This window comes from Roseateles paludis, assembly GCF_039872745.1.
Taxonomy (GTDB): domain Bacteria; phylum Pseudomonadota; class Gammaproteobacteria; order Burkholderiales; family Burkholderiaceae_C; genus Pelomonas; species Pelomonas paludis.
In genome coordinates this window covers 167,973-351,994 of the sequence record NZ_JBDPZD010000002.1, presented here as the reverse complement: position 1 = coordinate 351,994, position 184,022 = coordinate 167,973, and the positions used below count along the sequence as shown (strand labels likewise).

Annotated in this window: 174 protein-coding genes and 5 tRNA genes (1 of these 179 only partly in view); 84 read left to right on the top strand and 95 right to left on the bottom strand. The window is 68.4% G+C overall.

Annotation, left to right across the window (positions count from 1 at the left end; all coding sequences use genetic code 11):
• Positions 1–129: 129 nt before the first annotated feature.
• The 11 genes from fliP to fliF all read right to left on the bottom strand — a co-directional run bounded on the left by fliP (position 130) and on the right by fliF (position 10,675).
• Positions 130–879, bottom strand: coding sequence for a flagellar type III secretion system pore protein FliP (gene fliP, locus ABDJ85_RS07505; protein ID WP_347704150.1), 750 nt, complete (start codon positions 877–879; stop codon positions 130–132).
• A complete protein-coding gene (locus ABDJ85_RS07500; protein ID WP_347704149.1) occupies positions 869–1,225 on the bottom strand; it encodes a FliO/MopB family protein in 357 nt (118 codons plus the stop codon). The genes fliP and ABDJ85_RS07500 overlap by 11 nt, the downstream gene beginning before the upstream one ends.
• 192 nt (positions 1,226–1,417) lie before the next feature.
• Entirely contained in the window at positions 1,418–1,882 is a 465-nt protein-coding gene (fliN, locus tag ABDJ85_RS07495; RefSeq protein WP_347704148.1) for a flagellar motor switch protein FliN, read from the bottom strand.
• Positions 1,872–2,876, bottom strand: a complete 1,005-nt coding sequence (gene fliM, locus ABDJ85_RS07490; RefSeq protein ID WP_347704147.1) for a flagellar motor switch protein FliM — start codon at positions 2,874–2,876, stop codon at positions 1,872–1,874. The genes fliN and fliM overlap by 11 nt, the downstream gene beginning before the upstream one ends.
• 65 nt (positions 2,877–2,941) lie before the next feature.
• Positions 2,942–3,550 (bottom strand): flagellar basal body-associated FliL family protein, encoded by a 609-nt coding sequence (locus ABDJ85_RS07485; RefSeq protein ID WP_347704146.1) that lies wholly within the window; start codon positions 3,548–3,550, stop codon positions 2,942–2,944.
• A 136-nt stretch (positions 3,551–3,686) separates the two neighbouring features.
• Complete coding sequence (locus ABDJ85_RS07480) at positions 3,687–5,141, bottom strand: flagellar hook-length control protein FliK (protein ID WP_347704145.1); 1,455 nt, start codon at positions 5,139–5,141, stop codon at positions 3,687–3,689.
• 4 nt (positions 5,142–5,145) lie between these two features.
• Positions 5,146–5,613 (bottom strand): flagellar export protein FliJ, encoded by a 468-nt coding sequence (gene fliJ / locus ABDJ85_RS07475; RefSeq protein WP_347704144.1) that lies wholly within the window; start codon positions 5,611–5,613, stop codon positions 5,146–5,148.
• 56 nt (positions 5,614–5,669) lie between these two features.
• Positions 5,670–7,118, bottom strand: a complete 1,449-nt coding sequence (gene fliI, locus ABDJ85_RS07470) for a flagellar protein export ATPase FliI (protein WP_347704143.1) — start codon at positions 7,116–7,118, stop codon at positions 5,670–5,672.
• Positions 7,115–7,909, bottom strand: a complete 795-nt coding sequence (locus ABDJ85_RS07465) for a FliH/SctL family protein (RefSeq protein WP_347704142.1) — start codon at positions 7,907–7,909, stop codon at positions 7,115–7,117. The genes fliI and ABDJ85_RS07465 overlap by 4 nt, the downstream gene beginning before the upstream one ends.
• A gap of 12 nt (positions 7,910–7,921) precedes the next feature.
• A complete protein-coding gene (gene fliG / locus ABDJ85_RS07460; protein ID WP_347704141.1) occupies positions 7,922–8,917 on the bottom strand; it encodes a flagellar motor switch protein FliG in 996 nt (331 codons plus the stop codon).
• 12 nt (positions 8,918–8,929) lie between these two features.
• Positions 8,930–10,675: a flagellar basal-body MS-ring/collar protein FliF gene (gene fliF / locus ABDJ85_RS07455; RefSeq protein ID WP_347704140.1), complete on the bottom strand. Its 1,746-nt coding sequence runs from the start codon at positions 10,673–10,675 to the stop codon at positions 8,930–8,932.
• Between the two features lie 127 nt (positions 10,676–10,802).
• On the opposite strand from fliF, the gene fliE reads away from it, so the two are divergent.
• Positions 10,803–11,138, top strand: coding sequence for a flagellar hook-basal body complex protein FliE (gene fliE, locus ABDJ85_RS07450; protein ID WP_347704139.1), 336 nt, complete (start codon positions 10,803–10,805; stop codon positions 11,136–11,138).
• A gap of 80 nt (positions 11,139–11,218) precedes the next feature.
• Here the strand turns inward: fliE and ABDJ85_RS07445 are convergent, their stop codons facing one another.
• The 9 genes from ABDJ85_RS07445 to ABDJ85_RS07405 all read right to left on the bottom strand — a co-directional run bounded on the left by ABDJ85_RS07445 (position 11,219) and on the right by ABDJ85_RS07405 (position 18,468).
• Positions 11,219–11,425 (bottom strand): YgaP family membrane protein, encoded by a 207-nt coding sequence (locus ABDJ85_RS07445; RefSeq protein ID WP_347704138.1) that lies wholly within the window; start codon positions 11,423–11,425, stop codon positions 11,219–11,221.
• A 99-nt stretch (positions 11,426–11,524) separates the two neighbouring features.
• Complete coding sequence (locus tag ABDJ85_RS07440; RefSeq protein WP_347704137.1) at positions 11,525–12,019, bottom strand: pilus assembly FimT family protein; 495 nt, start codon at positions 12,017–12,019, stop codon at positions 11,525–11,527.
• Positions 12,016–12,759, bottom strand: coding sequence for a flagellar brake protein (locus tag ABDJ85_RS07435; RefSeq protein ID WP_347704136.1), 744 nt, complete (start codon positions 12,757–12,759; stop codon positions 12,016–12,018). The genes ABDJ85_RS07440 and ABDJ85_RS07435 overlap by 4 nt, the downstream gene beginning before the upstream one ends.
• 113 nt (positions 12,760–12,872) lie before the next feature.
• Complete coding sequence (locus ABDJ85_RS07430; RefSeq protein WP_347704135.1) at positions 12,873–13,172, bottom strand: flagellar protein FliT; 300 nt, start codon at positions 13,170–13,172, stop codon at positions 12,873–12,875.
• A gap of 59 nt (positions 13,173–13,231) precedes the next feature.
• On the bottom strand, positions 13,232–13,684 hold the full coding sequence (fliS, locus tag ABDJ85_RS07425) for a flagellar export chaperone FliS (RefSeq protein ID WP_347704134.1): 453 nt from the start codon (positions 13,682–13,684) through the stop codon (positions 13,232–13,234).
• A gap of 184 nt (positions 13,685–13,868) precedes the next feature.
• The gene (fliD, locus tag ABDJ85_RS07420; protein ID WP_347704133.1) at positions 13,869–15,290 is read right to left on the bottom strand and encodes a flagellar filament capping protein FliD; all 1,422 of its coding nucleotides are present in this window, start codon (positions 15,288–15,290) and stop codon (positions 13,869–13,871) included.
• Between the two features lie 91 nt (positions 15,291–15,381).
• Entirely contained in the window at positions 15,382–16,248 is an 867-nt protein-coding gene (locus ABDJ85_RS07415; protein WP_347704132.1) for a flagellin N-terminal helical domain-containing protein, read from the bottom strand.
• 176 nt (positions 16,249–16,424) lie between these two features.
• Complete coding sequence (locus tag ABDJ85_RS07410) at positions 16,425–17,294, bottom strand: flagellin N-terminal helical domain-containing protein (protein ID WP_347704131.1); 870 nt, start codon at positions 17,292–17,294, stop codon at positions 16,425–16,427.
• 307 nt (positions 17,295–17,601) lie between these two features.
• Positions 17,602–18,468: a flagellin N-terminal helical domain-containing protein gene (locus ABDJ85_RS07405; protein ID WP_347704130.1), complete on the bottom strand. Its 867-nt coding sequence runs from the start codon at positions 18,466–18,468 to the stop codon at positions 17,602–17,604.
• 657 nt (positions 18,469–19,125) lie between these two features.
• Here ABDJ85_RS07405 and ABDJ85_RS07400 point away from each other — a divergent pair.
• The 14 genes from ABDJ85_RS07400 (at position 19,126) to ABDJ85_RS07335 (ending at position 32,820) form a co-directional block, all read left to right on the top strand.
• A complete protein-coding gene (locus ABDJ85_RS07400) occupies positions 19,126–19,635 on the top strand; it encodes a hypothetical protein (protein WP_347704129.1) in 510 nt (169 codons plus the stop codon).
• 256 nt (positions 19,636–19,891) lie between these two features.
• Positions 19,892–20,212 carry a flagellar transcriptional regulator FlhD gene (flhD, locus tag ABDJ85_RS07395; RefSeq protein ID WP_347704128.1) on the top strand — a complete coding sequence of 107 codons (321 nt, stop codon included), beginning with the start codon at positions 19,892–19,894 and terminating at the stop codon, positions 20,210–20,212.
• A gap of 68 nt (positions 20,213–20,280) precedes the next feature.
• Positions 20,281–20,817 carry a flagellar transcriptional regulator FlhC gene (gene flhC / locus ABDJ85_RS07390; RefSeq protein ID WP_347704127.1) on the top strand — a complete coding sequence of 179 codons (537 nt, stop codon included), beginning with the start codon at positions 20,281–20,283 and terminating at the stop codon, positions 20,815–20,817.
• Positions 20,818–20,848: 31 nt separating this feature from the next.
• Positions 20,849–21,580: a class I SAM-dependent methyltransferase gene (locus tag ABDJ85_RS07385; protein WP_347704126.1), complete on the top strand. Its 732-nt coding sequence runs from the start codon at positions 20,849–20,851 to the stop codon at positions 21,578–21,580.
• A gap of 115 nt (positions 21,581–21,695) precedes the next feature.
• Positions 21,696–22,553, top strand: a complete 858-nt coding sequence (motA, locus tag ABDJ85_RS07380) for a flagellar motor stator protein MotA (RefSeq protein WP_347704125.1) — start codon at positions 21,696–21,698, stop codon at positions 22,551–22,553.
• 137 nt (positions 22,554–22,690) lie between these two features.
• Entirely contained in the window at positions 22,691–23,644 is a 954-nt protein-coding gene (motB, locus tag ABDJ85_RS07375; protein ID WP_347704124.1) for a flagellar motor protein MotB, read from the top strand.
• A 74-nt stretch (positions 23,645–23,718) separates the two neighbouring features.
• The gene (gene cheY / locus ABDJ85_RS07370; RefSeq protein WP_347704123.1) at positions 23,719–24,111 is read left to right on the top strand and encodes a chemotaxis response regulator CheY; all 393 of its coding nucleotides are present in this window, start codon (positions 23,719–23,721) and stop codon (positions 24,109–24,111) included.
• Positions 24,112–24,128: 17 nt separating this feature from the next.
• Complete coding sequence (locus tag ABDJ85_RS07365) at positions 24,129–24,764, top strand: protein phosphatase CheZ (RefSeq protein ID WP_347704122.1); 636 nt, start codon at positions 24,129–24,131, stop codon at positions 24,762–24,764.
• Between the two features lie 191 nt (positions 24,765–24,955).
• Complete coding sequence (locus ABDJ85_RS07360; RefSeq protein ID WP_347704121.1) at positions 24,956–26,140, top strand: EscU/YscU/HrcU family type III secretion system export apparatus switch protein; 1,185 nt, start codon at positions 24,956–24,958, stop codon at positions 26,138–26,140.
• Positions 26,137–28,227 (top strand): flagellar biosynthesis protein FlhA, encoded by a 2,091-nt coding sequence (flhA, locus tag ABDJ85_RS07355; protein ID WP_430765521.1) that lies wholly within the window; start codon positions 26,137–26,139, stop codon positions 28,225–28,227. The genes ABDJ85_RS07360 and flhA overlap by 4 nt, the downstream gene beginning before the upstream one ends.
• On the top strand, positions 28,224–29,864 hold the full coding sequence (flhF, locus tag ABDJ85_RS07350; protein ID WP_347704120.1) for a flagellar biosynthesis GTPase FlhF: 1,641 nt from the start codon (positions 28,224–28,226) through the stop codon (positions 29,862–29,864). Before flhA ends, flhF begins: the two co-directional genes overlap by 4 nt.
• 42 nt (positions 29,865–29,906) lie before the next feature.
• Complete coding sequence (locus tag ABDJ85_RS07345) at positions 29,907–30,692, top strand: MinD/ParA family ATP-binding protein (protein ID WP_347704119.1); 786 nt, start codon at positions 29,907–29,909, stop codon at positions 30,690–30,692.
• A gap of 9 nt (positions 30,693–30,701) precedes the next feature.
• Entirely contained in the window at positions 30,702–31,415 is a 714-nt protein-coding gene (locus ABDJ85_RS07340) for an RNA polymerase sigma factor FliA (RefSeq protein WP_347704118.1), read from the top strand.
• Positions 31,416–31,476: 61 nt separating this feature from the next.
• Entirely contained in the window at positions 31,477–32,820 is a 1,344-nt protein-coding gene (locus tag ABDJ85_RS07335; protein ID WP_347704117.1) for a methyl-accepting chemotaxis protein, read from the top strand.
• Here the strand turns inward: ABDJ85_RS07335 and ABDJ85_RS07330 are convergent.
• From ABDJ85_RS07330 to prfB, 12 genes are all read right to left on the bottom strand, one after another.
• A complete protein-coding gene (locus ABDJ85_RS07330) occupies positions 32,817–34,604 on the bottom strand; it encodes an ankyrin repeat domain-containing protein (protein ID WP_347704116.1) in 1,788 nt (595 codons plus the stop codon). The two genes, ABDJ85_RS07335 and ABDJ85_RS07330, sit on opposite strands and share 4 nt — an antisense overlap.
• Positions 34,605–34,643: 39 nt before the next feature.
• Positions 34,644–35,564, bottom strand: a complete 921-nt coding sequence (rocF, locus tag ABDJ85_RS07325; protein ID WP_347704115.1) for an arginase — start codon at positions 35,562–35,564, stop codon at positions 34,644–34,646.
• 2 nt (positions 35,565–35,566) lie between these two features.
• Positions 35,567–36,445, bottom strand: coding sequence for an LOG family protein (locus ABDJ85_RS07320; protein ID WP_347704114.1), 879 nt, complete (start codon positions 36,443–36,445; stop codon positions 35,567–35,569).
• The gene (locus tag ABDJ85_RS07315; protein ID WP_347704113.1) at positions 36,442–37,197 is read right to left on the bottom strand and encodes a HesA/MoeB/ThiF family protein; all 756 of its coding nucleotides are present in this window, start codon (positions 37,195–37,197) and stop codon (positions 36,442–36,444) included. Before ABDJ85_RS07315 ends, ABDJ85_RS07320 begins: the two co-directional genes overlap by 4 nt.
• Positions 37,198–37,272: 75 nt before the next feature.
• Complete coding sequence (locus ABDJ85_RS07310) at positions 37,273–38,739, bottom strand: S41 family peptidase (protein WP_347704112.1); 1,467 nt, start codon at positions 38,737–38,739, stop codon at positions 37,273–37,275.
• Positions 38,740–38,871: 132 nt separating this feature from the next.
• Positions 38,872–40,311, bottom strand: coding sequence for an aldehyde dehydrogenase family protein (locus tag ABDJ85_RS07305; protein WP_347704111.1), 1,440 nt, complete (start codon positions 40,309–40,311; stop codon positions 38,872–38,874).
• 16 nt (positions 40,312–40,327) lie between these two features.
• Positions 40,328–41,662, bottom strand: coding sequence for a glucarate dehydratase (gene gudD / locus ABDJ85_RS07300; RefSeq protein ID WP_347704110.1), 1,335 nt, complete (start codon positions 41,660–41,662; stop codon positions 40,328–40,330).
• A gap of 99 nt (positions 41,663–41,761) precedes the next feature.
• A complete protein-coding gene (gene kdgD, locus ABDJ85_RS07295) occupies positions 41,762–42,673 on the bottom strand; it encodes a 5-dehydro-4-deoxyglucarate dehydratase (protein WP_347704109.1) in 912 nt (303 codons plus the stop codon).
• Between the two features lie 213 nt (positions 42,674–42,886).
• Positions 42,887–43,603, bottom strand: a complete 717-nt coding sequence (locus tag ABDJ85_RS07290; RefSeq protein WP_347704108.1) for a FadR/GntR family transcriptional regulator — start codon at positions 43,601–43,603, stop codon at positions 42,887–42,889.
• Positions 43,604–43,762: 159 nt separating this feature from the next.
• Positions 43,763–43,838 (bottom strand) — tRNA-Thr (locus tag ABDJ85_RS07285).
• Between the two features lie 42 nt (positions 43,839–43,880).
• Positions 43,881–46,547: an aminopeptidase N gene (gene pepN, locus ABDJ85_RS07280; protein WP_347704107.1), complete on the bottom strand. Its 2,667-nt coding sequence runs from the start codon at positions 46,545–46,547 to the stop codon at positions 43,881–43,883.
• 16 nt (positions 46,548–46,563) lie between these two features.
• A protein-coding gene (gene prfB, locus ABDJ85_RS07275) for a peptide chain release factor 2 (protein WP_347704106.1) occupies positions 46,564–47,668 on the bottom strand; the annotation gives its coding sequence in 2 pieces (ribosomal slippage) (positions 46,564–47,586 and positions 47,588–47,668; 1,104 coding nt in all).
• Between the two features lie 108 nt (positions 47,669–47,776).
• On the opposite strand from prfB, the gene ABDJ85_RS07270 reads away from it, so the two are divergent.
• Complete coding sequence (locus ABDJ85_RS07270) at positions 47,777–49,951, top strand: S9 family peptidase (protein ID WP_347704105.1); 2,175 nt, start codon at positions 47,777–47,779, stop codon at positions 49,949–49,951.
• 7 nt (positions 49,952–49,958) lie between these two features.
• On the top strand, positions 49,959–50,231 hold the full coding sequence (locus ABDJ85_RS07265) for a DUF4212 domain-containing protein (RefSeq protein ID WP_347704104.1): 273 nt from the start codon (positions 49,959–49,961) through the stop codon (positions 50,229–50,231).
• On the opposite strand, the gene ABDJ85_RS07260 is transcribed toward ABDJ85_RS07265, so the two are convergent.
• Complete coding sequence (locus ABDJ85_RS07260; protein ID WP_347704103.1) at positions 50,212–51,024, bottom strand: alpha/beta fold hydrolase; 813 nt, start codon at positions 51,022–51,024, stop codon at positions 50,212–50,214. The genes ABDJ85_RS07265 and ABDJ85_RS07260 overlap by 20 nt on opposite strands.
• 179 nt (positions 51,025–51,203) lie before the next feature.
• Here ABDJ85_RS07260 and ABDJ85_RS07255 point away from each other — a divergent pair, with 179 nt between their 5' ends.
• A complete protein-coding gene (locus ABDJ85_RS07255) occupies positions 51,204–51,737 on the top strand; it encodes a GNAT family N-acetyltransferase (RefSeq protein WP_347704102.1) in 534 nt (177 codons plus the stop codon).
• Positions 51,738–51,849: 112 nt separating this feature from the next.
• Positions 51,850–53,571 (top strand): acetate--CoA ligase, encoded by a 1,722-nt coding sequence (locus ABDJ85_RS07250; protein WP_347704101.1) that lies wholly within the window; start codon positions 51,850–51,852, stop codon positions 53,569–53,571.
• A 19-nt stretch (positions 53,572–53,590) separates the two neighbouring features.
• Here ABDJ85_RS07250 and ABDJ85_RS07245 read toward each other — a convergent pair whose 3' ends face one another.
• The 7 genes from ABDJ85_RS07245 to ABDJ85_RS07215 all read right to left on the bottom strand — a co-directional run bounded on the left by ABDJ85_RS07245 (position 53,591) and on the right by ABDJ85_RS07215 (position 58,965).
• The gene (locus ABDJ85_RS07245) at positions 53,591–55,252 is read right to left on the bottom strand and encodes a methyl-accepting chemotaxis protein (protein WP_347704100.1); all 1,662 of its coding nucleotides are present in this window, start codon (positions 55,250–55,252) and stop codon (positions 53,591–53,593) included.
• 32 nt (positions 55,253–55,284) lie between these two features.
• Entirely contained in the window at positions 55,285–55,767 is a 483-nt protein-coding gene (locus tag ABDJ85_RS07240) for a chemotaxis protein CheW (RefSeq protein ID WP_347704099.1), read from the bottom strand.
• A gap of 186 nt (positions 55,768–55,953) precedes the next feature.
• Positions 55,954–56,739, bottom strand: a complete 786-nt coding sequence (locus ABDJ85_RS07235) for a hypothetical protein (RefSeq protein ID WP_347704098.1) — start codon at positions 56,737–56,739, stop codon at positions 55,954–55,956.
• 3 nt (positions 56,740–56,742) lie between these two features.
• A complete protein-coding gene (locus ABDJ85_RS07230; RefSeq protein ID WP_347704097.1) occupies positions 56,743–57,591 on the bottom strand; it encodes a hypothetical protein in 849 nt (282 codons plus the stop codon).
• The gene (locus ABDJ85_RS07225; RefSeq protein WP_347704096.1) at positions 57,588–58,178 is read right to left on the bottom strand and encodes a flagellar biosynthesis protein FlhF; all 591 of its coding nucleotides are present in this window, start codon (positions 58,176–58,178) and stop codon (positions 57,588–57,590) included. The genes ABDJ85_RS07230 and ABDJ85_RS07225 overlap by 4 nt, the downstream gene beginning before the upstream one ends.
• Positions 58,171–58,413, bottom strand: a complete 243-nt coding sequence (locus ABDJ85_RS07220) for a helix-turn-helix domain-containing protein (protein ID WP_347704095.1) — start codon at positions 58,411–58,413, stop codon at positions 58,171–58,173. Before ABDJ85_RS07220 ends, ABDJ85_RS07225 begins: the two co-directional genes overlap by 8 nt.
• 3 nt (positions 58,414–58,416) lie before the next feature.
• Positions 58,417–58,965: a hypothetical protein gene (locus ABDJ85_RS07215; RefSeq protein ID WP_347704094.1), complete on the bottom strand. Its 549-nt coding sequence runs from the start codon at positions 58,963–58,965 to the stop codon at positions 58,417–58,419.
• A 202-nt stretch (positions 58,966–59,167) separates the two neighbouring features.
• Here ABDJ85_RS07215 and ybaK point away from each other — a divergent pair, with 202 nt between their 5' ends.
• The 3 genes from ybaK to ABDJ85_RS07200 all read left to right on the top strand — a co-directional run bounded on the left by ybaK (position 59,168) and on the right by ABDJ85_RS07200 (position 62,902).
• Entirely contained in the window at positions 59,168–59,662 is a 495-nt protein-coding gene (gene ybaK, locus ABDJ85_RS07210) for a Cys-tRNA(Pro) deacylase (RefSeq protein WP_347704093.1), read from the top strand.
• 76 nt (positions 59,663–59,738) lie between these two features.
• Positions 59,739–61,484 (top strand): DUF1800 domain-containing protein, encoded by a 1,746-nt coding sequence (locus ABDJ85_RS07205; RefSeq protein WP_347704092.1) that lies wholly within the window; start codon positions 59,739–59,741, stop codon positions 61,482–61,484.
• Entirely contained in the window at positions 61,484–62,902 is a 1,419-nt protein-coding gene (locus ABDJ85_RS07200) for a DUF1501 domain-containing protein (protein WP_347704091.1), read from the top strand. Before ABDJ85_RS07205 ends, ABDJ85_RS07200 begins: the two co-directional genes overlap by 1 nt.
• A 33-nt stretch (positions 62,903–62,935) precedes the next feature.
• Here the strand turns inward: ABDJ85_RS07200 and ABDJ85_RS07195 are convergent, their stop codons facing one another.
• From ABDJ85_RS07195 to ABDJ85_RS07185, 3 genes are all read right to left on the bottom strand, one after another.
• Positions 62,936–64,435, bottom strand: a complete 1,500-nt coding sequence (locus tag ABDJ85_RS07195; protein ID WP_347704090.1) for a tetratricopeptide repeat protein — start codon at positions 64,433–64,435, stop codon at positions 62,936–62,938.
• Positions 64,436–64,553: 118 nt separating this feature from the next.
• Positions 64,554–65,738 carry a PQQ-dependent sugar dehydrogenase gene (locus ABDJ85_RS07190; RefSeq protein ID WP_347704089.1) on the bottom strand — a complete coding sequence of 395 codons (1,185 nt, stop codon included), beginning with the start codon at positions 65,736–65,738 and terminating at the stop codon, positions 64,554–64,556.
• 69 nt (positions 65,739–65,807) lie between these two features.
• Entirely contained in the window at positions 65,808–66,692 is an 885-nt protein-coding gene (locus ABDJ85_RS07185) for a LysR family transcriptional regulator (protein WP_347704088.1), read from the bottom strand.
• A gap of 70 nt (positions 66,693–66,762) precedes the next feature.
• Here ABDJ85_RS07185 and lysA point away from each other — a divergent pair, with 70 nt between their 5' ends.
• From lysA to ahpF, 5 genes are all read left to right on the top strand, one after another.
• A complete protein-coding gene (gene lysA, locus ABDJ85_RS07180) occupies positions 66,763–68,010 on the top strand; it encodes a diaminopimelate decarboxylase (RefSeq protein WP_430765520.1) in 1,248 nt (415 codons plus the stop codon).
• Between the two features lie 293 nt (positions 68,011–68,303).
• The gene (locus tag ABDJ85_RS07175) at positions 68,304–69,857 is read left to right on the top strand and encodes a methyl-accepting chemotaxis protein (protein WP_347704087.1); all 1,554 of its coding nucleotides are present in this window, start codon (positions 68,304–68,306) and stop codon (positions 69,855–69,857) included.
• Positions 69,858–70,049: 192 nt separating this feature from the next.
• Positions 70,050–71,174, top strand: coding sequence for an HD-GYP domain-containing protein (locus ABDJ85_RS07170; protein WP_347704086.1), 1,125 nt, complete (start codon positions 70,050–70,052; stop codon positions 71,172–71,174).
• Between the two features lie 226 nt (positions 71,175–71,400).
• Positions 71,401–71,976, top strand: coding sequence for an alkyl hydroperoxide reductase subunit C (gene ahpC / locus ABDJ85_RS07165; RefSeq protein ID WP_347704085.1), 576 nt, complete (start codon positions 71,401–71,403; stop codon positions 71,974–71,976).
• 223 nt (positions 71,977–72,199) lie between these two features.
• Positions 72,200–73,768, top strand: coding sequence for an alkyl hydroperoxide reductase subunit F (gene ahpF / locus ABDJ85_RS07160; RefSeq protein WP_347704084.1), 1,569 nt, complete (start codon positions 72,200–72,202; stop codon positions 73,766–73,768).
• Here the strand turns inward: ahpF and rarD are convergent.
• On the bottom strand, positions 73,743–74,606 hold the full coding sequence (rarD, locus tag ABDJ85_RS07155) for an EamA family transporter RarD (protein ID WP_347704083.1): 864 nt from the start codon (positions 74,604–74,606) through the stop codon (positions 73,743–73,745). The two genes, ahpF and rarD, sit on opposite strands and share 26 nt — an antisense overlap.
• A gap of 64 nt (positions 74,607–74,670) precedes the next feature.
• On the opposite strand from rarD, the gene ABDJ85_RS07150 reads away from it, so the two are divergent.
• From ABDJ85_RS07150 to ABDJ85_RS07135, 4 genes are all read left to right on the top strand, one after another.
• On the top strand, positions 74,671–76,587 hold the full coding sequence (locus ABDJ85_RS07150) for a CocE/NonD family hydrolase (RefSeq protein WP_347704082.1): 1,917 nt from the start codon (positions 74,671–74,673) through the stop codon (positions 76,585–76,587).
• Positions 76,588–76,592: 5 nt separating this feature from the next.
• Positions 76,593–76,862, top strand: coding sequence for a ubiquitin family protein (locus ABDJ85_RS07145; protein ID WP_347704081.1), 270 nt, complete (start codon positions 76,593–76,595; stop codon positions 76,860–76,862).
• Between the two features lie 137 nt (positions 76,863–76,999).
• The gene (locus tag ABDJ85_RS07140; protein WP_347704080.1) at positions 77,000–78,073 is read left to right on the top strand and encodes a WD40/YVTN/BNR-like repeat-containing protein; all 1,074 of its coding nucleotides are present in this window, start codon (positions 77,000–77,002) and stop codon (positions 78,071–78,073) included.
• Positions 78,074–78,225: 152 nt separating this feature from the next.
• A complete protein-coding gene (locus tag ABDJ85_RS07135) occupies positions 78,226–78,813 on the top strand; it encodes a lectin-like protein (RefSeq protein ID WP_347704079.1) in 588 nt (195 codons plus the stop codon).
• A gap of 65 nt (positions 78,814–78,878) precedes the next feature.
• On the opposite strand, the gene argH is transcribed toward ABDJ85_RS07135, so the two are convergent.
• The gene (gene argH, locus ABDJ85_RS07130) at positions 78,879–80,282 is read right to left on the bottom strand and encodes an argininosuccinate lyase (RefSeq protein WP_347704078.1); all 1,404 of its coding nucleotides are present in this window, start codon (positions 80,280–80,282) and stop codon (positions 78,879–78,881) included.
• A 121-nt stretch (positions 80,283–80,403) separates the two neighbouring features.
• Here argH and ABDJ85_RS07125 point away from each other — a divergent pair, with 121 nt between their 5' ends.
• The 3 genes from ABDJ85_RS07125 to ABDJ85_RS07115 are packed head-to-tail and all read left to right on the top strand — an operon-like array spanning position 80,404 to position 83,665.
• On the top strand, positions 80,404–81,516 hold the full coding sequence (locus tag ABDJ85_RS07125) for a sensor histidine kinase (RefSeq protein WP_347704077.1): 1,113 nt from the start codon (positions 80,404–80,406) through the stop codon (positions 81,514–81,516).
• Positions 81,513–82,322 (top strand): LytR/AlgR family response regulator transcription factor, encoded by an 810-nt coding sequence (locus ABDJ85_RS07120; RefSeq protein WP_347704076.1) that lies wholly within the window; start codon positions 81,513–81,515, stop codon positions 82,320–82,322. The genes ABDJ85_RS07125 and ABDJ85_RS07120 overlap by 4 nt, the downstream gene beginning before the upstream one ends.
• A gap of 53 nt (positions 82,323–82,375) precedes the next feature.
• A complete protein-coding gene (locus ABDJ85_RS07115; protein WP_347704075.1) occupies positions 82,376–83,665 on the top strand; it encodes a hypothetical protein in 1,290 nt (429 codons plus the stop codon).
• An 87-nt stretch (positions 83,666–83,752) separates the two neighbouring features.
• Here the strand turns inward: ABDJ85_RS07115 and ppc are convergent, their stop codons facing one another.
• Positions 83,753–86,542 carry a phosphoenolpyruvate carboxylase gene (ppc, locus tag ABDJ85_RS07110; protein ID WP_347704074.1) on the bottom strand — a complete coding sequence of 930 codons (2,790 nt, stop codon included), beginning with the start codon at positions 86,540–86,542 and terminating at the stop codon, positions 83,753–83,755.
• 182 nt (positions 86,543–86,724) lie between these two features.
• On the opposite strand from ppc, the gene hemC reads away from it, so the two are divergent.
• The 7 genes from hemC to ABDJ85_RS07075 all read left to right on the top strand — a co-directional run bounded on the left by hemC (position 86,725) and on the right by ABDJ85_RS07075 (position 94,876).
• A complete protein-coding gene (hemC, locus tag ABDJ85_RS07105) occupies positions 86,725–87,651 on the top strand; it encodes a hydroxymethylbilane synthase (RefSeq protein WP_347704073.1) in 927 nt (308 codons plus the stop codon).
• A 7-nt stretch (positions 87,652–87,658) separates the two neighbouring features.
• Positions 87,659–88,420 carry a uroporphyrinogen-III synthase gene (locus ABDJ85_RS07100; RefSeq protein ID WP_347704072.1) on the top strand — a complete coding sequence of 254 codons (762 nt, stop codon included), beginning with the start codon at positions 87,659–87,661 and terminating at the stop codon, positions 88,418–88,420.
• A complete protein-coding gene (locus ABDJ85_RS07095; RefSeq protein ID WP_347704071.1) occupies positions 88,417–89,577 on the top strand; it encodes a uroporphyrinogen-III C-methyltransferase in 1,161 nt (386 codons plus the stop codon). Before ABDJ85_RS07100 ends, ABDJ85_RS07095 begins: the two co-directional genes overlap by 4 nt.
• Positions 89,578–89,591: 14 nt before the next feature.
• A complete protein-coding gene (locus tag ABDJ85_RS07090; protein ID WP_347704070.1) occupies positions 89,592–90,827 on the top strand; it encodes a heme biosynthesis HemY N-terminal domain-containing protein in 1,236 nt (411 codons plus the stop codon).
• Positions 90,828–90,895: 68 nt separating this feature from the next.
• Positions 90,896–90,972: transfer RNA gene (locus ABDJ85_RS07085), tRNA-Arg, on the top strand.
• 116 nt (positions 90,973–91,088) lie between these two features.
• Complete coding sequence (polA, locus tag ABDJ85_RS07080) at positions 91,089–93,860, top strand: DNA polymerase I (RefSeq protein ID WP_347704069.1); 2,772 nt, start codon at positions 91,089–91,091, stop codon at positions 93,858–93,860.
• Between the two features lie 2 nt (positions 93,861–93,862).
• On the top strand, positions 93,863–94,876 hold the full coding sequence (locus ABDJ85_RS07075; RefSeq protein WP_347704068.1) for a Gfo/Idh/MocA family protein: 1,014 nt from the start codon (positions 93,863–93,865) through the stop codon (positions 94,874–94,876).
• On the opposite strand, the gene ABDJ85_RS07070 is transcribed toward ABDJ85_RS07075, so the two are convergent.
• The 10 genes from ABDJ85_RS07070 to ABDJ85_RS07025 all read right to left on the bottom strand — a co-directional run bounded on the left by ABDJ85_RS07070 (position 94,877) and on the right by ABDJ85_RS07025 (position 104,228).
• The gene (locus ABDJ85_RS07070) at positions 94,877–97,096 is read right to left on the bottom strand and encodes a xanthine dehydrogenase family protein molybdopterin-binding subunit (RefSeq protein WP_347704067.1); all 2,220 of its coding nucleotides are present in this window, start codon (positions 97,094–97,096) and stop codon (positions 94,877–94,879) included.
• Positions 97,093–97,578, bottom strand: a complete 486-nt coding sequence (locus ABDJ85_RS07065) for a (2Fe-2S)-binding protein (protein ID WP_347704066.1) — start codon at positions 97,576–97,578, stop codon at positions 97,093–97,095. The genes ABDJ85_RS07070 and ABDJ85_RS07065 overlap by 4 nt, the downstream gene beginning before the upstream one ends.
• Before the next feature lie 98 nt (positions 97,579–97,676).
• Positions 97,677–97,752, bottom strand: a tRNA-Lys gene (locus tag ABDJ85_RS07060).
• Positions 97,753–97,797: 45 nt separating this feature from the next.
• Positions 97,798–97,873 (bottom strand) — tRNA-Lys (locus ABDJ85_RS07055).
• 123 nt (positions 97,874–97,996) lie between these two features.
• Positions 97,997–98,800 carry a tRNA threonylcarbamoyladenosine dehydratase gene (locus ABDJ85_RS07050; protein ID WP_430765519.1) on the bottom strand — a complete coding sequence of 268 codons (804 nt, stop codon included), beginning with the start codon at positions 98,798–98,800 and terminating at the stop codon, positions 97,997–97,999.
• Complete coding sequence (gene ybgF, locus ABDJ85_RS07045) at positions 98,797–99,591, bottom strand: tol-pal system protein YbgF (RefSeq protein ID WP_347704065.1); 795 nt, start codon at positions 99,589–99,591, stop codon at positions 98,797–98,799. Before ybgF ends, ABDJ85_RS07050 begins: the two co-directional genes overlap by 4 nt.
• Positions 99,591–100,121, bottom strand: a complete 531-nt coding sequence (pal, locus tag ABDJ85_RS07040) for a peptidoglycan-associated lipoprotein Pal (protein ID WP_347704064.1) — start codon at positions 100,119–100,121, stop codon at positions 99,591–99,593. Before pal ends, ybgF begins: the two co-directional genes overlap by 1 nt.
• Before the next feature lie 161 nt (positions 100,122–100,282).
• Entirely contained in the window at positions 100,283–101,551 is a 1,269-nt protein-coding gene (gene tolB, locus ABDJ85_RS07035; protein ID WP_347704063.1) for a Tol-Pal system beta propeller repeat protein TolB, read from the bottom strand.
• 95 nt (positions 101,552–101,646) lie between these two features.
• Complete coding sequence (locus tag ABDJ85_RS07030) at positions 101,647–103,209, bottom strand: methyl-accepting chemotaxis protein (protein ID WP_347704062.1); 1,563 nt, start codon at positions 103,207–103,209, stop codon at positions 101,647–101,649.
• Positions 103,210–103,319: 110 nt separating this feature from the next.
• Positions 103,320–104,228 (bottom strand): LysR family transcriptional regulator, encoded by a 909-nt coding sequence (locus ABDJ85_RS07025; RefSeq protein WP_347704061.1) that lies wholly within the window; start codon positions 104,226–104,228, stop codon positions 103,320–103,322.
• Positions 104,229–104,344: 116 nt separating this feature from the next.
• Here ABDJ85_RS07025 and ABDJ85_RS07020 point away from each other — a divergent pair, with 116 nt between their 5' ends.
• The gene (locus ABDJ85_RS07020; RefSeq protein ID WP_347704060.1) at positions 104,345–105,013 is read left to right on the top strand and encodes an NADPH-dependent F420 reductase; all 669 of its coding nucleotides are present in this window, start codon (positions 104,345–104,347) and stop codon (positions 105,011–105,013) included.
• 39 nt (positions 105,014–105,052) lie between these two features.
• Here the strand turns inward: ABDJ85_RS07020 and rng are convergent, their stop codons facing one another.
• Genes rng through ABDJ85_RS07000 form a run of 4 tightly spaced genes read right to left on the bottom strand, consistent with a single transcriptional unit; the run spans position 105,053 to position 108,748 of the window.
• Complete coding sequence (rng, locus tag ABDJ85_RS07015) at positions 105,053–106,537, bottom strand: ribonuclease G (protein WP_347704059.1); 1,485 nt, start codon at positions 106,535–106,537, stop codon at positions 105,053–105,055.
• A 50-nt stretch (positions 106,538–106,587) separates the two neighbouring features.
• Positions 106,588–107,205, bottom strand: a complete 618-nt coding sequence (locus tag ABDJ85_RS07010; protein ID WP_347704058.1) for a Maf family protein — start codon at positions 107,203–107,205, stop codon at positions 106,588–106,590.
• Positions 107,206–107,257: 52 nt separating this feature from the next.
• Positions 107,258–108,160: a PEP-CTERM sorting domain-containing protein gene (locus ABDJ85_RS07005; protein WP_347704057.1), complete on the bottom strand. Its 903-nt coding sequence runs from the start codon at positions 108,158–108,160 to the stop codon at positions 107,258–107,260.
• A gap of 36 nt (positions 108,161–108,196) precedes the next feature.
• Positions 108,197–108,748 carry a hypothetical protein gene (locus ABDJ85_RS07000; RefSeq protein ID WP_347704056.1) on the bottom strand — a complete coding sequence of 184 codons (552 nt, stop codon included), beginning with the start codon at positions 108,746–108,748 and terminating at the stop codon, positions 108,197–108,199.
• Positions 108,749–108,902: 154 nt separating this feature from the next.
• Between ABDJ85_RS07000 and ABDJ85_RS06995 the strand changes: the two genes are divergently transcribed.
• Entirely contained in the window at positions 108,903–109,463 is a 561-nt protein-coding gene (locus tag ABDJ85_RS06995) for an ECF-type sigma factor (RefSeq protein WP_347704055.1), read from the top strand.
• A gap of 46 nt (positions 109,464–109,509) precedes the next feature.
• On the top strand, positions 109,510–112,233 hold the full coding sequence (locus tag ABDJ85_RS06990) for a serine/threonine-protein kinase (protein WP_347704054.1): 2,724 nt from the start codon (positions 109,510–109,512) through the stop codon (positions 112,231–112,233).
• Positions 112,234–112,246: 13 nt separating this feature from the next.
• Here ABDJ85_RS06990 and rlmH read toward each other — a convergent pair whose 3' ends face one another.
• From rlmH to ABDJ85_RS06950, 8 genes are all read right to left on the bottom strand, one after another.
• Positions 112,247–112,726 carry a 23S rRNA (pseudouridine(1915)-N(3))-methyltransferase RlmH gene (rlmH, locus tag ABDJ85_RS06985; RefSeq protein ID WP_347704053.1) on the bottom strand — a complete coding sequence of 160 codons (480 nt, stop codon included), beginning with the start codon at positions 112,724–112,726 and terminating at the stop codon, positions 112,247–112,249.
• Between the two features lie 7 nt (positions 112,727–112,733).
• Entirely contained in the window at positions 112,734–113,453 is a 720-nt protein-coding gene (rsfS, locus tag ABDJ85_RS06980) for a ribosome silencing factor (RefSeq protein WP_347704052.1), read from the bottom strand.
• On the bottom strand, positions 113,454–114,038 hold the full coding sequence (gene nadD / locus ABDJ85_RS06975) for a nicotinate-nucleotide adenylyltransferase (RefSeq protein WP_347704051.1): 585 nt from the start codon (positions 114,036–114,038) through the stop codon (positions 113,454–113,456).
• A gap of 7 nt (positions 114,039–114,045) precedes the next feature.
• Positions 114,046–114,972, bottom strand: a complete 927-nt coding sequence (gene hemF, locus ABDJ85_RS06970; RefSeq protein WP_347704050.1) for an oxygen-dependent coproporphyrinogen oxidase — start codon at positions 114,970–114,972, stop codon at positions 114,046–114,048.
• Entirely contained in the window at positions 114,969–115,595 is a 627-nt protein-coding gene (locus ABDJ85_RS06965) for a 1-acyl-sn-glycerol-3-phosphate acyltransferase (protein WP_347704049.1), read from the bottom strand. Before ABDJ85_RS06965 ends, hemF begins: the two co-directional genes overlap by 4 nt.
• Positions 115,592–116,872, bottom strand: coding sequence for a phosphoribosylamine--glycine ligase (purD, locus tag ABDJ85_RS06960; RefSeq protein WP_347704048.1), 1,281 nt, complete (start codon positions 116,870–116,872; stop codon positions 115,592–115,594). Before purD ends, ABDJ85_RS06965 begins: the two co-directional genes overlap by 4 nt.
• Before the next feature lie 8 nt (positions 116,873–116,880).
• On the bottom strand, positions 116,881–117,603 hold the full coding sequence (locus ABDJ85_RS06955; protein WP_347704047.1) for a YebC/PmpR family DNA-binding transcriptional regulator: 723 nt from the start codon (positions 117,601–117,603) through the stop codon (positions 116,881–116,883).
• A 69-nt stretch (positions 117,604–117,672) separates the two neighbouring features.
• Entirely contained in the window at positions 117,673–118,164 is a 492-nt protein-coding gene (locus ABDJ85_RS06950) for a GNAT family N-acetyltransferase (RefSeq protein ID WP_347704046.1), read from the bottom strand.
• 96 nt (positions 118,165–118,260) lie between these two features.
• On the opposite strand from ABDJ85_RS06950, the gene ABDJ85_RS06945 reads away from it, so the two are divergent.
• The 4 genes from ABDJ85_RS06945 (at position 118,261) to ABDJ85_RS06930 (ending at position 123,720) form a co-directional block, all read left to right on the top strand.
• A complete protein-coding gene (locus ABDJ85_RS06945; RefSeq protein ID WP_347704045.1) occupies positions 118,261–119,814 on the top strand; it encodes a helicase HerA-like domain-containing protein in 1,554 nt (517 codons plus the stop codon).
• 125 nt (positions 119,815–119,939) lie between these two features.
• Positions 119,940–121,121 carry a sensor histidine kinase gene (locus ABDJ85_RS06940; protein WP_347704044.1) on the top strand — a complete coding sequence of 394 codons (1,182 nt, stop codon included), beginning with the start codon at positions 119,940–119,942 and terminating at the stop codon, positions 121,119–121,121.
• Positions 121,118–121,915, top strand: coding sequence for a LytR/AlgR family response regulator transcription factor (locus ABDJ85_RS06935; RefSeq protein ID WP_347704043.1), 798 nt, complete (start codon positions 121,118–121,120; stop codon positions 121,913–121,915). The genes ABDJ85_RS06940 and ABDJ85_RS06935 overlap by 4 nt, the downstream gene beginning before the upstream one ends.
• A 47-nt stretch (positions 121,916–121,962) precedes the next feature.
• The gene (locus ABDJ85_RS06930; RefSeq protein WP_347704042.1) at positions 121,963–123,720 is read left to right on the top strand and encodes a glutamine--tRNA ligase/YqeY domain fusion protein; all 1,758 of its coding nucleotides are present in this window, start codon (positions 121,963–121,965) and stop codon (positions 123,718–123,720) included.
• Between the two features lie 13 nt (positions 123,721–123,733).
• Here ABDJ85_RS06930 and ABDJ85_RS06925 read toward each other — a convergent pair whose 3' ends face one another.
• The 9 genes from ABDJ85_RS06925 to minC all read right to left on the bottom strand — a co-directional run bounded on the left by ABDJ85_RS06925 (position 123,734) and on the right by minC (position 130,714).
• Positions 123,734–124,447: a substrate-binding periplasmic protein gene (locus ABDJ85_RS06925; protein WP_347704041.1), complete on the bottom strand. Its 714-nt coding sequence runs from the start codon at positions 124,445–124,447 to the stop codon at positions 123,734–123,736.
• Positions 124,448–124,635: 188 nt separating this feature from the next.
• The gene (locus ABDJ85_RS06920) at positions 124,636–125,547 is read right to left on the bottom strand and encodes a hypothetical protein (RefSeq protein ID WP_347704040.1); all 912 of its coding nucleotides are present in this window, start codon (positions 125,545–125,547) and stop codon (positions 124,636–124,638) included.
• A 36-nt stretch (positions 125,548–125,583) separates the two neighbouring features.
• A complete protein-coding gene (locus ABDJ85_RS06915; RefSeq protein ID WP_347704039.1) occupies positions 125,584–125,793 on the bottom strand; it encodes a hypothetical protein in 210 nt (69 codons plus the stop codon).
• A 101-nt stretch (positions 125,794–125,894) separates the two neighbouring features.
• The gene (dbpA, locus tag ABDJ85_RS06910) at positions 125,895–127,301 is read right to left on the bottom strand and encodes an ATP-dependent RNA helicase DbpA (protein ID WP_347704038.1); all 1,407 of its coding nucleotides are present in this window, start codon (positions 127,299–127,301) and stop codon (positions 125,895–125,897) included.
• A 24-nt stretch (positions 127,302–127,325) separates the two neighbouring features.
• Positions 127,326–128,249: a tRNA dihydrouridine synthase gene (locus tag ABDJ85_RS06905; protein ID WP_347704037.1), complete on the bottom strand. Its 924-nt coding sequence runs from the start codon at positions 128,247–128,249 to the stop codon at positions 127,326–127,328.
• Positions 128,246–128,758, bottom strand: coding sequence for a M48 metallopeptidase family protein (locus tag ABDJ85_RS06900; RefSeq protein WP_347704036.1), 513 nt, complete (start codon positions 128,756–128,758; stop codon positions 128,246–128,248). Before ABDJ85_RS06900 ends, ABDJ85_RS06905 begins: the two co-directional genes overlap by 4 nt.
• A gap of 39 nt (positions 128,759–128,797) precedes the next feature.
• Positions 128,798–129,055: a cell division topological specificity factor MinE gene (minE, locus tag ABDJ85_RS06895; protein ID WP_347704035.1), complete on the bottom strand. Its 258-nt coding sequence runs from the start codon at positions 129,053–129,055 to the stop codon at positions 128,798–128,800.
• Positions 129,056–129,068: 13 nt separating this feature from the next.
• Positions 129,069–129,887, bottom strand: a complete 819-nt coding sequence (gene minD / locus ABDJ85_RS06890) for a septum site-determining protein MinD (RefSeq protein WP_347704034.1) — start codon at positions 129,885–129,887, stop codon at positions 129,069–129,071.
• A gap of 11 nt (positions 129,888–129,898) precedes the next feature.
• Positions 129,899–130,714, bottom strand: coding sequence for a septum site-determining protein MinC (minC, locus tag ABDJ85_RS06885; RefSeq protein ID WP_347704033.1), 816 nt, complete (start codon positions 130,712–130,714; stop codon positions 129,899–129,901).
• A 532-nt stretch (positions 130,715–131,246) separates the two neighbouring features.
• On the opposite strand from minC, the gene metG reads away from it, so the two are divergent.
• The 3 genes from metG (at position 131,247) to ABDJ85_RS06870 (ending at position 136,127) form a co-directional block, all read left to right on the top strand.
• A complete protein-coding gene (metG, locus tag ABDJ85_RS06880) occupies positions 131,247–133,289 on the top strand; it encodes a methionine--tRNA ligase (RefSeq protein WP_347704032.1) in 2,043 nt (680 codons plus the stop codon).
• A 143-nt stretch (positions 133,290–133,432) separates the two neighbouring features.
• Positions 133,433–135,091, top strand: coding sequence for a SulP family inorganic anion transporter (locus ABDJ85_RS06875; protein ID WP_347704031.1), 1,659 nt, complete (start codon positions 133,433–133,435; stop codon positions 135,089–135,091).
• 115 nt (positions 135,092–135,206) lie between these two features.
• On the top strand, positions 135,207–136,127 hold the full coding sequence (locus ABDJ85_RS06870) for a hypothetical protein (RefSeq protein ID WP_347704030.1): 921 nt from the start codon (positions 135,207–135,209) through the stop codon (positions 136,125–136,127).
• 12 nt (positions 136,128–136,139) lie between these two features.
• Here the strand turns inward: ABDJ85_RS06870 and ABDJ85_RS06865 are convergent, their stop codons facing one another.
• On the bottom strand, positions 136,140–136,547 hold the full coding sequence (locus ABDJ85_RS06865) for a MerR family transcriptional regulator (protein ID WP_347704029.1): 408 nt from the start codon (positions 136,545–136,547) through the stop codon (positions 136,140–136,142).
• 381 nt (positions 136,548–136,928) lie between these two features.
• Between ABDJ85_RS06865 and ABDJ85_RS06860 the strand changes: the two genes are divergently transcribed.
• The 3 genes from ABDJ85_RS06860 to ABDJ85_RS06850 are packed head-to-tail and all read left to right on the top strand — an operon-like array spanning position 136,929 to position 138,390.
• Positions 136,929–137,270: a YnfA family protein gene (locus ABDJ85_RS06860; protein WP_347704028.1), complete on the top strand. Its 342-nt coding sequence runs from the start codon at positions 136,929–136,931 to the stop codon at positions 137,268–137,270.
• Positions 137,271–137,286: 16 nt separating this feature from the next.
• The gene (locus ABDJ85_RS06855; RefSeq protein ID WP_347704027.1) at positions 137,287–137,496 is read left to right on the top strand and encodes a DUF3460 family protein; all 210 of its coding nucleotides are present in this window, start codon (positions 137,287–137,289) and stop codon (positions 137,494–137,496) included.
• 21 nt (positions 137,497–137,517) lie between these two features.
• Positions 137,518–138,390 (top strand): segregation and condensation protein A, encoded by an 873-nt coding sequence (locus ABDJ85_RS06850; protein WP_347704026.1) that lies wholly within the window; start codon positions 137,518–137,520, stop codon positions 138,388–138,390.
• A gap of 1 nt (position 138,391) precedes the next feature.
• Here the strand turns inward: ABDJ85_RS06850 and ABDJ85_RS06845 are convergent, their stop codons facing one another.
• The gene (locus ABDJ85_RS06845; protein WP_347704025.1) at positions 138,392–139,297 is read right to left on the bottom strand and encodes a DUF808 domain-containing protein; all 906 of its coding nucleotides are present in this window, start codon (positions 139,295–139,297) and stop codon (positions 138,392–138,394) included.
• A 10-nt stretch (positions 139,298–139,307) separates the two neighbouring features.
• Positions 139,308–139,775: a MaoC family dehydratase gene (locus ABDJ85_RS06840; protein WP_347704024.1), complete on the bottom strand. Its 468-nt coding sequence runs from the start codon at positions 139,773–139,775 to the stop codon at positions 139,308–139,310.
• Between the two features lie 27 nt (positions 139,776–139,802).
• Here ABDJ85_RS06840 and kefF point away from each other — a divergent pair, with 27 nt between their 5' ends.
• The 4 genes from kefF (at position 139,803) to ABDJ85_RS06820 (ending at position 143,753) form a co-directional block, all read left to right on the top strand.
• Positions 139,803–140,483, top strand: a complete 681-nt coding sequence (gene kefF, locus ABDJ85_RS06835; RefSeq protein WP_347704023.1) for a glutathione-regulated potassium-efflux system oxidoreductase KefF — start codon at positions 139,803–139,805, stop codon at positions 140,481–140,483.
• Positions 140,480–142,339, top strand: coding sequence for a glutathione-regulated potassium-efflux system protein KefC (gene kefC / locus ABDJ85_RS06830; RefSeq protein WP_347704022.1), 1,860 nt, complete (start codon positions 140,480–140,482; stop codon positions 142,337–142,339). The genes kefF and kefC overlap by 4 nt, the downstream gene beginning before the upstream one ends.
• Before the next feature lie 104 nt (positions 142,340–142,443).
• Positions 142,444–143,400 (top strand): PEP-CTERM sorting domain-containing protein, encoded by a 957-nt coding sequence (locus ABDJ85_RS06825; protein ID WP_347704021.1) that lies wholly within the window; start codon positions 142,444–142,446, stop codon positions 143,398–143,400.
• The gene (locus ABDJ85_RS06820; protein ID WP_347704020.1) at positions 143,322–143,753 is read left to right on the top strand and encodes a DUF1841 family protein; all 432 of its coding nucleotides are present in this window, start codon (positions 143,322–143,324) and stop codon (positions 143,751–143,753) included. Before ABDJ85_RS06825 ends, ABDJ85_RS06820 begins: the two co-directional genes overlap by 79 nt.
• A 21-nt stretch (positions 143,754–143,774) precedes the next feature.
• On the opposite strand, the gene ABDJ85_RS06815 is transcribed toward ABDJ85_RS06820, so the two are convergent.
• The 3 genes from ABDJ85_RS06815 to flgA all read right to left on the bottom strand — a co-directional run bounded on the left by ABDJ85_RS06815 (position 143,775) and on the right by flgA (position 145,350).
• Entirely contained in the window at positions 143,775–144,152 is a 378-nt protein-coding gene (locus ABDJ85_RS06815; protein ID WP_347704019.1) for a hypothetical protein, read from the bottom strand.
• A gap of 9 nt (positions 144,153–144,161) precedes the next feature.
• A complete protein-coding gene (flgM, locus tag ABDJ85_RS06810; RefSeq protein ID WP_347704018.1) occupies positions 144,162–144,509 on the bottom strand; it encodes a flagellar biosynthesis anti-sigma factor FlgM in 348 nt (115 codons plus the stop codon).
• A 148-nt stretch (positions 144,510–144,657) separates the two neighbouring features.
• The gene (gene flgA, locus ABDJ85_RS06805) at positions 144,658–145,350 is read right to left on the bottom strand and encodes a flagellar basal body P-ring formation chaperone FlgA (RefSeq protein WP_347704017.1); all 693 of its coding nucleotides are present in this window, start codon (positions 145,348–145,350) and stop codon (positions 144,658–144,660) included.
• A 143-nt stretch (positions 145,351–145,493) separates the two neighbouring features.
• Here flgA and flgB point away from each other — a divergent pair, with 143 nt between their 5' ends.
• The 10 genes from flgB to ABDJ85_RS06755 all read left to right on the top strand — a co-directional run bounded on the left by flgB (position 145,494) and on the right by ABDJ85_RS06755 (position 154,400).
• Complete coding sequence (gene flgB, locus ABDJ85_RS06800; RefSeq protein WP_347704016.1) at positions 145,494–145,907, top strand: flagellar basal body rod protein FlgB; 414 nt, start codon at positions 145,494–145,496, stop codon at positions 145,905–145,907.
• Between the two features lie 18 nt (positions 145,908–145,925).
• Positions 145,926–146,336 carry a flagellar basal body rod protein FlgC gene (flgC, locus tag ABDJ85_RS06795; protein ID WP_347704015.1) on the top strand — a complete coding sequence of 137 codons (411 nt, stop codon included), beginning with the start codon at positions 145,926–145,928 and terminating at the stop codon, positions 146,334–146,336.
• Positions 146,337–146,352: 16 nt separating this feature from the next.
• The gene (locus ABDJ85_RS06790; protein WP_347704014.1) at positions 146,353–147,009 is read left to right on the top strand and encodes a flagellar hook assembly protein FlgD; all 657 of its coding nucleotides are present in this window, start codon (positions 146,353–146,355) and stop codon (positions 147,007–147,009) included.
• A gap of 19 nt (positions 147,010–147,028) precedes the next feature.
• Positions 147,029–148,345: a flagellar hook protein FlgE gene (flgE, locus tag ABDJ85_RS06785; protein ID WP_347704013.1), complete on the top strand. Its 1,317-nt coding sequence runs from the start codon at positions 147,029–147,031 to the stop codon at positions 148,343–148,345.
• A gap of 16 nt (positions 148,346–148,361) precedes the next feature.
• Positions 148,362–149,087, top strand: a complete 726-nt coding sequence (flgF, locus tag ABDJ85_RS06780; RefSeq protein ID WP_347704012.1) for a flagellar basal-body rod protein FlgF — start codon at positions 148,362–148,364, stop codon at positions 149,085–149,087.
• A complete protein-coding gene (gene flgG, locus ABDJ85_RS06775) occupies positions 149,088–149,870 on the top strand; it encodes a flagellar basal-body rod protein FlgG (protein WP_347704011.1) in 783 nt (260 codons plus the stop codon).
• An 11-nt stretch (positions 149,871–149,881) separates the two neighbouring features.
• Complete coding sequence (locus ABDJ85_RS06770; RefSeq protein ID WP_347704010.1) at positions 149,882–150,550, top strand: flagellar basal body L-ring protein FlgH; 669 nt, start codon at positions 149,882–149,884, stop codon at positions 150,548–150,550.
• A 181-nt stretch (positions 150,551–150,731) separates the two neighbouring features.
• Positions 150,732–150,962, top strand: a complete 231-nt coding sequence (locus tag ABDJ85_RS06765; RefSeq protein ID WP_347704009.1) for a hypothetical protein — start codon at positions 150,732–150,734, stop codon at positions 150,960–150,962.
• Between the two features lie 109 nt (positions 150,963–151,071).
• Positions 151,072–151,599: an ECF-type sigma factor gene (locus ABDJ85_RS06760; protein ID WP_347704008.1), complete on the top strand. Its 528-nt coding sequence runs from the start codon at positions 151,072–151,074 to the stop codon at positions 151,597–151,599.
• A gap of 38 nt (positions 151,600–151,637) precedes the next feature.
• Complete coding sequence (locus tag ABDJ85_RS06755) at positions 151,638–154,400, top strand: serine/threonine-protein kinase (RefSeq protein WP_347704007.1); 2,763 nt, start codon at positions 151,638–151,640, stop codon at positions 154,398–154,400.
• 12 nt (positions 154,401–154,412) lie between these two features.
• Here ABDJ85_RS06755 and ABDJ85_RS06750 read toward each other — a convergent pair whose 3' ends face one another.
• From ABDJ85_RS06750 to ABDJ85_RS06735, 4 genes are read right to left on the bottom strand one after another with little or no spacing between them, the layout of a single operon-like run.
• Complete coding sequence (locus ABDJ85_RS06750) at positions 154,413–154,874, bottom strand: DUF2721 domain-containing protein (protein ID WP_347704006.1); 462 nt, start codon at positions 154,872–154,874, stop codon at positions 154,413–154,415.
• Positions 154,875–154,885: 11 nt separating this feature from the next.
• Positions 154,886–156,142, bottom strand: a complete 1,257-nt coding sequence (locus ABDJ85_RS06745) for a TIGR03862 family flavoprotein (RefSeq protein WP_430765532.1) — start codon at positions 156,140–156,142, stop codon at positions 154,886–154,888.
• A gap of 33 nt (positions 156,143–156,175) precedes the next feature.
• Entirely contained in the window at positions 156,176–157,054 is an 879-nt protein-coding gene (locus ABDJ85_RS06740) for an SDR family oxidoreductase (protein ID WP_347704004.1), read from the bottom strand.
• Positions 157,051–158,073 carry an NADP-dependent oxidoreductase gene (locus ABDJ85_RS06735; RefSeq protein WP_347704003.1) on the bottom strand — a complete coding sequence of 341 codons (1,023 nt, stop codon included), beginning with the start codon at positions 158,071–158,073 and terminating at the stop codon, positions 157,051–157,053. The genes ABDJ85_RS06740 and ABDJ85_RS06735 overlap by 4 nt, the downstream gene beginning before the upstream one ends.
• 197 nt (positions 158,074–158,270) lie before the next feature.
• On the opposite strand from ABDJ85_RS06735, the gene ABDJ85_RS06730 reads away from it, so the two are divergent.
• Entirely contained in the window at positions 158,271–160,088 is a 1,818-nt protein-coding gene (locus ABDJ85_RS06730) for a methyl-accepting chemotaxis protein (RefSeq protein WP_347704002.1), read from the top strand.
• 406 nt (positions 160,089–160,494) lie between these two features.
• Here the strand turns inward: ABDJ85_RS06730 and ABDJ85_RS06725 are convergent, their stop codons facing one another.
• Positions 160,495–161,553 carry an RNA methyltransferase gene (locus ABDJ85_RS06725; protein ID WP_347704001.1) on the bottom strand — a complete coding sequence of 353 codons (1,059 nt, stop codon included), beginning with the start codon at positions 161,551–161,553 and terminating at the stop codon, positions 160,495–160,497.
• A gap of 53 nt (positions 161,554–161,606) precedes the next feature.
• Between ABDJ85_RS06725 and ispD the strand changes: the two genes are divergently transcribed.
• A complete protein-coding gene (gene ispD / locus ABDJ85_RS06720; RefSeq protein WP_347704000.1) occupies positions 161,607–162,311 on the top strand; it encodes a 2-C-methyl-D-erythritol 4-phosphate cytidylyltransferase in 705 nt (234 codons plus the stop codon).
• On the opposite strand, the gene ABDJ85_RS06715 is transcribed toward ispD, so the two are convergent.
• Positions 162,284–164,458, bottom strand: coding sequence for a patatin-like phospholipase family protein (locus ABDJ85_RS06715; RefSeq protein WP_347703999.1), 2,175 nt, complete (start codon positions 164,456–164,458; stop codon positions 162,284–162,286). The two genes, ispD and ABDJ85_RS06715, sit on opposite strands and share 28 nt — an antisense overlap.
• 54 nt (positions 164,459–164,512) lie before the next feature.
• Here ABDJ85_RS06715 and ispF point away from each other — a divergent pair, with 54 nt between their 5' ends.
• Positions 164,513–165,025: a 2-C-methyl-D-erythritol 2,4-cyclodiphosphate synthase gene (gene ispF, locus ABDJ85_RS06710; RefSeq protein ID WP_347703998.1), complete on the top strand. Its 513-nt coding sequence runs from the start codon at positions 164,513–164,515 to the stop codon at positions 165,023–165,025.
• The gene (locus ABDJ85_RS06705) at positions 165,009–165,470 is read left to right on the top strand and encodes a hypothetical protein (RefSeq protein WP_347703997.1); all 462 of its coding nucleotides are present in this window, start codon (positions 165,009–165,011) and stop codon (positions 165,468–165,470) included. Before ispF ends, ABDJ85_RS06705 begins: the two co-directional genes overlap by 17 nt.
• An 11-nt stretch (positions 165,471–165,481) precedes the next feature.
• On the opposite strand, the gene ABDJ85_RS06700 is transcribed toward ABDJ85_RS06705, so the two are convergent.
• On the bottom strand, positions 165,482–166,801 hold the full coding sequence (locus ABDJ85_RS06700; RefSeq protein ID WP_347703996.1) for an ATP-binding protein: 1,320 nt from the start codon (positions 166,799–166,801) through the stop codon (positions 165,482–165,484).
• Positions 166,802–166,953: 152 nt separating this feature from the next.
• Positions 166,954–167,685: an osmolarity response regulator transcription factor OmpR gene (gene ompR, locus ABDJ85_RS06695; protein WP_347703995.1), complete on the bottom strand. Its 732-nt coding sequence runs from the start codon at positions 167,683–167,685 to the stop codon at positions 166,954–166,956.
• A 155-nt stretch (positions 167,686–167,840) separates the two neighbouring features.
• Here ompR and ABDJ85_RS06690 point away from each other — a divergent pair, with 155 nt between their 5' ends.
• Positions 167,841–168,536, top strand: coding sequence for an SIMPL domain-containing protein (locus ABDJ85_RS06690; RefSeq protein ID WP_347703994.1), 696 nt, complete (start codon positions 167,841–167,843; stop codon positions 168,534–168,536).
• Positions 168,537–168,538: 2 nt separating this feature from the next.
• Here ABDJ85_RS06690 and ABDJ85_RS06685 read toward each other — a convergent pair whose 3' ends face one another.
• Complete coding sequence (locus ABDJ85_RS06685; RefSeq protein ID WP_347703993.1) at positions 168,539–169,315, bottom strand: 3-hydroxybutyrate dehydrogenase; 777 nt, start codon at positions 169,313–169,315, stop codon at positions 168,539–168,541.
• 40 nt (positions 169,316–169,355) lie between these two features.
• Between ABDJ85_RS06685 and ABDJ85_RS06680 the strand changes: the two genes are divergently transcribed.
• The 6 genes from ABDJ85_RS06680 (at position 169,356) to ABDJ85_RS06655 (ending at position 175,905) form a co-directional block, all read left to right on the top strand.
• Complete coding sequence (locus ABDJ85_RS06680) at positions 169,356–170,240, top strand: alpha/beta fold hydrolase (RefSeq protein WP_347703992.1); 885 nt, start codon at positions 169,356–169,358, stop codon at positions 170,238–170,240.
• On the top strand, positions 170,237–172,486 hold the full coding sequence (locus tag ABDJ85_RS06675; RefSeq protein ID WP_347703991.1) for a RelA/SpoT family protein: 2,250 nt from the start codon (positions 170,237–170,239) through the stop codon (positions 172,484–172,486). The genes ABDJ85_RS06680 and ABDJ85_RS06675 overlap by 4 nt, the downstream gene beginning before the upstream one ends.
• Positions 172,487–172,528: 42 nt before the next feature.
• A tRNA-Val gene (locus ABDJ85_RS06670) sits at positions 172,529–172,605 on the top strand.
• A gap of 157 nt (positions 172,606–172,762) precedes the next feature.
• Complete coding sequence (phaR, locus tag ABDJ85_RS06665; protein ID WP_347703990.1) at positions 172,763–173,299, top strand: polyhydroxyalkanoate synthesis repressor PhaR; 537 nt, start codon at positions 172,763–172,765, stop codon at positions 173,297–173,299.
• Positions 173,300–173,341: 42 nt separating this feature from the next.
• On the top strand, positions 173,342–174,724 hold the full coding sequence (gene rimO / locus ABDJ85_RS06660) for a 30S ribosomal protein S12 methylthiotransferase RimO (RefSeq protein WP_347703989.1): 1,383 nt from the start codon (positions 173,342–173,344) through the stop codon (positions 174,722–174,724).
• 2 nt (positions 174,725–174,726) lie between these two features.
• Positions 174,727–175,905, top strand: coding sequence for a PLP-dependent transferase (locus ABDJ85_RS06655; RefSeq protein WP_347703988.1), 1,179 nt, complete (start codon positions 174,727–174,729; stop codon positions 175,903–175,905).
• Between the two features lie 85 nt (positions 175,906–175,990).
• Here ABDJ85_RS06655 and smpB read toward each other — a convergent pair whose 3' ends face one another.
• Positions 175,991–176,455: an SsrA-binding protein SmpB gene (gene smpB, locus ABDJ85_RS06650; protein ID WP_347703987.1), complete on the bottom strand. Its 465-nt coding sequence runs from the start codon at positions 176,453–176,455 to the stop codon at positions 175,991–175,993.
• A gap of 47 nt (positions 176,456–176,502) precedes the next feature.
• Here smpB and ABDJ85_RS06645 point away from each other — a divergent pair, with 47 nt between their 5' ends.
• Together ABDJ85_RS06645 and ABDJ85_RS06640 are read left to right on the top strand one after the other, a co-directional pair.
• A complete protein-coding gene (locus tag ABDJ85_RS06645) occupies positions 176,503–176,961 on the top strand; it encodes a type II toxin-antitoxin system RatA family toxin (RefSeq protein WP_347703986.1) in 459 nt (152 codons plus the stop codon).
• Positions 176,951–177,292, top strand: a complete 342-nt coding sequence (locus tag ABDJ85_RS06640; protein WP_347703985.1) for an RnfH family protein — start codon at positions 176,951–176,953, stop codon at positions 177,290–177,292. The genes ABDJ85_RS06645 and ABDJ85_RS06640 overlap by 11 nt, the downstream gene beginning before the upstream one ends.
• A 3-nt stretch (positions 177,293–177,295) precedes the next feature.
• Here ABDJ85_RS06640 and ABDJ85_RS06635 read toward each other — a convergent pair whose 3' ends face one another.
• Entirely contained in the window at positions 177,296–177,805 is a 510-nt protein-coding gene (locus ABDJ85_RS06635) for a DUF4124 domain-containing protein (RefSeq protein WP_347703984.1), read from the bottom strand.
• Positions 177,806–177,877: 72 nt separating this feature from the next.
• Between ABDJ85_RS06635 and guaB the strand changes: the two genes are divergently transcribed.
• The 3 genes from guaB (at position 177,878) to guaA (ending at position 182,256) form a co-directional block, all read left to right on the top strand.
• Positions 177,878–179,344, top strand: a complete 1,467-nt coding sequence (gene guaB, locus ABDJ85_RS06630; RefSeq protein ID WP_347703983.1) for an IMP dehydrogenase — start codon at positions 177,878–177,880, stop codon at positions 179,342–179,344.
• A gap of 66 nt (positions 179,345–179,410) precedes the next feature.
• Positions 179,411–180,652 (top strand): MFS transporter, encoded by a 1,242-nt coding sequence (locus ABDJ85_RS06625; RefSeq protein WP_347703982.1) that lies wholly within the window; start codon positions 179,411–179,413, stop codon positions 180,650–180,652.
• Positions 180,649–182,256, top strand: a complete 1,608-nt coding sequence (guaA, locus tag ABDJ85_RS06620; protein WP_347703981.1) for a glutamine-hydrolyzing GMP synthase — start codon at positions 180,649–180,651, stop codon at positions 182,254–182,256. Before ABDJ85_RS06625 ends, guaA begins: the two co-directional genes overlap by 4 nt.
• A 163-nt stretch (positions 182,257–182,419) precedes the next feature.
• Here the strand turns inward: guaA and ABDJ85_RS06615 are convergent, their stop codons facing one another.
• Positions 182,420–184,022: the end of an AAA family ATPase gene (locus tag ABDJ85_RS06615; protein ID WP_347703980.1), read on the bottom strand. The gene runs 1,790 nt beyond the window's last position; only the last 1,603 of its 3,393 coding nucleotides appear in the window; its start codon lies off the right edge, out of view; its stop codon occupies positions 182,420–182,422.

Genomic DNA, 184,022 nt, shown 5'->3' with positions numbered 1-184,022 from the left:
TGACCAAAGCAGCCGCATCCAGCGTTGCAAATCCTCGCCGGGGTCTACCCCGGCTTGCGGTTTGCGCCTTGCCTGCGGCTGCTTTGGTCACAACGCGACCCATTTCCGTAGTGTTAACAGGCCCTACTCCTAGGCGAAGCTGGCGGCCAGTGAGCCGAGCAGCAGGTTCCAGCCGTCCGCCAGCACGAACAGCATCAGCTTGAAGGGCAGGGCGACGAGCACGGGCGACAGCATCATCATGCCCAGGCTCATCAGCACGCTGGCCACGATCATGTCGATGACCAGGAAGGGGATGAAGATCAGGAAGGCGATCTGGAACGCGCTCTTGAGCTCGCTCGTCACGAAGGCCGGCACCAATACCTTGAAGGGCACGTCCTCGGCCTTGACCTTGGCATCGAGCTTGGCGAGGCGGGCAAAGAGGGCAACGTCGCTCTGGCGGGTCTGCTTGAGCATCCAGCCGCGCATCGGCACCTCGGCGCGCTTGAGGGCTTCGTCAAACTGGATCTGGCCGGCGCTGTAGGGTTGCCAGGCATCGGCGTAGACCTTGTCCAGCGTCGGGCTCATCACGAAGAAGGTCAGGAAGAGCGACAGGCCGATGATGACCTGGTTGGGCGGTGCCGACTGCGTGCCCAGCGCCTGCCGCATCAGCGACAGCACGATGGCGATGCGCGTGAAGGCCGTCATCATGAGGAGCACCGCAGGCAGGAAGCCCAGCGCGGTGAAGAACAGCAAGGTCTGGATCGGCACCGAGTAGCTGGTGCCACCGGAGCCCTGGCCGATCAAGAGCGGCAGCGTGGCCGGCGGCGTGCTGCCACTGGCTTGCGCCAAGGCGCTGCCGGCCGTGAACAGCAGGGCCAAAGAGAGCCACTTAGCGCGCATCGGCGCCTCCGTCAGGCTTGCCGGCGAGCTTGCGGCCGAGCATCTGTGCAAAGGGCGTGAGCGCCGCACCGCTTGGCGGTTCGGCCTGCGGCGGCAAGGTATGCAGGGTTGAGATGCCTTGCGGCGTGGCACCCAGCACCAGCCACTGCCGGTCCTCGCCCTGGCCCACCTCAACAATCAGGATGCGCTGGTTGGTGGACAGCGGCAGGCTGCTCACCACGCGCAGCAAGCCGCCCATGCCAGCGCCGCCCATGGGCGTGCGCTTGAGCAGCCACAGCGCCAGCGGAATGACGGCCAGGATGGCCAGGAACCAGAGGAGGGAGACGAAGCCCGAGGAAGCGTTCATGCCTCGGCATTCTTCGCGTCAGCTTGAGCCCGCGAAGCGCCCAAGAAGGGGCGAAACCTGCGGCTATTTCGGGCAATCTAGGCCGCGGCGCTACCCAGCGGCCACGACTGATCCGGCTCCGCCGGTCAGTCCGTGGCGCCCCCTAGATTCCGTTCTCAGGGGGCTGGCGCAGCCAGCAGGGGGTGGGCCCGTTCATGCGCCCTTCGAGAGGCGACGCATACGCTCCGACGGCGTGACGATGTCCGTCAGTCGGATACCGAATTTGTCGTTCACCACCACCACTTCGCCCTGGGCGATCAGGTAGCCGTTGACGAGCACGTCCATGGGCTCGCCGGCCAGGGCGTCGAGTTCCACCACCGAGCCTTGGGCCAATTGCAGGATGTTCTTGATCGGGATGCGGGTGCGGCCCAGCTCCACCGTCAGCTGGACGGGGATATCCAGGATCAGGTTGATGTCGCCCTGCGCACCACTGGTGCCGGTGGGCGCGAAGTTGGTGAAGGTCGGTGTCGAGACCTGCTCCACCGGCGCGGCGATCTCGGTGGCGGCGGGCTCGGCGGGTGCGGAAGAGGCCTCGGCGAGCGCAGCCGCCCACTCGGCCGCCATCGCGTCCTGTTCGTCGTCGGCTGGGCCTTCGAAGGTGTCGTCGTCAGGTGTCATTGGTCGGGGCCAGCCAGCCTTGTTGGGGTCCGGTCAGCATCTTGTCGATCTTGAGGGCATAGCGCCCGTTGGACATGCCGTAGTTGCAGTCGAACACGGGCACGCCGTCCACCTTGGCCTGGATCATGGGCTCCAGGTCCAGTTCAATGAAGTCGCCCGGCTTGAAGGCGATCAGCTGCTCGATGGTCGCGGGCGCGGTGCCCAGTTCGGCCACCAGCTCCACTTGCGCGTCCTGGATCTGGTGCTTGAGCAGGTTGATCCAGCGCCGGTCGGGCTCGGAGGAGTCGCCCTGCGTCGTCGAGTAGAGGACGTCGCGGATCGGCTCCAGCGTCGAGTAGGGGATGCAGAAGTAGATCGAGCCGCTCGACTCGCCCACTTCCAGCGTGAAGGCGCACGAGACGACGATCTCGCTCGGCGTCGCGATGTTGGCGAACTGGGGCTGCATCTCCGAGCGCTGGTACTCCAGCTGCAGCGGGTAGATGCCCTTCCAGGCCTTTTCGTACTCGGCGGTGATGACCTCGACCAGGCGCAGGATCACGCGCTGCTCGGTGGGCGAGAAGTCCCGGCCTTCGATACGCGCGTGGAACTTGCCGATGCCGCCGAAGAGCGAGTCGATCACCGCGAAGACCAGCGTCGGGTCGCAAACGATCAGGCCGCTGCCGCGCAGGGGCTTGACCTGCACGATGTTGAAGTTGGTCGGCACCACGATTTCTCGAAGGAAGGCCGAGTACTTCTGCACCTTGATGCCGCTGATGGCGACTTCAGGGCTCTTGCGGATGAAGTTGAACAGCCCGACGCGGATGTTGCGCGCAAAGCGTTCGTTGATGATTTCCATCGTGGGCATGCGCCCACGGACGATCCGCTCCTGGCTGGCGAGGTTGTACTCGCGGATGCCACCTTCCTCGATCTCCTCCTGCTCCAGCTTCTGGCTCTCGCCAGTGATGCCTTGCAGCAGTGCATCGACTTCGTCTTGGGAAAGGATGCCCTGATTCATCGTGCGACCTCACAAGGCACGGCGCGCTCAGCGACAGGGTTGACGAAGGAGGACATGGTCGGGACTTATTGAACAATGAAGGACGAGAAATGCACGCCGGTGACCGGGCTGACGACGGCGGGCTTTTTCTTCTTCTTTTTCTTGGCGGGTTCGTCGCCGTGGCCGGTGTCGGCCTCTTCGTCCAGCTCGATGCCCAGCGGGCGCACGGCTTCGCGGTTGATCTCTTTGGCGAGTTGCAGCTTGCCCTCGCGGCTCAGCAGGTCGGCGGCGACCTTGTGCGACAGCAGCATCAGGATGTTGCCCCGGATGGCTGGCATATAGGCCTTGAGCTGGTCGGCGATCTTGGGGTCTTCGATCTCCAGGCTGATGCCGATCTGCGCAAAGCGGTCCACGTCCTTGTCCGCCAGGTTGACGGTGAAGGGGTCCAGCGGCACGAAGGTGGGCGGATGGTCCTTCTTGGCGTGGTCCTTCTTGGCCGGCTCTTCCTTGGCGGGCGTCGCGTCTTCGCCCTCTTCGCCGTCTTCGGCGGGGGGCTTTTTCTTGAGCAGGAAGAACGCAGCGGCGCCCCCGATCACCACCACCAGCAGGACGGCGGCGATCAGGATGATCAGTTTCTTCTTGCCTCCGCTCCCGGCAGCCGGGGGGGGCGCAGCTGCTGCTTCAGGGCCGGCCATAAGGACTCCTCAGCGGGTGCCCGCCAGAAGCGGGACACCTGAAATTTGCACCAATGATGCGGACCATTATGGGAGGCCCCTCTGAGGTAGAGCGGTCAATAAAGTTCGCTCGCGTGCGGCAATTTCCGCTCAAGCCTCAGGCAAATGTGTCGAGCAGGCCGCGCGGCGGCGCGACGCCACGGCGGCTGAGTGCGGCGGTGGCGACGTCGATGGCGTCCGGGGCGCTGCGGCTGCTGGTGCCGCGCACACCGGCGTTGCCGCTGCGGCGGCCTTCGTCGTCTGGGCTATCGGATGGGCTGCCCTGCTGGCTTTGCTGGAAGACGCCACCGCCCGCCAGCGTCAGCCCTTGCTCGCGCAGGGCGCCGGCCAGGTCGGGCAGGGCGCGCTCCAGGGCCTGGCGGGTGTCGGCCTGCGCGGCCTGGAAGGTGATCTCGGCCCGGCCCGCATCCACCACGATGTCGATCTGCACCGGGCCCATCTCGGCCGGGTTCAGCTCTAGTTGGGCGGTCTGCACGCCATCCACGGCCAGCAGGGTCACGCGCTCGGCCAGCTCAGGCGCAAAGGCGGCGCTGTGCACGGGGGCTTGCAGGGCAGGGCCGGTCTCGGCCGTTGCGGATGCGGGGCGCGCGTCCGCCACTGCTGCCGCAAAGCCGGCCGCCGGCACGCTGGACGCGTCGGCGCGGAAGGGGCCGGAGCCTGCCTCCGCAGGGTTGCCACGCGCCGGCATGGCCAGCAGTTGCTCGAAGGTCGGGCCCTGGGCGTCGCGCGAAGAGGCCTGGGTGGCCGTGGCGGTGCTGGCGCGGGTGTCGCTGGCGGTAGCTGCCGCCGAGCCTTGGGCGGCGGCACGGTTGGCGGCCAGCACGCCGGGGCTGCGGGCGGTGGTGCCGCGCGCCTTGGGTTCTGGGGTGGTGCTGGTGGCGTCGGTGGCCGCAGCGTCGGCGCCCAGCGGCTTGCGGCTGGTGGCGCGAGGGTCGGCGCCGGCGGCTTCGTTCGTGTCGGCCGTGGAGGCTGCAGGTGCCAGGGCCTGCTGCACAGCGGCGGCCAGCGGCAGATTGCGCAGCGCCTTGTCGCCAGCGTCAGCGGCTTGGGCCTCGGGCTTGGCCGCTTTGGCGGCGGGCAGCGAGACCTGGGCGGCAAGGCTGGGGTCGGCCGCTGCATCACTGGCCTTGCGCGCGTCGGCGCTGGCCGATTCGGCATCTCCGTCGGCGGCTTTGCTGGTGCTCGCGTCAGCGTCTGCCTCGGCGGCGGGCGGCGCGTCCGGCACCTTGGCCTTGGCGTCGGCGCTGCGGTCCAGGCCAGGCTGGCCGGCCTGTGCGGTGCGCTGGCGCTGGGCCAAGGCCCGGGCGGCGCGCACTTGGGCGGTGACGGTCTCGGACGGGCCTTGGGACTCCGCAGACGCGGCGGCCTCGTCCTCGGGTGTCGTGGGCTTGTCGCCGGCCTGGGTGGCAGCCTTGTCAGGTCCGTTGGCGTGGATGCCTTCGTTCAGGAACTGGGCGAAGGGCGGGGCGCCCGGCGGCTGGCCGGAGGAAGGCGCTGGCGGCTGTTGCGCGCCGGCGGACCGGTTGCTGAGGGAAACGGCAGGGTTCAGCATGGCATCAGTAGGTGAGGTGGGAGTGGGCCTGCTTGGCGTGCACGCGGGCCGCGAATTCGTCGGCGTGGCGTTGCTCCAGCCGCTGGGCGGCCTGGCGTTGCTCGGCCTGGCGGCGTTCGATGAGCTTTTGGATGCCGGCCACGCGCAGCTCGGCGGCCAGCAGGCGCTGGCGGGCTTGCTCGACGCGCGAGTCGGCATGGCTGCTGACGTGGTGCTGGCTGTGGACGGCTTGGTCCAGCCGCTGGCCGAAGGACTGGTAGCAGCCCACGATGTCCATCGCGGCAGCCTGGCTGGTGAAGCTGCTCGTCCAGCGTTGCTGGAACTCTTGCCGGTAGCTGGTCAGCTGCTCGTGCTGGTGGCGGGCGTTGTTGGCCTGTGCCAGCGCGCCTTGCAGGGCCTGGGCGGCCTCGTCACGCTCGGCGGCTGCACGCTCCAGCAGCAGGGTCAACACTTGCAAATTGGGGGCCGACATGCGCGCACTCCGGTTCCAGCCTCATCCGCCATCCTTCGGCAGATTCAGCGCCAACTTCAGGTGCCGTGGACCAGGCTTTGCAACTGTTTCGTCGATTCGTGAAGTCCTGCCGGACTGTGCATGTCCTGCTGCAGGAGTCGGTTCATGTCGGCGTGCAGTCGCACGGCCAGATCGAGTTCGGGGTCGCTGCCAGGGGCATAGGCCCCGAGCTGGATCAGGTCACGGGCTTTGTTGAATTTGGCCAGTAACTGCCTGAAGCGACGCGCGGAATCGAGCTGGTTTTGCGGCGCAACACTGGGCATCACACGCGAGATCGAACGCTCGACGTCGATGGCTGGGTAGTGCCCGGCCTCGGCCAGCTCGCGCGAGAGCACGATGTGGCCGTCGAGGATGCCGCGTGCGGCGTCGGCAATCGGGTCCTGCGGGTCATCGCCCTCGGTCAGCACCGTGTAGAAGGCGGTGATGGAGCCCTCGCCGGCCTGGCCGTTGCCGCTGCGCTCGACGAGCTGGGGCAGCTTGGCAAAGCAAGACGGTGGGTAGCCCTTGGTAGCCGGCGGCTCGCCAATGGCCAGGGCGATCTCGCGCTGGGCCATCGCGTAGCGGGTCAGCGAGTCCATCAAGAGCAGCACATGGCGGCCTTGGTCGCGGAAGTGCTCGGCAATGGCGGTGGCGTAGTGCGCGCCTTGCAGGCGCATCAGCGGCGGCGAGTCGGCCGGCGCGGCCACGACGACGGAGCGCGCCAGGCCTTCGCTGCCGAGGATGTCCTCGATGAACTCCTTGACCTCGCGGCCGCGCTCGCCGATGAGGCCAACCACGATCACATCGGCCTGGGTGTAGCGCGCCATCATCCCGAGCAGCACCGACTTGCCCACGCCCGTGCCGGCAAAGAGCCCGAGGCGCTGGCCACGGCCCACGGTGAGCAGGGCATTGATGGCCCGCACGCCGGTGTCGAGCGGCGTGCGCACCGGGTCGCGGTCCATGGCGTTGATGGGGCGGCGCAGCATGGGCTCGGTGTGCACGTGCTCCAGCGGGCCGCTGCGGTCCAGCGGGTGGCCGTGCGGGTCCACCACGCGGCCGAGCAGGCCGTCGCCCATGGGCAGGTGGGAGCCGCGGTCCTCGCCACGGCGCCAGCGCTGCAGCGGGCGGCCCAGCTGCGGCGGCAGCGGCGGCAGGGTGCGTGGCACCACGGTGGCGCCGCTGGCCAGGCCTTGCACTTCGTCGGTGGGCATCAGGTAGGCGCGGTCACCCGAGAAGCCGACGACCTCGGCGTTCACCGGCGGCAGGCCGCGTTGGGGCGCCGAGCCGCTGGACGGCATCTGGATGCGGCAGACCGAGCCCAGCGGCACACGCAGGCCGGTGGCTTCGAGCACCAGGCCGGCCACGCGCACCAGCTTGCCCTGGCACTCCAGCGGCTGGGCGGTGTTGGCGCCGACGGCGGCTTCGAGGTCAGACAGGTATTGCTGCCAGCGCTCGCTGCGGTCGGCTTGCGTGGGCTCGGCGCTCATTCGGCCTCGCTGCGGCGGTCTTCCCACAGGTCGGACTGGCCCAGGGCAGCCACGGCCTGCTGCCAGCGCGTGGCGAGGCTGGCATCGACGCTGGCGATGTCGGCGTCCACCTTCACGCCACCGCGTGCGATCTCGGGGTCGGGCAGCAGCAGGGCCTGGCGGGCGGCGAATTCCTCGCCCAGGCCTTGCTGGACGAGGGCCAGGTCGTCGGGGTGGACGCGCACGCGCACCTGGCGGGCCGAGGTCTGCAGGGCCTCGACGGCATCGTGCGCCACGCGGGCGATCAGCTCGGGCCGCGTGGCCAGCTCGCTGCGCACCACCTGGCGGGCGAGCTCGACGGCGATGCGCGCCACGCTCTGGGCCATGTCTTCTTCGAGTGCGCGGAACTCGGCGTCGAAGTTGCCAGCGATGGCGCCGATCTGGGCCGACATCTGCTGGGCAAAGCTCTGCTTGAAGGCGTCGAGCGCTGCCATGCCGTCGCGGTAGCCGTCCTGGTAGCCAGTCTGCCGGGCCTCGTGCAATTGCTCGTGCAGGCTGGGCTCGGGCGGCGCTGCCGGAGGCGGCGGGGGGGCAGCTTGGGTAGCTCGGGCGGCCGGGGCGGCGGCCTCAGCGGCGCTGCCCGAGCTGCGTAGGGGCGCAAAGCCACTGGCCTCAGCTTCGCCCAGCAGGCTGGGGTTCCAGGTGCGCACGCCTTGCAGCTCTTCGCCGGGGATGAAGCGCGAGTAGGTGGCGCGCCGCTCTTCACTGCGCCGCTCGGGCGGAGGGACTTGCCTTGGAGGCTGTCGGACCACGATGAGCGCCTATCAGATGAACTGATCGTCGCCGCCGGTGGCGAGCACGATCTGGCCTTCGTCGACCAGACGGCGGACGATCTTGAGCATTTCCTTTTGCTCGGCCTCAACCTCGGACAGACGCACGGGGCCGCGGGATTCGAGGTCTTCGCGCAGGGTCTCGGCGGCGCGGGTGGACATGTTGCGGAAGATCTTCTCGCGCAGCTCGGGCGAGGCGCCCTTGAGCGCCAGCACCAGGGCTTCGGACTGCACTTCCTTGAGCACGGCCTGCATGCCCTTGTCGTCGATCTTGTTGAGATCGTCGAAAGTGAACATGTTGTCCATGATCTTCTGGGCCAGGTCGGCATCGGCCTCGCGGATGTAGTCGAGCGTCGAGGCCTCGACGCTGGAGCCCATCAGGTTGATGATTTCAGCTGCCGTCTTGGCGCCGCCCAGCGAGGTCTTCTTCATGCGCTCGCCCCCGGCCAGGATCTGGCTCATGACCTCGTTGAGGTCCTTGAGCGCCGTGGGCTGGATGCCGTCGAGCGTGGCGATACGGATCAAGACCTCGTTGCGGTTGCGCTCGCTGAAGAGCTTGAGCACCGAACTGGACTGGTCGTGGTCGAGGTGGGCCAGGATGGTGGCAATGATCTGCGGGTGCTCATTGCGGATCAGCTCGGCCACCGAGGCCGCGTCCATCCACTTCAGGCTTTCGATGGAGGAGACGTCGCTGCCTTGCAGGATGCGGTCGAGCAGCAGGTTGGCCTTGTCTTCGCCCAGCGCCTTGCGCAGCACCGAGCGGACGTACTCGTCGGTGTCCTGCACCAGGGTGCTTTGCTCCAGCGCGACGGACTCGAAGCGCGTCAGCGCGCCGTCCACCTGCTCGCGGCGCACGACCTTGAGCTTGGCCATGGTCTCACCCAGGGCCTGCACTTCCTTGGGAGAGAGGTGCTTGAAGACCTCGGAGGCTTCTTCCTCCCCGAGGGACATCAACAGGATGGCGGCCTGTTCAACACCTTTGTCGTCCATCGCTCGGCTCCGTCAGCTGGTTTCGCCGGTCATCCAATCGCGCACGATGTTGGCAACGGCGACTGGATTTTCGCGCGCCAGGCCACGGGCGCGGAGCAGTTTTTCACTGTGGATGGGCGCTTCAAGCCGCGGGATGCCATCGCCACCGCCCAGCAGCACCACTTCGTCGGAGACCATCTCGTCCAGTTTTTGCGGCTGGGCCTCTTCAGGCTCGGGCGGGGCCGGCGGGGCCGCTGCGCGGATGGCCGGGCGCACCATGCCAAAGGTGGCGATCAGGGCAATGGCGACGAAGGCCAGCGGCACGATGGCGCTGCGCGCGAAGTCGATCAGCCAGGGCTGCTTCCACAGCGGCTCTTCCACGGGCTCGGACTTGTCGACGATGAAGGGCGCGGTGACCAGCTTGACCGAGTCGCCCCGGTCCGTATTGCTGCCAATGGCTTCCTTGACAAGGTCGGTCAGGCGGTCCAGCTCGGCCTGGGGCAGGGCGGCGGTGGTGCTCTTGCCCTTGGCGTCGGTCGTGGTGCGGTGGTTGACGACGATGGCGGCCGTGAGGCGCTTGACGGTGCCGACGGCGTTGCGCGTCACGCGCACGGTCTTGTCGACCTCGTAGTTGGTGACCTGCTCGCGCCGGCTGTTGGCATTGCCGCTGCCGCCATTGGCTGTTTGCAGCGGGCTGCTGGCGGCGTTGACGGGGGCGGTGGCGGGCACCGGCGGCTGGTTGCTGGCCGCGCCGGGCACGCCGGTGGGCTGGGCCGGGTTGGCGTTGTTCTGCTCGCTGGTCTGGCTGCTGCGGACGGTGGCGTTGGCATTGGTGCCCTGGTTGGGGCGGTACTCCTCGGCCGTGCTCTCGACCTGGGAGAAGTCCATGTCGGCTGAGACGGTGCTGCGCAGGTTGTCGCGCCCGACGACGGGCTCCAGCAGGTCGAAGATGCGCTTGTTGTAGTCAGCCTCGATCTGGCGCTTGTAGCGCAGCTGCTGGCCGTCGAGGCCGGAGGTGAGGTCGGTGCTGGATTCGGACAGCAGGGCGCCTGTCTGGTCGAGCACGCTGACGTCACGCGGGTTCATGGTGGCCACGGAGTTGGCCACGGTGCTGGTGATGCCGGCGATCTGGCTGCGGTCCAGCACATAGCCGTTGCGCAGGGTCAGCACCACGCTGGCGCTGGGCTTGACCTGCTCGCGGAAGAAGCCCGTTTGCTGCGGCATCTGCAGGAAGACCTTGGCGTCCACCACGCCCACCATCTTGGCGAACTGCGTGGCCAGGGCGCCTTGCAGCGAACGCTGGTAGTTGACGCGTTCTGAGAACTGGGTCTGGCCGATGGAGGTCTTGTCCATCAGGTCGAAGCCGTCGCTGGCCGAGCTGCCGCCCTTGGGCAGGTTGGCCTGGGCGAGCTTCTTCTTCAGCTCGTGGTACTGGCCGGCCGGCACCAGCACATTGCCGGCGCCATCAAAGCGGTAGGGCGTGTTCCAGGATGAAAGCTGGGCCACCACCTCGCCGGCGTCCTTGTCGGACATGCCGGGGTGCAGGGGCCGGTAGTCGCCCTGGTTGGCCCACAGCGTGGTGGCCAGCACGGCCCCCACCAGCAGCGCCAGGCCGGTGGCCAGCAGCAGCTTCTGCTTCAGGGGCAACAGGGTCAGGCGGCCGGCAAAGCCGGGCAGCTCGGCCGCGCTGGTGGCAGGCACCATGGACGACGCCGTGGCGACTTGCGTGGGCGTGACCGTGGCGATCGCGGTGCTGGGGGCGGGGAGGGCGGTGTCCATCGGAAGCTTGGGCCGGGTTGCCGCAGATTATTTGCAGGCGGCCCTCTCAAGAATGGGCAGAACAGGCCGATAAGGGCGCCCCATCTCCCACCTTGGCGGCGTTGGCGCGTGCTTAAGCTGTCGCCCCATGCAAGTCCAATTGCGCCCCTTCAACTTCGCCGAGGCCGTGGCCCGCGCGGGCCTCACGCCTGCGGGACAACCGCTCGGCTCCCCAGTGGCGCCCAAGCCCGAGGTGAAGGCGCCGAGCTTTGGCGACGCGATGACGCAGGCGCTCAAGAGCGTGAGCGCACAGCAGAACGAAGCCTCGCGCTTGCAGCGCGAAGTGCAGCTGGACAACCCCACCGTCAGCCTCGAAGAGACCATGGTGTCGATGCAAAAGGCCCAGATCGGCTTCCAGGCCGCGCTGCAGGTGCGCAACCGCCTGGTCTCGGCCTACTCCGAGATCATGAACATGCAGGTCTGATCCGCCCTCGCCGGGCCGATCACCTGTGGGGCAGTTCGTGCTTGAACCTTAGCCGGCGTGGGGCGCCGGGCTCCCGCCGCTCACCGGTCCAGCTTGCGTCCGGCCATCGCGCACATCGGGCAGAAGCCGACAAAGCCCGTCAGCAGTGCGATCACGCCGGTGCCGGCTATTGCATAGCCGATCACCGCGTCCGGCAGCCCGCCGAACAGGCCAAAGCCGACCATCCCGACACCAGCCGCGACACGCAGCGCGCGTTCCCAGCCCGGCAGGTTCTTTTTGTAGAACATGGCATTCCTTCAAAGCGGCAAGCGCACATCGCGCTCACTGGCTAAGAGGGCTGGGGTTTTGAAATCGGTTCGCGGGCCGCGTAAATTTTTTGCCCCGCGCTACTTGCAGACGGAATGGCGCGGCGCATCCGGCCCGCACAGGGCGGGGCGGCCCAACGGGTTCAGGTCGATGAAGATCTGGTGGTTGCGGTCGTTGGACAGGCCGATCTTGGTCCAGCCCACGGCCTGGCCCAGCCCGCCTTGGAAGGTGGCCGTTTGGCCGGCCTGCAGCAAGGTGCCCTTGTACTCACGGCTGACGATGCCGCCCACCTCGCAGCGTGGCGTGCCGGTGGCGCAGTTGCAGGGCTGTTGGTAGCTGGTGCCCCAGCACCAGTCACGCCCGCTCTGGATGCTGACGTAGGTGCTCTGCCCGCGGTTGACGCTGGCCTCGCGCGCACGGCGCAGGTCCAGCTCCAGCAGCTCGGCCACATGGCGCAGGCGCTGGCGCGCCAGGTAGTTGGCGTAGCTGGGCACGGCCGCTGCGGCGAGGATGCCGATGATGGCCACGGTGAACACGGCCTCCAGCAGCGTGAAGCCGCGCCAGCGCAGCTTCACGGCTCGACGCGCAGCAAGCGGCGGCGCTTTTGGGTTTGATCCACGTAGACCTGGAGCGCGCGGGCCACGGCGGGGTCGAGCTCGGTGAACGCGCAGCCAACGTGGCGGTGGGGCTGGCCGTCAAGGTGGCCGAGTTCGATGTGCTGGACGCACAGCTGGATGGGCAACTGGGTGGTGCGGTCGAGTTCGAGCGTCAGCGCGTCGCGCAACTCGCCGACGCCGCCCAGCTCATGGTCGGGCAGCAGTTGCAGGCCCACGCCGCCCACGCTGACGTCGCAGACGCGCGCGGCAGCCTGGGAGCCGTCCTTTTGCGGCCAGAGCACGCGCGGGTAGGCCGAGCTGAGCGGTTGCACCCGGAAGGCCTGGCGGCGCTGGAAGCGGTAGAGCCGCGTGGGCAGCGCGCTGCGCAGCACGGCGCCGTGCTCGCCCAGCACGATGACGGGCGACTCCAGCTCGAACTGCAGCTTGACCGAGCCGATGAAGGCCACGCCGGTGATCTCGCCGTCACGCACCAGTTGCTCGGACTGCCCGTCGGGGTCGATGCCGATCTCGAAGCCGAGCAGGTCGGCCTCGGGGCTGAAGGCGCAGATGCGGGTTTGCAGCGCAAAGCCGTCGGGGCTGCTGAGCAGCACGCGGGACTGCTCGCGGCTCATTTCAAGCAGATAGCCGTGGATCTCGTGGGCCGAGACGACCCGGAGCTCCTCGGGCGCGTGCGATTCGACGGAAAGCGGCTGCGACATGCCCGGCATCCTAGCTGCGGGCTGCGCGTCATGCTTGGGCAAGAGGGCGGCGAAGGGCGTGCAAATGCCATGCATCGGTGCATGACGGTGGCGCCCCGAGGCGCTGCGGCGGCTCAGTGCACGACGGTGGCGCTGGTGCCGATCAGGTGGCCGAGGTCGTCGATCCAGGGCTCGGCGAGGTTGCGGATCTCAGCGTCGTTGAGCAGGATGCGCTGCATGATGCGCGTCTTGCGGCGGGCGTCGTCGGGGGCCAGGGCCTGCTGGTGTGCTGCCTGCTTGAGCTGCGAGATCAAGAGGACGCAAGCGCCTTCCAGCTTGACGACTTCGTCCCAGTTGCCGGTGCGGGCCGCATTCAGCATGTCGGCGCTGGCCTGCTCGATGGCTTCGTAGTAGGTCAGGAGATCGGTGGTCATGTCTTCGGTCTGTTCAGGAGTCGGCCGATAACGGGTGGGGCGGGAGCAGGGGCGGGCCTTCAGGCCGCCACCGGCTCCCCCTGGGCGGCGCCACGGACCACAGGGTGGCTGCCGATCGAGTTCCAGGCCTCACGCACAGGAGTCAACACGCGCTGGCACTCGGCAATGGCGTCGAGGTCGCTGTGCAGGTTGGCTTGCGTGAGGCGCATGCTGGTGTAGATGTAGAGCTGGCGGAGTTGCTCCGACAGCTCGCCCCCGGCCGGGTTGAGCCCGGCCTTGAGGCCTTCGTCGAGGATGCGCACGGCGCGGGTGAGCGCGCGGCCTTTCAGCTCGACGTTGTTGGCCGCGATGGCGGCGCTGGCCTGGCTCATGGCGTCGAACAGGCCATCAAAGAGGAGGGCGACCAGGCGGTGCGGGCTGGCGCCCTGGACGTCTGTCTCCAGCCCGACCTTGGTGTACATGCTGGCCCGCTGGTTGCGGGCGGCGAATGGGGAGGAGAGATTGCCGTACATGCTGCGGGCTCCAAGAGGTCTTGAGCCGTTTTCGGCCTGCCGGCGGGGGAACTTGAGGACCCACAGCAGCATTGGAGCGCCGGATTCTTCCGACTATTCCGCATCTTGCGCTGCCACCGGGCGGCTCCCGGGGGCTGACAGCCTGCCGGAGCAGGTGACCTCCGGCGTCGTGGCGCGCAGCCGTTCAGCCGCTCTTGTTGAGCTGGGCGAGCTGGGTGGTGACGTAGTTGGACAAGCCGTTGAGCTTGCTCATCTGCACGTCCAGCGCGTTGTACTGGGCGCGGATGCGCGCCTCGGTCTGGGCGACGTGGTCTTCCAGCGAGGCGGTGCGCTTGTCGTTGCTGCTGATCTGCTTCTGGATGCCGGCCTGCCGGGCGGCGACACGGCCGTTGGAGCTGAGGGCGCCGTCCACATAGCTGCGGATGCGCTGGGCAAAGCCGTCGTTGGACGAATTGCCGCCGCTGTCCAGCCCCATGAACAGCTTCTTGAGGCTGTCGAGGTCGCCCATCGCGGTGTTCAGCTTGGTGTCCGAGGTAGTCAGGTTGCCATCGCTGCCAGGCTCGATGCCGATCTGGGTCAGGCGGTTGATGCTGCCACCCAGGCTGGTGGTGCCGCCGGCGATGCTGCGCAGGCTGGCCTGCAGGCCGATGGCCGTGGAGTCGCCTTGCAAGGCGCCCGCAGTCTTGCTGCCGGCGTCGTACTTGGTCTGGTCACGCAGCAGGGCGTTGACGGCGTTGTAGGCGGCGGTGAACTCGGCGATGGCCTTCTTGATGGCGTCCTTGTCCTGCCCGATGCTGATGACGGGCGGGAAGGTCGTCGTCTTGAGCAGGGTGATGTTGAGCCCGTCAATGGCCGACTTGAGCGTGTTGGACTCGCTGCTGATGTCGATGCCGTTGAGGATGGCGCGTGCATTGGCGGCCGGCAAGGTCTGCACCATGGCGGCGACGCCGTTCACCGGGTCGTAGGAGAGGTTGGACACACCGCCGCTGCCGCTGGCGACAAAGCCATTGCTCTCGCCGGTGTCGGTGGAGCGCAGCACCAGGCGGGCGCCGGTGCTGTCGTTGACGATGGAGGCGGTGACGCCGGCGCTGGCGGCATTGATGCGGTCGCGCAGGGTGTTCAGCGTGTCGCCGTCGGCCACGTCGATGTTGACGGCGGTGCTGCCGGCCTTGGCGGTGAAGGTGGGGTTGCCGTCCACATCGGTGCTGTGGGTGCCGAGCTGGATGGTCAATGTGCCGGCCGTCAGCGTGCTGGTGGAGCTGGCGTAGGTGGTGCTGGCCAGGGTCTGGGCGGTGGCCAGTTGGTTCACCTGGACGGACACATTGCCCACCGCCGCGCCGGCGCCGACGGTAGCGGTGACGGCTGAGCTGTCGGACGAGGTGGCTTGCGTGCCGCCCCAGGTGTCGGGCCGGGTCAGCTTGGCTGCCGCGTCACGCAGTGAAGACAGCGCGCTTTGCACCTTGCCGTAGGTGGACAGCTCGGTCTTGAGCCCGTCGGTGCGCTTGGCGATCTGAGTGATGGGGGTGCGTTCGACAGCGACGAGCTTGGCCACCAGGCTCTCGACATCGAGTCCGGATCCAATACCTGCTGAAGAAATCGTGGCCATGGCTATCGCGACGGTCAAAAGGCAAAAGGCCGATCGTCCCTGGGGGAATCGGCCATGTCGAGCGGAACTTTAGGTCCCGAGCGAGAAATATTTAGCGTTGCAGCAGCGCAAGCACCTGCTGAGGCAGCTGGTTGGCCTGGGCCACCATCGCATTGCCGGCCTGCTGCAGGATGGAGGCGCGGCTCATCATGGCGGTTTCTTGCGCGAAGTCGGCGTCCATGATGCGGCTGCGGGCGGCGGTCTGGTTTTCGACCGAGATCTGCAGATTGGCGATCACGGCGTCGAAGCGGGACTGGATGGCACCGTAGGTCGCGCGGGTGTTGCTGATGGTGTTGAGCGCGGTGTCGATGTTGTCAATCACCGTGCCTACGGTCGCAAAGTCGGCGGTGTTGTCGATCAGGGCCGGGAAGGGCGAGGTGCCCGCACCCAGGATGGCGACGATGTCGGCATTGGCCGTCAGGTCCAGCGCCGCGATCGAGATCGAGTCGTTCGTCGAGGTGTTGGCACCGATCTGGAAGGTCTGGGCCACACCCGAGACGTCTGCCAGGATCGGCTTGCCGTTGAAGGTCGTGGCGTTGACGATCCGCCAGATTTCCTGCCCGAGCTGGTCGAACTCCTTGTTCAGCGAGTCCTTGTCGGAGTTGCTGTTCGTGGCGTTGCGCGCCTGCACCGCCAGTTCCCGCATTCGCTGCAGGTTGTCGGCCACCTTGCCCAGCGCGCCTTCAGCGGTCTGCGAGAGCGAGATGCCGTCGTTGGCGTTTCGGATGGCGACGTTCATGCCGCGCACCTGGGTGTTCATCCGCTCCGCAATCGCGAGGCCGGCGGCATCGTCCTTGGCGGAGTTGACGCGCAAGCCCGACGACAAGCGCTGCATCGAAACGGCCAGGGAGCCCTGGGACGCGTTCAGATTGCGTTGTGCGTTGAGCGAATTGAGATTGGTGTTGATGGTCTGGGGCATGACGCACTCCTGAGTTCGACACCGGATTCAGCCCCTTCAAAGTTGGAGCGAATCCGTGTGATCGAATTCTGCGAGTGCGTTTCCCAGGCCTAAAGGCCGAAGAACAGGCAAAACCACGGCCAATACGGCGCCGTGGTCTTGGAGTTGCCAACCGCCCCGTGCGGTGGGCCTCTCGATCAGCCGCCGCGCAGCAGCGTCAGCACCTGCTGGGGCAACTGGTTGGCCTGGGCCACCATGGTGTTGCCAGCCTGTTGCAGGATCTGGGCGCGACTCAGGTTGGCCGTTTCGACCGCGAAGTCGGCATCCATGATGCGGCTGCGTGCAGCGGCCTGGTTCTCGACCGAGACCTGCAGGTTGGAGATCACGGCCTCGAAGCGGTTCTGCGAGGCACCCAGGGTGGCGCGCTGGCTGTTGACCTTGTCGATGGCGATGTCGATGTTGGCAATCACCGTGTCGATGGTGGCACCGACGGCGGTGTTGTCGATCACGGCACGTCCGGCGCCGGTGTTGTCGGTGCCGGCCACGGTGGTGATCAAGGGGTCGGCCGTCATGTCGGTCGTGGTGACGTCGATGCGGTCATTGGTCGTGGTGTTGGCGCCGACCTGGAAGGTCTGAGTGCCCGCCGACGTACCAAGAATGGCGATGCCGTTGAAGGTCGTGCCGCCGATGACGCGCTGGATTTCCTTGGCCAGCTCGCCGAACTCCTTGTCGAGGGAGTCCTTGTCGGCATTGGTGTTGGTGGCGTTGCGGGCCTGCACCGCGAGTTCACGCATGCGCTGCATCGCGTCGCCCACCTTGGCCAGAGCGCCTTCAGCGGTTTGCGCCAGCGAGATGCCGTCGTTGCTGTTGCGGATGGCGACGTTCATGCCGCGCACCTGGGCGTTCATGCGCTCGGCGATCGCCAGGCCGGCGGCGTCGTCCTTGGCGGAGTTGACGCGCATGCCGGAGGACAGTCGCTGCATTGCAATGGCAAGCGAGTTTTGCGACATCGCCGTGTTGCGTTGGGAGTTCAACGACGTGATGTTGGTGTTGATGATCTGGGCCATGACTCAATCCTTTCGTTGACGATCGGTTCCGGGGCGATCTGGGTCGGGACAGTTGCGATTCGCCTGGAGAGCCGGTGCCGGGCCCAAAAGACCAAGCACGACCAACCAGACCACGTAGTCCTCGAATGAATCGCGAACCCGTTGGACTGGTTATCGTCGAGTGCTGGATTGACTTGAGTGAATTATTTGGCGCGTAGAAGGACCACCCGCGGCGGCAGGTGGCCATCAAGGGGCTTGAGCTGGAGGGGTGAGTGCGACCGCCGTACTTGCGGGCGGTTCGCTCAGGGCCAGCGAGGCTGGCCCGGCGTCATCGAAGCAAGGACAGGACTTGCGATGGGATCTGATTCGCTTGCGCGATCATCGCGTTGCCTGCTTGCTGGAGGATGTTCGCACGGGAGAGGTTGGCGGTCTCGATCGCGAAGTCGGCATCGGTGATGCGGCTGCGCGCGGCGGACTGGTTCTCCACCGAGATTTGCAGGTTGCTGATCACCTGGTCGAAACGGTTTTGCGAGGCGCCCAAGGTCGCGCGCTCGGAGCTGACCTTGTTGATCGCCGTGTCGACGTTGGCGAGCACCGTGTCGATGGTGGCACCAGCGGCGGTGTTGTCGATCACGGCACGGCCTGCACCGGTGTTGTCCGTGCCGGCCACCGCGATGATGCTGGCGTCGGCCGTCATGTCGGTCGTGGTGACGTCGATGCGGTCGTTCGTGGTGGTGTTGGCGCCGACCTGGAAGGTCTGGGTGCCGGCAGCGCTGGTCGCGAGGATGGCGCGGCCGTTGAAGGTCGTGCCGCCCAGAACGCGCTGGATTTCCTTGGCCAGTTCGCCGAATTCCTTGTCGAGCGAGTCCTTGTCGGCGTTGGTGTTGGTGGCGTTGCGGGCTTGCACTGCCAGCTCGCGCATGCGCTGCAGCGAGTCAGACACCTTGGCGAGAGCGCCTTCAGCGGTTTGCGCCAGCGAGATGCCGTCATTGGCATTTCGGATGGCGACATTGCCACCGCGCACCTGGGCGTTCAGGCGTTCGGCGATCGCCAGGCCGGCGGCGTCATCCTTGGCGGAGTTGACGCGCAGGCCTGAGGACAGGCGTTGCAGGGAAGTTGCCAGCGAGTTCTGAGAACCCGAGGTGTTGCGCTGTGCATTCAGCGACAACAGGTTGGTATTGATGATGGCGGCCATGATGCGCTTCCTTTCGTGCTTCAAGACTCCCGGCGAAAGTGCCGGACGCAGACCAGGTGCCCGGGTTTGGCACCCGTGCTTGCCCGACGCCAGTCAACCGCTGAAGCCCCACCCCCGCGCAGATGCTGTGCGGGGTGCCACCTCGGCCGTCTAGCCGGACCACGAAGCCGTTTTCAGCTTCGATGGGATGGCTATCGGACGGCGCAAGCGGGAACTTGAGCCGTTCGTGTCAAGAGGTGTGATCTTTTGATAAGCGCCGCCTCCAAGGCCCTGTTTGGTCTATCCACGCTCACACCGGGAAGGAAGCGAACGGTGTGATGGATGTCACGGGACGACAGGGCTGGTGGTGGGGCTATCGGGGCTGAGCGTTGAGAGGTCTGGTCTTGAGTTGAAGCAGTGAAAGGAAGCGCCCCATGGGGTTGGGGCCGGTGTGAAAGGTTCTGAACAGGTCTGAAGCAGGAAGCGCCAGGGCGGGGAGGCGACGAATTGGGGCTGAAGCAGCCCGCCCTGTGCCTCTTGGTTTTCGGCCGCTGGCTGGAGGCACAGGCGGCGAGTAAAGGGCGGGCAGCCGCGCTTTTCAAAGCTTTGAAGGCGGGGGGTGCTGCCTAAAGTTCTCCGCAATCCGGCCGAGAACCTGCGCCGGTTTGGAGAGTCACTATGCGAGCCCCTGCCGCCATGCGCGCTGCCCACCGTCCGTCCGATGCGGCACGCCTCGCCGTGTCTGCCACACCGGGTGCCGCCCCCAAAAGCGAATCCAAGGCCCTGCTGGCCCGGGCCCGCAACGCCGCCTACGCCGAAGCGGCGCAAGGCCGTGTCGGGCATGGGCTGGGGGTGCTGCTGGACGCGCTGGAATCCGAACCCATGAGCCATGACCTGCTGTCGGACATGGCCGCGCTGCTGCTGTCCGCCGGCAAGCTGGACCACGCCGCCGCCTATGCCGAGCAGGCGCTGCAGGTTTGCCCGCTGCACGGGCCCAGCCTCTACGCGCTGGGCTTTGCGCTCTCGGGCAAGGGCGAGGTGGACCGCGCCCTGGGCGTGCTGACTGAGCTGACCACCGGCCGTGGCCGCGACAGCCTGCAGACCGAGGCTCCGGAGCTGCTGGCCGTGGCCCAGGCCGAGCTGGCGCGTTTGCAGACCCTGCAAGGCACTGACCGCGCGGCTGCCTGATCAGCACCCCCAAATTTCTTGCAGACCCCGCCTCGGCGGGGTCTTTGCTTTTGGGGGCCTGGGTGCAGCAGGCGGGCCTCGGGAATCTCGGGTCCGCCCGCCGACATCGCTGTAGGACTTTGCCTGACAGGCCGGTCGGAAGTTGCAGGACGCGCGGTACGGAAGTGGGCTGATATTCACCGGCATCTCGCGTTTTCAGAATCCGCTCCACGCTGAATCGATCAGCAGCCACCGATCCCAAACACTGGAGCCCGCGATGAACACCGACCAACTGCTCTCTGAGATCCGCGAAGCCAATCTGTCCTACTTGATGCTGGCGCAGAACCTGATCCGCACCGACCGTGAGCAGGCGCTGTACCGCCTGGGCATCAACGAGGAAACGGCCACGCTGATCGCCACGCTCAGCCCCGCGCAGATCATGAAGATCGCCGGTGGCAACACCCTGCTGTGTGCCTTCCGCATGAGCGACGACCTGGTCTGGGGTCTGCTGACCAGCCATGGCAAGCCTGCAGCGGCCGAGTCGGTGAACCGGCTGCACGCGTCCATCCTGATAGCCGGCCGTCACGAACACGCCTGACCTGAACAGCTGGCTTGGGGCGGCCCGGCGCTGCCCGCAAACACAAACACTGGAACCTGGAGACCACCATGCGCGTCAAGAGCATCCTCACCGAAGCCAAGCAGATCGAACGGGCCGTGCAGCTCATCCACCTCGGCGCGCGCCTGCAGGTGCTGGAGTCTGAGACCGACCTGTCCTACGAGCGCCTGCTGCGCCTCTACAAGGAAGTCTCGGGCCGCTCCCCCTCCAAGGGCCAGCTGCCGTTCTCGACCGACTGGTTCATGACCTGGCAGCCGAACATCCACGCCAGCCTGTTCCTCAACATCCATGAGTACCTGAACAAGGCTGCCGAGCTGGACGAGATCGACACCGTCATCAAGGCCTACAAGCTCTATCAGGAAGAGACGGCGGTGCAGGGCCTGGAGGCCATGCTCTCGGTCACCCGCGCCTGGCGCCTGGTCAAGTTCGTAGACAACGGCATGCTCACGCTCACCAAGTGCTCCAAGTGCAATGGCCACTTCGTGACCCACCCACACGAGATTGCCCGCCACTTCGTCTGCGGCCTGTGCAACCCGCCGGCCCGCGCCGGCAAGGGCAAGGCCCAGGGTTCCATCCAGATGCATTGAGGCCGCTACCCGCTGGCCGACACTGCACACCATGCCTGTGTTGCGTTGGCCGCTGTCGGCCCTGCTGAGTTGGTTGCTGGCCTGGGGCGCCGTCTGGCTATCGGGCCACTTGGGCTGGGCAGGCTGGGGCGCCTTGGCCGTGGGCCTGGCGGTGGCTGCGCTGCTGGCCATGCTGCAGCGCGCGCGCTGGCGCCGGGCCATCGTGGCCTTGGGCTTCCCGGTCTCGGCCCTCGCGCTGGGCTTGCCTGCCGACTGGCCGGCCTGGCTCTGGGCCTTGCCCTTGTTGCTGGTCTGGGCCGTCTACCCACGCCGGGCCTGGCGCGACGCTCCCGTCTTCCCCACCCCCGCCGGCAGCCTGGAGCCCTTGGCCTCCCACCTGCAGTTGCCGCCCACAAGCCGCGTGCTCGATGCCGGTAGCGGCGCGGGCGATGGCTTGCGGGAACTGTGCCGGGCCCTGCCGGGAGCGGCGGTCGAGGGGATTGAGTCCAGCCTGGCGCTGCGCCTGTTGTCGCGCCTGCGCGTGCCGGCGGCCCGCGTGCACGCCGGGGACATGTGGCAGCTCGACTGGGCGCCCTATCAACTGGTCTACCTTTTCCAGCGCCCGGAATCGATGGCGCCCGCCTGGCGCAAAGCCCAAACGCAAATGGCGCCCGGCAGCTGGCTCGTGAGCCTTGATTTCGCGATCCCGGACGTCTCGCCGCGGGCGAAGTGGCAAATCAGCACCGGACAGACCGTTTGGGTCTACCGCACCCAGGGACGGTAGCGACTGAAGCGCCGGGAGATGTCAGAAATGACCGGCAATCGCGGTCATTTGCCTGCACTGCCCCGGGTTGCCCCGCTGCATACTGGTCCGAGCACTTACGACCCCTCGCGCAAGCATGTTTGTCATCATCGGCTGGGCCGTCGCCATGGCCTGCATCTTTGGCGTGTACATCGCGCACGGTGGCAACATCGCCGTGATCCTGCACGCCTTGCCGTTCGAGATGACCACCATCTTTGGCGCGGCGCTTGGAGCCTTCCTGGCCAACAACCAGATGAAGGTCGTCAAGGCCACGGCCGCCGGCCTGGGCCAGTGCTTCAAGGGCAGCAAATACAACAAGGCCCGCTACATGGACCTGCTCGCGCTCATGTACGACATCTTGCAAAAGGCGCGCAAGGAAGGCCTGATGTCCATTGAAAAGGACGTCGAGGACCCGCACTCCTCCGCCGTCTTCCAGAAATACCCGACGGTGGGCAATGACCACCACGTCACCGAATTCATCACCGACTACCTGCGCATGATGGTCTCGGGCAACCTCAATGCCCACGAGATCGAGTCGCTGATGGACAACGAGATCGACACCCACCACGCCGAGGCCCACGCCCCGGTGGCCGCCCTGCAACGCCTGGCCGGCGGCTTGCCTGCCTTCGGCATCGTGGCCGCCGTGCTGGGCGTGGTGAACACCATGGGCTCCGTCGGCCAGCCCCCGGCCGTGCTGGGCGGCATGATCGGCTCCGCCCTGGTCGGCACCTTCCTGGGCATCTTGCTGGCCTACGCCTTCGCCGAGCCCCTGGCCGGCCTGCTGGAGCAAAAGGTCGAGGACGCCGGCAAGGAATTCCAGTGCATCAAGACCACCTTGCTCGCCAGCATGCAGGGCTACGCCCCGCAAGTCGCCATCGAGTTTGGCCGCAAGGTGCTCTTCTCCGGTGACCGCCCCAGCTTCACCGAGCTCGAAGTCTTCGTAAAGAAAAAATGAGCATGGCTCCGCTGTCGAGCCAGGCGGCGCAAGCCGCCGGCGCCCTTCCAGCGGCAGCCGTCGAACCGGCTTTGCCGGGCGACTGGCTGCGCCCCCCTGGGGGGGAGCGCCGCAGGCGCAACGGGGGGGGGCGATAGATGGCTGGGGACGCGAAAAAGCTCCAGCCAATCATCGTCAAGCGCGTCAAGAAGGGCGGGCATGCGGCGCATGGCGGGGCCTGGAAGATTGCCTACGCTGACTTCGTGACGGCCATGATGGCCTTCTTCCTGCTCATGTGGCTGCTGGGCTCCACGACCGAGGGCGACAAGAAGGGCATTGCCGATTACTTCCAGTCGCCCCTCAAGGTGGCGATGCTGGGTGGCAGCGGCGCGGGCGATGCGTCCAGCGTCGTCAAGGGCGGCGGCAAGGACCTCACCCGCGAGACCGGCCAGGTCAAGACCGGCGAGGTCGAGGCCAAGAAGCGCAGCTACAACCTCAAGGCCCTGAAGGAAGAGCAACGCCGGGCCGAGAAGGCGCGGCTGGAGCAGCTCAAGGCCAAGGTCGAGGACGTGATTGCCGCCAACCCCAAACTCACCGCGCTGGGCGGCCAGATCAAGCTCGACATGACCAAGGAAGGCCTGCGCATCCAGATCGTGGATGAAGGCAACCGCCCCATGTTCGACAGCGGCAGCGCCGTGGTGAAGCCCTATATGCGCGACCTGCTGCGCGAGCTGGGCCAGGTGCTGGCCGAGGTGCCCAACCGCTTGACGCTGGAAGGCCACACCGACGCCCAGCCCTTCCCGGGCGGCAACAAGGGCTATAGCAACTGGGAGCTGTCGGCCGACCGGGCCAACGCCTCGCGCCGCGAAATGGTGCTTGGCGGCCTGCCCGAGGAGCGCATGCTGCGCGTGCAGGGCCTGGCCGCCAGCAAGCTGCTCGACCCCAAGCAACCCGAGAGCCCGCTCAACCGGCGCATCAGCATCATCGTGATGAACCGGGACGCCGAAGACGCCGTGCTCAAGGGGGCGTCGGATGAGGAAGACAACGACGTGCCAAGTGCAGCGGACATGAGCAAAATGACGCAGTCTGCGGCGTCGGGCGCCGGCCGCTAGCGCCTAGACTGCATCATGAATAGCAGCACCGCTGCGAACGCGAAACACGGCAGTAGCACCACGCGAGGATCACCATGAGCGCTGACATGAAGTTTCTGGTTGTCGACGATTTCTCCACGATGCGCCGCATCGTGCGGGGTCTGTTGAAAGAGATCGGCTACAACAACTGTGAAGAAGCCGAAGATGGTGTCGAGGCCCTCAACATGCTCAAGGCCGGCAAGTACGACTTTGTCGTCAGCGACATCAACATGCCCAATATGACGGGCTTCCAACTGCTCACGGCCATCAAGGCCGACGCCAGCCTCAAGCATCTGCCGGTGCTGATGGTGACCGCCGAAGCGCGCAAGGAAGACATCGTGCAGGCCGCCCAGTCAGGCGCGGCGGGCTACATCGTCAAGCCTTTCACCAAAGCCACCCTGGAAGAAAAAGTCCAGAAGATCATGCAGAAGCTCGCGGCAGCGGCCTGAGCTGAGGGAGCCCCCACATGTCTTTGGAACAGTTGGCCAAACTCAGTTCGGGCATGGACCCGTTGCTGGTCTCCCCCGAGGTCTTCCAGCAACTCGGCACCATCACCCGTGTGCTGCACGACACCATGCAGCAGCTCGGCGTCATGCCCAAGCTCCAGATGGCCACCGACGGCCTGCCGGACGCGCGCAGCCGCCTCAGCTACATCGCCACCAAGACGGCGGCCGCCGCCGACAAGGTGCTCAACTCCGTGGACCAGGCCAAGCTGGATCACGCCGAGATCAATGCCGCCACCCGCCGCATGGCCGACGCCATCGTGGCCGACCCGGTCAAGGCCGTGGCCAGTGGCGCGGTGCTCAACTTCGTCAAGGAAGTTGAAGACCGCACCTCGCGCATCGACCAGCACCTGACCGACATCATGTTGGCCCAGGACTTCCATGACCTCACCGGCCAGGTGGTGGCCAAGGTCGTGACGCTGGCGAACGACCTCGAAGACAGCCTTGTCAAACTGCTCGTGCAGGTGGTGCCGCCTGAGCAGCGCGAAAAGGTGGACCCGAGCATCCTGCAGGGCCCGGTTGTGAACCCCGAAGGCCGCACCGACGTGGTGGCTGACCAGGGCGAAGTGGACGACTTGCTGGCCAGTCTCGGTTTCTGAGTCTCTGGTTTGCTCTGCACGGACGACCCGCTTAGGCGGGTCGTTTGCTTTTGTGGGTGGTGGTTTTGTTGGGGTGGTTGTGTGGCGAGGCCCACACCCACAAAACCCAGCGAACAGCGCCCCAGAACTGACCCCCAACTCCCCCCCTTTTCCCGCTCAAGTTTTCGGCCCCCCTCCGAACAATCGAGGGCATGGCCGACCATGATGCTCACGACCGCCACCTGCCAGCCTCGGCCAAGAAGATCGAACGATCTCGGGCCGAAGGACAGCTGCCGCGTTCGCGCGATCTGCCGCACTTCGCGGCGATTGGGGCGGGTGGTGCGCTGATCTGGTTTGCCGGGCCGCGCCTGCTGGGCGCCACGCTTGACCTGATGCGCCATGGCCTGCGCTTTGATGGGCACCAGCTCGCGGCGGCCGATTTCATGCAGTCTCGGCTGCTGGAGTTGACCCTGGCCTTTGCGGGCGTGGCCGGGCCGCTGTGCCTGGCCCTGACCCTGGTGGCCGTGGCCGGGCATCTGGGCTCGGGCGGGTGGAACTGGACGCTCAAGCCCCTGGCGCCCAAGTTCACCCACCTCAACCCCCTGACCGGCCTGGCGCGCCTGCTCAGCCCGCATGGCCTGGGGGTGGCGCTCAAGGCCACCTTGCTGGCCCTGGTGCTGGGCCTCGTCGGCGCCTATGTGCTGCGGCAGCGCCTGGCGTCCTACGTCAGCATCATGGCGGTGCCGCTGCCCTCGGCGCTGGCCTATGCGGCCGAGCAACTGGTGGGGGGCCTCGCCCTGGTGGTGCTGGCCCTGGCGTTGTTTGCCGTGGTGGACGTGCCCTTGCAGCGCCAGCTCTGGCTGCGCCGCCTGCGCATGAGCCGCGAAGAGGCCAAGCAGGAATTGAAAGAGGTGGAAGGCAACCTCGAGATCAAGCAAAAGGTCAGGGCGCGCATGCGCGAGATGGCCAAGCGCCGCATGCTGGCTGCCGTGCCGCAGGCCGACCTGGTGGTGATGAACCCAACCCACTACGCCGTGGCGCTCAAGTACGAGGACGGCAAGATGGCCGCGCCGCGCGTGGTGGCCAAGGGCGCCGACCTGCTGGCGCTCAAGATCCGCGACATCGCCAAGGACGCCAAGGTGCCGGTGCTGCAGCAGCCGGCCCTGGCCCGTGCGCTCTACGCCCACTCCAAGCTAGACCAGGAGATCCCGGCCGCGCTCTTCGCCGCCGTGGCCCAGGTGCTGGCCTATGTCTACCAGCTGCGCGCTGCCCTGCGCGCACGCATGGCGCTGCCGGTGGAGCCGCACCCGCACGTGCCGCCCAACTTGGACCCCCACAACGACCCGGACTGGAAGCCGGACGCAGACGAACTTGGCGATGAGGAGGCTGAGGCATGAACGAAATGCTGGCCAAGCTGCAATCCGTGCTGGGCCCCCGCGCGGGCGTGTTCGCGGCCCTGGGCGCGCCCATTGGCGTGCTGATGGTGCTGGGCATGATGGTGCTGCCCCTGCCGCCCCTGGTGCTGGACCTGCTCTTCACCTTCAATATCGCGATGGCGGTGATGGTGATGATGGTGGCCGCCAACATGGTGCGGGCGCTGGACTTCGCAGCCTTCCCGGTGGTGCTGCTGCTGACCACCCTGATGCGCCTGTCGCTCAACGTGGCCTCCACGCGCGTGGTGCTGCTGCAGGGCCACACCGGCCCGGCGGCGGCGGGCAAGGTGATCGAGAGCTTTGGCCACTTCCTGATTGGCGGCAACTTCGCGGTCGGCTTGATCGTGTTCGCCATCCTCGTGGTCATCAACTTCATCGTGGTGACCAAGGGTGCGGAGCGCATCGCCGAAGTCGGCGCCCGCTTCACCTTGGATGCCATGCCCGGCAAGCAGATGGCGGTGGATGCCGACCTGAACGCCGGCCTCATCAACGAAGCCGAGGCCAAGCGCCGCCGTGCGGAGCTCTCCGACGAAGCTGACTTCTTCGGCTCCATGGACGGTGCCAGCAAGTTCGTGCGTGGCGACGCCGTGGCCGGCATGCTGATCCTGGCCATCAACATCGTGGGCGGCTTCATCATCGGCGTGGCCCAGCACGGGCTCTCGGCCTCGCAGGCCGCTGACAGCTACATCCTGCTGGCCGTGGGCGATGCGCTGGTCGCGCAGATCCCGGCGCTCTTGATCTCGGTCTCGGCCGCCATGGTGGTGTCGCGCGTGGGCTCGGACAAGGACGTGGGCAGCCAGATCGGCCGCCAGGTCTTCGGCTCGCCCAAGGCGCTGGCCATCACGGCCGGCGTGGTGGGCATGCTGGGCCTGATCCCGGGCATGCCGCACTTCGTCTTCCTGCTGATCGCCTCGGGCCTGGGCTATATGGCCTGGTGGCTGCGCCGGCGCGAGCAGGCGGCCGAGGCGGCCAAGGCCGTCAAGCCGCTGATGCCCGTGGCCGAGCCGCAGGCTGAGGCCACCTGGGACGACCTCGTGCCCGTAGACACCCTGGGCCTCGAAGTCGGCTACCGCCTGATCGCCCTGGTCGACAAGACGCGCGAGAGCGACCTGCTCAGCCGCATCAAGGGCGTGCGCCGCAAGTTTGCGCAGGAGGTGGGCTTCCTGCCGCCGCCGGTGCATATCCGCGACAACCTGGAGCTGCGTCCCAGCCAGTACCGCATCCTGCTGCGCGGCGCGGTGGTGGGCGAGGCCGAGGCCTACCCGGGCATGTGGCTCGCCATCAACCCCGGCCACGCCGCGCAAAAGCTCATAGGCACCACCACCACCGACCCCGCCTTCGGCCTGCCGGCGGTGTGGATCGAAGAACGCCAGCGCGAAATGGCCCAAATGGCCGGCTACACGGTGGTTGATTGTTCGACCGTCGTGGCCACCCACCTTTCACACTTGATGCAAGTGCACGCGGCACGCCTGCTGGGCCGCGTGGAAACCCAGGCCCTGGTGGACCACCTGACCAAGCAGGCGCCGCAACTCATCGAAGACGTGATTCCCAAGATGGTCGGCATCGCCACACTGCAACGCGTGCTCCAGCTGCTGCTGGAGGAGGGCGTGCACGTGCGCGACATGCGCTCCATCATCGAATGCATGGCCGAGTACGCACCCACCGTGACCGACCCGGTGGAGCTGACCAAGCGCATCCGCACCCACATCGCGCCAGCCATCGTGCAGCAGATCTACGGCAGCGTGAAGGAGCTCGACGTGATCGCGCTCGAGCCCGACCTGGAGCGCCTCGTCACCCAGGCGCTCACCTCGCCGCACGGCGCTGCACTCGACCCCGGCGTGGCCGACACCCTGGCCCGCAGCGCGGCCGAAACGGCCCAGTCGCAAGAAGACCGCGGCGTGCCCGCCACGCTGCTGGTGCCCGACCTGATCCGCGCCCCGATCGCACGCCTGCTCAAGCGTGCCGCGCCCCGCCTCAAGGTGCTGGGCCACAGCGAGATTCCTGAGACCCACACCATCCGCATCGGCTCCATCATTGGAGGTACAGCATGAACATGCGCAAGTTCACCGCCCGCAGCACCCGCGAGGCGCTGGCCCAGGTCAAGGAGGCTTTCGGGCCCGATGCCGTGGTCCTGTCCAACAAGTCGGTGCCCGGCGGCGTCGAGATCATGGCCATGGCGCCCGAGGGCCTGGGCCAGATCGAGCAGGCCGCCCGCGTCACGCCCGCCACGCCCACCCCGGCAGCGCGTGCACCGTTCTCCGAGCGCGCCAGCGCCCCGGAACGCCGTGCGTCCAGTGCCAGCCGCCAGACCGTGGGCCGCGACGTCGAGCAACTCGCCATGAGCACGCTGTCCTTCCAGGACTATGTGCGCGAGCGCATGCTGCGCCGCCGCGATGCCGAGCTGCGCGGCCAGGTGGAACCCACGCTGGACGCCGCCCCGCTGCTGACCGCCGCCAAGCCCGTGGCCTCGCTCGACGAAGTGCGCCGCCAGCGCGAGGCCCGCGCCGCCGCCGCCATGGCCGCGCTGGCCCCCCGCAAGCGCAATGCCGAGCCAGAGGCTCCCACTGCACAAGCCGCTGAAGCGCCGCGCCGTGGCGCCGCGCCCCGCCACCTGCCGGTGCTGCGTGACGAGATCCGCATCCCCACCCAGCGCGAGACGCCGCGCTTCCAAGGCAGCGTCCCCACGCTCAGCGATATGGCCCTGCCTGCGGAGGCCTCGGGCTTGCCCGCACGGCGCGACACGCCCGACATGATGAATGAGCTGCGCCAGGTGCGCGGCTTGATCGAGGAGCGCTTCAACTCCCTGGCCTTCATGGAGAAGCTGCAGCGCCAGCCCGTGCAGGCGCGCCTGACGCAAAAGCTGCTGGAGCTGGGTTTCTCGCCCGCGCTCACCCGCAAGCTGGCCGATGCCTGCCCCAGCGAGTTCCCGCCCGGCGAGGTGGCTGACGAGCAAGCCTGGGCCCAGCATGTGCTGGTGCGCAATGTCCTCACCGACGAAGCTGGTCCCGCGCTGGAGGACCGCGGCGGCGTGTTCGCGCTGATCGGCTCCACCGGCGTGGGCAAGACCACCACCACCGCCAAGCTGGCTGCACACTTCGCCACCAAGCATGGCGCCAGCCAGCTCGGCCTGATCACGCTCGACGCCTACCGCGTTGGCGCCCACGAGCAACTGCGCGCCTATGGCCGCATCCTCGGCGTGCCCGTGCACACCGCGCACGACCGCGCCTCGCTCGACGACTTGCTGGAGCTGCTGGCCAACAAGAAACTGGTGCTGATCGACACGGCAGGCATGGCCCAGCGCGACAGCCGCACCCACGAGCTGCTGGAGATGCTGGCCCACCCGCGCATCAAGAAAGTGCTGGTGCTGAACGCGGCCCAGCAGGGCGAGACGATTGAAGACGTCGTCACCGGCTGGAAGGCCGCCGCCTGCGAGGGCGTGGTGCTGTCCAAGATCGACGAGGCCGTCAAGCTCGCGCCGGTGCTGGACACCTTGATCCGCCACCGCCTCAAGATCCTCGGCGTGGCCAATGGCCAGCGCGTGCCCGAGGACTGGCACCGCCTCAGCAGTGCCGACCTGGTGCAGCGCGCGCTGCGCAGCGCCGCCCCGGGCGCCTGGCGCCTGGCCACGGCCGACGTGAACCTGATCTTTGCCGGCGCGCCGGTGGCCGAACACGGCTTGAAGGCTTAAAGGCTTGAACTGGATGACCGACCCCAGCCAGCAGGTGCCTAGATGAGCAACCGACTCGACGACCAGGCGCAAGGCCTGCGCAGGCTCTTTGCCACCCCGCGTGCGCGCTGGGTGCCGGTGGTCAGCAACCCCGAGGTGGCCTCGTCCACCGCGCTGCTGGAGCTGCTGTGCCGCGCCTATGCCGATCTCGGCCTGCAGACCCTGCTGGTGGACGCCGGCGAGCGGGTGGAGACGACCTCCGAGCTGGCGGCGGTGGACATGTCCAAATGCATCGAGCGGCTCTCGGGCCGCGTCAGCTACCTGGCCGCGCGCGGTTTGCCCATGCGCTACCTCAACCACCACGGCTCGGCGGCCGGCTTCCTGGACGCCGTGATCGAGGCGGCCCCCCAGGTGGACGTGATCCTGCTGCACGCCGCCGCGCCTGAAATGGCCCGCATGCTGACCCAGCGGCAGCTGCGCCCCCTGCTTTTGGCTGACACAGACCCGCGAAGTGTGACGTCTGCCTATGCCAGCCTCAAATGGTTGGCCCAGCGCACGGGTTTGCTGGTCTACAGTGTTTTGATGTCCTGCCCTCCGCAACTGCGGCTGGCCACGCGTATCGCGCAGCAGCTGTCCCAATGCGCCGACACCTACCTGGGTGCCGCGGTGGCTGATGCGGTCTGCTGGGACACCCGCGCGAGCCGCGCGCCGCTGAGCGCCGAGGTGCTGCAGCTGGCCCGCGAGCTACTGCTGGCCAGCCCGCCGGGAGAGCGCCCCTCGCCCGCCCTGCTGGCCGACGCCCAGCCCCTGCGCCCGCTGCAGGCTCACGCTTCCGTTTTTGCCCACTGAGTCGCCGCCATGTACACCGCCAAAGGCCGTCTCGACAACAGCTCGCTGATCAAGCAGTACAGCCCGCTCGTGCGACGACTGGCGCATCAGATGGTGGCCAAGCTGCCGGCCAATGTCGAGGTAGACGATCTGATCCAGGTCGGCCTGATCGGCCTGACCGATGCGCTCTCGCGCTTTGATGCCGGCCAGGGCGTGCAGTTCGAAACCTTTGCCACCCAGCGCATCCGCGGCGCCATGCTCGACGAGCTGCGCGGCGGCGACTGGATGAGCCGCGGCGCCCGCCGCCAGCAGCGCGAGATCGAGGAGGCCGTGCGCCGCGTCGAGCAGCGCCTGGGCCGCCCGGCCGCCGAGGCCGAGATCGCTGCCGAGATGGGCCTGCCCCTGCCTGACTACCAGGACCTGCTGACCAAGGTGCGTGGCACCCAGCTCGTCTACCTGGAAGACATGACCGGCGCCGAGGGCGACGACGACTACCTCGACCGCCATGTGGCTGACGACGGCGCCAACCCCATGTCCCTGCTGCAGGACCATCGCATGCGCGAGGCCCTGGTGCAAGCCATCAAGAACCTGCCCGAGCGTGAGCAGTTCGTGATGAGCATGTACTACGAGCACGACATGAATCTGAAGGAAATCGCGGCCGTGCTCAATGTCACGGAGTCGCGTGTTTGTCAGCTGCACAGCCAGTCCATTGCAAGACTCCGGGTCAAACTGCGAGACTGGTGAGGGTAGGGCGCCGCAGGCGTAGCTGCCCCTCCTGCGTCTCAACACACCCTGGGCCTCCTACATGCTGAGCTGGAAACGAGGCGAGTCCTCGCCCCTCCCCGCGCCGACGCGCAGCTCGGGCCAGAGCGACCTGGCCCTGGGCGCGATTCGCAAGCTCTCAGGCTCGGTGTCCGAGGTGGGCCACGACGCGGCCGAAGTGCGCGGTGCGCTCGACGACGTGCAGCGTGTGGTCAGCGCCCAGGCCCAGGCCATGCAAGCCCTGGCCGACGAACTCAAGGGCGTGGCGCGCGCCCAGGTCGCCATCACCGCAGCCACCACGCAGAGCAACCAGTCGGTGCAGCGCGCGCGTGATGCGCTGGCCAGCGCAGGGGCCGAGGTCGAGGGCATGTCCCAGACCCTCAAGCAGGTCTCGGAGGCAGCGGCCGGCATCACCCGCATTTCGCTGCAGACGCGGCTGGTGGCCTTCAACGCCTCGGTCGAGGCCAAGCACGCCGGTGACGCCGGGCGCGGCTTTGGCGTGGTGGCCGATGCCATCAAGTCGCTGGCTGCCCAGGTCGAGACCTCGTCCAAGGCCATCGTCTCGGCCATCGCGTCGCTGCAGACGCGCATTGATCACTTCAGCACCCAGCTCGTGGAGCGCGACAGCGCCAAGCCGAGCGAAGTGCATGCCGCCTTCCGCGCCGTCGAGACCGAAGTCACGGCCATCGCCACCTCAGCCGGCCAGAGCGCTCATCAGGTCGAAGCCCTCAATGCGCGTGCGCGCGAGCTCGAGTCTGAGGTGGGCGAGGCCCAGCATGGGCTCAAGGTGGCCCTCGCCGGCAGTGACCGCTTCCTCAAGCTCTCCGAGGACTTGATCGAGCAGATTGCCGGCAGTGGCGTCGAGGTCGAGGACGGCGAGTTCATCCGCCTGGCCCAGGGCGCGGCGCGCGACATTGCCGCGCTGCTGGAAGAGGCCCTGCGCAGCAATGCCATCAGCGAGGCCGACCTCTTCGACGAGAACTACCGCCCCATCGAAGGCACCAACCCGGCCCAGGTGCTGACGCGTTTTTGCCAACTGACCGACCGCCTGCTGCCCGAGATCCAGGAGCGCGTGGTCCAGGCCAATCCCAAGATCGTGTTCTGCATTGCGGCCGACCGCAACGGCTACATCGCCACGCACAACAAGAAGTACTGCCACCCGCAGCGCAAGGGCGACACGGTCTGGAACACGGCCAACAGCCGCTACCGCCGCATCTTCAATGACCGCACAGGCCTGGCGTCAGCGCGCAACACCAAGCCCTTCCTACTGCAAACCTACCGCCGCGACATGGGCGGCGGCAAGTTCGTCATCCTCAAGGAAGCCGCCGCACCCATCGTGGTCAACGGCCGGCACTGGGGCGGCTTGCGCCTGGCGTTCAACTTTTAGTTCGCTGCTTTCGGCTTGGGCGTGGCTGGCGCCGCCTTCTTGCTGGCGCTGGGCTTCAGCGGCGCGGGCTCGACAAACTTCAGGTGCAGCAGTTGCTGCTGCGGCATGCGCTGTGATTGCCCATCCGGCCCACCCAGGTTGAGCGGCACACCAACAGCCAGGTGCAGGGTGCGCCCCACAAGCTGAGCCACGGGCACCGGCTCACCGATTGGCTCGGCCGAGGTGTCGAGCAGCCTCTCCACGTCACGCACCAGGGCCGGCGCTGTGCCCTGGCGGCGTTCATGGAAGTCCTGGCGCTCGCTCGGGTCCCCATCGAAGACGTTGTAGCCGCCCTCGCAGTGGGGCGAGGCGGGCGGGCAGCTCCGCATGACCAGCAGGTCGGCCGTCTCGGGCTTGCTGCGGTCGGCGTCGGGCAGCGCGCCGCTGGCAAAGGGCCGGAAGGCGGGGCTGCGCAGGTCCCGTGCGTTAAGCTGGGCCAGCCAGTCAGCGTCCAGCGAGGCCGCCACCATCACGCGCTCGCCACCGCCGGGGAAGCGCACCACCAACTGGAAGGGCCGCGGCGCCAGTTGCCACTCGCCGGCGGGGCTGGGCTTGAGAGCTTTGCCGTCCTGCTCGATGCCAAGCTCCACCGCATAGCGCGGGCTCTGCGCGGCGGCTTGCAGCATGCGCGGCTCAGCCCAGGCGCGGATGTCGGCCGCACGCTCGCCGCCGGCGGCGTCAACCACGCCGCCCGGGCGGGCCGTCTGGGACAGCGCCGGGCTCGGCAACAGGCTGGCGCCGCGTGCGGCCAGGTGCTCCACCAGTGCCAGCTGGCCGCCCATGGCCGCCGCTTCGATGGCGGAGATGCGTGCCCCGGGCGCGGCGTCCAGGCGCGCGCCGGCGGCCAGCAGGGTGTCCAGCGCGTGGCGATGGCCTCGGAAGGCGGCCATGGCCAGGGCCGTGGGCAGCTCATCGCGCACGCGCGGGTCCTGCTGGTCGGGCTTGGCGCCGGCAGCCAGCAGGCGCTCGACGCTGGTGAGCGCCACATCGACCTTGGGGCTGGCCAGCGCGACCTGCAGCGGGCAGCCTGCTGGCGCGCAGTGGTTGGGGTCGGCGCCACGGCGCAGCAAGGCCTCCAGCGCCTCATGCCGACCGGTCACGTCGGCGATCACGACGGCCATTGTCAGCGGCGACAGGCCATCCTCGGCATCGATGTTGACGGGCACCTCGGCCGGCACCTCGGCCAGCGTCTTGCCCGCATTGGGCCCGCCCAGCCGGGCGCGCCACAGCAAGTGGGCCTGGACGGCCGCCATGGCGGCGGCGTCCTTGGGCGAGGGCAGCAAGCCCAGTTGCACCCAGCGCAGCACCTCGCGGTTGAAGTCGTTGCCCATGGGCGTGGGGCCGCGCTCGCCCCGTTGCTTGAGCTGCACCACCGACCAGGACGCACTGCCATCGGCCTGCTTGCGGGCAAAGGGCAGGCTGATGTCGCCGGGCCGCGCCAGGCGCACCATCCAAGGCCGCAGCGCGGGCTCGATATCGGTCAGGAAGCGCGCACGCCGCTCCTTGCGCGCCGGGGCCGTGCTCGCATTCAAGGCGCCCACGCGCACCGCGTGCTCGGCGGCAGCGAGGGTGCTGAAGTCGGCCACGATGTACTGGTAGCTGTAGAAGCCCGTGCTGCTGCTGACGGCCAGGCGCATCAGCCGCCAGTCTTCGGCGGTCCAGGTGCTGGCATCGACTTTGTCGGGCGTTTGTGCAGAGGCAGCCGCAGTGAGCAGCGCGAACAGCGCTGGGAGCAGTTTGTGCATAGGGAGGTGTTGAGAGCGCGCCCGAGTGGGGCAGCAGGCTTACTTGCGCATCAAGGTGGACTTGCCGAAGAGGGACTCGATCAAGTCCACGGCGACCAGGGCCGTCTTGTTGCGCTCGTCCAGCGCGGGGTTGAGCTCGACGATGTCGAGCGAGGCCATCAGGCCGCTGTCGGAGATCATCTCCATGCACAAATGGGCCTCACGGTAGGTGGGGCCGCCGGGCACGGTGGTGCCCACGCCGGGCGCCATGCTGGGGTCGAGGAAGTCCACGTCGAAGCTGACGTGCAGGTGCGTGTTGGCGTCCATCGTGGCCAGGGCCAGCTCCATCGCGTGGCGCATGCCCACCTCGTCGATGAAGCGCATGTCGAAGACCTCAAGGTCTTGCTCATGCACAAAGCGCCGCTCGCCTTCGTCCACGCTGCGGATGCCGATCTGCCGCACCCACTTGGGCGAGATGGCCGGCGTGGCGCCGCCCAGTTCGATCAAGGCCTGCGGGCCAAAGCCGCACAGGCAGGCCACGGGCATGCCATGCACATTGCCGCTGGGCGTGAGGGTGTTGGTGTTGAAGTCGGCATGGGCGTCGAGCCACAGCACGCGCAGCTTCTTGCCTCGCTCGCGGCAATGCCGCGCCACGGCGCTGATGGAGCCGATGGCCAGGCAGTGGTCGCCGCCCATCAGGATGGGCATGCGGCCGGCTTGCAACTCGGCGTAGACGGCGGTGTGCACCTGGGTGTTCCAGGCCACCACCTCGGGTAGGTGGCGGTAGCCGTCCTGCGGCGGCAGCCAGGGGTTGACGGGGCCTTGCAGGTTGCCCCGGTCCTCGACCTGCGCGCCACGCGCCTGCAGCGCAGCTGCCAGGCCCGCCACGCGCAGGGCCTCGGGGCCCATGCTGGCGCCGCGTGCGCCGGCACCGATGTCGGTGGGCGCGCCGATGAGGGAGACCTGACGCAGGCGGGTCATGCTTAAAGCAGCGGCGTGCCGCCGAGTTCGTATTCGGTTTCCAGCAGCGACCAGGCTTCCTCGGCCGTCTCGACGTAGTGGAAGAGCTTTTCGTCGCCGGGCGAGATCATGCCCGTCTCGACCAGCAGGTCAAAGTTGATCAAGCGGCTCCAGAACTCGCGCCCGAACAGCAGGATGGGGCGGCGGCGGCTCTTGCCGGTCTGGATGAGGGTGAGCGTCTCGAAGAGCTCGTCCATGGTGCCAAAGCCGCCCGGGAAGCACACCAGCGCCACCGAGCGCATCACGAAGTGCATCTTGCGCAGCGCGAAGTAGTGGAAGCGGAAGCACAGCTCGGGCGTGATGTAGGGGTTGGGGCGCTGCTCGTGCGGCAGCACGATGTTCAGGCCCACGCTCTTGCCGCCCGCCTCGTGGGCACCGCGGTTGCCGGCTTCCATGATGCCGGGGCCTCCGCCGGTGACGACGTAGATGGGGTCGCCGCCCTGGAGGGTGTTCTCGGTGATGAGCTTGGCGAGTTGGCGGGCCTCTTCGTAATAGCGGCTCATGTCGAGCTGCATGCGCGCGCGGCGGATGGCGTCGGGCCTGCCGCCGGCCTCGGCCTCGGCCAGCTGCTTCTCGGCCAGGTCACGCGGCAGGATGCGGGCACTGCCGAAGATGACGACGGTGCTTTGCACGCCTTGCTCGGTCTGCATCAGCTCGGGCTTGAGCAGCTCCAGCTGCATGCGCACGGGGCGCAGCTCCTCGCGCAGCAAAAAGGTCTCGTCGGTGAAGGCGAGCTGGTAGGCGCTGCCGGGATGGTCGTAGTCGGGGTGGCCGCCGAGGGCGCCGAGTTCGTCCTGGGCCGAGGGGATATTGCGGGCGGTGAGGTCTTGGCGTCGGTTCATGGGGCGGATTCTGACCCGCAGACTTCGCAGTGCGGGTCACGTTGTAGGGCGATGCGGCTCCAGGCCATCTGGCGCGCGTCCAGCATCAGCAACTGGCCGAGCAGGGGCTGGCCGGTGGGGATGAGCAGCTTGAGCACCTCGGCCGCCTGGGTGCAGCCGATGATGCCCACCAGGGGCGCGAACACGCCCATGGTGGCGCAGACCACGTCCTCATGCCCGCTGCTGGGCGCAAAGAGGCAGGCATAGCAGGGGCCACCCTGGCGCGGGTCGTAGACGCTGACCTGCCCGTCAAAGCCGATGGCGGCGCCCGAGACCAGGGGCTTGCCGTGGCGCACGCAGGCGGCGTTGACGAGCTGGCGGGTGGCGAAGTTGTCGCAGCAGTCCACCACCACGTCCACGCGGGGCAGCTCGGCGTCCAGCAGGGCTTCGTCAGCGCGCTGCTCGATGGGGCGGACGAAGATGTCGGGGTTGAGCGCCAGCATGCGGCGCGCGGCCGAGGCGACTTTGGCGCGGTTCAGGCTCGCCATGTCGTGGGCGATCTGGCGCTGCAGGTTGGTCAGCGAGACGCTGTCGTGGTCGACCAGGGTGATGTGGCCCACGCCGGCTGAGGCGAGGTAGAGCGCCACCGGCGAGCCCAGGCCGCCGGCGCCGATCACGAGCACGCGTGCATCCAGCAGCCGCTGCTGGCCCTCAATGCCGATCTCGTCGAGCATCAGGTGGCGCGAGTAGCGCAGCAGTTGGTCGTCGGTCATGGGGTGCGGCTCCAAAAAGCGCGAAGGCCCGCAGCGTAGCGGGCCTTGCGGGTCAGTCCTGCGGCGTGAGCACGCTTACTGGGTCTTGGCCTCAGCCTTGTCAGGGCTGCTGGCCTTGGAGGCCACCACCGGCAGGCCCTTGAGCTGGTTGAGCGCCTGCAGCAGCGGGAAGTCTTCGGCCGAGCCGAACTCGGGCAAGGGCTTGGGGGGCTCGGCGCGCTTGGCCATCTCGGCTTCGAGCTTGGCGCGGGCTTCCTCGCGGGCCTTGATGCGCGCGGCGTCGTCCTTGCCATCGTCCTTGCCGCCGGCCAGGTGCTTTTCCAGGTCGGCCTCGCGGGTGCGCAGCGCGGCAAACACATTGCCCTCGGCGGTTTCGTCCAGCAGCACGTCGGGCGTGATGCCCTTGGCCTGGATGGAGTTGCCCTTGGGCGTGTAGTAGCGGGCCGTGGTGATCTTGAGCACGGGGCTCGGGCACTTGTCGAGCGGCACGCCCTCGTTGGCCAGGCAGATCGGTGTCTGCACCGAGGCCTTGCCGAAGGTCTGGGCGCCCATCACGATGGCGCGATGGTGGTCCTGCAGGGCGCCAGCCACGATCTCGCTGGCGCTGGCCGAGCCTTCGTTGACGAGCACCACCATCGGCAGGTTCTTGAAGCCGGCGGGCAGGCGGCGCAGCGGGTCACTGCTGGGGCTGCGGCGGTAGTCGCGCGGCACGGCGCGGAAGCTCTGGGCCGCTTCCACCATCTGGCCCTTGGTGGACACGACCTCGACGTCCGGCGGCAGGAAGGCAGCAGCCACACCAATGGCACGGTCGAGCAGGCCCCCGGGGTCGTTGCGCATGTCGAGCACCAGGCCCTTGAGGTTGGGGTCCTGGCGGTAGAGGTCTTCGACGCGGGCGACGAAGTCGTCCAGCGTGCGCTCCTGGAACTGGCTGACGCGCAGCCAGGCGTAGCCGGGCTCGATCACCTTGGCCTTGACGCTCTTGGTCAGGATCTCCTTGCGGATGATGGTGACCGGGAAGCTGCGGCTCTCGTTCTTGCGGTAGATGCTGAGGTTGACCTTGGTGTCCGGGTCGCCGCGCATGCGCTTGACGGCCTGGTCCAGCGTGAGGCCGCGCACGGCGGTCTCGTCGATGCGGACGATCAGGTCGCCGCTCTTGAGGCCGGCCTTGAAGGCGGGCGAGTCCTCGATGGGGGAGATGACCTTGACCAGGCCGTCTTCCATGCCGACCTCGATGCCGAGGCCGACGAACTTGCCGGAGGTGCCTTCGATGAATTCCTTGAGCGCCTGCTTCTCGAAGTACTGCGAGTGCGGGTCCAGGCCCGAGACCATGCCGCTAATGGCGTCGGTGATGAGCTTCTTCTCGTCGACGGGTTCGACGTAGCGGCGCTTGATCTGGTCAAACACGGCGACCAGTTGCTGGATCTGTTCCAGCGGCAGCGCCGAGAGGCTGCTCCGCGCATTGGCCTGCAATTGCAAGGTTGCGAGCACGCCCGTCAGGGCTCCCACTGCCATCCAACCTGCCACCTTCAACTTGGAGCTCATGTCGCGTCCTGTACGTGCAAAACCGCCTCCCCCATAGCCTATGGGGGCGGGCCAAGTATAGGTGGCGCCCTATGGGAGACCCTGTCGTGAAGCGGTGTTTCTCCGCGTAAACGGATGCTTTGCGGGACAGCTTCAGGCCAGGGTGTAGGCCGTCTTCACCGTGGTGTAGAACTCGGCGGCGTAGCGGCCTTGCTCGCGCGGGCCGTAGCTGGAGCCCTTGCGACCGCCAAAAGGCACGTGGTAGTCCACCCCGGCGGTGGGCACGTTCACCATCACCATGCCGGCCTGGGCGTGGCGCTTGAAGTGCGTGGCGTGCTTGAGCGAGGTGGTGGCGATGCCGCTGGACAGGCCGAAGGGCGAGTCATTGGCCAGGGCCAGGGCTTCGTCGTAGTTCTTGGCGCGGATCACGCTGACCACGGGGCCGAACACCTCCTCGCGGTTGATGCGCATGGCCGGCAGGGTCTCGGTGATGAGCGCCGGGGTCAGGAAGTAGCCGGGCTGGCCGTCCGCATTGGTGGCCAGGGCTTCACCACCTTGGAGGAGCCGTCCGCCTTCGGCCTGGGCGATGCCGATGTACTCCAGGTCCTGCGCCAGTTGGCTGGGGTCCACCACGGGGCCAATGTCGGTGCCGGCTTTGCGGGCGTCGTCGATCTTGAGCGCCTTCATCTTCTCGACCATGGCGGCGATGAAGCGGTCGTGGATGCCTTCGGTCACGATCAGGCGCGACGAGGCCGTGCAACGCTGGCCAGTGGAGAAGAAGCCGCTTTGCACCGCGCAATTGACGGCCACGCCGAGGTCGGCATCGTCGAGCACGATCATGGGGTTCTTGCCACCCATCTCGAGCTGGAACTTGGCCATGCGCGCGGTGCAGGCGGCCGCCACCTTCTGGCCCGTGCCGACCGAGCCGGTGAAGCTGATGGCGGCAATGCGCGGGTCGTTCAGCAGGGTCTGGCCCACCTCGCTGCCACGCCCCATCACGAGGTTGAAGACACCGGCCGGCAGGCCGCTGCGCGACAGGATGTCGGCCAGCAGCCAGGCCGAGCCGGGCACCAGGTCGGCCGGCTTGAAGACCACGCAGTTGCCGTAGGCCAGCGCCGGCGCGATCTTCCAGGCCGGGATGGCGATGGGGAAGTTCCAGGGCGTGATCAGGCCGACCACGCCGATGGGCTCGCGCGTGACCTCGACGCCGACGCCAGGGCGCACCGAGCCCAGCACGTCGCCGCTCTGGCGCAGCGCTTCACCGGCGAAGAACTTGAAGATGTTGCCGGCGCGGACGACCTCGCCCACGGCCTCGGGCAGGGTCTTGCCCTCTTCGCGGGCCAGCATGTCGCCCAGCTCAGCCCTGCGGGCCAGGATCTCGCTGCCGACGGTGTCGAGGATGTCGAAGCGCTGCTGCGGGGTGGAGAGGCTCCAGGCCGGGAAGGCCGCGTGTGCGGCCGCGATGGCGGTCTCGGTCTGGGCGCGGTTGGCCTGGGCGTACTCGCCGATCAGGTCGCGCGTGTCCGAGGGGTTGATGTTGCGCGAGACGGAAGCGCCGTCCAGCCATTCGCCGTTGATGAGGTTCTTGAACATGTGTGTTGGGAAAGCTTCAGCGGACCAACGCGGGCCGCTTGGGGTTGAAGGTCCAGCCGGGGATCAGGTATTGCATGGCGGCTGCGTCATCGCGGGCGCCCAGGCCGTGCTGGCGGTAGAGCGCATGCGCGCGCTCGACGGCCGCCATGTCGAGCTCGATGCCGAGCCCGGGCTTTTGCGGGACCTGGACGTGGCCGCCCACGATCTGTAGTGGGTCGAGCGTCAGGGACTGGCCGTCCTGCCAGATCCAGTGCGTGTCGATGGCCGTGACGCGGCCGGGCGCAGCGGCGGCCACGTGGGTGAACATGGCCAGAGAGATGTCGAAGTGGTTGTTGGAGTGACTGCCCCAGGTCAGGCCCCAGTCGCGGCAGGTCTGGGCCACGCGCACGCTGCCGGCCAGGGTCCAGAAGTGCGGGTCGGCCAGGGGGATGTCCACGCTCTGCAGCGACAGCGCATGAGTGAGCTGGCGCCAGTCTGTAGCGATCATGTTGGTGGCCGTGGGCAGGCCGGTGGCGCGGCGGAACTCGGCCATCACCTCGCGGCCGCTGAAGCCGTCTTCGGCGCCGCAGGGGTCCTCGGCGTAGGCGACGACGCCGCGCAGGTCGCGCATCAGTCGCACCGCGTCTTTCAGCAGCCAGCCGCCATTGGGGTCGAGCGTGACGCGCGCCTCGGGGAAGCGCTCGTGCAGCGCGGTCACGGCCTCAACCTCGGCCTCGCCCTGCAGCACGCCGCCCTTGAGCTTGAAGTCGTTGAAGCCGTAGCGGGCCTGCGCGGCCTCGGCCAGGCGCACGATGGCGTCGGGGGTCAGCGCTTTCTCGTGGCGCAGGCGCAGCCAGGCGTCGCTGGCATCGGGCGCGCTGTCGTAGGGCAGCGGCGTCTGCTCGCGGTCGCCGATGAAGAACAGATAGCCCAGCATCTCGACGGCATCACGCTGCTGGCCCTCGCCCAGCAGCGCGGCCACGGGCTGGCCGAGGTGCTGGCCCAGCAGGTCGAGCAGGGCGGTTTCCAGCGCAGTGACCACGTGGATGGTGGTGCGCAGGTCAAAGGTCTGCAGGCCGCGGCCGCTGGCGTCGCGGTCGGCAAAGCGCTGCTGCACCTGGCGTAGCAGGCCCTGCAGGGCGCCGAGCGATTGGCCCAGCACCAGCGATTGCGCGTCCTCCAGCGTCTGGCGGATGCTCTCGCCGCCAGGCACTTCGCCAACGCCGGTGTGCCCGGCGCTGTCGGTCAGGATCAGCAGGTTGCGAGTGAAGAAGGGGGCATGCGCGCCGCTGAGGTTGAGCAGCATGCTGTCCCGGCCCGCGACGGGGACGACGCGGTAGCCGGTGACGACGGGGGTGGTGTGGCTTGCCATTCGGAAACGAGTCCAAGCGGCCGAAACCAAAAGGGGGCAGCGGCCGCCGAAGAAAGGGTGGGTGCGGCGCCGCACCCGGCGGCCACGCCCGTTGGCCGATTACTGCGGGCCGAGCTTGGCCATCAGCGCGCCCAACTGTTCAACCTCTGCAGGCAGCAGGTCCGACAGCGGCGGGCGCACCGGGCCGGCGCTGTGGCCAGCCAGCGTCGCGCCAGCCTTCACGATCGAGACGGCATAGCCCTCGCCCTTGTTGCGCAGGGCGATGTAGGGCAGGAAGAAGTCGCGGATCAGGGCGTCGCAGGTTTCGGTGTCGCCGGCTGCGTGCGCACGGTAGAAGTCCATCGCCGTGCGCGGGATGAAGTTGAAGACGGCGGACGAGTAGACCGGGCAGCCCATGGCCTTGTAGGCGCCAGCAAAGAGCTCGGCCGTGGGCAGGCCGCCCAGGTAGGCAAAGCGCTCGCCCAGGGTCTGGCGGATGGACACGAACTTCTCGATGTCTCCGAGGCCGTCCTTGAAGCCGATGAGGTTGGGGCAGCGGTCGGCCAGCACCTGCAGGCTTTGCGGTGTCAGGCGGCACTGGCCGCGGTTGTAGACGACGACGCCGATCTTGACGCTCTTGCACACGGCCTCGACGTGGGCGATCAGGCCTTGCTGGCTCGCCTCGGTCAGGTAGTGGGGCAGCAGCAGCAAGCCCTGCGCGCCGAGGCGCTCGGCCTCTTGCGCGTACTGGATGGCGAGCCGCGTGCCGCCACCCGCGCCGGCCAGGATGGGCGTGCGGCCCCGGCAGGTGTCCAGGGCCACCTGGATCACACGGCTGAACTCGGCCGGCTCCAGCGAGAAGAACTCACCCGTGCCACCAGCCGCGAACAGCGCCGTGGCGCCATAGGGCTGCAGCCACTCCAGACGGTCGGCGTAGGCCTTGGGCGCGAAATTCAGTTCGGCATCGAAATCCGTGAGAGGGAAGGACAGAAGACCAGACTTGAGGACTTGCTTGAGCTCTTGGGGCGACATCGTGGTGCTTGAAAGAACAGCGAAGGAGACCGGCCGGGGGCGCGGACGGATGAATTTGTTGTATGTCATCGTACAACCACCGGAGCGCAATCGCAAGTCAGTCGGTCGGGATCTGCCCAATCCGACACGCTAAGCCCACTCGGTGCCGCGACAGATGCCAGCCAGAAGGCGCCGGCAGTGCGGATTTTGGCCCCTGTCGTGGGGAGGCCCGGCTCAGCTGGTCTGCGAGCGGCGGCGGCGTTCGCGGCTGTTGCTCAGGTGCATGCGCATGGCTGCACGGGCCGCTTCGGCATCGCCGGCGGCGATGGCGTCGTAGATGCTTTCGTGCTCTGCCTGCACGCGGCGCAAGTAGGCCAGCTCGCTGGCGCGTTCGGCGGCGTCCACCGACAGGCGGGCGCGGGGAATGATCTGGCTGCCCAGCGTCAGCATCAGGTCGTAGAAATGCGCGTTCTGCGTCGCTCGGGCGATCTCGGAGTGGAACTGGAAGTCCGAGGCCACGGCGTTCTCGCCGGTCTGCAGCGTGGCGGCAATCGCGTCCAGCGCCTGGCGCATGGTGGCCAGGTTGGCGTCGGAGCGACGCAGCGCAGCCAGCGCGGCGGCTTCGGTTTCGAGGCCGATGCGCAGCTCCAGCACGGCGATCACGTCCTGCAGGGTGCCGAGCTGGTCGGCGCTGAGCTTGAACGACGCGCCAGCCAGGCTGTCCAGCACGAAGGTGCCGACGCCATGGCGTGTCTCGACCAGACCCGAGGCCTGCAGCTTGGAAATCGCCTCGCGCACGACGGTGCGGCTGACGCCGAACTCGCTCATCACCGAGGCCTCGGTGGGCAGGCGGTCGCCGGGCGCCCAGTCGCCGCGCCGGATGCGCTCGGCCAGCGCTTCCACAAGTTCCAGCGCCAGGCTGCGGGGACGGCGGCGAAGGGGAGTGTCCATGCTGGGATCCGGAGCCTCGTGAAATGTCTCGGAGATCAACTTGGCAAAAGTTGCGCGACGTTTGGCCATGCAATCGCGGAGCCGTTGACAGCGCTGGCACCGCTGGTCGCGTCAAGAAAAAAGGCGATTGGAAATGAACCCAACCGCCTTTTAGAAGCCTGGTGCCGGCAAGAGGAGTCGAACCCCCGACCTTCGCATTACGAATGCGCTGCTCTACCAACTGAGCTATGCCGGCCACGCACTTGACGTGAGCCCGCGATTATAGAAGTAAAACGCCTCAGGCCTCCCCGGACGCCAGTGCCCGCTCGACGATCTCGCGTACATCGGGCGAGAGGTCGGGCTTGGCGGCCACGCGGGCCACGGCTTCGCGGGCGGCGCTGCGGTAGGGCTCGGCCAGTTGGCTCCAGCGGTCCAGCGCGCGTGAGATGCGGCTGGCCAGCATCGGGTTGAGGGCGTCAATGGCCAGCACCTGCTCGGCCCAGAGCACATAGCCGGCGGCGTCTGTGCGGTGGAAGGCCGCGGGGTTGAACAGCAGCAGCGAGGCCAGCAGGCTGCGAGCGCGGTTGGGGTTCTTGAGCGTGAAGTCGGGGTGCTGCAGCAGACTCTTGGCGCGCGCAAAGACCTTGCCGTCCACCTCCGGGGCGCGGGCCTGGAGGCTGAACCATTTGTCGATGACCAGGGCGTCGTCCTTGAAGAGCGCGTGGAAGCGCTCAAGCGCCGGCGCGGCCAGCTCGGCTTGGGCGGCGACGAGGGCGGCCAGCGCGCCGAAGCGGTCGGTCATGTTGGACGCGTCCTTGAAGCGTTGGTAGGCCTTGCCGGGCCAGACCGTGTCGCCCGTGGTCTGCGCATCCAGGACCAGCATCGACAGCGCCAGGTTCGCCAGTGCACGCTTGCCGGAGGAGACGGGGTCGGGCGTGTAGCCGCCCTGGATCTGGTTGGCCTCGTAGGCGGCGATCCAGTCGTCGCGCAGCGCGGCGGCCAGCTGAGTCTGCGCGGACATCACGGCGGTGTGGATGGCCTGCGGGTCCACCACGTCCAATTGCTCGGCGATATAGGCCTCGCCGGGCAGGGTGAGGGCGAGTTCCTTGAACGCGGGGTCGAGGTCGGGGTGGCGCAGCACGGCGCGCATGGCCTCGATGAAGGCACTTGAGAGCACCAGCGGCTGGCCAGCGCGCAAAGCGGCCAGGATGCGGTTCAGCGCCAGGCGCTGGCTGGCTTCCCAGCGGTTGAAGGGGTCGCTGTCATGGCGCAGCAGCACCAGCAGGGCGGCATCCGACAGGCCATCGTCCAGCACCACGGGCGCGGAGAATCCACGCAGCAGCGAGGGCACGGGCTCGTGCTCGATGTTCTCGAACACGAAGGACTGCTCGGCCTGCTCCAGCACCAGGGTGCGCTCGGTGGCGCCGCTGGCATCCAGCGCCAGGGCCTGGCCGTGGCGGTCCAGCAGGCCCATGACGACCGGGATCACCTGCGGCAGCTTGTCCGCCTGGCCGGGCGTGGCGGGGGTGTGCTGGCGCAGCTTGAGCGTGTAGGTGCGCGCGGCGGCGTCGTGTTCGCCCAGGGCGGTCACGCGTGGTGTGCCGGCCTGCGAGTACCAGCGCTTGAAGGCGTCGAGCCGCGAGGCGAGCGGCGAGCCGGGGTTGGCGTCGGCCATGGCGGCCGCGAAGTCGTCGCAGGTCACGGCCTGGCCGTCGTGGCGTTCGAAGTAGAGCTTCATGCCCGCCTCGAAGCCCTTGCGGCCAACCAGGGTCTGGTACATGCGGACGACTTCGGAGCCCTTCTCGTAGACGGTGGCGGTGTAGAAGTTGTTGATCTCGCTGTAGCTGTCGGGCCGCACGGGGTGGGCCATGGCGCCGCTGTCCTCGGGGAACTGCACGGCGCGCAGCGCGCGCACATCCTGGATGCGGCAGACGGCGCGGGCGCTGGGGCTGCCCGCCATGTCCATCGAGAACTCCTGGTCGCGGAAGACGGTGAGGCCTTCCTTGAGCGAGAGCTGGAACCAGTCGCGGCAGGTGACGCGGTTGCCGGTCCAGTTGTGGAAGTACTCGTGCGCGACGATGGACTCGATGCGAGCGAAATCGGTGTCGGTGGCGGTGGCGGGTGAGGCGAGCAGGGCGCTGGTGTTGAAGATGTTGAGGCCCTTGTTCTCCATCGCGCCCATGTTGAAGTCGGACACGCCGACGACCATGAAGCGCTCCAGGTCCAGCGGCAGGCCAAAGCGGGCCTCGTCCCAGACGATGGAGGCGACCAGCGAGTTCATCGCGTGCTCGGTCTTCTCCAGATCGCCCCGGCGCACATAGACCTGCAGCAGATGGTCCTTGCCCGCGCGGGTGCGGATGCGCTGCTCGCGCGTGACCAGGTCGCCCGCGACGACGGCGAACAGATAGCTGGGCTTGGGAAAGGGGTCGTGCCAGGTGGCGAAGTGGCGGCCGTTGTCGAGCTCGCCGGTCGCCTGCAGATTGCCGTTGGCCAGCAGCACCGGGTACTTCTTGGCGTCGGCGCGCAGGGTCACGGTGTAGACCGCCATCACGTCGGGCCGGTCCAGGAAGTAGGTGATGCGGCGGAAGCCCTCGGCCTCGCACTGGGTGAAGAAGCTGCCGCCCGAGGTGTAGAGGCCAGAGAGGGCCGTGTTCTTCTCGGGGGCACAGGTGCTGCGGATCTCCAGCAGGAAGTCGGCGTCCGGGGCGCTCTCGATGATCAGCTCGTGGCCCTCCTGGCGGAAGGACACGCTGCTGCCGTCGATCAGCACGCGCAGCAGGTTCAGCTCCTCGCCATGCAGGCGCAGCGGGCCGTGCGGCACGGCGTGGTTGCGCTCGATCTGCAGCTTCGAGCCCACGATGGTCTTGGCGGGGTCGAGGTCGAAAGTGAGTTCGACCTTGCGGATCCAGTAGGCCGGCTGCTGGTAGTCGGCGCGGTGGATCAGGGCGGCGGTGCCTTCACGCATGGAGAGTCCTTGGGATTCAAACGCCCTGTTTCAGGCTTTCGTGGATGAAGGCGTCGAGATCACCGTCCAGCACCTTCTGGGTGGCCGAGGTCTCGTAGTTGGTGCGCAGGTCCTTGATGCGGCTTTGGTCGAGCACGTAGGAGCGGATCTGGTGACCCCAGCCGACGTCGGTCTTGGTGTCTTCGAGCTTCTGCTGCTCTTCCATGCGCTTGCGCATCTCGTGGTCGTAGAGGCGGCTGCGCAGGCGCTTCCAGGCGACGTCACGGTTGGAGTGCTGGCTGCGCCCGTCCTGGCACTGCACGACGATGCCGGTCGGGATGTGGGTGAGCCGCACGGCCGAGTCGGTCTTGTTGATGTGCTGGCCGCCCGCGCCGCTGGCGCGGAAGGTGTCGGTGCGCACGTCGGCGGGGTTGATGTCGATCTCGATCGAGTCGTCCACCTCGGGGTAGACGAAGAGCGACGCGAAGGATGTGTGGCGCCCGCCGGAAGAGTCGAACGGTGACTTGCGCACCAGACGGTGCACGCCGGTCTCGGTGCGCAGCAGGCCGAAGGCGTACTCGCCCTCCACCTTGATGGTGGCGCTCTTGATGCCCGCCACGTCACCGGGCGTTTCGTCTTCGAGCGTGGCCTTGAAGCCCTTGCGCTCGCAGTACTTCAGGTACTGGCGCAGCAGCATGCCGGCCCAGTCGCAGGCCTCGGTGCCGCCGGCGCCAGCCTGGATGTCGATGAAGCAGTTGCTCGGGTCGGCCGGGTTGTTGAACATGCGGCGGAACTCCAGGTCCTCGACCGTGGCGCGCAGCTTGTTCGCGTCGTCCTCGATGGCCAGCATGCCGGCCTCGTCGCCTTCCTCGCGGCTCATCTCGAACAGTTCAGCGTTATCCGCCAGGGAGCTGGTCAGATGCCGGATGGTGTCCACCACCCCTTCGAGCTGGCGCTTTTCCTTGCCCAGCTCCTGGGCGCGCTTGGGTTCGTCCCAGACCTTGGGGTTCTCCAGCGCGGTGTTGACTTCGTTCAATCGCAGGGCTTTGCGATCGAAGTCAAAGATACCCCCTTAGCGCGTCGGTCCGCGCTGAGAGATCGGCGATCAGGTTGCCGATTTGATTGATGTGTTCGATGTCCATGGTGGGCACTGCTTTTCTGAAGCGCGCGATTTTTGCATGGAGAGCAGGCAAACTCCGGCCGCCGGGGTCATGGCCGCCGAGGGCGGCGCCCGGCCGGAGACCATCTGCATGAACCGACGACTTGTGCGGGCCTTGGTGCAATCCATCATCGCCGCCGCCACCCTCCTCGGGGCTACCCGCCCCGTCAGTGCTGACACCCTTCAGCCCCCCGTGGCGCTCAAGAAGCCGCGCGACGTCAGCGTCCACGGCGACCGCCGCATCGACGACTACTTCTGGCTGCGCGAGAAAGACAGCCCCGAGGTGCAGGCCCATCTGCAGGCCGAAGCGGCCTACGCGGCGGCGTGGTTCAAGCCCATTGAGGGGCCGATGGACCAGCTCTTCGAGGAGATGAAGGCCCGCGTGCTGCAGCGCGACCAGGCCGTGCCCGCGCGTCGTGGCCGCTACTGGTACGGCAGCCGCACCGAGGAGGGCAAGCAATACCCGATCTACTTCCGACGCCTGGCCCAGGGCCCGCAGCGCTTCTACAGCGAGCAGGCGGCCGAGGAGCCCATGCTCGACGTCAATGAGCTGGCCACCACGCGCAAGTTCGTGGCGCTCAATGGCATGGCCGTGAGCCCGGATGACCGCTGGCTTGCCTATGCGGTGGATGCGACCGGCGCGCGCGACTTCGAGCTGCACATCAAGGACCTGCAGACCGGCGAGGACCGCGTCGTGGCCACCACGCCGCATGCCGACGCCTTTGTGTGGGCCTCTGACAGCAAGACCCTCTTCTACATCCGCCACAACGAGGCCCGCCGCTCGCACCAGCTGTGGCGCCATGTGCGGGGCGCCACTGCGGGCGACGTGCTGGTGCACGAGGAGCGAGATGATCTCTTCAACCTGCTGCTGCTCAAGTCGCTCGACGGCAAGACCCTGATGCTGGGCGCCCAGTCCAAGGACACCATGGACTGGCGGCTGCTGCCGGCCGACCAGCCCACAGCCGCCTGGCGCGAGGTGCTGCCGCGCGTGGCGGGCCAGGAATACGCCGTCACGCCTTATGGCCGCGAGCTGCTGGTGCGCATCAATGACCGCGGGCCCAACTTCCGCCTGGTGCGCCTGCCCGTGCGGGCCGGCACCGGCCCGGTCGCCACGCAAGCCCAGTTGCGCAGCGCCGCGCAGCTGATGCCACACCGCGACGACGCCATGATCGAGAACGTGCTGGCCTTCAAGACCCACGCCGTCGCCCAGGTGCGCGAAGGCGGCTCGGTCAAGCTGCGCCTGCTGCGCGCGCAGGGTGGCAGCGGCGCGCGTGACGTGGTGTTTGACGAGCTGGCCTACAACGCCGTGCTGACGCCGCCCAGCGAGTTCGACGCCGACCGCGTGCGCTTCATCTACAACTCGCTGACCACGCCCAGCTCCACCTACGAGGCCGAACTGGCCACCGGCAAGCTGCACCTGCTCAAGGTGCAGCCCGTGCAGGGCGGCTACGACGCCAGCCGCTACGCCAGCGAGCGCCTGTGGTTCAAGGCGGCCGATGGCACCCAGGTGCCGGTCAGCCTGGTCTACCGCAAGGACCTGCGCGCCAAGGGCCCTCAACGCCTGCTGCTCTATGGCTACGGCAGCTACGGCATCCCCACGGACCCGCGCTTCACCAGCCCGCGCCTGTCGCTGCTGGACCGGGGCGTCATCTTCGCCATTGCCCACATCCGTGGCGGCGGTGACCTGGGCCGGCGCTGGTACCTGGACGGCAAGCTGGACAAGAAGATGAACACCTTCACCGACTTCGTCACCTGCGCCGAGGGCCTGGTGGCGCGCGGCTACACCCAGCCCTCGCAGCTCATCATCCAGGGCGGCAGTGCCGGTGGCTTGTTGATGGGGGCGGTTACCAACCTGCGGCCCGATCTCTTCAAGGCCGTGGTGGCCCAGGTGCCGTTTGTCGACGTGATCAACACCATGCTCGACGACACCCTGCCGCTGACCACCGAGGAGTACATCGAATGGGGCAACCCCAACAAGCCCGCCGAGTACGCCTGGATGCGCACCTACAGCCCCTACGACAACCTCAAGCCCGCCGCCTACCCGGCCGTGCTGGCGCGCACCGCCATCAACGACAGCCAGGTGCCCTACTGGGAAGCAGCCAAGTACGTGGCCAAGCTGCGCACGCTCAATAGCGGCAGCGGGCCGGTGCTGTACGACATCAACATGACCGCCGGCCATGGCGGCGCGTCGGGCCGCTTCGATGCGCTGCGCGAGGTGGCACGCACCTACGCCTTCATGCTCCAGCAGTGGGGCTTGCTGAAGTGAGCCGCGCATGAATGCTGACTTGATGCCCGCCCCCGCCCCTGCCACGCATTGGCAGCGCACCCGGCGCCTGACGCTGGGCCTGTTGCTGCTGTGGGTGCTGCTGGTCTTCGTGCCGGTCTATTTCGCGCGTGAATTGAGCTGGACGTTGATGGGCTGGCCGCTGTCCTTCTGGCTGGCCTCGCAGGGCTGCGTGCTCGGGTTCGTGGCCATCGTCCACCTCTATGCGCGCCGCATGGAGCGGCTGGACGCTGAGGCGCGGCTCAGCGAAGAAAGCCGCTGACCTCGGCCGCCAGCAGGGCTGGCTGGTCGTGGTGCAGCATGTGGCCGGCGTCGGGCAGCACGCGGCGCTGCAGCTGGGTGACCTGGGCCAGCCGGGCGTCAAAGTCCTCGCGCCGGTAGCGGCCGCCCCACCAGCGCAGCACCTGGGTGTCGGCGCCCTCGACCCACAGCGTGGGCGCCGTGATGGCGCGCCAGCAGGCGTCCACCTCGGCGGCGCGGTAGAGCACGGGGTTGACGCGCTTGTGCACGGGGTCGGCGCGCAGCGCATAGCCTTCAGGCCTCTTGCTGGCCCAGTGCGGCGCCAGCCAGGCGGCCTTGTCATCGGGCAGGCGCGGGTTGTTCTTCTGCAGCCGGGCGGCCACGTCGGCCAGACTGGCATAGGGCTTGAGCTGGGCGGGCTCCTTCAGCTCGTCCAGCCATTGCGCCAGGCGTTGCGGCGCGGCCTCGGGCGGGTTGTCGGGCAGGCCGAAGCCTTCGAGATTGATCAAGCGCCGCACCCGCTGGGGCCGTACCCCCGCGTAGCTCATGGCGATATTGCCGCCCATGCTGTGGCCGAGCAGGTCCACCGGGGCGTCGGGGCTGAGCTGGTCGATCAGGGCGTCGAGGTCGCCCAGGTAATCGGGGAACCAGTAGGCATCGCTGCCGCTGGTGTCCGAGAGCCCGAAACCCCGCCAGTCCAGCGCCACGATCTCACCTTCAAAACCCTGGGCCAGCAGGCTGTCGGCCATGAACTGGAACGAGGCGCCCACGTCCATCCAGCCATGCACCGCGATCACCATTGGTTGCCCAGTCACGGGTTTCCCCCAGCGCAGGATGTGGTGGCGCAGGCCTCGCAGAGTGAGAAAGTCGTCAAGCTGCGGATACACCGCGACATAGCAAGCACACATGCCGGCTACTCTAGAGCCTGACGACGGCGATGCAAGCATCCCTGTCCGTGGCTTCGTGGGCTTTCGGCCTGTCCAAAATTCAAGATATGTTTACCCGTAACAAACCTCAGATCCGCGCCGCGCAGCCCCAAGACCTGCCCATCATCGTTCGGCTCATCGAGGAACTGGCCGAGTTCGAGCAACTGACCCACCTGCTCGAAGTGACACCCGAGAAGCTCGGGCCCCACCTGTTCGGCCCCCGGCCGGTGGCGGAATGCCTGATCGGTGAGATCGACGGCGAGGCGGTGGCCTTTGCCATCTTCTACACAAACTTCTCGACCTTCCTGGGCAAGCCCGGCATGTACCTGGAAGACCTGTACGTGCGCCCCGCCCACCGCCGTAGCGGCCTGGGCAAGGCGCTGCTGGTACACATGGCCGAGCTGGCCTGCGCGCGCGACTACGGGCGCTTCGAGTGGTCGGTGCTGGGCTGGAACGAAGACGCGGTGCGCTTCTACCAAAAGCTCGGCGCCGAGGTACTGCCCGACTGGCAGCTTTGCCGCCTGACGGGCGACGCGCTGAAGCGCTACAGCGGCGAAGAAACGCCGGGCAAGTGGTCGGCCTCGTCCTGGCTGCCCCTGTAAGCCGCCAGCTGTCGGCGAGTTAGCGCGGGTTAACGCGGATCTAACGGGTCTGGTCGGGCTTCAAGCCCGCCACTAGCATCGGTCCCCCCTGAAGACGCGGAGGGACGCGCCGATGGCTGTCGATCGCTACACAGCGCTGTACAAGGCCTTTCGCTGGCAGGTTCCGCCGGACTTCAACATCGCGGAGGCCTGCTGTGGCCGCTGGGCCCGCGAGACGCCCAACAGCCCCGCGCTGATCGTTGAGAGCGAGTTTGGCGGCAGCATGCAGCACAGCTTTGCGCAGCTGCAGCGCACGGCCAACCGGCTCTCCAACGCCCTGGTGGCGCAAGGCGTGCGGCGTGGCCACCGGGTGGCCATCGTGCTGCCCCAGCGCTTTGAAACCGCCGTGGCCCACATCGCCATCCAGCAGATCGGGGCCGTGGCCATGCCGCTGTCCCTGCTGTTTGGCGCCGAGGCGCTGGAGTACCGGCTGCGCGACAGCGGCACGGTGCTGGCCATCGTGGCCTGCGAGGCGCTGCCCGCGCTGCGCCAGGCCAAGCCGCGCTGCGAGGCGCTGCGCCGTGTGATCGTGGTGGGCGAGTGCACGGCCGAGGTCTCGCCGGCCCTTGAAGAGATCGGCTGGATCGACGCCCTGCAAGCCGAAGAAGCGCGCTTCAAGTCCGCCGAGACCCTGGCCACCGACCCGGCCTTGCTGCTCTACACCAGCGGCACCACCGGCAACCCCAAGGGCGCGCTGATCCCGCAGCAGGCTTTGGTGGGCAATCTGCCGGGCTTCATCGCCAGCCAGAACTGGTTCGGTTTCGACCCCGAGGACGACGACAAGCCCAGCGAGGCGGTGTTCTGGTCGCCTGCCGACTGGGCCTGGACCGGCGGCTTGATGGACGCGCTGCTGCCCAGCCTCTACTTCGGGCGGCCCATCCTGGCCTACCAGGGGCGCTTCCAGCCGGCCAAGGCCTTCGAGCTGATGGCACGTCACGGCGTCACGCACGCCTTTCTCTTCCCGACCGCGCTCAAGGCCATGATGAAGGCCGAACCCCGGCCGCAGCGCCACCGCCTGCGCCTGCAGGGCCTGATGAGCGCGGGCGAGGCCGTGGGCGATGCCGTGTTTGCCTGGTGCCGCGACGAGTTGGGCGTCACCGTGAACGAGATGTTCGGCCAGACCGAGATGAACTACGTGGTGGGCAACTCGCACGCGGTCTGGCCGGCGCGGCCGGGCAGCATGGGGCGGCCCTACCCGGGGCACCGCGTGGCCGTCATCGACGAGCAAGGCCGCGTCTGCGCCCCGGGGGAACTGGGCGAGGTGGCCGTGCACACGCGTGACGCCCATGGCGACCCCGACCCCGTCTTCTTTCTCGGCTACTGGAACAACACGGCGGCGACGCAGACCAAGTTCACGGGCAATCCGAGCGACAGCTGGTGCCGCACGGGCGACCTGGCCACCCAGGACGCCGACGGCTATCTTTGGTACCAGGGCCGGGCGGACGACATGTTCAAGGCCGCCGGCTACCGCATCGGCCCCGGCGAGATCGAGAACTGCCTGGTCAAGCACCCGGCCGTGGCCAATGCGGCCGTGGTGCCCAAGCCTGACGCCGAGCGCGGTGCGCTGGTCAAGGCCTTTGTGGTGCTGGCCCCTGGCCGGGTGGGCGATGCGGCCCTGGTGGCCGCACTGCAGGCGCATGTGCGTGAGCGCCTGGCGCCCTACGAGTACCCCAAGGAGATCGAGTTCATCGACACCCTGCCCATGACCACCACGGGCAAGGTGCAGCGCCGCGTGCTGCGCCTGCGGGAGCAGGCCTTGGCGGAGGCATCGGCGGCGGCTGCAGTGGCCGCCTGAGATCCCCACCAGCCGCCACTCAGAAGGCTTCCCAGGTCGTTTCCGACGCGGGCAAGGGCGCTGCAGTGCGCCGAGCGGGCCGAGCGGGCAGCTCAGCACGAGCCGGCGCCACGTAGGCTGGGGCAGCGCGCTCCTGTTGCACCTGGAAGGCGCTCACCGCGCGTGACAGGCTCTCGGCCTGTTGCGACAGGCTGCTGGCCGCTGCAGCGCTTTCTTCCACCAGGGCCGCGTTCTGCTGGGTGACCTGGTCCATCTGCGTGACGGCAGCGTTGATCTGGTCGATGCCGCGGCTCTGCTCATCGGCCGTGCTGGCGATCTCGGTGATCAGGTCATTGACTTTGCGCACTTGGTCGAGGATGTCGCTCATGGCCTGGCCGGCCTCCGCTACGTGCCGGCTGCCGGCCTCGACCTTGTCGGCGCTGCTGCCGATCAGGGCCTTGATCTCGCGGGCGGCCTCGGCGCTGCGCTGGGCCAGCACGCGCACCTCGCCGGCCACGACGGCAAAGCCGCGTCCTTGCTCGCCCGCGCGGGCCGCCTCGACGGCGGCATTGAGGGCCAGGATATTGGTCTGGAAGGCGATGCCATCGATCACGCCAATGATGTCCACCACCTGACGGCTGCTGTGGCTGATGTCCTCCATGGTGCTGACGACGTTGTCCACCGCCGCGCCGCCCCGGCCCACGGCGTCGCTGGCCTGGGTGGCCAGTTGGCTGGCGGTGCGGGCCGTGTCGGCGCTTTGGCGCACGGCGCTGGTCAGCTGTTCCATCGAGCTAGCGGTTTGCTGCAGGCTGGAGGCTTGCTGCTCGGTGCGGCTCGACAGGTCCTGATTGCCGGCCGCGATCTGGCCGGATGCCGTGGTGACCGACTCCACCCCCGAGCGCACCTCGCCCACCACGTGGCGCAAGGCCTCGATGGTGGCGACCAGGTTGCGCTGCAACTCGCCGATCTCATCACTGCGGTTGATGGGCGCGTCCACGGTCAGGTCGCCGCTGGCCACGGTCTTGAGCGTGGAGATCACGCCCTGCACGGGGCGCGTTACCGACCGCGTCACCAGCACGCCGGCCACCACGGCCACCACTACGCCCAGCACAGCAGCGCCTAGCACCAGGGCCGTCACGCCTTGCACCGTCAGCACGGTGGCTTCGCCATCCTCTTCCATCAGCTTTTCCTGGAACGCCACCATCGCGTCGATCTTGCCCTGGTATGCCAGTTGGCGGGGGCGCACGCGCTCCAGCAGCACGCTGCGTGCCGTGGCCGTGTCCTGCTGCTTGATGGCCTGCAGGAAGGTGTCCAGCTCGGCGAGATAGGCGGCCCGTGTGGCTTCCACCTCGGTCAGGATGGCGTGGCCCTGTGTCGTGTGGACCGTGGCCTCCAGCTGCTTGTACTTCTCGTTGTTGATGCGGCCGGCTTCGGCGATGGCCCCCAGTTGTTTGCGGCGGTCCTCTTCGCTGTCCATGATCAGCAGATTGCGGGTGCTGCGGGCTTGCTGGTTGACTTGGTGGCCCAGCTCGTTGACGAGCTTGACCTTGACATAGCGGTCGTGCAGCACGCCGTCGAGGCGCTCATTGATGCTGGCCAGGCCCGAACGGGCGATCAAGGCCATGGCCAACAGCAGCAGGGTGAGTACACCGAAAGCCAGGCCGAGCCGGGTGCCGATGCGCAGGGTCTTGAACGCGTTCATTGGAGAGTCCGTCGGGGTAGTGGGGTTGTGGTTCAAAGGTCGCTCAGCAGGGCGGCCAGGTCGACCAGTTGCAGCAGTCGTTCGCCACTCGTGGTCTCGAGCCGGGCCAGCCCGGTCAGGTATTCGGTGCGCACCTGGTGGCCCAGGCGAGGGGAGGGCTGGATGCAGCTGGGGTCGAGCGCCACCACGTCGGCCACGGCGTCCACGACCAGACCAAAGGTGCGGTGCCCAAGGCGGATCACGATGGTCACGGTCTGCGAGTCGATCAAGGCCGGCAAGCCCAGGCGATGGCGCAGGTCGATCAGCGGCACGATGACGCCACGCAGGTTCATCACGCCCAGCACCTGGGCGGGCGCGTTGGCGATACGGGTCGCCGGCTCGTAGCGGCGGATCTCCTGCACGGCCAGGATGTCCAGCGCGTACTCCTCCTGGCCCAGGCGGGCGGTGAGCACTTCGCGCAGCGTGGCGCCGGCTGAAGCGCGGGCTTGGGGTTCGATGAGTGCGAGGGCCGTCATGATGATCTCCTTAAGTGATCAAAATGATAAATGTGATAGGCACATTGGCGAGCGCTATCCGCGCTTCGCCGGGGCGGAATTCGTGAGGGAGTGCGCAAAGCTGGCGCGCCAGATTTCGGGAAAGCCCGAATCCGGAAACCGCAAATCTGATTCGACCGGTGTCGCCGTCCCGGCGACCGGCGGGCCTCAGCTGCCCAGCTTCAGGTTCAGCTTGGTGCCGGGCGTGGGCACCAGGCGGGCGCTGTCGCCCCAGCGCTCTTGGCCGGTCAGCAGCAGGCAAACGCGGGCGGGCTCGCCGTCTTTGGCTTGTTGTGCGCGATCGTTGGCCGGCAGTTGAACCGCCATCAGCTGCCCTTCGGGCCGTTCGCCCTCGTGCCACTCCAGCTCGAAAGGGGCCTGCGGCGCACAGACCAGCACGCCCTGCACGTCCGGGAAGAGCCAGCGCAGATACCAGGGCAGCAGCTCGGTCTTGAGCCGGTGCGACAGGCGCATCAGCCGCCGAACCGTGGCCATGTCCAGCTGCTCGGGCGTGAGGTTCAGCTCCAGGCTGCCGCGTACCGTCATCTGCCCTTTGGCGGTGTTGGTTGCCACCTCGGCGGACTTGGCCTGCTCAGCCGGCAGCAGGGGCAGCTTGAAGCTGCCGTCGGGGGCGATCTGGATGGGGTGGTAGCCCTCGTCAGACGCGATGGCCATGCGCATCTGGGCGATGGGCACCTTGGACTTCTCGGCATCCACCTTCCAGTCCATGCGCACCAGGCCTTCGCCGTATTGCGCCAGCTTGCGCATCAGCTCATTGATGCGGCCGTAGGGCATCACGCTCTGGTCGCGCTTGAGCTGGGTTTCGACGGTGGGCAGCACGGCGGGCGTGTCCGGGGCGTCCTGGGCACGCGCCCCGCTGCTCAGCAGCGCGATGCCTGCCAGGGTGAGGTGCAGGAGCTGCTGCTGTGGGGCGGGGAGGCGGCGTTTCGTCATCACTCAGTTGTCCTTGGCGTGGCGCAGATCGACGCGTGCAGCTGATAGCGGCCCGGCCGGGCCGACCAGCCGTGCGTCGGCAGGGACAGCCTCAGCCCCCGTGAGCCGTACGCAGGGGATGGCGGGGGTGCCGGGCTGGGCAGCGGCACCCGTATCGGAAGCTGGCAAAGCTGAAGGTGCGGCGGGTGCGGCGAGCGGCAGCTCTAGGCGTCGCTGCACGGCGCCCTCCTGCCACTCGTAGGCGTACAGCCCCTCAGCGGCGCAGACGCGGATGTACAGCGGCAGCGGTGCCCGCACCGGCCGCTGGTACCAGCGGAAGAGCTTGTCGCGCAGCGTGAGCGCGACCTTGAGCAGGCGCTGCACCTCGCCCGCGCGCAGCGTGCTGGCGTCGAGCGTGGGTGCCAGGGTCCAGGTCACGGACAGGCTGCCGCGCTCGACATTGGCAGCCAGCTCGGCCGTTGCAGCGGCTGCGCTGGTGAGTGTCGGCAGATGGAAGACACCGCGCGAGTCCAGGCTCAGCGGCAGGTAGGCGTCATCGGTGGCGAGCGCCAGCTTGAGGGGAGAGGGCAGGGCGCTGGACGACTTGGACTTGAGCGTGAAGTCCCAGCGGTACAGGCCCTCGCCCCACTGATCGACCCCTTGCAGCCAGGGGCGGATCTCGCCGTAGGCCAGCGCGTCGTGGTGGCGCTGCAGCGTCGTCGAGACCGTGGGCAGGACAGCCGGTGCGGCGGCGGGCTCGGCGACCTGCTCTGCCGCGTCTTGGGCCAGCGCCAGGTTGGCCAGACCCAGCGCAAGCACGATGCACAGGACGGCGGCGGCAAGCGCGGTGAGCGTGGGGCGGAGGTGGTTCATTTGGCGCATTGGCCGCGTACTTCGGCGGCGATCCAGAAAGGCAGGCTGAGCAAGCCCATGCCGCCGCCCGCGTACTCGCCCTTGCCGCAGTCGCCCCGCCCGGCTTCAGACATGGTGCGTGCGAGGCGTTGATCGCGGGTTTCGCGCTGCGGCAGGCCCGTCTGGGCCACCACGGCCAGCGGCGGGTTGCGGGCGGCCTCGCGCACGGCGCGGCGCGTGGCTTCGGTGTGCAGCAGCAGGGGTTGGGGGGCCGAGGCGGGTGCTTCGGCCAGTGGGGCAGCAGTTGGCGCGGGCTCGGCACGCTGAGCCGGTTCAACCGGCTCGGTGTCCGCACGGGGCAGCAGCACGATGGCCGGTGGCGGCACCGAAGGGCGGGGCAGGGCCCGCAGCGCCGGGGGAGGTGGTGTGATTGACTGGCTGGGCGGCAGGGCAGCTGGGCGTTCGGCGGGGATCAGCCGCAGTTGCAGCCGCGCCTGTGGCTGCGGTGCCTGGCCTGGGCGCAGGTTGAGCAGCAGTGCCAGCCCCAGGTGCGCGGCCAGGATCACCAGCCCCAAGGCCGGGCGGCGCAGCTGCAACCGGTTAGTCACCCGGGCCTCCACCGCCGTCTTCAGGCTCGGGGCCGGGCACCCAGCTCAAGAGCTCGCCGGGCTGGCAGTCCAGCGCCTGGCAGATGGCTGAGAGGGTCTCGAAGCGCACGCCGCGCACCTTGCCCGACTTGAGCAGCGACAGATTGGCCTCGGTGATGCCCACACGCTCGGCCAGCTCGCGCGAGCGCATCTTGCGCTTGGCGAGCATGACATCGAGGGTGACGACGATCGGCATGCTTCAGATGAACTCGCGGTTTTCCTCAGCCACGCGCGAGCCCTCCAGCAGCACCTGGGCCAGGGCCAGCAGCAGCAGGCCGAAGAGCAGCACCAAGTAGTGCGTGGACGAGAGCCCGAACCACAGCCGCCGTTCGCCCGGCGGGTTGCCCAGGGTGACGGCCAGCACCACCAGGGTCTGGCTGATGGGCTGCGCGGCGGCCAGCAGCGTGAGCCCGAGCCCAAGGCGGCGCAGATGCTCGGCCGGTGTGCGCGCCAGCAGTTCGCCCTCGGCAAAGCAGCCAAACAGCGCCCACATATGCCAGCACACGTAGACGATGAAGCCGGCTGGGATCAGCGACGCGGCCAGGCCACCCAGTCGGCTGGCCAGGTCCATCTGCACCAGGGGCAGCCGCCATTCGTCGCGCAGCACCTGGGCCACCCAGTCGGCCTGGGCCCAGAACACAAAGGGCAGGAAGACCACCGCCAACGCCCCGACCACGCACATCAGGCGCACCCAGAAGGCCAGGCGGCGGATGCGGCGCAGGCCGCTGGGGCTGAATTCTTCGGGCATGGAAGGCGGCCGGGCTGGTCGGGGTGAAATTATTGTATTGCGATAAAACATTGCTGCGAAGCAATGAGCGGCTGCGGCCGACAATGACGGCTATGAATCACGGAACGGCTGAGAAACAGCGGGCCGAGCGCCGGGCCGCTCCCAAGCCGGCCCGCATCCCCACGGGGGATCGGATGGCGTACCCGACAGACGAGGGGCGGACATGAGCAAGAAAGGCACGCACGTTTCCGAGACGCCGGCCACGCAGATGCTGCGCAAGGCCGGCGTCGAATTCACCGAGCACCCCTACGACTACGTGGACCACGGCGGCACGGCCGAGTCCGCGCGCCAGCTCGGCGTGGACGAGCATGCGGTGGTCAAGACCCTGGTGATGCAAGACGACAAGGCCGAGCCCCTGATCGTGCTGATGCATGGTGATTGCACAGTCAGCTTGAAGGAGCTGGCGCGCCAGATCCCGTGCAAGAAGGTCGAGCCCTGCAAGCCCGAGGTCGCGCAGCGCCACAGCGGCTACATGGTCGGTGGCACCTCGCCCTTCGGGGTGCGCAAGGCCATGCCGATCTATGTCGAGGCCAGCATCCTCACCTTGCCGCGCATCTGCATCAACGGCGGCCGGCGCGGCTACCTCGTGGGCATCGAGCCCAAGGTGCTGACCGAACTGCTCGGTGCGCGGCCGGTGAACTGCGCGCAGCGGGGCTGACACCGACACGCTCACTTACCCGCGCAGACCTGGCTTTCCGCTGCGGGCGGCATTGGCTGCGGCATCATGTGCCGCCATGCCTCCGGGACCTCGCCTGACCCACCGACTTGCGCCCGCGTTGGCGCTGGCGCTTGGCGTGCTGCTGACGGCCTGCGGTGGCGGCGGGGGCGGCAGCAGTGGTGGTGGCAGCACGCCCGGGCCCAGCCCCGAGCCCAGCCTGCCGGCCCTGGCGCCGCTGAGTGACCGTGACGCCGTGCGCCTGGCCGACCAAGCCAGCTTTGGCGCGACTGAAGCCCTGGTTGCCAGCCTCAAGAGCCAAAGCGCCGTGGCCTGGGTCCAGGCACAGATGGCGCTGCCGGCCAGCCGCTACAGCGATGGCGGCGACGACCGCGTGCACGTCAACACCGATGGCTTCATCTGTGACGACCCCGGCGCCCCCGTGCAGTGCTGGCGCGACTACTACTCGGCCGAGCCTTTGGTGCGCGACTTCTATCGCAATGCGCTCGGTGGCAGCGACCAGCTGCGCCAGCGCGTGGCTCTGGCCTTGCAGCAGATTCTGGTCGTCAGTGACCGTGAGGTCTCGGGCACCTATGGCTTGCGGCGCTACCAGCAGCTCTTCCTGGACCTGGCTTTTGACAACTACCGCGAGGTGCTGCGCCGCGTGGCGCTGTCGCCGGTGATGGGCGACTACCTCGACCACGCCAACAACGACCCCACCGCCCCCAACGAGAACTTCGCGCGCGAGTTGCTGCAGCTCTTCAGCCTGGGCACCTGCTTGCTCCAGCCCGATGGCAGCTTGCAGACGGGCACCTGCCAGCCCACCTACGACAACGCCACCGTCCGCGCCTACGCCTATGCGCTGACGGGCTGGACCTATCCGGCCGGCGGCAGCACCCGCTGGGGCTGCTGGCCCCAGGGCAGCAACTGCACCTACTACGGTGGCGACATGGTCGCGCTGCCAGCCCGGCACGACAAAGAGGCCCGCAGCCTGCTCAGCGGCCGCAACAAGGCCGCCAGCAGCACGCCCGTCCAGGCGCTCGACACCGTGCTCGACAGCCTGATGGAGCACCCCAATATGGCGCCCTTCATCGGCCGCCAGATGATCCAGGCGCTGGTCACCAGCAACCCCAGCCCGGCCTATGTCGAGCGTGTGGCGCTGGCCTTCAGCACCGGCAGTTTTGTGGCCAATGGCCGCAGCTTCGGGCAGCGCCAGCGCGGCGATCTGGCCGCCACCGTGGCCGCCGTCCTGCTCGATGCCGAAGCGCGCGGCGACACCCCGCCCGCCAACGCCGGCCGCCTGCGCGAGCCTGTGCTTTTCATGACGGGCACGCTGCGTTTGCTCGATGGCCGCAGCGATGGCGATGCCATGGGCTACTGGTGGGGCGAGCAGCTCAACCAGCACCTGTTCCACGCGCCCTCGGTTTTCAACTTCTACCCGCCGGACTACCCGGTGCCTGGCACCACCCTGGTCGGCCCGGCCTTTGGCATCCACAACGCCAACACCGCGCTGGCGCGGCTCAACTTCCTGAGCTTCTTCATCGACCAAGGCGGCGCCCAGCCCAACCCCGAACTGGCCAACGCCATCGGCACCAAGCTCAGCCTGGCAGGCTGGACCGCCCGTGCCGACGACGGCGCCAAGCTGCTCGACCAGATGTCCATGACCCTGCTGGGCCGCGCCTTGCCGGAGGCCAGCCGCAGTGCCGTGCAGGACGCCGTCAACGCCTGGACCGACAAGACCAACCCCAACGACTGGCGCGAACGCCGCGTGCGCACCGCCGCGCTGCTGTTGCTTGCGTCCCCGCAATACCAGGTGCCACGCTGATGACGCCGCTGTTTTCGCTCCACCGTCGCCGCGTACTGGCTGCTCTGGGCGCGCTGGGGGGTGGCGCGCTGCCCGCGCTCTTCGCGCCCGAAGCCCACGCCGACGACTACAAGGCCCTGGTCTGCGTCTTCCTGTTTGGTGGCAACGATGGCCTCAACACCGTGGTGCCGCTGGACGCGCGCTACACGCCCTATGCCGCCGTGCGGGGCCGCTTGGCCCTGCCCAAGTCCAGCCTCATCCGGCTCGGGGGCACCGACTTCGGCCTGCACCCGTCGCTGGCCTCGCTGGCTTCGCTGTCCGGCGCCAGCGGCCGGCTGGCCGCGCTCTTCAATACCGGCCCCTTGGTGGCGCCGCTGACGCGGGCCGACTACCTCGCCGCCAAGGGCCGCGGCCCTGGCGTGCCGGGCAGCCTGTTCTCTCACTCCGACCAGCAGACCCTGTGGGAGGCCGGCAGTGCCGACCTGCAAGCCCGCACCGGCTGGGGCGGCCGCGCCGCCGGGCAGATGCAGATGCGCAACCCGGTCATCTCGGTGGGCGGCAATGGGCGCTTCGGGCTGTCGGACTCGGCCGTGCCCCTGGTGCTGCCCAGCCCCGGCGAGTACTTCGGCGCCCATGCGATGGCCGACACCAGCGGCGCCCTCGCCAAGCGCAAGCTGGCCCTGCAGGCGCTGTATGCCGGCAACGCAGGCAATGGCGAGACACCCCTGATGAGCGCCTTCGCCGCCCAGCAGCGCGACGCCTTCGAGGTCTCGGACCGGCTGCGCGACCTGGTCTGGCTCAGCCCCGGCCAGCAGGCCCTCACCGCGCCCCTCGATACGGCCTTTGCGCCCTTGATCCGCGACGGCAAGTTCACCAACCCCCTGGCCAGCCAGCTCTACCAGGTGGCCAAGCTCGTGTTGGGCCGGGCCGTCGTGGGCGGCAGCCGGCAGATCTTCTTCGCCCAGCAGGGCGGCTACGACACCCACAACGCCCAGATCGCCGACGACGTGCTGCAGGGCCAGCACGCCGGCCTGCTCAAGGGTCTGGGTGATGCCCTGGCGGCCTTTGATGCGGCCATGCAGGCCATCGGCATGGGCAATGCCGTCACCCTGTTCACGCAAAGCGACTTCGGCCGCACCTTTGCCCCCAACGCCAGCGACGGCACCGACCACGCCTGGGGCAACACCCAGCTCGTGCTGGGCGGTGCGGTGAAGGGCGGCGCGCATGGCCGCTTCCCCGAGCTGGCCCTGGGCGGGCCCGATGACGTGGGCGTCGAGTCTTGGGAGCGCCATGGCCGCTGGCTGCCCAGCGCCTCAGTCGACCAGTACGCCGCCACGCTGCTGCGCTGGCTGGGCGCCAGCGAGGCTCAGCTCGACGCGACCCTGCCCAATCTGCGCAACTTCGGCAGTGCGCGCAGCCTGGGGTTCATGCAGGCTTGAGGCGGGCGTCGGCCGGCCCGGCCACGCGCTGGCTCAGAGGTCGGCGTCCAACTTGGCCTGGTCTGCCGCACTGCGCGCCTGGTTCGTCTTGAGCAGGGCGGTGGCGCGCTGCAGCTGTGCCTTGGGCGGTGCTTCGTCTTCAAAGATGGCGGTCAGTGCGTCTGCGGCATTGATGCTGCCGGCCTCGGCCGCCTTCCAGAACATGGCGATGGCGGTCTCGGTGTCGGCGGCGATGCCGCGCCCGCGGTATAGGAACAGGGCTTGCTGGTACAGCGCCCCGACCATGCCGGTGTCGGCAGCCTCCTTGAAGAGCCGGTAGGCGGCCGCATCGTCCCGCGCCACGCCGGTGCCACGGCCCAGCAGCAGGCCGCGCTCGAACCGGGCCACCCGGCTGCCCATCTGCAAGGGCACGTCGAGCGCGGCGTAGAAGCGCGCGAGATTGCGCGTCTCGCCACAGGCGCCGTCGCGAAAGCAGAAGGCCAGGCGTAGCGAGGCTTCGCGGCGTGAGCGCGGTGCCAGCTCGGCCGAGTCGGCCGCCTGGCGCAGCAGCTTGGCCGCGAGCACGGTGTCCTTGGCAAAGAACTCACCGGTGTAGAGCCGGGCGCCGTATTCAAACGCGGCCACGGCGTCGCCCTTGGCGGCCGCTGCCGCATACCAGCGCGCCGCGTCGGAGGCGTTGCTGGGCAAGCCGTAGTCGCCGCGGCGGTAGGCCTGGGCCAGCAGGCTCATGGCGGCGGCATCACTGGCCTCGGCGGCGGGGCGCAGGGCGGACAGCAGTTGCTCGTACTCGGCCGGCGTGTCCAGCACATCGGCCACCACCTCGCGCCAGACCCAGCGGTCATCGGCATTGCCCTCGCTGCGCGCCCGGGCGATGTAGCGCTTCATGCGCTGGCGCTCAGGCTCGCTGGCCTGGTAGCCGCTGCGGCGCCACAAGCCCGCGAAAGCCTCCCAGGCATAGCCTTTGAGGCCCAGGTCGGCGGACTTGGCGGCGTACTCCAGCATGGGCTCCAGCTTGGTTTCGCCGCCAAAGGTGCCTGCATAGAGCGCATGCAGCCAGGTCACCGCCGGGGCGAACTTGCCGGCCTCGGCCTTCTTGAGCCAGCGCTCGGCCTCGGCCAGGTCCTTGGGGACACCCTTGCCCTCGGCGTACAGCGAGCCGAGCGTGCCCATGTAGGCGGGGTCGCCGCGCTTGGCGTTGTCCTTGATGACGGCCACCGGGTCGCGGGGCTTGGTGTCGGGGGCCTTGCGGATGATGGTGAACTCGGCCGTGATGCCGCCCGGGCTGGGCGCCTGGCCGCTGGCCACGCTGGCAAACAAGGCGTCACGCTGGGCTTGGCGCTTGGCAAAGCTGTCGTCGATCTCGCGCTTCCAGTTGCCATAGAAGGCGTCGTTCGAGGCACGCTCGGCGCGGATGCGGGAGTCCTGCGATTGGCGGTAGCCCCATTGGGCCGAGGCCAGCGTGCTGGTCAGCAGCAAGGCGAGGCCAAGACCCAGACACTGGAGGCGGTGGGCAAACAGGGGCGGGAGCGTCATGGGCGGTGTCCGGGGCAAAAGGGCTTGCCTGGATGCGCGAGAAATTGGCGCCAAACGGCTCATGCCCCAGGGTTCATCCTGGGGCGTGGCGGGCGGTGGCGAGCCTGCCCGGCAAAGGTCAGCGTGTCAGCCGCAGCAGCTTGCCGCTGTCGGTGACGATCAGCAGGCTGCCGTCGCTGGCGGGCTTGATGGCGCGAAAGCGCTCGCCGAGGCTGGCGAACAGGGGCTCCTTGGCCGTCACGCTGTTGCCGGTGACCGTGAGCCGCCAGAGCGCCTGGCCGGCGAGACTGCCGGCAAAGAGGTTGCCGCGCCACTCGGGGAAGAGGCTGCCGGTGTAGAAGGCCATGCCCGAGGGCGCGACCGAGGTGGGTGTCCAGGTGGTGAGGGGCTCCACAAAGCGTGGCGCATGGGTGCCGCCGCCGATGCGGCAGGCATTGCCCACCGGGTCGCCGTAGTTGCAGCCGTAGCTCACGATCGGCCAGCCGTAGTTGGCGCCGGCGCGGGCGATGTTGATCTCGTCCCCGCCTTGCGGGCCATGCTCGCCCACCCAGAGCTCGCCGGTGTCAGGGTGGATGGCGGCGCCTTGCGGGTTGCGGTGCCCAAAGCTCCAGATGCCGGGGCGGGCGGTGGCGCCGAGGGCCGGGTTGTCGGCCGGGATGCTGCCGTCGCGCGCGATGCGCACGACCTTGCCGAGGGTCTGAGCCAGGTCCTGCGCGGGGCTGCCTTGCTGGCGCTCTCCGAGCGTGACGAAGAGCAGCTTGTCGCGCCCGAATGCGAGCCGGCAGCCGAAGTGGCCGCTGCCCGCCACCTTGGGCTGCTGGCGGAAGGTGACGGTGAAACCTTGCAGCGCATTGCCCACCAGGCGCGCCCGCCCGACCGCCGTGCCGGCCCGGCCCGCCTCGGCGCCGCTGCCAGGCTCGGAGTAGCAGAGGTAGACCCAGGGGTCGGCGCCGAAGTCGGGGTCCAGCGCGATGTCGAGCAAACCGCCCTGGCCATCGCTCGCCACGGCGGGGGCGCCGCTGATGGCGGTGCGTACCGTGCCCTCGGCGTTGACGGCCACGACAGAACCCGTCCGCTGGGTGATGAGCCAATCACCCGAGGGAAGCTCGGCCAGGCCCCAGGGGTTGTCGAGGTCGCTGCGCAGGGTTTGCAGGCGTGGGTCGCCGGCGGGCGTGGTGGGGGTTGTGGGGGTGGTTGGCGTTGAAGGCGTGGCCGGGGCAGTCGCCGTGCCGCCGCTGCCACCACCGCCGCAGGCAGCCAGCGCCGTTGCAGTGAGGGTGAGTGAAAGCAGGTGCCGGTTCATGCCCGCATCTTCCGGGCTGGGCGCTGCCCTGGCGAGCGACTTGGTAAGCCCCGCCGCAGGCTTGTAACTTCAGGTTGAGTGGTCGGCGAGCGCGCGCAGCAGTTCGTCCACCAGGGGCTGGGCCGGCCGGTGCAACGGCCGCAGCGCGCTGACGCGGTAGGGGATGGACACCGTCAAGGGCCGCACCACCACGCCCTGCACCGCGCAGACTGCCGCCGTCAGCGGGTTGACGATGGCCAGGCCCAGGCCGGCCCGCACCAGCTCGCACACGGCCACGGCGCTGTGGGTTTGCACGCCCAGGCGGCGTTGCACGCCAGCCGCGTCGAAGCGGGCATCGATCTCGCGGCGGTAGGGGTCGTCGGGCGCCAGGCTCACAAAGTCCTGCCCGGCAAAGTCCTTGAGGGCGAGCCGGGGCTTGGCCGCGAGCGGGTGGCCGGCGGGCAGCACGGCCACTTCGTCAGCCTGCAGCACGGGCTCGACGCGCACGCCGGGCAGCGGGGTGGTGGTCTCGGTCAGGCCCAGGTCGTAGCGCTGCTCGCTCATCCATGCGTCGAGCAAGGGCGGCTCGGCCGGGGTGATGGAGATGCGCAGCCCGGGGTGGGCGGCCCGCAGCCGGGCCACGGCGCGCGGCAGCAGTGCGTGGCTGAGAGCGGGCAGGCACAGGATGCTGAGTTCGCTGTCGTCGTCACGCGCCAGGCCCTTGGCGCGCTCGATCACGCGGCCCAGGCCCTGGAAGCTGCGCTCCACCTCGTCGAACAGTTGCCGCGCCCGGGCGGTGGGCTTGAGCCGGCCGCGCTCGCGCTCAAAGAGGGCGTAGCCCAGCAACTGCTCCAGCCGCGCCAGGTCGCGGCTCAGCGTCGGCTGCGAGGTGTGCAGCAGGGCGGCGGCGCCGGTGACGCTGCCAGCCGTCATCACGGCGCGGAAGACCTCGATGTGGCGGTGCTGGATATCCATATCAGGATTGAATTGTGTACTGACAAATTGCAATTTGATTGAATAGTGTCAGGCGGGCATCCTGCCGGCCATGACACACAAGCCCCTGCCCACCGCCTTCACCCCCGAGCGCCTGGCTCGCATCGCCGCCGAGCACGGCACGCCCGTCTGGGTCTACGACGCCGCCACCATCCGCGCGCAAGCTGCGTCGCTGCGCGCCTTTGACGTGGTGCGCTTTGCCCAGAAGGCCTGCTCCAACACCCATGTGCTGCGCCTGCTGCGCGAGCAAGGAGTCAAGGTGGATGCGGTCTCGCGCGGCGAGATCCTGCGCGCCCTGGCGGCGGGGTACACGCCGGGCGGCGACGAGATCGTCTTCACCGCCGATCTGCTCGACGCCGCCACGCTGGCCACCGTGGTGGAGCACCGCATCCCGGTCAATGCCGGTTCCATCGACATGCTCCACCAGCTGGGTGCGGCGTCCAAGGGCCACAAGGTCTGGCTGCGCATCAACCCCGGCTTTGGCCATGGCCATAGCCAGAAGACCAACACCGGCGGCGAGCACAGCAAGCACGGCATCTGGCACACCGAGCTGCCGGCCGCGCTGGCTGCCATCCGCCAGCACGGCCTGGTGCTGGAGGGCCTGCATATGCACATCGGCTCGGGCGTGGACTACACGCACCTGGCCCAGGTGGGCGGCGCCATGGTCGGCCTGGTGCGCCAGGCGGTGGAGGCCGGGCACGACCTGCACGCCATCTCGGCCGGCGGGGGGCTCTCCATCCCCTACCGCGCGGGCGATGCGCGCATCGACGTGCCCCACTACTTCCAGCTCTGGGATGCCGCCCGCCAGGAGGCACAAGCCATCGTCGGCCACGCCCTGACCCTGGAGCTCGAACCAGGCCGCTACCTCGTTGCCGAGAGCGCCGTGCTGCTGGCCGAGGTGCGCGCCGCCAAGAACGCGGGTAGCAACCGCTTCGTGCTGGTGGACGCCGGCTTCAACGAGCTGATGCGGCCGTCCATGTACGGCAGCTACCACGCGATGAGCGTGATCCCGCGCAGCCCAGGCGCGCGGCCTGAGCGCGAGGTGGTGGTGGCCGGGCCGCTGTGCGAGTCGGGCGACGTGTTCACGCAAGGTGCCGGCGGCGAGGTGCTGCCGCGCCGCCTGCCTGAGCCTGTGGTGGGCGATTTGCTGGTGCTGCACGACGCCGGGGCGTACGGCGCCAGCATGTCCAGCAACTACAACTCGCGCCCCTTGGTGGCCGAGGTGCTGGTGGATGGCGAGCAGACCCGCCTCATCCGCCGCCGCCAGACGGTGGACGAGCTGCTGGCGTTGGAGGCATAGGCGCCCCGCTGCCGCGTTGGGAGCAAGCTCGGGCAAGAAGTCACGTCGGCAATGACCAAGGCATACACCTTGCCATTCGTCGTATGTAGTTGGCTGCTACCGTCCACTCCCCTTTGGCAGGCCTCGCCTTAGGCTGGGAAGTTCCTTCGACGACGGCCTGCCGCCTCCCATCGCCCCACTCCACGGGTGAGCAAGCGGGGGGTTGTCCGTCGCGAGCGTGCGCTGCCGTCTGCCGGAAGTTAGTGCGCTGGAAGCCCCTTGGCCGCGACTCCTGTGGAGTACAGGAGACGCTTGTGCTTGAAAACATGAAGGTGTCGTCCCGCCTAATGCTGGTGTGTGGCGGCTTTGTCGCACTCTTGGTTTGTGTGAGCGGCATTGCGCTGTTCAGACTGGCGGGCATTCAGTCCAGCGTGGACCAACTCGTGGATGCCCGGATTCCCCGCATTGAAATGGCGTACGAAATCAAGCTACGCCTCGATCAAATCGGCCTGTCCATGCGCAACATGGCGATCATGACCCGCGCGTCGGACCTCCAGGCGCAAGTGGAACAAGTGCAGAGTGAGCGCCAGGCCATCGCCAAGGTGCTGGAAACCTTGAAGGCCCAGATCGACTCTGAGAAGGGCAAGTCGCTGCTGGCAAAGATTGCCGAGCAACGAGGCCGGTACGTGCCTGCGCAGGAGCGGTACCTGGAGCTTGTGAAGGACGGGAAGCTCGAGGATGCGAAAGCCTACTTGCTAGAGACTGCGCGCCCCCTGCAACTGGCCTACTTTGCTGCGGTTGATGAACTGCTGGCGTATCAGTCCCAACTTGTGCAAGTGACTGAGGAAGAAGCCGAAGCGGCCGCGCATTCGGCGCGAGCGTGGTTGATCGCAGTGAGCTTGGCGGGCTTGGTCCTCGCGGCGCTCTCGGGTGTTTGGATCTCCCGCAGCCTGATGCGCCAACTCGGTGGCGAGCCGACCGAGGCTTCGGCGCTGGCGGCGTCGGTGGCTGACGGCGATTTGACCCGTGCCGTTGAGCTGAGGACTGGCGACAGCAGCAGCATGATGGCGCAGTTGCAGACGATGCAGGCGCGGCTCTCCGACGTGGTGGCCAATGTGCGCTCCAACTCCGAGAGCGTTGCCACCGCCAGTGCCCAGATTGCGCAAGGCAATCAGGACCTGAGCCAGCGCACCGAAGAGCAGGCCAGCGCGCTTGAGCAGACGGCAGCCACCATGACCGAGCTTGCCGAGACGGTGCGTCACAACGCCGACAACGCGGCTCAGGCCAGCCAGCTTGCGCGTGGCGCCACCACGGTTGCTGTTCGCGGCGGCGAGGTCGTCGGGCAGGTCGTTGGAACGATGCACGCCATTAACGAGAGCAGCCGCAAGATCAGCGACATCATCGGCGTGATCGACGGCATCGCCTTTCAGACCAACATCCTGGCGCTCAATGCAGCGGTGGAAGCGGCGCGGGCCGGTGAGCAGGGCCGCGGCTTTGCGGTGGTGGCCAGCGAGGTCCGTGCATTGGCGCAGCGCAGCGCCGAGGCGGCCAAGGAAATCAAGACCCTCATCAACCACAGCGTGGGCCAGGTCGCGCAAGGCACGCAGCAGGTGGAACAGGCCGGGCAGACCATGGAGGAGATCGTCACATCCATCCGTCGCGTGAGCGATGTGGTGAACGAGATCAGCACCGCGAGCGTCGAGCAGAACAAGGGCATTCAACAGGTCGGAGAAGCGGTGGGCCAGATGGATGTGGTGACCCAGCAGAACGCGGCGTTGGTGGAGGAAGGCGCTGCGGCGGCGGAGAGTCTGCGCCAGCAGGCCGAGCAACTGGTGGACGTGGTGCGGGGGTTCAGGCTCGCTGCGTAAGCGGGTGCTGGACTGGCGGGACCCAAGGCCTGAGCATCCGCGCACTTGGACGGCCCGTGGTGTTTCGCACGCCCCTTCCAAGTGTTGAGGATTGAGCCGTTGACGCTGGGGTAGGCTTGAACTACTTTGCCGGCCCATGGTGGCCGCCCCACGTCAATTGATGTCTTTGCACCCGATCCTGTCGTCTCAGCCATGAAGCTCGTCCCGATCCAGCAAGTGGCTGGAAAGCTCAAAGCCGGTGAGCCGCTTCCCTTTGGCGTGCGCGACGCCGAGGGCAAGCTGCTATTGGCCAAAGGGCAGATGGTGCCGAACGAGGACATGCGGGAGGCGCTGCTGAACCGTGGCGTCTTTGTGGACCTGGATGAGCTCAAGCCGGCGTCCAATTCCTACGATTCAAGTGGCGTCGGCGGCGAGGACTTTTTCGGCCGCTGGGAGGCCATGCAGACCCGCCTGGCCGTGCTGCTGCGCGCGCCTGACGAGACGCTCTTCCTGCCGCGCGTCAAGGAATGCGCGGGGCAGATCCTGCAGTGGGCCGAGCGCTACCCCGACCAATTGATCTTCGTGGTCATGCGCCACGACCACAGCCGCCACGAGATCTATGGCCTCGTCCACTTGCTGCACTGCGCGGCCGTGGTGGCCGTGCTGGTGCGCCGGCTGGAGTGGCCTGTTGAGCGCCAGCGCCTGGCCGTGGGCGCCGCGCTGACGATGAACCTGCCCATCATCGACCTGCAAGGCCGGCTGGCCTCCCGTGGGGGCAAGCTCGCACCGCAGTACCGCGCCTTGATCGACGCGCACCCGACCGAGTCGGTGGCGTTGCTGCGCGCTGCCGGCCTCAAGGAGCAGGAGTGGCTCGACGCCGTGGCCCAGCACCATGAGGAAACTGGCGGCGTTGGCTACCCGAACAAGGTGCAGGAGCCGACCGAAATGGCGCAGCTGCTGCATCTGGTGGACGTCTTCCTGGCCAAGCACGCCAGCCGAGGCGGCCGCCCGGGCTTGCCCGCGCCCCAGGCCGCGCGCGACATCTACACCGGCAGCAAGGGCCACCCCATTGCCGGTCTGATCGTCAAGGAGTTCGGCCTCTTCCCGCCGGGCACCTTGGTCAAGCTGGCCTGCGGCGAGATCGCCGTGTCCGTGCGGCCTGGCACCAGCGGCAATGCCCCGCTGGTGGGCTCGGTCACCAACCGCCAGGGCGACCCGCTCGCCAAGCCGGTGCGGCGTGACACCACGCTGGCCGACTTCAACATCGTCGGTCTGGCCTCGGCCCAGCACCTGCGCGTCAAGCTGATGCCGCATCAGCTGTACGACCTGCGTTTTTGACCGCCCCCAAGGCCGGGCTGCGCCCAGCCCGCCTCCCGTGGGGGTCAAGCAACTCGGGAGCGGCCCTTCGTTTGCTTGAGACCACCCGCTGGCTCGGTGGCCGCGCTGCGCCCGCAGCGGGATAGGCACCGGCAATCTCGGTCATTCAATAAATCAAACCAATCGATGGGGCTTGGTCGATATAGTTCATTCCATCGATTCACCCACCCCTCCACAGGAGTTCCCGATGTCCCTCATCAACACCCCCGTTCAGCCCTTCAAGACCACCGCCTTCGTCAACCGCAGCGGCAAGGGTGAGTTCATCGAAGTGAGCGACCAGAGCCTCAAGGGCAAGTGGTCCGTGCTGATCTTCATGCCGGCCGCCTTCACCTTCAACTGCCCGACCGAGATCGAAGACGCCGCCGAGAACTACGCCGCCTTCCAGGCTGCTGGTGCCGAGGTCTACATCGTCACGACCGACACCCACTTCTCGCACAAGGTCTGGCACGAGACCTCGCCGGCCGTCGGCAAGGCCAAGTTCCCGCTGGTGGGCGACCCGACCCACACCCTGTCCAACGCCTTCGGCGTGCACATCCCCGAGGAAGGCCTGTCGCTGCGCGGCACCTTCGTCATCAATCCTGATGGCGTCATCAAGACCATGGAAGTGCACTCCAACGAGATCGCCCGCGACGTGTCCGAGACCCTGCGCAAGCTGAAGGCTGCCCAGTACACGGCCGCCAACCCCGGCCAGGTCTGCCCGGCCAAGTGGAAGGAAGGCGCCAAGACCTTGGCACCGAGCCTGGACCTCGTCGGCAAGATCTAAAGAACTTGACCCACCCCCTACGCGCTTCGCGCGCCCCCTCAAGGGGGCACCGCCTGCGGCCCGGCAAAGCCGGTTCCGCGGCGGTCGCTGGGTTGGCCCCCCAAGCCCTCCGGCCACCAGACTTCAGACCCGGTTGAAAGCGCCCCGGCGGTACTCGCGGTGGGCGTTTTCAACGGGGTCGGGATGACCTCGCCCCAAACACCACCGCTACAAGGAGCCCGCCATGTTGGACGCCGCCACCCAAGGCCAGTTGGCCTCTTACTTCGAGCGCATCAGCCAGCCCATCGCGCTGATCGCCAGCCTGGACGACTCGGCTGGCGCCGCTGACATCCGCGAACTGCTGACCGAGATCGCGGCCATTGCGCCCGACAAGATCACGGCGCGCTTCGATGGCAACTTCGCCCGCAAGCCCAGCTTCCAGATCACCCGCGTCGGTCACGACATGGGCGTGCATTTCGCTGCCCTACCCATGGGCCACGAGTTCACCTCGCTGCTGCTGGCCTTGCTGTGGGCTGGCGGCCACCCGCCCAAGGTCGAGCCCGAGGTGATCGAGCAGATCAAGGCTTTGGATGGTGACTACGACTTCACCACCTGGATGAGCCTGACCTGCCACAACTGCCCGGACGTGGTGCAGGCGCTCAACCTGATGGCCGTGCTCAACCCGCGTGTGCGCCACGTCGCCATCGACGGCGGCATGTTTCAAGCCGAGGTCGAGGCACGCCAGATCATGGCCGTGCCCAAGACCGAGCTGGGCGGTGCCGACTTCGCGTCGGGCCGCATCGAGCTGAAGGAAATCCTCGCCAAGATCGACACCGGTGCCGCTGCCAAGGAAGCCGCCAAGCTCACCGAGAAGGCGCCCTACGAGGTGCTCATCATCGGCGGCGGCCCGGCAGGCGCTGCGGCGGCCGTGTATGCCGCCCGCAAGGGCATCCGCACCGGCATCGTGGCCGAGCGCTTTGGCGGCCAGACCATGGACACCCTGGGCATCGAGAACTTCATCTCCGTGCTGGAGACCGAAGGCCCCAAGTTCGCCGCCGCGCTGGAGGCCCATGTGCGCCACTACGGTGTGGACGTGATCACCCTTCAGCGCGTCGCCAAGATCGAGCCCGCCGCGCAGCCCGGCGGCTACGCCACAGTGCTGCTGGAGAACGGCGCGGTGCTCAAGGGCCGCACGGTCATCCTGGCCACTGGTGCCCGCTGGCGCAATATGAACGTGCCCGGCGAGGCCGAGTACCGCACCAAGGGCGTGGCCTACTGCCCGCACTGCGACGGCCCGCTCTTCAAGGGCAAGGACGTGGCCGTGATCGGCGGCGGCAACTCGGGCGTCGAGGCCGCCATCGACCTGGCCGGTGTCGTCAAGAGCGTGACCCTGCTTGAGTTCGCCGACCAGCTCAAGGCCGACCAGGTGCTGGTGGACAAGCTCAAGTCCATGCCCAACGTGACCATCCACGTCAACGCGCAGACCACCGAGGTCGTCGGCGACGGCCAGAAGATGACCGGCCTGCGCTTCAAGGACCGCGTCTCGGGCACCGAGCAGCAGTTGGGCCTCGCCGGCGTCTTCGTCCAGATCGGCCTCGTGCCCAACACCGAGTTCCTCAAGGGCACGGTGGAGCTGAGCCGCTTTGGCGAGATCGTCGTGGACGCCAAGTGCCACACCAATGTGCCGGGTATCTTCGGCGCCGGCGACGTGACGACCGTGCCCTACAAGCAGATCATCATCGCCACCGGCGAGGGCGCGAAGGCCGCGCTCTCGGCCTTTGACTACCTCATCCGGACGCCTTCGGCCGCTTAAAGAGGCTGTCGGCGGAGTAGATCGCCAGCCCCGCCCAGATCAGCGCAAAGCCGATCAGGCGGGCGCTGCTCATGGGCTCGTGATAGACCCAGACACCGAGCATGAGCTGCAGCGTCGGGGCCACGTACTGGATGAGCCCCATCGTCGACAAGGGCACACGCCGGGCGCCGGCTGCAAACAGCATCAGGGCGCCAGCCGTCAACGGCCCGGTGCCGATCAGCCAGCCGCCGTACGCTGCGTCGGTCACCGCGTGTTGCCCATGCGCGCTCCACCAAAGCAAGGCCCCGACGGCGATGGGCGCGAGCAGCAAGGTCTCGACGGTCAAGCCTTCGATGGCGCCAAGCGTCGAGGTCTTGCGCATCAGCCCGTAGAGCCCGAAGGTGAAGGCGAGCATCAATGAGATCCAGGGCGTGTGGCCGAGCTGCCAGGTCAGCCACAGCACACCCGCCGTCGCGAAGCCGATGGCCACCCACTGCGCGGCTCGCAGCCGCTCGTGCAGTACCAGGTAGCCCAGGGCGACGTTGACCAGCGGGTTGATGAAGTAGCCCAGGCTCGCGTCCACCACATGGTCGGTCGCGATGGCCCACACATAGCCCAGCCAGTTGGTCGCCACGAAGAGGGCTGAGAGGCCGGTCTTCCACAGCACCTGCCGGTCAAGGCTGCGCCACCAGCTCCAGCGCCGCAGCAGTGCCAGCACCGCCAGCGAAAAGACCAGCGACCACACCGTGCGGTGGGCCACTACTTCCAGCGGGGGCACCAGGGCCACCTGCTTTAGGTAGAGGGGGAACAGGCCCCAGGCCACATAGGCCAGGGCGGCAAACACGACACCAGGATTCATCGGTCCGCATTCTTGCGGGTAATCCAGGGGGAGCGTGTCGCCTAGGGGCTTGTCGAATGGAGGCATGAAGTTTCGTCGTACCTCCATGCACCTCGCCCTTGCGCTGTCGGCCCTGTGGCTTTCGGCTTCGACCCTTGCGGCCGAGCCCGAGCCCTTCGACATCCAGGCCCACTACACCAAGTCCGAGTACCGCGTGCCTATGCGCGACGGCAAGCGGCTCTTCACCGTCGTCCACGCGCCCAAGGACCTCAGCAAGACCTACCCGGTGCTGATGATCCGCACGCCCTATGGCTGCGGGCCCTATGGCGTGGACACGCCCGGCGGGCTGCATTCGCCGTCGGACGAGTTCCTGAAGAGCGGCTATGTCTTCGTCTGCCAGGACGTGCGCGGCCGCTACATGTCCGAGGGTGAGTGGGTCGAGATGCGGCCCCAGGTGCCCGTCAAGCGCTCGAATGCCGATGTGGACGAGAGCAGCGACGCCTACGACAGCATCGAGTGGATGCTCAAGAACCTGCCCGGCCACAACGGGCGCTTCGGCGTCTGGGGCGTGTCCTACCCCGGCTTCTACGCCGCTGCCGCCTTGATCGACGGCCACCCGGCGCTCAAGGCCGGCTCGCCCCAGGCCCCCATCAACGACATCTGGGACGGCGACGACAGCTACCGCGGCGGCGCCTTCATGCTGGCGCAGAACTTCGGTTTCTACACGGGCCTCAAGGTCCAGCCCAACCCGACCCGGGGCGAGCATGATGGGCCGCCCTTCACGTGGACTGCCGGCGACGACTACAACTTCTACCTGCGCCTCGGCCCCTTGGGCGCCATTGCCGCGCTGCAGAAGGACAACCGCTACCTGCAGGAGCTGATGGCGCCTGACCGCTACGACGCCGCCTGGCAAGCCCGGGCGCTCGCGCCCCATATGAAGAATGTCAAGGCCGCCGTGATGATGGTGGGCGGCTGGTACGACGCCGAAGACCTCGCCGGCCCGCTGCAACTGCACCGCGCCATCGCGCGCTTCAACCCCAAGCTGCCTGTCAACCAGCTCGTCATGGGGCCCTGGGTGCATGGCGGCTGGCTGGGCCGGCCGGGCAAGTCGCTCGGTGCCATCGACTTTGGCAGCCGCACGGCCGAGACCTTCCGCCCGCAGCTGCACGCCTTCTTCGAGCAGCACCTGCGCGATGGCCCGGCGCAGCCCCCGGCGGCGGCCCTCACCTTCGAGACCGGCACCAATGTCTGGCGCCGCGCGGCCACGTGGCCGCCGGCCAGCTACAGCCATCGCACGCTCTACCTGCGCGCCGGGGGCCGCCTGGGCTTTGAGCCGCCAGTGGCGGGCGAAGCTGCAAGCACCAGCTACGTGAGCGACCCCGCTCGGCCCGTGCCCTATGTGGGCCAGCCCACACGCGGCGTGCGGCCCGACTACATGGTGGCCGACCAGCGCTTTGCCGCGACGCGGCCCGATGTCCTCGTCTTTGAAGGCCCGGTGTTGGAGCGCGACCTCAGCGTGGCCGGGCCGCTGCGCGCGCGCCTGGTGGTGGCCAGCACGGGCACGGATGCCGACTTCGTCGTCAAGCTGATCGACGTCCACCCCCACGACCGCGACGACACCGTGCCCGGCGCCGCGCCCCGCGCCGAGGGCAGTGACCCGGGCCTCGCCCGCACCACGCTGCGCGGCTTCCAGCAACTGGTGCGCGCCTGGCCGCTGCGCGCCCGCTTCCGCAATGGCCTCGACAAGCCCGAAGCCCTGGTGCCCGGCCAGCCCGTGACCTTGGAGTTTGAGTTGCCCGACGTGCACCACGCCTTCCGCCGGGGTCACCAGCTGATGGTCCAGGTGCAGAGCAGCTGGTTCCCGCTGATGGACCGCAACCCGCAGCGATTCGTCAAGCTGATGGAGGCCAAGCCCGAGGACTTCCAGCCCGCCACCCAAACGGTCTTCCACACGCCGGGCCAGGCCTCGTCCCTCAGCTTCAAGGCCAGCGAGAGTCCCTGAGTTCCATGGCCCACATCGAGTTCACGCCCCAGCTGCACCGCTTCATCAACACCCCGGTGCTCGATACCCCGGCCACGACGCTGCGTGAGGCTCTCGATGCTGCCTTCGACGGCAACCCCCTGCTGCGCGGCTACATCGTTGATGAGCAGGGCCATCTGCGTGTGAACGTCGTCGTCTTCATCGACGGCTTGCGCGCGCGGGACTTGCGTGGCCTGACCGACCCCTTGCGGCCCGACAGCCGTGTCCACGTTCTGCAAGCTCTCTCCGGAGGCTAAATGGGCCCACCCCCTACGCGCTTCGCGCGCCCCCTCAAGGGGGCACTGCCAGTGACCCGGCAAAGCCGGTTCCACGGCAGTCGCTGAGTGATTCATCCGTTTGATCCCACCTTCTGCTTCGTCAAGGACCGTTGACCATGCCTACAGACCGCGCCTGGCTCTGCACCCGCAAAGGCCTCTTCGAACTCCGCCGCCGCCAAGGCGCCTGGCAGGTCGAGCGCCTCAGCTTCCCGGCCGACCCGGTGACCATGGTGCTGCCGCCCGACAGCAGCGGCCGCATGCTGGCCGGCCTCAACCTCGGGCACTTCGGCGCCAAGCTGCATGCGAGCAGCGACGCCGGTCAGACCTGGCACGAAGTGGCCGCACCCGCTTTCCCGCCGCAGCCTGAAGGCGCCGAGGGCCCGGAGTGGAAGCTGAACCAGGTGTTCTCGCTCGAACGTTCAGGCGATGCGATCTGGGCCGGCACCGTCCCCGGCGGCCTCTTCGTCAGCCGCGACCGAGGCGAGACCTGGGCCTTGAACGAGCCGCTCTGGCTCGACCCCAAGCGCACCGCCTGGATGGGCGGCGGCAACCCCGCGCCGGCCATGCACTCGGTCTGCCCGCACCCTGGCAAGCCTGACGAACTGCTGGTGGGCGTCTCCTGCGGCGGCGCCTGGCGCACCACCGATGGCGGCCGGACCTGGGCCTTGCGCGCCACCGGCATGCGCGCCGACTTCATGCCGCCCGAGCTGGCCGGCGATGAGAACTCGCAGGACCCGCACCTCATCGCCCGCTGCGCCGCCGAGCCCGATGTGCTCTGGTGCCAGCACCACTGCGGCATCTACCGCTCCACCGATAACGGCGCGACCTGGGTCGAACATAAGGCCGCGCCGTCGAGCTTCGGCTTTGCCGTGGCGGCCCACCCGAAAGACCCGCTGACCGCCTGGTTCGTCCCCGCCGAGAAGGACATGCGCCGTATCCCGGTCGACGCCGCCCTGTGCGTGACCCGCACGCGCGACGGCGGCCAGAGCTTCGAGGTCCTGCGCGCCGGCCTGCCCCAGCAGCACTGCTACGACCTCATCTACCGCCACGGCCTGGCGGTGGACGACACGGGCACCCAGCTGATGATGGGCTCGACGACTGGCGGCGTCTGGGCGAGCAGCGACGCTGGGGACAGCTGGCAGACCGTCTCGACGACGCTGCCTCCGGTATACGCGGTCAGGCTCGGCTGAAATTGCTTACATGGCGAACGATTCGCTGACATGCATTTGAGGGGGGCTCCCTAGAACGTAGACGGTCACCGGGCTGGCAATTTGGCGGGTCTTCGAGACACTGCACCTCGCCGGCCATCAGACCGGACCCACCCACGTTTTGGAGTGTCTCGATGCACAAGAAATCCTTCTCCCGGCTGGCGCTCAGCCTCTTCGCCGTGGCCGGCGTTCAGGCAGCGCATGCCGCCGATCCCGTGCAGTGGACCGTGGGCAGTGGCGGCAATGGCCACTACTACCTCTACGTCGATACCAATCTGACCTGGCAGAACGCGCTGGCCGCCGCCGGCACCATGACCTGGGCGGGCCTGCAAGGTCACCTCGCCACCATCACCAGCGCAGCGGAAGACAACTTTGCTGGCGCCACGGCTGCCGGTGGCCGCCTGGCCTGGATCGCCGCCTCCGATGACGGCCACGAGGGCAGTTGGACCTGGCGCGCGGGCCCCGAGAACGGTCAGGCGCTGACCTACTTCAATTGGTCGCCGGGCGAACCCAACAACTGCTGCAACGGCGAGAACTATGTGCACCTCAACTGGGGTGCCGGTGGCAGCTGGAATGACCATGGCGGCCCGGGCGACAACGTCGCCTTTGCCAATGGCTATCTGGTCGAGTTCAGTGCGCCGGTGCCAGAGCCCACCTCGGTGCTGCTGTCAGCCTTGGGCCTGGGCGCCCTGGTGGTGCGTCGGCGCCTGCAGGGTCGCTGAGCGGGTAGACCCAGACGAAGCAACGGCGGGCCAAAGCCCGCCGTTTTCTTTTGTGCGTTGGGTTCTCAGCCAAGCCGGCTGCGGTGCCGCGCCACCTGCGCCCGCACCTGGCTCGGCGCTGTGCCGCCGAGCGTCGAGCGCGCATTGAGCGAGCCCTCCAGCGACAGCACCTCGAACACATCGTTCTCGATACGCGCATCAAAGGCGCGCAACTCGTCGAGCGACAAGGCCGCCAGGTCGATGCCGCGCGTGCTCGCGGTCTTCACCGCATGGGCCACCACCTCGTGCGCGTCTCGGAAGGGCAGGCCCTTCTTGACCAGGTAGTCGGCCAGGTCGGTCGCCGTCGCATAGCCACGCAGCGCGGCGGCGCGCATGGCCTCGGGCTTGACGGTCAGGCCGGCCAGCATGTCGGCAAAGATGCGCAGCGTGTCCTTCAAGGTGTCCACCGTGTCGAACAGCGGCTCCTTGTCTTCCTGGTTGTCCTTGTTGTAGGCCAGGGGCTGGCCCTTCATCAGGGTCACGAGGCCGACCAGATGGCCCACCACGCGGCCCGTCTTGCCGCGCGCCAGCTCGGGCACGTCGGGGTTTTTCTTCTGCGGCATGATCGACGAGCCGGTGCAGAAGGCATCGGGCAGGGCGATGAAGCCGAAGTTCTGGCTCATCCAGAGGATCAGCTCCTCCGACAGGCGCGAGATGTGCACCATGGCCAGCGATGCGGCCGCCGAGAACTCGATGGCGAAGTCGCGGTCGCTGACGGCGTCGAGGCTGTTCTGGCAGACGCCTTCCATGCCCAGGGTGGCGGCCACGCGCTCGCGGTCCAGCGGGTAGCTGGTGCCGGCCAGCGCGGCGGCCCCCAAGGGCAGGCGGTTCACGCGCTTGCGCACATCGGCCAGGCGCTCGGCATCGCGCGCAAACATCTCGACATAGGCCAGCAGGTGGTGGCCAAAGCTCACCGGCTGGGCCACCTGCAGGTGGGTGAAGCCGGGCAGGATGACCTCGGCGTGCTTCGCGGCCTGCTCGACCAGCACGCGCTGCAGGGCGACGAGCAGCACGCTGATCTCGTCGATCTCGCCACGCAGCCACAGGCGCACGTCGGTGGCGACCTGGTCATTGCGGCTGCGGCCGGTATGCAGGCGCTTGCCGGCGATGCCGACCAGCTCGGTCAAGCGGGCCTCGACGTTGAGGTGCACGTCTTCGAGATCCAGCTTCCAGACGAAGCTGCCGGCCTCGATCTCGGCGCTGATCTGGGCCATGCCCTTCTGGATGGCGGCGTGGTCCTCGGCCGACAGGATGCCCTGGGCCTGCAGCATCTCGGCGTGCGCCAGGCTGCCCGTGATGTCGGCGCGCCAGAGGCGCTTGTCGAAATCGACGCTGGCCGTGTAGCGCTTGACCAGGTCGCTCATCGGCTCTGAAAACAGGGCCGACCAGGCTTGGGACTTCTTGGCGAGCTGGTTGTGGTCGTCGTTCACGGGTGGGCGGTAACAGAAGGTGTGGGGAAGGCGGCAGCCGCTTGGGCCGGACGCAGAATGGCGGCCGGCATTATCGGCCGGGCCTTCCGCGCCTTCCGCGCCCCTTGCTTCGACTGCATTTATGGCATTTTTCAAGCGTCGCGCCCCGCAGGATGGCCCCAAGACCAGCATCTGGCACGGCACGATGGATCTCAGCACCGTGCTGGGCTTTTCTCCCACCCAGCTTCAGGCAGCGCCCATGCGGCCGCTGTTCGACCCTGGGCGCGAGTTCGACGTCTGCCATGTGGGGCTGGTGCTGCGCGCGGTGTTGGGCGTGCAGGCCTGCCTGGCCCTCGGCACGGCCATGTCCGCGCAGAACCTGGCGCAATGGGTCAACCTGCTGTCCACAGGCACCGTGGTCACCATGTTTGGCCTGCTCACCTGGCTGCTGGCGGTGTGCGGCTTCAAGCGGTTGCTGGCGCGCCTGGGCGATGCCGGCCAGTGGCTGCTGCTGATGGGGCTTGGGGCGTTGTGCGGCCTGTTTGGCTGGGTGGCGCTGGATGCCGTCTCGGTCATCGAGACCACGAGCTTCCGTCTCGTCAGCGTGGCCTTGTGCGGCGCCAGCATGGGCGGCGTGATGCTGGCCTGGCTGCGCCTGCGTGAGCGTACCCAGCGCCCTGCCAATGCGCTGGCGCAACTGGTGGAGCTGCAGTCACGCATCCGGCCGCACTTCCTCTTCAACACGCTCAACAGCGCCATCGCCCTGGTGCAGGTGGACCCCGCCCGCGCCGAGAGCGTGCTCGAAGACCTGGCGGAGCTCTTCCGCGTCGCCCTGGCCGATGCGAGCGCGTCGGTCAGCCTGGAAGAAGAAATCGACCTGGCCCGCCGCTACCTGGCCATCGAGCAGATCCGCTTCGGCAAGCGCCTGCGCATCGTCTGGAAGCTCGACCCTGCCGCCAAGCGCGCCCGCGTACCGCCGCTGCTGCTGCAGCCGCTGGTGGAGAACGCCGTGCGCCATGGCGTCGAGCCCAACGAGGAGGGTGGCGAGTTGGAGATCATCACCAACCAGAAGGGCAGCGAGGTCGAGATCCGAATCACCAACACCGTGGGTCAGCCGACCAAGCAGCCCGGCCATGGCCTGGCCCTGCCCAACGTCCGCCAGCGCCTGCACCTGCTGCACGATGTGGCCGCCGTGTTTGACGTGGATGCCAAGCCCGACCGCTACAGCCTGCGCATCGTGGTGCCCTTGCGATGAACCCGATCAAGATCCTGATAGTCGATGACGAGCCCCTGGCCCGCTTGCGCCTGCGCGGCCTGGTCGAGGCCATCCACGAGCAGCGCGGCGAGCTACGGCTGGAGGTGGTGGCCGAGGCTGCCACCGGCACGCAAGCCGGATCCTGGCTGCGCGAGCATGCTTGCGACCTGGTGCTGCTGGATGTGCAGATGCCCGGCCCCGACGGCCTGCAGTTTGCCGACAGCCTGCGTGAGCGGCCCAACACGCCGTTGATCATCTTCGTCACCGCCCACCCCTCGCATGCGCTGCAGGCCTTCGAGGTCGAGGCGCTGGACTTCCTCACCAAGCCCGTGCGGCGCGAGCGCCTGCAGGCGGCGCTGGCCAAGGCCGCTCAACGCCTGGCCGAACGCCAGGCCGCCGTGACCCTGCGCGATGCCGCCGAGCCCGCGTCTGACGGCGCCGACGGCGAGTTCGTCACCCTCACCGAACGCGGCCGCCTGGTGCGTGTGCCGCTGGCCGAGGTGCTGTACTTCAAGGCCGACCAGAAGTACGTCGTCGTCCGCACGGCGACCGAATCGCACCTGATGGATGGCAGCCTGTCCGACCTGGAAGTCCGCTGGCCCGACCGCTTCCTGCGCATCCACCGCAACGCCCTGGTCGCCCGCTCCGCCGTGCGCGAGCTGGAGCGCCACGCCCTCGTCGCCCCGGCCGACGCCGACCCCGACAGCGGCGATGGCTGGGCCGTGCGCATCGTCCATGTGGACGAATGGCTGCTGGTGTCACGCCGCCAGGTGGCGGCGGTGCGGGAGGCTTTGCGCGCGGTATGAGGGCGGGGCAGGGTGGGCGTCGCGGGAAGGCACTGCGCGCCGTCTTTGCGCTCGTGCTTGTCGTGCTCGTTCTGCTTGTGGGCCTGCTGCTCTATCGGGCGACCCGGGGCGTGGCGGAGGCCAGTGCCCTGCCCCCTGGCGCTGCCACGATGAAGCACGCTCGATCCGCGCCGATCCGTCTCGCCCAGGCCGCCGGACCGTTGCCCGCCGGACAACCGCCAGGTTTGCCCGCTAGTCAGCCAGACTCGGCGCTCGAGGGTCGTCCCCTCAGCGCCCGGGCGCAACGGATGCGGGCGGATTGGTGCGGTTACGGGGCCGCAGAGCATGAGCGGGAAACAGATGCCTTCCTGGCCAAGCACGAGCAGATCACTGCCGAGCGCTTGGCGGAGATGGCGCAGTTGGACGGCGCTCGCGTACTGCAACAGGCGGCGAGTGCAGTGCAGCGACGATGGATCCAGCAACTTTCTGCGCGCCGCGACGAGCGATCGCGTGCCGTGGCGGAGTGGCTCGAAAGCGTATACGGCGACGATGCAGCCGCCCGCAGCCGACTTCAGGCCCTGGCCCGCACCAGCACCGATCCCATGGTGACGGCGCTGGCTGTGCTGCGGCCCTGCGAGCTGGGCCGCTGTGCGAATGTCGACCGTGCCCAGTGGTCGCGTCTGGAGCCGCAGAACCTGTACGCCTGGCTGGCCGCGTTGCCAACCAAAGAGGCGCGCGCTGATGAGTTGCGTTACGTCCATGGCCGCTGGATGGCCGAGGCCCGCTATGCACACTCATACGTACAGGAGTTCACAGACATCCTGGAGAAACTGCTCGGACCGGCCAATGGCGGGCTGACGGAAGAAGTTGAGCTCGGCGTCCTCTCGGGCGGTGCGGGAACGTTGATGCTGCCGAGCTTTTTGGGGATCACACGACCCTGCAGCACCTCCGGCAGCTATGTGCTGCCAGCTTCGGCGTGCACCGCTGCGGCTGAATTGCTCTGGCGTGAGGGCGATGTTCTGGAGCGAAGCATCGCGATGAGACTCAGCGAGCGCGCCAGCCAGGGTGACGCTTTGCTGCGCGAACGCTGGGCGGTGCGACAGACCGCGCTCGATGCTGCGAAGCAGTTCCAGTCTGAGAGTCTGGACGCCCTTTCTAAGCAGTTTGATCGCTTAAGAGCGACCTCGCACTGCGCCGTGCTGCCGATGTGGCGCGAAGCGATTCTGAGCAACAGGCCGGGACGGGAGTGGGACTCACTTCAGGCGGGCATCAAAACGCGCGACGCCAATCAAGACGAGCTAGCCCGTCGTTGGCGGGCCAGGCAGGCAGTTGATCGACCGGCAAGCGCAACCAAGCCGCCCTGACGGGGCTGCAGAAGCGCCAGCTGGCCTTGTTGAGTTTGCGGATGGTGAGCGCCACGCCGGGCGGCACTCACCGCACTCATTGGGGCGTCAGCCCGTGTTGCGCAGGCCGGCGGCGATGCCGTTGATCGACAGATGGATGCCGCGCTGCACGCGTTCCATCGCCGGGTCGGCGGCTTCCATGCGGCGGTAGCGGCGCATCAGTTCGACCTGCAGGTGGTTGAGCGGGTCGATGTAGGGGAAGCGATGCTCGATGGAGCGGGCCAGCGAGGGATTGCCCGCCAGGCGTTTGCCTTCGCCGGTGATGAGGCGCACAGCCTCTTCGGTGCGGGCGTACTCGGCCTGAATGGCGGCAAAGATGCGCTTGGCGAGCTTCTTGTCGGCGACCAGGTCGAGGTAGCGCTCGGCCAGGGCGAGGTCGCTCTTGGCCAGCACCATGTCGAGGTTGGACAGCACGGTCTTGAAGAAGGGCCAGCCCTTGTACATGCGCTTGAGCAAGGCCAGGTTCTTGGCGCGCTGGGCCGGCTCGGCGCCCAGGAAGCCCTCGATGCCAGAGCCAAAGCCGCACCAGCCGGGCAGGGCGACGCGGGCCTGGCCCCAGGAGAAGGACCAGGGAATGGCGCGCAGGTCTTCGATGGCGCGCGTGGCCTTGCGGGAGGCGGGGCGCGAGCCGATATTCAGCTCGGCGATCTCGCGGATCGGAGTGCTGGCGAAGAAGTAGTCGGCAAAGCCGGGGGTCTCGTAGACCAGCTTGCGGTAGGCGCCGAAGGAGCAGTCCGAGAGCTTCTGGGCGGCATCGAGGAAGGACTTGGGTGCGTCCTGCGTGGGGTGCAGCAGCGTGGCTTCCAGCGTGGCGGCGACCAGGGTCTCCAGGTTGCGCCGGCCGATCTCGGGGTGGGCGTACTTGGAGGCGATGACTTCGCCCTGTTCGGTCAGGCGGATCTGGCCGTTCACGGTGCCCGGGGGCTGGGCCAGGATGGCCTGGTAGCTGGGGCCGCCGCCACGGCCGACGGTGCCGCCACGGCCGTGGAAGAGGCGCAGCGTGAGCGGCGCGCTGGCCTTGAGCTCGTCGAACAGCTCGACGAGGGCAAGCTCGGCACGGTAGAGCTCCCAGGAGCTCGTGAACATGCCGCCGTCCTTGTTGGAGTCGGAGTAGCCGAGCATGATGTCCTGCTCGGCGCCACTGCGCTGGACCATGTCGCGGATGCCGGGCAGCGCGTAGAACTCGCGCATGATGGCCGGCGCGATACGCAGGTCGCCAATGGTCTCGAACAGCGGGACGATGATGAGGTCGCTGACGGCTTCGCGATCCAGCGTGCCGCGCAGCAGGCCGGTTTCCTTGAGCAGCACAGCCACTTCGAGCAGGTCGGACACCGACTCGGTGTGCGAAATGATGTAGTGGCGCAGGGCCTCTCGGCCGAACTTGTTCAGCGCTTCGCGGGCCGCTTCGAAGATGGCGAGCTCGCCCACGGTCTTGTCGGAGTAGGCGGCGCCGATCACGCGCAGGGGGCGCGCATCGTTGAGCACACGCAGCAGCAGGGCGCGCTTGGTGTCTTCGTCGAGGGCGCTGTAGTTGCCTTCGATGCGGGCGGTGGCCAGCAGCTCGGCCAGCACCAGCTCGTGCTGGTCGCTGGACTGGCGCAGGTCCAGGGTCGCCAGGTAGAAGCCGAACACGCGCACGGCGCGGATCAGCGGGGCCAGGCGTTGCGGGATCAGGGCTTGGGCATGGTGGCTGGCCAGCGAGGCTTCGATCACGCGCAGGTCGGCCAGCAGTTCATCGGCACTGCGGTAGGGGTCCTGAGGGGCCACGGCGTGGCGTAGGGCCTCGGTGCCGGTCAGCTGGTGCAGCGTGGCGGCCAGGCGGGCGTACATGCCCGTGAGCGCCCGGCGGTAGGGCTCGTCCAGGCGGTGGGCGTTTTGGTCGGGGCTGCGCTCGGCGAGCTTTTGCATCTCGGGCGAGACGCCCGTCAGGCGCAGCGAGATGGACAGCTCGGCGCCCAGCTCGTGGATCTCGGTCAGGTAGTGGCGCAGGGCCACTTCGCTCTGGCGCTTGAGGGCCTGGCGCAGCGTGGCGGCGCCGACGTTGGGGTTGCCGTCGCGGTCACCGCCAATCCAGTGGCCCATGCGCAGGAAGCTGTTCAGGTCGACACCGGGCAGGTGCTCTTCCAGCTCGGCGTAGAGCTTGGGGATCTGGCGCAGGAAGGTGGCGTGGTAGTACGAGAGCGCGTTCTCGATCTCGTCGCTCACCGTCAGCTTGGAGTAGCGCAGCATGCGTGTCTGCCAGAGCTGGGTGATGCGGGCCCGCAGGGCGGCCTCGTTCTCGCGCAGTTCGCGGTCAGAGTGGGCGCGGTCGCGTTGCTCCAGCAACTGGGCCACGGCGCGCTCGGCGTCCAGGATGCTCTTGCGCTGCACCTCGGTGGGGTGGGCGGTCAGCACCGGCGAGATGAAGCCGCGCTGCAGCGTGGCTGTGATCTCCGCCGGGCGGACGCCGGCCGCGTGCAAGTGCTCCATGCAGTAGGTCAGTGAGCCCGGCTGCAGGTGGCCGGCGCGCTCGTGCACTTCGCGGCGGCGCACATGGTGGCGGTCTTCCGCGATGTTGGCCAGGTGCGAGAAATAGCTGAACGCGCGGATCACGCTCACCGCCTGTTCGCCCGACAGGCTCTTGAGCGTCTTGTCGAAGTTGCGGCCGGCTTCCTTGTCGTGCTTGTGGCGGTAGGCCACGGCCAGCTTGCGCACGCGCTCCACCAGCTCGAAAGCCTCGCGGCCCTCCTGCTCGCGGATGACGTCGCCCAGCAAGCGACCCAGCAGCCGAATATCGGCGACCAGGGGCTGGTTCTTTTCAAGTTCCTGGGCGTGGGCGGACTTCTTGGTGGCTGGCATGGCAGGACGACGCAAGGGTGGAGGGATGTAACTTGGTTACTACAAAATGACTCTAGCAGTTTCTTGGCAAAAACGGAGCAAGAAGCGGGCCTCGCCCCCGTATTGTGGGTTCCCTGCCTGCCAAGCGGCGCTTCGAGTGCCGCGAAAACGGCCAGCGGAGCCTGGGTGCCGATAATCGCCGGATGACTTCTCCCATCGTGATCGCCACCCGCGAAAGCCGGCTGGCGCTTTGGCAGGCCGAGCATGTGCAGGCCCGCTTGCAGACCGAACTGGGCCTCCCCGCCCGCCTGCTGGGCATGACGACGCGGGGCGACCAGATCCTCGACCAGTCGCTGTCCAAGATTGGCGGCAAGGGCCTGTTTGTCAAGGAGCTGGAGGTGGCGCTCAGCGAGGGGCGGGCTGACCTGGCCGTGCATTCGCTCAAAGACGTGCCTATGGAGCTGCCCGAGGGCTTTGTGCTGGCTGCCGTGCTGGAGCGCGAGGACCCGCGTGACGCCTTCGTCGCCAACCACTACGCCAGCCTGGCCGAGCTGCCTCAAGGCGCCTGTGTGGGCAGCTCCAGCCTGCGCCGCGTGACGCAACTGCTGGCGCTGCGGCCCGACCTGCGCGTCGAGCCCCTGCGCGGCAACCTCGACACCCGGCTGCGCAAGCTCGATGAAGGCGGCTACGACGCCATCGTGCTGGCCTCCGCCGGGCTCAAGCGGCTGGGCCTGGGCGCGCGCATCCGGGCCTGGTTCGAGGTGGACCAGATGATCCCTTGCGCTGGCCAGGGTGCGCTGGGCCTGGAGCTGCGCGCCGATGCGCCTCAGCTGGCCGAGGCCGTGGCGCGGCTGTCACACACCCCGACCTGGCAGGCTTGCGAGGCGGAACGTGCGGTGTCCCGCGCCCTGGGGGGCAGCTGCAGCCTGCCGCTGGCTGCCCATGCCGTGCCGGCCGACGGCGGCCTGCGGCTGACGGCGGCGTTGGGCCACCCCACGCAGCCGACGCTGCCGCTGCTCAAGGTGGCGCTGGCGGCGCCGGTGGCGTCCTTGTCCGACGCGCGGGCGCTCGGGCAGGCAGCGGCCGATCAGCTGCGCGCCGCCGGTGCCGAGCGCTACCTGGCCGGATGACGGCCGGATGAGGCGTCTGCTGCTGACGCGGCCGCGCGCCCAGGCGGCCGACTGGGCCCAGCGCCTGGCGGCCCTGGGGGCCGAGGTCGAGAGCCTGCCGCTGATCGAGATCGAGGCCGCTACGGCTGCAGCGCGTGACGCCGCCTGGGCCAGGCTCCAGCACGGTGCGGCGCTGGCCGTGTTCGTCAGCCCCAATGCCGTGCGCCACACCTTTGCGGGGCGCGAACCTGCGAGCTGGCCGGCGGGGCTGCGCGCCGCCTGCGTGGGCCCCGGGACCGCCCAGGCCTTGCTTGACGCCGGTCTGGCGCCCGACCAGGTTTTGACGCCTGATGCCGACGCGGCCCACCTCGATTCCGAGCACCTCTGGCCGCGGCTCGCCGCCGAGGCCTGGGCGGGCAGGCGCGTCGTCTTCCTGCGTGGCGACGGGGGCCGTGAATGGCTGGCCGATCACCTGCGTGCCGCCGGCGCGCAGGTCGAGGCGCACGCGGTGTATCACCGCCGCAGCCCGGTGCTTTCGGCCGCAGAGAGCGAGCTGCTGGCACGCGTGCGCGCCGCGCCGGGGCAGTGGGCCTGGCTCTTCACCAGTTCGGAGTCGCTGACGCACCTGCAAGCCCTGCTGCCGACGGTCGAGCTGAGCGCACACGCGGCGCTGGCCACGCATCCACGCATTGCCGACGCCTGCCGCACGGCGGGGTTTTTGAATGTCGTGTTGACGCGACCCAGCGCCGAGTCCATCGTGCAGGCCCTGACACAATCTCCTCCACTGTGAGCGAGCCCCTTCTGCCTTCGTCGCCGACGACCGAATCCGCTGATGCACTGCCGGCACCAGCACTGCCGCCCGCACCTGCTGCTTCGGCCTTGCCCGTGTGGGTGAGCTGGGGCGGTGGCGCCCTGGCGGTGTTGACCCTGGCCAGCCTGCTGCTGGCTTGGCAGAGCCTGTCGCGCCAGCAGTCGCTGGAGCGCGAGCTGGTGCAGCGCCAGGAAGCCAGCCAGGCGCAGGCCGCAGAGGCTCGCAATGTGGCCAAGCAGTCTGAGGCGCTGATGCGCGACACCGCCGCCAAAGTGGCCCTGCTAGACGCGCGGCTGGCCGAGGTGGCCTTGCAGCGCGGGCAGCTCGAAGAGCTGATCCAGTCCATGTCCCGCTCGCGTGACGAGAACGTCGTTGGCGACATCGAAGCCGCCATCCGCGTGGCCATGCAGCAGACCCAGATCACCGGCAGCGCCGAGCCCCTGGTGGCCACGCTCAAGCAGGCCGACGAGCGCCTGCAGCGCTACAAGCAGCCGCGCATGGAAGGCATCCGCCGCGCGCTGGCGCGCGACCTGGACCGCGTCAAGGCCGTCAGCGTGGTGGACGTGGCCACGCTCACCATCAAGCTCGATGAGGTGGTGCGCATGGCTGAGGAGCTGCCCCTGGTGGGTGTGGCCGAGGCACACGCCGAACTGCGCCGTGACGACCCCGCCCGCGCTGCCACCCGTGAGCGCGAGCGCAAGGCCCGCCTGGAGCGTGAAGCTGCGGCGGCCGCTGCCGATGGCAAGCTGGCGCTTTGGTGGTGGCAGGCCACGCAGCAGCTGTCCGACTGGGGCGGCCTGGTCTGGGGCGAGGCCCGCACGCTGCTGCGCGTCACCCGCGTCGAGCATCCCGAGGCGGCCCTGATGTCGCCCGACCAGAGCTTCTTCCTGCGCGAGAACTTCAAGCTGCGCCTGCTCAATGCCCGCCTCGCCTTGCTGAGCCGCCAGTTCGACACCGCGCAGGCTGACCTGCGCGACACGCAGGAGACGCTGGCGCGGTATTTCGATGCGCGGTCCCGCAAGGTCACCAGCGTGGCCGAGCTGCTGCGCCAGGTGGCGGGCCAGGCACGCGCCGTGTCCGTGCCGCGCCCCGACGACACGCTGGCCGCGCTCACCGCTGCGGCCGCCGGGCGCTGAGGCGGGTCAAGCGCATGAAGCTCGTCGTCTGGCTGGTGCTGCTGTTTGCTGCCGCCGTCGTGGCGGCGCTCACCCTGGGCGCCAACGATGGCCTCGCCAGCTTTTACTGGGCCGGCTGGCGCATCGATCTCTCGCTCAATCTTTTCCTGCTGCTGCTGATTGCCGGCTGCTTTGCGCTCGTCACGGCCATCCAGGCCATCGAGTCCCTCACCACGCTGCCTAAGCGCGCCCGGCAATGGCGCCTGGCCCAGCGTGAGCGCATGGCGCAAGTGGCCCTGCGCGAGGCGCTGACTGAGTATTTCGGCGCGCGCTACAGCCGCGCCCAGAAAGCGGCACAACGCGCACTCAACATTCACGCGGCTGCCGAAGGGCTGCAGCAGGATCCAGCCTTTGAGTCGCTGGCCTACCTGCTGGCCGCCAGCAGCGCCCACCGCCTGCAGGACCGCCGCGTGCGCGACGAGGCCTGGCAGCGCGCCTTGGTCAGCAGCGGGCGGGGCGTGACCGATGACGTGGCCCGCCTCTTGGCTGCCGAGTGGGCTGTGGACGACCGCGATGCCAACCGCGCGCTGACCTTGCTGACCGAACTCAGCCCCGGCGCCGCCCGCCGCACCCAGGCCCTGCGCCTGCGCCTCCAGGCTGCGCGCCTGGCGGGCCGGCCGCTGGATGCCCTGCACACCGCCCGCCTGCTCGCCAAGCACCAGGCCTTCTCCAAGGTGGCCGCGCAAGGGCTGCTGCGCTCGCTCGCCTTCGAGGCGCTGGAGGCGGCGCGTGATGTCGACCAGCTCCGCGCTGCTTGGGCCTCGCTGGAGGCTGTGGACCGACGCGATGCCTTCGTCGCCGCCCGCGCGGCCCAATGCGCCGCCGAGTTGGGCGCGTTTGACGACAGCCGTGGGTGGCTCAAGCCCTTCTTCGACGATCTCATCAGCTTGCCGCGCGATGCGCGCGAGACCCTGTCACTCGCCTTGATCCCCGCCCTTGTGGGGGTCGGGCCCGACTGGGTTCAGCGCCTTGAGGCCGCCGCGCAGCGCCTGCCCCGCGATGGGCATCTGGCCTGTGCGCTGGGTCAGGCGCTGTTCGAGCGTCAGCTCTGGGGCAAGTCGCGGCAGACGCTGGAGTCGGTGGTTGATGACGCCGAGTTGCCTGCCGCTGCCCGCCGCCGCGCCTGGCTCGCCCTGGCAGCGATCGCCGAGCAAGAAGGCGACGACACACGCCGAGCCCGCTGCGTGGACGCGGCCGCACGCCTGCGTTGAAGGCCGCTGCGGCAATTCGCGGCGACTCTTGTTTGAGGCGTCAAAAACAGGCTATACTGCGGAGCTTCGCGGCTGTAGCTCAGTTGGATAGAGTACTTGGCTACGAACCAAGGGGTCGTGGGTTCGAATCCTGCCAGCCGCACCAACAATAAAAAGAGTGAACGGGTCAGACGTGTGAACGTCTGACCCGTTTTCCGTTGGGGCTGTGGAATCGCAATTGGTGGCGCGGCCAGTGGGGCTGCGCAGCGAGAATCGCCCGCCATGAGCAAACCCATCCTGCTGCTGGTCGACGGCTCCAGCTTCCTCTATCGCGCCTTTCATGCCATGCCCGATCTGCGCGGGCCCGATGGGGCGCCGACGGGAGCCGTGCATGGCTTTGTGGCCATGATGACCAAGCTGCGCGACGACATCGGCGCCGAGCACGCGGCCTGCATCTTCGACGCCAAGGGCCCGACCTTCCGCGACGAATGGTTCCCTGAATACAAAGCCCATCGCCCGCCGATGCCGCCCGAGTTGCGTGCGCAGATCGAGCCCATCCATGAAGTGGTGAAGCTGCTGGGCTGGCCCGTACTGGAGGTGCCGGGCATCGAGGCGGACGACGCCATCGGCACCTTGGCCCGCATGGGCGAGGCCAGCGGCCATGCGGTGGTGATCGCTACCGGCGACAAGGACCTGGCCCAACTCGTGACGCCCGACGTCACCCTCATCAACACCATGGCCAAGCCGCCCGAGCGGCTGGACGAGGCCGGTGTGGAGGCCAAGTTCGGCGTGGCGCCGAATCGCATCATTGACTACCTGACCCTGATGGGCGACGCCGTGGACAACGTGCCCGGTGTCGAGAAGGTCGGCCCCAAGACCGCCGCCAAGTGGGTGCAGGAATATGGCTCGCTGGACGGCGTGATTGCCGCCGCAGACGCCATCAAGGGCGTGGCCGGCGAGAACCTGCGCAAGGCGCTGGATTGGCTGCCGCAGGGTCGGCGCCTCGTCACCGTCAAGCTCGACTGCGACCTCTCCGGCCACATGGACGGCTGGCCGGGCTTGGAGGCGCTCAAGCTTCGTGAGCTGGACAAGGCGGGCCTGATCGATTTCTACACCCGCAATGGCTTCAAGACCTGGCTCAAGACCATGACGACGGAGGCCAAGCCGGCCTCAACAGCAGCGATGGCCCCTGCGGTTACGGGTGACCTCTTTGCCGAGCCCGAGCCGCCCGCCGACGCGGCACAGATCGAACGCCACTACGACACGGTGCTGAGCTTCGAGCAACTCGATGCCTGGCTGGCCCGGCTGCGCGCGGCGCCACTGGCGGCCTTTGACACCGAGACCGATTCGCTCGACCCCATGCGGGCGCGCATCGTCGGCATCTCCTTTGCCGACCGGCCCGGGCAGGCTGCCTACATCCCGCTGCGCCACGAAGGCCCCGATGCGCCCGAGCAGTTGCCGCTGGACGAAGTGCTGGCTCGCCTCAAGCCTTGGCTCGAGGACGCCGCCGCGCTCAAGATCGGCCAGAACCTCAAGTACGACCGCCATGTGCTGGCCAATCAAGGCATCGCCCTGGCTGGTGCCGCGCACGACACCATGCTGGAAAGCTATGTGCTCGAAGCGCACAAGACGCACAGCCTCGAAGCCCTGGCCGAGCGCCACCTGGGCCGCCATGGCCTGAGCTACGAGGACCTGTGCGGCAAGGGCGCCCACCAGATCCCGTTCGCGCAGGTGGACGTGGCCAAGGCCAGCACCTACTCGTGTGAGGACTCCGAGATGTGCCTGCACCTGCACGAGGTGCTGTGGCCGCGCATCGAGGCCGACGCGGGTCTCACGCGCGTCTACCGCGACATCGAGATCCCGACGGCCGAGATCCTGGCGCGCATCGAGCGGCAGGGCGTGCTGGTCGACGCGGCGAAGCTCCAGACGCAGAGCCACGAGCTGGGCCAGCGCCTGCTGCAACTGGAGCAGGAGGCCTATGCCATTGCGGGCCAGCCCTTCAACCTCGGGTCACCCAAGCAGATCGGCGAGATCCTCTTCACCAAGCTCGGCCTGCCCATCGTCAAGAAGACGGCCACCGGCGCTGCCTCGACCGACGAAGAGGTGCTGAGTGAGCTGGCGCTGGAGTTCCCGCTGCCGGCCAAGATCCTGGAGGTGCGGGCGCTGTCCAAGCTCAAGAGCACCTACACCGACAAGCTGCCGCTGCAGATCAACCCGGCCACCGGCCGCATCCACACCAACTACGCGCAGGCCGTGGCCGTGACAGGGCGGCTCTCCAGCAACGAGCCCAATCTGCAGAACATCCCCATCCGCACGGCGGAAGGGCGCCGCGTGCGCGAGGCCTTCATTGCACCGCCGGGGTTTCGTCTAGTCTCGGCCGACTACTCGCAGATCGAGCTGCGCATCATGGCCCACATCAGCGAGGACCCCGGCCTGCTGCGCGCCTTCCAGGAGGGGCAGGACGTGCACCGCGCCACCGCCAGCGAGGTCTTTGGCACGCCGCTCGACGAGGTCTCCAGCGAGCAGCGCCGCTACGCCAAGACCATCAACTTCGGTCTCATCTACGGCATGGGCGCCTTTGGCCTCGCGCAGTCGCTCGGCATCGAGCAAAAAGCGGCCAAGGACTACATCGACCGCTACTTCACCCGCTTTGCGGGCGTGAAGCGCTACATGGACGAGACCAAGGTCGAGGCCAAGGCCAAGGGCTATGTCGAGACCGTGTTCGGCCGGCGCCTCTGGCTGCCCGAGATCAACTCCGGCAACGGTCCGCGCCGCGCCGGCGCCGAGCGCCAGGCCATCAATGCGCCCATGCAAGGCACGGCGGCCGACCTGATCAAGCTGGCCATGATCGCCGTGCAGCGCGAGCTGGATGCGGCGGGCAAGGCCACCAAGATGGTCATGCAGGTGCATGACGAGCTGGTCTTCGAGGTGCCCGAGGCCGAGCTGGACTGGGTCAAGACCGAGGTGCCGCGCCTGATGGCCGGCGTGGCGGCGCTCAAGGTGCCGCTGCTGGCCGAGGTGGGTGTGGGGGCGAACTGGGACGAGGCGCATTGAGCATGGAAGCGAACATCAAACCCGTGGTCTGGGGCGTGCTCAGCACCGCCAAGATCGGCACGTCTCGCGTGCTGCCTTCGATGCAGCCCAGCCCCTGGGTGGAGCTGCGCGCGATCGCTTCGCGCTCACTGGCCTCGGCCCAGGCGGCAGCCAGCGAGCTGGGCATCCCCGTGGCCTACGGCAGCTACGAGGACTTGATCGCCGACCCCGAGATCGAGGCCATCTACAACCCCTTGCCCAATCACCTGCACGTGCCCCTCACGCTCGCCGCTGCGCGGGCGGGCAAGCATGTGCTGTGCGAGAAGCCGCTGGCCATCTCGGCCGACGAAGCCGCGCAGTTGCGCGAGGTGGCCGACAAGGTGCTGATCGAAGAGGCCTTCATGGTGCGCCACCACCCGCAATGGCAGACCGCGCGCGAGCTGATCCGCGCCGGGCGCATCGGGCCCCTGACTGCGGTGCAGGCCTTCTTCTCGTACTTCAACGTCGATGCGGCCAATGTGCGCAATCAGGCCGACATCGGCGGCGGTGCGCTCTACGACATCGGCTGCTACGCCATCCTCTCCGGCCGCTACCTGTTTGAGGCCGAGCCCCTGCGCGTGGTGGCCTTGGTGGACCGCGACCCGGCCTTCGGCACGGACCGCCGCACCAGTGCGCTGGTGGACTTTGGCGGTGGGCGGCATCTGACCTTCACGGTGTCGACCCAGAACTGCGGCTACCAGCGGGTGCAGGCCATTGGCTCGCAAGGCCGGATCGAGATCCCCATCCCCTTCAACCCACCACCCGGCGGTGCAACGCGCATTGCGCTGGACCCCGGCGGCGCGCTGGACGGCAGCCGTATCGAGTGGATCGACATCGCGCCGGCCGACCAGTACCGCCTGCAGGGCGAGGCCTTCTCGCGCCGCATCCGTGACCAGGTGGCGGACGGCTATCCGCTGGGCGATGCCGAGGCGCAGATGCGCGTCATTGACGCGCTCTTCAGGTCTGAGCGCAGCGGCAGCTGGGAGGCGTTGGCCTGATCAAGCCCAGCGCAGGTCGCTGCTGGACAGCGGCATCTTGCGCACGCGGTGGCCCGTGGCCGCAAAGATGGCGTTGCACACCGCTGGCGCCAGCGGCGGAAAGGCCGGCTCGCCGAGGCCCGTGACCGGGAAATCGGTCTTCATGAAGTGCACGTCGATGCGTGGTGGCGACTCGGCCAAGCGGATCAACGGGTACTCGCCGAAATTGCTCTGCACGATGCGGCCACCTTCGATGTCGAGCTGTGCGTGCATCAGGGTGCCGAGCGCGTCGATCACCGAGCCCTGCACCTGGTTCTCGGCACCGCTGAGGTTGACGATCTGGCCGCCGATGTCGGTGACGACGGTGACCCGATCGACCTTGAGTTCACCCTCGCGCGAGACGGTCACCTCGGCCACCTGGGCGACATAGCCCCGGTGGCTGAACTGGAAGGCGATGCCGCGCCCGCGACCTTTGGGAAGAGGCGTGCCCCAACCCGCGCGCTTCGCGGCCTCTTGCAGCACCGCGCGCATGCGGCCCACGTGATAGGGCGCGCCTCGGCCATCGGTTGGCGCGACGCTGTCTTGCTGCCCGAGCAGGTCGAGCCGGAACTGCAGCGGGTCTCGCCCGGCCGCGTGGGCCAGCTCGTCAATGAAGCTGTGCACCACCCACGAGAACACATTGCTGCCAGGCGCACGCCACGGGCCCATGGGGATGCCGCACTCCAGCGGCGTCTGCTCGATCAGGCAATTCGGCACCCAGCGGCCGGGGAACTCATCGCCGCCCAGATAGCCGCCACTGCCGGGGGCCAGCACGCTCTTGCCTTCGCGCTCGACACGGTTGGCAAAGGTCACGAAGTGGTCGTGCCAGGCCACCACGTGGCCTTGTGCGTCAACACCGCCGCGCAGGAAGTGGAAGCCGCCGGCACGGTAGTGGTCGTGCTGGAGGTCGTCCTCGCGCGTCCACACCAGTTGCACAGGCGCTGCCACGCGCTTGGCGATGGCGGCGGCCTCGACGATGTAGTCGGCGCTCAGGCGGCGCCCAAAGCCACCGCCGCTGCGCGTCATGTGCAGCTTGATCTGCTCCTTGGGAATGCCCAGCGTGCTGGCCACCAGGTTCTGGCCGGCGCCGGGGTTCTGCGTTGGCGCCCACAGCTCCATCACGCCGTCGTGCCACCAGGCGGTGCAGTTCTGCGGCTCGATGCTGGCGTGGGAGATGAACGGGTATTCGTAGCGCGCGGTCACCGTTTTGGCGGCGGCCTGTAGGGCGGTGTTCACGTCGCCATCACGCCGGTGCGTAGCGGCACCGGGCTGGGATCCGAGCGTGTCGGCCTGCTGCACAAAGCCGCGCCAGCTTTGGGTGGCATAGGGGCCTTCGTCCCAGTCCACTCGCAGCTGTTTGCGGGCGCTGAGGGCCGCCCAGGTGTGTTCGGCCACGATGGCCACGCCGGGCATCAGGCCGTTCAGGTTGCTGGTGCCCTCGACGACGAACGCGTCCCGCACGCCAGGCAGGGCCTTGATGGCCTCCAGGTTGGCGCTGCGCACCTTGCCACCAAACACTGGGCATTTGACGAAGGTGGCCGTGAGCTGACCTGGCTGGCGCACGTCGATGCCGAAGAGCGGCTTGCCGGTGACGACGGCCGGGTTGTCTACGCCACCAATGCGCGTGCCCAGCAGCTTGTAGTGGCGCGGGTCCTTGAGCTTGACCTCGTCGGCCTTGGGGACCGGCAGTTGAGCAGCTGCAGGCACCAGGGCGCCGTAGCCAATCCGTCGCTTGGTCTTCGCATGCAGCACGTGGCCAGCTTCGGTGGTGAGCTCGGTCTCGGGCAGCTGCCACTGCGCCGCGGCCGCACGCACCAGCAGCAAGCGCGCCGTGGCGCCCAGCCGCTGGAAGTCGGTGTAGTTGTTGGGCGTGGAGAGCGAGCCGCCCGCAAACTGGCTGCCATAGATGGGGTCGAGGTCGCCCTGCTCGACGCGCACGTCCTGCCAGCGGATGTCCAGCTCTTCGGCCAGCACCATGGGCAGCGAGGTCTTGATACCCTGGCCAATCTCCGGCTGCTTGGAGATCAAGGTCACCACGCCGCTCGAAGCGATGCGGATGAAGGCATTGGGCTTGAACTCAGTCGCTGCGGCGACGCTCTCAGGCTTGCCCACGGCGTCGCTGGCGGCGCGGCTGCCTGGCAGCCACAGCCCTAGCAGCAAGCCGCCGCTGCCTTGTAGGAGTTGTCGGCGCGAGTGCTTCATGCCTTCTTCCCCTTGCGATCCTGTACCGCAATCTCCGCAGCGCGGTGCACCCCGGCGCGAATGCGCACATAGGTGGCGCAGCGGCAGAGGTGGCCGTTCAGGGCCGCGTCGATGTCGGCATCGCTGGGCTTGGGTGTCTGCTTGAGCAAGGCGGCGGCGCTCATGATCTGGCCGGCCTGGCAGTAGCCGCATTGCGGCACATCGAGTTCGGTCCAGGCGCGCTGCAGCGGGTGCTCGCCCTTGGGGTCGAGGCCCTCGATGGTGGTGATGTCGAGATTGGCGGCGCCGGAGACCGGCAGCAGGCAGCTGCGCGTGGGCGTGCCGTTGATGTGGACGGTGCAGGCGCCGCACTGGCCAACGCCGCAGCCGTACTTGGTGCCAACGAGGCTGAGCTGGTCCCGCAGGACCCAGAGCAGGGGGGTGTCTGCGGCCACATCAACGGTGTGCCGCTCGCGGTTCACGCGGAGGGTGTATCGAGGCATGGCGCGCAGGATAGCGGCGCGCCATCCGGGCGTCCAAATGCCTTTTGGCAGCCCACAAAGCACAAGGGACTTGCCTTGCGGCAAGTCCCTTGGAAAGTTGGTGGGCCCTGTAGGATTCGAACCTACGACCAACGGATTAAGAGTCCGCTGCTCTACCAACTGAGCTAAGAGCCCGTCAGCCCATGAGTATAACCACAAACGGCGACTCATGGAAGAGTTTGGTGGGTCGTGCAGGATTCGAACCTGCGACCAACGGATTAAAAGTCCGCTGCTCTACCGACTGAGCTAACGACCCGTGAAAGGGGCCGTTGCCGGCTCCCTTCCGACCCCCGGTTGTGCGTGTCGCCGGCCTTTGGGGGCCAAGGAAGCAAGCTGCGCCAGGGAAAGCCCGCGATTATAGACGGCCCTAGGGGCGCCTTCAGGCTGAGCTGGCGCTGCGGGCCAGGAACTGGCGTTGCAGTTCGGCGGCGGCGCAGAGCCCGAAGGTGGCGGTGACGCTGACGCTGGAGCCGTAGCCGGCGCAGTTCAGGCTGCCATCAACCGCGCAGCTTTCGCCGTCGGCCTCGGGGCGCTGCACGGCCTCGCGCGAGAAGACGCAGGGAGCGCCGATGCGGCCATTGCGCGGGGCGCCGGCGTGCTTGCGCAGGCGTTGGCGCAGCGAGGCGAGCAGCGGGTCGTGCGTGACCTCGGCGAGGTCGGCGATTTCCACGGCCTGCGGGAGGCGCTTGCCACCTGCGGCACCCACGCAGACAAAGGGCAGTTGGTGCTGCCGGGCCCAGTCCGCCAGCGTGGCTTTGGCGCGCAGTTGGTCGCAGGCGTCGATGAGGCCGTCGATCTGCCCATCGAGCCCGGCATTCGTCAGCAGGGCAGGCCAGTTGTCGGGTTCGACGAATTCTTCGATCAGGTGGACGCGGCAGCCTGGATGGATGTCGGCGATGCGCTGGCGCAGGGCCTCGATCTTGGCTTGGCCGACGGTGCTGCCTAGCGCCTGGATCTGGCGGTTGATGTTGGACTCGGCGACTTGGTCGAAGTCGATGAGCGTCAACTCGGCGCAACCGCTTCGGGCCAGGGCCTCGACGGCCCATGAGCCCACACCGCCCACGCCGACGACCGCGAAGCGGCCCGCGCGCAGGCGCTGATAGCCACCAGGGCCGTAGAGGCGACGCAGGCCGCCGAAGCGGCGTTCGAGGTCTGCGTCGTCGTCAGCGGCGGCCAGGTTCACTTGAGGCCGACGAGGCGTTCCTTGGCGGCCTTGGCTGCTTCGGTGCCTGGGTAGGCCTTGATCAGGTCTTCCAGGCTGCGGCGCGCGGTCTTGTTGTCCTTGAGCTCGATCTGGCAGTTGGCCAGGGCAAGCAGGGCTTCAGGGGCGCGCGGGTGCTCGGGGTTGCCGGCGATGAAGGCCTTGAAGGTCGCGATGGCGTCCTTGTAGTCGCGCTTGCCGTACTGGGCGCTGCCGAGCCAGAAGCGGACCGAGTCGGTGTAGCCACTGGCGGAGAAGCGCTTCTGGAAGGAGAGCAGGGCGCTGACAGCATCGGCAAACTCGCCACGGCGCACTAGGCCGATGGCGGCCTCGTACTGGCGGCGTTCTTCGGGGTCGGCCTGGAACTCGCGGCCATCGAGGCTGACCTTTTGGGGCTCCAACGGCTTGAGGCGGGAGTCGAGCGTCTGGGCCTGGTCGGCCAAGCGGCGCTGTGTCTCGGACAGGTCGCGGGCGAGCTGTTCGTTCTGACCGCGCAGCTTGGCGATCTCACCGCGCAGGGCTTCGATCTGGCTGTTCAGGTCGAGCAGGCTGCGGCGCAGCGTGCCGACCTGGTCCTGCAGCTGTGTGCTGAGGGCCTCATTGCGTGCCTTGCCTGCGTCGTCAGCCGCCTGGAGCTGCTTGCGCAGGTCCAGGATGGCCTTGCGAGCCTCTTCGTCTTCAAAGAGGCCCGCACGGGCCGGGCCGCAGACGCTGGCGCCGAGGGCGATGGCCAGGGCGGACACCCGCAGCAGATGGCGGGTTGCCAGGCGCATCACTTGTCCTTCAGCTCGACGCGGCGGTTCTTGGCCCAGGCGGCTTCATCGCTGCCTTGAGCGGCGGGGCGCTCCTTGCCGAAGCTGACCGACTCGATCTGGCCGCCCGAGGCGCCCAGCAGGGTCAGGGACTTGGCCACCGACTCGGCACGGCGCTGGCCCAGGGCCAGGTTGTATTCGCGGCCGCCGCGCTCGTCGGTGTGGCCTTCGAGCAGCAGGTTGACCTTCTTGTCCTTGGTCAGGCGGTTGGCGTGCTTGGCGACGGTGTCCTGGTACTCGGGCTTGACGGCGTCGCTGTCGAAGTCGAAGTAGATGACGCGGGAGTTGGCGACCGAAGCCAGCAGCTCGGCGCTCAGGTCCACTTGCTTGACGGCGGACTCAGCGGGCTTGGGTTCGACCTTGGGCTGAACCGGGGCGGGCGTTTGGTCAGCCTTGACCACCGGTGCGGGGTCTTCGAGCTTCACGGTCGAGCCGCAGCCGACCAAGGCGGCAGCAGCGACGAAGGACAGGGCGAAGCGGGCGAGTTTCATGCGAGGCATCTCCAGGGAGAACGTGGTCAGAAATTGGGGCACGCAAATTGTGCGGGCGAGGGATTGTCCAACATGCGCCGGCAAAGCCGCACTGACTGCGTGCAAAGGAAGGTAAGTCGGGTGTCACTTGCCACGAAGTGGTGCGCTTCAGCAGCCGAACCTCAACGACCGAAGGGCCCCCAGGCCGGCTCGCGCACCTGACTGACGGTGACCAGCAGCGGCACCTTGTTCTTGCCATCGAGGGTGGTGGTCATCAGCACTTCCTTGCCGCCGGCGCGGGTGGCATAGGCGATCAAGCGGCCATTGGGGGCGAAGCTCGGGCTTTCGTCGTCGCTGCTTTCGCTGATCTGCTGGGCCTGTCCGGTAGCGAGGTCCATCACGCTCAAGCGGAAGGCGCCGCTCTGACGGGTGATGTAGGCCATGGTGCGGCCATCGGGGCTGATGGCCGGGCTGATGTTGTAGTTGCCCGTGAAGGTCACGCGCTCGGCGCTGCCGCCGCCAGACGGCATGCGGTAGACCTGCGGGCCGCCGCCCCGATCGCTGACGAAGTAGATCTGCCGACCGTCAGGGGTGAACACCGCCTCGGTGTCGATGGAGCTGGTTTGGGTGAGGCGGCGCAGGCCGCTGCCGTCACGGTTGATCAGGAACAGCTGGGTGCCGCCCTCGCGCGAGAGGCTGAGTGCCAGCTGCTGGCCGTCGGGCGACCAGGACGGCGCGCTGTTGGTGCCCTTGAAGTCGGCCAGCAGGCGGCGTTGGCCGGTCTGGATGTCCTGCACGCGCACGGTGGCCTTGCCGCTCTCGAAGCTGGCGTAGGCCAGCTCGCGGCCATTGGGCGCCCAGGCGGGCGAGATGATCGACTCGGGGCTCGTCAGCGCGACACGGGCGCTCTCGCCGTCGGCATCCGCAATGACGAGCTGGTAGCGCGAGCCCAGCTTGGTTACATAGGCCATGCGGGTCGCAAAGACGCCGCGCTCGCCGGTGATCTTCTGGAAGATGGAATCGGCGATCCGGTGCGCGGCCAGGCGCAGGTCGTCGGCGACCACGGCGTGGGACTCACCAATCAGCTCGGAGCGGTTGACCGTGTCCCAGAGCTTGTAGCGCACGTCGAAGCGGCCATCGGCCAGGCGGGTGATGGAGCCGCCCACCAGGGCATCGGCGCCGCGGCCGCGCCAGTCGGCCCAGGTGGGCGTGCTGGTCTCAGCGAGCGGGAAGCCGGCCGGCGCGTCGATGCTGCGAAACAGGCCGCTGCGCTCCAGGTCGGCGCGGATGATGGCGGCAATGGGCTGCGGGGACTTGGCCTCGTCGCGGAACTCGGCCACCGTGACGGGGAAGCGCGTGCTGCCGACGCCGGCAATCTCCACCCGCATCTGGGCCCAGCTGGGCATCGCCAGGCCAGCCAGGGCGGCCAAACTGTGTCGACGTTGGATCATGTCTCTCGTCCTGGGGGAATCCGGCGGCGATTCTGCCCCAGGGCAAGGCGTCACCCGGAGGTCACGCCCCGGTCGCACCCCGTCGCACGCGGGCTTCAGCGCTGCCGCAGGCGGAAGACGGCGACGGCGTTCACCATGGTCTCGGCCTGCTGCTTGAGGCTCTCGGCGGCCGCCGCGCTTTCTTCGACCAGGGCGGCGTTCTGCTGGGTGACCTTGTCCATCTGGGTGATGGCCTCGCCCACCTGCGTCACGCCGCTGCTTTGCTCGGCGCTGGAGGACGCGATCTCGCCCATGATCTGGGTGACGCGGGCGATGCTGTCGACGATCTCGTTCATGGTGGCACCGGCCTGGTCGGCCAGCGCGCTGCCAGCGGCCACGCGCTCCACGCTGTTGTTGATGAGGCTCTTGATCTCCTTGGCAGCCTCGGCCGAGCGCTGGGCCAGCACGCGCACTTCTCCCGCCACCACGGCAAAGCCGCGGCCTTGCTCGCCAGCACGGGCCGCCTCGACCGCCGCATTGAGCGCCAGGATATTGGTCTGGAAGGCGATGCCGTCGATCACGCCAATGATGTCGGCGATCTTCTTGCTGGCCTGGTCGATGCCGCGCATGGTGTCCACCACCTGGCTGACCACATTGCCGCCGCGTGCGGCGATGTCGGAGGCGTTCTGCGCCAGGTCATTGGCGGTGCGGGCGCTGTCGGAGTTCTGGCGCACCGTGGTGCCGAGTTCGTCCATGGTCGCCGCAGTTTGCTGCAGCGCGCTGGCTTGCTCCTCGGTGCGTTGGCTCAGGTCGGCATTGCCGGTGGCCACTTGCTGCGAGCCCGTGGCAATCGAGTCGCTGCTGTTGCGCACGGTGCTGACGATCTGGGACAGGTTGTCATTCATCTCGCCCAGGGCGCGCAGCAGGTCGGCCACCTCGTCGCGGCCTTCGGTCTCGATGCTGCTTGAGAGGTCACCCGCCGAGACGGTCTTGGCGACCTCGACGGCCGAATGCAGCCGGCTGGTGATGCGGCGGGTGATGGCCAGCGCCATGGCCGCGCCAAAGCCGATGGCCACCAGGAGCAGGATGGCCGTGCTGCTGACGGCCGTTGAATAGACCTTTTGTGCAGATGTGCGTTCGGCGTTGGCGCCTTCCACATTGATGGCCACGCAGCGGTCGAGCGTGGCGATGAACTCGGTGAAGGCCTTGCTGCTGCTGTCGCTGGCCAGATCCCGGGCTTGGTCCAGGCCCTTGTCGCCCTGGTTCGAGAGCTCCAGCAAGCGGTCGTGCGTGCGCAGCACATTGCGCAGCTCCTTCTGCATCTCATCTGCCAGCTTTTGCTCTTCAGGCGAGCTGACCAGGTCCAGATAGGCCTTGAGCGCCGGCTCCAGCTTCTGCTTGACCAGGTCGTCATGCTCCATCTGCAGGCGCTTTTTGTCAGCCAGGTCGGGCTCCAGCACGTGGATCAGCACGCGGCGGCGCTCCGTGTTGGCCGTGGACTCGAGCACCGAGAGTGCCTTCACGCTGGGCATCCAGTTGTCGGCAAACTGCACGACGTTGGCGTTGATCTGACGCATCTGGAACAGGCCCAGCGCGCCGATGAAGCAAGTGATCAGAATGCCAATGCCAAAGCCCATGTAGAGCTGGGTGCCGATGCGGGCGCGCGTCAAGAACTGCATGAAGCCTCCGAGATTGCAGCTGCGGTGAGCAGTAGAGGCCTGCCCGCTGGCGGACGCAAGGTTTCAAGTGACCCTGGGGATGTAAGCTGCGGGCGTGCGCGCCAAGTTGTTCACGCCCGCAGGCGTTGGCTCAGCCCCGTTTGCATGATGCCGAGCAAGGCCTGGACCCGCTGCGGCAGCAGGTTGCGCCTCGTGGTGCAGACGTGTACCGGTGGGCCGGCATCCAGCTGGTCCGGCAGCACGGTGGTCAGGTGGCCCGTGGCCAGGTCGTCCACCACCAGATAGGCCGGCAGCACGGCCAGCCCCAGGCCCGCCAGGCACAGGGCATGGGCGGCTTCGAGCGAGTTCACTTCGGCCACGGGCTGCGAGAGCTGCAGATGCTCGGGCCCCTCCGGCGTCCGGAAGCGCCAGGAGCGCACCTGGCTCATCCCGGGTGGGCGCTGGGCGATGCACGGCCAGGCAGCGAGATCTGTGGGCCGCCGCGGACGCTTGTGCTGGCGCAGCAGGCCTGGCGCCGCGACCAGGGCCAGGCGGATGCGGCCGACGCTCCGTGCCACCAGATTGCTGTCGGGCAGATCGCCCAGCCGGACGGCGATGTCGATGCGTTGGCCGATGAGGTCTTCAATGCGGTCCGACCAAACCAGCTCCAGCTTCACCGCAGGATGAGCCTGGGCGAACGCCGCCAGATCGGGCATCAACAGGTGCTGGCCCAGGGTGTGGCTGCAGGTGAGCCGGATCGGGCCGCGCAGCCCCGTGTCGGCCTCGCCCAGGGACTGCAGGGCGGCGCCCACAGTCTCCAGGGCGGGGCCCACCGCCTGCACCAGCTCCAGCGCGCGCTCGGTGAGCAGGACCTGCCGGGTGCTGCGCTCGGCAAGCCTGACGCCGAGGCGTTTCTCGGTTTGCCCGATCAGGCGGCTCACCGCCGCCCGTGTCAGTTGCAGCTCGCGCGCTGCCGCCGCGAAGCTGCCCAGCGCTGCAACGCGCGAGAGCACCCAGAGGGCGCGAAGGTCTTGTTCCACCATGCCTGATTGTCAATCAATGCATGACAGTGCGAATCATTGTTGTGAGTTCCAGAGAGACGATGGCGGGCCAAGAATTCAGCCCGTCGAAATCCTCGATCTTTGAAAGGCAGACCATGAACACGACAACACGCTCCCCTATCGGCATTCTTGGCACCGGCAGCGTGGCCGAGTCTTTGGCGCGCGGGCTGCGGGCCCTGGGGCACCCGGTGATGGTGGCTGGGCGGGACGCCCAGGCCGCTGCGGCGAAGCTCCAGGCCTTCAGCGCTGAAACGGGTGTGATGACGGGCGACTACGCCCAGGCGGCGGCCTTCGGGGCCATCGTCTTCCTCGCCGTGAAGGGCGTCGCGGCCGAGGCCACGCTGGCCCCGGTGGCCGGGGCCTTGGCGGGCAAGGTGGTGGTGGATGCCACCAACCCGATCGAGGACGCGCCTCCCGAGCACGGCGTGCTGCGCTTCTTCACGGGGCCGAACGACTCGCTGGGCGAGCGCCTCCAGCGGGCGTTTCCGGCGCTCCGGGTGGTGAAGGCCTTCAACACGGTGGGCGCGGCCCTGTACTTCCGGCCGGCCTTGGCCGGTGGGGCGGGCTCGATGTTCATCGCCGGCAATGACGAGACTGCCAAGCAGGACGTTGCTGCCCTGATCCGGGACTTTGGCTGGGAGCCCTATGACTGTGGCCTCATCGAAGGCGCGCGCGTGACCGAACCGCTGTGCCAGCTCTGGTGCCTGCCCGGCTTCCTGCGCAACGACTGGGCGCACGCGTTCAAGGTGGTTGCCGCCGGCTGAGCAGCGTCGCCAGCCGCCGCACTGCGCATCGTGCCGCGATCACAGCAGCACGATGTCGTAGTGCTCGGTCTGGTTGGTGGGCTCGGCGGTCAGCGAGATGGGCTTGCCGATGAAGTCGGACAGGCCGGCCAGGTGGGCGCTCTCTTCGTCAAGCAGCATCTCGACGACATTGGCGGCCGCGACGATGCGGAACTCGCGCGGCGAGAACTGCCGCGCCTCGCGCAGGATCTCGCGCAGGATGTCGTAGCAGACGGTGCGTGCGGTCTTGACCTGGCCGCGGCCCTCGCAGGTGGGGCAGGGCTCGCAGAGCATGCGCGACAGCGACTCGCGCGTGCGCTTGCGCGTCATCTCCACGAGGCCGAGCTGGGTGAAGCCGCCCACGGTGACCTTGGTGCGGTCGCGCGCCAGCTGCTTCTTGAACTCGGCCAGCACGGCGGCCTTGTGGTCCTCGCGCACCATGTCGATGAAGTCCACGATGACGATGCCGCCCAGGTTGCGCAGGCGCAGCTGGCGGGCAATGCTGCCGGCTGCTTCGAGGTTGGTCTTGAAGATGGTGTCGTCAAAGTTGCGAGCACCGACGAAGCCGCCGGTGTTGACGTCGATGGTCGTCATCGCCTCGGTCTGGTCAAACACCAGGGAGCCGCCGGACTTGAGCTCGTACTTGCGCGCCAGCGCGCGGGCGATCTCGGTGTCGATGTTGCACAGGTCGAAGATCGGCCGCTCGCCCCGGTAGTGCTCCAGCTTGCTGCTCACCTTGGGCATGAAGGTGTCTGCGAACTGGCGCAGCACCTGGTACTGCAGCGCCGAGTCGATGCGGATGGCATTGGTGCGCTCGGTGGTCAGGTCGCGCAGCACGCGTTCGACCAGGCTCAGGTCCTGGTGCAGCAGGCTGGGCGGCGCGGCGCTGCGCGCCTTGTCGCGGATCTGCTGCCAGGTCGTGCGCAGGTAGGCGATGTCGCCAGCCAGGTCCTCATCGGTGGCCTCCTCAGCATTGGTGCGCAGGATGAAGCCGCCGCCACCGCCTTGCTCGGTCGTGCCGACCAGGGCCTGCATGCGCGTGCGCAGCAGCTCGCGCGTCTCGGGCGAGCCGATCTTCTGGCTGATGCCGATGTGCTCGTCCTGCGGCAGGTGCACCAGCATGCGCCCGGCAATGCTGATCTGGCTGGACAGGCGTGCGCCCTTGGTGCCGATGGGGTCCTTGATGACCTGGACCAGCAGCGGCTGGCCCTCGAAGACCAGGCGCTCGATGGGGGTGGGCGTGTCGGCGTTGTGGTTGTGCCGGCCATTGCCTCCAGCCTGGGCGGCCTGCAGGTCGGCCACGTGCAGGAAGGCCGCGCGCTCCAGGCCAATGTCGATGAAGGCCGACTGCATGCCCGGCAGCACCCGCACCACGCGCCCCAGGTAGACGTTGCCGACCAAGCCGCGCTCCAGTGCGCGCTCGATGTGCAGCTCCTGCACGGCGCCGTTTTCGACCACGGCCACACGGGTCTCCTGCGGAGACCAGTTGATGAGGATGTCTTCCATCGCTCGAATCCTTGAATGCTGACGCTTGCAGCCGCGCAGGGCTGCAGGCGTCAGAGTTCGAAGCCCGATTCTTGGAGCAAGGTGGCCGTTTCGTAGAGGGGCAACCCCATGATGCCGCTGTAGCTGCCGGCAATGTGCACGATCCAGGCGGCTGCCTGGCTCTGGATGGCATAGGCCCCGGCCTTGCCAAAGGGCTCGCCGCTGGCCACATAGCGCTCGATCTGGGTCGGGCTCAGCGGCGCGAATTGAACGGTGGAGACCGACTGGCGGGCGCGGCGCTGGCCGCCGTCGGCAACGGCGACCGAGGTGATGACCTCGTGCTGCTGGCCCGAGAGCAGGCCGAGGATGCGCGCGGCGTCCGTCCCGTCCTGCGGCTTGCCCAGGATCTGGTCGCCCAGGGCGACGGTGGTGTCGGCGCAGAGGATGGGCGCGGGCGGCAGGCCGCGGGCTGCCAGGCGCTGGACGGCGGCATCCAGCTTGGCGGCGGTGACGCGGGCGCAGTAGGCAGCCGGGGCCTCACCGGCTCGTTCGGCCTCCAGGCTCTCGGCGTCTTCCTCCGCGCCGGGCAGGAGCAGCTCGTGGGCCACGCCGATCTGCTCGAGCAGCTGACGGCGGCGTGGGCTTTGGGAGGCGAGATAGATGAAACGGGGGGCAGGGGACGCTGGCATCGCGGGGCATTGTGGCCTGCCGCGCGATGCCTACTTGGCGTCAATGCCGGCGTCAGTTCTGCTGGCGGCGGCGCAGGCGCCAGCCCACGGCGCCAAGCCCGGCCAGCAGCAGCAGGGCCGGCTGCGGCTCAGGCACCGGCACGGCCGAGGTGATGAAGTGTCCGTCGTCGGCCAGGCCATTGGCCCCGGTGAAGCCCACATAGACCGGCTGGCCGGCCAGGCCCAGCGCCGCAAAGTCCACCCCTGACGAGACACTGAAGCTGCCGTAGTCGAGGTTCTCGATCGTGCCGGTGAAGGTGCCGGCCGAGTCGCCCAGGCCCGAGGCGGTGTAGTGCACCGCGCCCCACCATTGGTAGTTGATGACGCGGATGCTGTCGCCCAGGCCGGTTTCGGTGGCCGCCAGCGGTGTGACCGAGCCGCCCGCCAGCACCTGCAGGCTGGGCGAGACGGGCTCGCCGTTGAAGTGGAAGGTGTCCACCGCAAAGGCCACGCTGGCCGAGCTGGTGCCGTCATAGCCGAGGCCCGAGCCCGCGCTGCCCAGCAGCGGCGTGTCGGTCAGCGTGAAGGTGAAGCCGTCACCCCGCACCACCTCGCCGGCCGGGATGAAGAAGGTGAAATGGAAATCGAAGTCCTGGTTGAAGTCCAGCGCCAGCGGGGCGGGCGCAAAGCCGGCACCGACCTGGCCACCCACATGGTGCTGGGTCAGCATCAGCTCGCTGTACTTGAAGCCATTGCCCGGCACGTCATAGCTGGCCGTGGCATTGCCCAGCAGGGTCCAGGTGCGGAAGTCGGTGAAGGTGCTGCTGAAGTCCCAGCTCTGTGCGGCCTGCGCACCCAGGGTGCCGAGCGCGAGGGCCAGGGTGGCGCTCAATCGGCGCAGATGGCCGAGGGTGCTGGGAGCGGCGGCGGCGAGGCTGGGCCTGGCGACTGGCGTGGTGCAGGGTGACGTTGACATGGCGATGCGGCTCGGTTGGGTTGCGGGGGGCGGGATTCAGGCCGGGCGGCGGCGCAGGGCGACCAGGCCCAGGCCGGCCAGCAGCAGCCAGCCGCCTGACATCTCGGGCACGGCGCTGATGCTCAGCTGACCGTTGAAATCGGCGTTGCCAGATACCGGCGAGCCGCCTGCAAAGGGCACGACGTAGAGGCCACTGACCACGCCGGGCGACGTCGGCAGTGCTGTCTGGCCGTCAAAGAACCAGAAGTTCGCGCCGCCGTCTGGACTGCCGAGGCCGCATTGCACGTCGGCGCCGTTCGGCAAATCGATGCCCGACGACGCAAACAGGAAACAGCGCCCCTGAGAGGCGAGCGTGGTGCTGGTGCCGTGGTCGATCACCCAGCTGTTCAGCCCGTCGCTGATGGTGAAAGGTGTGAAGCTGAACGCGTCGCCCGCCTGCAGCAGGTTGGGGACGGTGAACGAGAAGCTGATGGGCTGCCAGCCCTCGGGCTGGGCTGAGAAGCTGTAGGTGTACTGCGCCGAGGCCACCTGGGCGGTGGTGGCGAGCGTCAGCGCGAGGGCAAGGCGGCGAAGCAGTCGGGCGAGCATGGTGGGTTCTCCGTGGTGGCGGGTGGTGGGCGCCTGGCGCGGCGCTCCTGTCTTGGATCACGCAGGCCCGGCCACCAACCGGACATGCCGGACATGACTCCCCCGTGAACCGGGGGGATCTCGGCGGCCGGGCGGCGCGGGTACCCTGCGCGCCATGAGCGACCTGACCGTCCTGCTGGACCAAGCCCGTGGCGGCGATGCCGGGGCGCTGGACCGCGTCTTCGAGGCGCTCTATGAAGAGCTGGCCATGATGGCGCGCTCGCGCCTGCGCCGGGGCGAGCGGGTGACCCTGGCCGACACCGGCGCCCTGGTGCACGAGAGCTGGATGCGGCTGCGCCAGTCGGGCCGGCTCAACTTTGAGGACCGGGGCCACTTCCTGGCCCATGCGGCCCAGGTGATGCGTTCGGTGATCGTGGACATCGCGCGGCGCAGCCAGGCCCAGCGGCGTGGCGGTGACCAGGCCTTCGTCACCCTCGACACCCTGGTGTCCGACGCCGTGGCGGCGCCGGGCCCCGAGCCCGATGTGATCGAGGTCAGCGCCGCGCTCGACGAACTGGCGCGCCTGGACCCGCGCCTGGCGCGCGTGGTCGAGATGCGCTGGTTTGGTGGTGTGAGTGAGGCCGACATTGCCGAGACCCTGGGCGTCAGCGAGCGCACGGTGCGCCGCGACTGGGACAAGGCGCGCGCCTTCCTGCGCACCTTGCTCCGCACCTGAGCGGGCCGATGTCCGCTTTCAAGCCTGCAATGCGTGAAGGCTGCTGATGTCTGAACCCCTGCCTCCCACCGACCCTTCCCAAGGCGCTGCTGCGCTCAGCCCAGAGCAATGGGCGCAAATCTCCGCCTGGTTCGACGAAGGCAGCGAGCTGCCACTGGCTGAGCGCGAGGCCTGGCTGGCCCAGGTGCAGCTGCGCTCCGTGGAGGCCGCCCAGCTGATGCCCTGGCTGCGCCAGATGCTTGCAGCCCACGACGAGCGCCAGCCTGACGACTGGCTGGAGCAGGGGCCGAGCCTCAGCGCGTCGGCCGATGCTTTTGACGAGCTGCGCGGCATCGTGGCCGGTGCGCGCGTCGGGCCCTGGCTGCTGCACGAGCGCCTGGGCACCGGCGGGCAGGCCACGGTCTGGCGCGCCAGCCGGGTCGATGCGCTGCCGGCGCGCGAGGTGGCCCTCAAGCTGCCGCTGATTCACCGCGATGGCTCCCAACTGGCTGCCCGCTTTGCGCGTGAGCGCGAGATCCTGGCCCGGCTCTCCCACCCGCACATCGCGCCCCTTTACGCCGCCGGCCTCGCGCCCGACGGCACGCCCTGGCTGGCCATGGAGCTGGTGCAGGGCGAACCGCTGAACACTTGGTGCGACAGCCGCCAGCTCGGGCTCACCGAGCGGCTCAAGCTTTTCCAGCAAGTGGTCGAGGCCGTGGCCTACGCCCACGCCCGCCTGGTGCTGCACCGCGACCTCAAGCCCGCCCACATGCTGGTCACGCCGCAGGGCGAGGTGAAGCTGCTGGACTTCGGCATCGCCAAGCTGTTGGAAGACGGCACCCAGCCCGCCGATGCCACCGAGCTGACGCGCGCCGCCGGCCGCGTGATGACCACCGCCTACGCCTCACCCGAGCAGGTGCGCGGCGAGCCGCTGACCACCGCTGCCGACCTCTATGCGCTCGGCGTCGTGCTCTACGAGCTGGTCACCGGGCACCGGCCCTATGCCACGCGCCTCGGCACCTCGGCGCAGCTGGAAAACGCCATCGCCGAGGGCGACCTGATCCGCGCGGCCGATGCCGTGACCGATGCCGACGCCTCGCTGCGCAGCGACACGCGCCGGGCTCTCGTCCGCCAGTTGCGCGGTGACCTGGGCGCCGTGCTCGACAAGGCCTTGCAGCTCGACCCCGCCAAGCGCTACGCCAGCGCCGAGGCCCTGGCCGCCGACCTTGACCGTCTGCTGAGCGGCCACCCGGTTCAGGCCGCCCAGACCAGCCGCTGGCAACGCGCCTGGAAGTTCACGCGCCGCCACCGGCTCAGCGTGGGGCTCAGCACCCTGGCCGTGTGCAGCCTGGTCGGGGTGACGACGGCCGCCGTCTGGCAGGCGCGTGAGGCCCAAGCCCAGCGCGCCAAGGCCGAGGCCTCGCTCAGCACTACCGAGCACTTCGCCTTCTTCCTGGGCGACCTGCTGGGCGACGCCCTGGCCGCTGGCAGCAACGAGCCGCCCGCCACCATCGTCAGCCGCGCCGAGCGCATGGCGCGCAACGAGTTCGCGCGCAACCCAGAGACCCTGTCGCGCGTGCTGCAAGCTGTGGCCCAGCACCACGGCGGCATCGGGGAATCTGCTCAGGCCGCCAAGCTCTACGAAGAGGCGCGCACGCTGACCCAGGACCGGGCGCAGCAACAGGCCATCGCCTGCGGCCTGGGCATGATGTTGCAGCGCATGGGCAAGCCCAAGGAGGCCATCGCCTTGATGGAGCCCGTGGTGGCCGACCCCGTCGCCGAGGCCGTGTCGCGCTCGAACTGCGCGTCCTACATCGCCACCATCCGCCTCAACCTCGGCGACATCGACGGCGCCTTGCAGGCAGCTGATGAATCCTGGGCCTACTGGCAGGCCATGCCCCACCCGCTGCAGCAGTTCGAGGGCCAGCTGCTGGTGCTCAAGGCCAGCATCCTGATGTACACGCCGCGCGTGGCCGAGGCTGATGCGCTGTTCGCCCGCGCCGCTGAGCTGATGCGAGAGCAAAGCCGCGACCAAGGCATGTCCTACGTGGCCACGCTCAACAACTGGGCGTTGGCCAACTTCCTGGCTGGGCAGCTGCAAACCGCGCAAGCCCGCCATGACGAGATGCTGGCCGCCGCGCAGCGCAATGCCGGTGCCCAGGGCGTGGCCCCGATCAACTACCTGAATGCCTCGACCGACCGGCTCGAGGCCGGCCTCTACCCAGCCGCAGCCGAGTACTACGGCAAGACCCTGCAGGCCGCCAGGGCCTGGCGCGCCGTGGGCTTTGCGGCCAGTGCGCAGTGCCTGGGCGGCGTGGCCTTGCTGCGTGAGGGCCGCTTGAAGGAGGCGCAAGCGCTGCTCGCCAAGGGCCTGGCCGAGCCGCTGACCGACAGCCCCAGCGACCGCATTGCCGCCGGTAACTGCAAGAGCGCACGGGCCCAGTTCGCGCTGGCGCGCGGTGACGCGGCCGAAGGCCTGGCGCTGTTCACTGACCTGCTCTCAACCCCGAAGCTGCGCGACGCCACACGCTCGCACTATCTGCAGTGGCGGGCCCGCGCGCATCTGGCGGCGGGCGATGCCGCTGCGGCACGCCAGGATGCCGAGGCAGCACTCAAGATCGCGCGCCAGTTGCAGGGCGCGCAGCCCAACTCCTTCCGCACCGCGCTGGCGCTGGATGCGCTGGCCCGCGTGCTGGCCGCGCAGCAGGACGCCGCTGCAGCCACCACGCGCCAGGAGGCCGACACAGCGCTGGCCGCCAACCTGGCGCCGACGCACTGGCTGCGGCAGTAGTTATTCGCGGTGGCTACTCGCGGTGGTAAGGGTGGCCGGTGGTCACCGTCCAGGCGCGGTACAGCCCCTCGGCCAGCAGCACGCGCGCAAAGGCGTGGGGCAGGGTGAGGTCGGACAGGCGCAGGGTCTCGTCGGCCGTGGCCTTGAGGTCGGGGTGCAGGCCGTCCGGCCCGCCGATGATGAGCGCGGCATCGCGGCCTTCGCCCATCCAGAGCTTGAGGCGCTCGGCCAACTCGACGGTCGTGCGGCGCGTGCCGCGCTCGTCGAGCACGATGCGGCGCACGCCCGATTTTGCGAAAGACTGCAGCGCCGCCTCGATGCGCGCGCCCTCGGCCGCCATCAATTGCTCGGCCGTCTTGCTGCCGCGTGTCTCGGCCTTGACGGCCTTGAGCTCCAAGCGCAGCTCGGGCGGGAAGCGCTTGGCGAAGTCCTGGTAAGCGTCCTCGGCCCAGGCCGGCATGCGCTGGCCCACGGCCACTAGCAGCAGGCGCATGGGCGGATCAGCGCTTGGCGGAGGTCTTCTTTGCCGCTGTCTTGGCCGGGGCCTTCTTGGCGGGGGCTGACTTGGCGGCCGCCTTCTTGGCTGCGGGCTTGGCCGTAGGCTTGGCCGCTCCGACCTTGACCGTCTGGTTCACCGGCGCCCGGGTACCAACGACGCGGCTCACGCCCTTGGCGGTCTTCTTGGCCGGCGCCTTCTTGGCGGGCGCCGTCTTGGTGGCCGGTGCCTTGCCGCCCGAGGTCTTGGCTGCGGCCTTCTTGGCTGCAGGTGCGGCCTTCTTTGCCGCCGGTTTGGCAGCCGGTTTGGCAGCGGCCTTTGCAGCGGGCTTGGCCGCCTTGGTCGGCATTTCCTCCGACGCCTTGGGCAGCTTGGTCTCGCCCGGGGCCTTGAGCTTCACGGGCTTGCCGCCCCAGATCTCTTCCAGGTTGTAGTACTGGCGGATGGCGGGTTGCATCACGTGCACGACGGCAGCGCCGCAGTCCACGATGATCCATTCGCCGTTGTCCTCGCCCTCGGTGCGCATGACGCTCATGCCGCGACCCTTGACGGTCTCGCGCACGCTGGAGGCCAGGGCTTTGGTCTGCCGGTTGCTGGTGCCCGAGGCAATGATCACGCGCTCAAAGAGCGGTGACAGATGCTCGGTGTTGAACACGACGATCTGTTGAGCCTTGACGTCTTCGAGGCCATCGACGATGGCGCGTTGCAGTTTGCGAATGTCCATTCAGAGGGGTGCGTACAAATGGTGCTGGGCAATATAGCCCGCCACTTCAAGGCCCACCAGGGGCGAAATGTCGTCGCCTCGCGCCAAAGCGTGACGAACGGCGGTGGATGAGACAGGGTGATCGGCCAGGTTCAGCACCTGGACCTCATGCGGCGGCAGGGCCACCGACCCCCGCACGGCCTGCCCGGCACGCGGCACGACGACGAGCCGCGCCAGGCGCAGGACCTCTTCGGCCTGGTACCAGGTGTGCAGGTTCAGGTACTGGTCCTGACCGATGAGGAAGTCGATCTCGGCGCCGGGCTGCTCGCGGTGGAACTCGCGCAGCGTGTCGACCGTGAAGCTGGGGCCCACGCGGTGCAGCTCGCGCTCATCCACGGCAAAACGCGGCTCGGCGGCGGTCAGCAGCTTGATCATGGCGACACGGTGCTCGGGCTCAGCCATCTGGCGGTCGGCCTTCTGCCAGGGGCGGCCGGCGGGCAGCCACAGCAGGCGGTCGGGCTGCAGCTGCTGCAGGGCGAGGCGCGCAAAGGCGAGGTGACCAAGATGCGGCGGGTCGAAGCTGCCGCCGAAGAGAGCGAGTTTCACTGGGCGTTCACAGCCACAACGCCGTCGGCGTCTCGTCGGCCCAGTCGCGGGGGCGCAGGAAGTCGCTGTAGAGCTTGGCCTCGGGCGTGCCGGCCTCGGGGGCCCAGCTGTAGCGCCAGTTCACCACCGGGGGCATGGACATGAGGATGGACTCGGTGCGCCCACCCGACTGCAGGCCAAAGAGCGTGCCGCGGTCGAACACCAGGTTGAACTCGACGTAGCGGCCGCGCCGGTAGGCCTGGAAGTCGCGCTCGCGCTCGCCATAGGCATAGCCCTGGCGGCGCTCCACGATGGGCAGGTAGGCGGCGGTGAAGGCGTCGCCCACAGATTGGATCAGCGCGAAGCCCGCGTCGAAACCGGGCTCGCTGATGTCGTCAAAGAAGATGCCGCCGATGCCGCGCGGCTCGTTGCGGTGCTTGAGGAAGAAGTACTCATCGCACCAGGGCTTGAACTTGGCATAGCGCTCGGGGCCGACGGCGTCGCGGCAGACGCGGTGGAAGTGCTGGGCGTCGCGCTCGTAGCCGTAATAGGGCGTGAGGTCCATGCCGCCGCCAAACCAGACCACGGCCTCGCGGTCTGCTGGCAGGGCAGCAAACATGCGCACATTCATGTGCACCGTGGGCACGAAGGGGTTGTGCGGGTGCAGGACCAGGGACACGCCCATGGCCTCGAAAGGCGCACCGGCCAGCTCGGGGCGGTGCTGGGTGGCCGAAGGCGGCAGCACGCGGCCTTTGACGTGCGAGAAGTTGACGCCGCCGCGCTCGAACACCGAACCGCCCTCGATCAGGCGCGACAGGCCATCGCCCTCCAGCCGCCCGCCGGGCTCGCGCGTCCAGCCATCGGACAGGAAGGCATTGCCGTCCACCTGCTCCAGGCTGCTGACGATGCGGTGCTGCAGGTCCAGCAAATAGTCTCGGACGGCGGTGCTGTTCATGGGCGCGGGGGCAGCGGTTGGATGGGCGAGGCCAGCTCGGGGCGGCAGCCCTGGCGGCCTTGCAGGTAGGCGCGGAAGGCGGCGAAGTCGGCCTCGATATTGCCCGTCAGGCGCAGAAAGTGGTTGACCCCGATGACGCGGGTCTTGAAGTCGAAGTAGGCCAGCCCGAGCGGCACGCCGGCCTGCACCGCCACCTGGTAGGCGCCGGTGCGCCAGCCGGGGCGCAGCGAGCGGGTGCCTTCAGGGGCGGCCACCAGCCAGAAGCTCTCGCCCCGGTCACGCGCCGCCTGCATCTGGCGCACCGTGTCGCCCACCAAGCCATGCGAGCTGCTGCGCTCGACCGCAATGCCGCCGATGTAGCGCATCCACCCGCCTACGACGGGCAGCTTGAAGAGGCTGTCCTTGGCCCAGAAGCGGGCCTGGAAGCCCAGCGCCCATTTGGCCAGCACCCCGACCGGGAAATCCCAGTTCGAGGTGTGCGGGTAGACCAGGATCACGCCCTGCTGGGCCGGCAGGCCCGTGGTGTCGAGCCGCCAGCCAAAGACGCTCAGGATCCCGCGTGCGAGCCGGCTCGGGCGGCCGAACGGGCAGGGCAGGTGGGTGAGCGTCTCGGGTTGGGTCAACGTTTGATCGCTCGGTGGCCGATGTCGGTGCGGAGCTGGCGGCCGTCGAACTCGATGCTGGCGGCCAACTCGTAGGCGGCCTGCGCGGCCTGCTTGACCGACTCGCCCAGCGCCGTGGCGCAGAGCACCCGGCCGCCGCTGGTGCGCAGCACCTCGCCGTCCAGCACCGTACCGGCGTGGAAGACCATGCCGTCTTCGGCATCCTTGGGCAGGCCGGTGATGGCGTCGCCCTTGCGGGGCGAGAGCGGGTAGCCGTGGGCGGCCAGCACCACGCCCAGCGCGGCGCGGCGGTCCCATTGCAGGTCGACCTGGTCGAGCGTGCCATCGGTGGCGTGCAGCAGCACATCCACCAGGTCGCTCTTGAGCCGCATCATGATGGGCTGGGTCTCGGGGTCGCCCATGCGGGTGTTGAACTCGACGGTGCGCGGCTGGCCGTGCTCGTCGATCATCAGCCCGGCGTAGAGGAAGCCGGTGAAGGGGTGGCCGTCCTTGGCCATGCCGGCGATGGTGGGCAGCACGATCTCGTGCATGGCCTTGGCGTGCACATTGGGCGTCACCACCGGGGCGGGCGAGTAGGCGCCCATGCCGCCGGTGTTGGGGCCCTGGTCGCCGTCGAGCAGGCGCTTGTGGTCCTGGCTGGTGGCCAGGGGCACGACGTGCTTGCCGTCACACAGGACGATGAAGCTGGCTTCCTCGCCCTGCAGGAATTCCTCGATCACGACGCGCGCGCCACCTTCGTTGTGGACCACGCCGAGTTTGTTGTCCGCCAGGATCCAGTCGATAGCCTCATGCGCTTCGGCCAGCGTCATCGCCACGACCACGCCCTTGCCGGCGGCCAGGCCATCGGCCTTGATGACGATGGGCGCGCCTTGCGCGTCCACATAGGCGTGGGCGGCGGCAGCGTCCGTGAAGGTCTCATAGGCGGCCGTGGGGATGCCATGGCGCTTCATGAAGGCCTTGGCGAAGGCCTTGGACGATTCCAGCTGCGCGGCCGCCTTGGTGGGGCCGAAGATGCGCAGGCCACGGGCGCGGAATTCATCCACGGCGCCGGCGGCCAGGTAGGCCTCGGGGCCGACCACGGTCAGGGCGATCTTTTGGTCAAAGGCGAAGTCGGCCAGGGCCTTCACGTCGCTGATCGGGACGTTTTTGAGCAGCGGGTCACGCGCGGTGCCGCCATTGCCCGGCGCCACATAGACCTGGCTCACCTTGGGGGACTGGGCCAGCTTCCAGGCCAGCGCGTGCTCACGGCCACCATTGCCGAGGACGAGAACTTTCATGGGTGCTTTCAGCCGAGCGAGGCGTTGTGATACACGGCCTGCACGTCGTCCAGGTCTTCCAGCACGTCGAGCAGCTTTTGCATGCGCTCGGCGTCTTCGCCGGTGATGTCGATGGTGTTTTCGGGTCGCATCGTCACTTCGGCCACATCGGGGTTGAGGCCGGCAGCCTCCAGCGCGGCCTTGACGGCCTCGTAGTCGCCTGGGGCCGTCAGCACCTCGATGGCGCCATCGTCGTCGGTCACCACGTCTTCAGCGCCGGCGTCCAGGGCCACTTCCATGACCTTGTCCTCCGAGGTGCCGGGGGCAAACACGAACTGCCCGCAGTGCTTGAACTGGAAGGCCACCGAGCCTTCGGTGCCCAGGTTGCCGCCGTACTTGCTGAAGGCGTGGCGCACCTCGGCCACGGTGCGGACGCGGTTGTCCGTCATGGTGTCGAGGATGATGGCCGCGCCGGCGATGCCATAGCCCTCGTAGCGGATTTCCTCGTAAGAGAGACCGTCGAGGTTGCCGCTGGCCTTGTCGATGTTGTACTTGATGCGGTCGGCCGGCATGTTGGCCGCCTTGGCCTTGTCCACGGCCAGCCGCAGGCGGGGGTTGTCCTTGATGTCCGGGCCACCCTGGCGTGCCGCCACGGTGATTTCACGAATGATCCGCGTCCAGACCTTGCCGCGCTTTTCATCCTGCCGCCCCTTGCGGTGCTGGATGTTGGCCCATTTGGAATGCCCTGCCATGAAGGAACCCTTTGACTCAGAGTCGTTTTGCGAAACCCGGCATTTTAGGAGGCGGGGCCGGGTGGGGGCTTACAACTCCGCGCCATGCAGCCGTGCTGGCAGCCAGCAGGCCATGCGCGTGACCCGGCTGCCCTTGAGCGTGTATTCGGCGGAGAGCGGGGCAAAGCCCAGCCGGCGGTAGAAACCCAAGGCAAACGGGCTGGCATTGAGCTCGACGGTGCCGGTGGTCGGGTGGTGAGCTTCGAGGTGGGTGCGGGCGGCTTCCCAGAGCTGACGACCCAGGCCACGGCCCATGTGGTCTGAATCGACAAAGAGCAAGCGCACGAAGTTCGGCCTAGGCAGCAGGATGAAACCGATCAACTGCAAGCCCTCAAAGGCACCGGCCGTGAAGCAGGCGCCTTCAATGTCGGCCTGCAAGGTGGCGGTGCTCATCTCTGACAGGAAGCGCTCTTGAGCCTCTGGCTGCCAGTCCTGTGCGATGTGGCACAGGAAGGCGGCGCGTGTCAGGTCCGCCGACGCTGCGGCGTCGGTGGGCAGGAGGGGGCGGAAGTCGAGTGCCATGCGCGAGATCGGTTCGGCAGATCAGCATAGTGCTGAGCAGGGGCCGGCGGCCGATAGACTTTCAAGATCCCGGTCTTGTCGGAGTACCTGCCCACCATGCCCACCCCCATCCTCCTCGCCCGCCACGGCGACGCCGTTGCTGAACTGCTGCCTGCGCTGGCCAACCGCCATGGCCTCATCACCGGGGCCACGGGTACGGGCAAGACCATCACGCTGCAAAAGCTGGCTGAAGGCTTCAGTCAGATGGGGGTGCCGGTCTTCATGGCTGACGTGAAAGGGGACCTTACGGGCATCAGCCAGGCGGGCAAGCCGAGCGAGAAGCTGCTCGGCATCCTGAAGGAGCGGGGGCTGGAGGCGCCGGCTTCGGTGGCCTGCCCGACCACGCTGTGGGACGTGTTTGGCGAGCAGGGCCACCCAGTGCGGGCGACGGTGTCTGACATGGGGCCGCTGCTGCTGTCGCGCATGCTGGCGCTGAACGAGACCCAGGCCGGCGTGCTGCAGATGGTGTTCAAGATCGCGGACGACAACGGCCTCTTGGTGCTGGACCTGAAGGACCTGCGCGCGATGCTGCAGTACGTGGGTGAGCACGGCAGCGAGTTCACCACCCAATACGGCAATGTCTCGGCCGCCAGCGTGGGCGCCATCCAGCGCGGGCTGCTGCAGATCGAGGCCCAGGGGGGCGACAAGTTCTTCGGCGAGCCCATGCTCAACATCGCCGACTTCATGCAGACCGACGCTGGCCAGGGCGTCATCAACATCCTGGCTGCCGAGAAGCTGATGGCCGCGCCGCGGCTCTACGCGACCTTCCTGCTGTGGATGCTGTCCGAGCTGTTCGAGACCCTGCCCGAGGTGGGCGACGTCGAGATGCCGAAGCTGGTGTTCTTTTTTGACGAGGCGCACCTGCTGTTCAAGGACGCACCGGCGGCGCTGATCGAGCGCATCGAGCTGGTGGTGCGCCTGGTGCGCTCCAAGGGCGTGGGCGTCTACTTCGTGACGCAGAACCCGCTCGATGTGCCGGACTCGGTGCTGGGCCAGCTGGGCAACCGGGTGCAGCATGCGCTGCGGGCCTTCACGCCGCGTGACCAGAAGGCGGTGGTGACGGCGGCCGAGACCATGCGCCCCAAGCCGGGCCTCGACATTGCCGCCGCCATCACCGAGCTGGCCGTGGGCGAGGCCCTGGTGAGCCTGCTGGACGAAAAAGGCCGCCCCAGCGTCACCGACCGGCTCTACATCCTGCCGCCGGGCAGCCAGATCGGGCCCATCACGCCGCCGCTGCGCCAAGCCTTGATCGCCAACTCCCTGGTGGCCGGCGTGTACGAGAAGGCGCTGGACCGTGAGTCGGCCTACGAGAAGCTGATGGGCCAGCCAGCGGCGGCGGCCGGTGCACCGTCGGCGACGCCCGCTAGCCCGGTGCGTGGGGGGGCGGCGCCAGCCGCGCCTGCACCGGCCGAGTCCGGCGGCGGGCTGATGGACGGCCTCAAGGACGTGCTCTTTGGCAGCACCGGCCCGCGTGGCGGCCACAACGCCGGCCTGGCCGAGGCAGCCGCCAAGTCGGCCGTGCGGTCCATCGGCTCGGCCGTGGGCCGCGAGATCGTGCGGGGCGTGCTGGGCAGCCTGCTCGGTGGTGGTTCGACCCGGCGGCGGCGTTGAGTGCCCGTGCGTGTTGTGGTCTGCCGGCGGGGCAGTTCACGGGTGCCTGCAGCGGCTCGCGCCGCCTCGCGCCCATTCATCGCGCCGGGCTGGCTGCTTGATACCTGCGGCGCGAGGATGCTGACATGACACCGCAATTGCCACGCCAGGTCTTCGACGCCGACTGTGCGGCCGAGCACCCGTTGATGCTGCCGAAGAACCTGCGTTGGAGCGAGCGGCGCCACTTCCTCACCGCGCTGGCCATCTGCCTGGTGGTCAGCCTGGTGATGTTCGCGTTCCGGGGGCGCGATCTGCTGCCCATGACGGTCTATTCGATCTTCATCGGCCTGCCCAGTGCCTACAGCATCCGCGGGTTGCAGCACCTGCTGTCACGCTGGCTGCTGCTGCGCCGGCCTGACGACGTGCGCCTGCAGCACGGCTGGGTCGGCTGGGGCTGGGCGTCGCCCTGCATCGTGCTGGGCTCCCTGGTTGGCTATGTGGTGGGCGTCTGGGGGGCGGACCAGGTTTTCGGCTTCCGCTCGGTCTACATCTGGGAGCAGGCGCCGGGGGCAGCCGCGCTGTCGCTGGTCATGATGACCTTCATCTCCCTGGTCATCACGGTGGGGTTCTATTCCTACTTCCGGATGCAGGCACTGCAGCTCGCGCAAGCCGATGCCCAGCGCCAGGCGGCCGAGGCCCGCCTCACGCTGCTGCAAAGCCAGTTGGAGCCGCACATGCTGTTCAACACCCTGGCCAATCTGCGGGTGCTGATCAAGCTGCGGCCCGACGATGCTCAGACCATGCTGGACGAGCTGATCGCCTACCTGCGCGCCACGCTGCAGGCCAGCCGCAGCACCAGCCATGCGCTGCGCGACGAATTTGCGCGCCTGGGCGACTACCTGGCCCTGATGCAGCGCCGCATGGGTGCGCGCCTGCAGGTGCAACTGGACCTGCCCGCCGAGCTGGCCGAGGTGCAGGTGCCGCCGCTGCTGCTGCAGCCCCTGGTTGAGAACGCCATCAAGCATGGCCTGGAGCCGCATGTGGAAGGCGGCCGCCTGGTCGTGAGCGCACAGCGGGACGGCGATCAGCTTGTGCTGCGGGTGCAGGACAACGGCGCGGGCCTGGCCGGCATGACGGGGCAGTCGGGGCCTGCGGCCCCGGGGCAGTCCGACGCCGACCCCTTCTCGCCCCAGGCCGTGGGGACGGGCTTTGGGCTGGCCCAGGTGCGCGAGCGCCTGCTGCACCGCTACGGCGCCGCCGCGCGTTTTGAGCTTCAATCCCTGCCCGCCGGCGGCACGGCGGCCACCATCACCTTGCCTGCATCATGACCATCACCGCCCTGATTGCTGAAGACGAGGCCCTGCTGGCCGAGGCCCTGCGCGCTGAACTGGGCGTGCTCTGGCCCGAGCTGGACGTGGTCGGTATCGCGCCGCACGGTGCGGCCGCCGTCGAGATGGCGCTGCAGCAGCGCCCGCAGGTCTGCCTGCTCGACATCCGCATGCCGGGCATGACGGGCCTGGAGGCGGCCGCCGCCATCACCGAGGACTGGCCGCTGGATGCCGGCAGTCCGCCGCTGTTCGTCTTTGTGACGGCCTACGACCAATACGCCGTCCAGGCCTTCGAGCGGGCAGCGGTGGACTATGTGCTCAAGCCTGTGCAGACCGAGCGCCTGCGCGCCACCGTGCAGCGCCTGCAGGCCGCCCTGGCCACCCGGGCGCCGGCCGCCGACGCACTGGCCGCGAGCGTGGAGACCCTGCGCGCGCTGCTGAGCGCCACGCCGGTGGCTGAGGTCTCGCAGCGCCTGCGCGTCGTGCAGGTGGCCCATGGCAGTGCCGTGCTGATGCTGCCCGTCGAGGAGATCGACTTCTTCGAGGCGGCCGATAAATACGTGCGCCTGACCCACCAGGGCCGCGAGCACCTGATCCGCATGTCGCTGCGCGAGCTGCTGCCGCGCCTGGACCCGGACCGCTTCTGGCAGATCCACCGCGGCTGCATCGTGCGGGTGGACGCCGTCGAGCGCGCCGAGCGCGACGAATCCGGCCACGTGACCCTGCACCTGCGCGGCCGGCCCGAGCGCCTGGCGGTGAGCCGGATGTACGCGGGTCTTTTCAAAGGGCTGTGAGAGCGGCCCCGGGGATAATCGCCGGCTGAATTCTTCGCCTGCACCCCATGACCGAGCCGGTTCGCGCCAACAACTTCCTGCGACATCAAATCGAGGGTGACCTCGAAGCCGGCACCCTGGCCGGCCGCCACTTTGCCGGCAGCCCGGGCGATGCCGCCCACCACGCCGCCGGCCCGCTGGACGAAGCCCGCATCCGCACCCGCTTCCCGCCCGAGCCCAATGGCTACCTTCACATCGGCCACGCCAAGAGCATCTGCCTGAACTTCGGGCTGGCGCGCGACTACGGCGGTGCCTGCCACCTGCGCTTCGACGACACCAACCCCGAGAAGGAAGAGCAGGAGTACGTCGATGCCATCAAGGACATGGTCCAGTGGCTGGGCTGGAGCTGGGGCGACAACCTCTACGAGGCCAGCAGCTACTTCGACTTCATGTACCGCGCCGCCGAGGCGCTTGTTGAAGCTGGCCTCGCCTACGTGGACGAGCAGACGCCCGAGGAAATGCGCCAGAACCGTGGCGACTTCGGCACCCCGGGCACCAACAGCCCCTGGCGCGACCGCAGCCCGGCCGACAACCTGGCCCGCTTCCGCGAGATGCGCGACGGCAAGCACCCCGACGGCGCCATGGTGCTGCGCGCCAAGATCGACATGGCCTCGCCCAACATCAACCTGCGCGACCCGACGATCTACCGCATCAAGCACGCCGAGCACCATGCCACCGGCAACCGTTGGTGCATCTACCCGATGTACACCTTCGCGCACCCCATCGAGGACGCGCTGGAGCGCATCACCCACAGCATCTGCACGCTGGAGTTCGAAGACCAGCGTCCGTTCTACGACTGGCTGCTGAACCAGCTTGCGGACCTCGGCCTGCTGGCCCGCCCGCTGCCGCGCCAGTTCGAGTTCGGCCGCCTCAACCTCAACTACGTGGTCACCAGCAAGCGCAAGCTGCGCCAGCTGGTCGAAGAAAGCCATGTGAGCGGCTGGGACGACCCCCGCATGCCCACCCTCGTCGGCCTGCGCCGGCGTGGCTACACACCCGAGAGCGTGCGCGCCATGGTGGAGGCCACCGGCGTGACCAAGCAGAACGCTTGGATCGAGGACACCGTGCTCGACGGCTGCCTGCGTGCCGACCTGGAGCCGCAGGCGCCGCGTGCCTTCGCCGTGCTGCAGCCGCTCAAGCTCAAGCTCACCAACTTCGCCGAGGTCTTTGGCAGCGACGCGCACCGCGAGCCCTGCGAGACCGCCGCCCACCCGCACAAGCCTGAGCTCGGCCAACGTCGCTTCACGCTTGGCCCCGAGCTCTGGATCGAGACCGAGGACTTCATGGAGGTGCCGGTCAAGGGCTACTTCCGTTTGTTCCCTGGCAACAAGGTCCGCCTCAAGGCCGGCTATGTGATCGAGTGCACCGGTTGCGAGAAGGGCGCTGATGGCAGCGTCACCGCCGTGCTGGCCACCGTGGTGCCCGACACCAAGAGCGGCACGCCCGGTGCCGACGCCGTCAAGGTCAAGGGCGTGATCGGCTGGGTGGCAGCCCACGAGGCCGTGGCGGCCGAGATCCGGCTCTACGAGCGGCTCTTCACCACGCCCCAGCCCGACGCAGGCGAGGGCAACTTCCTCGACTTCGTGAACCCCAACTCGCTGCGCGTGGTACAGGGCTTTGTCGAGCCCTCACTGGCCGGTGCGGTGGCCGACCAGCGCTGGCAGTTCGAGCGCCATGGCTACTTCGTGTCCGACCGGGTGGACCACCGAGCCGACAAGCCGGTCTTCAACAAGATCACGGGCTTGAGGGACAGCTTCGCCAAGTGACGCCCGTGCTGGCTCAGGCCGGCATGCGGTCGTTGCCAAAGTCCGCCAGCGTGCTCTGGTAGAGGCGTTCGATGCTGCCGTCGCGGCGCAGGGACTCCACGGCCTGCGCCAGCCGCTCGATGCGAGCCGGTGTGGATGTGCGGCGCGCCAGGTGCAGCCAGAAGGCCTGCGTCTCCACCTGCACGGGCGGCGCAAAGGCCTGCATCTTGAGGCCCAGACCATGTGCAGCCCCAAACAGGCCCAGGTTGCTGCCGTAGGCAGCATCCACGCGGTCGCTCATCAGCATCTTGATGGCGTGTTCATTGCTGTTGACGGCCTGAAGGCGCAAGCCCGGCACGGCGTTCAAGCGATCGGGCATCGGGAAGCTGCGAGGCACCGCGAGCGCCCGGTCGGCGAGGTCCTGCAGTTGATGCACCGGTGCCTCGCGTCGGCTCACCAGCACCGTGGGCAAGGGCAGCACCTGCGCCACCTGATGGGCCACGGCCCGGAGCTCGTCATTGCTGAAGCGCAGCACCATGTCGGCGCCGCCGTTCTGCAGGCTCAGCACGGTGCGTGCATAGGGCACCACCCGGTTCTCGGCGACGAAGCCGGCACGCTGAGCGATCAGCAGCCCAATGTCGTACATCAGGCCGCTCGGCCCCTGCGGCCCGATCCGGCCGAAGGGTTCGGACTGGATGGTCTCGATGCGCAGCAACTCGGATTGCCCCTGGGCGGGCGCAGCCGGCAATGCAGCCAGCAGCCCCGCAGCACAAAGCTGCCGACGCGTGACGCGAGGGTCCGAGCTATTCCCACGGCATGTCCCAAGGCATGACAACTGCATCTTTCGATTCAAGCACCAATGGATGCAGGCTTACTTGATTTCAGACAAGTCGCTCAGACGGGCTTGCGGGACCGCTTTGCCGCTTAGGGTGCTGCTTATCGGATGTCCAGCCGGTGCTGCGGCCCTGGTGGCGGCTGCCAGCCCGGCGGTGGCTTCAGTTCCAGCACCTGGCGTTTGGCCACTTGCAACTGGTCAATGGCGGGCTTGAGGTGGCGGCGCAGCAGGGCTTGCAGGCTGCCATCGGCATAGCAGCGCTCCAAACCGCGTGTGACGCGCTCAATCAGCACCCGGTTGCTGGGGTGGGTGTGCAGGTACTGCGGCAGTTCGTAGTGCAGCAGCAGGTGGGGCTCGATGGCCAGATCGCTCAGGTGTGCATGGGCGGCAGCCTCGGCCGCGATCTCGTGCAGGCTGCGGCAGAAGAGGTCGGCGCGATTCAGGGCCACCATCTCGAACATGGTTTCGTAGTTCGGCGCTTCGATCACTTGCTGGCCGTTGGCGCGCAGCACCGCCACATCGGGCCATTCGCGCCCCTGCACGTGGCGGAAGCGCGCCATGTCATCCAGGTTGCGAATGCGCGCCAGCTCCGGCAGGCGCTCACGCGGGGCAAAGCACACGCGGTAGCCATTGATGCCCAGGTAGACCGGGAAGGGCACCACGGCCAGGCCCAGGCCCTGGGTGGCGGCCGGTGACGCGGTGATGAGGAAGTTGGCCGGCTCGTTGGCCTGGGCGGACAGCAGCGCCCGGCGCTTGTTCATGGGGCTGGAGTCCACCAGCCGGTAGGGCCCGTAGGTGGCCGCGGTGCGCTCCAGCGCCAGCTGGATGGCGTCGCGCGCGTAGTCGCGGCGGCGGTCGGAGGCGGTGTCGGGCGCGCGCAGGGTGACGACCAGGGGCGCCGACGCATTGGGCGGTGTGGGCGGCGCAGACCAGGCCGCAGGCAAGACCCACGCTGCCGCGCCACCCAGGGCCAGGTGCCGGCGTTGGAGGGCGTGCGCGGCGCGCTTCGACATCGTTGGATGCTAATCCCGCCAATGTGTGGATGTCGTCTAGGGTGAGTCTCTAGCTGCGCGCACCTCCGGGCGGGCGTAGTCCCGACCCACCAAGGTGCGGGCGAACAGGTAGTCCTCCCGCGCGCGCTCACTGAGCGCGTCGAGCTGCACGTCACCCCGCGCGTCGCAGGGGAAACGGAGCAGGGGGCTGCTGCGCAGCAGGGGCGGAAAACACAGCTCGTAAAGGGTGGATTGCGCGTGACTCATGGCCAGCACCTCCTGGGGTCAGCCTAGTCATTCCACAACGCACGAAGCCCCGAAAAGCTGACGCTTGCCCGGCCAGATTGCCTGGCGCCGGCTGCGCAGCTTTAGTCCGCCGCGCTCAGATCGGCCAGCCGGCGCACTTTCACCTTGCGGCCCTTGAGCTTGCCCTGGCTCAGGCGTTTGACGGCCTCGCGGGCGATGCTGCGTTCCACCGCCACATAGCTGTGGAAGTCGGTGACGTTGATCTTGCCGATCTGCGCGGCCGTGAAGCCGGCCTCGCCCGTCAGCGCGCCAAGGATGTCGCCGGGGCGGATCTTTTCCTTGCGGCCGCCGAGGATCTGCAGGGTGTCCATGGCGGGCATGAGCGGCGCGCCCGGGGCGTCCTTGAGGCCATCCAGCGGCTGCCAGACGAAGGGCGCACCCTGCAGCTGCTCGATGCGGCCGACGCGGCCCATCTCGTCGAGGCTGGCGAGGCTCAGGGCCAGGCCCGAGGCGCCGGCCCGGCCGGTGCGGCCGATGCGGTGGACGTGTTGCTCCACGTCGGCGCTGACATCGACATTGATGACGCAGGCGAGGTTGGCGATGTCCAGCCCACGCGCAGCCACATCGGTGGCCACCAGCACCGAGGCGCTGCGGTTGGCGAACTGGATCAGCACCTGGTCGCGGTCCCGCTGTTCCAGGTCGCCGTGCAGGGCCAACGCGACAAAGCCCTGGGCTGCCAGCACGGCCTCCAGGTCTCGGCATTGCTGCTTGGTGTTGCAAAAGGCGATGATCGATTCGGGCCTGAAGGCGCGCAGCAGGCGCGGCACGGCGTCCAGGCGCTGATCCTCAGTGACCTCGTAGGCGATCTGCTCGATGCGGGACGCGGCGGCCTGGGTGCTGCCCGCCACCTTCACGGTCTGCGGCTCGCGCATGAACTTGGCGGCGATGTCCTTGACGCCATCAGGAAAGGTGGCCGAGAAGAGCAGGGTCTGGCGCTTGGCCGGCGCGCGCTTGGCGATGGCCTTGATGTCATCGAGGAAGCCCATGTCGAGCATGCGGTCGGCCTCGTCCAGCACCAGCGTGTTCAGCGCGGACAGGTCGAGCGTGCCCCGCTCCAGGTGGTCGATCAGCCTGCCCGGCGTGCCCACGGCAATGTGGGCGCCGAAGGCCAGGCTCTCGATCTGTGGCTTCATCGGCGAGCCACCACACAGGCTCAGCACCTTGATGTTGTCGGCAGCCCGAGCCAGGCGGCGGATCTCCTGCGTGACCTGCTCGGCCAGCTCGCGGGTGGGGCAGAGCACCAGGGCCTGGACCTGGGGCCGCGAGGCGTCGAGGCGGTGCAGCAGGGCGAGGGCGAAGGCGGCGGTCTTGCCGCTACCGGTCTGCGCCTCGCCGATCAGGTCCTGTCCGGCCAGGGCCAGCGGTAGGCTGGCGGCCTGGATGGGTGTCATCTGGGCGTAGCCAAGCTGGGTGAGGTTGGCCAGCATGGCAGGGCTCAGGGGCAGGCGGGAGAAGGCGGTATCAAGCATCGCCGGATTGTCCGCGCACCGTTCTCAGGGGGGCTGAAGGTATGCGGCCAGCGCCTCGACGCTGGTGAGCGTGCGGACGTCGTCGTAGAGCGCTTCAGCCTCCGGGTAGTGGCGCCGCAGGTAGTGCAGCCATTGCTTGATGCGGCCTGCCTGGTGTTTGGTGGCGACGTGCCTGCGCACCAGGTCGAGGTAGGAGGTCAGCAGTGGCAGGACCTCAGCCCAGGGCAGGGTCGCGCCACCGGCCAGTTGGCGGGCCAGCGCCGGGTTGGCCACCATGCCGCGCCCGAGCATCAGGTGCTCGCAGCCGCTGCGCTCACGCGCCAGGGCGGCGTGCTCGGTCGTCCAGATCTCGCCATTGGCAATGATGGGCAGGGGCACGGCCTCGCGCACGGCGGCGATGCGCTCCCAGTAGGCCGGGGGCTTGTAGCCATCAGCCTTGGTGCGGGCGTGCACGACGATCTCGCTGGCGCCGGCGGCGTGGATGGCGCGCGCGCAGTCGAGCGTGCGGCTGTCGTCCATATAGCCGAGGCGCATCTTGGCCGAGACCATGACCGATGCCGGCACGGCGCGGCGCACGGCCGCCACGATGGCGTGGATCAGCTCGGGCTCGTCCAGCAGCACGGCGCCGCCGCGATGGCGGTTGACACACTTGGCCGGGCAGCCGAAGTTGAGGTCAATGCCCTCAGGCTGCAGCTCGGCCAGCCGCGCGGCGTTCTCGGCCATGCACTGCACGTCAGAGCCCAGCAGCTGCGGGTGCACGGGCACGCCGGCGCGCGTGCGTCCGCCATTGAGCAGCTCGGGCACGATGCGCGTGAAGACGCGCTTGGGCATCAGCTGGTCGGTGATGCGGATGAACTCGCTGACGCAACGGTCCACCCCGCCGACGCTGGTGAGCACCTCGCGCAGCAGGCAGTCGAGCAGGCCCTCCATCGGGGCTAAAAGAATCATGGGGCTGCCTCGGCCTTTCGCTGTGCGTCGAGGTGCATCAGGTAAAGGCGCAGATCAAACTCCAACTGCGCGTAGTCGGGCTCCATGTGCTGGCACAGCTGGTAGAAGGCCTTGTTGTGCTCCAGCTCGCGCAGGTGCGCCAGCTCATGGACTACGATCATGCGCAGCAAGGCAGCCGGTGCCTGCTTGAAGAGCGAAGCCACGCGGATCTCGCGGCGCATCTTGAGCCGGCTGCCCTGCACCTGGGTGCGGCGGGTGTGCGTGCCGAGGGCATGCTGCAGCACACGCAGCTTGGCGTCATAGCCCACATGCTGCAGAGGGCTGGCGTTGCGCAGATGGCGAGCCTTGAGCTCCTGCACATACGCGAACAGTGCGGCGTCGTCGCGCACGCCATGCGGCTCGGGCAGGCGGCGTGCCAGGTAGTCGGCCAGCCGGCCTTCAAGGTGGAGGCGCTCGGCCTGCGCGATCAACTCAGGCGCATAGCCGGCCAGGTAGCGCGCAGCAAGCATGTTGTCGAGCGGGCGGGGCGAGGCCGGGCCCGCCTCGTTTTACTTCTCGGGCAGCTCGATCTTGAGCTCAAGCACTTCCAGGTCGCCCTGGCGCTCCATGCTGACCGAGATGTCCTCGGCATTGATGGACACGTACTTGCGGATGACCTCGACCAGCTCGCGCTGCAGCTGGGGCAGGTAGTCGGGGCTGGCGGTGCTGCGGCCGGCGCGCTCGTGCGCGAGGATGAGTTGCAGTCGCTCCTTGGCGACGCTGGCGGTCTTTTTCTTCTCGCCGAGGAAGAAGTTCAGGAATCCCATCGTCTGGCCTCCTTCACTTGCTACCGAAGATGCGCTTGAAGAAGCCTTTCTTCTCGGCCTCGATGAAGCGCATCGGCTTGCTCTCGCCCAGGAAGCGGGCCACCACGTCGGCATAGGCCTCGGCCACGTCGCTGCCCTGCATCTGGATGGCTGGCGTACCCTGGTTGGAGGCTTGCAGCACGATCTCGCTCTCGGGGATCACGCCGATGAGCTGGGTGCGCAGAATCTCGTTGATGTCTTCCAGCGAGAGCATCTGGCCGCCTTCAACACGGTTGGGGTTGTAGCGGGTGATGAGCAGATGCTCCTTGATGGGCTCTGCGCCTTCGATGGCGCGCTTGGTCTTGCTGGAGAGCATGCCCAGGATGCGGTCGCTGTCGCGCACCGAGGAGACCTCGGGGTTGGTGACGATCAGCGCCTCGTCGGCGTAGTGCATGGCCATCAGCGCGCCGGTCTCGATGCCGGCCGGCGAGTCGCAGACGATGTAGTCGAAGCCTTGGTCCTTCAGCTCGTTCAGGATGCGCTCGACGCCTTCCTGCTTGAGGGCGTCCTTGTCGCGCGTCTGGCTGGCGGCCAGGATGAAGAGCTTGTCGAGCTGCTTGTCCTTGATCAGCGCCTGGCTGAGCTTGGCTTCCTCGTTGATGACGTTGATGAGGTCATAGACCACGCGGCGCTCGACGCCCATGATGAGGTCGAGATTGCGCAGGCCGACGTCAAAGTCGATCACGCAGGTCTTGTGGCCGCGCAGGGCGAGGCCGGTGGCGAAGCTGGCGCTGGTGGTGGTCTTGCCGACCCCGCCCTTGCCGGACGTGACGACGACGATCTTGGTGGCCATCTGCTGGATTCCTAGAAGTTCAAAGCTTGGAAGACGAGTTTCTCGTTCTCGTCGAGGCGGACCTGGGCGGGCTTGCCCAGCACCTCGGGCGGCAACGGGTTCTCGGTGGTGCGGTAGACGCCGTTGATGGAGATGAGCTCGGGCTCCATCGAGTAGGCAAAGATGCGCGCCTGCGCATTGCCGCGCGCGCCGGCAATTGCCTTTCCGCGCAGCGGCGCGTAGATGTGGATGCTGCCGTCGGCGATCACCTCGGCGCCGTGGCTGACCAGGGCCAGCACGACGAGATCACCGCCCTTGGCATAAACCTGCTGGCCCGAGCGCAGCGGCTTGTCGACCACCAGGGTGGGGACGGGTTGGCCGGGGACTTCGACCCGCACTTCGCGGACCACCTCGCGGACGACCTCACGCACAACGTCGCGCCCCGCCGAGGGCAGGTCAGAGCCCGCATCGGCCAGGCCCAGGTGGCGCGCCACGGCCAGCTCGGCCGGCGTGGCACCGCTCACCGCCACGGGCTGCAGCCCGTTGCCGCGTACCAGGGCGACGATGGCTTCCAGGTCCACCTGGCCACTGCCTTCCAGCGGCAGCGGGGCTTGTTCGCCCTCCACCGGCGCGGGCAAGGCTGGCCGCGCGACCTGGCTGAGGTCGATCACCAGGGGTTCGTGGTCAAAGGCCGAGCTGTCGGTCCCGACACGCTGGCGCCAGGCCTCGGCCAGCCGTTCGGGGTCGGACTCGAAAAGCGCCAGGGAAAGGCCGCTGATCTGCCGGGATTTGAGTTCAAACGCGACCGGGGTTTTGGTCCCGCGCGATGGGCTGTCCCTCACTGCCATTCCTCTGCAAAAAAGGCGCGGCAGTGTAGCCCGCGGCCCCGCCCCGTCCGGCTGGGGTTGGCCCCGCCCTGGCGCTGGGCCTCACTGTGGGTAACTCGCCCGTTCCCGCGCCGCGAGGCAGGGTCTGCGCCTTGGATTCGTGCGTTCGCGGGGCTACTTGTCCCCACCGGCGCGGCTTGTCAAGACTTTGTCATGACCGACTGACAAGTTAGGGGTGGCTATCGGAGGTCTGCGCTAAGTGATTGATTCATATAGGCGCTCTGCGGGTGCCAAAAAAATAGGCACGCTAAGCATTTCCGCGTCCTGCAAGGCTTTGCGCGCGGGTGCCCGCGGTTCTCCACAAAGTTTTCCACAGCAGCAGTGGACAGATTCTGTCTGCATTACGAATCAATGACTTGTGACGAGTCCTTGAGGTGATGCAGAGATTTCTGCGCTAACTGCCGCCCGGGTTCCTGATCGGTACGTCCCTAAAATCAGCCCTTCAGCGCGCGATGGCCGGCCCGGCCGCGGCGCCCTCCAAAGCCTCCATTCCATGCCCCGCCAGCTCTTCGTCACCACTGCCTTGCCCTATGCCAACGCCCGCTCCCACATCGGGCACGTCATGGAGTACACGCAGGCTGACATCTGGGTGCGCTTCCAACGCCTGATGGGGCACGAGGTGCACTTCGTCTGCGCCGACGACGCCCACGGCGCGCCCATCATGATCGCGGCCGAGAAGGCAGGCATCTCGCCGCAGGCCTTCGTCGCCGAGATCGCTGCCAGCCGCAAGCCCATCCTTGACGGCTTCCTGATCAGCTTCGACCACTGGCACAGCACCGACGCGCCCGAGAACCACGCGCTCTCGCAGGCCATCTACCGCGAGCTCAAAGCCGCCGGGCTGATCGACGTTCGCGCCATCGAGCAGTTCTTCGACCCCGCCAAGGGCATGTTCCTGCCCGACCGCTTCATCAAGGGCGAGTGCCCGCGCTGCGGCGCCAAAGACCAGTACGGCGACAACTGCGAGAACTGCGGCGCCGTCTACGCGCCCACCGAGGTCAAGAACCCCTACAGCGTGCTCTCAGGCGCCACGCCCGAGCTGCGCTCCAGCGACCACCACTTCTTCCGCCTCAGTGACCCGCGCTGCAAGGACTTCCTGGAGCGCTGGACCCACGAGACGGGCCGCCTGCAGCCCGAAGTGCTGAACAAGATCAAGGAATGGTTCACCGTCGATGAAGAAGGCAAGGGTGGCCTCGGCGACTGGGACATCAGCCGCGATGCGCCTTACTTCGGTATCGAGATCCCCGACGCGCCGGGCAAGTACTTCTACGTCTGGCTCGACGCGCCCGTGGGCTACCTCGCCTCGCTGGCCGCGCACTTCGCCAAGACGGGCAAGGACATGGACGCCTTCCTGGCCGACCCGGCCACCGAGCAGATCCATTTCATCGGCAAAGACATCACCTACTTCCACACCCTGTTCTGGCCGGCGATGCTGCACTTCAGCGGCCGCAAGACGCCCGACCAGGTCTATGTGCACGGCTTCCTGACCGTCAAGGAAGAGAAGATGAGCAAGAGCCGCGGCACGGGCATCGACCCCGGCCGCTACCTCGAACTCGGCCTGGAAGCCGAGTGGCTGCGCTACTACCTGGCCGCCAAGCTCAACGACCGCGTCGAAGACCTCGACTTCAACCCCGAGGACTTCATCAGTCGCGTCAACAGCGACCTCGTCGGCAAGTACATCAACATCGCCAGCCGCGCGGCTGGCTTTGTCGCCAAGCGCTTTGACGGCCAACTCGCCAGTGACCTCGGTAACGAGGGCGAGGCCGTGATCGCCCGCTTGCAAGCGGCTGCGTCCAACCTTGCCGCGCTGTACGACGGCCGCGAGTTCGGCAAGGCCGTGCGCGAGGTGATGGCCCTGGCCGACGTGGTGAACGAATACGTCGACGCCCACAAGCCCTGGGAGCTGGCTAAGCTGGTGGATAAGCAGACCGAGCTGCACCAGGCCTGCTCGACCTGCATCGAGGCCTTCCGCCTGCTGACGCTCTACCTCAAGCCCGTGCTGCCGCAACTGGCGGCCAAGGTCGAGGGCTTCCTGCAAGTGGCGCCGCTCACCTGGGCAGATGCCGCACGGCGCCTGGGCGCACACCGCATCAGCCCCTTCCAGCACTTGATGCAGCGCGTGACGCCCGAGCTGGTCGAAGCGCTCTTCACCCGCCCCGAACCGCCCGCGCCCATCCCTGGCGGTGAACCCATTGCCGCCGAAATCACCATCGACGACTTCGTCAAGCCCGACCTGCGCATCGCCAAGATCGTCAAGGCCGAGCGCGTCGAGGGCAGCACCAAGCTGCTGCGCCTGACGCTCGACGCAGGCGAGGGCCGCACGCGCAACGTCTTCTCCGGCATCGCCGGCGCCTACAAGCCTGAAGACCTGGAAGGCAAGCTCACCGTGCTGGTGGCCAATCTGGCGCCGCGCAAGATGAAGTTCGGCGTCAGTGAGGGCATGGTGCTGGCGGCCAGCCATGCCGACGAGAAATCCAACCCCGGCGTCTTCGTCCTCGAGCCGCATGCCGGTGCCCAGCCGGGCATGCGGATCCGCTGAAGCGAACCCCATGCCCCACGGCGATCAACAACCGCAATGCACCGGCCCCAGCCGGAAGCGTTGCCTGACCGCCGAACAACACCACTGCGGGCCTCCACGGCTGCACGAGTCCCTGTCTCGTGCCATCACTGCCTGGAGGACCCGTGCCAATTCCCTCGCTCCACCCCTTTCGCCCCCGCGCCCTCACGTTGCTTGAGGGTGCCTCGCGCGCGCACCTGCTGGTCGACATCGGCGCCGGCCTCACCGTTGGCGTCGTCGCGCTGCCGCTGGCCATGGCCTTTGCCATGGCCTCGGGCCTGCCGCCCGGTGTTGGTCTCGTCACCGCCGTCGTGGCGGGTTTTCTGGTCTCGCTGTTCGGCGGTTCCAGCGTCCAGATCGGCGGGCCGGCCGGCGCCTTCATCGTCGTGGTCTACGGCATCGTCGAGCGCCACGGTGTCTCGGGCCTGTTGCTGTCCACTTTGATGGCCGGTGTGCTGCTCTTTTTGATGGGCCTGCTGCGGCTGGGCGCCCTGGTGCGCTATGTGCCCGTCACCATCGTCATCGGCTTCACCAATGGCATTGCGGTGCTGATCGCGCTCTCGCAACTGCGGGACGCCTTTGGTCTGCACATCCCGGGCAAGCTGCCGGCCGACTTCTTCGCCCAGCTTGGCACGCTCTGGCAACACGCCCCGAGCTGGAACCCCTGGGCCCTGCTGCTCACGGCGCTGTGTTTTGCCGGGCTGTGGTTGTGGCCGCGCCTGTCCAGTCGGGCCCTGCCGCTGCCCGATGAACTGCTGCGCGCGAGCGCCGTGCGCAATGTGACGCGCATTCCCGCGCCCATCGTCGCGCTGGTCAGCCTCACGCTGCTGGCCACGCTGCTGGAGATGCCGGTGGAGACCATCGGCACCCGCTTCGGCAGCATCCCCAGCCACCTGCCGGCGCCGCACTGGCCGCAGCTGGACTGGGCCGCTGCCAAGCAGCTCGTCACGCCCACACTCACCATCGCCTTGCTCGGCGCCGTCGAGTCCCTGTTGTGCGCGCGCGTGGCCGACAAACTCGCCCCCGAGTTGCCCCGCCACGACCCCAACCAGGAGCTGATGGCGCAGGGCATCGCCAACTTCGTCAGCCCCTTGATGGGCGGCATGCCCGCCACCGGCACCATTGCCCGCACCGTCACCAACATCCGCGCTGGCGCGCGCACGCCGCTGGCTGGCATGGTGCACGCGCTGGCCGTGCTGGCCGCCATGCTGGTGGCGGCGCCGCTGGCCCTGCACGTGCCGCTGGCCGTGCTGGCCGGGCTGCTGCTCTTCGTCGCGTTCAACATGGGCGAGTGGCATGAGTTTGCGCGGCTGCGGCACTTCACCGTGCAGTACCGCACCTTGCTGGTCGGCACCTTCGTGATGACCATCGTTTTCGACCTGACCGTGGCCGTCGAGCTGGGTCTGGTGATGGCCTGCGTGTTCTTCATCTGGCGCATGAGCCAGCTCTTCAGCGTCTCGCCTGCCACGGCTGGCGAGGACGGCACGCAGCGCTTTGCCCTCTACGGCTCGCTGTTCTTCGGCTCGGTCGGCAAGGTTGAGAGCCTGCTGGACGACGTGCTGCCGCAAACGCGCTGCGTCGAGCTGGACCTGCACCGCCTCGTTCAACTCGACACCTCGGGTCTGGAGGCCCTGCGCCAACTGCACCAGGCCCTGCAGCGGCGCGGTGTGGTGCTGCGGCTGCTCGACGTCAACAGCCAGCCGATGTCGCTGATGCGCCGCTCGGGTTTTGCGGCCGAGCTGGGCGAGGCGCAGCTGGTGGCCAGCGGGGGGGCGCGCTACTAGGGTGCAAAACGGCGCAAAGACGCATTCCCGCAGCCAAAAGGATCACGCGATGTTTGGGGGCTGACAGGGCCAGGGCCGGTGCCTAGGCTATCGATATTCCACACCGGAGTTCGACATGCAAGCCACTCGCCTTCTTGCCACTTTCCCCCTGGCTGCAGCGGTGCTTGGCGCCCAAGCGGCCGAGCTTGGTCAGCAGGACCTCGGCAGCACAGGCGCCCTGGTCTCCAGCTGCGCTGGCATCGCCACCGGCGCCTTCCCCACCGAGGGCAATCGCTTTGACTGGCAGATCGGCAAGTCCAACTGCTCGGCCTTCTCGACGACCACGCCGGGCCAAGTGCTCAGCGCCAGCAACAGCTACACCCAGGCCACGCCGTCCATCCAGGCGGATACGCACGGCAGCGCGCAGTACGGTTCGGTCGGCATGTATGCGCACTTCCGCGCCAATGCCAGCGCCGGCTTTGCCGCCAGCGAAACCACAGCGGGCTGGACCGACACGCTCACCCTCATGCCCGTCAACCCGGCCCAGCTCGGGCAGAACGCGGTGCTGAGCTTCAGCGTCCACCTCGACGGCGTGCTCGACGGCCTGCCCACCGGCAACAGCTACACACGCATCGGCACCCAGGTGTGGCTCAACAACGCGACCACCGCCTCCAACTTCCGCGCCCAGGGGCAGGGCCAAGGCGGGTTTCCGTTCCACAAGGTGATCGACCAGGATCTGAACTTCAACGTCACCGTCAAGCTGGGCACGCCCTTCGAGCTGGGCGTGTTCTCGCGCGCCTCGGTGGGTACGGCCGGCGCCGGCCCCAACTGGTTCAGCGAAGCCACCAGCGACTTCGCCAGCACCCTCACCTGGCAGGGCATCAGCGGCGTGACGCTGGCCGGCAATGCAATTGCCTACACGCTCAGCAGCCAGAGTGGCATTGATTGGACCCAGGCCTACACGGCGTCCGTGCCCGAGCCGGCCCCATCGGTGCTGCTGGGGCTGGGGCTGTGGGTGGTGGGGCGGCGCGCCAAGGCCGTGCGCACCAGTGCCTGAGCGGGCTGCGGTTCAGCCGCCGGCTGCCAAGGCCGTGCACGATCCGCCGCACCCGCCCTCACACCGGGCCAGCACGTCCATCAGGCCCAGCTCCATGCGCCGCAGTGCGCGCAGGCGGTCGCGCACAAGGGTGAGCTGCGCTTCGGTGCGCTGCTGCAACGTGCCGCAAGCGCGTTCGGGTTGCTCGGCCCAATCGGCCAGGCTGCGGATGTCGTCCAGCGGGAAGCCGATCTCGCGGCAGCGTTGGATGAAGGCCAGGCGCTGCAGCGCGGCGGCGTCGTAGACCCGCTGCCCGCTGTCGCGCCGCCGGGCGGGGGGCAGCAGGCCGATGGACTCGTAGTAGCGCAGCGTCGGGATGCTCAGGCCGCAGCGGCGGGCGGCTTGGCCGATGCTGAGGTCACGGGGTGGGCGTGGGGGCATGCGGTGGATGCTATCGGCACCCGCTCCCACAGTCGCCACCGGTGCTGCAGCTCCCTGGAGCCTGCGGGTCCACCGAGCAGGCCGGGGCAGCCCGACGGCGGCGCCACAACAGCACGGCGCCGATCCCGAGGACGCCAAGCGCCGCGATCGCGCCGAACTCCAACCAGGCGGCAAGCCCGACCACGCCGCCAGCGCCGCCAGCGGCGACCAGGCCAGCCATCAGGGGCGCAGCGCAGCAGGCCGCGCAGGCGGTGATCAGGCCAAGGGCGGCTAGGGCAGGGCGGGGCAGGGGCATGACGGGCTCCGGTGTTGGAAAGCGCCATGCTGAAACCTCAAGCCACTTGAGGGTCAAGCCCCAGCCGAGCTTCCACAATCGCGCCCATGGACATCGCCAAGGCCCTGGGCCTCTTCATCGCCACCGCGCTGGCCGAGATCGTGGGCTGCTACCTGCCCTGGCTGTGGCTGCGGCAGGGCGCGTCGGCCTGGTGGCTGCTGCCGGCCGCCGGCTCGCTGGCGCTGTTTGCTTGGCTGCTGACCCTGCACCCCAGTGCGGCCGGGCGGGTCTATGCCGCCTATGGGGGCGTCTACATCGCCGTGGCGCTGGCCTGGCTGTGGGCGGTGGAGGGGCAGACCCCGCGTGTGACGGACTGGGTGGGGGCGGCACTGTGCCTGGTGGGCGCCGCAGTCATCGTGCTGGGCGCCCACCTAAAATCCCCCCATTGATCCCGAGAGTCTGACCATGCCGCTGTTCTGGAAGCCTTACACCTCCGAAGTCACCAACTTCATCGCCGACCTGAAGAAGGCCCGCCCCACGCTGGAAGAAGAGCAGCGTGCCGGCCGTGCGCTGCTGTGGGACAAGCCGCAGGACCGTGAAGCCCAGGCTGGCTTCCGGGAGGCCCGTGTGGCCCAGAAGCCCTACGTCTACCAGACCGACGCCTCGCACGAGTAATCAGCGCGTGGCGCTGGCGCGATGAGCACCGATCTCGACGAGCCCTCGGCGGCCTCGGCCGAACTGCCCGAGGCGGTTGATACCGTCGCGGTGGCGCGGCTCTATGGCGAGCCGCTGTTTCAGCTCCCGCTGGACCTCTACATCCCGCCCGACGCGCTGGAAGTTTTTCTGGAGGCCTTCCAGGGGCCGCTGGACCTGCTGCTGTACCTGATCCGCAAGCAGAACTTCAACATCCTCGACATCCCGCTGGCCGACGTGACGCGCCAGTACCTGAGCTATGTCGACCAGATCCGCGTGCGCAACCTGGAGCTGGCGAGCGAATACCTCTTGATGGCGGCCATGCTCATCGAGATCAAGTCGCGCATGCTGCTGCCGCCGCGCAAGACCGAGGACGGCCAAGAGGCCGAGGACCCACGGGCCGAGCTGGTGCGCCGCCTGCTGGAGTACGAGCAGATCAAGCTGGCCGCCGCGCGGCTTGACTGCCTGCCGGTGCTGGGCCGCGACTTCCTGCGGGCGCAGGTGCACATCGAGCAGTCGCTGGCGCCGCGCTTCCCCGACGTGAACGCCGACGACCTGCGCGAGGCCTGGGCCGACATCCTCAAGCGCGCCAAGCTTAACCAGCACCATCGCATCACGCGCGAGCAACTCTCGGTGCGCGAGCACATGAGCCTGGTGCTGCGCCGGCTGCAGGGCAAGCGTTTTGTCGAGTTCGAGCAGCTGTTCGACCCCTCGCGCGGCCAGGCCGTGCTGGTGGTGACCTTCATCGCGATGCTCGAGCTCTCGCGCGAGCACCTGATCGAGCTGACCCAGGCCGAGGCCTTTGCGCCGATCTATGTGCGCCTGGCCTACAGCCCGGTGGAGAGCCTAGGCGAATCCGCAGCGCTGTTGCAGTGACTCAGCGGCCGCGCAGCTTCTGCACGGCCACCACCCCCGCCAGTACCAGGGCGCCAGCGATCACGCCCACCAGCGCGTTGGCGACGTTCTCGACCACGACCGCCCCGACGCCGCTGTGCCCGCCAGCCAGGTGGGCAATGAGGTGATGCACCGGCCCCAGGCCATGCACGAGGATGCCGCCGCCAACCAGGAACATCGCCGCCGTGCCCAGCACGGAGAGCAGCTTCATCAGCTGCGGCGCGGCGGCCAGCAAAAAGCGCCCCAGCACCTGCGCCGCGCCGCTGGCCTTGCGGGAGAGCCACAGCCCCGCGTCGTCCATCTTCACGATGCCGGCCACGAAGCCGTAGACGCCCACCGTCATCGCGATGGATACCGCCACCAGCACGGCCAGCTGCTGCTGCAGCGAGGCGCTGGCCACGGTGCCCAGGGCGATGACGATGATCTCGGCCGAGAGGATGAAGTCGGTGCGGATCGCGCCCTTGACCTTCTCGCGCTCAAACGCCTTCATGTCGACCTGCGGGTCGGCAAGGGCCTGCACCAGCTCCTGGTGGTGGGCCTCGTCTTCGGCCTCGCTGTGCAGGAACTTGTGCGCCAGCTTCTCAAAGCCCTCGAAGCACAGGTAGGCGCCGCCCACCATCAGCAGCGGCGTCACGGCCCAGGGCGCCAGGGCCGAGATGGCCAGCGCTGCTGGCACCAGGATGGCCTTGTTGATGAGGGAACCCACGGCCACCGCCCAGACCACCGGCAGCTCGCGGTCGGCGTTCACGCCAGTCACCTGCTGCGCGTTCAGCGCCAGGTCGTCACCCAGCACCCCGGCCGTCTTCTTGGCGGCCACCTTGGTCATGGTGGCTACGTCGTCGAGGACGGTGGTGATGTCATCAAGCAGGACAAGCAGACTGGAAGCCATGGAGTAGCAATCAGGGGAAGAAACGAACGACCGATTCGGCCACGCACACCGGCTTGCTGCCGCCTTCGCGCTCGACGCTAACCTCCAGCACGGCCTGCAGGCCGTCCTGTGGCAGCGGCTCGCAGGCCAGCAGCTTGACGGTGCCGCGCAGCCGGCTGCCCACCGGCACCGGCGCCGGGAAGCGCACGCGGTTGAGCCCGTAGTTGACGCCCATGCCCAGGCCATCGATCGCAAAGGCCTGGTTCATGAACACGGGCAGCAGCGACAGCGTCAAAAAGCCATGCGCGATCGTCGTGCCAAAGGGGCCGATCGCGGCGCGCGCGGGGTCGACGTGGATCCACTGCGCGTCGCCGGTGGCGGCGGCAAAGGCGTCGATGCGGGCCTGGTCAACCAGGACCCAGTCGCTGTGGCCCAGCTGCGTGCCCACCAGGGCGGGCAGGGCGCTGAGCGATGGAATGTGGCGGGGTGGCGTGGACATGAGGGGCCGCACGTTAACCTAAGGGCCATGGTCGATGCCGCTCCCACCACCACCCCAAACACTGCCCCGCCAGACATCCTCGTGCTGGCCGCCCACCCGGACCTGGCCCGGTCCGCCGTGACCCGCAGCTTCCTGGCCGCGCTGCACGCCGCCGGTCTGGCGCCTCGCGTGCAGGTGCACGACCTCTACCGCCGCTACCCCGACTTCCATATCGACGCCGAGGCCGAGCGCCGCGCGCTGAGCCAGGCGCAGTTGCTGGTGATGCTCCACCCCCTGCACTGGTACGGCATGCCGGCGCTGCAAAAGTTGTGGTGCGACGAGGTGCTGCAACTGGGCTGGGCCTATGGCCCTGGCGGCACCGCGCTGGCGGGCAAGGACTTGTGGCTCGTCACCTCCACCGGCGGCACGGCCGAGGCCTACAGCACCGGCGGCCACCATGGCCTGCCCTTCGAGGCCTTCACCTTGCCCTACAGGCAAACGGCGCGCACCTGCGGCATGCGCTTCCTGCCCGTGCAGGTGCTGCATGGTGCCCACCGCGCCAGCCAGGCCGAGATCGACGCCCAGGCCCGGCGCTTCGTGGCCCAACTGTCTGCCTACCCCGACTGGTGCGAGGACGTGGAAGCCTGCCCCGAAGACTGCCAGGACGCCGTGGGCCTGGACGACCGCCCCGCCGCCTTCTCGGCGCTCTCCATCGGGGGCGCCGCATGACGCACGAGAACTGGTTGATCGTGCCCCTGGTGCTGCTGGCCGCCGCCGTGGTGGCCGTGCCGCTGGCGCGCTGGGCGCGGCTCGGGTCCATCCTGGGCTATCTGGTCGCCGGCATCGTGGTCGGGCCCCAGGTGCTGGCCTTGATCCACGAGCCCGGCACCATCCTGCATGTGGCCGAGCTGGGCGTGGTGCTGATGCTTTTCCTCGTCGGCCTGGAGCTGGAGCCCAAGCGCCTGTGGGCCATGCGCCGGCCCATCTTTGGATGGGGCAGCGTGCAGTTGCTGGGCTGCGCGGCCGTGCTGGCCTTGCTGGCCGTGGCCGTTGGCGTGCCTTGGCGCCTGGCCGTGGTGGCCAGCCTGGGGCTGGCGATGTCGTCCACCGCCGTGGCCATGGCCGTGCTGGCCGAGCGCAACCTGGGCCGCACCAGCGCGGGCGAGAGCGTGCTGAGCGTGGCCCTGCTGCAGGACATCGCCGCCATCCCCGTGCTGGCCCTGGTGCCCTTGCTGGCCGTGGGGGGCTCGGCCGCCGAGGCCGAGGGCAGCGCCTGGCTGGCGGCAGCCAAGGCGGTGGCGGCCATCGTCACCATCGTGTTTGGCGGCCGGCTGCTGCTGCGCCCCGCGCTGCGCTGGATCGCGCACAGCCGCACGCCTGAGATCTTCACCGCCGCCGCGTTGCTGCTGGTGCTGTCCACGGCGGCGCTGATGCAGTTTGTCGGCCTCTCGATGGCGCTGGGCGCCTTCCTCGCTGGCGTGCTGCTGGCCGAGAGCGAGTACCGCCGCGAGCTGGAGACCGACCTGGAGCCCTTCAAGGGCCTGCTGCTTGGCCTCTTCTTCATCGCCGTGGGCATGGGCCTGGACCTGGCCGCCGTGGCCGGCCAGCCGGGCACGGTGCTGGCCGTGCTGGTGGCGCTGCTGGTGGGCAAGTCCCTGGTGCTGGTGCTGATGGCGCGGGCCATGAAGCTGCCCGTGGTGGAGCGGCCGGCGTTTGTGATCCTGCTTGCCCAGGGCGGCGAGTTTGGCTTTGTGGTGTTCCAGCTCGGCGAGGCCAACGGCGTGCTGAGCAGCGCGCAGAACTCGGCCCTCGTGGCCGCCGTGGCCATCTCGCTGGCCGTCACGCCGCTGCTGCTGACCTTGGCCGAGCGCTGGACCACGCGCCGCGTCGCTGCCAATGGCACGCGGCCCGACGAACCCCCGCCGCCACCCGCCCCCATCCTCATCGCCGGCAGTGGCCGTTACGGCCAGGTGGTGGGCCGGCTGCTGCACGCCTGCGGCCTGCAGGCAACGGTGCTGGACCACGATGCCGAGGCCATCGAGAGCCTGCGCAAGTTCGGCTTCACCGTCCACTACGGCGATGCGACCCGGCTCGACCTGCTGCGCGTGGCCGGGGCCGAGACGGCACGCGTCATCGTCGTCGCCGTGGACGACATGGCCACCAGCCTGGAGATCGTCGAGCTGGTGCGCGAGCACTTCCCGCAGGCCCAGATCGTGGCCCGGGCGCGCAATGTCACCCACTACTTCAAGCTGCGCGAGCTGGGCCTGACCCACATCGAGCGCGAGACCTTCGACGCTGCTTTACGCAGCGCCCGCAGCGTGCTCGAACTCACCGGTATGGAGCCTCACGCCGCACGCAAGCACGCGATGCGCTTCCGCCAGCACAACATCGAGCTGCTGGAGGCCACGCTGCCGCTGCAACGCGACCAGGCCGCCCTCGTCGCCGCCGCCAAGGCCGGCCGCCAGCAGTTTGATCAGCTGCTGGCCGTGGAGCGCGAGGCCGAGGCCGCGCGGTATGCCAAGGCGCGTGCAGGTTGGAGTGACGGGGCAGATGCCGCGTCAGGGGACGGGCGCGCCACCCCCTAAGTTGCGTGGGCGGTGGATGTCCGGGTCGGGTGCTTCTCCCCGTTGGTGCGAGGGTCAGGGCTTCAAGCGCCCATCCTCGGCCCAACCTTTGACGGGAGATCACCATGTCCATCACCCTGCCGCGCCGCCTCGGGCGCCTGTGCCTCGCCCTTTTCGCTCTCAGCGCGCTGGCCGCCTCGCTGCCCGCGCTGGCCCAGCAAAGCCAGCTCTTCGTGACCATGAATGTGCACTCGACCAGCTTCCTGAACCCAGGCAGCGGCGAGCAGCGCTTCGCGCCCACCTTCAACTGGATCGACGACCCGCGCGCGGCGCAGATGCAGTCGGAAAGTCTGACGGCCACCTATGCCGGTGGCACCGGCGTGGGCGAGTTTGAAGGCCGCATCGGACTGCTGCGCGCCTATGCCTCGGGCAGCTACCCCTATTGCTGCGACCCCCAGGGCCACCGTATCAACTACGGCTATGCCGGTGCCACCGTGCAGGCGCGCTTCTACGACACCATCGCCGTCACCGGCCCTGGGCTGGCGGTGGGCACGCCGGTCAGCTACACGGTCAACTTCAGCATCACGGGCACGCTCTCCAACCCCAACTTCGAGAGCGGCGGTTTCTTGTCAGCCGACGGCCTGGCCGAAGTGCGCCTGCGCGACATGACCAGCTACGCCGAGGTGAACAAGAGCTGGGACGCCAAGAAGGACGCGCCGGGGGTCTACCAGCTGACGCTGAACACCTTCGTGGGTCGCAATATCTCCATCGCCGGCATGCTCTACGCCGGGGCGGACGTGAGCGACTACGCGCGATCCGCACGCTACGCCGAGGCCGACTTTGCGCACTCGGCCGGGTATGAGCTGATCCCGTCCGTGGCCGGCTTGAACACCACGGGCGCCAGCGGCCACAACTTCCTGGCCGCACCGGTGCCCGAGCCCGGCACTTGGGCCCTGATGGCCGGCGGGCTGCTTGTGCTGGTGGCCCGGCGACAATCCCGCGCATGTTCGCCCCGTCCCAGCTCCAAGTCCGGCAGTTCTTCTGCGGCACCTACCGTAAATGGCGTGACGGCACGCCGCTGATCCCGATGGAGGCGCTGGCGGCCGACTGGATCGCCGAGCACCCGGAGTACCACGCCGAGCTGGCCGACGAGGCGGCTGCGCTGGACAAGGTCTACACGGTGGAGGAGGGGCGCACCAACCCCTTCCTGCACCTGTCCATGCACCTCTCGATCACCGAGCAGCATGGCATTGACCAGCCCACCGGCATCCGCCAGGCGCTTGATTTGCTCTCCGCCAGGCTGAACTCGCGCCACGAGGCGCAGCACATCGCCATGGAGGCATTGGGGCAGATGGTGTGGGAGTCCCAGCGCAGCGGCCGGCCGCCGGATGGCGAGGCCTACCTGGAAAACGTTCGAAGAGCAGCGACTAAGTAGCGCTCGAACGTCCGACTGCGATCAGACGGAGTAGAAGCTGCCGCCCTTGGGCCGGCGCTCGGCCAGGCCACTGGCGCCGTAGACGGGCTCGGCGGGGATCAGCACATCCAGTGCGCGGTCGAGCGAGACATTGCCGCGGGCCAGCGCTTCGCGCTGTGCGGCCATGCGGCCACCGGCCTGCACCAGGCGCTGGCGCAGCGAGGCCGGCAGGCGGCCGGCTTGGGCGGCGGCACTGAAGGCCGCCACGGCTTGGGTGAGCAGGCGATGCAGTTCGACCGAATGCCGCTCGATGCCGGCCGGGTCGCGCGCGGCCAGGGCCTCACCCAGCTGGGTCAGGCAGGTCTCGACGGCGATCAGGGGCTGTTCGAGTTCAGCTGGGATGGCGGCGTCTGCGGTCATTGGTGGGGTTTATTGGGTGCCGGCGCGTTGCTTGCTGCGGGCCAGCAATTCTTGCGCATTCGAAATCAGCTTGTCAGCGATGCCGTTGGCGTCGGGTTTGAACGTGCCTTCGGCAATTTGCTGCGAGATGCGTTGCACTTTGGCGGCGTCAAAGCTGCTTTCGTGGGACTTGACCAGTTGCGCGGCGGCCGAGGAGATCTCGACCTGGGCGCTGGCCTCGTGGGCCGGCTGGTGCTTGGCAACTTGAGGGGCGCTGGTGGCTTGGGTCGCAGGGGCCGAGGTCGAGGCCTCGGGCTTGCGCGCAGCCGGGCGCTCCAGCTTCGCCGCTGGGGCTTCGAGGTGATGACCAACTTTCATGCGACTCTCCAGGGGCCCTTGCTGGACCCAGGTACGACAGGTTCCCCAGGTGATCGGCCATTGGGCCGGGAACTTGAGGGGCTGCCCCCCCATTCTCGGGGCCTGAAGGCTTCATGCGCCAGCCTGAGGCGGCGGAGAGCGACTTTCTTCACAGCTGCATCTCCGCGCGGCGCTCGCCCACCGGCCGGGCCGTGACGATGCGCCCGCTCTCCAGCCGGAGTCGGGTGTCCTGGCCTTCGAGGCCGGGGCTCAGCGCCTGGGCCTCGGCCCCGATGCTGAAGCCGCTGCCCGCGAGGCTGAGCTGGACGGTGTCGCCAGCGGCAAACCACTGGCGGTGCTTGAGGTCGGTCTGCCGCACGGCCTGGGCGGCCTGCACGGGGCGGGCCAGGACCCGGCCGAGCAAGGGCGCCGCAGTCGGGTAGACCGCGCCGGGCTCGGCAGCAATGTCGATTTCGGCCGTGCTGAGCAAATCTTGAGTCAGGGTCGCGCCGGCGGGCAGCGCGGTGGCCGCCACCAGGGCGCTGCCAAACACCTTGACCTGCACGGGCACCGTGATGGCCCAGCGGGCCACGCCGTCCACGCAGCGCAGGCCCACGCGGGTGCGGCCCCACATGGCCAGCCCGGGGGGCAGGTAGGGCTGCATCTGCTGGCAGGGGGCGAGGCGCAGGCGCGGGTCGGGGCTGCCGGCTTCCACCACCACGCGGGTGCCGGGCGGTGCGGCCAGGCGGGCGGCGGCTTCGGCCATCTGGCGTACGCGCTCCAGCGCGGCGGCATCCACGGCCAGGGCCGGGGCAGCCAGCGCAAGCAACAGCAGCAGGAATGAGGCGAGCCTTGGGAGCATGAGGCTGCACTCTAGGCAGCTGGCGGGCGTTCGGAGGGGGGAATTGAGAGGCAAATCAGCCTTTGATCCCGCTCATGTTTTGGCGGGTGGCTCCAGACAATTTGCGCACACCCAGCTCCGCCATCGTGCCCCAGGAGCCCACCATGCTGAACCGCCTCACCGACACGCTGAACTTCCAGACCCAGGCCCTGAGCCTGCGGGCGGAGCGTCAGCGCCTCTTGGCCAGCAATATCGCCAACGCCGACACCCCGGGCTACCAGGCCCGCGACATCGACTTTGCCCGCGCCCTGCGCGAGGCCACGGGCGACCTGCCCACCGCCGGCCAGATGGCCACCACCGCCCGCGGCCACATGAGCCCAGCCGCAGGCGCCCTGGCCGACAGCCAGAAGCAATACGCGCTGCAGGCCCAGACCAACCTCGACAGCAATGGCGTGGACATGGACCGCGAGCGCGCCAGCTTTGCCGACAACACCGTGAAGTACGAGGCCACGCTGCGCTTCATCAACGGCGCGGTGCGCACCACGCTGGACGCGATGAAGTCGCACAACGCTGGCTAAAGCTAGGAGACGGCCACCATGTCGATGTTCCAGATCTTCAACGTTGCCGGCAGCGCGGTCAGCGCGCAAAGCCAGCGGCTCAATGTCGTGGCCAGCAACCTGGCCAATGCCGACACCGTGGCCGGCCCCGACGGCCAGGCCTACAAGGCGCGCCAGGTGGTCTTCCAGACCCATTTGTTTGGCAACGACGCCGGCACCGCCGGGGTCCAGGTCTCGAAGATCTCCGAGGACAACACCCCGGGCCGCCGCGTGCACGACCCGCGCCACCCCCAGGCCGACGCCGATGGCTACGTGACCTACTCCAACGTCAACAGCGTGGAGGAGATGGTCAACATGATCTCGGCCTCGCGCTCCTACCAAAACAACATCGAGGTGATGAGCACGGCCAAGAGCCTGCTGCTCAAGACCTTGCAACTTGGTCAGTCCTGACCACGGAGGCCAGGCCATGGACTTCACCGCACTCAACAACACCAGCAGCGCCAACAAGAGTGGCCTGCCCAGCTCGTCCACGCAGACCAAGAACGCGGCCGAGACGCAGGACCGCTTCCTGAAGCTGCTGGTGGCGCAGATGCAGCACCAGGACCCGCTCAACCCCATGGACAACGCCCAGGTCACGAGCCAGATGGCGCAGATCCAGCAGGTCACCAGCCTGGCCACGGTGGATGCCAGCATCAAGGGCTTGGGCACGCAGTTCTCGCAGATGCAGGCGCTGCAGTCGGTCAACCTGGTCGGGCGCGACGTGCTGATCGAGGGCAACCGGCTCGACGTGCAGGACGGCGTGGGCCGGGGCAGCTTTGCGCTGGATGGCCCGGCGTCCAAGGTACAGCTGGAGGTGATGACGCCTGCCGGCAATGTCATCGACACCGTGCAGCTGGGCGCGCAGGGCACCGGCCTGCAGAACTTCACCTGGCCGGCCGACAAGGCGCCGGCTGGCACCGAGCTCAAGTTCCGCATCACCGCGACGCAGGGCACCAGCAGCGTCGCCAGCAGCCTGTTTGCCCGTGACCGCGTGGACGCCGTGTCCAACGCCGGCGGCACGCTGCACTTGCAACTCGCCCACCTGGGCATGACCGACTACGCCTCCGTCCTGAGCGTGGATTGAGCTTTAACGAGGAATCACCATGAGCTTCCAACAAGGCCTCTCGGGCCTCAACGCCGCCGCCAAGAGCCTGGACATCATTGGCAACAACATTGCCAACTCCGCCACCTACGGCTCCAAAGGCTCGCGGGCCGAGTTCTCGGACGTCTACGCGGCCGCGCTCAACGGCGCGGGCCTCAACTCGGTCGGTATCGGCACCACGCTGGCGGCGGTGTCGCAGCAGTTCACCCAGGGCAATATCAGCACCACGGACAACCCCATGGACCTCGCCATCAATGGCGGCGGCTTCTTCCAGGTGACCGATGGCGTCAACCCCACGCGCTACACCCGCAACGGCCAGTTCAAGATCAACCGCGAGGGCTTCATCGTCAACAACGACGCCCTCAAGCTGATGGGCTACCCGGCCGACGGCACCGGCGTCATCCAGCCCGGCACCGCGCAGCCCCTGCAGCTGCCCACCGCCGGTATCGCCCCGGCGGTGACGACCAACGTCAAGATGGAGTTCAACCTCGACTCGCGCGCCAAGGTCACGGCCCCCAGCGCCGGCACGGCCACGGGCATCGACCTCAAGGACAGCACGACCTACAACAACGCCACCTCCTTCACCGTCTTCGACGCCAAGGGCCAGGAGGTGGCGGTGACCATGTACTTCCAGAAGGCCGCGCCGGACCCCACCGGCGCCAACACCTGGAACGTCTACGCGGTGGCCAATGGCACGCCCTTTGACACCGACGCGGCCGGGGCCGGCATCGCGCTGGACGGTTTTGGCAACCCGACCACGCCTTACACCACCATCACCTTCCCGCCCACCGGCGGCAAGCCCACGGCGCCCACCACCGACCTGACCATGGCGGTGCCCGCCGGCACCAGCGCGACGGGCGTGTCCACCCTGCCCATCGCCGGCATCACCTTCAACATCCTGGGTGCCAACGAAAACGGCAGCAGCTTCGCCGTCACGGCGCTGACCCAGGACGGCTACGCGCCGGGCCAGCTCAGCGGCATCACCATCGCCGCCAACGGCGTGGTGCAGGCGCGCTACTCCAACGGCCAGAGCAAGCCTGCCGGCCAGGTGGAGTTGGCGGCCTTCCGCAACCCGCAAGGCCTGCAGGCCCAGGGCGGCAATGTCTGGATCCGCAGCGTCGCCTCGGGCGAAGCCATCGTGGGCGTGCCGGGCGACGGCAATATGGGCTCGATCCAGTCCGGCGCGCTGGAGGAGAGCAACGTCGACCTGACCGCCGAGCTCGTCAACATGGTCACTGCGCAGCGCGCCTACCAGGCCAATGCGCAGACCATCAAGACGCAGGATCAGGTCTTGCAGACCATCGTCAACCTCCGCTGATCGCTAAGGGCACGACATGGACCGCATGATCTACCTCTCGATGGCCGGTGCCAAAGCCGCCATGCAGCGGCAGGACGTGCTGTCCAACAACCTGGCCAATGTCAGCACCAATGGCTTCCGGGCCGAGCTGCAAGCCTTCCGCTCGGTGCCCGTGCAAGGCAGCGGCGCCAGCACGCGCGCCTTTGCGCTGGAGACCAGCATCGGCTACAGCGATGCACCCGGTGCCATCACGCCCACGGGCCGCAACCTCGACGTGGCCATGCAGGGCAATGCCTGGCTGGCCGTGCAGTCGGTGGATGGCACCGAGGCCTACACCAAGGCCGGCTCGCTGGACGTGAACGCCGAAGGCCTGCTCGTGATGCGCAACGGCAACCCCGTGCTCGGCGACGGCGGCCCCATCAACATCCCGCCCAACAGCACGGTCGAGATCGGCGGCGACGGCACGGTCAGCGTCAAGTCGCCCAACCAGCGCCCCACCACCGTGGGCCGCTTGAAGCTCGTCACGCCCGAAGCCCCGCTGCGGCGTGGTGATGACGGCCTCTTCCGCGCTACGGATGGCGACCTGCCCGCCAACCCCGCCGCCCGCTTGCAGGATGGCGCGCTGGAGGGCTCCAACGTCAGCCCCGTCGAGACCATGGTCGCCATGATCTCGGCGGCGCGCCAGTTCGAGCAGCAGATGAAGCTGCTGCAGATTGCCCAGACCCAGGGCCAACAGTCGTCCAAATTGCTGGGGAGCACCTAAATGATTCGCTCGCTCTGGATCGCCAAGACCGGGATGGAGGCCCAGCAAACCCAGCTGGACAACATCTCCAACAACCTCGCCAACGTCGGCACCAATGGCTACAAGCGCTCGCACGCCATCTTCGAGGACCTGATCTACCAGAACCTCCGTCAGTCCGGCGCCAACACCACCGAGCAGACGACGCTGCCTACCGGCTTGCAGGTGGGCCTGGGTGTGCGCCCGGTGGCCACCGCGCGCATCTACAGCCAGGGCAACCTGCAGCAGACCAGCAACAACCTGGACATGGCCATCAAGGGCGAGGGCTTCTTCCAGATCCAGATGCCCGACGGCACCAATGCCTACACGCGCGACGGCTCCTTCCAGCTCAACGCCAACGGCCAGATCGTCACCAACAACGGCTACACCCTGCTGCCCGGCATCACCGTGCCCAGCAATGCGCAGAGCATCACCATCGGCAATGACGGCGTCATCACCGTCACGCTGCCCGGCCAGGTCACGCCCCAGCAGGTCGGGCAGATCCAGCTCGCCAACTTCGTCAACCCGGCCGGCCTCGACCCGCGCGGGCAGAACCTCTTCACCGAGACGGCCTCGTCCGGCACGCCCAATGCCGGCGCCCCCAATGCCAATGGCCTGGGCGCGCTGCAGCAGGGCTTTGTCGAGACCAGCAACGTGAACGTCGTCGAGGAGCTGGTGCAGATGATCCAGACCCAGCGCGCCTACGAGTTGAACTCCAAGGCCGTGCAGACCTCCGACCAGATGCTCCAGAAGTTGGCCCAGATCTGAAGGACCTCGCCATGAAAGCCCTCATCGCCTTGCTGGCCGTCTTCGCGCTCTCGGGCTGCTCCACGCTCTACTCGCAGCCCGAGGTCGAGATGTCGCACACGCCGGTGGTCAACCTGCCGTCGGTGCAATCGCAAACCGTGCAGAACGGCTCCATCTACCAGGCCGCCAGCTACCGCCCACTGTTCGAGGACTACCGCGCCCGCCTGGTGGGCGACACCATCACGGTGAGCATCGTCGAGCGCGTGTCGGCCACCCAGACCAGCACCAGCGAGCTGTCCAAGTCCGGCAGCCTGGCGGCCGGCGTCACCGCCTTGCCCGGTATTGCGCCCAACAGCTTTGGGCGTGCGTCAGCCGCAGCCAGCAGCGACAACACCAACAAGGGCAAGGGCAGCAACCAGAACACCAATGACTTCAGCGGCACCATCACCGCCGTCGTCACCTCGGTGCTGCCCAATGGCCACCTGATGATCTCGGGCGAGAAGCAGATCGGCGTCAACCACAACGTCGACGTGCTGCGCTTCTCCGGCCAGGTGGACCCGCGCGCCATCGGCGCGGGCAATGTGGTGCCCTCGGCCTCGGTGGCCAATGTGCGCATCGAGCAGCGCGGCCGTGGCAACGTGAGCAGCGCCCATGCGGTGGGCTGGCTGTCGCGCTTCTTCTTGAACCTCGCGCCGAGCTGACGGCGCGCTGCACGCGCTGGGCCCTCCGACTCCCCCTAACTTTAGGGAGTAGTTCACGCCGATGCCCGCGCCTTGCGCAGGCGCCGGCGCGGGCTGGTTGAGGTGCCAAATGAATCACGCGGTTTTTCCGGGCTAGTTCGGAGAATCAACTCCGTCGTCAACCCACCGCGAGATCACCACCATGAGCCAAGTCGCCCGCTGCATCGCCATCACCGCCCTGTTCGTGACCTCCGCCGCCATGGCTGCCGAGCCTGTTGTGCAGGCCTCCCAGGTTGTGGCCGCTGTGACCCAGCAAGCCGCCCCGGCCGGCAAGCGCACCGCTAAGCGCCCGCAAGCCGTGCGCACCGCCAGCCCAGCCAAGGTGGCCGCCGCCACCCCCGAGGCGGACTTCACCCTGCACTGGTACAACTGATCGCGAGCGCCCCAGCGGCGCTACCGATTCCAGCCCACGCCGTCAGGCCCCAGCTGCTTTGCCAGCTGTAGGCCGACGGCGTTTCTTATGGGCGTGCGATATTGCCGGCATGGACGCTGCGATGCCGCCCGATTCACCCTGGCCCACCGAGTGGAGCGAGGCCTACCCCGAGCTGAAGAAGATTGCCCGCGCCCGGCTGCATGCCAGTGGCGCGCACAACGCGCTCAACACCACGGCCCTGGTCAACGAGAGCTATCTGCGCCTCTCGGAGCGCGTGGGCCAGCTGAGCTTTGCGAGCCCCGGCCACTTCTATGCCTACGCCGCGCGGGTGATGCGCTCGGTCATCGTCGATGAGCTGCGTGCCAGCCTCGCCGAACGACGCGGCGGCGGGGCCGACCACGTGACGCTCGACACCGTGGTGGCCGGCCAGCTCGTCAGCCCCGGCGACGACACCCTGCAGATCGACACCGCGCTCACGGCCCTCGCCGCCGTCGAGCCGCGCCTGGCCCAGGTGGTCGAGATGCGCTACTTCGCCGGCATGACCGACCTGGAGATCGCCGAGGCCCTGGGCCTCACCGACCGCACCGTGCGCCGTGATTGGGACAAGGCCCGCGCGCTGCTGCGCACCATGGTCTGAATGTCCGCTTGCCGAAGTCAAAGCCGTTGGCTTGCTGAATGACCCTGCCTTGCCCACCCCACCGCTGGTCGCGCTTCTCGGAGCTGCTCGATGCGTTGATGGCCCTGCCCGAGGCGGAGCGCGACGCCTGGCTGGCTGTCTTGCCAGACGCTGATGCCGATCTGTTGCCAGCCCTCACCGCCGTGCGCGCCGGCTTGAGCCAGGAGGCCGATGGGTTCTTGAGCGGGCGGCCTCAGTTGCCGCCCAGCAGCCCAGGCCACCACGCCGGCCAGCACATCGGCCCTTACGAGCTGCTGCGCGAGCTGGGCCAGGGCGGCATGGGCGTGGTGTGGCTGGCGCGCAGGGCCGATGGTGCCTACGCCCGCGAGGTGGCGCTCAAGCTGCCACACGCCCACTTGCTGGCCGGCGCCGTGCGCGAGCGCTTCGACCGCGAGCGCGACATCCTCGCCGCGCTCAACCACCCGCACATCGCTCGCTTCTACGACGCCGGCCTCGCGGCTGACGGCCAGCCCTATCTGGCCCTGGAGGCCGTGCATGGCCGCCCCATCACCGACTGGTGCCGCGAGCAGCAACTGCCCCTGGCCGCACGGCTCGATCTCTTTGCCCAGATGGCCGACGCCGTCAGCCACGCCCACGGCCAGCTGATTGCGCACCGCGACCTCAAGCCCGCCAATGTGCTGGTCACGCCCGAGGGCGAGGTCAAGCTGCTGGACTTCGGCATCGCCAAGCTGCTGGCCGCTGAAGATGGTGTGGCCACCGACAGCACCGCGCTCACCCGCGCCCACGGCCTGCTGGCCACGCCGCGCTATGCCGCCCCCGAGCAGTTGGAGGGCGGCCCCGTCAGCGTGGCGACCGATGTGTATGCGCTCGGCCTCATGCTCTTCGAGCTGCTGACCGACACCCCGCCCACCGCCGGCCACGCCCCGCCGCCACCCTCGCGCGCCGTGCAAGACCCCGCCCGCCGCCGGCTGCTGCGCGGCGACCTCGACGCCATCGTGGACCGCTCGCTGCAGCCCCGCCCGCAGGACCGCTATGCCTCGGTGGCCGCGCTGGCGGACGACCTGCAACGCCACCGCGCCCACCGCCCCATCCAGGCGCGGCACCTCAGTGCCTGGTCGCTGGCGTGGCGCTACGCGCGCCGCCACCGGCTGCTCACCGCGCTCAGCGCCGCGCTGTTGCTCACACTCATTGGCGGCAGCGCCGGTATCGCCTGGCAGGCCCACGAGGCCCGCGCCCAGGCCCGCCGCGCCGAGGCCGTGAAGGACTTTCTGCTCGGCGTCTTCAGCGCCGCCGACCCCCGCCTGCCCGGTGGCAAGCCCAACGGCCAGACCACCGCTAAGACCCTGCTCGACCGCAGCGCCGCGCGCATCGACGAGCAGTTTGCGGCCGACCCCGACCTGCGCATCGAGCTGCTGCGCACCGCCGCCGATGTCTACCGCGAGCTGGGCGAAGACGAGGCCTACGAAGCCCTGCAGCAACGCCAACTGGCCCTGGTGGTGCAGCGCTACGGCCCGCTGCACGACAACGTGCTCGACGGCCAGTTGGAAGCCGCGATCCGCGCCTACAACCGCGGCGACCAGGCCCGCTGCCGCCAACTGCTGGCCGAGGCCGACGACAGCCTGCGGCGCGCCAGCCGCGACCACAGCACTCTGCGCGCCCACTGGTGGATGACGCGTGGCATCTGCCTGCGCGACCAGGCCGACCAGGCCGAGGCCCGGCTCCAGGCCCAGCAGCAGGCGGTGGCGCTGTTTGCCCAGGTCGAGCCCGGCCAGCGCGGCCACGTCACGGCCCTGGCCGAACTGGCCACCGAGCACAGCACCCAAGGCCGGCAGATGGAGGCCATGGCCGTCAACCGCCAGGCCATCGACATGGCCGAGGCCCTGCCGCAGCGCAACGAGGCTGAGTTGCAAACCCTGCATAGCAACCTCGCGTTGGCGCTCCAGCAGGGCGGCGATCTGGCGGCGGCGGCTGCTGAGTTTGGCAAGGCGGCCGACATCGCCGAGCGCACCAGCGGGGCTGACTTCCCCACCGCCTGGCTGCCGCGCTCACGCCAGGCCCGCACGCTTCACCTGAGCGGCGACCGCGACAAGGCCCAGGCGCTCTTCGGCCGCCTGCTGGCCCAGATCGGCACGCAGAGCGAGCTGCGTGACGCCTACACCGCCGGTGAAGACGCCGGCGAGCGCCTGGCCGCTGAGGGCCGCCCGGCCGAGGGCCTCGTGCTGCTGCGCCAAGCCGAGGCGGGCTACGCCAGCAGCACGCAGTACGAGTTCGACCTGCGCCGCGTGCGCCGCCACATCGGCGACGCCCTGGCCCGCCTCGGCCGCCACGACGAAGCCCTGGCTACGCTGCAGATGGCGCTCAAGGCCTTCGAGGCTGCCGACCCCCCGGGCCGCCAATCCACCGCCGCCTGCCGCGAGCGCCTGGGCCGACTGCTGATCGACATGGGCCGCCTGGAACCCGCCCGCACCGAGCTGCAACGCGTCATCGACGAAGCCGCCGTCAAGACCTGGAGCCATGTCGCCATCGCCCAGGCCGGCCTCGCCCGCGTCGCGCTGGCGCAAGGCGACGCCCCGTCCGCCGGCCAGCACAGCCGCGCGGCCCTCGCCACTTGGGACCAGCTCACCGGCTTCCGCGACGTGCGCATGCAGGCTTACCTGTGGCGAGCGCGGGCGGCGGTGCTGGCGTCGGCGGGGGATGCTGCAGGTGCCCAGAAGTTGCGCGACCAAGCCCTGGAAGCCGCGCGCCGCACGGACGCGCCGGAGAGCCCGACGGTCAAGGATGCGGGCTACGTGGGGTTGTGAGCGCCTCCGGGGCTAACCCAAGCCCTCTGACCGAATCGCCGTCACATGCGTGGCGATATAGACCTCGCGCAGGAAGCACACCAGCCCGCCGCAGACGCTGAGCATGGCGGCGACGAAGAGGGCGCCGGGGAGGCGGCTGAGGTCGGCGGCGAGGAATTCGTCGGCGAAGAGGGACACGATCACCAGGCAGACGAGCAGGGCGCCGGCGGTGGTGAGGTTGATGGCCCAGCTGCACACGCGGCGTCGGCGTTCGATCATGCGCAGCTCGCGGCGGGCGCGTTGCTGGCGGGGCTCGTCAAAGCTCAGCCAATGCTCCTCCAGCCAGCGGGCGCGGTCGATGACGCGCGCCAGGCGGTTGGCCATCACGCTGAGCATCGCCCCGAGGCCCGTGAGCAAGAAGGCCGGCGCGATGGACAGCTGGATGGCGTGGGCGATGAAGTTGGTTTGCAGGGCAGCGGACACGGCGGTGGACATGGTGGCGGGCCTCAGCCTTGGGGAAGCCAGCGCAGCATGCCATGGGCAGCGGCGCGGCCGCTGGCGAAGCTGGCGGTGAGCAGGTAGCCGCCGGTGGGGGCTTCCCAATCGAGCATCTCGCCGGCGCAGAAGACGCCGGGGCAAGCGCGCAGCATGAGGCCGTCATCGAGGCTGGCCCAGGCCACGCCGCCGGCGGTGCTGATGGCCTCGGCCACGGGGCGCGGGGCCTTGAGGATCAAGGGCAGCCGTTTGATGCGCTCGGCAAGCACTGCAGCGTTCAGCATCTCGTCGCGGCTGAGCACCTCGTGCAGCAGCGCAGCCTTGACGCCGCCGAGGCCAAGCCGGCTCTTGAGGTGACTGCCGAGCGAGCGGCTGCCGCGCGGGTGTTTGACCTCGGCGAGTACGCGCTCAGGGCTGTGCTGGGGCAGCAGGTCCAGTTCGATGCGAGCCTGGCCGGTGGCGTTGAGGGCCTCGCGCAGCGGACGGCTGGCGGCGTAGATGAGCGAGCCTTCAACGCCGGTGGCGGTGACGACGAACTCGCCCTGGCGGCTGAAGGCCTGGCCGTTCGAGTCCACGGTGTGCAGGATCACGGGCTTGACGGGCTCGCCCGCATGCTCGGCCAGCTTGGCCGACCAGCCCACGTCAAAGCCGCAGTTGGCGGGCTGCAGCGGCGTGACTTGTGCGCCCAGGCGCTGCAACTCGGGCACCCAGGCGCCGTCCGAGCCGAGCTGGGGCCATGACGCTCCGCCCAAGGCCAGCAGCGTGGCCTGGCAGGGGGCTTCGATCACTTCGCCTTGAGCATTGGCAAAGCGGGGCTGGCCGCTGGCACTGAAGCCCAGCCAGCGGTGCCGCATGTGGAAGTGCACGCCGGCCTGGCGCAGCCGGTGCAGCCAGGCACGCAGCAGCGGGGCGGCCTTGAGGTCGGCCGGGAAGACGCGGCCCGAGGTGCCGACGAAGGTCTCGACGCCGAGCTCGCGCGCCCAGGCGCGCACGGCCTCGCCGTCAAAGGCGCGCAGCCAGGGTTCGATCTGCGGGGCCTCGGCCCCGAAGCGGGCCAGGAAGGGCTCGAAGGCTTCCGAGTGGGTGAGATTGAGGCCGCCCTTGCCGGCCAGCAGGAACTTGCGGCCGACGCTGGGCTTGGCGTCGTAGAGGTGGACATCGACCCGGCCGGAGGCAGCCAGGACTTCGGCGGCCATCAGGCCAGCGGGGCCGCCGCCAACGAGGGCGACGCGGGGGCGGGAGGGGGAGGGCGGAGTCACGGGCCGGATTGTCCGGCGTGCTCGCAGCGGTTTGACACCGATTCAGCGCCGCAGCTGCGCTTTCAGCTGCTCGCCCAGCTCGGGCTTGTCCGCAAAGGGGCTGGTGGGGTTGCGGCCGCCCACGATGTCGTCCAGGCGCGTGCGCACCGAGCTCAGGGCCTGCGGGTGGCTGTAGACGTAGAAGCGCTGCTGGTCCACGGCGTCAAAGACCATCTGGGCCACCTCGGCGGCGCTGACCTTGCCCGAGGACACGGCCTTCTCAGACATGACCTGCTGCACCAACTGGCTGCGCGTGGGCTTGCCGTGGGGCAGGTGGCCCGGGCGGTTGCGGTGGCTTTGGCTGATGCCGGTGGGCACGAAGAAAGGGCAGAGCACCGAGGCGTGGACCTGGTCGGTGACGAGTGAGAGGTCGTGGAAGAGGGTCTCGGTCAGCGCGACGACGGCGGCCTTGGAGACGTTGTAGACGCCCATATTGGGCGAGTTGACGAGGCCGGCCATGGAGGCCGTGTTGACGATGTGGCCCTGGTAGGTGGGGTCGGCTGCCGCAGCGGCCAGCATCATGGGCGTGAAGAGGCGCACGCCATGCACGACGCCCATCAGGTTCACGTCGAGCACCCACTGCCAGTCGGCCAGCGGGTTCTCCCAGACCAGGCCGCCGCAGCCTACGCCTGCGTTGTTGAAGACGAAGTGCGGGGCACCAAAGCGTTGCTCCACTTCGGCCGCCAGGGCTTCCATCTGTGCGGCGCTGCCGACATCAACCCGGCGGGCCAGCACCGGGTGGCCCTGAAACGCCGCTTCGGCATCGGCCAGGGCGTCGGCCTGGACGTCTACCAGCACGAGGTTCATCTGCCGCGCACGGGCAAGACGTGCCACCTCCAGGCCAAAGCCCGAGCCGGCGCCGGTGATGACGGCAGTTTTCATGGGTGCAGCTTGACGAGTTGCTTGCCGAAGTTCTGGCCCTTGAGCAGGCCAATGAAGGCCTCGGGCGCGGCGGAGAGGCCCTGGGCAATGGTCTCGCGGTACTTGAGGCGGCCGGTGGCCACGAGGCCGCCGAGCTCCTTCAAGGCCTGGGGCCAGACCTCCATGTGCTCGCTGACGATGAAGCCCTCGACGCGCATGCGGTTGACGAGCAAAAGCTGCGGTGCCGCCAGCGGGATGGGCTGGCCGTCGTAGCCGGCGATCATCCCGCACAGGGCCACGCGGCTGAAGGCATTGGCGCGGCTCAGCACGGCGTCCAGGATGACACCGCCGACGTTCTCGAAGTGCCCGTCGATGCCCTGGGGGCAGGCTGCCTTGAGGGCTTGCGAGAGCGAGCGCGCGTCGGGGTGCTCGCGGTAGTCGATGCAGGCATCAAAGCCGAGTTCGCCCGTGACGTAGCTGCACTTGTCGGGGCCGCCGGCAATACCGACGGCGCGGCAGCCCGCAGCCTTGGCGAGCTGACCCACCACGCTGCCCACTGCGCCGCTGGCAGCGCTGACGACGATGGTCTGCCCGGCCTTGGGTTCGATGATGCGATGGAGGCCGTACCAGGCCGTGACGCCGGGCATGCCCACGGGGCCGAGGTAGGCACTCAAGGGGATGTGGGTGGTGTCCACCTTCTGCAGCACGCCGCGCTCTTTGGCGTCTACTGTGAAGTACTGTTGCCAGCCACCCATGCCCACCACCTGGCAGCCCACGGGGAAGTGATCGTTGCGGGACTCGATGACCTCGCCCACCGTGCCGCCGATCATGACTTCGTCGAGCGGCTGCGAAGCCGCGTAGCTCTTGCTCTCGTTCATGCGGCCGCGCATGTAGGGGTCGAGGCTGAGGTAGTCGTTGCGCACGCGCACCTGACCTTCGGCGAGTGGGGAAAGTTCCACGCTTTCAAGCCGGAAGTTGTGCGGACTTACCGGGCCGGTGGGTCGAGACGCGAGCACGATACGGGCATTGATCAACGACATGGTGCGCAAGCGGGCAGGTGAGGTCAGGAGTGGTGATTCGAACACGCGCTACTTCTGGATTGCGTCCCAAGCGTGACATGCGTGGCAAAAGGCCTTGAAGAGCCCCGTGACTCGTATTGACCTTGCTGTTGAACGCGGCCGAAACTGGCCGAGTTCCTCGTAGTTATTGGCCACTCCAACCTCCTCTGGAGCCCTGGATGCAACTCTCAGATTTCAAGATTTCCGCCCGACTTATCGTCGCCTTCCTGATCGTGGCCCTCATTGGCGGCCTGGCTGGCTTCTTCGCCATCGCCCAGATGAGCCGGCTGAATGCGGCGAGCGCGACGCTCTATGACCGTGACCTGGTGGGCCTTTCGGAAATCAAGGAAGCGAACACGCAACTGCTGGCCTCGGGCCGCGCTGCCCGCACCGCGCTGCTGGCCACGACCAAGAGCCGCCGCGAGACCAACCTCAAGAACGTGCGCACGGCGCTGGAGGCGGCCAAGGTCAGCATCGAGAAGGCCGAGCCGCTGGTCACCGACGAACAGGGCCGTGAGCTGATCAAGAAGCTCAAGGAGCAATGGGCCACCTACCAGACGGTGAACGGCAAGCTGGAAGAGCTGATCCGTGCCCAGGCACTGACCGAAACCAACGACGCCCTCGAATACATGTTCGGCGAAGGCGCGGTCACCATCGTGGAGATGCAAAAGGCGCTGGCCGAGCTCTCCAAGACCAAGGAAGAGATGTCCAAGGAGACGCACGACGCCAACGAGGCGCTGTACGTCAACGCGCGCAACCTCACCATGCTGATGATCGTCGTGGCGCTGGGTGTGGGCGTGGGCCTGGGCTTCGTGATCAGCCGCAGTGTCGTCACGCCCTTGTCCAAGGCCCGTGAGGCTGCCCAGTTCATGGCCGATGGCGACATGTCGCAAGAGCTGCCGCGCAGCGGCCGCGACGAAGTGGGCGACGTGCTCCATGCGCTGGAAGACATGCGCACCAAGCTGCGCGGCATCGTGACCACGGTGCGTGCCAACGCCGAGACGGTGGCCACGGCCAGCAGCGAGATTGCCCAGGGCAACACCAACCTCAGCCAGCGCACCGAAGAACAAGCCAGCGCGCTGGAAGAAACCGCCGCCACCATGGACGAGCTGGCCTCGACCGTGCGCAACAACGCCGACAACGCTCAGCAGGCCAACCAGCTCGCGCTCAGCGCCAGCAATGTGGCCGTCACCGGTGGTGAAGTGGTGGGCCAGGTCGTCGAGACCATGCGCGGCATCAACGACAGCTCCAAGAAGATTGCCGACATCATTGGCGTGATCGACGGCATTGCCTTCCAGACCAACATCCTGGCCCTGAACGCGGCGGTGGAAGCCGCCCGTGCCGGCGAGCAAGGCCGTGGCTTTGCGGTGGTGGCTGCCGAGGTGCGCAGCCTGGCCGGCCGCAGCGCCGATGCTGCCAAGGAGATCAAGAGCCTGATCAGCGCCAGCGTCGAGCGCGTGGAACTGGGTACTGCCCAGGTCGACAAGGCCGGCGCCACCATGACCGAGATCGTCGGCGCCATCCGCCGCGTGACGGACATCGTGGGCGAGATCAGCTCGGCCAGCAAGGAGCAGTCCGCCGGCATCGGCCAGGTGGGCGATGCGATCCAGCAGATGGACAAGGTCACCCAGCAGAACGCCGCCCTCGTCGAGGAAGGCGCAGCGGCTGCGATGAGCCTGCGCGATCAGGCCCAGAGCCTGGTGGCTGCCGTGGCGGGCTTCAAGCTCAGCTCGGGCGAGCGGTCTGTGGGTCTGTCGTCTGCCAAGGTGCAGCCTTCAAGCAGCAGCTCGGCGCCCAGCAAGACGGGCAAGTCCAGCTACACGCCGCCAGCCCCCAAGACCAGCAGCGCCGCGCCGGCCCCCAAGCCCGCCACGGCGAGCAGCCCGGCGGCTGCGGCACCCCGGCCGGTGGCCGCCACCACGGCCGCACCCAAGGCCGCGCCAGCGCCTGCAGTGGCAGCAGCCACGTCGGACACCGACGAGTGGGAAACCTTCTGATCGCCTGAGACAGGTTCAGGGCGGCTCCAACAAAAAACCCCCGAATCCGGCAACGGATTCGGGGGTTTGTCATTGGGCTTGCCACCGGCGGCGCGGCGCTGCGCCGTCTCGGCAATTCAGGCCGCGCGCTCCATCAGCGGGCCGCCTGCGCAATTCGGGTCAGTCCTGGCTGCCTTCCACGCTGTCCTTGCCTTGCAAGGCGTCGGAGAGTTGGCCAACCAAGGCCAGGGCGGTTAGCGCGATGGTGGTGATAAACAGTTCCATGGTGTGTTCCCTTTCTGCGTTGTCGATGGCTGCAGTATACGGGTTTACACCAGTCACACAAGGGATAACCCTTGATGTTGTTGTCTTATTGTGAATCGTTGAACCGTAATATGAAATTTATGTGACGCGACGAGGGCCAGCCTCAGGGGCGCGGCTGGAAGCTGATGGGCTGCGCCGTGGGGGTGCGTTTGGCGCCTGGGCGCCCGACGGCCTCACGGGCGCGCAGTTGGCCGCAGCCGCCTTCGACGTCCTGCCCGGCGGAGTCGCGCAGCTTGGTCAGCACGCCGCGCTGCGTGAGCGCGCGCGCCAGCGCCTGAGCGGCGGCGGGGTCGGGGCGGTCAAAGGGCAGGCCGTCCACCTCGTTGTAGAGGATGAGGTTGAGCAGGCCATAGCGCCCGGCCAACAGGCGGACCACGGCGTCCATCTCCTCGGCGCTGTCGTTCACGCCGCGCAGCAGGGTCCATTGGTACTGGATGGGGTAGCCGGTGGCGCGGGCATAGGCATCGGCCAGCTCGACCAGTTGCTGCGGCGTGAGGCGTGGCGCGCGGGGCAGCAACTGCTCACGCAGCTCAGGGCGCGTGGTGTGCAGGGACAGCGCCAGCGCGGGCTTGACCGGCGCCGCGTGCAGCGCCTCGAAGGCGCGCTCGTCCCCCACCGTCGAGAACACCAGTTGCTTGTGCGCGAGGCCCCCTTCGGTCCCAAGAAACTCGATGGCCTCCAGCACATTGGCCAGGTTGTGCGAAGGCTCGCCCATGCCCATGAAGACCACCTTGCGCACCGGCCGCAGCTGCCGCGCCAGCACCACCTGGGCCACCATCTCGCCACTGGTGACCTGGCGGATCAGGCCTTCGGTGCCGGTCATGCAAAACGCGCATCCCACCGCGCAGCCCACCTGGCTGGACACGCACACGCCCTCGCGCGGCAGCAGCACGCTCTCCACGGTCTGGCCATCTTGCAGGCCCAGCAGCAGGCGTGCGGCGCCGTCGTCGGCCGGGTGTTCGCCGCGCAGTTGCACCTGGCTGTTCCATTGCGCCAGCAACTCGGGCAGGGCGGCCAACAGCGGTGCGGGCAGCCAGCCGGCCAGCGGCGGCTTGCCTTGGTCCAGCGGCAGCGCGCGCGCCCAATGGCGCAGCACCCGCGCTTCATGGGCGGGCTTGGCGCCGAGGGCGCGGAGTTGCTGGCGCAGGGCCGAGATCTGCATGGGGCCCGGATTGTCGGCGCTATGCTCGCGCGCCGAATGGCCAGGAGGATTTGATGACGACGGCACGGTGCTTTGCACTCGTTCCCGCAGCCGGTGTGGGCGCCCGGTCAGGCGCTGACCGCCCCAAGCAATACGTGCCGCTGGCGGGGCGTCCGATGATCGCCCACACGCTCGCCGCGTTGGCTGCCGTGCCCGAGTTGATGGCGACCCTGGTGGTGCTGTCGCCCACGGACGATCTTTTCGAGTCCTGCGTTCCTGGTTTTGCCGGCTGGGTGGCGCGCTGTGGGGGCGACAGCCGCGCAGCCAGCGTGGCGGCCGGTCTGGCCGAGCTGCAGCGGCGTGGCGCCGCGCTTGAAGACTGGGTGCTGGTCCACGACGCGGCGCGCTGCCTGCTGCGGCCGGCCTGGGTGCAGGCGCTGATTGCGGCTTGCGTGAGCGACCCGGTGGGCGGCCTGTTGGCCCAGCCCGTGGCCGACACGCTGAAGCAGTCCCGCGACGGCCGCGTGGCCACCACGCTGGACCGCAGCGACAAATGGGCCGCGCAGACGCCGCAGATGTTCCGCCTGGGCTTGCTGCAGCAGGCGCTCCAGCAAGCCAGGGCAGTGACCGACGAGGCCAGCGCCGTGGAGGCGATGGGCCATGCGCCCTTGCTGGTGCGCGCCTCGGCCGAGAACTTCAAGGTGACTTGGCCGGAGGACTTTGCGCTGGCCGAGCGGCTGCTGGCTGCGCCCTACCAGGTGGGCCCGAGCAGCAGGTAGACGGCCGAGCCGCCTTGCCGCGTGGCGCCCAGCGCCAGGTGGAAGGGCCCGAAGCGCGTGTCCACCGACAAGAAGCCGCTGACCGCCTGGTGCCAGCGCGTGTCCACCAGCGGCGCCAGCAGCGGGCCGCCGCTCACGCCGCCCATCTCCAGCGAGAAGCCCACCCGCACCGCACCGCCCAGGGCCACCGGCATGTGCCCGAGCCGCCGTGCCATCACCAGCCGCGCCAGGGTCACGTTCTCGGCCACCAGCGAGCGGTCCGGCGTGCCAGACAGGCGCAGGTAGCCACCGAGCGAGCGCGCGGTGCCCGATTCGGCATGGGCCCGTTCGCCATACAGCTGGCCCGCCCACTCGCCCCATTGGAAGGCCTTGAGCGCGATCACCGTCGCGTTCACCGCCTGGGCTTGCCCACTCGGCTGCAGCCACTCGACGCGTGCCGTCAGCCAGTGGCCCTGGCTGGGGAAGGCGAGCGAGTCCAGCGTGTCGGTGTGCAGCTCGATGAAGCGCTGGCCGTAGCGGCGCGAGGCCCGCGCGCCATCGACCGGCGCGGGGATCAGCACCTCGGCACTGGCCCGCAGCCCGCCCACGCCGATGCGCACATCGCCAAAGCTGCCCAGCCGGTGGCCCAGGGCCAGCTGCGCATTGCTCAAGCTGGAGGCCTGGCGCAGCGCACGCTGGCCTTGGTTGAAGACGTCGTCCGAGCCGGCCTCGTAGCCGATCTGGGCGCTGCCAAACCAGGGCGAGCCCACGCCCAGCGGCTGGTAGAACTCGCTGGACAGCCCGCGCCTGGAGCCAATGCGCGCCACGCTGCGCAGCTCGGCGCCCCAGCTGTTGAGCCAGTTGGCCACGTGCATGCCGACCAGCGAGAAGTGGTTGGACTCGGAGAAGTTGGAATACATCTCCAGCCCGAAGCGCACCCGGCTGGAGGCCCAGGCCGCCTCGCTGAGCTTGAACTCGACGTGGCGACGGCCCTCGCGGTCTTCGGTCTGCACCTCGATGCGTTCGTAGTCCTCGGTGCCGTGCAGCACCTGCAGGCTGCGGTCGATGTCGGCCTGCGTGGCGGCCTGGCCCAGTTGCAGCGGCAGCTGCGGGCGCAGGGTGTCGGGCTGGGTGCGCGCGGCGCCGGTGAACTGCAGCGCCGCCAGCGGCAGGGCCAGGGCCGTGGGGTCGGGCGGCACCTGGCGGCGCGCTTGCAGCTGGGCATAGGCCGCCGGGTTGCTGAGCGCACGCAGGCGCTGCACGGCGGCTTCGGCCGCGCGCCGGCCAATCGCCAGCGCTTCTTCGGCGCGCGCAAAGTCCATGAAGCTGATATCGCCCAGATTGGGGTCGATGACCATGTCATCGGGCAACAACTGCTTGAGCGAGCGCTGCACGTTCTGCTCGGTCAGGATGTTGACCATCTGATTGGCCACGGCCACCGCACTGGTCAGCTCGCGCTCTTCCAGCAGCGGGGTGCCCACATTGACCGCGATGATGATCTCGGCCCCCAACTGCCGGGCCACGTCAACGGGCAGGTTGCGCACCAGGCCGCCATCCACCAGCGGCCGGCCGTTGACGCGCAGCGGCGTGAACACGCCCGGCACCGCCATCGACGCGCGCAGCGCCTGGAAGAGCGGCGTCTGGTCCTGCGTGACCATGTCGCCCGAGAGCAGGTCGGTGGCCACCGCGCGGAAGGGCACGGGCAGTGCCTGCAGCGGCGTCTCGGCGTGCTCGGCGGGTAGCAGGGTGTTGAGCGTGGCTTCAAGCTGGCTGTTGCCGGCCGCGCCGCTGGGCAGGGTGACGCCGGTGCTCAGCAGCAGCCCGAACTCGATGCGCGAGGGCACGAGCTGGTCGTCCTCGCGGCGGCGGAAGGCCAGGCGCTCGCGGGCCGGGCGGTCGGCCAGGATGGCGGTCCAGTCGGCCTGCCGCACCAGGGCCGCCAGCTCCTTGGGCGAACGGCCGGCCACATAGGCGCCGCCCACCACCGCGCCCATGCTGGTGCCCACCACGATGTCCACGGGGATCTGCTGCTCCTCCAGCACCTGCAGCACGCCAATGTGCGCAATGCCCCGCGCCCCGCCGCCCGAAAGCACGAGGCCGATGCGCGGGCGCTCCTGGGCGCTGACCGCACCGCAGAACAAAGCAAGGGCAAGCAGGGCAAATCGCATGGCGGCGGATTCTGCCGCGCATGTGCGGACTGGCAGGCAACGCACAATCCCGCCATGACCGCACACCACCTCGGGCTGCGCATCGGTGAGGGCTGGGACACCCATCAACTCGTCGCCGACCGGCCCCTCATCCTCGGCGGGGTCACCATCCCGCACACCCATGGCTTGCTGGGCCATTCCGATGCCGACGCCCTGGCCCACGCGATCACCGACGCCTTGCTCGGCGCAGCGGGCCTGGGCGACATCGGCCGCCACTTCCCTGACACGGCGGCCGAGTTCAAAGGCGCGGATTCGATGCGCCTGCTGCACACCGCCTACGAACGCGTGCAAGCCGCCGGCTGGCAGTTGGTCAATCTCGACACCACCATCGTGGCGCAGGCGCCCAAGATGGCGCCGCACATCGACGCGATGCGGGCACGGCTGGCCGAGGTGCTGGGGGTGAGCCCGGCGCAGGTCAACGTCAAGGCCAAGACGGCCGAGAAGATGGGCCCGGTGGGCGAGGGGCGGGCCATCGAGGCGCGTGCCGTGTGCCTGCTGGCGGGAGGCGCGGATGCCGCGGCGCGCTGAGCCCGGTGTGGCCCGCGTTGCTGACCATGCGCAGGGCCCGTTTCAGCCGCATGGGCAGATGTCGGTCCGCCAGGTGGGCCGCGTGCTGGAGTGCGAGGCCTGTGGGCCGTTCAACGTGGAATTCATGCAGGCGTTCAACCGCATGTGGCTGGCCCACCTTGGTGCCTGGGCCGGCGAGCAGGCCGTGGTGGTCTACACCCGCTGGACGCACAGCTTGATGGCGACGCCGGACGCGCTGGCCTACTACGACAAGGTGATGGCCGGTGCCCGTCAGGCGCTGCCAGCCGGGACGGTCAGCCTCTGGTGCGTGCCGGCCGACGTTGAAGGCCGGGCCATGATGCTGCCGCGCTGGCAGGCCATCATGTCGGCCCACGGCCATCCGCTGGAGGTGGTGGACAACGACGCCGAGGGCCGAGCGCGCGTGTCAGCGCTGCTGGAGCGCTGACCCCCAGACGTTCAGGCCGCGCGCAGCCGCACGACGGTCAGCAGCCCGCCGCCTTCGGCGTTGTGGATGCTGAGCTGGCCGCCCATGCGCTGGATGGACTTCTCCACGATGGCCAGGCCCAGGCCGGCGCCGCTGGCGGCGGTGCGGGCGGCATCGCCGCGGTAGAAGGGCGTGGTCAGGCGCGCCAGGCGGTCCGGGGGCACGCCGGGGCCGTGGTCGCGCACCTCCAGATGCACCCAGTCGCCATGCCTTGAGGCGCTGACCTCGACCCGGGCCGGCAGGCCCGGCGCATGGCCATAGCGGCGCGCGTTCTCGAACAGGTTGAGCAGCACGCGGCCGAGTTCGGTCTCATCGACGTAGACGCTCAAGGCCGGTGACACGCGCAGCTTGAAGCCGATCTGCTCGGCGTCCCGGAAGCCCTGGGCCTCGCGCTCCACCACCTCAGCCAGCGGCACGGCGCGCAGCAGGGCCTCGTTGGGCCGCGCGTAGTCCATGAACTTGCTGATGATGGCGTCGAGCTGGTCGATGTCCTGCGCCATGAACTGGCGGGCTTGTTCGTCGGCCACGCTCATCTCGGTCTCCAGCCGCAGGCGGGCCAGCGGGGTGCGCAGGTCGTGCGAGATGCCGGCCAGCATCACGGCGCGGTCTTCCTCCAGCTTGGCCAGCTCGCGGGCCATGCGGTTGAAGCCCATGTTCACTTCGCGGATCTCGCTGGTCAGCGTGTTCTCGTCGAGGCGTGAGTCGTACTCGCCCTCGCGGATGCGGCTGGCCGCTACCGAGAGCTCGCGCAGCGGCTGGTTGATGAGCCGCGCGATCAGCACCGAGCCCAGCACCGTGGCCACCAAGGCAAACAGCGCCCACCACCAGTTGGACGAGATGGAGGTGGACAGCGCCGCCGGCGAGGTCTGCAGCCAGAAGGCGTCGTCGCCCACCACAAAGCGTACCCACAGGCCGGGCGTGTCGTTCACGCTGCGCGCCAGCACCGTGGCCGGCCCCAGCCGCGCGCGCAGCTCGGACCCCAACTGCTTGCCAAAGGCGCTGACCTCGTAGTTCAGCCAGCGGTCAGCCGGGGTGGCCACCCGCACCTGGACGGTGTCGTTGCGCGCGAGGGACTTGATCACCGCGACGCGGTTGATCGGGTCACTGCGCTCCAGCGCCACCTGACCGAGGTTGACCAGGCCGGCCAGCTGCTGCGCAGCTTCCAGCGCGCGCGGCTCCTCCTCCAGCGCCTTGAAGGTCTGTTGCCAGGCCAACACCGTGCCCGCCAGCAGCACGGCCAGCAGGGCAAAGGTGCGCCAGAAGAGATTGAGCGCGAGGTGAGGGCGGGGCACGGTTCAATTCGATTGTGTCTGGGCCGAGCGCCGGGCCGCCCCAAGCCGGCCCGTCAGGAGCGGCAAGCGGCTAGACGCCGCTTGCCGCTGCGTCCCCGCGGGGGACCGCCCGGTCTTGCCCGCGTGCAGCGGGGCAAGACCGGGCGAGGGGCTCATGCAGCTTCATCAGGGACGAACACGTAGCCGACACCCCACACGGTCTGGATGTAGCGCGGCTGGGCCGGGTCTTCCTCCAGCATCTTGCGCAGGCGCGAGATCTGGACATCGAGGCTGCGGTCGAAGGGCTCGAACTCGCGGCCGCGTGCCAGCTGGGCCAGCTTGTCGCGCGACAGCGGCTGGCGCGGATGGCGCACCAGGGTCTTGAGCATCGAGAACTCGCCCGTGGTCAGCGGCAGTTGCTCGCCGTTCTTGGTCAGGCGGCGCAGGGCCAGGTCAAAGACGAAGGGCCCGAAGCTGACGGTCATCGGCTCCTTGCTCGGGGCGCCGGGGGCCTCGGGCGGCGGGCGGCGGCGCAGCACGGCGTTGATGCGGGCCAGCAGTTCGCGCGGGTTGAAGGGCTTGGCGAGATAGTCGTCGGCGCCCACTTCGAGGCCGACGATGCGGTCCACTTCCTCGACCTTGGCCGTCAGCATGATGATGGGCGTCTGGTCGTTGGCGGCGCGCAGGCGGCGGCAGATGGTCAGGCCGTCTTCGCCGGGCAGCATCAGGTCCAGCACGATCAGGTCCACGGTCTCGCGGGTCAGCTGCTTGTTCAGCGCGCGGCTGTCTTCGGCCAGCAGGACTTCGAAGCCTTCCTGCGTCAGGTAGCGGCGCAGCAGGTCGCGGATGCGGGCGTCGTCATCGACGATCAGGATGCGGTTGGGGCGGGGCGTGGGGGCGTTCACGGGGGCCTCGGCGAATTTGTAACAGCCGCATTGTGAAAGTGAAATCGCTTGCCGGACAGGGCGTTACACACCGTTGCTTCCCAAAGCAGCTGGTCACGTCGGCCGCTATCGGGCGCCGGGCGCTAAGCTGGTTCTCTCATTGCTGGAGTCCCCTCATGCGCCTCATCCCGCTCACCCTGGCCCTGCTGGCCGTGCCTGCCCTGGCGGCGCCAGAAGGCCCGCCGCGCGACCGCGTCAGCCTCGCGGCCAGCGCCACCGCCGAGCTCCCGGCCGACTGGCTGAGCCTGAACTTCGCCACCACCAAGGACGGCAGCGATGCGGCTGCGGTGCAGACGCAACTCAAGCAGGCCCTCGACGTCGCCCTGGCCGAGGCCCGCCGCGTGGCCAAGCCGGGCCAGGTCGAGGTGCAGACCGGCGGCTTCTCGGTGAACCCGCGCTACAACAGCAAGGGCGGCATCAGCGGCTGGGTGGGCCGGGCAGAGTTGGTCGTCGAGGGGCGCGACGGCGTGGCCATCGCCCAGCTCAGCGGCCGCATCAACACGCTGAGCGTGGCGGGCGCGGGCTGGAGCCTCTCACGCGAGGCGCGTGAGAAGGCCGAGGGCGACATCACCACCCAGGCCATCGCGCGCTTCAAGGCCCGGGCCAGCGACGTGGCCAAGGCCTTTGGCTACAGCGGCTACCAGCTGGGCGAGGTCAATGTGTCGGGCAACGAGGGTGGCGTGGTGGCCATGCCGCGCATGGTGGCGATGAAGGCGGTCGGGGCGTCAATGGCTGACGAGGCCTTGCCGACCGAGGCCGGCAAGGCGCGCGTCACGATCAGCGTGAACGGCTCGATCGTGCTGAACCGTTAGGGCTACTGCGCCGTCCAGCCACCATCCAGCGACCAAGCCTGGCCACGCACATTGCTGGCCGCGTCCGAGCACAGGAAGACGGTCAGCTCGCCCAGTTGCTCGGGCGTGGTGAAGGCCAGCGACGGCTGCTTCTCGCCCAGCAGGCGGCGCGTGGCTTCGGCGTTGTCCACGCCCTCGGCGGCGGCGCGGGCATCCACCTGTTTTTGCACCAGCGGCGTCAGCACCCAGCCCGGGCAGATGGCGTTGACGGTGACCGGCGAGGTGGCTGTCTCCAAGGCCACCGCCTTGGTCAGACCCACCAGACCATGCTTGGCCGCCACATAGGCCGACTTGTTGGCCGAGGCCACCAGGCCGTGCACCGATGCCAGGTTGATGATGCGGCCCCAGCCCTTGGCCAGCATGCCCGGCAAGGCCAGGCGCGTGGTGTGGAAGGCGCTGGAGAGGTTGATGGCGATGACGGCGTCCCAGCGCTCGGGCGGGAAGTCCTGCACCGGCGCCACGTGCTGGATGCCGGCGTTGTTGACCAGCACGTCCACGCCGCCAAACTCCGCGTCCGCATAGGCCATCAGTGCGGCGATCGCGGCCGGATTGCTCATGTCCGCGCCATGGAAGCCGACCTGCGGCGAACCCGCCGCCTTAACCTGGGCCACCGGTCCTTCGGTGTCGCCGAAACCGTTCAGGATCAGGCGCGCACCCTGACGCGCCAGCGCCAGCGCGATGCCGAGTCCGATACCACTGGTGGAGCCCGTCACGAGAGCGGTCTTGCCTGCCAAAGCCATGGTCTACCCCTTGCTACGATGAACCCGAAGGATAGAAGCGATGACTGAACCGCAGCTGAACTTTGTGCAGTGCATCAGCCCGACGGGTCTGCACCGCATGGTCTATTGGGACTGGGCCGGCCCGTCGCCCGACGCGCCGGTGCTGCTGTGCGTGCATGGCCTGGCGCGCCAAGGCCGAGACTTCGACACCCTGGCCCGCGCGCTGCAGGACGGCTACCGCGTGGTCTGCCCCGACGTGGTGGGGCGCGGCCAGTCTGACTGGCTCCCCAACCCGCAGGGCTACACACCGCCGGCCTATGTGCCCGACATGGTCGCCTTGATCGCCCGATTGGGTGTGGACCAAGTGGACTGGCTCGGCACCTCGATGGGCGGCCTGATCGGCCTGGCGCTGGCGGCGCAGCCTGTGGTGGGCGCGCGGCCCAATCCGATCCGGCGCCTGATCTTGAACGATGTCGGGCCCTCGGTGAAGCTGGAGTGGATAGCGCGCATCCAGGCCTACCTGGGCAAGGCGCCGAGCTTTGAGCGCTACGAGCAGGGCGTGGCCTATTTGTTGGCCATCTCGGCCGGCTTTGGCCCGCACACGCCCGCGCAATGGGAGGCGCTCAGCCGCCCGATGCTGGTGGAGCGCGACGGACGCTGGCACTTGCACTACGACCCGGCGATTGCCGTCCCCGTGGCGGGCACCACGGCCGAGCAGGCTGCGGCCAGCCAGGCTCTGCTTTGGCAGATTTGGGACGGCCTGCGCTGCCCGGCCCTGGTGCTGCGCGGCGCGGAGTCCGACGTGCTGCCCGTCGAGGTGGCAGCTGAGATGACGCAGCGCGGCCCCAAGGCCAGCCTGGTCGAGTTTGCCGGCGTGGGCCATGCGCCCACCTTGGTCCAGCCCGAGCAGATCGCTGCCGTGCGGGCCTTTCTTGACAGCGCATGAAGACGGGCAAAGCCTCAGACCGCACGGGCACCTCGCCCATCGTGGCGCTGTTTGACGCGCCCGACGCTCTCGATCGGGCTGACGAACTGGGCCGCGCGCGCGCCTTTGCGGAACCCCTGCTGGCCCCTCAGCTGCTCGACACCGGCGAGAACGCGCTGGAGCACGCCTGCGCCGTGGCCGAGATCCTGGCCAGCATCGGCGCGGCGCCCACGCTGCAGGCGGCGGCCTTCCTGGTCTATGCGGCGGACTTCCTCACCAAGCCCGAGGAGACCGTGGCCAAGGCCTTTGGCGACAGCCATGCCAGCCTGGTCACCCACACGCGGCGCCTCGTCCAGATCCAGCGTGCCGTGCGCGGTGCCAAGGTGGAAGAGCAGCAGCAAGCGCTGCAGACCGAACGCGTGCGCAAGATGCTGCTGGCCTTCTCCAAGGACCTGCGCGTGGTGCTGCTGCGCCTGGCCTCGCGCCTGCAGACCCTGCGCTGGTATGCCGAGAGCCGCACGCATTGCCCCGACTGGCTGGCCCGCGAGGCCCAGGCCGTCTACGCACCGCTGGCCAACCGGCTGGGTATCTGGCAAATCAAGTGGGAGCTGGAAGACCTGGCCTTCCGCTTCCTGGAGCCCGAGACCTACAAGCAACTGGCCAAGGCCCTCGACGAGACCCGGCTGGGCCGCGAGCAGCGCATCGAGGCGGCGCGCAAGGCCGTGCAGGACGACCTGCGGGCGCAGGGCCTGGAGGTTGAAGTGCAGGGCCGCCCTAAGCACCTGTTCAGCATCCACAAGAAGATGCTGGGCAAGGGCCTGGAACTGGCCCGTGTGTTCGACCAGAGCGCGCTGCGCGTGATCGCGCACGACGTGGCCGACTGCTACGCCGCGTTGTCCCGGTTGCATGAGGTCTACACCCCGGTCCCGGGCGAGTTTGACGACTACATCGCGCGCCCCAAGCCCAATGGCTACCAGTCGCTGCACACCGTGGTGCGCGATGCCGCCGGCAAGGCGATGGAAGTGCAGATCCGCACCCGCGCCATGCACGAGCACGCCGAGCATGGCGTGGCCGCGCACTGGGCCTACAAGGAGGCGGGTGCGCGCGGCTACGCGGGCGTGGTCGCGGCTGGGGAGTTTGAAGAGCAGGTGGCTCAGGCGCGCAAGGCGGTGCTCAACCAGTTGCTGGCTTGGGAGCGCGACTTCTCGGCTGCCGAGGCGGGGCCGGGTTTTGACGACCGGCTCTACGTCTTCACGCCCCAGGCCACCATCGTCGAGCTCAGCCCCGGCGCCACGCCCATCGACTTTGCCTACGCCGTGCACACCGACCTGGGCCACCGTTGCCGGGGGGCGCGCGTGGACGGCCAGATGGTGCCGCTCAACACGCCGCTGCAAAGCGCGCAGACCGTCGAGATCCTGGCGGCCAAGGAGGGCGGCCCCTCGCTCGACTGGCTCAACCCCGAGCTCGGGTTTCTCAACAGCCAGCGCTCCAGGGCCAAGGTGCGCGCCTGGTTCAACGCGCTGCAGCAGGCCGCCACCATCGCCAAGGGCCGTGACCTCGTGGAGCGCCTACTCCAGCGCGAGGGCAAGACGGCCGTCAAGCACGACGAACTCGCGGCTCGGCTCGGCTTCAAGGGGGCCGACGCGCTCTTTGAAGTGGTCGGCAAGGACGAGTACTCGCTGCGCAACATCGAGCTGCTGCTGCGTCCGCCCGAACCCACGCCTGACGAAGACGAGCTGCTGGCCCAGCGCCACACCCGTTCAGCCAGCACCGCCGCCCGAGGGGGTGTGCTGGTGGTGGGCATCGACTCGCTGATGACCACGCTCTCGCGCTGCTGCCGCCCCGCGCCGCCCGATGCCATTGCCGGCTACGTGACGCGGGGCCGGGGCGTGGCCATCCACCGCGCGGACTGCAGCAACCTGCGCGAGATGAAAAGCCGCGCCCCCGAGCGCGTGATCGCCGTCGCCTGGGCCGACGCGCCCGCCGATCGCTCGGCCAAGGGCGCCGCGCTCTACCCGGTGGACGTGCTGGTCGAGGCCGCCGACCGACCCGGCTTGCTGCGCGAGGTGCTCGAGGTCTTCGCCAAGGAGAAGATGAACGTCATCGCCGTCAACACCCAGTCACTCAAGCCCGACGCCAGCCGTCGCGCGTCGGGTGACACGGCCTGGATGAGCTTCACGCTCGAAATCTCCGACGCCGTGCGCCTGGCGGCGGTGCTGCGCCAGGTCGCTCAGATCGCCGGGGTCCGCGCCGCACGCCGCAAGTGACGCCGTGAGCCCGAATTTCCATGCTATAGTCATCGACTCTTCAGGCGCGTAGCTCAGCTGGTTAGAGCACCACCTTGACATGGTGGGGGTCGTTGGTTCGAGTCCAATCGCGCCTACCAAATTCCGTAGTGACTGAAGTGCCCAAAACCCCCGGTTCGCAAGACCCGGGGGTTTTTCTTTGTGGCGTGGTTGCCGCGCTGCGCTCTGGTTAACCCGTTCGGGTGGCCAGCGGAGCGCCTGCCTAGAATCAAGCCGCAACAGGCACAGGAGAACTGCATGACCACCACCCGTCGTGGCAAGGCGCGGGCGACAAGCGACACGGCCGAGGGCGGTAGCGATGGCAGCAGCAAAGCCGCCAAACCCGGCATCCGGGTGCTCAAGAAGTACCCCAACCGCCGCCTCTACGACACCCAGACCAGCGCCTACATCACGCTGGCAGACGTCAAGCGCATGGTGCTCGAGGGCGTTGAGTTCGAAGTCCTGGACGCCAAGACCCAGGAAGACCTGACCCGCTCCATCCTGCTGCAAATCATCCTGGAAGAGGAAACCGGCGGCGTGCCGCTGTTCTCGACCACCTCGCTCGCCCAGATCATTCGCTTCTATGGCCATGCCATGCAAGGCGCCATGGGCGGCTTGCTGGAGAAGCAGATGCAGGCCATTGCCGACATGCAGCAGCGCTTTGGTCAGCAAGGCGGTGTGCCCTTCACGCCCGACGCCTGGAGCGGCCTGATGAGCGGCATGACCGAGCAGTCCAAGGCCCTGATGAACCAGTGGCAGGAGCAGTTCAAGATCTTCCCCTTTGGGAAGAAGTAAGCAAGAAGTGGGGTGACCCGCGGCATCGCCGAAAATGCGGCGATGAACGACACGACCGCCACCCCAGCTGCCGCACCCAAGATCGGCTTCGTCAGCCTGGGCTGCCCCAAGGCGCTGACCGACAGCGAACTCATCCTGACCCAGCTCTCGGCTGAGGGCTATGCCACGAGCAAGACCTTTGCCGGGGCTGACCTCGTCATCGTCAACACCTGCGGCTTCATCGACGATGCCGTCAAGGAAAGCCTCGACACCATCGGCGAGGCCCTGGCCGAGAACGGCAAGGTGATCGTCACAGGCTGCCTCGGCGCCAAGATGGGCGATGGCGGCGACAACCTGGTCAAGTCCATCCACCCCCGGGTGCTGGCCGTGACCGGGCCGCATGCCACCCAGGAGGTGATGGACGCCGTCCACACCCATGTGCCCAAGCCGCACGACCCCTTTGTGGACCTGGTGCCGGCCACGGGCATCAAGCTCACGCCCAAGCACTACGCCTATCTCAAGATCTCCGAGGGCTGCAACCACCGCTGCGCCTTCTGCATCATCCCCAGCATGCGCGGCGACCTGGTCTCGCGGCCGATTGGCGATGTGCTCAAGGAGGCGGCGGCGCTGTTTGAGTCGGGCGTCAAGGAGTTGCTGGTCATCAGCCAGGACACCTCGGCCTACGGCGTGGACATCAAGTACCGCACCGGCTTCTGGGACGGTCGCCCGGTCCGGACCAAGCTCTTCGACCTGGTCGAGCAACTCGGCCAGATCGCCAAGCCGCATGGCGCCTGGGTGCGCCTGCACTACGTCTACCCCTACCCACATGTGGACGAGATCCTGCCGATGATGGCCGAGGGCCTGGTCTTGCCCTACCTGGACGTACCCTTCCAGCACGCCCACCCCGATGTGCTCAAGCGCATGAAGCGCCCGGCCAGCGGTGAGCGCAATCTGGAGCGCATCGAGGCCTGGCGCAAGGTGTGCCCGGAGCTCGTGATCCGCTCGACCTTCATCGCAGGCTTCCCCGGCGAGACCGAGGCTGAGTTCCAGTATTTGCTCGACTTCATGCGCGAGGCGCGCATCGACCGCGCCGGCTGCTTTGCCTACTCGCCCATCGAGGGCGCGCCGGCCAATGAGCTGCCGGGCGCGCTGCCCGACGAGGTGCGCGAGGAGCGCCGCGCGCGCTTCATGGCCGTGGCCGAAGAGGTGTCGGCTGCCAAGCTGCAAGCCCGTGTCGGCCAGACCCTGCAGGTGCTGGTCGATTCCGCCCCGGCCCTGGGCCGCAAGGGTGGGGTGGGTCGCTCGTATGCAGATGCGCCAGAGATCGACGGCACCGTGCGCCTGCTGGCGCCCGCCAAGGCCTCGACGCAGCTGCGCGTCGGCCAGTTCGCCCGCGCCCGCATCGTGGCGGCTGAAGGCCATGATCTGATCGGCGAACCGCTCTGAGCATGAGTACCGACCGCAAGGCCACCGAGCTCATCCACCACCCCTACGAGGCGCCCGAGGGCTTTGCCTCGCCGGTGGTGGGCGTGCACAAGGCCTCGACGGTGTTCTTCAACTCGGTGGCCGACCTGCGTGCGCGCCGCTGGGTGGACAAAAGCGGCTACACCTACGGCCTGCACGGCACCCCCACCACCTTCACGCTGGAAGCACGCCTGGCCACGCTGGAGGGCGCAAAGCATGTGATCCTGGCGCCCAGCGGCCTCTCGGCGCTGACTGTGGTGAACATGGCCCTGCTCAAGGCCGGCGATGCGGTGCTGCTGCCCGACAACGTCTACTACCCGAGCCGCGATTTCGCGCAGCATGAGATGGCGGGCTGGGGGGTGTCGCACCGCCTCTACGACCCGCTCGATGCAGCCTCACTGCGCGCGCAGTTGCAGCCCGATGTGAAGCTGGTGTGGCTGGAAGCGCCGGGCTCGGTCACGCTGGAGTTCCCCGATCTGCCGGCCCTGATCGCCACCATCCGCGAGGCTGCGCCGCAGGCGGTGATCGCGCTCGACAACACCTGGGGTGCGGGCCTTGCCTTCGCGCCTTTTGAGTTGGGCCTCGATCTCACCATCCACGCGCTGACCAAATACCCGTCGGGTGGTGGCGATGTGCTGATGGGCTCCATCGCCTGCCGCGACGACGCGCTCTACGAAAAGCTGGCTTGGACGCACAGCCGCCTCGGCCTGGGCGTGGGCATGAACGATGTGGAGAGCGTGCTTCGCTCGCTGCCGACCCTGCCGCTGCGCTATGCGGCACAAGACGCGTCCTGCCGCCGCATTGCCGCCTGGGCGCAAGCCCGGCCGGAGGTGCGCCGCGTTCTGCATCCGGCCGTGGCTGGCTCGCCAGGGCATGAGCATTGGGCCAAGCTTTGCACGGCAGCCGCCGGCCTGGTGACGCTGGAGATGGACCCGGCCATCCCATCTGGCAAGGTCGATGCCTTTGTGGACGGCCTGAAGCGCTTCCGCATCGGTTGGAGCTGGGGCGGCCCGGTCAGTCTGGCCGTGCCCTACCGGGTGAACGGCCTGCGCAAGCTGCCTCAGCCCTACGAGGGCGTGCTGGTGCGGCTGTGCATCGGGCTCGAAGCGACAGAGGACCTGATCGCTGACTTGGAGGCTGGGATTCAAAAGCTACGCGGCTGATGGCTGCGGCGCTCATGCCGTCCCGCTGGTATCGCGGGCCAGCCTTCGGCAGCCGAGCCGACCCTGCCGGGTCGTCTGTGCAGCCTCAGTCCTTCGGACCTGATGAGACTTTGTGTCTCATCAGTCGGCCCTTTTCTCTTTCCCACTCACGCTCTTTGATCGTGTCGCGCTTGTCGTGCTCGCCCTTGCCCTTGGCCAGGGCCACTTGCACCTTCACGCGGCCGTCCTTGTAGTGCAGGTTCAGCGGCACAAGGGTGTAGCCGCGCTGCTCGACCTTACCCGTCAGGCGACGGATCTCAGCCTTGTGCATCAAGAGCTTCTTCGTGCGGTCGGCCTCGGGGTGGACGTGGGTGGACGCGCTGCGCAGCGGGTTGATGCGGCAGCCGATCATGTAGAGCTCGCCGTCGCGGATGTGCACATAGCCCTCGGGCAACTGCACCTGGCCGGCGCGGATGGCCTTCACCTCCCAGCCGGCCAGCACGATGCCGGCCTCGAACTGCTCTTCGATGTGATAGTCATAGCGGGCGCGGCGGTTCTCGGCGATGGACATGGAGTCTCAAGTGGGGGCGATGGCCCTCCCTACAATCTTTGGATTCTATGAAGCAGGTGAAAAAGTCCGTCCTGCTCTGGCATCCGCCGCGTCTGATGTTCGACCTGGTGACTGATGTGGAGCGCTACCCTGAGTTCCTGCCCTGGTGCTCGCGCGTCGAGGTGCTGGACCAAGAGCCGCAGGCCATGACGGCCAAGTTGCACCTGGCCTACGCGGGAGTGAAGCAGGCTTTCACCACGCGCAACACCCATGACGCCGGGCGCGAGGTGCGCATGGCGCTGGTGGACGGCCCCTTCTCCCAGCTCGACGGTGTCTGGCAATTCCTGCCGCTGGGTGAGCCGGGCGCAGACGGCGAGGCGCGGGCCTGCAAGGTGGAGTTCGAACTGCAGTACGCCTTCGCGCACGGGGCGCTGGAGGCGGTCATCAGTCCGGTGTTCGACCGCATCGCCAACACCTTTGTCGATTGCTTTGTGCAGCGCGCCGAGGGCTTGCACGGTGCGCGTTGAACTGGTGTGGAGCCCAGCGGCTGGCCGCTACCAGCAGCGCTGGCTGGATCTGGCTGAGGGCAGCACGCTCGCACAGGCGCTGCAGACCTGCCCCGACCTGCTGGCCGACATGGCGCAGCCCCTGGAGGCACTTCAGGTGGGGGTCTGGGGGCGCCAGCGTCCGCTCGACACACCGCTCCGGGACCGTGATCGGATCGAGGTCTATCGACCTTTGACCGTGGACCCCAAGGAAGCGCGGCGCCTGCGCTATGCCAAGCGCGGCGGGCCCATCGTGTCGCGCCACCGGCCCAAGTTCGCCAACAAGCTCAAGCCCGGCAACGGGCCGCGCTGAGCCTCAGCGGCACTCGCTGGCGACCAACTGGCGGGCGCGAGCGGTCTCGCCGGCCAGTTGGGTCTCGTCCAGGAAGACGCGCTGGCCTTGCTCGTTCACCTTGGTGATGCGTGTGCCGCTTTGCAGGCTGCGCAGGTTCTCCTGGGCGCGGCTGCAGTTCTCGCGGCGCTGCTCGGCCATGCGCTGCTTTTCCTGTTCGTCCTTCAAGCGAGCCTGGCGCTCTTCCTCCTGGCGCTTTTGCTCGGCGGCGTCAGGGCGCGAGGCTGCGGGCTTGGGGGCGGCGGCCGATGCAGCCGCAGCAGCGGCCGATGCGGCTGCCCCCACTGGCAGCAGCGTGACCGGGCCGCGCTTGGCATTCGCCGGGCGCTGCAGGATGTCCTTTTCCGGGGTGCCTTGCGGTGGCGGTAGATCGCTGTATTGGGTGACGCCATTGGCATCGCGCCACTTCCATTGGGCCTGGGCCGGCAATGCGGCGAGCAGGGCGAGCAGGAGCAGAAAGGGGGCGTGACGCATGGGCTTGAGTGTAGCCAGGGGCAGGGCAGCGAAGGGGGCTCTCTATAATGCCGCTTTGCGTCTGGAGCTCCTATGCGCCTTCTAGGCAAAGCGCTCACCTTCGACGATGTGTTGTTGGTGCCGGCTTACTCCCAGGTGTTGCCCCGCGACACCAGCCTTGCGACCCGACTGTCGCGCAATATCGCCCTGAACCTGCCCCTGGTGTCCGCCGCGATGGACACGGTCACCGAAGCGCGCCTGGCCATCGCCATCGCGCAAGAGGGTGGCATCGGCATCATCCACAAGAACCTGCCAGCCGCCGCCCAGGCGCGTGAGGTGGCGCGCGTCAAGCGGTATGAATCCGGCGTGGTGCGCGAGCCGCTGACCATCACGCCGCAGACCACGGTGCGCGAGGTCGTCGAGCTGTCCCGTCTGCACGGCTTCTCGGGCTTCCCGGTGGTCGAGGGGCGAAAGGTGGTCGGCATCGTCACCGGGCGCGACCTGCGCTTCGAGACGCGCATGGACGCTCCGGTCACCGAGATCATGACCCCGGCTGCGCGGCTCATCACCGTCCAGGAGGGCGCCTCGCTCGACGAAGCCAAGGCCCTGATGCACCGCCACAAGCTGGAGCGCGTGGTCGTCGTCAACGACGCCTTCGAGCTGCGCGGCCTGATGACGGTGAAGGACATCACCAAGCAGACCAGCTTCCCCAATGCCGCGCGTGATTCGCACGGCGGGCTGCGGGTGGGCGCGGCGGTGGCCTTTGGCGAGGACACCGAGGAGCGCGTCGACCTGCTGGTCAAGGCCGGCGTGGACGCCATCATCGTGGACACGGCCCACGGCCACAGCGCCGGTGTGCTGGAGCGCGTGCGCTGGGTCAAGTCCCGCCACCCGCACGTGGACGTCATCGGCGGCAACATTGCCACCGGCGCGGCGGCGCTGGCGCTGGTCGAAGCCGGTGCCGACGGCGTCAAGGTGGGCATCGGCCCGGGCTCCATCTGCACGACACGCATCGTGGCCGGTGTGGGCGTGCCCCAGATCACCGCCATCGACAACGTCGTGACCGCCCTCAAGGGCACCGGCGTGCCGGTGATCGCCGACGGCGGCGTGCGCTTCTCGGGCGACCTGGCCAAGGCCATCGCGGCCGGCGCCGACTGCGTGATGATGGGCGGCGCCTTTGCCGGCACCGAAGAGGCGCCGGGTGAGGTCATCCTCTACCAGGGCCGCACGTTCAAGAGCTATCGCGGCATGGGGTCCTTGGGCGCCATGGCCAAGGGCAGCGCCGACCGCTACTTCCAGGAAGGCGGCAACAACCCCAACACCTCCAAGCTGGTGCCCGAGGGCATCGAGGGCCAGGTGCCCTACAAGGGCTCGGTGGTGCAGGTCATCTTCCAGATGGCGGGCGGTTTGAAGGCCTCCATGCACTACTGCGGTTGCGCCACGATTGCCGAGATGCAGTCCAAGGCCGAGTTCGTCGAGATCACCTCGGCCGGCATGCGCGAAAGCCATGTGCACGATGTGCAGATCACCAAGGAGTCTCCGAACTACCGGAGCGAATAACCAGGAGCACGCGGAGCGGGGCGACACCATCGCCCCGCTTTGCTTTTTGCGATGAGCGATTCGACCGTGTCGACCCCGTCCCCAGGCCGCGCCGCTGGCATGGGCTTCATCATGGTCACGGTGCTGATCGACATGATCTCGATCGGCGTCATGGTGCCCGTGCTGCCGCACATCGTCGGCCTGTTCACCGGCAGCAATGACGAGCAGACGCTGGGCTTCCTGGCGGTGACCCTGGCCTTTGGCGTGGCCAATTTCTTCGGCTCGCCCATCCTTGGCGCGCTGTCGGACCGCTATGGCCGGCGGCCCGTGCTGCTGATGGGTTTTGCCGGTCTGGCGGTGAGCTTCTTCGTCACGGCGCTGGCCTCGGCGCTGTGGATGCTGGTGGCTGTGCGCCTCTTTTCGGGCGCCATGCAGGCCAATATCGCCATCGCCAATGCCTATGTGGCCGACATCTCCACCCCCGAGGACCGCGCCAAGCGCTTCGGCATGCTGGGCGCGATGTTCGGCCTCGGCTTCATGCTGGGCCCGGTGATCGGCGGCGTGCTGGGCGACATCAATGTGCGCTACCCCTTCTTCCTCGCTGGCTCGCTGGCGGTGCTGAACTGGTTCTACGGCTTCTTCGTGCTGCCTGAGTCGCTGCCCAAGGAGCGGCGCCGCCCGATCGAGCGGCATCGTCTCAGCCCCTGGTCGGCGCTCAAGGGCCTGGCCGGGCTCAAGGGCGTGGGTGCCTTGGTCTGGGTGCTGGGCCTGAGCTCGCTCGCCCAGTTCATGCTGCACAACAGCTGGGTGCTGTACACCAAGTTCAAGTTCGGCTGGGGCCCGGGGCAGGTGGGTTGGTCGCTGTTCCTGGTGGGCATCGTGTCGGTGCTGAGCCAGGGCGTGCTGCTCAAGCCCCTGCTCAAGCGCTTCCAGCCGCGCCAGCTGGCCCTGGTCGGCCTGGTGTCGGGCGGCTTGGCCTTCATGGGCTATGGCCTGGCCACCGAGGGCTGGGTGCTCTACGTGATCATCTGCTTCAACCTGCTGGGCGGTGTCGCGCAGGCCTCGATGCAAAGCATCATTTCCAACGCAGCGGACGCCAAGCACCAGGGCAGCACCATGGGCGCGGTGTCCTCGCTCAACAGCCTGATGGCAGTGCTAGCGCCGGTGGCCAGCCTGGAGCTGCTGCGCTGGGTCTCGCATTTGCCGGTCGGCTCGATCTGGATCGGGCTGCCTTTCTTCGTGTCGGCTGCGCTGATGGGCGTGGCGACCCTCATCACGCTGCGCTTCTTCCGCAGCCATCCCGCGCCAGCTGTGGCCCCTTCCGCATGAAGCACGACAAAGTCCTCATCCTCGATTTCGGCTCCCAGGTCACCCAGCTCATCGCGCGCCGCGTGCGCGAGGCGGCCGTCTACTGCGAGATCCACCCCAACGACGTCTCCGACGACTTCATCCGCAGCTTCGAGCCCAAGGCCATCATCCTGAGCGGCAGCCACGCCTCCACCTACGAGGACCACGAGCTGCGCGCCCCCCAGGCCGTGTGGGATGCCGGCGTGCCGGTGCTGGGCATCTGCTACGGCATGCAGACCATGGCCGTGCAGCTGGGCGGCAAGGTCGAGTGGAGCGACCACCGCGAGTTTGGCTACGCCGAGGTGCGCGCCCATGGCCATACCGCGCTGCTCAAAGGCATCGAGGACTTCTCGACCCTCGAGGGCCACGGCATGCTCAAGGTTTGGATGAGCCACGGCGACAAGGTCACCGCGCTGCCCCCCGGCTTCAAGCTGCTGGCCAGCACGCCCAGCTGCCCCATCGCCGGCATGGCCAACGAGGACAAGGGCTACTACGCCGTCCAGTTCCACCCCGAGGTCACGCACACCCTGCGGGGCCAGGCGATGCTGACGCGCTTCGTTCGAGAAATAGCCGGCTGCAAGGGCGACTGGATCATGGGCGACTACATCGAGGAAGCCGTCGCCCGCATCCGCGAGCAGGTGGGCGACGAAGAGGTCATCCTCGGCCTCTCCGGCGGTGTCGATTCGTCGGTGGCCGCAGCCCTCATTCACCGCGCCATTGGTGACCAGCTGACCTGTGTCTTCGTCGATCACGGCCTGCTGCGCCTCAACGAGGGCGACATGGTCATGGACATGTTCGAGGGCAAGCTGCATGCGCGCGTGATCCGCGTCGATGCGAGCGAGATGTTCCTGGGCGAACTGGCTGGCGTGACCGACCCTGAGCAGAAGCGCAAGATCATTGGCCGCCTGTTTGTGGATGTGTTCAAGGCCGAGGCCGCGAAGTTGAAGGCCGGCACGGGTGGGCACAAGGGCGCCACCTTTCTGGCCCAAGGCACCATCTACCCCGACGTGGTTGAGAGCGGTGGCACCAAGACCAAGAAGGCCACCACCATCAAGAGCCACCACAACGTCGGTGGCCTGCCTGAGCAGCTCGGCCTCAAGCTGCTGGAGCCGCTGCGCGAGCTGTTCAAGGACGAAGTGCGTGCCCTGGGCGTGGCCCTTGGCCTGCCGCCCGAGATGGTCTACCGCCATCCCTTCCCCGGCCCGGGCCTCGGCGTGCGCATCCTGGGCGAAGTGAAGAAGCAATATGCCGACCTGCTGCGCCGCGCCGATGCCATCTTCATCGACGAGTTGCGCGGCTGGAAGGACGAGGCCACCGGCAAGAGCTGGTACGACCTCACCAGCCAGGCCTTCACCGTCTTCCTGCCCGTCAAGAGTGTGGGCGTGATGGGCGATGGCCGCACCTACGACTACGTCGTCGCCCTGCGTGCCGTGCAGACCAGCGACTTCATGACCGCCGACTGGGCCGAGCTGCCCTACGGCCTGCTCAAGAAGGTGTCGAGCCGAATCATCAACGAGGTGCGCGGCATCAATCGCGTGACCTACGACGTCAGCTCCAAGCCCCCGGCCACGATTGAGTGGGAGTAACGGGGACTTGCGACAGTCCTGAGGACTGTCGCTAGCCTCGTTACTCGGAGCCGCATGCTTGCGGCGAGGTGGGGCAGACGGGGACTTGCGACAGTCCTGAGGACTGTCGCTAGCCTCGTTACTCGGAGCCGCATGCTTGCGGCGAGGTGGGGCAAGCAGCGGCTCACGGGCGCTGCGGGTGCGCCGGCGCTGCGGCGGGATCGGGCATCGAGGCTTGCAAGCGCTGCAGGCCCAGGTTCACCGGGTTGCGATGCAGGAAGCTGTCGGCAAACGCTGGCGGCACCTGCTCGGCACAGCAGGCCTGGACCCAGCGTTGCCCTTGCGCCGCCAGGGCGTGTGCGGCGGCCGGGTTGCCCAGGTGCAGCTGGGCTTCAGCGCAGCGCAGCCAGAACTCGCCTTTGAAGACGATCTCGCTGTCGAACCTTGGGCCCAGCCCCAGGGCGGCCTCCAGATGGCCTCGCAGGCGCTGGGCGTCGTTGGTGCGCAAGGCGCAGTCGATGCCGCGCAGGTGCGCGGCCAGGGCCAGGCCGTGGCGTTCGTGCGCGGCGGCCCAGGCGGCCAGGCCGGCGGCCATGGCCTCGCCGGCCTCGGGCTCCAGCAGGGGGCAGGCCAGCAGGCAGACCACGCGGTAGGGCATGTCGTCGCGTTGATCCTCCAGCAGGCGCAGGGCGGTCAGTGCATCGGCGCGGGCGAGCGCGGTGTCGCCTGCCAGGCGTGCCAGCTCGGCGCTGTGGGCCCGCCACAGTGCCTGCCGCGCGGGCAGTTCGTCGTCGGCCCCACTGCGGCTTTGCAGGGTGTGCCGCGCGCGTGCGTGCTGGCCCAGGTGCGCATAGGCCAGCGCCAGCCGGTGCACGACATTGAACGCCGCCGCCGTGCCGGGGCCGGCGGCCACCAGCCCGTCGCGCGCGTCTTCCATCAGCGCCAGGGCGTCGCGGTAGTCGCCCAGGTCGCGCAGCCGCCAGCCCAGGGTGGCTTGGCTGTGCAGCACCTGGCCGGCCAGGCTTTGCTGCGAGCGTGCCAGCTGCAGCCCGCTTTGCAGCGCCTGCGTGGCGGCCCGCAAGCGCCCGCGCTTGGCCAGCGTGGCGCCCAGGCTAGCCAGCGCGGTGGCGGTGGCTTCGTGCAGGCCGTGGCGGCGGGCCAGCTCGCATTGCCGCTCATGCACCTGGGCGGCGTCGGCCAGGCGGTTGGCGTAGTCCAGCGCCATGCCCAGGTGGTTGAGGTAGTCGCACAACAGGGCGGGCTCGGCCTCGGCCTGGGCCCAGTCCTGCTGGGACTCCAGCAGCCGCAGCGCGGCCCCGATCTCGCGTGCGTTGAGCAGGCTGCCCGCCAAGGGGAGCGCGAGCTGCAAGGCCAGCTCCGGCCGCCCCAGGCTCAGCGCTTTGCTGATGCCTTCCTCGCAGGCGGCGCGGTGGGGCCCGAAGTCGTCGATGCGCCGCGCCATGGTGGCGGCCATCACCGCCAGCGCGCGCAGTTGCTCGGTTTCGCCGGCCGCCATCTGCAGCGCCTGCTGGGCCAGTTGGGCCGGCTCGGCGCCCAGGCTCTCGCACAGCGCCGCCTCGGCCCGGGCCAGGGTGGACTCGAACTCGGCGCGCGTGTCGCCGCCGGCGCGGGCGCAATCGGCGGCCAGGCGCAGCCAGTGGCCTTCCTCGATGCGGCGCAGCGTGCGGCGCGCTTGTGCCGCCGCTGCCAGGTAGGCCTGGGTGGCGGCGTCCCAGCGGGCTGCGGCCTGCCAGTGCGCTGCCAGGCGTGCCGGTGGCGTGGCCGGC

Bases quoted from the DNA above. Each gene is read 5' to 3' on its own strand.
- ABDJ85_RS06735 (WP_347704003.1), bottom strand. From the start codon at position 158,073: ATGTCGTTGATCAATGCCCGTATCGTGCTCGCGTCTCGACCCACCGGC.
- ABDJ85_RS07320 (WP_347704114.1), bottom strand. From the start codon at position 36,445: ATGAACCGACGCCAAGACCTCACCGCCCGCAATATCCCCTCGGCCCAG.
- rsfS (WP_347704052.1), bottom strand. From the start codon at position 113,453: ATGGACATTCGCAAACTGCAACGCGCCATCGTCGATGGCCTCGAAGAC.
- ABDJ85_RS06825 (WP_347704021.1), top strand. From the start codon at position 142,444: ATGTCCATCACCCTGCCGCGCCGCCTCGGGCGCCTGTGCCTCGCCCTT.
- ABDJ85_RS07410 (WP_347704131.1), bottom strand. From the start codon at position 17,294: ATGGCCCAGATCATCAACACCAACATCACGTCGTTGAACTCCCAACGC.
- hemC (WP_347704073.1), top strand. From the start codon at position 86,725: ATGACTTCTCCCATCGTGATCGCCACCCGCGAAAGCCGGCTGGCGCTT.
- ABDJ85_RS07400 (WP_347704129.1), top strand. From the start codon at position 19,126: ATGCGAGCCCCTGCCGCCATGCGCGCTGCCCACCGTCCGTCCGATGCG.
- minE (WP_347704035.1), bottom strand. From the start codon at position 129,055: ATGGGATTCCTGAACTTCTTCCTCGGCGAGAAGAAAAAGACCGCCAGC.
- ABDJ85_RS07335 (WP_347704117.1), top strand. From the start codon at position 31,477: ATGCTGAGCTGGAAACGAGGCGAGTCCTCGCCCCTCCCCGCGCCGACG.
- kefC (WP_347704022.1), top strand. From the start codon at position 140,480: ATGACGCACGAGAACTGGTTGATCGTGCCCCTGGTGCTGCTGGCCGCC.
- ABDJ85_RS06990 (WP_347704054.1), top strand. From the start codon at position 109,510: ATGTCTGAACCCCTGCCTCCCACCGACCCTTCCCAAGGCGCTGCTGCG.
- ABDJ85_RS06690 (WP_347703994.1), top strand. From the start codon at position 167,841: ATGCGCCTCATCCCGCTCACCCTGGCCCTGCTGGCCGTGCCTGCCCTG.
- ABDJ85_RS07000 (WP_347704056.1), bottom strand. From the start codon at position 108,748: ATGCTCGCCCGACTGCTTCGCCGCCTTGCCCTCGCGCTGACGCTCGCC.
- fliJ (WP_347704144.1), bottom strand. From the start codon at position 5,613: ATGTCGGCCCCCAATTTGCAAGTGTTGACCCTGCTGCTGGAGCGTGCA.
- minD (WP_347704034.1), bottom strand. From the start codon at position 129,887: ATGGCCACCAAGATCGTCGTCGTCACGTCCGGCAAGGGCGGGGTCGGC.
- motA (WP_347704125.1), top strand. From the start codon at position 21,696: ATGTTTGTCATCATCGGCTGGGCCGTCGCCATGGCCTGCATCTTTGGC.
- ABDJ85_RS07125 (WP_347704077.1), top strand. From the start codon at position 80,404: ATGGCATTTTTCAAGCGTCGCGCCCCGCAGGATGGCCCCAAGACCAGC.
- kefF (WP_347704023.1), top strand. From the start codon at position 139,803: ATGGTCGATGCCGCTCCCACCACCACCCCAAACACTGCCCCGCCAGAC.
- flgF (WP_347704012.1), top strand. From the start codon at position 148,362: ATGGACCGCATGATCTACCTCTCGATGGCCGGTGCCAAAGCCGCCATG.
- guaB (WP_347703983.1), top strand. From the start codon at position 177,878: ATGCGCCTTCTAGGCAAAGCGCTCACCTTCGACGATGTGTTGTTGGTG.
- ABDJ85_RS07185 (WP_347704088.1), bottom strand. From the start codon at position 66,692: ATGGATATCCAGCACCGCCACATCGAGGTCTTCCGCGCCGTGATGACG.
- ABDJ85_RS06820 (WP_347704020.1), top strand. From the start codon at position 143,322: ATGTTCGCCCCGTCCCAGCTCCAAGTCCGGCAGTTCTTCTGCGGCACC.
- ABDJ85_RS07415 (WP_347704132.1), bottom strand. From the start codon at position 16,248: ATGCCCCAGACCATCAACACCAATCTCAATTCGCTCAACGCACAACGC.
- ahpC (WP_347704085.1), top strand. From the start codon at position 71,401: ATGTCCCTCATCAACACCCCCGTTCAGCCCTTCAAGACCACCGCCTTC.
- ABDJ85_RS06940 (WP_347704044.1), top strand. From the start codon at position 119,940: ATGACACCGCAATTGCCACGCCAGGTCTTCGACGCCGACTGTGCGGCC.
- cheY (WP_347704123.1), top strand. From the start codon at position 23,719: ATGAGCGCTGACATGAAGTTTCTGGTTGTCGACGATTTCTCCACGATG.
- ABDJ85_RS07150 (WP_347704082.1), top strand. From the start codon at position 74,671: ATGAAGTTTCGTCGTACCTCCATGCACCTCGCCCTTGCGCTGTCGGCC.
- flhF (WP_347704120.1), top strand. From the start codon at position 28,224: ATGAACATGCGCAAGTTCACCGCCCGCAGCACCCGCGAGGCGCTGGCC.
- ABDJ85_RS07020 (WP_347704060.1), top strand. From the start codon at position 104,345: ATGAACACGACAACACGCTCCCCTATCGGCATTCTTGGCACCGGCAGC.
- fliG (WP_347704141.1), bottom strand. From the start codon at position 8,917: ATGGACGACAAAGGTGTTGAACAGGCCGCCATCCTGTTGATGTCCCTC.
- rimO (WP_347703989.1), top strand. From the start codon at position 173,342: ATGAACGACACGACCGCCACCCCAGCTGCCGCACCCAAGATCGGCTTC.
- ABDJ85_RS06750 (WP_347704006.1), bottom strand. From the start codon at position 154,874: ATGTCCACCGCCGTGTCCGCTGCCCTGCAAACCAACTTCATCGCCCAC.
- ybaK (WP_347704093.1), top strand. From the start codon at position 59,168: ATGAGCAAGAAAGGCACGCACGTTTCCGAGACGCCGGCCACGCAGATG.
- ABDJ85_RS06915 (WP_347704039.1), bottom strand. From the start codon at position 125,793: ATGAGTCACGCGCAATCCACCCTTTACGAGCTGTGTTTTCCGCCCCTG.
- ppc (WP_347704074.1), bottom strand. From the start codon at position 86,542: ATGCCAGCCACCAAGAAGTCCGCCCACGCCCAGGAACTTGAAAAGAAC.
- rlmH (WP_347704053.1), bottom strand. From the start codon at position 112,726: ATGCGCCTGCTGCTAGTGGCCGTGGGCCAGCGCATGCCGGCCTGGGCC.
- fliI (WP_347704143.1), bottom strand. From the start codon at position 7,118: ATGAGCGCCGAGCCCACGCAAGCCGACCGCAGCGAGCGCTGGCAGCAA.
- flhC (WP_347704127.1), top strand. From the start codon at position 20,281: ATGCGCGTCAAGAGCATCCTCACCGAAGCCAAGCAGATCGAACGGGCC.
- ABDJ85_RS06860 (WP_347704028.1), top strand. From the start codon at position 136,929: ATGGACATCGCCAAGGCCCTGGGCCTCTTCATCGCCACCGCGCTGGCC.
- ABDJ85_RS07345 (WP_347704119.1), top strand. From the start codon at position 29,907: ATGAGCAACCGACTCGACGACCAGGCGCAAGGCCTGCGCAGGCTCTTT.
- pal (WP_347704064.1), bottom strand. From the start codon at position 100,121: ATGAAACTCGCCCGCTTCGCCCTGTCCTTCGTCGCTGCTGCCGCCTTG.
- flgB (WP_347704016.1), top strand. From the start codon at position 145,494: ATGCTGAACCGCCTCACCGACACGCTGAACTTCCAGACCCAGGCCCTG.
- ABDJ85_RS07170 (WP_347704086.1), top strand. From the start codon at position 70,050: ATGAAGCTCGTCCCGATCCAGCAAGTGGCTGGAAAGCTCAAAGCCGGT.
- fliD (WP_347704133.1), bottom strand. From the start codon at position 15,290: ATGGCCACGATTTCTTCAGCAGGTATTGGATCCGGACTCGATGTCGAG.
- guaA (WP_347703981.1), top strand. From the start codon at position 180,649: ATGAAGCACGACAAAGTCCTCATCCTCGATTTCGGCTCCCAGGTCACC.
- ABDJ85_RS07090 (WP_347704070.1), top strand. From the start codon at position 89,592: ATGAAGCTCGTCGTCTGGCTGGTGCTGCTGTTTGCTGCCGCCGTCGTG.
- ABDJ85_RS06715 (WP_347703999.1), bottom strand. From the start codon at position 164,458: ATGCGATTTGCCCTGCTTGCCCTTGCTTTGTTCTGCGGTGCGGTCAGC.
- flgA (WP_347704017.1), bottom strand. From the start codon at position 145,350: ATGCTCCCAAGGCTCGCCTCATTCCTGCTGCTGTTGCTTGCGCTGGCT.
- ABDJ85_RS07430 (WP_347704135.1), bottom strand. From the start codon at position 13,172: ATGACCACCGATCTCCTGACCTACTACGAAGCCATCGAGCAGGCCAGC.
- ABDJ85_RS07220 (WP_347704095.1), bottom strand. From the start codon at position 58,413: ATGCCGATCGTCGTCACCCTCGATGTCATGCTCGCCAAGCGCAAGATG.
- ABDJ85_RS06675 (WP_347703991.1), top strand. From the start codon at position 170,237: ATGAAGACGGGCAAAGCCTCAGACCGCACGGGCACCTCGCCCATCGTG.
- fliP (WP_347704150.1), bottom strand. From the start codon at position 879: ATGCGCGCTAAGTGGCTCTCTTTGGCCCTGCTGTTCACGGCCGGCAGC.
- ABDJ85_RS06815 (WP_347704019.1), bottom strand. From the start codon at position 144,152: ATGACCGCAGACGCCGCCATCCCAGCTGAACTCGAACAGCCCCTGATC.
- ABDJ85_RS06645 (WP_347703986.1), top strand. From the start codon at position 176,503: ATGAAGCAGGTGAAAAAGTCCGTCCTGCTCTGGCATCCGCCGCGTCTG.
- ABDJ85_RS06740 (WP_347704004.1), bottom strand. From the start codon at position 157,054: ATGAAAACTGCCGTCATCACCGGCGCCGGCTCGGGCTTTGGCCTGGAG.
- ABDJ85_RS07365 (WP_347704122.1), top strand. From the start codon at position 24,129: ATGTCTTTGGAACAGTTGGCCAAACTCAGTTCGGGCATGGACCCGTTG.
- fliM (WP_347704147.1), bottom strand. From the start codon at position 2,876: ATGAATCAGGGCATCCTTTCCCAAGACGAAGTCGATGCACTGCTGCAA.
- pepN (WP_347704107.1), bottom strand. From the start codon at position 46,547: ATGCGTGAAGGCACCGCCGCCCTGATCCACCGCGCCGACTACCAGCAG.
- ABDJ85_RS06865 (WP_347704029.1), bottom strand. From the start codon at position 136,547: ATGCCCCCACGCCCACCCCGTGACCTCAGCATCGGCCAAGCCGCCCGC.
- ABDJ85_RS07250 (WP_347704101.1), top strand. From the start codon at position 51,850: ATGGCTGTCGATCGCTACACAGCGCTGTACAAGGCCTTTCGCTGGCAG.
- flgM (WP_347704018.1), bottom strand. From the start codon at position 144,509: ATGAAAGTTGGTCATCACCTCGAAGCCCCAGCGGCGAAGCTGGAGCGC.
- ABDJ85_RS07070 (WP_347704067.1), bottom strand. From the start codon at position 97,096: ATGAAGCACTCGCGCCGACAACTCCTACAAGGCAGCGGCGGCTTGCTG.
- ABDJ85_RS07140 (WP_347704080.1), top strand. From the start codon at position 77,000: ATGCCTACAGACCGCGCCTGGCTCTGCACCCGCAAAGGCCTCTTCGAA.
- ABDJ85_RS07200 (WP_347704091.1), top strand. From the start codon at position 61,484: ATGACGCCGCTGTTTTCGCTCCACCGTCGCCGCGTACTGGCTGCTCTG.
- minC (WP_347704033.1), bottom strand. From the start codon at position 130,714: ATGGCAGTGAGGGACAGCCCATCGCGCGGGACCAAAACCCCGGTCGCG.
- fliF (WP_347704140.1), bottom strand. From the start codon at position 10,675: ATGGACACCGCCCTCCCCGCCCCCAGCACCGCGATCGCCACGGTCACG.
- ABDJ85_RS07305 (WP_347704111.1), bottom strand. From the start codon at position 40,311: ATGTTCAAGAACCTCATCAACGGCGAATGGCTGGACGGCGCTTCCGTC.
- ABDJ85_RS06905 (WP_347704037.1), bottom strand. From the start codon at position 128,249: ATGATTCTTTTAGCCCCGATGGAGGGCCTGCTCGACTGCCTGCTGCGC.
- motB (WP_347704124.1), top strand. From the start codon at position 22,691: ATGGCTGGGGACGCGAAAAAGCTCCAGCCAATCATCGTCAAGCGCGTC.
- flgC (WP_347704015.1), top strand. From the start codon at position 145,926: ATGTCGATGTTCCAGATCTTCAACGTTGCCGGCAGCGCGGTCAGCGCG.
- ABDJ85_RS06955 (WP_347704047.1), bottom strand. From the start codon at position 117,603: ATGGCAGGGCATTCCAAATGGGCCAACATCCAGCACCGCAAGGGGCGG.
- ABDJ85_RS07240 (WP_347704099.1), bottom strand. From the start codon at position 55,767: ATGACGGCCCTCGCACTCATCGAACCCCAAGCCCGCGCTTCAGCCGGC.
- ABDJ85_RS07480 (WP_347704145.1), bottom strand. From the start codon at position 5,141: ATGCTGAACCCTGCCGTTTCCCTCAGCAACCGGTCCGCCGGCGCGCAA.
- gudD (WP_347704110.1), bottom strand. From the start codon at position 41,662: ATGGCAAGCCACACCACCCCCGTCGTCACCGGCTACCGCGTCGTCCCC.
- ABDJ85_RS07030 (WP_347704062.1), bottom strand. From the start codon at position 103,209: ATGCAGTTCTTGACGCGCGCCCGCATCGGCACCCAGCTCTACATGGGC.
- ABDJ85_RS07135 (WP_347704079.1), top strand. From the start codon at position 78,226: ATGCACAAGAAATCCTTCTCCCGGCTGGCGCTCAGCCTCTTCGCCGTG.
- ABDJ85_RS06995 (WP_347704055.1), top strand. From the start codon at position 108,903: ATGAGCGACCTGACCGTCCTGCTGGACCAAGCCCGTGGCGGCGATGCC.
- kdgD (WP_347704109.1), bottom strand. From the start codon at position 42,673: ATGTCGCCCCAAGAGCTCAAGCAAGTCCTCAAGTCTGGTCTTCTGTCC.
- rocF (WP_347704115.1), bottom strand. From the start codon at position 35,564: ATGACCCGCCTGCGTCAGGTCTCCCTCATCGGCGCGCCCACCGACATC.
- ABDJ85_RS07120 (WP_347704076.1), top strand. From the start codon at position 81,513: ATGAACCCGATCAAGATCCTGATAGTCGATGACGAGCCCCTGGCCCGC.
- ABDJ85_RS06945 (WP_347704045.1), top strand. From the start codon at position 118,261: ATGCCCACCCCCATCCTCCTCGCCCGCCACGGCGACGCCGTTGCTGAA.
- ABDJ85_RS06790 (WP_347704014.1), top strand. From the start codon at position 146,353: ATGGACTTCACCGCACTCAACAACACCAGCAGCGCCAACAAGAGTGGC.
- ABDJ85_RS07405 (WP_347704130.1), bottom strand. From the start codon at position 18,468: ATGGCCGCCATCATCAATACCAACCTGTTGTCGCTGAATGCACAGCGC.
- ybgF (WP_347704065.1), bottom strand. From the start codon at position 99,591: ATGCGCCTGGCAACCCGCCATCTGCTGCGGGTGTCCGCCCTGGCCATC.
- flgE (WP_347704013.1), top strand. From the start codon at position 147,029: ATGAGCTTCCAACAAGGCCTCTCGGGCCTCAACGCCGCCGCCAAGAGC.
- ABDJ85_RS07315 (WP_347704113.1), bottom strand. From the start codon at position 37,197: ATGACCGACGACCAACTGCTGCGCTACTCGCGCCACCTGATGCTCGAC.
- ABDJ85_RS06920 (WP_347704040.1), bottom strand. From the start codon at position 125,547: ATGTCGAAGCGCGCCGCGCACGCCCTCCAACGCCGGCACCTGGCCCTG.
- ABDJ85_RS06730 (WP_347704002.1), top strand. From the start codon at position 158,271: ATGCAACTCTCAGATTTCAAGATTTCCGCCCGACTTATCGTCGCCTTC.
- ABDJ85_RS06845 (WP_347704025.1), bottom strand. From the start codon at position 139,297: ATGGCTTCCAGTCTGCTTGTCCTGCTTGATGACATCACCACCGTCCTC.
- ABDJ85_RS06900 (WP_347704036.1), bottom strand. From the start codon at position 128,758: ATGCTTGCTGCGCGCTACCTGGCCGGCTATGCGCCTGAGTTGATCGCG.
- ABDJ85_RS06760 (WP_347704008.1), top strand. From the start codon at position 151,072: ATGGACGCTGCGATGCCGCCCGATTCACCCTGGCCCACCGAGTGGAGC.
- ABDJ85_RS07385 (WP_347704126.1), top strand. From the start codon at position 20,849: ATGCCTGTGTTGCGTTGGCCGCTGTCGGCCCTGCTGAGTTGGTTGCTG.
- ABDJ85_RS07435 (WP_347704136.1), bottom strand. From the start codon at position 12,759: ATGTCGCAGCCGCTTTCCGTCGAATCGCACGCGCCCGAGGAGCTCCGG.
- ABDJ85_RS06680 (WP_347703992.1), top strand. From the start codon at position 169,356: ATGACTGAACCGCAGCTGAACTTTGTGCAGTGCATCAGCCCGACGGGT.
- ABDJ85_RS07310 (WP_347704112.1), bottom strand. From the start codon at position 38,739: ATGAGCTCCAAGTTGAAGGTGGCAGGTTGGATGGCAGTGGGAGCCCTG.
- hemF (WP_347704050.1), bottom strand. From the start codon at position 114,972: ATGAACAGCACCGCCGTCCGAGACTATTTGCTGGACCTGCAGCACCGC.
- rng (WP_347704059.1), bottom strand. From the start codon at position 106,537: ATGGAAGACATCCTCATCAACTGGTCTCCGCAGGAGACCCGTGTGGCC.
- ABDJ85_RS06655 (WP_347703988.1), top strand. From the start codon at position 174,727: ATGAGTACCGACCGCAAGGCCACCGAGCTCATCCACCACCCCTACGAG.
- ABDJ85_RS06855 (WP_347704027.1), top strand. From the start codon at position 137,287: ATGCCGCTGTTCTGGAAGCCTTACACCTCCGAAGTCACCAACTTCATC.
- ABDJ85_RS07075 (WP_347704068.1), top strand. From the start codon at position 93,863: ATGGAAGCGAACATCAAACCCGTGGTCTGGGGCGTGCTCAGCACCGCC.
- ABDJ85_RS07255 (WP_347704102.1), top strand. From the start codon at position 51,204: ATGTTTACCCGTAACAAACCTCAGATCCGCGCCGCGCAGCCCCAAGAC.
- flgG (WP_347704011.1), top strand. From the start codon at position 149,088: ATGATTCGCTCGCTCTGGATCGCCAAGACCGGGATGGAGGCCCAGCAA.
- ABDJ85_RS07145 (WP_347704081.1), top strand. From the start codon at position 76,593: ATGGCCCACATCGAGTTCACGCCCCAGCTGCACCGCTTCATCAACACC.
- purD (WP_347704048.1), bottom strand. From the start codon at position 116,872: ATGAAAGTTCTCGTCCTCGGCAATGGTGGCCGTGAGCACGCGCTGGCC.
- fliS (WP_347704134.1), bottom strand. From the start codon at position 13,684: ATGTACGGCAATCTCTCCTCCCCATTCGCCGCCCGCAACCAGCGGGCC.
- ABDJ85_RS06755 (WP_347704007.1), top strand. From the start codon at position 151,638: ATGACCCTGCCTTGCCCACCCCACCGCTGGTCGCGCTTCTCGGAGCTG.
- ABDJ85_RS07235 (WP_347704098.1), bottom strand. From the start codon at position 56,739: ATGACGAAACGCCGCCTCCCCGCCCCACAGCAGCAGCTCCTGCACCTC.
- lysA (WP_430765520.1), top strand. From the start codon at position 66,763: ATGACACACAAGCCCCTGCCCACCGCCTTCACCCCCGAGCGCCTGGCT.
- ABDJ85_RS07230 (WP_347704097.1), bottom strand. From the start codon at position 57,591: ATGAACCACCTCCGCCCCACGCTCACCGCGCTTGCCGCCGCCGTCCTG.
- ABDJ85_RS06840 (WP_347704024.1), bottom strand. From the start codon at position 139,775: ATGTCCACGCCACCCCGCCACATTCCATCGCTCAGCGCCCTGCCCGCC.
- ABDJ85_RS07195 (WP_347704090.1), bottom strand. From the start codon at position 64,435: ATGACGCTCCCGCCCCTGTTTGCCCACCGCCTCCAGTGTCTGGGTCTT.
- ABDJ85_RS06635 (WP_347703984.1), bottom strand. From the start codon at position 177,805: ATGCGTCACGCCCCCTTTCTGCTCCTGCTCGCCCTGCTCGCCGCATTG.
- flhA (WP_430765521.1), top strand. From the start codon at position 26,137: ATGAACGAAATGCTGGCCAAGCTGCAATCCGTGCTGGGCCCCCGCGCG.
- ABDJ85_RS06705 (WP_347703997.1), top strand. From the start codon at position 165,009: ATGCCGCGGCGCGCTGAGCCCGGTGTGGCCCGCGTTGCTGACCATGCG.
- ABDJ85_RS06725 (WP_347704001.1), bottom strand. From the start codon at position 161,553: ATGCAGATCTCGGCCCTGCGCCAGCAACTCCGCGCCCTCGGCGCCAAG.
- ABDJ85_RS06685 (WP_347703993.1), bottom strand. From the start codon at position 169,315: ATGGCTTTGGCAGGCAAGACCGCTCTCGTGACGGGCTCCACCAGTGGT.
- ABDJ85_RS07205 (WP_347704092.1), top strand. From the start codon at position 59,739: ATGCCTCCGGGACCTCGCCTGACCCACCGACTTGCGCCCGCGTTGGCG.
- flhD (WP_347704128.1), top strand. From the start codon at position 19,892: ATGAACACCGACCAACTGCTCTCTGAGATCCGCGAAGCCAATCTGTCC.
- ABDJ85_RS06930 (WP_347704042.1), top strand. From the start codon at position 121,963: ATGACCGAGCCGGTTCGCGCCAACAACTTCCTGCGACATCAAATCGAG.
- ABDJ85_RS07010 (WP_347704058.1), bottom strand. From the start codon at position 107,205: ATGCCAGCGTCCCCTGCCCCCCGTTTCATCTATCTCGCCTCCCAAAGC.
- ABDJ85_RS07215 (WP_347704094.1), bottom strand. From the start codon at position 58,965: ATGCCCGAAGAATTCAGCCCCAGCGGCCTGCGCCGCATCCGCCGCCTG.
- ABDJ85_RS07340 (WP_347704118.1), top strand. From the start codon at position 30,702: ATGTACACCGCCAAAGGCCGTCTCGACAACAGCTCGCTGATCAAGCAG.
- ABDJ85_RS06850 (WP_347704026.1), top strand. From the start codon at position 137,518: ATGAGCACCGATCTCGACGAGCCCTCGGCGGCCTCGGCCGAACTGCCC.
- ABDJ85_RS07500 (WP_347704149.1), bottom strand. From the start codon at position 1,225: ATGAACGCTTCCTCGGGCTTCGTCTCCCTCCTCTGGTTCCTGGCCATC.
- ABDJ85_RS07100 (WP_347704072.1), top strand. From the start codon at position 87,659: ATGAGGCGTCTGCTGCTGACGCGGCCGCGCGCCCAGGCGGCCGACTGG.
- ABDJ85_RS07245 (WP_347704100.1), bottom strand. From the start codon at position 55,252: ATGAACGCGTTCAAGACCCTGCGCATCGGCACCCGGCTCGGCCTGGCT.
- ABDJ85_RS06935 (WP_347704043.1), top strand. From the start codon at position 121,118: ATGACCATCACCGCCCTGATTGCTGAAGACGAGGCCCTGCTGGCCGAG.
- ABDJ85_RS06770 (WP_347704010.1), top strand. From the start codon at position 149,882: ATGAAAGCCCTCATCGCCTTGCTGGCCGTCTTCGCGCTCTCGGGCTGC.
- ABDJ85_RS07265 (WP_347704104.1), top strand. From the start codon at position 49,959: ATGAATGCTGACTTGATGCCCGCCCCCGCCCCTGCCACGCATTGGCAG.
- ABDJ85_RS06870 (WP_347704030.1), top strand. From the start codon at position 135,207: ATGCAAGCCACTCGCCTTCTTGCCACTTTCCCCCTGGCTGCAGCGGTG.
- ispF (WP_347703998.1), top strand. From the start codon at position 164,513: ATGACCGCACACCACCTCGGGCTGCGCATCGGTGAGGGCTGGGACACC.
- smpB (WP_347703987.1), bottom strand. From the start codon at position 176,455: ATGTCCATCGCCGAGAACCGCCGCGCCCGCTATGACTATCACATCGAA.
- fliE (WP_347704139.1), top strand. From the start codon at position 10,803: ATGCAAGTCCAATTGCGCCCCTTCAACTTCGCCGAGGCCGTGGCCCGC.
- ABDJ85_RS06765 (WP_347704009.1), top strand. From the start codon at position 150,732: ATGAGCCAAGTCGCCCGCTGCATCGCCATCACCGCCCTGTTCGTGACC.
- ABDJ85_RS07330 (WP_347704116.1), bottom strand. From the start codon at position 34,604: ATGCACAAACTGCTCCCAGCGCTGTTCGCGCTGCTCACTGCGGCTGCC.
- ispD (WP_347704000.1), top strand. From the start codon at position 161,607: ATGACGACGGCACGGTGCTTTGCACTCGTTCCCGCAGCCGGTGTGGGC.
- dbpA (WP_347704038.1), bottom strand. From the start codon at position 127,301: ATGCTTGATACCGCCTTCTCCCGCCTGCCCCTGAGCCCTGCCATGCTG.
- ahpF (WP_347704084.1), top strand. From the start codon at position 72,200: ATGTTGGACGCCGCCACCCAAGGCCAGTTGGCCTCTTACTTCGAGCGC.
- phaR (WP_347703990.1), top strand. From the start codon at position 172,763: ATGACCACCACCCGTCGTGGCAAGGCGCGGGCGACAAGCGACACGGCC.
- rarD (WP_347704083.1), bottom strand. From the start codon at position 74,606: ATGAATCCTGGTGTCGTGTTTGCCGCCCTGGCCTATGTGGCCTGGGGC.
- ABDJ85_RS06950 (WP_347704046.1), bottom strand. From the start codon at position 118,164: ATGGCACTCGACTTCCGCCCCCTCCTGCCCACCGACGCCGCAGCGTCG.
- ABDJ85_RS07005 (WP_347704057.1), bottom strand. From the start codon at position 108,160: ATGTCAACGTCACCCTGCACCACGCCAGTCGCCAGGCCCAGCCTCGCC.
- polA (WP_347704069.1), top strand. From the start codon at position 91,089: ATGAGCAAACCCATCCTGCTGCTGGTCGACGGCTCCAGCTTCCTCTAT.
- fliN (WP_347704148.1), bottom strand. From the start codon at position 1,882: ATGACACCTGACGACGACACCTTCGAAGGCCCAGCCGACGACGAACAG.
- ABDJ85_RS07360 (WP_347704121.1), top strand. From the start codon at position 24,956: ATGGCCGACCATGATGCTCACGACCGCCACCTGCCAGCCTCGGCCAAG.
- ABDJ85_RS07290 (WP_347704108.1), bottom strand. From the start codon at position 43,603: ATGGACACTCCCCTTCGCCGCCGTCCCCGCAGCCTGGCGCTGGAACTT.
- ABDJ85_RS07485 (WP_347704146.1), bottom strand. From the start codon at position 3,550: ATGGCCGGCCCTGAAGCAGCAGCTGCGCCCCCCCCGGCTGCCGGGAGC.
- ABDJ85_RS07445 (WP_347704138.1), bottom strand. From the start codon at position 11,425: ATGTTCTACAAAAAGAACCTGCCGGGCTGGGAACGCGCGCTGCGTGTC.
- tolB (WP_347704063.1), bottom strand. From the start codon at position 101,551: ATGATCCAACGTCGACACAGTTTGGCCGCCCTGGCTGGCCTGGCGATG.
- ABDJ85_RS07065 (WP_347704066.1), bottom strand. From the start codon at position 97,578: ATGCCTCGATACACCCTCCGCGTGAACCGCGAGCGGCACACCGTTGAT.
- metG (WP_347704032.1), top strand. From the start codon at position 131,247: ATGCCCCGCCAGCTCTTCGTCACCACTGCCTTGCCCTATGCCAACGCC.
- ABDJ85_RS07190 (WP_347704089.1), bottom strand. From the start codon at position 65,738: ATGAACCGGCACCTGCTTTCACTCACCCTCACTGCAACGGCGCTGGCT.
- ABDJ85_RS07270 (WP_347704105.1), top strand. From the start codon at position 47,777: ATGAACCGACGACTTGTGCGGGCCTTGGTGCAATCCATCATCGCCGCC.